183 protein-coding genes and 2 pseudogenes (2 of these 185 running past the window's edge) are annotated in these 230,686 nt (G+C 73.6%); 94 read left to right on the forward strand and 91 right to left on the reverse strand.

Annotated elements, in window-relative coordinates:
- Together DDJ31_RS00690 and DDJ31_RS00695 are read left to right on the forward strand one after the other, a co-directional pair.
- Positions 1–284 carry the 3' end of a cytochrome P450 gene (locus DDJ31_RS00690; RefSeq protein ID WP_127182265.1) on the forward strand. It extends 949 nt beyond the left edge of the window, so only the last 284 of its 1,233 coding nucleotides appear in the window; its start codon lies beyond the left edge, outside the window; the stop codon is at positions 282–284.
- Positions 285–325: 41 nt separating this feature from the next.
- A complete protein-coding gene (locus tag DDJ31_RS00695; RefSeq protein ID WP_127182264.1) occupies positions 326–520 on the forward strand; it encodes a ferredoxin in 195 nt (64 codons plus the stop codon).
- 72 nt (positions 521–592) lie between these two features.
- Here the strand turns inward: DDJ31_RS00695 and DDJ31_RS00700 are convergent, their stop codons facing one another.
- The 6 genes from DDJ31_RS00700 to DDJ31_RS00725 form a co-directional block, all read right to left on the reverse strand.
- Positions 593–1,138 carry a DoxX family protein gene (locus DDJ31_RS00700; protein WP_127182263.1) on the reverse strand — a complete coding sequence of 182 codons (546 nt, stop codon included), beginning with the start codon at positions 1,136–1,138 and terminating at the stop codon, positions 593–595.
- A gap of 109 nt (positions 1,139–1,247) precedes the next feature.
- Entirely contained in the window at positions 1,248–2,207 is a 960-nt protein-coding gene (locus DDJ31_RS00705) for a GNAT family N-acetyltransferase (protein ID WP_127182262.1), read from the reverse strand.
- 35 nt (positions 2,208–2,242) lie between these two features.
- The gene (locus DDJ31_RS00710) at positions 2,243–3,076 is read right to left on the reverse strand and encodes an SDR family NAD(P)-dependent oxidoreductase (RefSeq protein ID WP_127182261.1); all 834 of its coding nucleotides are present in this window, start codon (positions 3,074–3,076) and stop codon (positions 2,243–2,245) included.
- Positions 3,077–3,153: 77 nt separating this feature from the next.
- Positions 3,154–3,996, reverse strand: a complete 843-nt coding sequence (locus tag DDJ31_RS00715; RefSeq protein ID WP_127182260.1) for an amidohydrolase family protein — start codon at positions 3,994–3,996, stop codon at positions 3,154–3,156.
- On the reverse strand, positions 3,993–5,180 hold the full coding sequence (locus DDJ31_RS00720) for a mandelate racemase/muconate lactonizing enzyme family protein (protein WP_127182259.1): 1,188 nt from the start codon (positions 5,178–5,180) through the stop codon (positions 3,993–3,995). Before DDJ31_RS00720 ends, DDJ31_RS00715 begins: the two co-directional genes overlap by 4 nt.
- Positions 5,180–6,517, reverse strand: coding sequence for an aspartate aminotransferase family protein (locus DDJ31_RS00725; RefSeq protein WP_127182258.1), 1,338 nt, complete (start codon positions 6,515–6,517; stop codon positions 5,180–5,182). The genes DDJ31_RS00720 and DDJ31_RS00725 overlap by 1 nt, the downstream gene beginning before the upstream one ends.
- Positions 6,518–6,820: 303 nt before the next feature.
- Here DDJ31_RS00725 and DDJ31_RS00730 point away from each other — a divergent pair, with 303 nt between their 5' ends.
- From DDJ31_RS00730 to DDJ31_RS00780, 11 genes are all read left to right on the forward strand, one after another.
- Positions 6,821–7,675, forward strand: coding sequence for an IclR family transcriptional regulator (locus DDJ31_RS00730; RefSeq protein WP_127182257.1), 855 nt, complete (start codon positions 6,821–6,823; stop codon positions 7,673–7,675).
- Between the two features lie 1,192 nt (positions 7,676–8,867).
- Positions 8,868–10,445, forward strand: coding sequence for a peptidase C14 (locus tag DDJ31_RS00735; protein ID WP_240678336.1), 1,578 nt, complete (start codon positions 8,868–8,870; stop codon positions 10,443–10,445).
- A 57-nt stretch (positions 10,446–10,502) separates the two neighbouring features.
- The gene (locus tag DDJ31_RS00740) at positions 10,503–11,810 is read left to right on the forward strand and encodes a Gfo/Idh/MocA family protein (protein ID WP_127182255.1); all 1,308 of its coding nucleotides are present in this window, start codon (positions 10,503–10,505) and stop codon (positions 11,808–11,810) included.
- A gap of 132 nt (positions 11,811–11,942) precedes the next feature.
- Positions 11,943–13,193 carry an ABC transporter substrate-binding protein gene (locus DDJ31_RS00745; protein ID WP_240678335.1) on the forward strand — a complete coding sequence of 417 codons (1,251 nt, stop codon included), beginning with the start codon at positions 11,943–11,945 and terminating at the stop codon, positions 13,191–13,193.
- A 128-nt stretch (positions 13,194–13,321) separates the two neighbouring features.
- A complete protein-coding gene (locus tag DDJ31_RS00750; protein ID WP_127182254.1) occupies positions 13,322–14,230 on the forward strand; it encodes a carbohydrate ABC transporter permease in 909 nt (302 codons plus the stop codon).
- Position 14,231: 1 nt separating this feature from the next.
- Entirely contained in the window at positions 14,232–15,158 is a 927-nt protein-coding gene (locus DDJ31_RS00755) for a carbohydrate ABC transporter permease (protein WP_127182253.1), read from the forward strand.
- Between the two features lie 71 nt (positions 15,159–15,229).
- Positions 15,230–16,300 (forward strand): NAD-dependent epimerase/dehydratase family protein, encoded by a 1,071-nt coding sequence (locus DDJ31_RS00760; protein ID WP_127182252.1) that lies wholly within the window; start codon positions 15,230–15,232, stop codon positions 16,298–16,300.
- Between the two features lie 3 nt (positions 16,301–16,303).
- On the forward strand, positions 16,304–17,374 hold the full coding sequence (locus DDJ31_RS00765; protein ID WP_127182251.1) for a dihydrodipicolinate synthase family protein: 1,071 nt from the start codon (positions 16,304–16,306) through the stop codon (positions 17,372–17,374).
- Positions 17,358–18,473, forward strand: a complete 1,116-nt coding sequence (locus DDJ31_RS00770) for a hydroxyacid dehydrogenase (RefSeq protein ID WP_127182250.1) — start codon at positions 17,358–17,360, stop codon at positions 18,471–18,473. The genes DDJ31_RS00765 and DDJ31_RS00770 overlap by 17 nt, the downstream gene beginning before the upstream one ends.
- A 2-nt stretch (positions 18,474–18,475) precedes the next feature.
- Entirely contained in the window at positions 18,476–19,351 is an 876-nt protein-coding gene (locus tag DDJ31_RS00775) for a fumarylacetoacetate hydrolase family protein (RefSeq protein ID WP_127182249.1), read from the forward strand.
- 150 nt (positions 19,352–19,501) lie between these two features.
- Positions 19,502–20,386: a hypothetical protein gene (locus tag DDJ31_RS00780; RefSeq protein WP_240678334.1), complete on the forward strand. Its 885-nt coding sequence runs from the start codon at positions 19,502–19,504 to the stop codon at positions 20,384–20,386.
- A gap of 106 nt (positions 20,387–20,492) precedes the next feature.
- On the opposite strand, the gene DDJ31_RS00785 is transcribed toward DDJ31_RS00780, so the two are convergent.
- The 4 genes from DDJ31_RS00785 to DDJ31_RS00800 form a co-directional block, all read right to left on the reverse strand.
- Positions 20,493–21,941 (reverse strand): carboxylesterase/lipase family protein, encoded by a 1,449-nt coding sequence (locus DDJ31_RS00785; protein ID WP_127182248.1) that lies wholly within the window; start codon positions 21,939–21,941, stop codon positions 20,493–20,495.
- A gap of 8 nt (positions 21,942–21,949) precedes the next feature.
- The gene (locus DDJ31_RS00790; protein WP_127182247.1) at positions 21,950–24,418 is read right to left on the reverse strand and encodes an alpha-L-rhamnosidase C-terminal domain-containing protein; all 2,469 of its coding nucleotides are present in this window, start codon (positions 24,416–24,418) and stop codon (positions 21,950–21,952) included.
- 9 nt (positions 24,419–24,427) lie between these two features.
- Positions 24,428–25,834 (reverse strand): MFS transporter, encoded by a 1,407-nt coding sequence (locus tag DDJ31_RS00795; protein WP_127182246.1) that lies wholly within the window; start codon positions 25,832–25,834, stop codon positions 24,428–24,430.
- Positions 25,835–26,149: 315 nt separating this feature from the next.
- Positions 26,150–27,745: an AMP-binding protein gene (locus tag DDJ31_RS00800; RefSeq protein ID WP_127182245.1), complete on the reverse strand. Its 1,596-nt coding sequence runs from the start codon at positions 27,743–27,745 to the stop codon at positions 26,150–26,152.
- A 182-nt stretch (positions 27,746–27,927) separates the two neighbouring features.
- Between DDJ31_RS00800 and DDJ31_RS00805 the strand changes: the two genes are divergently transcribed.
- The gene (locus DDJ31_RS00805; RefSeq protein WP_127182244.1) at positions 27,928–29,145 is read left to right on the forward strand and encodes a PucR family transcriptional regulator; all 1,218 of its coding nucleotides are present in this window, start codon (positions 27,928–27,930) and stop codon (positions 29,143–29,145) included.
- Between the two features lie 200 nt (positions 29,146–29,345).
- Here the strand turns inward: DDJ31_RS00805 and DDJ31_RS00810 are convergent, their stop codons facing one another.
- Positions 29,346–31,601: a glycosyltransferase gene (locus tag DDJ31_RS00810; RefSeq protein WP_127182243.1), complete on the reverse strand. Its 2,256-nt coding sequence runs from the start codon at positions 31,599–31,601 to the stop codon at positions 29,346–29,348.
- A 353-nt stretch (positions 31,602–31,954) separates the two neighbouring features.
- On the opposite strand from DDJ31_RS00810, the gene DDJ31_RS00815 reads away from it, so the two are divergent.
- Together DDJ31_RS00815 and DDJ31_RS00820 are read left to right on the forward strand one after the other, a co-directional pair.
- Positions 31,955–33,322 carry a glycosyltransferase gene (locus tag DDJ31_RS00815; RefSeq protein ID WP_127182242.1) on the forward strand — a complete coding sequence of 456 codons (1,368 nt, stop codon included), beginning with the start codon at positions 31,955–31,957 and terminating at the stop codon, positions 33,320–33,322.
- Between the two features lie 105 nt (positions 33,323–33,427).
- Complete coding sequence (locus DDJ31_RS00820; RefSeq protein WP_127182241.1) at positions 33,428–33,883, forward strand: SRPBCC family protein; 456 nt, start codon at positions 33,428–33,430, stop codon at positions 33,881–33,883.
- Positions 33,884–33,959: 76 nt separating this feature from the next.
- On the opposite strand, the gene DDJ31_RS00825 is transcribed toward DDJ31_RS00820, so the two are convergent.
- From DDJ31_RS00825 to DDJ31_RS00840, 4 genes are all read right to left on the reverse strand, one after another.
- Positions 33,960–34,958: a polysaccharide deacetylase family protein gene (locus DDJ31_RS00825; protein ID WP_127182240.1), complete on the reverse strand. Its 999-nt coding sequence runs from the start codon at positions 34,956–34,958 to the stop codon at positions 33,960–33,962.
- Positions 34,959–34,990: 32 nt separating this feature from the next.
- Positions 34,991–35,995, reverse strand: a complete 1,005-nt coding sequence (locus DDJ31_RS00830) for a glycoside hydrolase family 11 protein (RefSeq protein ID WP_127182239.1) — start codon at positions 35,993–35,995, stop codon at positions 34,991–34,993.
- 388 nt (positions 35,996–36,383) lie between these two features.
- Entirely contained in the window at positions 36,384–40,661 is a 4,278-nt protein-coding gene (locus DDJ31_RS00835) for a discoidin domain-containing protein (protein WP_127182238.1), read from the reverse strand.
- Positions 40,662–41,074: 413 nt separating this feature from the next.
- Positions 41,075–41,674 carry a 3'-5' exonuclease gene (locus tag DDJ31_RS00840; RefSeq protein ID WP_127182237.1) on the reverse strand — a complete coding sequence of 200 codons (600 nt, stop codon included), beginning with the start codon at positions 41,672–41,674 and terminating at the stop codon, positions 41,075–41,077.
- Positions 41,675–41,989: 315 nt separating this feature from the next.
- Between DDJ31_RS00840 and DDJ31_RS00845 the strand changes: the two genes are divergently transcribed.
- Genes DDJ31_RS00845 through ligD form a run of 3 tightly spaced genes read left to right on the forward strand, consistent with a single transcriptional unit; the run spans position 41,990 to position 44,161 of the window.
- Positions 41,990–42,469, forward strand: a complete 480-nt coding sequence (locus DDJ31_RS00845) for a DUF5709 domain-containing protein (protein ID WP_127182236.1) — start codon at positions 41,990–41,992, stop codon at positions 42,467–42,469.
- A 33-nt stretch (positions 42,470–42,502) separates the two neighbouring features.
- Positions 42,503–43,114 (forward strand): DNA polymerase ligase N-terminal domain-containing protein, encoded by a 612-nt coding sequence (locus DDJ31_RS00850; RefSeq protein WP_127182235.1) that lies wholly within the window; start codon positions 42,503–42,505, stop codon positions 43,112–43,114.
- A gap of 6 nt (positions 43,115–43,120) precedes the next feature.
- Positions 43,121–44,161 (forward strand): non-homologous end-joining DNA ligase, encoded by a 1,041-nt coding sequence (ligD, locus tag DDJ31_RS00855; RefSeq protein WP_127182234.1) that lies wholly within the window; start codon positions 43,121–43,123, stop codon positions 44,159–44,161.
- Here the strand turns inward: ligD and DDJ31_RS00860 are convergent.
- The 5 genes from DDJ31_RS00860 to DDJ31_RS00880 form a co-directional block, all read right to left on the reverse strand.
- The gene (locus DDJ31_RS00860) at positions 44,127–44,954 is read right to left on the reverse strand and encodes an alpha/beta fold hydrolase (RefSeq protein ID WP_127182233.1); all 828 of its coding nucleotides are present in this window, start codon (positions 44,952–44,954) and stop codon (positions 44,127–44,129) included. The two genes, ligD and DDJ31_RS00860, sit on opposite strands and share 35 nt — an antisense overlap.
- A 174-nt stretch (positions 44,955–45,128) precedes the next feature.
- Positions 45,129–45,251, reverse strand: coding sequence for a type B 50S ribosomal protein L36 (ykgO, locus tag DDJ31_RS00865; protein ID WP_062672424.1), 123 nt, complete (start codon positions 45,249–45,251; stop codon positions 45,129–45,131).
- Positions 45,248–45,514, reverse strand: coding sequence for a type B 50S ribosomal protein L31 (locus DDJ31_RS00870; RefSeq protein ID WP_127182232.1), 267 nt, complete (start codon positions 45,512–45,514; stop codon positions 45,248–45,250). The genes ykgO and DDJ31_RS00870 overlap by 4 nt, the downstream gene beginning before the upstream one ends.
- Before the next feature lie 41 nt (positions 45,515–45,555).
- Positions 45,556–45,696 (reverse strand): 50S ribosomal protein L33, encoded by a 141-nt coding sequence (rpmG, locus tag DDJ31_RS00875; protein WP_127182231.1) that lies wholly within the window; start codon positions 45,694–45,696, stop codon positions 45,556–45,558.
- Positions 45,697–45,912: 216 nt separating this feature from the next.
- Complete coding sequence (locus DDJ31_RS00880; RefSeq protein ID WP_127182230.1) at positions 45,913–46,803, reverse strand: lysozyme; 891 nt, start codon at positions 46,801–46,803, stop codon at positions 45,913–45,915.
- A gap of 443 nt (positions 46,804–47,246) precedes the next feature.
- Between DDJ31_RS00880 and DDJ31_RS00885 the strand changes: the two genes are divergently transcribed.
- Positions 47,247–47,789 (forward strand): EF-hand domain-containing protein, encoded by a 543-nt coding sequence (locus DDJ31_RS00885; protein WP_127182229.1) that lies wholly within the window; start codon positions 47,247–47,249, stop codon positions 47,787–47,789.
- 95 nt (positions 47,790–47,884) lie between these two features.
- On the opposite strand, the gene DDJ31_RS00890 is transcribed toward DDJ31_RS00885, so the two are convergent.
- Together DDJ31_RS00890 and DDJ31_RS00895 are read right to left on the reverse strand one after the other, a co-directional pair.
- Complete coding sequence (locus DDJ31_RS00890; protein WP_206280752.1) at positions 47,885–48,025, reverse strand: hypothetical protein; 141 nt, start codon at positions 48,023–48,025, stop codon at positions 47,885–47,887.
- 91 nt (positions 48,026–48,116) lie between these two features.
- Positions 48,117–48,683: a TetR/AcrR family transcriptional regulator gene (locus DDJ31_RS00895; RefSeq protein ID WP_127182228.1), complete on the reverse strand. Its 567-nt coding sequence runs from the start codon at positions 48,681–48,683 to the stop codon at positions 48,117–48,119.
- Positions 48,684–48,842: 159 nt separating this feature from the next.
- Here DDJ31_RS00895 and DDJ31_RS00900 point away from each other — a divergent pair, with 159 nt between their 5' ends.
- A complete protein-coding gene (locus tag DDJ31_RS00900) occupies positions 48,843–49,994 on the forward strand; it encodes a saccharopine dehydrogenase NADP-binding domain-containing protein (RefSeq protein ID WP_127182227.1) in 1,152 nt (383 codons plus the stop codon).
- 208 nt (positions 49,995–50,202) lie between these two features.
- Here DDJ31_RS00900 and DDJ31_RS00905 read toward each other — a convergent pair whose 3' ends face one another.
- From DDJ31_RS00905 to DDJ31_RS00920, 4 genes are all read right to left on the reverse strand, one after another.
- Entirely contained in the window at positions 50,203–51,030 is an 828-nt protein-coding gene (locus DDJ31_RS00905; RefSeq protein ID WP_127182226.1) for an aldo/keto reductase, read from the reverse strand.
- Between the two features lie 294 nt (positions 51,031–51,324).
- Positions 51,325–51,993, reverse strand: coding sequence for a TMEM175 family protein (locus DDJ31_RS00910; protein WP_164785069.1), 669 nt, complete (start codon positions 51,991–51,993; stop codon positions 51,325–51,327).
- Between the two features lie 124 nt (positions 51,994–52,117).
- Positions 52,118–54,673: a zinc-dependent metalloprotease gene (locus DDJ31_RS39605; RefSeq protein WP_276319325.1), complete on the reverse strand. Its 2,556-nt coding sequence runs from the start codon at positions 54,671–54,673 to the stop codon at positions 52,118–52,120.
- Positions 54,674–55,092: 419 nt separating this feature from the next.
- Complete coding sequence (locus DDJ31_RS00920; protein ID WP_127182224.1) at positions 55,093–55,896, reverse strand: GntR family transcriptional regulator; 804 nt, start codon at positions 55,894–55,896, stop codon at positions 55,093–55,095.
- A 473-nt stretch (positions 55,897–56,369) separates the two neighbouring features.
- Here DDJ31_RS00920 and DDJ31_RS00925 point away from each other — a divergent pair, with 473 nt between their 5' ends.
- The 8 genes from DDJ31_RS00925 (at position 56,370) to DDJ31_RS00960 (ending at position 65,337) form a co-directional block, all read left to right on the forward strand.
- Entirely contained in the window at positions 56,370–57,710 is a 1,341-nt protein-coding gene (locus tag DDJ31_RS00925) for a peroxidase-related enzyme (RefSeq protein ID WP_164785068.1), read from the forward strand.
- Positions 57,711–57,807: 97 nt separating this feature from the next.
- Entirely contained in the window at positions 57,808–58,899 is a 1,092-nt protein-coding gene (locus DDJ31_RS00930; protein WP_127182222.1) for an ABC transporter substrate-binding protein, read from the forward strand.
- Positions 58,892–60,145 (forward strand): ABC transporter ATP-binding protein, encoded by a 1,254-nt coding sequence (locus DDJ31_RS00935; RefSeq protein WP_127182221.1) that lies wholly within the window; start codon positions 58,892–58,894, stop codon positions 60,143–60,145. Before DDJ31_RS00930 ends, DDJ31_RS00935 begins: the two co-directional genes overlap by 8 nt.
- On the forward strand, positions 60,142–61,125 hold the full coding sequence (locus DDJ31_RS00940; protein ID WP_240678333.1) for an ABC transporter permease: 984 nt from the start codon (positions 60,142–60,144) through the stop codon (positions 61,123–61,125). The genes DDJ31_RS00935 and DDJ31_RS00940 overlap by 4 nt, the downstream gene beginning before the upstream one ends.
- The gene (locus DDJ31_RS00945) at positions 61,122–61,919 is read left to right on the forward strand and encodes an ABC transporter permease (RefSeq protein WP_240678332.1); all 798 of its coding nucleotides are present in this window, start codon (positions 61,122–61,124) and stop codon (positions 61,917–61,919) included. The genes DDJ31_RS00940 and DDJ31_RS00945 overlap by 4 nt, the downstream gene beginning before the upstream one ends.
- A gap of 48 nt (positions 61,920–61,967) precedes the next feature.
- Positions 61,968–63,008, forward strand: coding sequence for a dipeptidase (locus DDJ31_RS00950; protein ID WP_164785067.1), 1,041 nt, complete (start codon positions 61,968–61,970; stop codon positions 63,006–63,008).
- Positions 63,005–64,933 (forward strand): FAD/NAD(P)-binding protein, encoded by a 1,929-nt coding sequence (locus DDJ31_RS00955; protein WP_127182219.1) that lies wholly within the window; start codon positions 63,005–63,007, stop codon positions 64,931–64,933. The genes DDJ31_RS00950 and DDJ31_RS00955 overlap by 4 nt, the downstream gene beginning before the upstream one ends.
- A 191-nt stretch (positions 64,934–65,124) precedes the next feature.
- On the forward strand, positions 65,125–65,337 hold the full coding sequence (locus DDJ31_RS00960) for a hypothetical protein (RefSeq protein ID WP_127182218.1): 213 nt from the start codon (positions 65,125–65,127) through the stop codon (positions 65,335–65,337).
- Between the two features lie 11 nt (positions 65,338–65,348).
- Here DDJ31_RS00960 and DDJ31_RS00965 read toward each other — a convergent pair whose 3' ends face one another.
- The 3 genes from DDJ31_RS00965 to DDJ31_RS00975 form a co-directional block, all read right to left on the reverse strand.
- A complete protein-coding gene (locus DDJ31_RS00965) occupies positions 65,349–65,780 on the reverse strand; it encodes a Fur family transcriptional regulator (RefSeq protein ID WP_127182217.1) in 432 nt (143 codons plus the stop codon).
- Between the two features lie 67 nt (positions 65,781–65,847).
- On the reverse strand, positions 65,848–66,057 hold the full coding sequence (locus tag DDJ31_RS00970) for a DUF2180 family protein (RefSeq protein ID WP_127182216.1): 210 nt from the start codon (positions 66,055–66,057) through the stop codon (positions 65,848–65,850).
- Positions 66,058–66,350: 293 nt separating this feature from the next.
- Positions 66,351–67,400 (reverse strand): sodium:calcium antiporter, encoded by a 1,050-nt coding sequence (locus DDJ31_RS00975; RefSeq protein WP_127182215.1) that lies wholly within the window; start codon positions 67,398–67,400, stop codon positions 66,351–66,353.
- Between the two features lie 893 nt (positions 67,401–68,293).
- Here DDJ31_RS00975 and DDJ31_RS00980 point away from each other — a divergent pair.
- The gene (locus DDJ31_RS00980; protein ID WP_127182214.1) at positions 68,294–69,664 is read left to right on the forward strand and encodes a cytochrome P450; all 1,371 of its coding nucleotides are present in this window, start codon (positions 68,294–68,296) and stop codon (positions 69,662–69,664) included.
- Between the two features lie 55 nt (positions 69,665–69,719).
- Here the strand turns inward: DDJ31_RS00980 and DDJ31_RS00985 are convergent, their stop codons facing one another.
- The 4 genes from DDJ31_RS00985 to DDJ31_RS01000 form a co-directional block, all read right to left on the reverse strand.
- Complete coding sequence (locus DDJ31_RS00985) at positions 69,720–70,997, reverse strand: M48 family metallopeptidase (protein WP_240678330.1); 1,278 nt, start codon at positions 70,995–70,997, stop codon at positions 69,720–69,722.
- A gap of 192 nt (positions 70,998–71,189) precedes the next feature.
- Complete coding sequence (locus DDJ31_RS00990) at positions 71,190–71,621, reverse strand: SHOCT-like domain-containing protein (RefSeq protein ID WP_127182212.1); 432 nt, start codon at positions 71,619–71,621, stop codon at positions 71,190–71,192.
- A gap of 65 nt (positions 71,622–71,686) precedes the next feature.
- Complete coding sequence (locus DDJ31_RS00995) at positions 71,687–71,944, reverse strand: hypothetical protein (RefSeq protein ID WP_240678329.1); 258 nt, start codon at positions 71,942–71,944, stop codon at positions 71,687–71,689.
- Entirely contained in the window at positions 71,944–72,306 is a 363-nt protein-coding gene (locus DDJ31_RS01000) for a DUF2089 domain-containing protein (RefSeq protein ID WP_171480756.1), read from the reverse strand. Before DDJ31_RS01000 ends, DDJ31_RS00995 begins: the two co-directional genes overlap by 1 nt.
- Before the next feature lie 228 nt (positions 72,307–72,534).
- On the opposite strand from DDJ31_RS01000, the gene DDJ31_RS01005 reads away from it, so the two are divergent.
- The 3 genes from DDJ31_RS01005 (at position 72,535) to DDJ31_RS01015 (ending at position 74,608) form a co-directional block, all read left to right on the forward strand.
- Positions 72,535–73,350, forward strand: a complete 816-nt coding sequence (locus tag DDJ31_RS01005; protein WP_127182210.1) for a hypothetical protein — start codon at positions 72,535–72,537, stop codon at positions 73,348–73,350.
- 23 nt (positions 73,351–73,373) lie between these two features.
- A complete protein-coding gene (locus DDJ31_RS01010; RefSeq protein WP_127182209.1) occupies positions 73,374–74,327 on the forward strand; it encodes a hypothetical protein in 954 nt (317 codons plus the stop codon).
- 125 nt (positions 74,328–74,452) lie between these two features.
- Positions 74,453–74,608, forward strand: a complete 156-nt coding sequence (locus tag DDJ31_RS01015) for a DUF6131 family protein (protein WP_164785066.1) — start codon at positions 74,453–74,455, stop codon at positions 74,606–74,608.
- Between the two features lie 264 nt (positions 74,609–74,872).
- Here the strand turns inward: DDJ31_RS01015 and msrA are convergent, their stop codons facing one another.
- The gene (msrA, locus tag DDJ31_RS01020) at positions 74,873–75,394 is read right to left on the reverse strand and encodes a peptide-methionine (S)-S-oxide reductase MsrA (RefSeq protein WP_127182208.1); all 522 of its coding nucleotides are present in this window, start codon (positions 75,392–75,394) and stop codon (positions 74,873–74,875) included.
- Between the two features lie 215 nt (positions 75,395–75,609).
- On the opposite strand from msrA, the gene DDJ31_RS01025 reads away from it, so the two are divergent.
- The 10 genes from DDJ31_RS01025 to DDJ31_RS01070 all read left to right on the forward strand — a co-directional run bounded on the left by DDJ31_RS01025 (position 75,610) and on the right by DDJ31_RS01070 (position 90,610).
- Entirely contained in the window at positions 75,610–77,424 is a 1,815-nt protein-coding gene (locus DDJ31_RS01025) for a methylmalonyl-CoA mutase family protein (protein WP_127182207.1), read from the forward strand.
- Positions 77,424–79,616 carry a methylmalonyl-CoA mutase gene (scpA, locus tag DDJ31_RS01030; protein WP_127182206.1) on the forward strand — a complete coding sequence of 731 codons (2,193 nt, stop codon included), beginning with the start codon at positions 77,424–77,426 and terminating at the stop codon, positions 79,614–79,616. Before DDJ31_RS01025 ends, scpA begins: the two co-directional genes overlap by 1 nt.
- 5 nt (positions 79,617–79,621) lie before the next feature.
- The gene (meaB, locus tag DDJ31_RS01035) at positions 79,622–80,668 is read left to right on the forward strand and encodes a methylmalonyl Co-A mutase-associated GTPase MeaB (protein WP_127182205.1); all 1,047 of its coding nucleotides are present in this window, start codon (positions 79,622–79,624) and stop codon (positions 80,666–80,668) included.
- Positions 80,669–80,717: 49 nt separating this feature from the next.
- Positions 80,718–81,920 (forward strand): cytochrome P450, encoded by a 1,203-nt coding sequence (locus DDJ31_RS01040; protein WP_127182204.1) that lies wholly within the window; start codon positions 80,718–80,720, stop codon positions 81,918–81,920.
- A gap of 151 nt (positions 81,921–82,071) precedes the next feature.
- A complete protein-coding gene (locus tag DDJ31_RS01045; RefSeq protein ID WP_127182203.1) occupies positions 82,072–83,361 on the forward strand; it encodes an ABC transporter substrate-binding protein in 1,290 nt (429 codons plus the stop codon).
- A 46-nt stretch (positions 83,362–83,407) separates the two neighbouring features.
- Positions 83,408–84,346, forward strand: coding sequence for a carbohydrate ABC transporter permease (locus DDJ31_RS01050; protein WP_127182202.1), 939 nt, complete (start codon positions 83,408–83,410; stop codon positions 84,344–84,346).
- Positions 84,347–84,358: 12 nt separating this feature from the next.
- Positions 84,359–85,186 (forward strand): carbohydrate ABC transporter permease, encoded by an 828-nt coding sequence (locus DDJ31_RS01055; protein ID WP_127182201.1) that lies wholly within the window; start codon positions 84,359–84,361, stop codon positions 85,184–85,186.
- A complete protein-coding gene (locus DDJ31_RS01060) occupies positions 85,183–86,226 on the forward strand; it encodes a LacI family DNA-binding transcriptional regulator (RefSeq protein WP_127182200.1) in 1,044 nt (347 codons plus the stop codon). The genes DDJ31_RS01055 and DDJ31_RS01060 overlap by 4 nt, the downstream gene beginning before the upstream one ends.
- Before the next feature lie 104 nt (positions 86,227–86,330).
- Positions 86,331–88,265 carry a glycoside hydrolase 5 family protein gene (locus DDJ31_RS01065; protein WP_127182199.1) on the forward strand — a complete coding sequence of 645 codons (1,935 nt, stop codon included), beginning with the start codon at positions 86,331–86,333 and terminating at the stop codon, positions 88,263–88,265.
- On the forward strand, positions 88,262–90,610 hold the full coding sequence (locus DDJ31_RS01070) for a glycoside hydrolase family 3 N-terminal domain-containing protein (protein WP_127182198.1): 2,349 nt from the start codon (positions 88,262–88,264) through the stop codon (positions 90,608–90,610). Before DDJ31_RS01065 ends, DDJ31_RS01070 begins: the two co-directional genes overlap by 4 nt.
- 24 nt (positions 90,611–90,634) lie before the next feature.
- On the opposite strand, the gene DDJ31_RS01075 is transcribed toward DDJ31_RS01070, so the two are convergent.
- The 3 genes from DDJ31_RS01075 to DDJ31_RS01085 form a co-directional block, all read right to left on the reverse strand.
- Complete coding sequence (locus tag DDJ31_RS01075) at positions 90,635–91,306, reverse strand: beta-glucanase (RefSeq protein ID WP_240678328.1); 672 nt, start codon at positions 91,304–91,306, stop codon at positions 90,635–90,637.
- Positions 91,307–91,479: 173 nt separating this feature from the next.
- Positions 91,480–91,797 (reverse strand): hypothetical protein, encoded by a 318-nt coding sequence (locus tag DDJ31_RS01080; protein WP_127182196.1) that lies wholly within the window; start codon positions 91,795–91,797, stop codon positions 91,480–91,482.
- A gap of 73 nt (positions 91,798–91,870) precedes the next feature.
- The gene (locus DDJ31_RS01085) at positions 91,871–92,113 is read right to left on the reverse strand and encodes a hypothetical protein (RefSeq protein ID WP_127182195.1); all 243 of its coding nucleotides are present in this window, start codon (positions 92,111–92,113) and stop codon (positions 91,871–91,873) included.
- 153 nt (positions 92,114–92,266) lie between these two features.
- On the opposite strand from DDJ31_RS01085, the gene DDJ31_RS01090 reads away from it, so the two are divergent.
- The 11 genes and pseudogenes from DDJ31_RS01090 to DDJ31_RS01140 form a co-directional block, all read left to right on the forward strand.
- On the forward strand, positions 92,267–93,256 hold the full coding sequence (locus DDJ31_RS01090; RefSeq protein WP_127182194.1) for a bile acid:sodium symporter family protein: 990 nt from the start codon (positions 92,267–92,269) through the stop codon (positions 93,254–93,256).
- Positions 93,257–93,414: 158 nt separating this feature from the next.
- Complete coding sequence (locus DDJ31_RS01095; RefSeq protein ID WP_431029295.1) at positions 93,415–93,891, forward strand: ferritin-like domain-containing protein; 477 nt, start codon at positions 93,415–93,417, stop codon at positions 93,889–93,891.
- A gap of 336 nt (positions 93,892–94,227) precedes the next feature.
- Positions 94,228–95,364, forward strand: a complete 1,137-nt coding sequence (locus DDJ31_RS01100; RefSeq protein WP_127182192.1) for a cytochrome P450 — start codon at positions 94,228–94,230, stop codon at positions 95,362–95,364.
- A gap of 56 nt (positions 95,365–95,420) precedes the next feature.
- The gene (locus DDJ31_RS01105; RefSeq protein ID WP_127182191.1) at positions 95,421–96,548 is read left to right on the forward strand and encodes an acyl-CoA dehydrogenase family protein; all 1,128 of its coding nucleotides are present in this window, start codon (positions 95,421–95,423) and stop codon (positions 96,546–96,548) included.
- A 46-nt stretch (positions 96,549–96,594) separates the two neighbouring features.
- Positions 96,595–97,791: a GNAT family N-acetyltransferase gene (locus DDJ31_RS01110; RefSeq protein WP_127182190.1), complete on the forward strand. Its 1,197-nt coding sequence runs from the start codon at positions 96,595–96,597 to the stop codon at positions 97,789–97,791.
- Between the two features lie 4 nt (positions 97,792–97,795).
- The gene (locus DDJ31_RS01115) at positions 97,796–98,251 is read left to right on the forward strand and encodes a type II toxin-antitoxin system RatA family toxin (protein ID WP_127182189.1); all 456 of its coding nucleotides are present in this window, start codon (positions 97,796–97,798) and stop codon (positions 98,249–98,251) included.
- Positions 98,248–99,507 carry an aspartate aminotransferase family protein gene (locus DDJ31_RS01120; protein WP_127182188.1) on the forward strand — a complete coding sequence of 420 codons (1,260 nt, stop codon included), beginning with the start codon at positions 98,248–98,250 and terminating at the stop codon, positions 99,505–99,507. The genes DDJ31_RS01115 and DDJ31_RS01120 overlap by 4 nt, the downstream gene beginning before the upstream one ends.
- A 46-nt stretch (positions 99,508–99,553) precedes the next feature.
- Positions 99,554–99,808 (forward strand): acyl carrier protein, encoded by a 255-nt coding sequence (locus tag DDJ31_RS01125; protein ID WP_127182187.1) that lies wholly within the window; start codon positions 99,554–99,556, stop codon positions 99,806–99,808.
- Positions 99,805–101,055: a beta-ketoacyl-[acyl-carrier-protein] synthase family protein gene (locus DDJ31_RS01130; RefSeq protein ID WP_127182186.1), complete on the forward strand. Its 1,251-nt coding sequence runs from the start codon at positions 99,805–99,807 to the stop codon at positions 101,053–101,055. The genes DDJ31_RS01125 and DDJ31_RS01130 overlap by 4 nt, the downstream gene beginning before the upstream one ends.
- A gap of 86 nt (positions 101,056–101,141) precedes the next feature.
- Positions 101,142–102,161, forward strand: coding sequence for an SDR family oxidoreductase (locus DDJ31_RS01135; protein WP_127182185.1), 1,020 nt, complete (start codon positions 101,142–101,144; stop codon positions 102,159–102,161).
- Positions 102,162–102,255: 94 nt separating this feature from the next.
- A pseudogene (locus DDJ31_RS01140) lies at positions 102,256–103,212 on the forward strand (helix-turn-helix domain-containing protein); the annotation flags it as partial.
- 33 nt (positions 103,213–103,245) lie between these two features.
- Here the strand turns inward: DDJ31_RS01140 and DDJ31_RS38850 are convergent.
- The 7 genes from DDJ31_RS38850 to DDJ31_RS01175 form a co-directional block, all read right to left on the reverse strand.
- On the reverse strand, positions 103,246–105,666 hold the full coding sequence (locus DDJ31_RS38850; protein WP_127182184.1) for a SpoIIE family protein phosphatase: 2,421 nt from the start codon (positions 105,664–105,666) through the stop codon (positions 103,246–103,248).
- A 136-nt stretch (positions 105,667–105,802) separates the two neighbouring features.
- Positions 105,803–107,356 carry an MFS transporter gene (locus DDJ31_RS01150; RefSeq protein ID WP_240678327.1) on the reverse strand — a complete coding sequence of 518 codons (1,554 nt, stop codon included), beginning with the start codon at positions 107,354–107,356 and terminating at the stop codon, positions 105,803–105,805.
- 174 nt (positions 107,357–107,530) lie between these two features.
- Positions 107,531–109,819: a lantibiotic dehydratase gene (locus tag DDJ31_RS01155; RefSeq protein WP_127182182.1), complete on the reverse strand. Its 2,289-nt coding sequence runs from the start codon at positions 109,817–109,819 to the stop codon at positions 107,531–107,533.
- A 51-nt stretch (positions 109,820–109,870) separates the two neighbouring features.
- Positions 109,871–110,143, reverse strand: coding sequence for an acyl carrier protein (locus tag DDJ31_RS01160; RefSeq protein WP_127182181.1), 273 nt, complete (start codon positions 110,141–110,143; stop codon positions 109,871–109,873).
- A 68-nt stretch (positions 110,144–110,211) separates the two neighbouring features.
- Positions 110,212–111,210, reverse strand: a complete 999-nt coding sequence (locus DDJ31_RS01165; protein WP_127182180.1) for a threonine ammonia-lyase — start codon at positions 111,208–111,210, stop codon at positions 110,212–110,214.
- Positions 111,207–112,694, reverse strand: a complete 1,488-nt coding sequence (locus DDJ31_RS01170) for an amino acid adenylation domain-containing protein (RefSeq protein WP_127182179.1) — start codon at positions 112,692–112,694, stop codon at positions 111,207–111,209. The genes DDJ31_RS01165 and DDJ31_RS01170 overlap by 4 nt, the downstream gene beginning before the upstream one ends.
- Positions 112,694–115,015 (reverse strand): lantibiotic dehydratase, encoded by a 2,322-nt coding sequence (locus DDJ31_RS01175; protein WP_127182178.1) that lies wholly within the window; start codon positions 115,013–115,015, stop codon positions 112,694–112,696. The genes DDJ31_RS01170 and DDJ31_RS01175 overlap by 1 nt, the downstream gene beginning before the upstream one ends.
- Positions 115,016–115,307: 292 nt before the next feature.
- Between DDJ31_RS01175 and DDJ31_RS01180 the strand changes: the two genes are divergently transcribed.
- The 3 genes from DDJ31_RS01180 (at position 115,308) to DDJ31_RS01190 (ending at position 117,412) form a co-directional block, all read left to right on the forward strand.
- A complete protein-coding gene (locus DDJ31_RS01180; protein ID WP_127182177.1) occupies positions 115,308–115,559 on the forward strand; it encodes an MbtH family protein in 252 nt (83 codons plus the stop codon).
- On the forward strand, positions 115,552–116,328 hold the full coding sequence (locus tag DDJ31_RS01185) for a 4'-phosphopantetheinyl transferase family protein (RefSeq protein ID WP_127182176.1): 777 nt from the start codon (positions 115,552–115,554) through the stop codon (positions 116,326–116,328). The genes DDJ31_RS01180 and DDJ31_RS01185 overlap by 8 nt, the downstream gene beginning before the upstream one ends.
- A 343-nt stretch (positions 116,329–116,671) precedes the next feature.
- On the forward strand, positions 116,672–117,412 hold the full coding sequence (locus DDJ31_RS01190; RefSeq protein ID WP_127182175.1) for a peptidase E: 741 nt from the start codon (positions 116,672–116,674) through the stop codon (positions 117,410–117,412).
- 254 nt (positions 117,413–117,666) lie between these two features.
- On the opposite strand, the gene DDJ31_RS38740 is transcribed toward DDJ31_RS01190, so the two are convergent.
- Together DDJ31_RS38740 and DDJ31_RS01200 are read right to left on the reverse strand one after the other, a co-directional pair.
- A complete protein-coding gene (locus tag DDJ31_RS38740; RefSeq protein WP_164785065.1) occupies positions 117,667–118,266 on the reverse strand; it encodes a helix-turn-helix transcriptional regulator in 600 nt (199 codons plus the stop codon).
- Between the two features lie 125 nt (positions 118,267–118,391).
- Entirely contained in the window at positions 118,392–119,003 is a 612-nt protein-coding gene (locus tag DDJ31_RS01200; RefSeq protein ID WP_127182173.1) for a helix-turn-helix transcriptional regulator, read from the reverse strand.
- 604 nt (positions 119,004–119,607) lie between these two features.
- Between DDJ31_RS01200 and DDJ31_RS01205 the strand changes: the two genes are divergently transcribed.
- From DDJ31_RS01205 to DDJ31_RS01215, 3 genes are all read left to right on the forward strand, one after another.
- Positions 119,608–122,688, forward strand: a complete 3,081-nt coding sequence (locus tag DDJ31_RS01205) for a type 2 lanthipeptide synthetase LanM family protein (RefSeq protein WP_127182172.1) — start codon at positions 119,608–119,610, stop codon at positions 122,686–122,688.
- 72 nt (positions 122,689–122,760) lie between these two features.
- A complete protein-coding gene (locus DDJ31_RS01210; RefSeq protein ID WP_240678326.1) occupies positions 122,761–123,000 on the forward strand; it encodes a hypothetical protein in 240 nt (79 codons plus the stop codon).
- Positions 123,001–123,174: 174 nt separating this feature from the next.
- The gene (locus DDJ31_RS01215) at positions 123,175–126,090 is read left to right on the forward strand and encodes a helix-turn-helix transcriptional regulator (RefSeq protein WP_127182171.1); all 2,916 of its coding nucleotides are present in this window, start codon (positions 123,175–123,177) and stop codon (positions 126,088–126,090) included.
- Between the two features lie 7 nt (positions 126,091–126,097).
- On the opposite strand, the gene DDJ31_RS01220 is transcribed toward DDJ31_RS01215, so the two are convergent.
- The 4 genes from DDJ31_RS01220 to DDJ31_RS01235 all read right to left on the reverse strand — a co-directional run bounded on the left by DDJ31_RS01220 (position 126,098) and on the right by DDJ31_RS01235 (position 142,432).
- The gene (locus DDJ31_RS01220; protein ID WP_240678325.1) at positions 126,098–127,354 is read right to left on the reverse strand and encodes an MFS transporter; all 1,257 of its coding nucleotides are present in this window, start codon (positions 127,352–127,354) and stop codon (positions 126,098–126,100) included.
- Between the two features lie 36 nt (positions 127,355–127,390).
- A complete protein-coding gene (locus DDJ31_RS01225; RefSeq protein ID WP_240678324.1) occupies positions 127,391–128,671 on the reverse strand; it encodes a cytochrome P450 in 1,281 nt (426 codons plus the stop codon).
- Positions 128,668–135,930, reverse strand: coding sequence for a non-ribosomal peptide synthetase (locus DDJ31_RS01230; protein ID WP_127182170.1), 7,263 nt, complete (start codon positions 135,928–135,930; stop codon positions 128,668–128,670). Before DDJ31_RS01230 ends, DDJ31_RS01225 begins: the two co-directional genes overlap by 4 nt.
- A 202-nt stretch (positions 135,931–136,132) precedes the next feature.
- A complete protein-coding gene (locus DDJ31_RS01235; RefSeq protein WP_127182169.1) occupies positions 136,133–142,432 on the reverse strand; it encodes a non-ribosomal peptide synthetase in 6,300 nt (2,099 codons plus the stop codon).
- 16 nt (positions 142,433–142,448) lie between these two features.
- Between DDJ31_RS01235 and DDJ31_RS01240 the strand changes: the two genes are divergently transcribed.
- The gene (locus DDJ31_RS01240; RefSeq protein WP_171480757.1) at positions 142,449–142,625 is read left to right on the forward strand and encodes a hypothetical protein; all 177 of its coding nucleotides are present in this window, start codon (positions 142,449–142,451) and stop codon (positions 142,623–142,625) included.
- Here the strand turns inward: DDJ31_RS01240 and DDJ31_RS01245 are convergent.
- A complete protein-coding gene (locus DDJ31_RS01245; RefSeq protein ID WP_127182168.1) occupies positions 142,616–143,560 on the reverse strand; it encodes a hypothetical protein in 945 nt (314 codons plus the stop codon). The genes DDJ31_RS01240 and DDJ31_RS01245 overlap by 10 nt on opposite strands.
- A 115-nt stretch (positions 143,561–143,675) precedes the next feature.
- A complete protein-coding gene (locus DDJ31_RS01250) occupies positions 143,676–144,638 on the reverse strand; it encodes a zinc-binding dehydrogenase (RefSeq protein WP_127182167.1) in 963 nt (320 codons plus the stop codon).
- A 122-nt stretch (positions 144,639–144,760) separates the two neighbouring features.
- On the opposite strand from DDJ31_RS01250, the gene DDJ31_RS01255 reads away from it, so the two are divergent.
- From DDJ31_RS01255 to DDJ31_RS01285, 7 genes and pseudogenes are all read left to right on the forward strand, one after another.
- Positions 144,761–145,378: a TetR/AcrR family transcriptional regulator gene (locus DDJ31_RS01255; RefSeq protein ID WP_127182166.1), complete on the forward strand. Its 618-nt coding sequence runs from the start codon at positions 144,761–144,763 to the stop codon at positions 145,376–145,378.
- 206 nt (positions 145,379–145,584) lie between these two features.
- Positions 145,585–146,412 carry an SDR family NAD(P)-dependent oxidoreductase gene (locus tag DDJ31_RS01260; RefSeq protein ID WP_127182165.1) on the forward strand — a complete coding sequence of 276 codons (828 nt, stop codon included), beginning with the start codon at positions 145,585–145,587 and terminating at the stop codon, positions 146,410–146,412.
- Positions 146,413–146,658: 246 nt separating this feature from the next.
- Positions 146,659–147,603, forward strand: a pseudogene (locus tag DDJ31_RS01265) (family 43 glycosylhydrolase); the annotation flags it as partial.
- Between the two features lie 129 nt (positions 147,604–147,732).
- Complete coding sequence (locus DDJ31_RS01270) at positions 147,733–149,067, forward strand: ABC transporter substrate-binding protein (RefSeq protein ID WP_127182163.1); 1,335 nt, start codon at positions 147,733–147,735, stop codon at positions 149,065–149,067.
- 4 nt (positions 149,068–149,071) lie between these two features.
- A complete protein-coding gene (locus DDJ31_RS01275) occupies positions 149,072–150,004 on the forward strand; it encodes a carbohydrate ABC transporter permease (RefSeq protein WP_240678323.1) in 933 nt (310 codons plus the stop codon).
- Positions 150,001–150,933: a carbohydrate ABC transporter permease gene (locus DDJ31_RS01280; RefSeq protein ID WP_127182162.1), complete on the forward strand. Its 933-nt coding sequence runs from the start codon at positions 150,001–150,003 to the stop codon at positions 150,931–150,933. Before DDJ31_RS01275 ends, DDJ31_RS01280 begins: the two co-directional genes overlap by 4 nt.
- Before the next feature lie 303 nt (positions 150,934–151,236).
- Positions 151,237–152,103: an aldo/keto reductase gene (locus DDJ31_RS01285; protein WP_127182161.1), complete on the forward strand. Its 867-nt coding sequence runs from the start codon at positions 151,237–151,239 to the stop codon at positions 152,101–152,103.
- Positions 152,104–152,491: 388 nt separating this feature from the next.
- Here DDJ31_RS01285 and DDJ31_RS01290 read toward each other — a convergent pair whose 3' ends face one another.
- The 6 genes from DDJ31_RS01290 to DDJ31_RS01315 form a co-directional block, all read right to left on the reverse strand.
- Positions 152,492–154,696 (reverse strand): alpha-galactosidase, encoded by a 2,205-nt coding sequence (locus tag DDJ31_RS01290; RefSeq protein ID WP_127182160.1) that lies wholly within the window; start codon positions 154,694–154,696, stop codon positions 152,492–152,494.
- 550 nt (positions 154,697–155,246) lie between these two features.
- Positions 155,247–156,215: a PfkB family carbohydrate kinase gene (locus tag DDJ31_RS01295; RefSeq protein ID WP_127182159.1), complete on the reverse strand. Its 969-nt coding sequence runs from the start codon at positions 156,213–156,215 to the stop codon at positions 155,247–155,249.
- Positions 156,212–157,690, reverse strand: coding sequence for a purine-cytosine permease family protein (locus tag DDJ31_RS01300; protein ID WP_127182158.1), 1,479 nt, complete (start codon positions 157,688–157,690; stop codon positions 156,212–156,214). Before DDJ31_RS01300 ends, DDJ31_RS01295 begins: the two co-directional genes overlap by 4 nt.
- A gap of 95 nt (positions 157,691–157,785) precedes the next feature.
- On the reverse strand, positions 157,786–158,778 hold the full coding sequence (locus tag DDJ31_RS01305) for an ADP-ribosylglycohydrolase family protein (protein WP_127182157.1): 993 nt from the start codon (positions 158,776–158,778) through the stop codon (positions 157,786–157,788).
- On the reverse strand, positions 158,775–159,494 hold the full coding sequence (locus DDJ31_RS01310; RefSeq protein WP_127182156.1) for a GntR family transcriptional regulator: 720 nt from the start codon (positions 159,492–159,494) through the stop codon (positions 158,775–158,777). The genes DDJ31_RS01305 and DDJ31_RS01310 overlap by 4 nt, the downstream gene beginning before the upstream one ends.
- 338 nt (positions 159,495–159,832) lie before the next feature.
- The gene (locus DDJ31_RS01315) at positions 159,833–160,780 is read right to left on the reverse strand and encodes an ankyrin repeat domain-containing protein (protein WP_127182155.1); all 948 of its coding nucleotides are present in this window, start codon (positions 160,778–160,780) and stop codon (positions 159,833–159,835) included.
- A gap of 593 nt (positions 160,781–161,373) precedes the next feature.
- Here DDJ31_RS01315 and DDJ31_RS01320 point away from each other — a divergent pair.
- Positions 161,374–164,412 carry a glycosyl hydrolase gene (locus tag DDJ31_RS01320; protein WP_127182154.1) on the forward strand — a complete coding sequence of 1,013 codons (3,039 nt, stop codon included), beginning with the start codon at positions 161,374–161,376 and terminating at the stop codon, positions 164,410–164,412.
- Here DDJ31_RS01320 and DDJ31_RS01325 read toward each other — a convergent pair.
- From DDJ31_RS01325 to DDJ31_RS01335, 3 genes are all read right to left on the reverse strand, one after another.
- Entirely contained in the window at positions 164,402–165,376 is a 975-nt protein-coding gene (locus DDJ31_RS01325; RefSeq protein WP_127182153.1) for an SAM-dependent methyltransferase, read from the reverse strand. The genes DDJ31_RS01320 and DDJ31_RS01325 overlap by 11 nt on opposite strands.
- 117 nt (positions 165,377–165,493) lie before the next feature.
- Entirely contained in the window at positions 165,494–166,027 is a 534-nt protein-coding gene (locus tag DDJ31_RS01330) for an EF-hand domain-containing protein (protein WP_127182152.1), read from the reverse strand.
- Between the two features lie 363 nt (positions 166,028–166,390).
- Positions 166,391–167,647, reverse strand: a complete 1,257-nt coding sequence (locus tag DDJ31_RS01335; protein WP_127182151.1) for a glycoside hydrolase family 88 protein — start codon at positions 167,645–167,647, stop codon at positions 166,391–166,393.
- Between the two features lie 243 nt (positions 167,648–167,890).
- On the opposite strand from DDJ31_RS01335, the gene DDJ31_RS01340 reads away from it, so the two are divergent.
- Positions 167,891–169,105: a carbohydrate-binding protein gene (locus tag DDJ31_RS01340; protein WP_164785063.1), complete on the forward strand. Its 1,215-nt coding sequence runs from the start codon at positions 167,891–167,893 to the stop codon at positions 169,103–169,105.
- A gap of 79 nt (positions 169,106–169,184) precedes the next feature.
- Here the strand turns inward: DDJ31_RS01340 and DDJ31_RS01345 are convergent, their stop codons facing one another.
- Positions 169,185–169,487 (reverse strand): hypothetical protein, encoded by a 303-nt coding sequence (locus DDJ31_RS01345; RefSeq protein ID WP_127182150.1) that lies wholly within the window; start codon positions 169,485–169,487, stop codon positions 169,185–169,187.
- Positions 169,488–170,083: 596 nt separating this feature from the next.
- Between DDJ31_RS01345 and DDJ31_RS01350 the strand changes: the two genes are divergently transcribed.
- Positions 170,084–170,743, forward strand: a complete 660-nt coding sequence (locus tag DDJ31_RS01350) for a double zinc ribbon domain-containing protein (RefSeq protein ID WP_127182149.1) — start codon at positions 170,084–170,086, stop codon at positions 170,741–170,743.
- 34 nt (positions 170,744–170,777) lie between these two features.
- On the opposite strand, the gene DDJ31_RS01355 is transcribed toward DDJ31_RS01350, so the two are convergent.
- The 3 genes from DDJ31_RS01355 to DDJ31_RS01365 are packed head-to-tail and all read right to left on the reverse strand — an operon-like array spanning position 170,778 to position 174,729.
- Positions 170,778–172,112, reverse strand: a complete 1,335-nt coding sequence (locus DDJ31_RS01355) for an NAD-dependent succinate-semialdehyde dehydrogenase (protein ID WP_127183010.1) — start codon at positions 172,110–172,112, stop codon at positions 170,778–170,780.
- Positions 172,113–172,147: 35 nt separating this feature from the next.
- Entirely contained in the window at positions 172,148–173,248 is a 1,101-nt protein-coding gene (locus DDJ31_RS01360; protein ID WP_127182148.1) for an alcohol dehydrogenase catalytic domain-containing protein, read from the reverse strand.
- Complete coding sequence (locus DDJ31_RS01365; protein ID WP_127182147.1) at positions 173,248–174,729, reverse strand: APC family permease; 1,482 nt, start codon at positions 174,727–174,729, stop codon at positions 173,248–173,250. Before DDJ31_RS01365 ends, DDJ31_RS01360 begins: the two co-directional genes overlap by 1 nt.
- A 228-nt stretch (positions 174,730–174,957) precedes the next feature.
- Here DDJ31_RS01365 and DDJ31_RS01370 point away from each other — a divergent pair, with 228 nt between their 5' ends.
- A complete protein-coding gene (locus tag DDJ31_RS01370; protein WP_127182146.1) occupies positions 174,958–175,605 on the forward strand; it encodes a TetR/AcrR family transcriptional regulator in 648 nt (215 codons plus the stop codon).
- On the opposite strand, the gene DDJ31_RS01375 is transcribed toward DDJ31_RS01370, so the two are convergent.
- From DDJ31_RS01375 to DDJ31_RS01390, 4 genes are all read right to left on the reverse strand, one after another.
- Positions 175,602–176,642 (reverse strand): LacI family DNA-binding transcriptional regulator, encoded by a 1,041-nt coding sequence (locus DDJ31_RS01375; RefSeq protein ID WP_127182145.1) that lies wholly within the window; start codon positions 176,640–176,642, stop codon positions 175,602–175,604. The genes DDJ31_RS01370 and DDJ31_RS01375 overlap by 4 nt on opposite strands.
- Positions 176,643–176,760: 118 nt before the next feature.
- Positions 176,761–179,196, reverse strand: a complete 2,436-nt coding sequence (locus DDJ31_RS01380) for a glycoside hydrolase family 3 C-terminal domain-containing protein (protein WP_127182144.1) — start codon at positions 179,194–179,196, stop codon at positions 176,761–176,763.
- A 25-nt stretch (positions 179,197–179,221) separates the two neighbouring features.
- Entirely contained in the window at positions 179,222–180,970 is a 1,749-nt protein-coding gene (locus tag DDJ31_RS01385) for a discoidin domain-containing protein (RefSeq protein ID WP_127182143.1), read from the reverse strand.
- 67 nt (positions 180,971–181,037) lie between these two features.
- Positions 181,038–182,129, reverse strand: a complete 1,092-nt coding sequence (locus DDJ31_RS01390) for a DUF1996 domain-containing protein (RefSeq protein ID WP_127182142.1) — start codon at positions 182,127–182,129, stop codon at positions 181,038–181,040.
- Positions 182,130–182,352: 223 nt separating this feature from the next.
- Between DDJ31_RS01390 and DDJ31_RS01395 the strand changes: the two genes are divergently transcribed.
- The 5 genes from DDJ31_RS01395 (at position 182,353) to DDJ31_RS01415 (ending at position 187,596) form a co-directional block, all read left to right on the forward strand.
- Positions 182,353–183,168, forward strand: coding sequence for an AraC family transcriptional regulator (locus DDJ31_RS01395; protein WP_127182141.1), 816 nt, complete (start codon positions 182,353–182,355; stop codon positions 183,166–183,168).
- 471 nt (positions 183,169–183,639) lie between these two features.
- A complete protein-coding gene (locus tag DDJ31_RS01400) occupies positions 183,640–184,692 on the forward strand; it encodes an iron-siderophore ABC transporter substrate-binding protein (RefSeq protein WP_127182140.1) in 1,053 nt (350 codons plus the stop codon).
- Positions 184,689–185,732: a FecCD family ABC transporter permease gene (locus DDJ31_RS01405; RefSeq protein WP_127182139.1), complete on the forward strand. Its 1,044-nt coding sequence runs from the start codon at positions 184,689–184,691 to the stop codon at positions 185,730–185,732. The genes DDJ31_RS01400 and DDJ31_RS01405 overlap by 4 nt, the downstream gene beginning before the upstream one ends.
- Positions 185,729–186,781, forward strand: a complete 1,053-nt coding sequence (locus tag DDJ31_RS01410; protein ID WP_127182138.1) for a FecCD family ABC transporter permease — start codon at positions 185,729–185,731, stop codon at positions 186,779–186,781. Before DDJ31_RS01405 ends, DDJ31_RS01410 begins: the two co-directional genes overlap by 4 nt.
- Entirely contained in the window at positions 186,778–187,596 is an 819-nt protein-coding gene (locus DDJ31_RS01415; protein ID WP_127182137.1) for an ABC transporter ATP-binding protein, read from the forward strand. Before DDJ31_RS01410 ends, DDJ31_RS01415 begins: the two co-directional genes overlap by 4 nt.
- Positions 187,597–187,634: 38 nt before the next feature.
- Here the strand turns inward: DDJ31_RS01415 and DDJ31_RS01420 are convergent, their stop codons facing one another.
- Positions 187,635–188,489: a sulfite exporter TauE/SafE family protein gene (locus tag DDJ31_RS01420; RefSeq protein ID WP_127182136.1), complete on the reverse strand. Its 855-nt coding sequence runs from the start codon at positions 188,487–188,489 to the stop codon at positions 187,635–187,637.
- 85 nt (positions 188,490–188,574) lie between these two features.
- Here DDJ31_RS01420 and DDJ31_RS01425 point away from each other — a divergent pair, with 85 nt between their 5' ends.
- Positions 188,575–189,336: an AraC family transcriptional regulator gene (locus tag DDJ31_RS01425; protein ID WP_127182135.1), complete on the forward strand. Its 762-nt coding sequence runs from the start codon at positions 188,575–188,577 to the stop codon at positions 189,334–189,336.
- 25 nt (positions 189,337–189,361) lie between these two features.
- Here DDJ31_RS01425 and DDJ31_RS01430 read toward each other — a convergent pair whose 3' ends face one another.
- Together DDJ31_RS01430 and DDJ31_RS01435 are read right to left on the reverse strand one after the other, a co-directional pair.
- Complete coding sequence (locus tag DDJ31_RS01430) at positions 189,362–190,561, reverse strand: glycoside hydrolase family 64 protein (RefSeq protein WP_127182134.1); 1,200 nt, start codon at positions 190,559–190,561, stop codon at positions 189,362–189,364.
- Positions 190,562–191,006: 445 nt separating this feature from the next.
- Complete coding sequence (locus DDJ31_RS01435) at positions 191,007–191,696, reverse strand: siderophore-interacting protein (protein WP_127182133.1); 690 nt, start codon at positions 191,694–191,696, stop codon at positions 191,007–191,009.
- A gap of 400 nt (positions 191,697–192,096) precedes the next feature.
- Between DDJ31_RS01435 and DDJ31_RS01440 the strand changes: the two genes are divergently transcribed.
- On the forward strand, positions 192,097–193,068 hold the full coding sequence (locus DDJ31_RS01440) for an alpha/beta fold hydrolase (RefSeq protein WP_127182132.1): 972 nt from the start codon (positions 192,097–192,099) through the stop codon (positions 193,066–193,068).
- 13 nt (positions 193,069–193,081) lie between these two features.
- Here the strand turns inward: DDJ31_RS01440 and DDJ31_RS01445 are convergent, their stop codons facing one another.
- Positions 193,082–194,554: an FAD-binding protein gene (locus DDJ31_RS01445; RefSeq protein WP_127182131.1), complete on the reverse strand. Its 1,473-nt coding sequence runs from the start codon at positions 194,552–194,554 to the stop codon at positions 193,082–193,084.
- A gap of 156 nt (positions 194,555–194,710) precedes the next feature.
- Here DDJ31_RS01445 and DDJ31_RS01450 point away from each other — a divergent pair, with 156 nt between their 5' ends.
- Positions 194,711–195,976, forward strand: coding sequence for a glycosyltransferase family 4 protein (locus DDJ31_RS01450; protein WP_127182130.1), 1,266 nt, complete (start codon positions 194,711–194,713; stop codon positions 195,974–195,976).
- On the forward strand, positions 195,973–196,803 hold the full coding sequence (locus DDJ31_RS01455) for a hypothetical protein (protein ID WP_127182129.1): 831 nt from the start codon (positions 195,973–195,975) through the stop codon (positions 196,801–196,803). Before DDJ31_RS01450 ends, DDJ31_RS01455 begins: the two co-directional genes overlap by 4 nt.
- Here the strand turns inward: DDJ31_RS01455 and DDJ31_RS01460 are convergent.
- Positions 196,790–197,551: a DeoR/GlpR family DNA-binding transcription regulator gene (locus tag DDJ31_RS01460; RefSeq protein ID WP_127182128.1), complete on the reverse strand. Its 762-nt coding sequence runs from the start codon at positions 197,549–197,551 to the stop codon at positions 196,790–196,792. The two genes, DDJ31_RS01455 and DDJ31_RS01460, sit on opposite strands and share 14 nt — an antisense overlap.
- Positions 197,552–197,642: 91 nt before the next feature.
- On the opposite strand from DDJ31_RS01460, the gene DDJ31_RS01465 reads away from it, so the two are divergent.
- The 3 genes from DDJ31_RS01465 to DDJ31_RS01475 all read left to right on the forward strand — a co-directional run bounded on the left by DDJ31_RS01465 (position 197,643) and on the right by DDJ31_RS01475 (position 201,189).
- Positions 197,643–198,827: an MFS transporter gene (locus DDJ31_RS01465; RefSeq protein WP_127182127.1), complete on the forward strand. Its 1,185-nt coding sequence runs from the start codon at positions 197,643–197,645 to the stop codon at positions 198,825–198,827.
- Between the two features lie 224 nt (positions 198,828–199,051).
- A complete protein-coding gene (locus tag DDJ31_RS01470; protein WP_127182126.1) occupies positions 199,052–200,146 on the forward strand; it encodes a phospholipase D-like domain-containing protein in 1,095 nt (364 codons plus the stop codon).
- Between the two features lie 95 nt (positions 200,147–200,241).
- A complete protein-coding gene (locus DDJ31_RS01475; protein WP_127182125.1) occupies positions 200,242–201,189 on the forward strand; it encodes an amidohydrolase family protein in 948 nt (315 codons plus the stop codon).
- Here the strand turns inward: DDJ31_RS01475 and DDJ31_RS01480 are convergent.
- Complete coding sequence (locus tag DDJ31_RS01480) at positions 201,176–201,712, reverse strand: AAA family ATPase (RefSeq protein ID WP_127182124.1); 537 nt, start codon at positions 201,710–201,712, stop codon at positions 201,176–201,178. The two genes, DDJ31_RS01475 and DDJ31_RS01480, sit on opposite strands and share 14 nt — an antisense overlap.
- Positions 201,713–201,807: 95 nt before the next feature.
- Here DDJ31_RS01480 and DDJ31_RS01485 point away from each other — a divergent pair, with 95 nt between their 5' ends.
- The gene (locus tag DDJ31_RS01485; RefSeq protein WP_127182123.1) at positions 201,808–202,281 is read left to right on the forward strand and encodes a MarR family winged helix-turn-helix transcriptional regulator; all 474 of its coding nucleotides are present in this window, start codon (positions 201,808–201,810) and stop codon (positions 202,279–202,281) included.
- A gap of 128 nt (positions 202,282–202,409) precedes the next feature.
- Entirely contained in the window at positions 202,410–204,098 is a 1,689-nt protein-coding gene (locus DDJ31_RS01490) for an MFS transporter (protein WP_240678484.1), read from the forward strand.
- On the opposite strand, the gene gap is transcribed toward DDJ31_RS01490, so the two are convergent.
- Together gap and DDJ31_RS01500 are read right to left on the reverse strand one after the other, a co-directional pair.
- Entirely contained in the window at positions 204,095–205,093 is a 999-nt protein-coding gene (gene gap, locus DDJ31_RS01495) for a type I glyceraldehyde-3-phosphate dehydrogenase (protein ID WP_127182121.1), read from the reverse strand. The two genes, DDJ31_RS01490 and gap, sit on opposite strands and share 4 nt — an antisense overlap.
- 159 nt (positions 205,094–205,252) lie before the next feature.
- On the reverse strand, positions 205,253–206,212 hold the full coding sequence (locus DDJ31_RS01500) for a GlxA family transcriptional regulator (RefSeq protein ID WP_127182120.1): 960 nt from the start codon (positions 206,210–206,212) through the stop codon (positions 205,253–205,255).
- A 130-nt stretch (positions 206,213–206,342) separates the two neighbouring features.
- On the opposite strand from DDJ31_RS01500, the gene DDJ31_RS01505 reads away from it, so the two are divergent.
- Positions 206,343–206,702: a PRC-barrel domain containing protein gene (locus tag DDJ31_RS01505; protein WP_127182119.1), complete on the forward strand. Its 360-nt coding sequence runs from the start codon at positions 206,343–206,345 to the stop codon at positions 206,700–206,702.
- Positions 206,703–206,825: 123 nt separating this feature from the next.
- Here DDJ31_RS01505 and DDJ31_RS01510 read toward each other — a convergent pair whose 3' ends face one another.
- Entirely contained in the window at positions 206,826–207,560 is a 735-nt protein-coding gene (locus tag DDJ31_RS01510) for an MgtC/SapB family protein (protein WP_127182118.1), read from the reverse strand.
- 314 nt (positions 207,561–207,874) lie between these two features.
- Positions 207,875–208,891, reverse strand: coding sequence for a LacI family DNA-binding transcriptional regulator (locus tag DDJ31_RS01515; RefSeq protein WP_240678322.1), 1,017 nt, complete (start codon positions 208,889–208,891; stop codon positions 207,875–207,877).
- A 148-nt stretch (positions 208,892–209,039) separates the two neighbouring features.
- Here DDJ31_RS01515 and DDJ31_RS01520 point away from each other — a divergent pair, with 148 nt between their 5' ends.
- From DDJ31_RS01520 to DDJ31_RS01540, 5 genes are all read left to right on the forward strand, one after another.
- Complete coding sequence (locus tag DDJ31_RS01520) at positions 209,040–210,866, forward strand: glycoside hydrolase family 2 protein (protein ID WP_127182116.1); 1,827 nt, start codon at positions 209,040–209,042, stop codon at positions 210,864–210,866.
- 145 nt (positions 210,867–211,011) lie between these two features.
- Positions 211,012–212,355, forward strand: coding sequence for an extracellular solute-binding protein (locus DDJ31_RS01525; protein WP_127182115.1), 1,344 nt, complete (start codon positions 211,012–211,014; stop codon positions 212,353–212,355).
- 34 nt (positions 212,356–212,389) lie between these two features.
- Positions 212,390–213,295 (forward strand): carbohydrate ABC transporter permease, encoded by a 906-nt coding sequence (locus DDJ31_RS01530; RefSeq protein ID WP_127182114.1) that lies wholly within the window; start codon positions 212,390–212,392, stop codon positions 213,293–213,295.
- Between the two features lies 1 nt (position 213,296).
- Positions 213,297–214,238, forward strand: a complete 942-nt coding sequence (locus DDJ31_RS01535; protein ID WP_127182113.1) for a carbohydrate ABC transporter permease — start codon at positions 213,297–213,299, stop codon at positions 214,236–214,238.
- Positions 214,239–214,326: 88 nt separating this feature from the next.
- Positions 214,327–215,805: a glycoside hydrolase family 43 protein gene (locus DDJ31_RS01540; RefSeq protein ID WP_127182112.1), complete on the forward strand. Its 1,479-nt coding sequence runs from the start codon at positions 214,327–214,329 to the stop codon at positions 215,803–215,805.
- Between the two features lie 77 nt (positions 215,806–215,882).
- On the opposite strand, the gene DDJ31_RS01545 is transcribed toward DDJ31_RS01540, so the two are convergent.
- The 3 genes from DDJ31_RS01545 to DDJ31_RS01555 form a co-directional block, all read right to left on the reverse strand.
- Positions 215,883–218,435, reverse strand: coding sequence for a discoidin domain-containing protein (locus DDJ31_RS01545; protein WP_127182111.1), 2,553 nt, complete (start codon positions 218,433–218,435; stop codon positions 215,883–215,885).
- A 214-nt stretch (positions 218,436–218,649) separates the two neighbouring features.
- Positions 218,650–219,150: a hypothetical protein gene (locus tag DDJ31_RS01550; protein WP_127182110.1), complete on the reverse strand. Its 501-nt coding sequence runs from the start codon at positions 219,148–219,150 to the stop codon at positions 218,650–218,652.
- Between the two features lie 28 nt (positions 219,151–219,178).
- Positions 219,179–219,664, reverse strand: a complete 486-nt coding sequence (locus tag DDJ31_RS01555) for an ATP-binding protein (protein ID WP_240678321.1) — start codon at positions 219,662–219,664, stop codon at positions 219,179–219,181.
- 203 nt (positions 219,665–219,867) lie between these two features.
- Here DDJ31_RS01555 and DDJ31_RS01560 point away from each other — a divergent pair, with 203 nt between their 5' ends.
- Together DDJ31_RS01560 and DDJ31_RS01565 are read left to right on the forward strand one after the other, a co-directional pair.
- Positions 219,868–220,098: a DUF397 domain-containing protein gene (locus DDJ31_RS01560; RefSeq protein WP_127182109.1), complete on the forward strand. Its 231-nt coding sequence runs from the start codon at positions 219,868–219,870 to the stop codon at positions 220,096–220,098.
- Between the two features lie 97 nt (positions 220,099–220,195).
- Entirely contained in the window at positions 220,196–221,116 is a 921-nt protein-coding gene (locus DDJ31_RS01565; protein WP_127182108.1) for a helix-turn-helix domain-containing protein, read from the forward strand.
- A 15-nt stretch (positions 221,117–221,131) separates the two neighbouring features.
- Here DDJ31_RS01565 and DDJ31_RS01570 read toward each other — a convergent pair whose 3' ends face one another.
- From DDJ31_RS01570 to DDJ31_RS01610, 9 genes are all read right to left on the reverse strand, one after another.
- Positions 221,132–221,950: an SAM-dependent methyltransferase gene (locus DDJ31_RS01570; RefSeq protein ID WP_127182107.1), complete on the reverse strand. Its 819-nt coding sequence runs from the start codon at positions 221,948–221,950 to the stop codon at positions 221,132–221,134.
- Positions 221,951–222,141: 191 nt separating this feature from the next.
- Positions 222,142–222,909: an alpha/beta hydrolase gene (locus tag DDJ31_RS01575; protein WP_127182106.1), complete on the reverse strand. Its 768-nt coding sequence runs from the start codon at positions 222,907–222,909 to the stop codon at positions 222,142–222,144.
- A 105-nt stretch (positions 222,910–223,014) separates the two neighbouring features.
- Positions 223,015–224,358: an LLM class flavin-dependent oxidoreductase gene (locus DDJ31_RS01580; RefSeq protein WP_127182105.1), complete on the reverse strand. Its 1,344-nt coding sequence runs from the start codon at positions 224,356–224,358 to the stop codon at positions 223,015–223,017.
- Between the two features lie 48 nt (positions 224,359–224,406).
- A complete protein-coding gene (locus DDJ31_RS01585; protein WP_127182104.1) occupies positions 224,407–225,249 on the reverse strand; it encodes an ABC transporter ATP-binding protein in 843 nt (280 codons plus the stop codon).
- Positions 225,246–226,115: an ABC transporter ATP-binding protein gene (locus DDJ31_RS01590; RefSeq protein WP_127182103.1), complete on the reverse strand. Its 870-nt coding sequence runs from the start codon at positions 226,113–226,115 to the stop codon at positions 225,246–225,248. The genes DDJ31_RS01585 and DDJ31_RS01590 overlap by 4 nt, the downstream gene beginning before the upstream one ends.
- A complete protein-coding gene (locus DDJ31_RS01595) occupies positions 226,112–227,002 on the reverse strand; it encodes an ABC transporter permease (protein WP_127182102.1) in 891 nt (296 codons plus the stop codon). Before DDJ31_RS01595 ends, DDJ31_RS01590 begins: the two co-directional genes overlap by 4 nt.
- A 3-nt stretch (positions 227,003–227,005) precedes the next feature.
- A complete protein-coding gene (locus tag DDJ31_RS01600; protein ID WP_127182101.1) occupies positions 227,006–228,034 on the reverse strand; it encodes an ABC transporter permease in 1,029 nt (342 codons plus the stop codon).
- A 32-nt stretch (positions 228,035–228,066) separates the two neighbouring features.
- Positions 228,067–229,644: an ABC transporter substrate-binding protein gene (locus tag DDJ31_RS01605; RefSeq protein WP_127182100.1), complete on the reverse strand. Its 1,578-nt coding sequence runs from the start codon at positions 229,642–229,644 to the stop codon at positions 228,067–228,069.
- A gap of 470 nt (positions 229,645–230,114) precedes the next feature.
- Positions 230,115–230,686, reverse strand: the 3' portion of a protein-coding gene (locus DDJ31_RS01610) for a DsbA family oxidoreductase (RefSeq protein ID WP_127182099.1). It continues 346 nt past the right edge of the window; 572 of the gene's 918 nt are visible here — the last part of the coding sequence; its start codon lies off the right edge, out of view; the stop codon is at positions 230,115–230,117.

A 230,686-nucleotide genomic window follows, 5' to 3' on the forward strand; every position in this document is an offset into this window, starting at 1 on the left:
AGGGCCTGATCTTCGCCAACGACATCGCCAACCGCGACCCGGAGGCGTTCGCGGGCGACGCGGACCGGCTCGACCTCACCCGGGACTCCCGGCGCCATGTCGCGTTCGGCTTCGGCGTCCACCAGTGCCTCGGCCAGCCGCTGGCCCGGGTCGAGCTCCAGGTCGTGTACGGCACCCTGTACTCCCGCATCCCCACGCTGGCCCTGGCGACCGACGTCGACCGGCTGGAGTTCAAGCACCAGGGACTCGTCTACGGCGTCCACGAACTCCCCGTCACCTGGTGACCGCGCACATCGACCCGAACGAACGGAACGAGGAGACCACCATGCGTGTGGAAGTCGACCAGCCGCGCTGCGTCGCCTCCGGGCAGTGCGTCCTGCTGGCCCCCGAGGTCTTCGACCAGGACGACGACGGCATCGTCGAGCTGCTGGAGTCCGACCCGGAGCCGCGCCACCACGACGACGTCAGGGAGTCGGCGGCCGTCTGCCCGGCGGCGGCGATCCGTCTGACGGAGCGGTAGCGACGCCCGGCCCGCGATCCCGGCCGCGGTGCCGCGGCGCCCTGACGCGCGGCCTCGCCCTTCTCACGCGGGTCACTTCCTGATGAGCAGGGTGAGGCAGCCGACGACCGCGGCGAGGGCGACCGCGGCGGCGCCGTGGCCGAGGCGGTGGGCGCGCAGCACGGGCAGCCGGCGGTCGACGGCGATCCGGCCTGGTCCGGTGAGGGCCACTCCCGCGGCGGTGGCGGCGAGCAGGAGTTCGTACTCGATGCCGTCGGGGGCGAAGAATCCGCCGCCCCACTTCACGGCCATGGCGTTGATCATCGTGCCGAGGACGGCGGCTCCGGCCAGCGGGGTGAACAGGCCGAGGACGAGGCCGAGTCCGCCGAGGGTCTCGCTGAGTCCGGCGATCACGGCCATGGTCCGCCCGGCGGGGTAGCCGCTCGCGGCGAAGAACTGTCCGGTGCCGTCGAGGCCGCCCCCGCCGAACCAGCCGAAGAGTTTCTGGGCGCCGTGCGCCGCCGCGGTGAGGCCGAGGGCCAGGCGCACGATCAGCAGGCCGGTGTCGTAGGCGTGGACGGGCGCGGCGGGGTGGGCGGGCGCGGCGTCGGGGCGTGGGGTGTCGAGGGTGGATGTCATGGGGGGCCCTCCTGGCACGGCTGGTCATTGACGGTTGAAGTTTCAAGAACGGACCCGGACGACCGTAGCCGATGCGTGAGACTTCAACAAATGAGGTGTGCCGTTCAGGTCAGACGGAGTCCCCGAACCAGTGGACCGCGCCGGGCGCCGTCACCGTCGCGCGGACCCGCGCGCGGGAGGCGAGCAGCGGTCGGGCCATGCCGGTGTGCGCGGCGGCTGCGCTCGCGTCGGGGAACACGGCCTCGACGGCGGCGCGGACGGCCGGGACGTCGGGGGCGCGGACGGTGAGACGGCGGTGGCCCGCGGCCCGCGCACGGACGGCGATCCCGGTGAGCAGGGCGCGGGCCTGGGCGGCGGGGTCGGGTCCGGCGAGGGCGAGTTCCAGGACCTCGGCGGCTCCGGGGCCGAGCCTGGCCACCGCGTAGCCGCCGGGCCGTGCGGGGTCGGCGCCGGGCGCGGCGGCCGTCGTCGGGTCGGTGAGCAGGGTGACGGTGGTGCGGTCGTACCAGTGCGGGACGCGCAGCCGCCAGTCGGCCGCGGTCCTGACGGTGGTGAGGGGCCTGGCGGCGTCGAAGCGGTCGTGCAGCGCGGCCAGCCGGGCGGTGTCCGCTGCTCCCGCGGTGCGCGGCAGGGCGGTGTCCGGCGGCGGCGCGGGCCGGGCGGGGAGTCCGGCGTGCCAGAGGGGGGTGGGGAAGGTCTCCCAGCCGGCCGAGCGGTAGACGTCCGGGGTGCCGGTGCACAGCAGCGACCAGGCGCACCGGTCGGCGGTCATCGCGTCGACGGCGTCCGCGAGGAGCCGGGTGACCAGGCCCCGGCCCCTGGCCTCGGGCCGGGTGGCGACCCCGCCGAGGCAGCCGACCCGGTCGGTGGCCCCGTCGGCCGAGCGGATCGGCCGGGGCGTCCAGTGCAGGGCGGACAGGACACGGCCGTCCTCGACGGCGACGACGGTGCGCGGGTGGCGTCCTGGGTCGGTAAGCCACAGCGCGCCGACGGGCGCGTCTCCGAACGCCGTGCGCCACAGGGCGGTCAGCGACGGTTCGTCGGCGGGCGCCGCGCTCCTGAACTCCATGTCGAGTCCTGCTTTCCGGAAGGGAGCCGCCGTGGTCAGGGGGTGCGGGGCGGGCGGGTGAGGGTGGGGCGGTAGGGCGGCATGAAGCGGGTGCGGGGCATCTGGTCGGCCAGCACTCCGCCGTCGACGACGATCCGGGTGCCGGTGAGGTAGGCGCCCGCGTCGGAGGCGAGCAGCAGCAGGGCGCCCGCGCACTCCTGCGGTTCGGCGTACCGGCCGAGCGGGATGCGCTCGCGGTAGGCCGCCTCGAACGCCTCGCGGTCGAAGGGGAACGCGTCGTCGATGGGGGTGGCGACCATGCCGGGCGCGATGCTGTTGACGGTGATGCCGTGCGGGGCGAGTTCCACGGCGAGGGTCTGGGTGAGCAGGTCGACGGCGGCCTTGGAGGCGTTGTAGTGGGCCAGGCCCGCCTCGGCGACCAGGGCGTTCTTGGAGGTGATGGTGATGATCCGGCCCTCGACCCGGTCGGCGATCATGTGTTCGGCGAGGCGCTGGCTGAGGAAGAACACGGCGTCCAGGTTGACCCGCATCACCCGGTACCAGCTCTCGGTGGTGATCTCGTTGAAGCGTTCGAGGGCGGCCGTGCCCGCGTTGTTGACCAGGATGTGCAGGGGTCCCGCCGTCTCGTGGACCCGGTCGGCGAAGGCGTGCAGTTCGTCGGTGCGGCTGAGGTCCTGCGGGACGACGTGGACGGTGCGGCCCAGTTCCTCGATCCGGGACGCGGTGTCCGCGAGGTCGGGGGTGTCGGGCAGGTCGGTGAGGACCAGGTCGGCGCCCGCCTCGGCCAGGGCGGTGGCGAAGGCCCGGCCGAGGCCCCGGGCGGCGCCGGTGACCAGCGCGGTGCGGCCGGTCAGGTCGAAGCGGTCCATCGGGACTCCTGTCGTGCGGAGGGACGCCGGGCGCCGCCTTGGCGGAGAGGGGCGGCGCCGGGCGGTCGTCGGGAGGGTCAGGACAGGCCGAGCAGGTCGAGCGACGGGCGGTGCAGGAGGGCCTCCACCGCGTCCTGGTCCAGCGGGTCGAGCCCGGGGATGCCGGGGATCCGGGCGATCCGGCGCAGCCCCTCGACGGAGTCGTCGACGGTGGTGAAGGGGTAGTCGCTGCCGAACAGGAGCTTGTCCCACACCCCGTAGTCCTGGACGAGGCGCAGGCTGTGCCAGAGCTGGAACGGGCGGTAGTGCAGGGCGCTCACGTCGGCGTAGACGTGCCGGTGCTTGCGGATCACCGCGATGCACTCGCCCTCGAAGGGGTGGCCGAGGTGGGCGAGGACCATCCGCAGTCCTGGGTGGCGGATGGCGACCTCGTCGAGGTGGCGCGGCATCGCGTACTCCAGGCGGGCCTGGGAGACGAACGTGGTGCCGGTGTGCACGAGCAGCGGCAGTCCGTGCTGTTCGGCGTAGGCGTAGAGCGGGTCGTACGCGGGGTCGGCGGGGTCGAACCCGGCGTACATCGGCATGAGTTTGATGCCGCGCAGGCCCAGCTCCTGGTGGCCGTGGCGGAGTTCGTCCTGCCAGCCGGGCTGGGTGGGGTCGAGCGCGAGGTAGCCGATGAGCTGCTCGGGCCGCCGCGCGACATAGGCGGCGACGGCCGCGTCGTCCACCCACAGGCCGCTGCGTCTGGCCTTGCCGCCGACCACGATGGTGCGGGTGCCGGGCGGTGCGGTCGCCGCGTACTCCTCGTAGCGCACGGTCAGGTCGACCTCGCCCGCGTGGGCGCGGGCGGACTCGGCGCGGAAGGTGTCGTCGAAGTCGTGAGCGTGCCGGAAGAGATGCGAGTGGACGTCGGTGATCACGTGCGGTTCCTCTTCTCCCAGCCCTCGGCGAACATGTTCCAGAACCGGTGGGTGGGCGGGTGCTCGGCGAACACCTCGTCGGCCAACTCGATGCCCAGTCCCGGGCGTTCGGGGAGGGCGATGTGGCCGTCCTCGATCGGCAGGGCGCCCTTGACCGCGTCGAAGACGTACGGCTCCAGCAGTCCGTCGAAGGTCTCCAGGACGGTGAGGTTGGTCAGGCCGAGGCAGGCGTGGACCGAAGCGGTCGTGCACAGCGGGGAGTTGGAGTTGTGCGGGGCGACGGTCATGCCGTGCGCGTCGGCCTGGGCGGCGATCTTGCGCAGTTCGGTGAAGCCGCCGGCCATCGACAGGTCGGGCTGGACGATGTCGACGGCGTCGGTGGCGAACAGCGGCTTGTACTCGTAGCGGTTGTGGAAGTGCTCGCCGCCGGAGATCGGGAACGGGGCGAGGGCGCGCAGTTCGGCGTAGCGCTCGATGTGCGTCCACGGCAGGGGTTCCTCGAACCAGCCGATGTCGTAGGGCGCGAGTTCGTGGACGAGGCGGCGGGCGGTGGCCATCGCGAACCGGGCGTGGCCCTCGATGTAGAGGTCGACGTCGGGTCCCACGGCCTCCCGGACGGCCTCCACCAGGGCGAGGGAGCGGCGCAGTTCGACGCGGTCGAGTTCGTGCAGTCCCGCGCCGAAGGGGTCGACCTTGAGGCCGGTGTAGCCCTTGGCGACGGTGGCCTTCGCCTTGGCGGCGAACACCTCGGGTTCCCGCTCGCCGGTGTACCAGCCGTTGGCGTAGACGCGGACCCGGTCGCGGGTGGCGCCGCCGGTGAGGCGGTAGACGGGGACGCCGAGCGCCTTGCCCATGAGGTCGTGCAGGGCCTGGTCGACGCCGGAGACGACGATGCCTCCGATGTCCCCGCCGCGCAGGAAGTCCCCCTGGTACATGCGCAGCCAGATCTCCTCCACGTCGAAGGGGTCGGCGCCGATCAGATGGCGGCGGCCCATCGCCTCGGTGAGGGCGCAGGTCTCGGCGACCCGGTAGGGGTGGGTGATCTCGCCGACGCCGGTGAGCCCCTGGTCGGTGTGGAGACGGACGTATCCGAAGTCGCGCCAGGCGGTGCCGAGGGCGAGGGTCTCCACCCGGGTGATGCGTCCCGCCGGTCCGGCCGGCCTCTTCGTGTCGACGCTCAGCATCAGTGCCGCGCTCCGCCCATGGTCGAGGTGTGTCGCAGGTCGTCGGCGCCGCCGTCGGCGAGCATCGCGCCCACCGCTCTCTCGGTGGCCTCCAGGAGCCGGTCGACGTCCGCGTCGGTGTGGGCGTAGGAGAGGTGGCTGCGCTTGAGGTTCAACGGCAGTTCGAAGACGCCCTGTTCGACGAGGTGGCGTCGGTAGCCGACGAAGCGGGACGCGTCGTTGGCGAGCAGGTCGTCGTAACTGCGGGGCGCGGGGCCCGGCATGAAGTAGGTGACGAAGACCGAGCCGAAGCCGGTCACGACCGCCGGGACGTCCAACCTGCGGTAGAGGGCGTCCAGTTCGCGGCGGACCCGGTCGCCGAGCCGGAAGACGTGCTCGTGCACGGGTTCCTCGCGCAGCTTGCGGACGGTGGCCGAGGCGGCGGCGACGACGTCGGGGTGGCCGTTGTAGGTGCCGGCGAAGAAGACGGGGCCGCCGGGGCGGGAGCTGAAGTGCTCCATCAGGTCGGCCCGGCCGCCGAGGGCGCCCACGGGTGCGCCGTTGGCGATGGCCTTGCCGAGGGTGGTGAGGTCGGGGACGATCCCGGCCACCTCCTGGTAGCCGCCGAGGGCGTGCCGGAAGCCGGTGATGACCTCGTCGAAGACCAGGACGCTGCCGGCCCGGGTGCACTCCTCGCGCAGGGTGCGCAGGAAGTCGTCGGTGGGCAGCAGGGCGCCGACGTTGTGCGGCACGGGTTCGAGGATGACGGCGGCGATGTCGTCACCGTGGTCGGCGAAGGCGCGGCGGACCGCCTCGACGTCGTTGAAGCGCAGGACGAGGGTGGCGTCGAGGACCTCGGGGAGGATGCCGGTCGAGGTGGGGTCGGGGCGGCCGATCCGGTCCGGCGCGGAGATGACGTTGAGGCTCACCGCGTCGTGCCAGCCGTGGTAGCAGCCCTGGAACTTCACCACCAGGCGGCGCCCGGTGACCGCGCGGGCCAGCCGCAGGGCGTGGAAGGTGGCCTCGCTGCCGGTGCTGGTGAGCAGCACCTTCTCGATCGACGGGACCAGCTCGGCGAGCTGTTCGGCGAGCAGCACCTCGCCCTCGGTGACGGCGACGCCGGTCAGCGAGAGGGAGGCGCGGGCGGCGGCCACCGCCGCTGCCACATCGGGGTCGTTGTGCCCGAGCAGCGGGGGGCCGAAGGCGGCGTGGTAGTCGGTGAACTCGCGTCCTGTGGAGTCCCAGAAGCGGGAGCCCTGGGTGCGGGTGATCACCAGGTCGGTGAGGCCCGGGATGCTGCGCTGGCCGCTGTTGACCCCTCCGGGGATGACCCGGCGGGCGCGCTCGGCGAGCGTCATTCGCTGCTCCTCTGCGTGGATTGCGGGTGGGGTGGGGCAGGGCCCTGTCCGGCCGCTGTTCCCGGTGCGCCATCCGCCCGGCAAGTCATCGCAGGGTGTTCGGTCGTGCTGGGGGTCGTGCTCGTGCTCTGGGTCGAGCTGGGGTGGTGCGGGTGTGTCTGGAGTGGTGCGGGTGTGTCTGGGGTAGTGCGTTGTCGCGCTCTGCGGTTTTTCAGAACGCTGTTCTGTATAGCGAAACAAGCAGGATCGTAGATCGCGGGATTCGGGGGCGTCAAGGGTCGTCGACGGATAGACTGTTCTGTCATGCAGAACAATGTGGGTGAGGGCCTCGCCGACGAGGCGTCCCACCAGCCGAAGTACTGGGTGAAGACCGTGGGCCGCGCGGCGGAGATCCTTCAGGTCCTGGCCTCGGGAGGACCAGGTCAGGGGCTCAGCGTCACCGAGATCGGCAACCGCTGCGGCATCTCCAAGAGCGCGGCCTTCGGGATCCTCCAGACCCTGCGCCACTACGGCCTGGTCGCCGACGAGGGCGAGGGCATGAACCGCCGCTACCGCCTGGGCATGGGCCTGGCCAGGCTCGGCGAGCGCGCCCAGGACCAGGTCTCGCTGCGCGACGTCGCCCGGCCGGTGCTGCGCCGGCTGAGCGCCGAGTGCGCGCTCGCCTCCCGGGTCGCGGTCCCGGAGAGCGGCCACGCCGTCGTCATCGACCAGGTCGACCTGGACACGGGACCCCGGCTCGACCTGCGGATGGGCACCCGTGAGCTGGCGCACTGCTCGGGTCTCGGCAAGGCGCTGCTCGCCGCGCTGCCCGAGGACGAGGCCCGCGCGCTGATCGCCCGCGCCGGGCTGCCCCGCCGCACCTCGCGGACCATCACCGACGAGGAGACCCTCTTCGCCCACCTGCGCGACATCCGCGCCGCCGGGTACGCGCTGGACGACGAGGAGGACGCCGACGGGATCTTCTGCATCGGCAGCGTCGTGCGCGACCACGCGGGACGCACGGTCGGCGCGATCAGCGTCACCGGGCTCAAGCTCGACCTGCCGGGCTGGCGCTTCCAGGAGCTGGGCCGTCAGGTGCGCGCGGCGGCCGGTGACATCAGCAGGGAACTGGGCGCGCAGGAGGAGAAGCCGCAGGCGGCGGCCGGTCAGGCGGTCTAGGGGCGGTCGCCCGGATCGTGCGGTGACGTGGTGCCGTCACGTGGTGCGGTGATGCCGTGCGGTGACGTGGTGGCGTCACGTGGAGCGGTGACGTGGTGCGGTGATGCCGTGCCGTCACCTGGTGCGGTGATGTCGTGCGGTTCGTGCGGCGGGGCGCGGGCCGGCCGGCTCGCGCCCTGGGCCGCCGGGGCGGGGCCGAGAGGCCGGGCCAGGTGTCGTTTTTCGGCCAGCCGGCCCGGGTTCCGGCGCTCGACGGCCGGTTAACTCCTTGTATCTCCCACCGATTTCTTCCGCCGACCGTCTTGACGGGGTCCCACCGAGCACCTAACTTCCTCGAACAGGCCCGGTGGTCCACACCACCGGGCACAGGTCGCCGCCTCCCTGTCCCGGGGCGCGCTCTCCCCACGGCCGCACACCAGCCATCCGCCCGACGCACGGCACCACGCTCGTGCGGGAACGGCCCGGTCGCCTCCGGCGCCGCTCCACGTCATCGCGGGAACCCTCACCCATCGCCCTCGCACGAAGGCCCGAGGTCCCGTGAGCGCATCCCGCCGTCCTCGTACGGAATCCTGTCCCGCCTCCCTTCCCACCGCGCAGGCCCCCGACTCCCCGGCGGCCGACGCCTCCCCCTCGACCGCGCGCCGCGCCCTGCTGCGGGCCGGCGGCGTGACCGGTCTGCTGGCCGCCGTCACCGCCGCCGGGACGCCCGCCGCGTCCGCCGCCGACCGCTCCCCCGCCGAGCGGGACATCCGCGCCGTCGACACCACCGCCCGGCTGCGCGCCCTGCGCCCCGCCGCGCTCGACGACGGCGATCTCGCCGTGGTCGCCGGCTACCGCGCCCCGGGTGACGGCGGCGGCAAGCTGGTGCGCTGGTCGGCTTCCTCGACGGCCGCGCACAACGGTGGCACCGTCCTCGCCCCCGACCGGGCAGGCCGCAGGGGCCGCTGGCTCCAGGTGCACGACGGCGTCCTCGACTTCCGCGGGTTCGGCCACTTCGACGACTCCCGCCCCGCCGACGCCGCGCTGGACGCGATGGTCACCGACGCCTCGGTGCACCGCGTCGAGGCCCACACCGACCTGCTGTTCACCCGTCGCCACACCTTCGGCCGCTCCCACGTCGAACTCGACTTCGGCGGCCACCGGGTGAGCACCGAGGGCATCGAAGAACAGCCACGACAACCCGTTCGGCGCGGTGCTGTACTTCCGCGGCGAGGTCACCGGCACGGTCGTCACCTCCCGGCTCTCGGCGCCCATGCCCGACCTCGCCGACGTCTTCGAGGTGCCCGACTCCGCGGCCTTCGCGGTCGGCCAGTGGTGGGCGGTGGAGATCGACGCCGTCTCCGGCGCCGGCAGCTACGAGAAGGAGGTGCAGAAACTCGTCCAGGTGACACAGCTCGTCGACGGCACCCACATCCGCGTCAACTACAAGATCGGCTGGGACCTGGCGGCGGGCCGCACCTTCACCTGGACCAAGGTGAACCCGGTCCAGCGCGCCCACGTCCGCGACATGGTCTTCCAGGGCGTCGCGGACGGCGACACCTCCACAGGCTCGCACCCCGTCGCCTACGAATACGCGGTCTCCTGCGACGTCTCCGGCATCGACGCCACCGGCACCTTCTGGCCGGTGGTGATGCGCCGCTGGTGCACCCACTTCCACACCTACGGCTGCCGGTTGAAGAACCCGGCGTCGGTGACGTACGGCGGCGCGGGCTACCTCACCCAGCAGATCTACTGCCTGTACGGGCACGTCGAGGACTGCCATGTCGCCAACTCCCGCCATCTGAACGACTGGACGGCCTCCGCCTACGGCTACGTCACCAACTGCCACGGCGACGGCGACGACCAGGGTCCGTTCGTCACCCACGGACAGTTCGAGCACGACCTCGTCTACACCGGCAACTCCGGCCTGATGACGTTCGCCAACTCCGGTGCCGCGTGGGGCTCAGCCGCCAAGCGGATCACCGTGCGCAAACATGTGTGCTCCTGGTTCGTGGCCCGGGTGAAGGTCACCGACCTCACCCTCGAGGACATGCATGTCATCGGCAACGCGCAGGCCGGGTCCGGGATGCTGTGGGTCAACGCCGACGGCGTGCAGATCCGCGGCTGCACCGCCTCGGGGCCGCTGGTCGTCAGCCAGACCTCCAGCCGCTCCCGGCGCCCCAACGTCATCGCCGACTCCGACTTCACCCAGTCCACCGCCTACGCCGTCACCGCCGCCAACGTCACCTCCGCGCTGCATCTGACGCGGGTGCGGCTCGCGGGCCTTGACGGCGCCGCCTTCAGCGGCACCGGACGGCTGGTCCTGGAGGACTGCGAGCTGATCGGCTCCGCCGGCGCCGCCGCAGGCCCGGTGGCGCACAGCGACGTGACCGTCAGGGGCGGAACCCTCACCGACACCGGGTTCACACTGTCGTCCGAGAAGGACCAGCGGCTGCGGATCGGCGCCGGCACCCGCGTCACCGGCACCAACGCGAGCGGCGCCTTCCTGAGCCGCACCGGCGGGGACCGCACGGTGACCTGGCAGTTGGACGGCGTGACCGCCGAGGCCGCCGACGCCGCCACCGCCCATCTGCTGCTCACCTCGGGCCCCAACCGCTATGCGGCGAGCGGCTGTTCGTTCCGCGGCGGCCGACTGGAGCTGACCCAGGGCGCGTTCGGCGCCAAAAGCCATCTGCTGCACAGCGGCTGCGTCGAGGAAGGCACCGCGCGCACGGCGATGCCCGCCGAGGGCGACCGGATCCGGCACACCGCCGGGAACCTGCTGCTCTGAACCGCGGACGCCACCCCCGGCCCCCGAGGACGCCCCGACCCGACCCTGGACGACACCATGCCCGAAACCCCCTCAGCCGCCGCCCGCGCGCCGCATCCGCGCGCCGACCGCCCGGTGCGCATCGCGCTCGTCGGCGCGGGCAACCGCGGCCTGACCTACGCCAGTTGGATCCACCAGAACCCCGACCGGGCCCGCCTGGTCGCCGTCGCCGACCCCGACGAAGGGGCGCGGGCCGCGTCCCGGGCCGAGACCGCGTTCGCCGGCTGGCGGGAGTTCCTGGCCGCCACCGCACGCGACGGCAGGCTCGCCGACGGCGTGATCGTCGCCACCCAGGACCGCGACCACGTGGAACCGGTGCTGGCCCTCGCCCGCGCCGGGTACGCCGTCATGACGGAGAAGCCCCTCGCGCCCACCGAGGAGGAGTGCAGGACCCTCGTCACCGGGGTGCAGGCGACGGGTGTGCCGTTCGCCGTCTGCCATGTCCTGCGCTACACCCCGTACACCGACCTGGTGCGCGAGGTGGTCGGCAGCGGTGTGCTCGGCACCCTCACCGGGGTGGAGCACCTGGAACCCGTCGGCTGGTGGCACTTCGCGCACAGCTACGTCCGCGGGCCGTGGCGGCGCGAGGACCTCTCGTCGCCGATGATCCTGGCCAAGTCGAGCCACGACCTGGACTGGATCGCGTATGTGACGGGGCGCCGGATCGAGACCGTCGTCAGCTTCGGCGGGCTGACCCACTTCCGGCCGGAGAACGCCCCGGCCGGCTCCACCGACTCCTGTCTGACCTGCCCCGTCGAGAAGGGCTGCCCGTACTCGGCGGCCAAGCTGTACTACCCGGCGCTGCGCACCGGCGGCGGCGCCTGGCCGGTCAGCCATGTCACCTCCGCCGCGCACGGGCCCGGCGACGAGCCGGTCCTCACCGAGGCGCTGCGCACCGGCCGTTACGGGCGCTGCGTGTACCGCTCCGACAACGACGTGGCCGACCACCAGGTCGTCGCGATGCGGCTGGCCGGCGGACCCACCGCGACCCTGACCATGTCGGCGTTCACCGAGCAGACCCACCGGCAGACCCGGCTGTTCGGCAGCCACGGCTGGCTGCGCGGGGACGGCGAGCGGGTCACCGTGCACGACTTCCGCGACGACAGCGTCACCGTGCGCGGCACCGGGCCGAGCGGATCGAACGCGGCCGACGGCCACGGCGGCGGCGACACCGCGCTGACCGAGGCGTTCGTCACCGCCCTCGCCACCGGGGACCGGCGGTACATCCGCTCGGGTCCCGCCGAGTCGCTGGGCAGCCACCTGGCCGCGTTCGCGGCCGAACGCTCCCGGCGCGACGGCACCGTCGAGACGGTGCCGCTCCGCTGACCCGGGCCGCCCCGCACGGCGTCCCCGCACTCCCCCACCGTCCGGGCCCCGGGCCCGTCGGCACCGCCCGCGCGTCTCCTCGCCCCGCCGAGAACGCGACCCTTCCGTTCACCTCCGTCCGAGGAGTCCTCCGTGAGAATCCGAACCGCGCGGCTCACCGCCGCGACGACCGCCGCCGCCTCCGTCCTGGCCCTCGCGGGCTGCGGCGCGGGCAGCGACGCGGCCGGCGGCAAGACCACCGTCACCACCTGGGTCTACCCCGTGATCTTCGACGAGAAGAAGAACGCGGCCTACTGGAGCGGCCTGGAGAAGGCGTTCGAGAAGGCCAACCCGGACATCGACGTCAAGGTGTCGACGTATCCGTGGGCCGACCGCGACACCAAGCTGGCCACCGCGCTCGCCGCGGGCAAGGGGCCCGACGTGGCCTATCTGATCCCGGACCAGCTCGCCGCCTACCGGCGCAACCTGACCCCCGCCGACGACTACCTGTCCGCGAAGGACCAGGCGGCCTACCGCGACAGCGCCCTCAAGGCCGTCACCGTCGACGGGAAGGCGATGGCCGCCCCGGTGCTGATGTCGGCCTACCCGCTGATGTGCAACAAGAAGGTCCTCGACGCGATCGGCACGGACACCGTCCCCACCACCTGGGAGGAGCTGGCGGCGCTCGGCGCGGCGGCGAAGAAGAAGGGCTACTACGGCATCACCTACAGCGGCGACACCACCGCCACGCTCAACATGACGTACTACCCGCTGCTGTGGCAGGCCGGCGGTGACGTCTTCTCCGACGACGGCAGGAAGGCCGCCTTCAACAGCGCGGCCGGGGTGTCGGCGCTGACCTGGCTGAAGCGGTTCGTCGACCAGGGCTGGACGCCGAAGGACCTCATCACCAAGACGCCGTCGATCGAACAGACCGACCTCGCCCGGGGCAAGGTGGCCTGCACCTGGCAGAACAGCGCGGCCGAGGTGGCCGGTTACTGGGGCGAGGGCAACATCGTGATGGGCTCCGCGCTGACCGGCGAGCGGGCCGTGGCGTACGGCACCGTCGGCACCCTGGCCATGTTCCGGGGCGCCGACACCGACGCGGCCGGCCAGTGGATCTCCTTCGTCTCCCGCCCTGAGAACGTCGCCGGGCTGGTCACGCCCGGCGGCTACTTCGCGGCCCGCACCGACGGCGGCGACCTCTACCCGGGCGACACCCTCCAGCAGGCCACCGAGAAGGTCCTCGACTCCGCCGACGTCGGCCCGCTCAACACCGCGTCCCGTGACGTGATGGGCGCGCTGGCGCCGGAGATCCAGGCGGCGCTGCTGGGCAAGGAGAGCCCGAAGGCGGCCCTGGACAAGGCGGCGGCCGCCGCCGACCAGATCATCGCCCGCAAGCGCTGACCCCGCCCGAGACCCGGCGGACGGCACGGCCGCGCCCCGTGTCCCCGTGGCCCCGTGCCGTCCGCCGCGCCCCGTCCGATCCGCCCGTGTGCCCTGCCGGCACCGCCCCTGTACCTGAAGGAGGTCCCGTGGCCGCAGTCGCGGAACGCCCCCGACCCGACCGGCCCCTCGGCGGGTCGCTGCGCCGCAAGGAGGCGCGGATCGGGCTGCTGTTCGTCCTGCCCTGCCTGCTGCTGTTCGTCGTCTTCCGGTTCGGCCCGGGAGTGGCGGGCCTGCTGCTCGCCTTCACCGACTACACGCCGGGCGCCGTCACCCATCTCACCGGTCTCGAGAACTTCCGGCGGCTGTGGGACGACCCGCTGTTCTGGTCGTCGCTGCGGGTCACCGTGGTGTACACGGTGCTCGCCGTCCCGGCCGGGGTCGCGGCCTCGCTCGGACTCGCGCTGCTGACCCGGCGGGCCTTCCGCGGCAGCAAGCTGTTCCGTTCGGTGTTCTTCCTGCCCGTCGTCACCAGCCTGGTCCTGGCGTCGACCGTCTTCGTGTGGATCTTCTCCACCGACGGCCCGTGGTCCGCCGTGATGGGGTTCCTCGGGCTTCCGTCGCAGAACTGGCTGAGCGACTCCGTGCTGGTGCTGCCCGCGCTGGCCCTGGTGGGCATCTGGTCGCGGTGCGGCTACGGAATGCTCATCCTGCTGGCCCGGATGCAGGAGCTGCCCGTCGAGCTGGAGGAGGCGGCCCTGGTCGACGGCGCGGGGCCGGTCAAACGGTTCCGGTACATCGTCGCGCCGCAGCTCAAGCCGGCGTTCTTCTTCCTCGCCGTCATCGAGACCACCGTCAGCTTCCAGGTCTTCGACGCCGTCTACATGATGACCGGCGGCGGACCGGCCAACGCCAGCTACTCGCTGGTGTTCCAGCTGTACGACACCGGGTTCAAGTACTTCGACTTCGGCTACGCCAGCGCCATCGGCTGCGCGCTGTTCCTGCTCACCATCGTCGTCGCGCTGGTCCAGCGGGCGGTCCTCGGAAAGGAGAAGTGAGATGGCGCCCGTGACCCGGGCCCCCGAGGCCCCCGCCGCCGTCCCCACCCCGAAGGAGCCCGCCCGCGCCGGGCGGGCCCGCACCCCGGACGCCGCCGTGCCGGCCGGGCTGCGGCCGCGCGCACGCGGCCGGGTCCTGCGCGGTGTGCTGCTCACCGCCGCCTCGGTGGCGACCCTCTTCCCGTTCTACGCGATGATCGTGCTGTCGCTGCATCCGCAGGGTGCGGTCGACCTGCCGGGCAGTCTGCTGCCCTGGCACCTGACCGGCGACGCCTACGGGGAGGTGCTCGGCTCCCGGGACGTGCCGCGCTGGCTGTTCAACACCGTGGTGTACTCGCTGGTCTCGGTGGTGGGCGTGCTGCTGCTCGCCTCGCTCGCCGGGTACGCCTTCGCCAAGAAGCGGTTCCCCGGCCGTGAGGGCATGTTCTGGTCGTTCCTGTCGATGGTGATGGTCCCCTACCACGTCACCATGATCCCGACGTTCATCCTGATCTCGAAGCTCGGCGGCGTCGACACCTACTGGGGGCTGATCGTCCCCACCCTCGCCAACGCGCAGGCCGTGTTCCTGATGCGGCAGTTCATCCTCGGGCTGCCCGACGAGATCTTCGAGGCCGCCCGCCTGGACGGCTGCGGCGAGCTGCAGATCTTCTTCCGGATCGTGCTGCCGCTGCTGAAGCCGATCCTCGCGACGCTCGGCACCTTCGTCTTCCTGTGGCACTGGAACGACTTCCTGTGGCCGCTGATCGTCGGGCAGAGCACCGAGATGCGCACCCTGACCGTCGGGATCGCCTCGCTCCAGCAGGAACAGGTGCCGCTCAACCAGGTGCTGGCCGGTTCCGTCGTCGCCTTCGTACCGATCTTCAGCGCCTATCTGGTGGGCCAGCGGTACTTCACGGAAGGCGTCGTGGGCTCCGCGGTGAAGGGCTGACCCGACTCCCCTCCCCCACTCTGCCCTCCCTCTTTCCCCTCTCCCCGTTCCCCCGGTCTTCAAGGAGCCGCATGCACACCGCACCACCGCCCGCCCCCACGTCCGCCGGGCCGTCGCCGACGCGGCCCGTCGACGAGGCGGCCCTGGAGGAGTCGCTGGCCACGCCGTCGCCCGCGCTCGTCGCCGACCTCGCCGGGCTCGACGGCGATCTGCTGGTCCTCGGCGCCGGCGGCAAGATGGGCCCCAGCCTGTGCCGGCTGGCCCGCCGCGCCCTGGACGCCGCCGGGCGCACCGACCTCGCCGTGATCGCCGTCTCCCGCTGGTCGGACCCGCGGGCCGCCGCCGCGCTGGCCGACGACGGGGTGCGGACCGTACCGTTCGACCTGATGGAGGGCGATCCGGCGGAGCTGCCCGACGCGGGCAACGTGGTCTTCATGGTCGGCGCCAAGTTCGGTTCGGCGAACGATCCCACCACCGCCTGGGCGGTCAACGCCGCCCTGCCCGACCGGATCGCCCGCCGCTACCGGGACGCCAGGATCGCCGCGTTCTCCACCGGCAACGTCTACCCGCTGGTCTCCGTCCTCGACGCGGGCAGCGCCGAGGGCGACCCGACGGCACCGGTCGGCGAGTACGCGATGTCATGCCTCGGCCGTGAGCGGGTCTTCGCCCACCACGCCCGGCGCGCGGGCACCCCGCTGTCGCTGATCCGCCTCAACTACGCCGTGGACCTGCGCTACGGCGTCCTCGCCGACATCGCCTCCGCCGTCCACTCCGGCGCCCCGGTGTCGCTGGCCACCGGGCACGTCAACGTGGTCTGGCAGGGGTACGCCAACGAGGTCGCCCTGCGCTCGCTGACCCGGGCCGCCGCCGAGCCGTTCACCGTCAACGTCACCGGGCCCGAGACCGCGTCGGTGCGGCGCCTCGCGCACCGGTTCGCCGCCGAGTTCGGCACCATCGCGCACCTGGAGGGCGAGGAGTCGGGGACCGGGCTGCTCTCCGACGCGACGCTCTGCCACGCGGAGTTCGGCTATCCCTCCGTCCCGCTGGCCACCCTGGTGGCGTGGCAGGCGGGGTGGCTACGCGACGGTCTTCCGCTGTCGGGCAAGCCCACGAAGTTCGACGTCCGCGACGGAAGGTTCTGAGCCGTGACCCACCCCGCACCGGCCCCCGCGGCGGCCGTCGACCCCCTCGGGCTGCTCGCCGAGGGCACCGTGATCCCCGCCCACCCGCTGGTCCTCGACGCGGGCAGGCGCCTCGACGAACGCCGGCAACGCGCCCTGACCCGCTACTACCTGGCGTCCGGGGCGGGCGGTGTCGCGGTCGGCGTGCACACCACCCAGTTCGAGATCCGCGAGCCGTCCGTCGGGCTGCTGCGGCCGGTCCTCGAACTCGCCGCCGAGACCGTCGAACGGGAGGCGGACCGGCCCGTCCTGCGGATCGCCGGGGCCTGCGGATACACCGCGCAGGCCGTCGCCGAGGCCGAACTCGCCGCCGAACTCGGCTACGACGCGGTGCTGTTGAGCCCCCAGGTGCCGGGCGCCGACGAGGCGGGGCTCCTGGAGCGGGCCCGCGCCGTCGGCGAGGTCCTGCCGGTCATCGGCTTCTACCTCCAGGAGGCGGTCGGCGGACGCTATCTGTCCCCGTCGTTCTGGAGCCGCCTCGCGGACATCCCCTCCGTCGTGGCCGTCAAGACGGCGCCCTTCGACCGGTACCGCACCGCCGAGGTCATCGACGCGATCGCCCGCTCCGACCGGGCGGGGGACGTCGCCCTGTACACCGGCAACGACGACGCCATCCTCACCGACCTGCTCACCCCGTACCGGACCGGCGGCGACGGCGGCGAACTGCGCTGGTTCGCGGGCGGATTGCTTGGCCAGTGGGCGGTGTGGACCAGGACCGCGGTGGCGCTCCTCGCGGAGGTGCGGCGGGCACGCGCGGGCGACCACGCCCTCACCGTGGACCTGCTGCGCCGGGCCCCGCAGCTCACCGAGGCCAACGCGGCCGTCTTCGACGTGCGGGGCGCCTTCCGCGGCTGCGTCCCCGGAGTGCACGAGGTGCTGCGCCGGCAGGGGCTGCTCGCCGGGACCTGGTGCCTCGACCCGGCGGAGCAGCTCTCCCCCGGGCAGGCGGAGGAACTCACCCGGGTCTGCGTGGCCCATCCCTGGGTCACCGACGACGCGTTCGTGGCGGAGCATCTCGATGACTGGCTCCGCTGACCGCCCCGGCGGGCCGCCGCGCACCGTGGTGGCGCTGCCGGCCGCGCTGCGCCGCGAGCTGTTCGCACCCGGCGTGTGGGAGCGGCTGCGCGCGGTGGCCGACGTCACCGTGGTCGACGCGCACAGCGACCGCGGCGCGCTGGCCGCCGCGCTGCCGGGCGCCCGGGTCCTGGTCACCGGGTGGGGCACGGCCCGGATCGACGGTGAACTCCTGGCCGCCGGCGACCGGTTGGAGCTGGTCGCGCACACCGGCGGGGCGGTCAGCCCCTACCTGGGGGCCGAGCTGTTCGCGCGGGGGGTGCGGGTGACCCAGGCGGGGGCGGCGATGGCGCGGCCGGTCGCGGAGGTCGCGCTCGCCTTCACGCTGGCCCTGCTGCACCGGGTGCACCGGTTCGACCACGCGCTGCGCAGCGGCCTGGACTGGGAGACGGCGTCGGTGGCGCCGCCCCGCCACGAGATCCTGGACTGCCCGGTCGGGGTGATCGGCGCCTCCCGCACCGGCCGCGCCTATCTCGCGCTGGCCCGCGCCCTCGGCGCCCGGGTGAGCGTGTACGACCCGTACCTCACGGCGGCGGACGCGGCCGAACTCGGCGTCCGCCAGGTCTCCTTGGACGTGCTGCTGGCCGAGAGCCGGGTGGTGGCGGTGCACGCCCCCGCCCTGCCGGAGACCCGGCATCTGCTGGGCCGGCGTGAACTGGCGCTCCTCGCCGACGGGGCGGCGCTGGTGAACACCGCGCGCTCCTGGCTCGTCGACGAGGACGCCCTGATCGCCGAGGTGCGCACCGGCCGCATCGACGCGGCGCTCGACGTGTACGACGCGGAGCCGCTGCCGCTCGGCCATCCTCTCCGGTCCCTGCCCAACGTGCTGCTGACGCCCCATCAGGCGGCGGCGACCGTGCAGGGCCGGCTGGCGCTGGGCGAGAGCACGGTGGCGGAGATCGAACGCTTCACGGCCGGACGGCCGCTGCTGCACGGTGTGGGCGCGCAGGCCCTCGACCGGGTGGAGTCGGCGGAGGCGTCCGCCGTGGAAGCGTCCGCCGCGGAGGCGTCCGCCGTGGAAGCGTCCACCCCTCATCCTCATCCCCGAACGGAGCTGTAGACATGCGTCTGTTGAGAGTGGGCCGCCCCGGCCAGGAGCGTCCCGTGGTCCGCACCCCGGAGGGCGGCTGCTTCGACCTGTCCCCGCTCACCGACGACATCGGACCGGCGTTCCTCGCCGCCGACGGCATCGCCCGCACCGCCGACGCCCTGGCCGCGGGCGACCTGCCCGCCACCGGCATCAGCGGCGAACGGATCGGCGCCCCCGTCGCCCGGCCCGGCGCGCTGCTGTGCGTCGGCCAGAACTACGCGGCCCACGCGGCCGAGTCGGGCAGCGCGCCGCCCGCCGAACCGATCCTCTTCTACAAGGGGCCCAGCACCGTGGTCGGCCCGACGGACGAGATCCGCATCCCGCGCGGCGCGCGGCGCACCGACTGGGAGGTCGAACTCGCCGTCGTGATCGGCCGCACCGCCCGCTATCTCGGGCCGGACGACGACCCGCTCGACCATGTGGCGGGGTACGCGCTCAGCGACGATGTCTCCGAGCGGGCCTTCCAGTTGGAGCGCTCCGGGGGCCAGTGGTCGAAGGGCAAGAGCTGCGAGACGTTCAACCCGCTGGGTCCGTGGCTGGTCACCCCGGACGAGATCCCTGACCCGCAGAACCTCACGCTGCGCTCATGGGTCAACGGCGAGGCGCGTCAGGACTCCACCACCGCCGACATGATCTTCCCGGTGGCCGAACTGATCCGCCATCTCTCCCAGTTCCTGACCCTGGAGCCGGGCGACATCATCAACACCGGCACTCCGGAGGGGGTGGCGCTCTCCGGCCGCTTCCCCTATCTGTCCGAGGGCGACACGGTGGAGCTGGAGATCGAGGGTCTGGGCCGCCAGCGCAGCCGATGCGTGGCGTGGAACGAGGAGGTCGCGGCAGCCAAGTGAGAGGGAGGCGAGCCGAGTTGACCGGCCGGTGAGGCAGGACCCCTCGGCCGCGCGCTGCTGGCCGGTTTCGTCCCCGTGGTGTGTTCCGTCGCCGCCAACGGTCACAGACTGTCGGGGACGACGGTCCGCCGGACGAGGGGAACGAGCGGCATGGACATCAGCGGGGCACGGCGGACGGGCGGCGCGGCGAGCGCCGAGGGCGACGACGGCACCGGCGGCGGGCAGCCGGGGAACGCCGGGCGGACCCCGTTCGACGACCTCTACGAACAGCCGGACCCGCGCGCCTACTTCCGGGTGCTCGGCGCGTGGGGTTACCGGACCCCGCATCACGCGCAGAAGGTCTTCCGGCGGCTGGCCGCCGAGCGGACCGCCCGGCTCGGCGCTCCCGCCGGGGTGCTGGACATCTGCTGTTCCTACGGCATCAACGCGGCGCTCCTCAACCACGACCTCACGTGGGACGACCTGTACGCGCACTACACCTCGCCGCGCGCCGAGGCGCTCACCACCGCCGAACTCGTCGACTGGGACCGCGCGTTCTACCAGGCCCACCGGCGCCGTGACGCGCTGCCGGTGACCGGCCTCGACGTGTCGGAGCCCGCCCTCACGTACGCGGTCGCGGTCGGTCTCCTCGACGAGGCGTTCGCGGAGAACCTCGAAACCGCCGCGCCCTCGCTGGAGTTGCGGCGCGCGGCCCGGGACATACGGCTCATCACGGTCACCGGCGGGGTGAGCTTCCTCTCCCCGCGCACCTTCGAACCGCTCGTGTCGGCCGCCGAACCGGCGCCGTGGGTGGCGGCGTTCGTCCTGCGGACGGGCTCCTACCGGCCCCTCATGTCGTGTCTGCTGGCGCACGGGCTGGTCACGGAGAAGGACACGGACCGCACCTACCGACAGCGCCGGTTCACCGACGCGGCCGAGCAGCGGTACGCCGTGGAGGCGGTGACCTCGACGGGAGAGGACCCGCGCGGCAAGGAGACCGAGGGCTACTTCCACACCGCCCTGTACGTGTCCCGCCCTCGGGAGGAGGCGGCGTAGCCCTTCCCGACGGCGCGTCGCACGAGGTGCTGGGGAACGCGAGGGACGGGGGTCGCATGTCGAGTGCAGCCCGTGACCACGAAGGCCGGCCCCTCGCATCCCCCTCTCACCGCTCCCAAGCCCTCCGTTCCGCGTCGCGCGGTGCTCTCACCACCGCGGATGTCTCCGGGCCGTACGTCATGACCGGGCGGTCCTGGTTCCAGGTGGGCCAGCCGGGGGCGCCGGTGGTGGCGAAGCGGATCCAGTCGGCGTGCATCGTGTCGGCGAGGGACTGCGGCGCGTCCGGGCCCGCGAGGGCGGCGGTGGCCGGGTCGCGCAGGGTGTCGAAGACGAAGCCGATCTCCAGGGCGTGGCAGGCGCCGAGTCCGCCGACGGGGGAAGGCCAGGCGAACTCGTACTGGTAGGTGCCCGCGCTCTCCGCGCGGGCGGCGCGGGCGTCGGCGAGGCGGCCGAGCGGGACCCGCAGCAGCAGGTCGGTGGCGAGGGCGCCCAGCACCTCGCCCGGGGTCGCGCCGGGGCGTCCCTTTCGGTAGACGGCGGCGGCCCGGCGCGGGACGCGGAAGCGGGCGAGGGCCAGGCGCTGGGTGAGCGGCCCGATCCGGTCCACCGTGCCGTCGGGCACGAACCAGAGGCGGTACTCGTCGGTGGTGGTGCCCATGAGCAGGTCGATGTCCGCGCCCTTGCCGGCCATGAGGGCGGTGGCGGGGTCCTCGGGGAGCACCTCGCCGTCCACGACGAGGTCGAAGCCCGCGCCGTCGGAGAGCGGGCTGCCGCCGGTGGCCTCGGCCTGGGCGCGCAGCAGCCGGTCCCGGTCGGCGGCGGCGAAGGCGGCCACGGTGGCCGGTACACCGAGCCGGGCGGCGATCCGCCGGGTGGTGCGGTCGGCCCGGTCGAGCGGGACGGCGGTGGGGGCGCCGCTCTGGAGCACGGCCCGCCGCATCAGCCCCGCGGAGAGCGGGGAGGCGAGCAGCCCGGCGAGGGAGATGGCGCCGGCCGACTCGCCGAAGACGGTGACCTGGTCGGGGTCGCCGCCGAACGCCGCGATGTTGCGCCGTACCCACTCCAGTGCGGCGAGCTGGTCGCGCAGTCCGAGGTTGGCGGGGGCGTCGGGGAACCAGCCGAACCCCTCGATGCCGAGGCGGTAGTTGAGCGAGACGAGGACGACGCCGTCGCGGGCGAAGGCGGTGCCGTCGTAGGTGGGGACGGCCGAGGAGCCGTGGCGCAGGGAGCCGCCGTGGATCCACACCATCACCGGCAGGCCGGCGCCGCCGGGGTCCGGGGTCCAGACGTTGAGGTTGAGGCAGTCGTCGCCGGGGACGGCGGGGTCGGGCAGCAGGGTGTCGAGGGGTGCGGGGTAGGGGGGTTTGGGGGCGGTGGGGCCGAACGCGGTGGCGTCGCGGACGCCGTCCCAGGCGGGTGGCGGGGCGGGGGCGCAAAAGCGGTGCGGTCCGAACGGCGGGGCGGCGTACGGGATGCCGCGGAAGACGGCGACGCCGTGTTCGGCGCGGCCGCGCACCCGGCCGTGTTCGGTGCTGACTTCGGGGTCCGGGTGCATGCCGTTCCTCACGGGTGTCGAAGGGTGGTGTCGAAGGTGCCTGGCCGGTGCCGGGTGGTGGTGGCGTCGGGGTGGTCGACGACGACGGGGACGGGCGCCTCGACGTGCAGGCGGTCGCCGTTCACCTCGACGTGGACCAGGCCGTGCGGGGTGGGTACGGCGCCGCGCGCCCAGCTGAGGGTGCCGAGTGCGGGCGCGATCCGCACGGCGGTGTACCCGGGTTCGGCCGGGGTGACGCCGAGTGTGTGGACCAGCAGATCACGGCCGGGGGTGGCGGACCAGCCGTGGCAGGAGGACCCGCCCTCCCAGCACTCGCGGAACGCGGTCGGTCCTTCGGCCAGCAGGGCGGTCCAGTCGCCGCAGAGCCGCTCGATCCGGTCCGCGGCGCCGAGCAGGGCCAGCGCGTCGTGGACGACGTACCGGAAGAAGGGCTGGGCGCCGACGACGAGGCGGCCGGTGTCCCAGTCGGGGGCGTCGCGGGTGGAGACCGGGGCGGTGGCGAGCGGGCCGCCGGTGTCGCTGCCGCGGTGGCTCATCGGGGAGCTGGTGAACATGGCGGCGCGGTCGAGCAGCAGCGCGCGGACGGCCGGGTACCGCTCCTTCGGTACGAGTCCGGCGCAGACGGCGGCGGCCTGGGTGTGCTCGCTGACGGCCTCGCGGACCGTGCCGTCGACGCGGTGGTCGCGGTAGGCGCCGCGCCCCGCGTCCCAGAACCCCTCGAAGCCCGCGGCCACTTGGGCGATGAGGTCGCGGGCCCAGCGGGCGCGGCCGGTGTCGCCGAGCCACTCGGCCATCTCCGCGAAGTCGGCGAGGCCACGCGCCCACAGGGCGTTGAGGGCGGCGCTGGTCCCGGCGACCTGGACGGGCGACCAGTCGATCAGGACCCAGCCGGTGACGTCGGCCAGCAGTCCGTCGGGGCCCTGGAACGGGAGGAACCAGCGCAGTACGGGTTCGGCGGTGGCGAGGAGTCCGGCGACGAGGTCGCGGTCGCCGGTGTAGCGGTAGAGGTGGTGGACGGAGCGGATCCAGTGCAGGGACCAGTCGGGGATGGTCGGCACCGGGTCCTGGGCGAAGTCGCCCGCGGAGACCATGCGCAGCAGTCCGTCCTGGCGTGGCTGGGCGGCGAGCCGGGGATGGTGGCGGGCCAGGCTCCAGTCGGGGTTGGTGACCAGGTCGACGGACTGGCTGACGACGAAGTCCCCTGTCCAGGCGCGCTGTTCGCGGGTCGGGCAGTCCACGTAGGCGTCGTGGGCGCACAGGTCGACGGTGCGCAGGGCGACGCGGTGGATCGTGTTGAGGGCGTCGTCGGAGCAGGCGAAGTACGGTCCGTCCGGGCGGGACCGCAGCTCCTCGCGGACGGTGAGGGAGCGCAGCCGTACCGGTCCTGGTCCGCGCAGCACGAGCAGGGCGTAGCGGCCGCCGACGGGGTCGGAGGTCTCGAAGGTGTCGGCGTGGCCGCGCGCGGTGTAGCGGAAGGCGTTGGCGCTGTCGAGGGCGGCCCTGGTGGGCAGTTCGAGGAGGGAGCCGCTGATCAGCGCGCCTTCGGCGGCGTCCGCCGCGAAGCGCAGGCGGCCGTGGACGACGCGGCCGAAGTCGGCGAGCAGGACGACGGGCGGTCCCTCGGTGCCGAGTGGTGGGCCGGCCGGGCGGGGTTCGGCGTCGGCGACCGCCGTCACCGCGGCCGCGAGAGTGGCGTAGAGGCCGTCCGACTCCCCCTCGGCGGTGGCCAGTTGGGCCTGTCGGAAGGTGACGGGTTCGCGGTCGTGCCGGGCGGGGGCCGGCAGCGGGCGCGGGGTGAGCGCGCCGAAGGGTTCGGAGGGCGGGCGGGCGTCGCCGCCGGGTCCGACGACCACGTGGGCGGCCAGCACCCGTACCGGCGCCCATCCGTGGGCCGGTGCCGTCGCGTCGGGCCGCTGCCAGTCGGGGTCGAGGCGGCGGGCGTCGAGGATCTCGGGGAGCTGGGTGAACAGGCCGCTGCGGGGCTGCTGCGGGGTCCAGGCGTCGCCGTCGTGGCACTGCCAGTCGGCGCCGGTGGCGATGAACTCGTCGTCCGCCACCTGGAGTTCGGCGACCAGGCAGCCGCCGCCGAGGGTGTAGGTCCACGGCGACGGTTCCCACCAGGGCGTGGCGTGGCCGTAGAAACGGGCCAGTACGGCCACGGTGTTGCGGCCTGCCCTGAGCGCCGCGGCGGCGTCCCCGGTGTCGTAGGTGAGGCCGCGCGGGCCGTGCCGCACCGGGCCCCTGGACACTTCGGTGCCGTTGACCCACAGGACGTACCGGGAGTCGGCGGTGATCCGGAAGGGCGCGGTAGCGGGGACGTCGGCCAGGTCGAACGAGCGGCGGAACAGGACCCGCCGGTCGAAGCGGGCCGGGTCGGGCGCCCCCAGCATCAGGCCGGGGCCCGGCGGGGTGAGGGCGATGTCCTCAGACCAGATCCACTGCCCCCGCCAGGGGCTGTGCGACGCGGCGGGTGTCATGGCTGCTCCTCAGTGCGGGGTGGTGGCGGTGGCGCGGCGGGCGGCGAGGTCGGCGGCGACGCGGGCGGCCAGGCGCGGGGTGAGCGGGTAGGCGAGGAAGACGAGGGCGCCGATCAGGGCGAGTGCGAGGGGCGCGGCGGCCTGCGCGTAGCGGATGCCGTCCAGGGCGGTGGCGGTCTGTTCGGCGCCGGCGACATAGCCGGAGCGGCTGAGCAGGTAGGCGGTCAGGCCGGCGCCGAGACCGCCGCCGGCCTTCGCGGCGAACGACGCGAGCGAGGCGAGGCCGCCCTCGGCGCGGTGGCCGTGGGCCCACTCGGCGTAGTCGGTCAGCTCGGCCAGCAGCGCGTAGTTGAGGGTCAGTGCCATGCCGAGGCCGAGGCCGGCCACGGCGAGGCCGCCCAGGATCGCCGCCATGCTGTCGTAGGGGGCGAGCAGGACGATGCCGACGCCCGCGGCGCTGATGGCGAGCGCGGCCAGGTACACGGGTTTCAGGCCGGTGCGGCGGCCGAGCAGCGGGGCGGTGGCGCTGCCCGCGATCATCGGGACGGTCATGACGAGGGCGGCGACGGTGATCATGCTCTTGTCGCCGACGTTGTAGGTGAAGTAGAAGGGCATCGCCGCGAGGAGCGCGCCGGTCGCCGCCGAGGTGGCGACCTTCGCGGTGAGCAGCACCGGCACGGTGCGGCCCGAGGCGAAGATCCGCAGCAGTTCGCGGGGGGTGTAGCGGTCGGCGCGCAGGGGCCGGACGCGTTCGCGCACCCCGCGGGCGGCGAGCGCGGTCAGACAGGCCGAGAGGACGGCAAGGCCGCCGACGTAGATCTGCCAGCCGAGGCGCTGCGACGGGAAGAGGTCCACGATCGGCAGGGTGATCGCCGTGACCAGCATGGTGCCGAAAAGGTAGGTGAACCCCTTGATGCCCGCCAGTCGGCCGCGGGCGCGGGGGTCGGCGGTGATGGCGGGCAGCAGCGCGTTGAGCGGGATGTCCATCATCGGGAACGCCACGCCCCACAGCAGGTACAGGACCCAGGCGAAGGCGAGCGGGGCGGGCAGCCACGCCGGCCCGAGGAACAGCGCGGCGAACGAGGCGGCGCCGATCACCCCGCCGCCCGTCAGATAGCTGCGGAAGCGGCCCTTGCGGGTCTCGGGCAGGTGGTCGAGGAGGTATCCGGCGAGCGGGTCGACCGCCGCGTCCACGATCCGTACCACGAGCAGCAGCACGCCGACGGCGCCCGCGGCGAGGCCGATCACATCGGTCAGGTAGATCAGCAGGAAGGAGCTGATCGTGGTGGACAGCATGATGTTGCCGAGGTTGCCGGCGAAGTAGCCGGCCTGCTCGGCGCGGCCCGGCACGGAGGCGGCGACGGCGGGATCGGGGCCGGCGGATCTGGTGGTGCGCGCGAGCACGGGGAACGGCACGGATCTCTCCTGATCGGGGTGCGGCGGAACGAGGAGGAGCGGGGACGGGGCGAACCGGGGCGGGGGGTGGCTGGTCGGGAGGCGGGAGCGGCGGGTGCGAGCCGGGGCGGGCAGGCCGTCGTCGAGGGCGACGGGTGCGAGCCGGGGCCGGGGGGCGGCGGTCGGGAAGATGGAAACGGCGGCTGCGAGCCGGGGCGGCGGTCGGGAGGATGGAGACGGCGGTTGCGATCCGGGGCAGGCGGGCAGGCCGTCGTCGAAGGCGGCGGGGCGGCGTCGAGGGCCCGCGCGGAGGGGGTGGCGGGTCGCGGGTCCTGGTCAGAACAGCTTGAGCAGGTCGCGTTTGAGGACTTTGCCGGTCGGGCCGAGGGGCAGTTCGGCGCGGAAGCGGACCAGGCGCGGGTACTTGTGGCGGCCGAGGCGTTCCCTGGCCCAGCCGACGAGTTCCTCCGCGCTCACCTCGGCGCCCGCCCCGCGCACGACCACGACGGCGACCTCCTCGCCGCGGACGTCGTCGGGGACGCCGAGCACGGCGACCTGTCCGACGGCCGGGTGCCTGGCCAGCACCTCCTCGACCTCGCGCGGGTAGACGTTGTAGCCGCCCCGGATGATCAGTTCCTTCTTGCGGTCGACGACGCGCAGCAGTCCGTCCGGGTCACGCACGCCGATGTCCCCGGTCCGCAGCCAGCCGTCGACCAGGGTCGCGGCGGTCGCCTCGGGGTCGTCCAGGTAGCCGGCGAAGACCGGGTGGCCGCGCAGCACGATCTCGCCGCTCTCGCCGTCGGGCAGCAGCCTGACCTCGTTCTCGACGGCGGGGTCGGCGATGGCCGCCGCCACGCCCCAGATCTCCCGGCCGACGGTTCCGGCGCGGCGCGCGCCCGGCTGGTTGAACGTCACGACCGGGGAGGTCTCGGTCAGCCCGTACCCCTCAAGGACGGGGGTGCCGAACACCTCCTCGAACCGTTCGAGGAGCGGCACCGGCAGCGCGGCGCCACCGGAGACGGCGGCCCGCAGCGCGGCCGGGCGGCCACCGTCCGCGTCGGCCGCCTCGACCAGCGCGTGGTACATCGTCGGCACGCCCATGAAGACGGTGACCCGTTCGCGGACCAGCAGGTCGAGGGCGCCCGTCCCGGTGAAGCGCGGGGTGAGGACGAGGGTCGCGCCGGCCCGGAAGGCGGCGTTCATCGCGCAGGTCTGGCCGTAGCTGTGGAACAGCGGGAGGCAGCCGAGGACGACGTCGTCGGGCCGCAGATCCAGCAGGTCACGGGCGACGACGGTGGCGTTCAGCACGATGTTCAGATGCGTGAGCATGGCGCCTTTGGGGCGGCCCGTGGTGCCGGAGGTGTAGAGGACGGCGGCGAGGTCGCCGGGGGCGGTGGACGGGCGAATGCCGTGAGCGGCGGACGGGCGGACGCGATGCGCGGCAGTCAGGCCGCCGCTGCGGCCGTCGTCCCGCGGCCCGCCGACGGGCGGAGCCGCATCGGGGATCGGGCCCACGCCGTTGGCAGCTCCCGTACCCGGCTCCGCGCCGCACTCCAGGACCGGGACGCCGACGGCCCGTGCCGCCTCCTCGGCGACCGGCCGCAGCGCGCCCCCGCTGACCACGGCGACCGCCGCGCTGTGCCGCAGGACGTACGCCACCTCGTCGGCGACCAGCAGCGCGTGCACCGGGACCACGACGGCCCCGGCGGCGGCGACGGCGTAGTAGGCGCGGGGGAAGTCGGCGGTGTTGCCGAGGAGCAGCGCGACCCGGTCGCCAGGACGCACCCCCGCCGCCGTGAGCCGCCCGGCGAACGCCACCGCCTCGTCCCACAACTCCCGATAGGTCAGCCGCAGTTCGCCCTCGACCACGGCGGTGCGGTCGGGATGGCGGAAGGCGGAGTCAGCGAGGACGGTGGCGACGCCGAGACGCATGGACGCTCCAGGGGCAGACAGCGGAAACAGCCGGTTAACAACGCGGACACGCTCAGGCTCGGGCATCGGCCCCTCGGACACCATGTGCGGTTGCCCAACGGGCGGGGTGTCCGAGTGGGCGACGGCCCTGCACCAGGTCCCGCGGACGGCCGGCGGACGGGGCAGTCGCCTAATCTGGGGGCATGGCGGATCAGGACGGTCACGGAGAACTGCGCGGGACGCTCGCCCGGGTGCTGCTGCCGGAGCTGGACGCGCTGACCGCCCGGGTGGTCGCCGACATCCACGCGCACAGCCCCGCGTACGCCTCCGGGCGGCCGGTCAGCACGGCGGACCTGACGTCGATCTGCCGGGACAACCTGCTGCGCGCGCTGGAGGACTTCGGCGGACTCCCGCCCACCTGCGGCGACTTCGGCCAGGCGGCCAGGGAGACCGGGCGGCGCAGGGCCGAGCAGGGCGTGCCGCTGGAGACGGTGCTTCAGGCGTACCGGCGCGGCGGCCGGGTGATGTGGCAGGCGATGACGGAGTGGCTGCGCACCGCCAGGGCCGCGGGCCCGGCCACTCCCCCGGACCAGGACACCGCGCTGGAGATGGCCGGGGCGGTGTGGGAGACCATCGACCACTACTCGTCGCTGATGGCGGAGGCGTACCGGCTGACCCAGTTGGAGATGCGGCGCAGCCAGGACACCCGGCGCGGCGCGCTGTTCGAGGCGCTGCTCGACGGCAGGGGCGGACAGCCGGGGGTCGTGGAGGCCGCGGCGGCGGCGCTCGGGGTGCCGGTCAGGGACCGCTACCTCGTCGTGGTGACCGGCCAGGACCCGACGGCGCCGCCGAACCCGGCGCCGCAGCTGAGCGCGGTGGGGCTCTGGTCGTTCTGGCGTCCGCGCGGCGACCGGCTGGCGGGGGTGGTGAGGATCGGGGGCGCGGACCCCGGCGAGGTGCCCGAGGCGCTGGCGGCCGGGGCGGGTCTGACGGCCGGGATCTCCCAGCCCTTCGCGGAGCTGGCGCAGGCCCACCGGGCGGTGCGGCAGGCCGAGTCGGCGCTGCGCACGCTCACCCCGGGCAGCGGTCTGGCGGCCTTCCTCGACGAGCGGCTCGTCGAGGCGCTGGCCTGCGACCGGCCCGAGATCGCCGGGCACATCGTCGAGCGCTACCTCGGTGCCGTGCTGCGCGCGGGCAGCGAGCGGGGTCCGCTCCTCCAGACCCTCGGCGCCTGGCTCGACGTCGGCTGCTCCGCGCCACGGACGGCGGACGCCCTCTACTGCCACCGCAACACGGTCCTCAACCGGATCGCCCGGGTGGCCGAGCTGACGGGTCTGCCGTCGGACGACGGGGACACCCGCCTGGGCTGGGCGCTGGCCCTGCGGGCGCTACCGGTCCTGCCGGCCGCCGTCGAGGACTGACCGCGCGGGCCCGGGGCGGAGATCCGGGGAGCGCTTGCCGCGGGACCGAAGCCTCGGCGAGGCCCACGGCCCCTTCCCGTAGCCGACCGGCCGCACCGCCGCTTCCCGGACGGCGCCCGCCGAGTCCGCCGCGCGCCCGGTGCCCCGAGGACGGAGGGCCTTCCGCTCGGGTCGTTTGGCCACGGTCCCGTCTGTCGGGGCTACGGCTCGTCCGGGGGCGGGTCGGCTCGTCGCCGTGCGGGGTCACGGTGGCGCAGGTCCTTGTACACGACGGCCAGTTCGTCCGCCGTGCGCCGGACGGAGAACCGCCGCGCCACCAGCTTGCGGCCCTCGGCCGCGTACCGTCGCCTGTCGTCGTCGGAGACGGCCGACAGGCGCAGCAGGCCGTCCGTCAGGCCGGCCGCCGACGAGGTGTCCATCAGGACCCCGTTGACCTGGTCGCGCAGATAGTGAGCGACGCCGCCGCGGCGGGGCCCGGCGACCGCGAGCCCCGCCTCCATCGCCTCCAGGACCGCGATCCCGAACTCCTCCTTCGCGCTCGGGCACACGTACCAGGTGGAGGCACCCGGGGCCCGGTGGGCGAGGGCGCGTTGCAGGCGGCGGACGTCGGTGTTGGGCAGCGCGGGCAGCAGCGCGAGCCGCGCGGCGGCCTCCGGACGACCGGCGAGCAGGGCGGCGATCCGGCGTCTGATCCCGCTCTCGGGGCCGGTCCCGGCTCCCGGTCCGCCGCCGACCAGCACCAGGGTGCCGGTGCGGTACAGGCCCGCCGTCAGCCAGGCGCTGACCAGGAGGTCCTGCTGTTTGACCGGGTGCAGCCTGCCCACCGTCAGCAGCAGGGGCAGGCCGCGGTCCTCGGGGTCGAGGGCGTCGGGGTGGCCACCGCCCCGGTAGAGCGCGGCCAGCGCCTCGCGCCGTCGGACGTGCTCGTCGGGCGCGGGCCGGTAGGGCGGGATGCCCTCGGGCGGCGCGGTGGGTCCGGTCCCGCCGTTCAGCCGGGCCAGACGGGGGAAGTGCCGGACGAGTTCGCGGGTGCCGCCGCGCCCGGGGAGCCCGACGACCGTGTCGGCCCGCGCGACCAGCCGGTCGGCGACGAACACCCGGTGCAGTTCGTCGCGGAGGGTCTCCGCAGTCCGGGGGTCGCCCTGGTCGCCGTCCTCGTACTGTCGTGCCAGCCCACGGTGCGGGTCGGGCGTGGCGGTGAAGACCGTCGCCGCGCCGAGGACGCAGGCCGCGTCGGCGAGTGCCAGGCTGCCGTCGTCGGCGTACCGCACGTGCACGACGTCCGGCGGGCGCGCGGCGCCGCCCAGCAGCCGGACCGCCCACCAGGTGAGGGTGGCCCGGTGCTCGTGTGTCGGCGCAGGGGGTCCCGGGGTGTCCACGGGGAGTCTGACGATCCAGTGCCCCGGCTGCCGCTCGTGGGCGAGCCCGGCGTCGGCGGCCAGGTCGTCGTGCCCGGCCGTGACGACGGTGATCACGCCGGCGACGCGGTCGGTGACGGCCAGCCGGTCGCCGAGTCCGCCGAGGAGGACGGAGAGTCCGCCGCTCTGCCCCTGCCCCGGCGTGTCGAGCCCGCCGAGCAGCATCGTCTGGACGACGAGGCGGCCCGGCCGACCCGACCACGGTCCGAGCACGGGCGCCGGGGGCGCGAGCAGCAGCCGCTCGTAGACGTCCAGGGCCCGCGAGGGCTCGGGCAGCAGGGCCACGCCGCCGGGCAGGAGGTGCAGGTGGCGCCACGCGGAGTGACGTGTGGCGCGGTCGTCGGTGGTCCTGGCGAGGGAGGCGGTCTCGACGGCGGTCAGCGGGCGGAGTGCGGCGGCGACCGCGAGGTCGAGCAGGAATCCGGCCGAGGGTTCGTCCGCCGGGTGGGCGAGCAGGGTGCGCAGCAGCGCCTCGGCGTGCGCGCGGCCGTACCCGCGGACCGCCCGGGGCCAGAGTTCGCGCACCGCGGACCGCAGCCGTGGGCCGCCGTCGCGGTGGGCGAGCAGGGCTTGGGGCGGCATGGGCACGCCGAGCCTGGCCGCCCGGCGGAGGCCCGCGACCGCGGCGTCCACGCGGCCGAGCGAGGGTCCCGGTTCGGACCGCGGGGTCCCGGGCCAGGGTCCGTACTCGGCCTCCAGCAGGCCGGCCAGCTCTCCCGGCCCGACGAAGGACCGTCCCGCCGTGCCGGACGGCGCGGTCGGCCACCGTCCCGCCTGCCGCTCCGCCGCGTCCGGGCCTCGCCCCGGCGGCTCGTGGTCCACGTGATCCACGTGGTCCACGTGATCCACGTGCTCCGGGGTGGGTGCGGTCCGTGCCGTGGCGTCGAAGAAGACGGCGCGGGCGGCCTCCAGGGGGTCGTCGGCAAGTGCCGGGTCGTCGGCGCGTGCCGGGCCGTCGGCGCTCGCCGGGCCGTCGGCGCTCGCCGGGTCACCGGGGCGTCCGCTCGGTCCGGGGCGGGTGGAAGCGGCGGGAACCACACGTTCTCCTGTCTCAGGAACGGCATCCGACCTGGGTGATTCCCGAAACCCCCGCCCACCGGACGCACCCGGGAACCGGTCACCCGCCACACCGGCCGAACGGACGCACCGAGAACCCGACACGCGGCACACCGGCCAGCCGGACGCACCCCGGCCCCGCGGCCCGGAGCCCGCCCGCCCCTCCCCCGGCACGCCCCCCGCCTCCGCACATACCGTCGGTCAGCCGCGCCTCCAGAAGTGCCGTGCGGCGGCGGTCGTCGCCGGACCGACCCGGTGGGTGGGTCGGGCGCGGCTACCATGCGCGGGTTCCCTTCCGCGGGCGAAGGCGGGAGGCCGCTGCCCGGAGGGTTCTCATGCCGCGTGTCGTGGTCGTCAGTCCGCCGTTCCTGTCGCACGCGCGCCCGCTGTCGGTGCTGGCCGGTGCCCTGCGGGAGTCCGGCGCCGAGGTCCACTTCGCGTGCGCGCCGGCGTTCGAGCCGCTGGCGCGTGAGGCGGGTCTTCGCTTCGTCCCGCTGTCCGTGACGCGCAACGCGAACACCGGGGTGGCCGAGTCGACCCGGCAGGACGCCGAGGAGGCGGCGCGGCTGCGCGCGTTCCTCGACGCCACCCGGGAAGGGGCCGTCGCCGCGCTGCTGGCGCAGGCCAGGCACCGGCACGCGGACCTGCTCGCGGATCCCGAAGGGGTGCTGGAGGCACTGCGCGCGGTCGACCTGGAGGTGCGGCCCGACTGGTACGTCGTCGACCAGCTCAGCTATCCCGTCACCCTCGCCCTGCACTGTCTCGGCCTGCGCTACGCGACGTTCTGTCCCGGCCACCCGAGCTACGTGCTCTCGGGACCGGACGCGTTCTTCGGTCTCCCGTCGGCCTGGCCGGACGCGCTGCGCCCCGAGCCGGGCGGGCTGACGGAGCTGCGGGCGGCGGTCGAACGCAACGACGCGGACTTCACCGCGCTGTTCACGGCGTTCGCCCGCCGGTTCGCGCCCTCCCGTCCGGCGCCCGGCCGGGCCTTCGCGCTCACCTCGCCGCACGCCGTCGTGCACGGCTACCCCGCGCTGCCGTGGCTGCCGGTTCCGTCGGCCGGACCGCTCCGGCTGTTCGCCGGTCACATGGCGGCGCCGCCCGAGCGGCTCGACGCCGAGTGGGGCGGGCGGCTCGGTCGGCTGCGGGCGCACGGGGGCCGGCTGGTCCTGGTCGCGTTCGGCACGTTCCTGTCCGCCCGCGACGACGTGCTGCGCACCGTCGTCCGGGGTCTGCTGGCGGGCGCGCGGGACGTGTCCGTCGTCGTCGCGGCGGGCGACCGGGCCGACGCGCTGGCCGATCTCGCGGGCGACCGCTCCGTGGTGGCGCGGTCGGTGCCGCAGCGGGCGCTGCTCGAACACGCGGACGCCATGGTCCACCACGGCGGCGGCAACTCCTTCACCGAGTGCCTGCGCGCGGGGGTGCCGGCGCTGGTGCTGCCGTTCTCCAGCGATCAGTTCGCCGTCGCGCGGGACGCGGAACGCGCGGGCGCGGGTGTGGTGCTCGATCCGAACACGCTGTCGGCGTCCGACGTCCCCGCGGCCCTGGCCGGGGCGACGGAAGGCCCGGGGCGGCGGCTCGCCGCGCTGGCCGCGCGGGTGCGGGAGCGCGGCCCGCGGTGGGCCGCGGACCGGTTGTCGACGGCGATGGAGTCGCCCACGCGCGGCGGTCCCGTGGACTCCGCCGGCCCGTCGCCCCGGTGATCTTGGGGTTCCTGGCGCGGCGGTGCATCCGCCGGCCGTCCCCGGGCGGAATCACCGGTACCGACACGGGGACCGCAGGTCGGGGGACGAACAACGGAGGCATTGATGGTCGAGGTCGAGCGTGTCCTGACCCTGGACCACCCGCTCGCTGAGGTCGTGCGCCATCTCGCGGACTTCTCGCACACCGAGGAGTGGGACCCGGGCACCGTCACCTGCGATCAGATCAGCGGCGGCGCGCCGTCGGTCGGGACCGAGTGGCGGAACGTGTCGGAGTTCCGCGGGCGCCGCACGGAGCTGCGGTACCGGCTCGTCCGCTTCGAGGCGGACCGCCTCACGTTCGTGGGGCGCAACAGAACGGCCACCTCGACCGACGACCTGAGTTTCGAGGAGCACGGCGGGCGGACCCGGTTGACCTACCGGGCGCGCATCGACTTCCACGGTCTCGCGCGGCTGGCCGGGCCTTTCCTCAGGCGGGAGTTCGAGCGGCTGGGCGACGGCGTCGCGGAGCGGCTGCCCCGGGCGCTCGACCTCGCGCTCGGCGCCCCGCCGTCACGGCGTTGAGGTGACGCGGCGCGCGCTGGAGCACGGGTGGGGCGCGGCGGCCGTGGCCCCCGCGCCCTCGTGTTGCGGGTGGTGCTCAGCTCGGACTGCAACTGACGGTGGGCCAGGTCCAGGTGCCGTTGGACTGGACGGTGACGCCCCAGTTGTTGCCGTTCCCGTTGGGTTTCGCGGTGAGGACCTGCGCGCTCGGGTACGTGGCCGCGATGTTCCAGGTGGAGAGGATCTTCTCCGGTGACGGCACGTTCATGGTGACGGTCCAGTTGCTCGAACCGGTCACCGCGACGTTCAGGTTGTACCGGTCGCTCCACTGCTGACCCGCGGTGACGGTCGCGGTGCAGCCGGTACCACCACCGCCGCCACCTCCGCCACCGCCACCGCCGGTGCCGTCGGGTGCCACCGCGCGGCCCGTCTGCGGGGAGATCATCCCGGCGCAGAGACCTCGGGAGGTGAGGTTCTGCGCGATGCGCGGGATCGCGGCGAGCGTGTTGGCCGGCCACTCGTGCATGAGGATGACCTGCCCGCTGGTGAGCCGGCCGACCGCCTGGACGATCGCGTCGGTGCTCGCGCCGTTCCAGTCCTGCGAGTCGACGTCCCAGATGACCTCGGTGAGCCCGTACTTGGCCTCGACCGACTTCAGGGTCGCGTTGGTCTCGCCGTAGGGCGGGCGGAACAGTTTCGGCGTGCCGCCGCCCGCGCTCGCGATGGCCTGCTGGGTGCGCGAGACCTCGGAGTCGATCTGCGCCTGGCTCTGCTGGATCAGGTGCGGGTGGGTGTAGCTGTGGTTGCCGACCCACATGCCCGCGTTGATCTCGGCCTGGACCTGCGCCGGGTAGGAGGCCGCGAACTGGCCCTCGTTGAACATGGTGGCCCGCAGCCCGTTCTGCTTGAGGGCGTTGAGCACGGCCGGGGTGTGGTCGTTGGAGGGGCCGTCGTCGAAGGTGAGTCCGACATAGCCGTTGCAGGTGGCGGCCTGCGAGGGCGTGGCGTCGACGGCGACCAGTCCGGCCACCGTCAGCGCGACGGCGGTCAGTGCGGTGAGCGCGGCACGCAGCGGCCGCCCGGATGTGATGCGCATGCTGACCTCTCTGACTGTCTCGGGGCCGGTGGTCAGGCCGCGCTGCAACTGACGGTGGGCCAGGTCCAGGTGCCGTTGGACTGGACGGTGACGCCCCAGTTGTTGCCGTTCCCGTTGGGTTTCGCGGTGAGGACCTGCGCGCTCGGGTAGGTGGCCGCGATGTTCCAGGTGGAGAGGATCTTCTCCGGTGACGGCACGTTCATGGTGACGGTCCAGTTGCTCGAACCGGTCACCGCGACGTTCAGGTTGTACCGGTCGCTCCACTGCTGACCCGCGGTGACGGTCGCGGTGCAGCCGGTACCACCACCGCCGCCACCTCCGCCACCTCCGCCGCCGGTGCCCGAGTCGCTCACGGTGATGTTCGAGTTGCCGCTGCTCTGGTAGCCCTCGGTGGCGAGGATCTGGTAGTTGAAGGTGCCCAGGCTCATGCCGTTGCGGGACCAGGCGTCGAAGTGGTTGCCCGTGGTGATGGTCCCCCCGGTCCGCTTCGACTGCCGGACGCTCCAGTACTGGTTGAAGGTGCGGGTGCCCTCGATGGAGGGGGCGTTGACGCGGGTCGTCTGGTAGATGTCGTAGGTGCCGCCGTCGCTGGTGACGGTGCCCTTGTACGTCCCGGTGGGCCGGTAGGTGCCCCAGTTGTCGACCACGTAGTACTCGACGAGCGGGTTGGTGGTCCAGCCGTAGAGCGCCAGATAGGCGTTGCCCGACGGGTTGAAGGTGCCGGAGTAGCTGACGTTGCGGCGGGCGCCGGTACTCCAGCCCTTGCCCGCCACGAAGTTGCCGCTGTTGCTCCAGTTGGTGCCGTAGTTGCCGGCCGCTCCCAGGCTCATGGAGACGGAACCGCCGCCGTCGGTCCAGAACGAGTAGTAGGAGCCGTTGTTGGTGCCGGTCTGGTTCGTCGTGATGACCGTGTCGGCGTTGGCGACACCGGGCAGCAGCAGGGCCGCCACGGCGATCAGGGCGATGGTGCAGGCGCTTCGCACGCGCTGCGGCAGACGGCCGCTGCCGCGGCCCTTCGGTTCGACGAGCGTCTCCATGGGGGTGGGTCCTCCTCGTGGGGCGGGTGCGGGAGCCGAACGGCACGCCGGCCCGCGCGGGGGCGGACGGACGGCGTCCGGGCGTTCGACAGTGTTGAACTGGGCACATCAACTGTCAACAGTTTCGGCACCGAGAGCGAAACCTTCGGTTACCCGCAGATGACACGAGGGCCCAATAGACGCAGCTCAAAGGCTGTTGGATCGATGAATCGTCGAAACAATTCGGCGGAGCGCGTTTCGCGAGATCATTTCGTAGATCCTTTGACATCGAAACTTTCGGCGATCTCGCGAATCATGCGAAGCCGATCGGAGCGGGACGGACACCGCGCCCGGACAGCACGGCGCGGGGCCGCCCTCGGAGAGGACGGCCCCGCGGTTCGGTCGGGCCCTACTCGACGTTGATCTTGAAGGTGCTGGTCCTGTTGCGGATGTCCTCGGCGTTGCCGCTCATCCGCAGATTGCGGAAGGTGGCCTCACCGACGGCCGGCCCCTGGCCGGGTTCCGGCAACTCGTTGGCCCAGATGCCGAATCCGGACTTGGCGTCGAACGCGTCCCCGCTCTTCTTGGAGTTGGTGATGGAGATGTCGGTGAAGATCGTGTCCTTCACCGGGAACTGGGGCTGGCTCCCCACGTAGTTGGTCTGGAACATCACGCCTCCGTAGGTGGAGTCGTCGATGTCGACGTCGTTGACCCGGATGCCCTGGAAGACCTTCGAGGCGGAGAACGCCCAGATCGCCGGGAAGACCTGCGAGCCCCAGAAGTGGCCGCCGGTCCGCTCGAGGGAGACGTTCTCGATCGTCGTCGGCACGGTCCCGAACCCGTTCATCGGGTAGCCGAAGTCCAGCGAGGAGATGGTGATGCCGGAGTAGACGAGGGTGTCGGCGATACGGATGTTGCGGAAGGTGTTGTCGTAGCCGCCGTAGACGGCGACCCCGGCCGCGCGCCAGGTGAGCGTCGAGGTCAGGTTCTCGTAGAGGTTGTTCTTCTCGTCGGAGCCGCCCGCGTCGATCGCCGAGAACAGGGCGAAGCTGTCGTCGCCCGTGGCCCGCGCGTCGTTGTTGACGACGTGGTTGTCGGTGGAGCCGTTCGTCATGTTGACGCCGTCGGCGAACGTGTCCCGGATGCGGGTGTTCTTGATGGTCATGCTGTCGGTGTTGGCGCCCCAGTACAGGCACACCATGTGCTCGACCCAGATGTCGTCGATGGTGATGCCGGAGACGTTGGAGAAGTCGAACACCTTGCCCGGCCCGTCGATCCGGGACGTGTAGTTGCCGAAGTAGGCGAACCCGGCGAACGTCGAGCCGTTGGCGGTGGCCTCGGCGCGGAAGCCGATGTCGGTGTTCTCCTGCGAGGAGGGGGCGTGGAAGCGGGTGAACCACGGCCCGGCCCCGACGACCTTGACGGCCTTCCCGTAGACCTGGAACTTGCTGGACGTCTCGTAGTCGCCCGGGGGCAGGTAGACGCCGACGAGCTTGCCCGTGGTGTCCATACGGACCTTGTCGAGCGCGTTCTGCACGTCCTGGTGGCCGAAACCGGCCGGGACCGTGTAGGCCGCCGGGTCCGGGTTCGCGACCGCCGTCGCCTGCTCGGTGTTGATGAAGTCGACGGCGTAGGTGGAGGTGTTGGCCGCGTCCTTCTGGAGGCGGATCTTCGAGCCGGCCTGCACGGTCCTGCCGAGCGACAGACTGGCCTCGTCGTAGATGTGGCGCGGGGCTCCGGAGCCGGGCGAGTTGCCGGGCGAGGCCTCGCTGCCGTACAGCCAGGCGTACTTCGCGGTGAGGTCGATCGCCTTGAGGAACTGGCCGTCCACGTAGACGTCGAGCGTGGTGTCGGTGCCGTCCGGGATCGAGAAGCGGGTCACCAGGGTGTTGGTCGCCGCGCGGGTGGTCCACTCGACGTACTGGCCGGTCGCGGAGAGGGTGACCGCCTTGCGGCCGCTCGCCTCACCGGCGACGTCACCGATGGTCCTGTTCGGTCCGACGACCTTGGCGCCGCCGCCGAGCGTGCCGTCCTCGGCCTCGTACATGTCGTACGGCATGTCCGCGCCCCGGCCGACGAACAGGGCTTGCGTGGTGGTGTTGTTGGCGCGTTTGACCGGCAGTTCGTTTGCGTCGTCGGCGATGACCGTCCTGATCGTGTACTTGCCGTTGACGGCCGTCCACGAGCCGAGGGCGACCGGCGCGGTGGTCTGGCCCGCGGCGATGGCCCCGCTGTAGGAGCCGGTGAGGGTCTTGACGGTGGCGCCCTTGGAGTCCTGGACCGTCAGGGTGACGCCGTGGGCACCGGCGGCCGAGGCGACCGTCCCCTGGTTCTTGAGGGCGATGGAGAACTTCACCTCGTCACCGGCCGAGGCGCTGGACGGGGTCCAGGACACCGGCGCGGCCAGCAGGTCGGAGCTGGAGACGGGCTTGACGACGAGGGCGTCGGAGCGGGTGAAGGTGTTGTTCGCCTCGTTCTGCTCGATGACCTTGTTCGACGGGTCCACCTCGGCGCCGACCGGGTAACTGCCCGCGTCCCGGGCCCCGATGCTCGCCGTGACCGTCTTCGACTCACCGGCCGCGAGCGCCGGCACGTCCGCCGTCGCCGCCTTCGTGCCGCCGAGCGTGAAGTTCAGGTCGGTGGCCTTCGACGGCTTGCTGCCGCCGTTGCGGACGGTCGCGGTGAGGCTGATGGCGTCCGACTCGACCGGCGCGGCGGGCGAGTTGGTGATGCCGGTGACGCTGAGGTCCGGGTTGGCGGCCGGGGTGCCGATCACCTGGAACTCGGCGACCTGCGCGCCCGGGGCACCCGAGTTGGAGGTGAACTTCAGCTGGACGTCGGCGGCGGCGCCGGAGACCGGGATGGTCACCGTGTTGCCCGACGCGGGCGAGAAGCTGTAGTCCTTCGCCGCGACGAGACTGGTGAAGGCCGTGCCGTCCTGGTCGCGGCCGAGGACCTGGATGTTCTGCGTGCGCGTCGACCAGGCCGCGTCCGGGTTCAGCTTCACGACGACCTGGCCGAGGTCGGCGTTGGCACCCAGCTTCGCGGTGAGGGTGGCCGGGTAGGAGCCGCCCGCGCTCTCCCAATAGGTGCTCGTCAGACCGTCGTTGGCGTTCTCGGCGACATAGGTGAAGGTGTACGAGGAGGCCGTGATGGGCTTGCCCTGCGCGAGGTTGGAGCCGGGGCCCGTCGGCGATCCCGGCCGGGTGACGCTGTTGCTCGCCACCGACACGTTGCCCGCCGCGTCCCTCGCCTTCACGGTGTAGGTGACCGTGGCCGCCGCCGACGGAGTGTCGGTGTACGTCGTGACATTGCCCGCGACGGACTTCAGGAGCTGGTCGCCCGCGTACACGTCGTAGCCGGTGACCCCGACGTTGTCGCTCGACGCCTGCCAGGTGAGCTTCACGTCGGCGCCGGACTGCGTGTAGGCGAGGTTGCCGGGCGCCGTGGGGGCCTGGGTGTCGCCGCCCGATCCCTTGCGGGTGACGCTGTTGCTGTTCGCGGAGACGTTGCCGGCCGCGTCCTTGGCCCGCACGAAGTACGTGATGTCACCGCCGGCCGGCTGGGTGTCGGTGTACGTCAGCACGTTCCCGGCGACGCTCGCCCGCAACTGCCCGTTGGCGTACACGTCGTAGCCGGTGACCCCGGTGTCGTCGGTGGCGGCGCTCCAGGTCAGCTTGATCTGCCCGGTGGCCGGTTCGGTGTAGGCGAGGTTCGACGGCGCGGTCGGCGCCTGGGTGTCGCCGGTCGCCGGACCGTAGACCTCCAGCTCGGACAACTGCCCAGCCGGCCAGGCCGAGTTGGCGGTGACCAGCACCCGCACGTACCGGGTCGTGACGGTGTCGAGGCTGATGGTCGTCGACTGGTCGTTGGCGCTGTCGAAGGTGTACGCCTTCGACGCCGTCAGATCGGTGAAGTTCTGGTTGTCGGTGGAGCCCTGCACCTTGAGGGTCTGGCTGCGGCTCGGCCAGCCCGCGGGCAGCCGCAGCGTCACCTGGTTGACCTTGACCGAGGAGCCGAGGTCGACCTGGAGCCACTGCGGGAAGGCGTTGTTCTTGCTCTCCCAGTAGGTGGACCTGTCGCCGTCGCCCGCGTTGGCGGCGCCGTAGACGTCGGCGTGCCCGCTCTCGCTGAAGGGTCTGCCCTGGGCGAGGTTGGGGGTCGCGGCGGCGCCGGTGAGGACCTGCATCTCTGCGAGCTGGGCGGTGGCGGCGACCGAGTTGGCGCTGAAGTCCGCCCGCACGTACCGCGCGAGGGTCGCGGGGACGGAGATCCGCACGGTGTTGGCGTTGCCTGGGCTGAAGACGTACGGCGCCGACGGCTTGAGCGTGGCGAAGCTCTTTCCGTCGGCGCTGCCCTGGAGCGCGAGGGTCTGGGTGCGGGTCTGCCACCGCTCGGGCAGCCGCAGCACGACCTGGCGGACCCGCCGGGTGCGTCCGAGGTCGGTCTGCACCCACTGGGCGGACTTCTGCCCGGCCTGCCAGTAGGTGTCCGCGTCCCCGTCGGTGACGTTGGCCGCGGCGTGCGCGCGCAGGGCGCTGCCGGCGCGGCTCGGGGCGTCGGCCGCGGCGTCAGGTCCGCCGGCCGCGTGGGCGCCGACGGCCGGGAGGCCCAGCACGAGGAGGGTGGAGGCGAGCGCGGCGGTCGCTGCGCGGCGTCTCCAGGATCGGGGCTTGTGTCGCGTCATTGCGGGGTCACTCCCTGCGGAGGCTCGCGCGCCGGTGGGGCGGCGAGGACGGCTCGTTCCTGGGCAGAGCGGTGGCGCGGTACGGCAGGTCGAGGAGCTGCCTGCTGGAGGGCGCACGACCTCCGCGAGGAACCCGTGCGCAGGTTCTTCCAAAGTTTCATCGCAATATTGCAGAGCACTAGAGGCTCGTCTACGTCCAGGGCCGCACAATTTTCACCAGCAGTGCCCACAGACCTTCCGTGGGTGCGGGGCGCGCAGGGGCTTTCGCCGTTCCGGCGGTGGCGCGTGGGGCGTGATCTGTCGACGGAACGTCGAAAGCCCCGTCACGGCGGGTCCACAGCCATGACGGGGCTTTGCGTGCTACGACGCAAGCGAGCGCAAGTTACGCAAGTTTTTGCGCTTCTGTTGACGGGTTACTCGGCGAGGACTCCCGTGGGCAGGGCGGCGCCCTCGGCGCACAGGTGGCGCAGGGCGGCGGCGAAGGAGTGGCAGTCGAAGAGCGCCGCGTGCTCGTTGCCCGCCGCGGGCCTGGGGAGTTCGAGGGCCTGCCACAGCCGTCCCACGTTGAGCGTGGCCGTCCGGGGCGCGAGGGTGTTCACCCAGGGCCGGATATTGAGGAAATGAGCGCCGAGATAGCCGTTCTTCACTTCCTCTCCCCTGGCCCGCGCCCAGCCCACGTTCTCGCCGAGCACCATCATGTCGTTGCCGTAGGAAAGCACCGACTGGCCCCGGCAGAATCCGAGGAATTCACCGAGCGCCTCGGCCGCCGGAACGCCTTCCTGGTCGACCGCCTCCTGGGAGATTCCGGTCAGCTCGGTGAAGTAGTCGGAGAGCACCGGATTTACCACCGGTTTCACCAGGATCTCGTACTCCTCGACGACGGAACAGTCCTGGTCCAGACGGAGCGCGCCGATCTGCACGATTTCACGGAACTGACCCGGCGCTCCCCAGTCCTGTTCCAGTGCGCCTTTCCATGAAGTGAACTCGAGGTCGAACACAACGAACGTGGACACAACGGTCTCCTCCGGCACGATTGGCGTCCAGGCTACCTTGGCCCGCCGATCACCAAGAGGCGGAAAGTCGCTTTCCCGCCATGGCCTTCGAGGCCGTCCGCGGCGTTCCCGTTCCGTCTCTTAACGAGCTGTACAGATTTCCTTGTCCCGCTCGACGGAATCCGGCAAGGAAATCCGGCCAGCGTGCCGCGTCGCCCGCGCCACCGGCCGGCGGGCGCCGGCGCGCGGTGCCCGACGTGCCGGGATGTGTGGACTGGGCCAGGCTGGACAGACGGAGCGGACGCATCAGAACCGTCGCGAAAGGTGATCGGCACCATGGGCAGCCAGGACGCGGACGACGCCATGGGCAGCGAGGTCTACCAGCCCTCGGGCCCCGAAGAGCGTGAGGACGAGGGCGTCCTCGATCCGGAGGACACCCTCACCGACCGGGGCAGCGACCCCTACGACGAGGGCTGGTCGCCGCCCGAGCGCCCGCTCGCCGTGGACCACCAGGGCACCACCGCCCGGGAGCAGCGCGAGGGCGAGAGCCTGGACGAACGTCTCGCCGAGGAACGGGCCGACCCCGCGCTGACCCCGCCGGGCGACGGCGACGGCCTGGGCGACCTGGAGGACGGCGACGGCGAGCCGCTCGACCGCGAGGTCGGCACGGCACGCGCGGGCCGGCTCACGGCGCCCGACGAGGGCGCTCACGAGGACGCCGAGAAGGACATGATCGCCGAGGACGTCGGCATCGACAGGGGCGCGGCCGGGGCCGAGGAGGCCGCCGTGCACCTGATCCCGGACGACGACGCCTGAGGACGGGCGCGATCCCGGGGAAGGTGGCGCGACATGGCCGGCGAGGACCCGCTCGGGAGCTACCGCGGCAAGCGTGACTTCGACCGGACCCCCGAGCCCAGGGGCGGGCCGGGGAGCGCGGGCGAGCTGCCGCACTTCGTCGTCCAGATCCATGACGCGGGCACGATGCACTTCGACGTCCGCCTCCAGGTCGGCTCCGTGCTGAAGTCGTGGGCCGTCCCCAAGGGCCCCTCCGCCGACCCGCGCGAGAAGCGGCTCGCGGTGCCCACCGAGGATCATCCGCTGGAGTACGAGGAGTTCGAGGGTGTGATCGCGCCGGGCGAGTACGGCGGCGGGACCGTCATCGTCTGGGACATCGGCACCTACCGGCCGCTGAGCCACGACCGGCACGGCCGTCCGGTGCCGTTCGCCGAGTCGCTCGCGCGCGGCCACGCGACCTTCTGGCTCGACGGCACGAAACTCGGCGGCGGCTGGGCGCTGACCCGCTTCCGGGGCGGCGCCGGCGGCACGGAGAAGGAGGCGTGGCTGCTGGTGAAGGCCGCCGACGAGCGCGCCGACCGGCGCCGTAAGACGACCGATCCCCGCCGGGCCCGTTCGGTCCGCAGCGGCCGGACGCTCCGCCAGGTCGCGGCGCACGGGAGCTGAGCGGCGATGGGCGCGCTCCTCGCCACCCTGCCCGCCGGACAGGCCAGGTTCCTGCGGGAGGCGCGGCCCGGCCAGGAGCCGGCCGCGGACCCCATGCTCGCCACCCTGAGCGACCGGCGGGACTTCCCGGCCGGCTGGCTCTTCGAGCGGAAACTCGACGGCGTCCGGGTCCTCGCGGTCCGCGCGGGCGGCGCCGTCACCCTGCGGTCCCGCACGGGCAGACGTCTCAACGCCACCTATCCCGAACTCGTGGCCGCCCTGGAGGCGCAGGAGTGCGCGGACTTCACCGTCGACGGCGAGGTCGTGGCGCTGTGGCGGGGCCGCACCGACTTCGCCCGGCTCCAGCGGCGGATGGGGCTGACCCGGGCCCGGGACGTCGAGGCGAGCGGGGTCGCCGTCACGTACTACGTCTTCGATCTGCTGCGTCTGGAGGGCGCCGACACCCGGGGCCTGGCGCTGCGCACCCGCAAGTCGCTGCTGCGCCGGGCGCTCACCTACCGGGCGCCGCTGCGCCTGACGACCCACCGCAACGAGGGGGGTGAGCGGGCGCTGGCCGACGCCTGCGCCCGCGGCTGGGAGGGGCTGATCGCCAAGCGCGCCGACAGCCGCTACCGGGCGGGGCGTTCGCCGGACTGGCTGAAGCTCAAGTGCTCGCTCACCCAGGAGTTCGTCATCGGCGGTTTCACCGAGCCGGGCGGCGCGCGCGCCGGGTTCGGGGCCCTGCTGCTCGGCCACTGGGCGGACGGGCAGCTGCGCTACGCGGGCAAGGTCGGCACCGGCTTCGACCACCGCACCCTCGTCGCCCTGCGCGCCCTGCTCGACGAACTCGCCGTCGCCGCGGCGCCGTTCGCCGAGCGGGTGGGTGAACCGCGCCCGCGCTGGGTGGAGCCGGTGCTCGTCGCGCAGGTCGCGTTCACCGAGTGGACCCGCGACGGCCTGTTGCGCCATCCCCGGTTCCTCGGACTGCGGGACGACAAGGCCGCGCGGGACGTCGTTCGGGAAGACGGCGGGGTCAGCGGCGCAGGAACTCCAGCAGGTCGTCGTTGAACCGCTTCTTGTCGCCGGGGACCATGGCGAGTCCGTGCGAACCGCCCTCGTACACCTTCAGGTCGGCGCCCGGGATCAGCTTGGCGGCCTTGCGGCCGGTGGCGTCGAGGGGGACGATCTGGTCGTCGTCGCCGTGCACCACCAGGGTCGGGATGTCGAACGCCTTGAGGTCGTCGGTGAAGTCGGTGTAGCCGAAGGCGTCGACGCAGCGGACCCCGCCCTCGATGGTCTGCGCCATGGCCATGTACCAGAAGGCGTCCTTGTTGCCCTGGGTGGCCTTGGTCCCGGGGCGGTCGGCGGAGAAGAAGCCTTCCGCGGTGTCCTTCCAGAACTGCGAACGCTCTTCCAGGATGCCGCTCTTGAGGGTGTCGAAGACCTCGTCGGGCACCCCTTCCGGGTTGGTCCGCGACTTGGTCATCACCGGTGTGATCGCGGAGAGCAGCACCGCGGAGCGCACGCGTCCGGTGCCGTGCCTGCCGATGTAGCGGGCGAGTTCACCGCCGCCCATGGAGTGCGCCACGAGGGTCACGTCCCGCAGGTCGAGGTAGGTCATCAGGTCGTTGAGGTCGTCGGCGAAGGTGTCGAAGTCGTAGCCGTCCCAGACGGGGGTGGAGCGGCCGTGGCCGCGGCGGTCGTGGGCGATGCCGCGGAATCCGGCGTCGGCGACGGCCTTCAGCTGGTCGTGCCAGGCGTCGCCGTTGAGGGGCCAGCCGTGGATGAACAGCACCGGGCGGCCCTGGCCCCAGTCCTTGTAGAAGATCTCGACTCCGTCGCGGGTCGTGCAGACCGGCATGACCGTGTCCTCTCGATGAGCGTGCGCGGGCGCCCCCTCCTCGATGCTCCCTGATCGGCCGCCGGCCGCAACTCAGCGCCGGTGCCGCAACCCGGTGGGGCCGGCGCTCCGCACGGCACGGGCCGGCCGGGTCCCGTGCGGTACGGCACGGGCCGGCCGGGTGTCCGCGCCGTCTCAGCCCTGGCGGGCCTTGAAACGCGGGTCCTTCTTGTTGATCACGTACGTCACGCCGCGGCGGCGGACCACCTGAGCCCCCGGCTTCGCCTTCAGCGAGCGCAGGGAGTTGCGCACCTTCATCGGGTCTCCTCCGTCGTCGCCTTCCGGCCGTAGCGGCGCTCGAACCGCTCCACGCGGCCGGCGGTGTCCAGGACCCGCTTGGTCCCGGTGTAGAAGGGGTGACTGGCCGACGAGATCTCCACGTCGACCAGCGGGTAGGTCGCGCCGTCCTCCCACTCCACCGTCCGGGCCGACTGGCGGGTGGAGGGGACGAGGAACGCGGTCCCGGCCGCGCGGTCGCGGAAGACGACGGGTCGGGACACGGGATGGATGCCAGGCCTCATGGTGTTGCCTCTCTGCTGGGGGTGACCGGGGTGCGGGCGCTTCAACGCTGTTCGCGGAAGTCGACGTGCTGCCGGGCCACCGGGTCGTACTTGCGCAGAACGAGCCGGTCGGGGTCGTTCAGACGGCTCTTGCGGGTCACGTAGGTGACGCCCGTTCCGGCCGTCGACCGCAGCGTGACGATGGGTCGTGCAGTGCCGTGCCATGAGGACTCCTCTCCGCCGACCCCACGGGCGCCATCTTTGGCCCGTGCATGTCAGCGTCGACCGTGTCAACACCACCTCCCCCCGTAGCATTCCCGATCACGCGCCCCGCCCCGGCCGGTACGTTCACCGGCCCGTGGAGCGCGGCGCGGGCCGTGGCCCGGTACGGCGCACGGCCCGTCGTGGTGTGCCGGGGGTCAGGCGGCGGCGAAGTCCCGCAGGCCGTCGACGGTGCCGTCGAACCGGTCGTGGTCACCGACCGTGGGGCCGGTCGAGGTGTACTGCCACATCGCGTACGACGACCAGCCCGCCGGGAGCGTCCCCACCGAGGACGCGTACCGGGCGACCCACAGGGGGTTCGTGGCGCCGAAGCCGCGGTGGCCGCCCGTGCACTGGTTCCACCAGTTCGTGGAGGTGTAGATCACCGCGTCGCGGCCGGTGCGCTCCTTGTAACGGCCGAGGAAGTCGCCGATCCAGCTCACCATGGAGCTGTTCGACTTGCCGTAGCAGGTGTCGCCGTAGGGGTTGTACTCGATGTCGAGGGCGCCGGGCAGGGTGTGTCCGTCGCCCGTCCAGCCGCCGCCGTGGTCGATGAAGTAGTCGGCCTGCGCGCTGCCGCCGCTGGAGTCGGGGGTGGCGAAATGGTAGGCGCCGCGGACCATGCCGACGCCGTGGGCGCCGTCGTAGTGCTGGTCGTAGTAGGGGTTGCGGTAGGAGGTCCCCTCGGTGGCCTTGGTGTAGGCCCACCGGGTGCCGGCGCTCCACAGGGTGGGCCAGGCGACCTCCCGCTGGTGACTGGAGACGTCGACGCCCTCGGTCTGCGACGCCCGGGTCGCCGGGGACAGCGGCTCGGGCGATCCGCTGCTCCCCTCGTGGGCCATGACACCGACGCCCATGTAGGCGCTGCCGCGCTCGGGAAGAAGGGGCGCGGGCACGGTGGCGGACGGCGGGACGCCTTGATGCGGCTGGGGATCGGGCCCGGCCACCGCGGGCGCGGCGGAGGCTCCGAGCAGCGGGAGAAGGGTGAGCGGGAGAGAGGGGGCAACGGCGGCCAGGCGCAGCCTGAAGCGGCCGTACGGACGGGGCATGGGTGGTCGCACGCAACCCATCTGACCGCCGGAGCCACCGGCCCGCACGTCAGGTACCGCCGGGCGGAGGGGTTCGAGGGGGGGGAAGGGGGCTAGCCCGGGGCGCCGTTCGGCGGGGGGCGTCCGGCGGGGAGGCGGCCGGACAGGCCGTCAGGTCCGGCGCGAGGAGGGGGCGGCGAGCGGGACATCGGGGGCGGCGCGCGTGTCGGAGGAGTCGGCGGACGGGACCGGTCCCCCTGGGCGCGCGCCCGATCGCGTTCTCCGGGCCGCGCTCCGTCGCGTGCCCCGTCCCGCGCTCCGCCACGTGGGTGACGGTTCGTCCGGATGTGCTCGTGGAGGCGGGGCCGGCGACCGGCCTACAGTGACGGACGCCCTGTCCGCCCTCGCGAACGGCGGGGCGGCGGCGGTTCACGGTTTCGGTTCGGCGTCGAGGGAGGCCGGTCATGGCCAGCGCGTTTCAGGAGCGCAAGCTCAGGGGGATGTTCGCCGCGTTCGACGCGGACGGCGACGGCCGGCTCCGCGAGGAGGACTTCACGGCGCTGATCGCCCGCTGGAGCCGACTGCCCGCCGTGGCGCCGGGCACCGAACTGCGCGCGCGGGTGGAGTCGTTGCTGATGGAGTGGTGGGCGGCGCTGCTCGAGGTGGGGGACGCCGACGGGGACGGCACGGTCGACCTGGGTGAACTGCTCTCCCTCGTCGACAGGTTGCCGCTGATGGTGGACGCCGTGACCGCGACCGCCGACACCGTCTTCGACGCCGTGGACGCCAACGGCGACGGCCGCATATCGCCCGAGGAGCACCGCGGTCTCGTGGAGACCTGGAACGGGCGTCCGGTGGACATGACGGGCGTCTTCGACCTGCTCGACCTGAACGGCGACGGCCATCTGAGCCGCGCCGAGTTCGCCGCCCTGTGGCGCCAGTTCTGGATCAGCGACGACCCGGCCGAACCGGGCAACTGGCTCTGCGGGCGAATTCCCGAGCAGTGACGGTCACCGGCCGGGGAGAGGGAGATCGGGAGAGGGAGATCACCCCCTGCCGGACGCCCCGATCCGCCCCTTCCTCCTCCCCCGGCTGTGCCGGGTCAGATCCGGGCGGGGGCGTCGCACGAGATCCGGGTGTCGGGCGGCAACTCCGGTCGGCCCGGGACCTGTCGGTGCTCCTCCGTCCACGCGTCGCCCGCGATCGTGACGGCTACCCGGCACCAGAAGGGCAGAGCGGGCACGTCGATGTCCTGAAAGGCGGTCTCCCACCCGCCGGGCGGGTGCGGACGTCCGTCGAGGGTTCTCCTTCCGGAGTCTCCGACCGGCGTCCCGTCACGTCCCGGCGAAGGCCGACCGCAACTCCTCCGTCACCTCGCGCAGGCACCCGTCGAAGCTGGCCTGGCCGTCGGCCGCGGTCCACTGGCGGAAGGCGTTCTGGAAGGCGACGGTGGCGAGTTCCGCGACCAACACGGCTGTCAGCGCGCTGACGTGGCGCCGCACCAGGGCCGAGCGGATCGCCTCGGTGATCGCGGCCGTCTTCGTGCGCTCGCGTTCCTGCAGCTCCGGGCTGGCGTCGATGACCGCCCGGCGCTGCGGCACGCCCTCCACCTCCTCGACGAGCCGGGTGCCGATCCGGCTCAGCGCGTCGAGGACCGCCGTGAGCGGGGCCGCGTCGGGGTCCGCCGCCAGGATCGCGTCCGCGAGGGCCGGGGGCAGTGCCTCCGAGCCGGCGAACAGGATCTCGCGCTTGTCGGGGAAGTAGCGGAAGTAGGAGCGCCGGGTGAGACCGGCCCGTTCGGCGATCTGCGTCACCGTCACGTTGTCGTACCCGTGCTCCAGGTACAGCTCCAGAGCCGCCCGCCTGAGACGCTCCTCGGCGCCCGGATCCCATCTCGCCATGGATTGACCCTAACAGGTGATGTCTCACCGTGTCATCGGTGTTAGCGTGGAGTCACGACACAGTGTGTCATCACTGGCGGCGGTCGCCTCCGGTGCGGCCCGGAACAGGCGGGGTGCGTGAGCATGCGAAACAAGCGGGACAGGCAGGACAGGCAGGACATGAGCGGAATCGGCCGGAACAGCGGGAGCGAGGAGACCCGCGAGGGCGAGGCGAACGGCGAGGAGCAAACAGGCGGCGGGCGGAGCGACGAGGTGTGGGTGCTCGGCGCGACCGGACGGGTCGGCCGGGGCGTGTGCGCGCGTCTGGTCGCCCAGGGAATGACGGTCGTGCCGGTCGGCCGTGACAGGGAGCGGCTGATCGCCGCCGGGACCGAGGCGGGACTGCCGGGCGGCGCGAAGGTGGTCGTCGCCGACGGCGCCGAGCGGATCGCCCGGGAGATAGCCAGGCAGCGGCCCCGCGTGGTGGTGAACACCATAGGCGGCTACGCGGCCACCGGGCCGCTGATCGCGCGGGCCTGCATGCCCGGCGGCCACTACGTCGACCAGGCCAATGACCTGCTCGCCGTTGAGGGGCTGCTCGCCCTGCACGACGAAGCGGTACGGGCGGGCAGCACCCTGGTCACCGGCGCCGGGTTCGGCGTCCTGGCCACGGAGGCGGTGGTGGCGAAGCTCTGCGAGGGACGGCCGGCCCCGCACCGGGTACGCGTCGACTCGGTGGCGTCCTCGGCCATGGAAGCCGGAGTGCTGGGCGTCGCTCTCGCGGACAGCATCGCCGATGTCCTCACGGCGGGCGGCCGCAGGTACGAGGGCGGACGGCTGGTGAGGTCACGTCTGGGCGCCCACCCCCGGCGCCTCGTCTTTCCCGACGGCGAGTTCGCGGCGGCCGGCGAGGTGGCGTCGGGAGAGCTTCTCGCGGCGCACGCGGCGAGCGGGGCGCCGTCCGTCACCGCCGCCTCCGCGCTCGCCCCGACCTCGGCGCCGGTGCGCGCCCTGCTCCCGCCGCTCGGCAGGCTGCTGTCCGTCCCGGCGCTGCGGAGGCTCGCCGTCGACCGGCTCGGGAGGGTCACCGTCAAGGCCGCGCCCCGTCCGCGACGGCACTCCTGGGGGCACGCCGTCGTCGAGTGGGCGGACGGCACCCGCCGTGAGGGGTGGCTGCGCGCCGACGAGGCCATGGACTTCACCTCGGGCGTCACGGCCACCGTCACCGCGCTGCTCGCCGACGGTGCGGGCAGGCCGGGCGCCTGGACACCGGCGGGGGCACTGGGCGCGGACATCGCGACGAAGGCGGGTGGTGCCTTTCTCCTGGACTGAGGAGGGCTCCGCGGACCCGGGACGGGCGGACAGGTGGCTGTCGCGAACCGGTCGTCGCCAGGGGCCCGTGTTCGCCAGGAATCCTCATCGCCAGGGTCTGGGGCCTCCGGGAACCGGTCGTCGCCGGGGGCTGTGGCCGTCGGGAACCGGGGGGGTCACCAGGGAGCCATGGCCGCCGGGAGGTGGTCGAGCCGGTCGTCGCCGGGGGTCAGCCGTGGAAGCGGTCCGGGTCGGGGCCGGTCCGCTCATTGCGGTTGAGCGCGGAGATCTCCCCGATGTCACCGTCGGTCAGCTCGAAGTCGAAGAGGTCGAAGTTCTCCTCGACGCGCTTCTTCGTCACCGACTTCGGGAAGACGATGTCGCCGCGCTGGATGTGCCAGCGCAGGGTGACCTGGGCGGCCGACTTGCCCACCCGATCGGCGATCCGGTTGATGGTCGGGTCGTCGAGCACCTTGCCCTGCGCGATGGGCGACCACGCCTCGGTGGCGATGTCGTGCTCGGCGCCGAAGGCCCTGACCTCGTCCTGGGTGAGGTACGGGTGCACCTCGATCTGGTTGACGGCGGGCACCACGTCGCTCGACTCCAGCAGCCGGCGCAGATGGTGGGGCTGGAAGTTGGAGACACCGATGGCCTTGGTGCGGCCGCTGCGGTAGATCTCCTCCAGGGCCTTCCAGGTCTCCACGAAGTCGCCCCTGCCGGGCAGCGGCCAGTGGATGAGGAAGAGGTCGAGGTGGTCGAGGCCCAGCTCGGCCATGGTCGTGTCGAACGCCTTGAGGGCGTCGTCGCGGGCGTGCGCCCCGTTGTCGAGCTTGCTGGTCACGAAGACGTCGGCGCGGTCGAGCCCTGACTCCCTGACCGCCTGGCCGACCTCCTTCTCGTTGCCGTACATCTCCGCCGTGTCGATGTGCCGGTAGCCGGTCTCCAGCGCGGCGAGGGTCGCCTCGCGGGTCTCGTCCGGCGGAATCTGGAAGGTGCCGAAGCCGAGCTGGGGGATGCGCACGGCGTTGTTGAGGGTGACGGTCGGTACTGCGCTCACGGTGGCTCCTGTCGTCGGGCGTCATCGGGTCGTGGGGCCGCAGGTGCCACAACCGGACCCGCTCCCCTCGGGCGCCGGTGCCACAGCCGCACCCGCTCCCCTCGGGCGGCGGTGCCGCGGCCCGACCCGCTCTCCTCGGGGTTCCCGACCTCACCACCCACAAACCGCCCCTACAGACAGAAACGGCACCATCGCCCCCTACCCTCCCCGAGCGACTGGCCGTGCCGCACGGCGCGCGGCGGGCCGCCGAGGCAGAGCCGGGTGTCAGTCGGCGGAGGCGGGGCCAGGGCGCCGTCAGCCGATCCGGCCGCTCCCGTGGTCTCCCCCGCCGCGGATCCGACCGCGCCGCCGGTCGCGCAGCGGAAGGTAGACGTAGCTCGTGAGCAGCGGGACGGCGATCCAGAGCAGCCACGCGGTGGTGGTGGCGAAGAAGACCGGGATCGACAGGGCGAAGCCGACGAGGACCGCGTACCGCTGGGGCTCGGCCGCGAGCGGCGAGCGGGCACCGTCGGCACGCAGTCCCCTGACGTTCAGGTGGTGGGTGATCCCGATCAGGGTGAGGCCCGCCAGTACCTGGAGGAACGCGTAGAACCCCCACCGCAGGGCGTGGGCGGTGAGGGTGTCGCCGCCCTCCGTGACGAGCAGCCTGGTCGCGAACGGGTTCAGGATGATCATCAGCAGCCAGAGCATGTTCAGCTTCCGCAGCAGTGAGTCGTTGCGTACGACCGAGCGGAAGATGCGGTGGTGCTGGCCCCACGCCGCGGCGATGGCGTAGAAGCTGATCAGGAACGCCAGATAGTGGTCGGCGTGCTCGCGCGCCGAGTCCCAGAGGGCAGCGGCGTCGGGTCCCACGGGGACGGGGAGTTCGAGCGCGAGCAGGGTGATGGCGATCGCCACCACCGCGTCGGAGAAGAGGATCAGCCGGTCGGTGCCCTGCGCTTCGACAGCCTGTTCGTTCTCCACGGTGATGGTCTCTCCAGGTGGCGCGATGCGGGGTGGCACCCGGCCCGACCCGCTCGGAACGCGGGCCAGTAGATCACTCGCCGACATACCCGGTCCAGCTTGAACCGCGCTGCGGCGGGCCGCCTCACAGGGGTGCGCCGGGCGGGACCCTGGGCAGGGGGTCGAGGCGCGGATCGGCGGGGGTGTGCGCGGGCGCCCCTTCGAGGAACGCCGTCAGGGTGCGGGCGGTTTCGCGGCGGCGGGCCGCGTCCTCGGCGGCGCCACCCGGTGCCCCTTCGCCTTCACCGGACGCGCGGAGCCGAACGGCCAACGCCCTTACCGCGGCCTTGAGTTCCTCCCGCACCGGGTGGTGCAGCTCGCCGCCGCGCACGGCCGCCCCCACCTGACGGACGACGACCCAGCCCGCCGTCTCCAGGACCAGCGCTCCGGCGGTGGAGGGCGGTCCGTCGGCGTTGCCGGTCCCGGGACCGCTTCCGTTCCCGTTCCCGCTCCGGACTCCGGCCCCGGCCCCGGCCTCGGCCCCGGTCCCTGTCGCATTCTCGCTCTCGCCCTCGTTCGCGCTCTCGCCGCGGCTCTCGTTCCCGTTCCCGTTCCCGTTCTGCGGCCAGGTCGCGTCGAGCAGGGCCGTCACGACGTCGCGGACTCCCGGCAGGCGGGGGTCGTTCGCGTGCTGCCAGGCCAGCCGGTTGAGCTGGGCCGGCTCCAGGAGGGGTTCCGTCACCAGGGCCGTCGCGGACTCCACGGCGGAGAGCGGGTCGAAGACCCGTCCGGCCCGGGTGTCGAGGTACTCGGGTGAGCGCGCGTACCGGATCGCGGGCGGCGTCAGCGCGGCGAGGACGGCCGGGTGCGGCACGAGGTGCTCGGGGCGCAGCAGCCCGGCCGCCGTGCGCAGCGCCCGCCACTGGTCGTCGGCCGCGACCGCGGGCGTGCCGCGGACGGTGCCCGGGAGGGTGTCGCCCGCCTGGGCGTAGGCGTAGCGGACACCGCCGACCAGCCGGGTCACGGCGGCCAGGTGGTGGCGGTGGTAGAGGTGCAGCAGCGCGGCCCGCGCCTCCAGTTCACCGCTCTGCCGGTCGGGCGGGACGACTCCCGGGGTGAAGGCGGCCTGGGCCGCGCGGCGCACGGCGAGGGCCTGTTCCAGCGCGTCGAACGGGTCGCGGGAGTGGGGCACCCAGACGGCCGCGTCGGCGTGGGCGGCGCCGGGACCGCGCGCGTCGTCGTCGGCGAGGTGGAGCAGTCCCGCTTCGGCGGCCTCCCGGCGCAGCCGGGCGAGCCCGGCGCTCTCCGCCGCGGGCGTGTCGCCGGGGAACCTGCCGTACGCGTGGGCGACCAGGAAGTGGTCCCAGGGACCGAGTCCGCTCGGGTAGGCGCGGGAGAGGTCGGGGGCGCCGTCGGGACCGACGGTGACCTCGGGGTGCGGGTAGTCCATGACCGAGGGGCGGGGGTGGCCGGTGCTGGCGAAGTTGTGCAGGAAGCCGAGCGCGTGCCCGATCTCGTGGGCGGCCAGCAGCCGCATCCGGGCGAGCACGGTCGCGCGCACGACGGCCAGCCGGGGGGCCTCGTCGGGGTGGCCGTAGGGGGCGAGGAGCGCCTCGGCGAGCGCGGTGACCTGTTCGACGCGCTGCGAGCCGAGGCGTACCCGGCCGTGCAGGATCTCTCCGGTGCGCGGGTCGGTGAGGGCCTGGCCGTGCGACCAGCCGCGGCCGTCGCGGTGCACCCACCAGACGGTGTTGAGCGCCGGATCGTCCAAGTCGGCGTCGGCGGGGGCCACTTCGACCCGGTAGGCGTCCTGGAACCCGGCGGCCTCGAAGGCCTCGCGCCACCAGTTGCCGCCTTCGACGACGGCGGAACGCCACGGTTCGGGAACGGCCGGGTCGACGAGGAAGACGATCGGCCGGCGGACCGGACCGGACGCGGCGTCCGGGTCGGTGGGCTCCAGGCGGAAGCGGGGCTGGTACATGACCCGGGCGCCGTCGGCCCCGTGGTCGACGTGGCCGATGCCGTAGCCGCCCGAGGCCGGGTGGTAGGCGCGGGCCGGGAGCGGCGGGTCGGGCAGCGGCACGAGATGGACCTGCTGGACGACGGTGAGCGCGGCGGGCGCGGGGGTGACGGCGCGCAGGGCGGCGCCGGTGCCGGGTCCGCGCAGGGTGAGCAGCGCGGGCAGCCGCACGCCGCGGGCGCCGGCGTTCGCGGGCAGCGGGTAGGACGCGGCGGGGTCCACGGTGTGCTCGCCCTGGCCGCGTTCGCGCAGCAGGTCGGCGATGCCGTGGAGGTCGGTGAGGGCGAGTCCGGCGGGGTCGATCAGGGCGCCGTCGGCGTCCTCGCGCAGGACGGGGGCGCTCCAGACGACGGACCGGGCGAAGGAGTCGGCGCCGGCGCGGACGGCGGCCGGGTCCCCGGTGGCGAGGTGGTGCTTGTCGCGCAGGACGAGGACGGCCCGCCCGGACAGCCGACGGAACTCGGCGAGCCGTCCCTTGCCCGACTTGCCGCGGTCCAGGGTCAGTTCGCTGGACCCGGCGCCCGCGGAGAGGGAGGCGGTGAGCAGGAACGGGGTGTCGAAGCGGCGGACCCGGAGCAGGGTGCGGCCGGTGTCTCCCGGGCCGCCGCCGTCCGGGACGCCGTCGTTCAGGACGCCGCCGTCCGGGGCACCGCGGGCGGGGATTCCGGCAGGGGCAGGCACCCGGGTGGTGTGGTGGTCGACACCGTCGGAGTCACCGGGAGTCGGACCACCAGGAGTCAAACCGCCGGAAGTCGGACCACCAGGAGTCGGACCACCGGGAGTCGAACCGTCAGACGTCGAACCGCCGGAAGTCGGACCACCGGAAGTCGGACCACCAGGAGTCGGACCGCCGGAAGTCGGACCACCGGGAGTCGAACCGCCGACGTCGTCCGGCGTGCCCGAGGCCACGGTGACCAGCTCGAACAGGGGGAGGTCCGGGTCGGTTCGGGGCTCGGCTTGCTGCTGCTGATGGGGCATGGTGACTCTCGCTCTCCGCCCCGCCCGGCCGCCGGTCGCCGTCTGTCCGGTGTCGTCCGTCTTCTCGTCTGTCGGCCGTCGCGGAGCGGGACCGATGCTAGATCGTCCGCCTGTGCCTCCGCTCAGCGGTCCGGTTCGGCCGGGATCTCGTAGGCGAGGTGGAAGCGGTCGCCCGGCACCACCAGGTCGGCGGTCTCCAGGGGGCGTTCGCCCGCCCAGTAGGTCCGTTCGATGGCGGCGACGGCGGCGCCCCGGCCCAGGTCGAGGGCCGCGGCCTCGTCCGGGGTGGCGAGGCGGGCGGTGACGGTCTCGGTCGAGCGGGTGACCCGGATGCCGATGTACGACATGCGGGCCACGACGCTGCCGCCGGCCAGCGGACCCGCGCCGGGCAGCGAGACGGGGGTGCCACCGGTGATCTCCAGCGGCTCCCAGCTGACGCAGATCATCGCCGGGAGGCCGTCGTTGCTGAGCTGGTACTCGCTGCGGATCACGGGTTCGCCCGGCGGTACCCGTAGCCGCCGGGCGATGTCGGGATCGGCCCCCTCGGTGCGGGAGGAGGGGACGCCGCGTTCGGAACCGGCGCCCGGACCGCCGTCGTCGCCGGGGGCGGGTGGTCCCGTGCGGCGCAGGTCGGGGTGGACGGCGAGCCGGCCCTGGAGCCGTTCGTGGGTCCAGGAGCGGGCCATGGTGGAGGCGGAGGTGCGTTCCCGCACGAAGACCCCGCGGCCGGTCCTGCCCCGGGCGAGCCCTTCGCTCACCAGCAGCCGGACCGCCGCGGCGGCGACGTTCGCGCCCACCGCGTACTCCGTCGCCAGGGCCGCCCGGGACGGCAGGAGGGCTCCTGGCGGGAACTCACCGCTCTCGATCCGGCGCCTGATGTCCTCGGCGACCCTGCGATAGAACGCGACCCGCACCAAACGTCTCACCTTCCGGACAACTGTCTCGCGATCCGAGAAATTCTGGAGTGACCTGGGAAACACGGTCCGGTCACGCGGCTCTCGACGGTATCGCGGCCCGGAACCTGATGCATCAGGCGGGGTCGAACCGGCCCTGTGGGACGCGGCGGCAGCCGAACCCCTCCCACCTGGTGCAACAGGTGGGCTCCCGCACCCGTCGGCCGAGGCACCCGCGCGGACCGCAACGGCCGGTATTCCCGCTCGTCAGGGCTTTGCGCACGGCTCGCGGACAGGGCTAACTTTCAGCTCTCCGGGCTCGTCCCACGATGTGTCCGGATGATGGGCCACGCGGTGGACGGTTGCGCCGCACGGTCCGACCGCCGGATGGCCGGCGGCAGTGGAAGGACCCGACGAAGGGCCCGCCGGACGCGCGCACCGCCGCCGGGCGCTGTCGCCCGGACCGGTTTTTCACCTGACGCGGCCGAGTGGGGAGAGGAGCGACCTTGAGCGACGACGAGCAGTACCGTCCCGGCGTCGGCACGCACGCCGACGCGGCGCGGGCCGCGCTCCTGCGCCCCGCCGGGGTGGAGGGCCACGGAAGCCGGCCGGGCCCGCTCACCCCCGCGCTGCGGACGGCGGTCGCCGCCCTCGCCGCCGAGCTGGCCGGACAGCCACGGCTCGCGCGGCGGTACCGCGCCCTCGCCACGACCACGCCCGACGCGCACCCCAGCGATCACCCCGCCGATCACCTCGCCGATCACTTCACCGATGCCGGTCCGGCGGAACCGGCCCCCGCGGGCCCAGGCTCGGTGCAGCCGGAACCCGCCCCCGCGGACCCAGGCCCCACCGCGCCGGACCCCACCGCACCGGAACCCACGGACCGCCCTGCTCCCTCCGCCTCCTCGGCCGCCTCCCCCGCCTCCCCCTCTTCAGGTCCCGCCGATCTCGTCGCCGCCGTCCTCGCCTACACCCGGGTCGTGACCCTCGCACCGGCGGACGCCGGGCGTGCGGACATCGCGGAGCTGGAGCGGGTCGGGCTCGGGGCGGCGGACATCGTCGCGCTGGCCCAGATCGTGGCCTTCGTCTCCTACGAGGCCCGGGTCGCCTCGGGTCTCGCCCTGCTGGACGGCGCCCCGGCGGCCGAGCCCGTGGCCGCCGCCACCACCCCGCCCGCGCCCGCGCGGGTCACCACCGGCCCCGGCCCCGGCCTCCGCTTCACCCTGGACACGCTCACCTGGGCCCCCTGGATCACCCCGGTCCCCGCCGACGGCCTCGACGACGAGCAGCGGGCGGTGGTCGACGCGCACGCCACGCTCTCCACCGACTCGCCCTACTACCGCACCCTGCTGCACGCGCCGGCCGCTCTCGACCACCGCACCCACGTCTACAACGCGCTGATGTACGGGCGCGGCGGGCTGCCCCGGGCGGAGCGCGAGCTGGTCACCCTGCTGGTGTCGCGGATCAACGGCTGCGTGTACTGCGCCTCGGTGCACGGCCGCAAGTTCGCCCAGCTCGGCCGGGACCCCGAGGCGGCGCGGCGGGTGCTCGCCGAGGGCGCGACCGCGCTCACCGGCGATCCGCGCCGGGCCGCGCTCGCCCGCTTCACGGAACGTCAGACGGCGACCCCGCCGGCCGCCACCGCCGCCGACGTGGCCGCGCTGCGCGCCGCGGGTGTCGAGGGCGCGGCGCTCCTCGACGTGGTGCACTGCGTGGCGCTGTTCGGCTGGGCCAACCGGTTGATGCAGGTCCTGGGCACGCCCTCGGTGCCTGAGTCCTGTACGGGGACGTCCGGTCCTGCCGCACCGGCGGCAGTGCCCGCGGCGGGCTCCCCGTCGCTCGGCTGACCGGACGTCGTTCTCCCCTGTTCGAGCCCATCCGCACCGCTCGGCCCTCGTGAACCAGCGCCCGCGCGTCCCGCGCTCTCGTGAACCGGAGTTCCTCATGACCGCAAGTCCCCGCCGTCTCGCCACCGCCGCGGGCATCGCGGCGACCGCCCTGCTCGTGTCGTCCTGCGCCACCTCCGCCTCGACGTCCGCGGGCGGTGGATCGGACACCGGCTCCGGCAGGCAGACGATCACCTTCATGGGCTTCTTCGGCACCTTCCAGGACTCGTTCACCAAGACGGTGATCAAGCCGTTCGAGAAGGCCAACCCGGACATCACCGTCAGGTACGTGCCGATCCAGAACTCCGCCGAGGTGCTGGCCAAGCTGCGGGCGAGCAAGAAGAACCCGCCCGCCGACGTGGCGCTGATGGACAGCTCGGTCGCACCGACGGCGAACAAGGAGGGCCTGTTCGCCAAGCTCGACGAGGCGCAGGTGCCCAACCTCGCGCGGCTGGTCGACAAGGCGCGCGGCACGGACGGCTACGGTCCCGGCCTGACCCTGGACAGCCTCTCGATCCTCTACAACTCCAAGGCCGTGAAGAAGGCTCCCACCAGTTGGAACGACCTCTGGGACCCGACCTACAAGGGGAAGCTGGCGCTGCCGATCGCGGACACCCGCGGGGTGGCGCTGATCGTGGCGCTGGAGAAGATCCTCGGCGCGGACTACAAGAAGGACATCGATCCGGCGATCGACAGGCTGAAGACGCTGGCGCCGTCGGTCGAGACCTGGCAGCCGTCGCCCGACGTCTACACGGCGGTCCAGTCGGGTGAGGCGGACGTGGCCGTCGGCTGGAACGCGCGCGGCCAGTTCTACAAGGACGCGTCCGACGGCGTGGTGCAGCCGGTGCTGCCCGAGGAGGGCACGGTCGAGCAGATCAACACGATCAACCTGGTGGCGGGTTCGGGGCACACCGCGGCCGCGCAGAAGTTCATCGACTACGCGATCGGCGCCGAGGCGCAGAAGGCGTTCGACGACGACGCGTACTACGCGCCGGTCAACCGGGACGCGACGCTGAAGAAGGACGTCGCGGAGCGCACCACGGCCTCCGCCGAGCAGCAGAAGCACCAGATCCCGGTCGACTGGAGCTGGATGACCACCCGGTACACCGCGTGGGTGGACCGCATCAAGCGGGAGGTCATCGGTGGCTGAGCCGACGACACCCGCCGCCGGTTCCGGGGCGGGTCATCTGACCCTGGACGGCCTCACCAAGACGTATCCGGGGCAGCACGGCGCGGCCGTGCGGGGGATCGACCTGACCGTCGAGCGCGGCAGCATGCTCGCCGTGCTGGGCCCCTCGGGCTGCGGCAAGTCGACCACCCTGCGCATGATCGCGGGCCTGATCGAGCCGACGGCCGGCCGGGTCCTGGTGGACGGCCGGGACATCACCGGCGTCCCGGTGCACCGCAGGGACATGGGCATGGTGTTCCAGTCGTACGCGCTGTTCCCGCATCTGGACGTGGCGCGGAACGTGGCGTTCGGCCTGGAGATGCGCAAGGTGTCCAAGGCGGATCGGGAGCGGCGGGTGGCGGAGGCGCTCGACCTGGTGCGGCTCGGCCATCTCGCCGGGCGGCGGATCGCCCAGTTGTCGGGCGGCCAGCAGCAGCGGGTCGCGCTGGCCCGCGCGCTGGTGGTGCGGCCCACGCTGCTGCTGCTCGACGAGCCGCTGTCCAACCTGGACGCGCAGTTGCGCGGGGAGATGCGGGACGAGATCCGGCGCATCCAGCGGGAGACCGGGATCACGGCGGTCTTCGTCACGCACGACCAGCACGAGGCGCTGTCGATGGCCGACCGGGTCGCCGTCCTCGCGCGGGGGCGGCTGGAGCAGATCGGCAGCCCGGAGGACGTCTACGAACGGCCCGAGGGCCGGTTCGTGGCCCGCTTCGTGGGGCGGGCCAACCTGGTCGAGGGCACGGTGACGGGCTCCGACGGCGACCGGACGGTGGTGGAGCTGCCCGGCGTCGGCCGGGTGCCCGCGCTCGGCGAGCCGCGCGCCGCAGGCAGCCGGGCCGCGGTGCTGCTGCGGCCGCACCGGATCACGCTGGCACCGGTACCCACCGCGGGCGGCGACGCCTCGGCCGGGCCCTCGCTGCGGGGCACGGTGCTGAGCGCCGGGTACAGCGGCGAGAGCGTGGCGTACCGGGTGCGGGTCGGCGCCGACGGGCCGGAGCTCGACGTGGAGCGGCCGGCCGGCGCGGAGGCGGCCCTCGCGCCGGGCACCGAGGTGGCGCTGGGCTGGGACGTGTCGGCGGCCCGACTTGTCGACTCCGCGGCTGCCGCCGACGAGGCCGATGCCGACGCGACCGGCCCTACCGGCACGACCGGCACGGCCGCGCGTGACGCGGGTGCCGCCTCCGGGTCGGGGTCCGCCGTCGGCGCGGGCGCGGTGGCGCCGTGAGCGGCTCCGTGACGGCGCCAGGTGACGCCGTCCCCGTCGACGCTCCGCGTCCCTCGGGAGAGCCTCCCTCGGGAGAGCGGCCGGCGGGCGGGCTTCCCGCGCGGGGGCCGCGTCCCGGGCGGACCGCGCTGCTCCTGCTGGCGCCCGGCGCGCTCGCGCTGCTGTTCACGTACGCCATGCCGCTGGTGTGGGTGGTGCGGATGGCGCTCAACGAGCCGCTGGACGGCGGCGCCATCCGGCAGACGGTCAGCTTCGGCACGTTCGCGGAGGTGCTCGGCGACGGGCACTACTGGAAGGTCATCGGGCAGACCCTGCAACTCGGCCTGCTGGTCACGGTGTTCACCCTGATCCTGGCGTATCCGCTGGCGCTGTTCCTGGCCCGCACCACCAGCCGGTGGCGGAGCCTGCTGATGGCGCTCGCGGTGGCGCCGCTGCTGATCTCGGCGGTCGCGCGCACCTTCGGCTGGATGGCGATCCTCGGCAACCAGGGGCTGGTCAACAAGACGCTCCAGGGCCTCGCCCTGATCGACGGACCGCTGCCGCTGGCGAACAACATGACCGGCGTCGTCATCGCGTCGGTGGAGATCTACATGCCGTTCGCGATCCTCGCCATGATCAGCGGCTTCGGCCGACTGGAACCGGAGCTGGAGCGGGCCGCGGCCTCGCTCGGCGCGAACCGGCTCGCGGTGCTGCGCCGGGTGGTGCTGCCGCTGACGCTGCCCGGCGTACTCACCGCGGCGCTGCTGGTGTTCGTGCTGAGCCTCAGCGGCTACGTCACCCCGCGGCTGATCGGCGGCGGCCGGGTGTTCGTGCTGGCCACCGAGATCTACGACGAGGCGATCACCTCGCTGAACTGGCCGGTGGCGGCAGTGCTCTCGGTGCTGCTGCTGGTGCTGTTCGGCGTCGTCATCGTCCTGTACCAGCGCGCGCAGCGCGCCCTGGAGCGCCGGTTCACCGGTGAGAAGGGAGCGTCGCGGTGAGGACCCACCCGGCCGGGCGGATCGCCCGCGTCACGCTGCTGACCGTTCTGTACCTGTTCCTGCTCGCCCCGATCATCGTGGTGTTCGTCGAGTCGTTCGACGACTCCACCTTCCTGCGCTTCCCGCCCGAGGGGTTCACCCTCGACGCCTACCGGCAGGTCTTCGCCAACGCGGACTTCCGCTCGGGCGTCCAGGTCAGCGCGGTCACCGCCGCCGTCACCACGCTGCTCGCGCTGCTCACCGGGGTGCCCGCGGCCCTGGCGCTGACCCGGGTCGGGTTCAAGGGGCGGGACGCGGTGGAGTCGGCGTTCCTCTCGCCGCTGCTGGTGCCGCACATCGTGCTGGGGCTCGCCCTGCTGGTGCTGTTCGCGCCGATCCCGCTGACCGACACGTACGCGGGTCTGATCCTGGCGCATCTCGGGGTGACCGTGCCGTACGTGGTGCGGACGGTGTCGGCGGCGCTCGCCGGGGCCGATCCGCGCGCCGAGGAGGCGGCCCGCACGCTGGGCGCGGGCCGGCTCACGGTGCTGCGGCGGGTGACCCTGCCCGCGGCGCTGCCCGGCCTGGTCTCCGGCGCCGTCATCGCGTTCCTGCTCTCCTTCGACGAGACGGTGATCTCCCTCTTCGTCTCCGGGCAGAACACCAGGCCGCTGCCGGTGGCGGTGCTCCAGTACGTGGAATACCGCAGCGATCCGTCGATCGCCGCGCTCTCGGTCTGCCTGGTCCTGCTGTCCGTGCTGGCCGTGCTGGTGGTCGAGCGGAGCCTCGGCCTGCGGCGCAGTCTGCGTTCCTGACCGGTCCTCGACCGCCCTGTCCCGTCCGCCCCATCCCTGGAGGTTCCTGTGTCCACCGCGCCCGCCCCGTCCTTCGACCCCGCGGCGCTGCACCGCGAGAGCGTCGTCTTCAACGCGCTCGACTGCACGCCGCTGGCCTGGGCGGACGAGACGTATCTCGGGAAGCTGGCCGCCTCCGGGGTGACCGCGTTCAACCACGCCACGATCGTGTCGCAGGGCTACGACGCGGCCGTCGCGTCGATCGTCGGCTGGCAGCGCCGGATCGCGGAGACGGACGGGCGGCTGTTCCAGGGGCGCGGGCTCGCCGACGTGCGCCGGGCCAAGGAGGAGGGCTCGGTCGCCTGGTTCGTGGGCTTCGAGGACAGCAAGCCGATCGGGGACGAGCTGTGGCGCCTGGAGGCGCTGCACCAACTCGGGCTCCGTTTCCTCGGGTTGACGTACCAGAACCGCAACTTCGCGGGGGACGGCAGCGGTGAGACGGCCAACGGCGGTCTCAGCCGGTTCGGCCGGTCGCTGGTGCGGGAGTGCAACCGGCTGGGGATCGCGCTCGATCTGTCCCACACGGGTGAGCGCTCCACCCTGGAGACCATCGAGCTGTCGCAGAAGCCGGTGCTGGTCACGCACGCGGGACTGACCCGGTTCGTGGACAGCCCGCGCAACAAGAGCGACCAGGTGGTGCGGGAACTGGCCGCGCGCGGCGGGGTGTTCGGGCTCGCGGCGAAGTCGGGGTTCCTGAGCCCCGACGGGCTCTCGGGTCCGACGGAGCCCGAGGTGTTCGCCGACAACATCGACCACCTGGTCCAACTCGTCGGCGTCGACCATGTGATCGTGGGCACCGACGTCGGCGACGAGCGCAAGTACTCCAAGGAGGGCATGGCCCGGGTGCGGCGGCTCTACCCGGAGATCCCGATCGTCGACGACCGCCTGGACCTGGACCTGATCCACCCGGTCGGCATGGGCACCCCGGCCGATCTGCCGGTCATCACCGAGGTGTTGGCGCGGCGCGGGTACGGCGCGGACGACCTGCGCAAGGTGCTCGGCGGCAACCTCATGCGGGTGCTGGGCGAGATCTGGGACGAGGCTGCGTGAGGTCCACGTCCGCCGCCGGACGGCGTCCTGTGGTCGCCGTGGTGGGGGCGGGCCCGCGCGGCACGGCGGTCGTGGAGCGGCTGGCGGCCCGCTTCGGCCAGGCGGGGGCCGGCGCGGACGTCGAGGTGATCGAGCCGTACGTGCCCGGCGCGGGCCGCGTCTGGGCGCCGGATCAGCCGCAGTCGCTGCTGATGAACACCCTCGCCGGGCACGCCACCGCGTTCCCCGACGACTCCGTGCGGATGGCGGGGCCGCCGTCCTCGGGCCCCTCCCTCCTCGCATGGTCCCGGCACCACTCCCCCGGTCTGGCCGCGGACGCCTATCCGTCCCGCGCGCTGATGGGCCGCTATCTGGCGTGGGCGTTCGAGCGGATCGCCGCCGGGGCGCCGCCCCGGGTGCGGGTCACCCACCGCGGGGACCGTGCCGTGGCGCTGGCCGCCGCGCCCGACGGCCGGTTGCGTCTGACGCTGGCCGGGGGCGGTGAGGTGGTGGCGGACGCGGTGGTGCTGGCCACCGGGCACACCGAGGTGCTGCCCGGCGCCGAGGAGAGCGCGCTGCGCGCCGGTGCGGCGGCCCGCGGCCTGGTCCATGTGCCGCCCGGACAGGCCCACGAGAGCGATCTGAGCCGGGTCGCGGCCGGGGAACCGGTTCTCGTGCGGGGGCTCGCGCTGAACTTCTTCGACCAGCTCACCCTGCTCACCACGGGGCGCGGCGGACGGTTCGAGACGTCGTCCGACGGCGGGCGGCGCTATCTGCCGTCCGGCCGTGAGCCCCGGGTGTACGCCGGTTCCGGTCGCGGCGTGCCCTATCTGGCCCGTGGCCACGCGCCCGGCACGATGCCCGCCGGACATCGCCCGGTGGTCCTCGACGACGCGGCGGTGGCCGGGCTGCTGGCCCGGGGCGCGGGTGCGGTGTCGTTCATGGGCGACGTCTGGCCGCTGATCGCGAAGGAGGCGGGACTCGCCTGGTACGGGGTACTGCTGCGGCGGCGCCCCGAGGAGTGCGCGCTGCCGGTCGGGGAGTTCCTCGCGCGGTACGCGGCGTGCGGTTACGGTTCCGCCGCCGAAGTCGGCCTGGTGGCCGAGGCGTTCGCGGATCCCGGCGCGCGGTTCGACCCGCGCGGCCTCGAACGGCCGCTCGACGGGCGGCGGTTCGCGTCGCGGGAGGAGTTCGACGGGTGGATGCGGGCGCGTCTGCGGAACGATCTGGCGCAGGCGCTGGCCCCGGAGTCCAGTCCGCTCAAGGCCGCGGCTGCGGCCGTCGCCTCGGTGAAGGGCGCGGTGCGGCGGCTGGTCGCGGGCGGTGTGCTCGCCGGGGACACCCGGGCCGACCTGTCGTGGTTCCGCGCGTTCGGCGCGCATCTGTCGAGCGGGCCGCCGCCGTCCCGGATCGCCGAGTTGCTGGCGTTGAGCGAGGCGGGGGTGGTGTCCTTCCTCGGCGCCCGTCCCGAGGTCCGACTGAACGCGGGGCGCGGGGTGTTCACCGCGGTCTCGGCGACGGTGCCGGACGCGCCCGTGGTGGCGGGTGCGCTCGTCGACGCGTGGCTGCCGGGCGCCGACGCGGCCAGGACCGCCGATCCGCTGCTGCGGTCGCTGCTGGACTCCGGTCTCGCGCGGGCCCATCGCGGCGACGGCGGGCGCGGCGCCCCGAGCGGCGCGCTGGACGTGGAGGTGGCCGGGCTGCGGCTGCGGGACGCCCACGGGGTGCCGTCCGCACGGCTGTTCGCCTGCGGGATCCCGTTGGAGGGCGTCGAGTGGAACACGGCGATCGGGGCCCGCGCGCGCTCGAACGCCGCGCTGTTCCGCCAGGCCGACATCATCGCCGCCGGAGTGGCCGAGGCGTGCGGGGCGGCAACCGCCGTCGCGGGGGCGGAAGTCGGCGCCGAGAAGGCGGGTGGCTCCGCCCTGTCGGACGGCCGGGGCTGACCGGCGCCGGCCGGGCGGAGCCGCCACGGCGGGGGCTCCCTCTCCCGTGCGAACCGGCCCGCGGGTCCGTCTCCGGACAAGGTGCGTCCGATCGGGCCCTGTCGGCGGAAGGTTCTTCGGCGGCCGTCCGGTCCCGGCCCAGGGGCTCGGGCCGGCTCGCCGAGAACCACCCGTGACGTGCTGGAGGCCCGGTGCCCGAGAGAGAGACCCCCTGGGTCGGAGACCAAGTAAGGGACCGCGACGCGGGCCAGGAGGGGATCGTCAACGACGTGCGACCCGACGGGACCTATGTGCTGCGGCCGGTGCACAACCGGTTCCACCACTGGACGGCGCCCAACGCCGACGCCCTGGAGGTGACGGTGTCACGCGAGGAGCGGCTCAGGCTGCGCGGAACGGAGCCCTGACCGGTCCTCGTTCAGACGGTGTCGGGGCGGCACCGGGCGCACAGGCCCCACCAGGTGATCTCGGTCTCGTCGATGAGGAACCCCTCGTCGGCCACCGGGTCGAGGCAGGGCGCCGCGCCGATGGCGCAGTCGACGTCCTTGATGGCGCCGCAGTCGCGGCACGCGAGGTGGTGGTGGTTGTCGCCGACCCGCAGTTCGTAGCGGGCCGGCGAGCCGGCCGGCTCGATGACGCGGATCAGCCGGGCGCCGGTCAGGTCGTCGAGGACGTTGTACAGCCCCTGCCGGGACAGGCCGCTCGACGCCTCCGTCCCGGCCGCGCCGATCCTGGCCTCGATCTCGGAGGCGGTCGAGTGCGGGAATCCCTGGAGCGCCGCGAGGACGGCACGGCGCTGGGAGGTGCTGCGCAGTCCCTTGCTCCTGAGCAACCGGGTGGGCTCCTCCATGGCTCCCGCTCCTTCCCTCGTCCCGGTGATCATCTTTTTCAACGTAACACCGACGGGACCCGGCAGGTCAGTGGGCCGCCCCGGCACCGCGGCAGGTGCGGCACACCACGCTGCGGGCCGGTCCGCGCCGGTGCGAGGCGCCGAGGCCGCTGGCCCTGACGACCGGTACGGCCACCACGTCGGAGTGGTCCTGGCAGGTGAACAGGCCGCAGCGGTTGCAGACGCCGATGGCGACGGTGCCCTCGCGGACCTCCTGGGTGCAGTCGTAACACTTCATGAGAACTCCAGATTCCGGGGCCTGGCCCGGCGGATCGAGGTGAGCGGTTCACGCCGGGGCCCGTCTTCGGGGCGCGGCGGAGGGGTCGGGAACGGGTGGGCGGTGGACGCCCGGAAGCCGTGAAAGGGCAACTTCGCCCTGACTTGTCCGTTCCGATACGGAAAAAGCTACCCGCTAGATTTGACAGAGTCAATTCTAGTCAGCGCCGCTCCCGTGTGCTCGGTCATCCGCGCGGGGGCGGCGACGGGTTGCGGGGCGGGCCGCCCCGCGGCGCGGCGTACGGCGCGCGCCGGTCAGCGCAGGATCGGGACGAGGCCGACGGCGAAGACGACGTAGAAGCCGGCCGCGACGGTCAGCCTGGCCGGGGTCAGCCGGTGGGCGCGCAGGGTCAGCAGCAGGTAGCCGATCGCGGCCATGGTGATCAGCCCCGCCCACAGCAGAGGCGCGTCGAAGTGCCAGGTGGTGAAGAGGATGCCGATGCCGCTCGGCACGGTGGCCTGGATCATCATCGCTCCGGAGATGTTCGCGAGGGCGAGCCTGGTCTTGCCCTGACGGACCCAGATCACCGCGTTCATGATCTCGGGCAGTTCGGTGGCGACCGGGGAGAGCAGCAGGGCCGTGACGGTCGTGGACAGGCCGAGCATGGGCCCGATGGCGTCGAGCTGTCTCACGAACAAGTCAGCGGCGAAAAAGATCACCACCAGGGTGGCGAGGGTCTGGGCGACCACCGCCCAGGTGGCGGGTGACGCCTTCCTCGGCTGAAACTTCAGCGGCTCCAGTTCCTCCTCGTCGTCGTCCTCGGCGCGGCTGCTGCGGATCTCGCGCCAGAAGTAGACGGCGTACGCGGCGAAGAAGAAGACGCCGAGGACGGGCTTGAACGCGAAGGCGACGAGGCCGAGCGCGACCTTCACCACGAAGATGGGCAGGAACCACTTCTGGTCCCTGGCCAGGCGCTTCATGTCCTTGGCGCTGCCCAGGGCGTCGGCGTCCTCGGGGACGCCGGAGGGCACGCCGGTCGTGGCGTGGGTCGCGCGGTTCCGCCCGCGCCGCTGGAGCAGGAGCATCGCGCCGGTGACACCGTAGGCGACGGTCGCGAGGGCGAGGGGGCCGCCCATCGCGGCGCCGACGCCGATGTTCTTCGCCTGTTCGGTGGCTCCGGTGGTCACCGCGACGAGGGTGACGACGGATTCCGGCAGCGCGGTACCGAAGGCGGCCAGGATCGTGCCGACCGCCGATCTGCCGATGTCGAGGCGTTCCCCCAGCCACTCCACGGCGTTGACGAACCACTCGCAGGAGAGGTAGATCGCCACCGCGCAGACGATGAGCAGTACGAAATGGATCACGGGATTCGTCCAGCCTTCCGGCGCCGGCCGGGTTCGAGGACGACCGCGCGAGGGGGACGGCGGCAGCTTCGACCCCGCCGACGCGCACACGATGCCACCGGCGAAGGGCCGAAGGTCTCGCCCGCCCTCAGTATCACCGGCCGAGGGCCCGGCCACCGGGAACCCGGCGCGGCGTTCCCGTGTGTCGACGACCGGCGGTTCCGCGGGGCCGCTCCCCCACGCGACGGCCCGCCCTCCACCTCGTCCCGCGCCACCCGAGAGCGGATCGGCGGGCCGGCCCCGGGACCGCGGGTCTCCCGCGCGACGCGACGGCGCACTGTTCGACACCGGCCGCCCACGGAAGCGCGCTGTTCGCCACCGGCCGCCCACGGAAGCACCCTGTCCGGCACCGGCCGCCCACGGGAGCCCATGCGGCTCGAATATGCCGCTGTCTCTTGGCCGCACGCGGCTGATTCTGACCGCCGGGATCGCGGGTTCCGCGCGGCAGTTCACCGTGAGGGAGTTCTGTGCGGGTCCCATCGGGGCGGTGGCAGCTGCAACGCCCGGCGGAGTCCGGTCGACGGTGCCACCAACTCGACTTCTCGATAGGGGTGTTCACGCGCGCGAGCGTGAACCGCCGTCCAGCGCGGGGCTTCGCGGTGACCAGCGTGCCGCTTCGGCCCCCTCGCGCCCTCAACTCGCCCACCACGGAGGCCGAACGCCCCGCTGCGAGCCCGAACGCGCCTCCACCGAAACCGTCTCCACCAGGAACCACACCTGCAAACTCACTCAATGAGGTGGTTTCCAGGGACACATGCACGCGAATCCCGATCTCACGGTTGAAGGGAGGTTACCGGCCATGATCATCTGGGCAGTCATATCGCGCCATCATCACCTGAAGGGAGCTCCACCCCGTGACGCTCGTAGCGCCTCCCCCCATCCCCAGAGCAGCCGGGTCGATCCCGCTGCTGGGGCACGCGATGCACCTGATGCGTGACAACCTGGCGTTCGTCGCCTCGCTGCGCGAGAACTACGGGCCGGTCGTGGAGATCACCCTCCAGCCCGGCACCCGGACGGTCATCGTCCAGGACCCCGACCTCATCCGGACCATGCTCGTCGACCTCGGCCCGAGCCTCGACAAGGGCCGCTTCTTCGAGAAGATGGGCCTGGTGCTCGGTGACAGCGTTGTCACCGCGGCGGGCCAGGAGCATGTGCGCAAACGACGCAACCTCCAACCCGCCTTCGCCCGCCCCGAGATCGCCCGGTACGTCGAGATCATGCGCGACGAGGCGACGGCGGCCGCGAGCCGGTGGAGACCGGGGCAGCTGCTCGATGTGCGGGAGGCGATGGTCCACCTCTCCCTCGACATGCTCGCCAAGACGGTGTTCGCGGGCAGCCTCGATGACGAAACGTTTCGGCAGGTGCGTGAGGACCTGTCGGTGGTGATGAACGGCGTCGGCGCCCGGGTGATGCTCCCCGACTGGGTCGAGCGGCTCCCCCTCCCGGCCAACCTCCGCTTCAACCGGGCCAGGGACGCCGTGCGGGCCACCATCCACCGGGCCGTCGACGAGCTGCAGGCGTCCGGCCACGACACCGGCGACATGCTGTCGCTGCTGCTGCGGGCCACCGACAAGGACACCGGGCAGCCGCTGACCGCGTTCCAGATCTGCTCGGAGATCCTCACCCTCGCGGTGGCCGGCACCGAGACCACCGCGTCGGTCCTGTCGTGGGTGCTCTACGAACTCGCGCGGCACCCGGACATCGAGGCCGGGCTGCTGGCGGAGCTGGACGAGGTGGTGGGCGAACGCCCGATCGCCTTCGCCGACATTCCCCGACTGCCGTATCTCAAGCGGGTCATCGACGAGGCGCTGCGGCTGCACCACACCGGCTGGCTGGTCACCCGTCGCACCCTGACCGAGACCAGGCTCGGGGAGTGGGTGCTGCCCGCGGGCACCGAACTGGCCTACTGCCAGCACGCCCTGCACCGCGACCCCGCGCTGTTCCAGAACCCGCTGGCCTTCGATCCCGACCGCTGGCTGGAGAGCGCCGAGCCGCCGCCCAGCGGGGCGTTCCTGCCCTTCGGCGACGGCAAGCACAAGTGCATCGGCGACAGGTTCGCGCTCACCGAACTCATGACCGCCATCGCGACGATCGTCCGGCAGGTGCGTCTCGAACTGCCCGAGGGACACACGGTCAAGCCCGTGGCACGGGCCACCGTCCGCCCCGGGCCGATGGAGATGACGGTCCGAAGGCGTCGCCCTTCGACAGCTCCGTCCGGGGCCTGAACGGGCGTGGTTCGGGGGCGGGTTGCCGTGGCCGACCGGTCGGCGGCCCGGGTGTCTAGACGCCGTCCCGGATGACGCGGCGGGCCACCGCGCCCCGGGCGGGGGCGAGTTCGGCGGCGATCCGCCGCGCGCGGTCGTCGTCCAGGGTCACGGCGGCCTCGGTGGCCGGGCCGACGAGCAGGGACGCGCGGCGCAGATGGGTCGGCGGGTGGGTCGAGTCGACGCTGTGCCCGCGCCGGGCCCCGGCCCTGCGCTGCCGCTCGTACTCGCCCTCGGGGATGGACGCCATGGCGGTCCGCAGCCGGTCCCAGATCTCCGCCGCGCCGGAGTCGGCCGTGCGGGCGCCCCGCGGCCCGCCGAGCGCGGCCTGGGCCGCCTCGCGCTGGAGCGTGACGATCGCGGAGTCCGCGACCAGCAGCCGGTCCATCAGGCCCACCGCCGCCTCGGTCGAGCCGGCGCGGGCGGCCTCCCGGTCGGCCAGGTACTCGGCGCGCTGGGCGGCCCGCAGCGTCAGGTGGTCGAGCAGGGTCAGCAGGCCGCGCAGGACCAGCCGGGGGACGGTGTACACGGCGTTGACGAGCATCTCGACGAGGGTCGGATCGCTGATCGGGTGGAAGAACGAGTACCAGGTCACCAGGGAGCGGTACGCCGTCCCCACCACCACGCCGTGACGGATGTCGCCGTTGCTGTAGTGGCCGAGTTCATGGCCGAGGAGCGCGACTCGCTCCCGCGGGGTGAGGATCTCCCACAGCGGCAGCCCCAGCACCAGCAGCCGCCGCCCGCGCACCCCGCGAGCCGTCACGCCCGCGTTGACCTCCGTGGTGACGACGACCTGGTCGACCCCTCGGGTGCCGACCACCCGGGCGACGTCGTCGACGAGCGCGTACAGCTCGGGCGCGTCCTCGCGCAGCAGCACGGGGGCGGTACCCGGCAGTCGGAAGGCCCGCGGCCACAGGGCCCAGCCGAACAGGAGGAGCACCGCGCCCGGCACCATGGCCGCGCTGCCCCAGCCGGCCGTCAGGCACCACAGGCCGCCGAGGAGCAGGGCGGCCGTGACGCCGTGCACGGCGAGCGCGAGGGCGAACGCCAGCAGCGCGGAGCCGTCGCGCCTGGCCCGCAGGCTCCCGCCCGCCGTGATCTCGGCCAGCAGCTTCTCGCCGTACCGCCGGGCCAGCAGCCGACGTGCCCGTTCGAGCCGGTCGGCCTCCTGCGGCGGCGGCTGCGGGTCGACGTTCCAGTCGCAGTCCCGGCACCAGACGGTGAACCTGCCGTCCGCCCGGAGTGCCGTCCCGCACTCGGGGCACGATGTGGTTCTCTCCTCGACAGCGCGCACGGCTGCGCCCTCCCCCACTCCCCCGGCCCCTCCCCAGAGGCCACCTGTCCATGACAAGCACATTCGATCATGTGTGCGGGTCTGCGAGAAGCCGTTCCCCGGCCGGGGATCCGTCCGTGATGGAAACGGAATGGTCAGGGGCCGTCGAGGGAGCCGACCCGCCTCCGGAAGAGGCGGGTTCGGCCCCGGGTGTCACTCGCAGAACACCCGCACCTTCCCGTCGGGCTGGTCGACGTCGACGGTGACGTCGTCGAGCTGGTCGATCAGCTCCTCCAGGTCCCGCGGCTTCAGCTCGGCGAGGTCGACCGGTATGCCGGACCTGCGCAGCTCCGCGTCGACCTTGGTGAGCGCCTGCGGGGGAACGAGGCTCGCGAGCCGCACTCCGGCCCGCAGCAGCTGGAGGGGGACCCGCACGTCGACGCGGCCGGGCCCGTCGCCACCGGAGTCGTCCGACCAGTCGACCACCACCCGCAGATACCTGGGCCGGGCCCCCGGGTGGAGCGCGACGCCGTTCGGTGACGCGCTCCCGTCTCCTTCGAGGGCGTCGATCAGCCGCTCGGCCTCCTCGGCGGTGATCCTGCCCTCGCCCAGCATCCGCAGGATCTGGCGGCACTGTTCGTTCATTCCCGTCCTCCCTCTCCGACGCGCACCACCGCGCCGGTTCTCCCGGCCGATCAGGTCCGCCGGGCTCATCTGACGCTCAACAGCAGGGCAGTGCGGCCCTGTTCGATCTCGAAGCTCGTGCCGGGCAGCGCCCACAGCAGCCCGCCGGCGGCGCGCAGCGCGCCGAGCGGGCTCACCCGGAAGACCAGGCAGGCGACCACTCCGCCCGCCACGGCGAGCGCGAGCAGCGGCGACAGCACCAGCAGGACCGGCACGACCGGGACGTGCAGCCGCAGGCGGCGGCCATCGGCACGGCGCCTGCCCACCGTCACCAGCCACGGCATCACCGGGACCGCTCCAGTTCGTCCAACGCCTCCTGGGCGCTGATCTCGCCGCGCTGGAGGCGGTCGACGATGTCGGCGCCGGTGGGGGCGGGCGCGGTGTCGACGAAGTCCAGGGCCTCGGCGATCCGCTTCAGCCGGGACTTGACCGTCGGATAGCTGACACCGAAGATCCGCTCCATCTCCTTGATCGAGCCGTGCGAGCGGACGAACGCGGCGACGAACACCTGGTCGTCGGAGCCGAGTCGCGCCAGCTGCGGCGGCTCGAACTCCCCCTCGATCGCGACACCGCTCCCGACGAGCCGGACCCGTTCGACGACGAAGGGCCGCCCCTGCGTCAGGTCCGTCAGTTCCTGCCAGTCCACCTGGTCCCCCTCGCTCTCGACTTCGCGTCCCTTCCGATGAGTACATTGATTTTCTGAAGTCATCAAGACGCAAACCTTGATTTTTCTTATGCGCGACTCAGTTTCTTTGATCTCACGCGCGCCTTCGGACCCTTTCGTGTGACCCGCGCGGCGTTTCGGGGTGGTGCCGCGGCGGGTCGTGGCAGGCTCCGCGTCGGCGCCCGCCGTCCGTCCCCTTCAGGAGGTCCCATGGTGTCCAAGCAGGTACGTGCGGTCTCCGCCGCGGCCGGCGCGGTCGCCGCGGTCCTCGCCGGAGTGGCGGCAGCCGCCGCCCCCGGGCAGGCCCCGCACCGTCCGGTCCCCGGGGACCAGGCGGTCGGTTACTTCTCCTACGCGCCGTGGCCCGCAGCCGGCGAGACCGTGCGGTTCTTCTCCGACCGGCCGCTGCCCGAGGACGTGGGCACACCGGTGTCAGGGCTGCCGGGCTGGGCACAGGGGCAGTTGGCGGGCCGGGGTCCGTCCGCTGCGAGGACCGGCACACCCGGCGGGTACAAGCTGCGCCGCGGCAACCGGAGCACCGACTACGTCTACAAGTCGGCGGACGTGTACGCCATCGAGGCCAACTGCGGTCCGGGCGGCTGCCGTCCGGTGCAGCAGGTGAGGGTCGCGATCAAGGAGTACGTGCGCGGCCGGACGTCGAAGAACTGGGAGATCACCTTCTACGGCAGCCGCTGGTCGGGGCCGTCCCGGTTCCACCTGGACTACACCTACGACTGCGGGGTCAACATCAACCGCGCCCCGGACAAGACCTGTTCGACCTGGCGGCGGGACGGGGCGCAGGGCCACGGCTCGGGGGTCGCGGTGGACAAGCAGAAGATCGTGAAGAACTTCGGCCGCACCGCCGTGGTCACCAAGTTCCCGATGGTCAAACTGCTGGTGACGTTCGCGGACGGTTCCGGGGCGATCGGTGACGACGGCACGGCGGGCGAGAAGTTCCGCGGCTGGGACGTCTGCGTCACCAACACCACCACGAAGCTGTGCCACGGTACCGGCGACGGCAGTTGAGCCGAGGACGACGGAGGACGGCGATGACGGACTGGCCCGCACTGCGCGACCTGCTCACCCGGGGTCCCGGTTCCGGTGTGACCGGGGTGCACACGTCGGTGCAGCCCCGGCGGGACGACGGACGGGGCTGGCCGCCCGCGAGCCCGGTCCGTGTCGTCACCCGCTTCGTGCACCGGCCGCCGCACGACTGGTTCCTCGACCACGGCAACGGCGACATCTCCCTCGAAGTCCGCGAGACAGCCGCCGGCCACGAGGCCGACGAGGCCCAACACGGCGGCCAGGGGCTGGAGTTCGGGCCGCGCTTCCCGTGGGACCTCGCGCCCTCCCCGGCCCGGCTGGTCACCCCGACGCCCAGCGCGGCGCTGGCCGAGGCGACCGGCCTCGACGCTCCGGCCGAGGTGCGCCACGGCGGACGCGACGGCTGGGCGGTCACCCTCGGCGTGCCGTCCCTGACGCACCCGCTGCGCCTGGTCGTCGACGCCCGCGCGGGCATCGTCCTGGTGGCCGAGGTCACCGGTCTCGGGTACCGGGAGGAACTCACCGAGGTCGAGTTCCCCGGCGCGGTACCTGACAGCCGCTTCCGGTGGAGCGACGACCTCGCCGTCGAGGACGCGGCCCGGCACAGGCGCCGCGACCTCACCGCCGCGCACTACCGATCCGAGCCGCTGCCGCTTCCGGGCTTCTGGCCCGGCGGACGGGACCACTTCACGCCCGACGTGTTCGACGGCGACCTCGGCACCGGGCTGCTGGCGATCGACCTGTACACCGACGGGGCACCCGCGGGCACCCCCTCCATGGCGGTCCTGATCAGGCAGCCCCCGCACACCCCGCCGTACGAACCGGGCTGGGTCGCCGACCCGGAGACCTTCGTGCACCGCTGGCGGGACGGCACCTGGCAGTGGACGCTGGCGCTGTGGGGACGGCCCCTGACACCGGAGGAACTCGCCCGGGTGACCGGCTCCATTGCGGCGAGCTGATCACAGCGACCCCCAGGCCGGCGACGTCAGCGGGTCGCGCGGAAACGGATCGTGGAACCGACGGTTAATCACCGTTTTCCGGGTACTCGGAGGGCCGGGAACGGTCCCTGCTGTAGGAGGCCACGATGATCGCCCTCGGTGTCATTCTTCTAGTCGTCGGTTTCTTGACCGGCATTTCCATCCTGTGGACGATCGGTATCGTCCTTCTCGTGATAGGCGCCGTCCTGTGGATCATGGGAGCCGCAGGTCACGCCGTAGCCGGCCGTCGACACTACTGGTGAGTGCCGACGCCGTCCCGTCCCTCGTGACGGGCGCTCCGTCCGCGGGGTGAGAAGCGGTCCGGACGGCCGGCCGACGCCGGGATCCCAGGTGTCCGGCCGGACCGTCCAGTCCGGGCCCCCGTCAGTGCCAGGCCGTTCTGAGATTCGCCTCGGACAGGTGGTCCTTGCCGGCGACCGGGCACTGGCGGGTCACCACTTCATACGCCGCATGAAGAGAGCGACCGCACACCCCTTCAGGGTGAGGCGGTCGCTCTCTTCATGGGGTCAGCTCGTCGCGGTCGAGGCGCGGCGCGGCAGCTTCCAGTCCGGGCGCGGGAAGTGGCAGGTGTAGCCGTTCGGGTAGCGCTCCAGGTAGTCCTGGTGCTCGGGCTCGGCCTCCCAGAAGTCGCCCACGGGCTCGACCTCCGTCACGACCTTCCCGGGCCAGAGCCCGCTCGCCTCCACGTCGGCGATCGTGTCGACGGCGACGCGGTGCTGCTCGTCGTCCGTGTAGTAGATCGCGGACCGGTAGCTGCGCCCGAGGTCGTTGCCCTGGCGGTCCCTGGTGGTCGGGTCGTGGATCTGGAAGAAGAACTCCAGCAGCTCCCGGTAGCCGGTCACCGCGGGATCGAAGACGATCTCGATGGCCTCGGCGTGGTCACCGTGGTTGCGGTAGGTGGCGTTCGGAGTGTCGCCGCCGCTGTACCCCACTCGGGTGGCGAGCACGCCCGGCTGCTTGCGGATCAGGTCCTGCATGCCCCAGAAACAGCCGCCGGCCAGTACGGCCCGCTCGGTTCCCGCTGTCATCGCTCGCTCCTCGTCCTCGCAACGCCGTCCGGCGCGTCCCCGACGTGCCGGTTCTCACCTCCGTCAAGCCTATGACCCACCCGCCTTATTCCCTCGTGGCCCCCGTCCGCGGGCCCCGGCGGGGGCGCCTGTGCGGCAGGCCACTTCCGCCGCGAGAAGAAGATCACAGCCGCGCCCTATGCATCTCCTTAGTTCATCTGCCCTAGCATCCGGCCATGACGGTCCTGCCTGACGACGGGCTCGCGCTGGCCGCCGAGTTCCCCGCCGCGACACACGAGCAATGGCAACACCTGGTGACAGGCGTGCTGCGCAAGTCCGGCAAGGAGGTCTCGGACGACACGGCGGAGGACGCCCTGTCCACCGTGCCGGAGCCCGGTCTCCGCACCCAGCCCCTGTACACGGCGCGGGACGCCGCGCCCGACCCCGGGCTGCCCGGCTTCGCGCCGTTCGTGCGCGGCGGGCGGCCCGAGGGCGGCACCGCGGGCGGCTGGGACGTGCGCCAGCGGCACGCGGCGGCGGACGACGGCGCGGTCCTGGCCGACCTGGAGAACGGGGTCACCTCGCTCTGGCTGGTCGTCGGCGAGAGCCGCGGCGGCATCCCGGTCCCCGCGCTCGGCCGGGTCCTCGACGGCGTCTACCTCGACCTGGCGCCGGTCGCCTTGGACGCGGGCGACGAGGTCGGGGCCGCGGCGGACGCGTTGCTGCGGATCCACGAGGAGCGGGGGGTGGCCCCCGAGGCGGCCCGCGGCAACCTCGGCGCCGATCCCCTCGGCCACGAGGCACGCACCGGGCGGCCCTACGACGGGCCTCCGGTCTCCGGGCTCGCGGCGCGGTGCGCCGGCGCCTACCCGGGGCTGCGGGCGCTGACCGTGGACGCGCTGCCGTACCACGAGGCGGGCGGCTCGGCGGCGCAGGAACTGGGCTGCTCGCTGGCGACCGGGGTGGCCTATCTGCGGGAGCTGACCGAGGCCGGGCTGAGCGTCGAAGAGGCCTGCCGGCAGATCGAGTTCCGGTACGCGGCCACCGCCGACCAGTTCCTGACGATCGCCAAGCTGCGGGCGGCGCGGCGGCTGTGGGCGCGGGTCGCGGAGGTCTGCGGGGCGCCCCGGGCGGGTGCCCAGCGGCAGCACGCGGTGACCTCGCCGGTGATGATGACGCGCCGCGACCCGTGGGTGAACATGCTGCGCACGACCGTCGCCGCCCTCGCGGCGGGGGTGGGCGGGGCGGACGCCGTCACGGTGCTGCCCTTCGACGAGGAACTCGGCCTGCCGGACGCGTTCGCCCGGCGGATCGCCCGCAACACCTCCACCGTCCTCATCGAGGAGTCGCATCTGTCCCGGGTGATCGACCCGGCGGGCGGCTCCTGGTACGTGGAACGCCTCACCGACGAACTCGCGCACGCCGGCTGGGAGTTCTTCCAGACCGTGGAGCGGGCGGGCGGCCAGGCTGCCGCGTTGCGCTCCGGAGCGGTCGGCGACCGGCTCGCCGAGACCTGGGCGGTGCGCTCCGCGCGCCTCGCCACCCGGCGCGAACCCGTCACCGGCGTCAGCGAGTTCCCGCACCTCGCCGAGAAACCCGTGGTCCGCGCGCCCGCCCCCGCACCGCCGGGCGGCGGACTGCCCCGGGTGCGCCGGGACGAGGCGTTCGAGGCGCTGCGGGCCCGCTCCGACGCCCATCTCGCCGCCACCGGCGCCCGTCCCCGCGTCCACCTCGCCGCGCTCGGCCCGGCCGCCGCGCACACCGCGCGGCTCACCTTCGCCTCGAACCTCTTCCAGGCGGGCGGCATCGAGCCCGTCACCGGGGGCGACTTCGCCGACAGCGGCACCCCGGCCGTCTGCCTCTGTTCGAGCGACGCGCTCTACGAGGAGCGGGCCGAGGCGGTGGCGCGGGAGGTGCGGGCGGCCGGCGCCACGCAGGTGTTCCTCGCCGGCCGTCCGGGGACGTACGAAGGTGTCGACACCTACGTCTTCGCCGGGTGCGACGCCGTCGCCGTGCTCTCCGCCACGCTCGACCTCCTGGGAGTGTCCTGATGACCGGCCCCTCTGTTCCCTCCGTCCCCGACTTCTCCGGGATCGAGCTGGGCACCCCGGCCCCGCACGCCGGTCCCGACGAGTGGCGCACGGCGCTGAAGAAGGCCACCGACGGGGACGAGCCGCTGTGGCACACCCCGGAGGGCATCACCGTCAAGCCGCTCTACACCGGGCAGGACCTGGAGGGGCTCGACTTCCTCGACACCTATCCGGGCATCGCCCCCTTCCTGCGCGGCCCGTACCCGACGATGTACGTCAACCAGCCCTGGACGATCCGGCAGTACGCGGGGTTCTCCACGGCCGAGGAGTCCAACGCGTTCTACCGCCGCAACCTCGCGGCCGGGCAGAAGGGCCTGTCGGTCGCCTTCGACCTGCCCACCCACCGCGGCTACGACAGCGACCACCCGCGGGTGACGGGTGACGTCGGCATGGCGGGCGTGGCGATCGACTCGATCTACGACATGCGGCAGCTCTTCGACGGCATCCCGCTGGACCGGATGACCGTGTCGATGACGATGAACGGCGCGGTGCTGCCGGTCCTCGCGCTGTACATCGTGGCCGCCGAGGAGCAGGGCGTGCCGCCCGAGAAGCTGGCCGGGACCATCCAGAACGACATCCTCAAGGAGTTCATGGTCCGCAACACCTACATCTACCCGCCGAAGCCGTCGATGCGGATCATCTCCGACATCTTCGCCTTCACCTCGCGGCGCATGCCCCGCTACAACTCCATCTCGATCTCCGGGTACCACATCCAGGAGGCGGGGGCGACGGCCGACCTGGAGCTGGCGTACACGCTCGCGGACGGGGTGGAGTACATCAGGGCGGGCCGGGACGCGGGGCTCGACGTGGACGCCTTCGCGCCCCGGCTGTCGTTCTTCTGGGCGATCGGCATGAACTTCTTCATGGAGATCGCCAAGTTGCGGGCGGCCCGGCTGCTGTGGGCCAAGCTGGTACGGCAGTTCGACCCCAAGAACGCCAAGTCCCTGTCCCTGCGCACCCATTCGCAGACGTCGGGCTGGTCGCTGACCGCGCAGGACGTCTTCAACAACGTCACCAGGACCTGTGTGGAGGCGATGGCGGCGACCCAGGGGCACACCCAGTCGCTGCACACCAACGCCCTCGACGAGGCGCTCGCGCTGCCCACCGACTTCTCCGCGCGCATCGCCCGCAACACCCAGCTGCTGATCCAGCAGGAGTCGGGCACGACCCGGGTCATCGACCCGTGGGGCGGCAGCGCGTACGTCGAGCGGCTCACCTACGACCTCGCCCGCCGGGCCTGGCAGCACATCCAGGAGGTCGAGCAGGCCGGCGGCATGGCGCAGGCCATCGACGCGGGCATCCCCAAGCTGCGGGTCGAGGAGGCGGCGGCCAGGACGCAGGCCCGCATCGACTCGGGGCGCCAGCAGGTGATCGGCGTCAACAAGTACCGGGTGGACAGCGACGAGCAGATCGACGTGCTGAAGGTCGACAACTCCTCGGTGCGCACCCAGCAGATCGAGAAGCTGCGGCGACTGCGCGAGGAGCGGGACGAGCGGGCCTGCCGGGACGCGCTGGACGCGCTGACCCGGGCCGCCGCGGGCGAGGGCAACCTGCTGGAGCTGGCCGTGGACGCGGCCCGCGCGATGGCCACCGTCGGGGAGATCTCCGACGCGCTGGAGAAGGTGTACGGGCGGCACGCCAGCCAGATCCGTACGATCTCCGGTGTGTACCGCACCGAAGCAGGCGACTCCCCGGCCGTGGAGCGCACCCGTTCCCTGGTGGACGCGTTCGAGGAGGCGGAGGGCCGCCGTCCGCGCATCCTGGTCGCGAAGATGGGCCAGGACGGCCACGACCGCGGCCAGAAGGTGATCGCCACCGCCTTCGCCGACCTCGGCTTCGACGTCGACGTCGGCCCGCTGTTCCAGACCCCGGCCGAGGTGGCCCGGCAGGCCGTCGAGGCGGACGTGCACGTCATCGGGGTGTCCTCCCTGGCGGCCGGGCACCTCACCCTGGTGCCGGCGCTGCGCGACCGGCTCGCCGAGGAAGGACGCGAGGACATCATGATCGTGGTCGGCGGGGTGATCCCGCCGCAGGACGTGGCCACGCTCCTGGAGATGGGCGCGGCGGCCGTGTTCCCGCCCGGCACGGTCATCCCGGACGCGGCCCACGACCTGGTGGAGCGTCTGTCGGCCGGCCTCGGCCACGACCTCTGAGCCCCATGGCAGCGATCGATCTCGAGACGTATGTGAAGGGTGTCCTCGACGGCAAGCGGGCGATCATCGCCCGCGCCATCACGCTCGTCGAGTCCACCCGTCCCCAACACCGAGCGCTGGCGCAGGAGTTGCTGACGGCGCTGCTGCCGCACAGCGGCCGGTCGCGGCGGATCGGTGTCAGCGGCGTGCCCGGCGTGGGCAAGTCGACGTTCATCGACGCCTTCGGCACCCGGCTGACCGGGCTCGGCCACCGGGTGGCCGTCCTCGCCGTCGACCCGTCCTCCACCAGGACCGGCGGCTCGATCCTCGGCGACAAGACACGGATGGAGCGGCTCGCCGTCGATCCCGCGGCCTTCGTCCGCCCCTCCCCCACCGCGGGCACGCTGGGCGGGGTGGCGAAGGCGACCCGCGAGTCGATCGTGGTGATGGAGGCGGCGGGCTACGACGTGATCCTGGTGGAGACGGTCGGGGTGGGCCAGTCGGAGACGGCCGTCGCGGGCATGGTCGACTCCTTCCTGCTGCTGACCCTCGCCCGCACCGGCGATCAGCTCCAGGGCATCAAGAAGGGCGTCCTGGAGCTGGCCGACGTGATCGCCGTCAACAAGGCGGACGGCCCGCACGAGCGGGACGCGCAGCTGGCCGCGCGGGAGCTGGCGGGCGCGCTGCGGCTGATGCACGGCAAGGACGCGTTCTGGACGCCGCCGGTGCTCAGTTGCAGCGCGCGGGAGTCGACCGGTCTCGAAACGGTCTGGGAACGCCTGGAGCAGCACCGCGCCCTGCTGGACTCCACCGGCCGTCTCGCCGCCAAACGCCGTGACCAGCAGGTCGACTGGACCTGGACGATGGTCCACGACGAGCTGCTCGGCCGGCTGCGCCGCGACCCGGCGGTGCGGGCGCTCGCCCCTGCCCTCGAACAGCGGGTGCGGGAGGGCGAGTTGACGGCGACGCTGGCCGCCGAGCGGATTCTTGGCGCCTTCGCGGAGGGCCGCGGGAAGGGGCGCGAGGAAGCACTCGGGGAGGGCGGCGGGGAGGGGGCACCGGCCGGGGGGTAGTCACACCTGTGGGGGCGGCGACCTCGACGGCAGCAGGGAGAACCACGCCATGGCGGCAGACGACGTGACCAGATGCCCCTTCGACTTCAGCGAGGGTCTGGAGTTCGATCCCTCGCTCGCGGAGCTGATGGCCCGGGGCTCCCCCACCCGGATCGCGCTGCCGTACGGCGACGCCGACGCCTGGCTGGTGACCGGGTTCGAGCAGGTCCGCCGGGTGACGGTCGACCCGCGGTTCAGCCGGGCCGCGATCGTGGGCGCGGACTTCCCCCGGATGACCCCGAGGCCCATCGTCTCCCCCGAGTCGATCAACGTGGTGGACCCGCCGCGCAGCAGCCGGCTGCGGCGGCTGGCGGCGCAGGCGTTCACGCAGCACCATGCGGACCGGATGCGCGCGCGGATCACGCGGCTCGCGGACGGCCTCCTGGAGGAGATGGCCGCGCAGGGGCCGCCCGCCGACCTGGTGCGCCACCTCGCCGACCGGCTGCCCGAGCAGACCGTCTTCGACCTGCTCGGCATCCCCCGCGCCGACTGGCCCCTCACCCAGCACCGTCTGCACCTGCTGCTGGGCACCGGCGCGGGCGGCGGTGAGCGGGCCGCGTCCGCCAAGTCCGCGTTGCGGGCCTACTTCCTCGACCTGGTGCGACGGCGGCGGCAGGTGCCGGGGGACGACCTGATCAGCGCGCTAGCCGCGGCCGAGGACGGCACGGACACCCTCGACGACCAGGAACTGGCCGTCATGGCGCTGACCTTGACGCTCAGCGGGGTGGACACCGCCACCTGCCAGATCAGCAACATCGCCTACGTCCTGCTGACCCGCCCCGAGCTCGCGGACGAGCTGCGCGGCGGCCGGCGGAGCCTCCCGGACGTCCTGCACGAGCTGCTGCGGGTGATCCCCTTCCGCAAGGGCGTCGGCATTCCCCGGGTGGCGCTCGAGGACGTGGTGCTGGACGGGGTGCGGATCCGCGCGGGCGAGTACGTGCACGTCTCGTACCTGGCGGCGAACCGCGACCCGGCGCGCTATCCGCGCCCGCACGACCTGGACCCGGACCGGCCCGCCGTCCCGCACATGACCTTCGGCTGGGGCGGCCACCGCTGCGTGGCCGTGCCGCTGGCCCTGACGGAGCTGGAGGTGGCGATCGGCGGGCTCCTCGCCCGCTTCCCCGGGCTGCGCCTCGCGGTCCCGGCACGGGAGCTGCGCTGGGACACGGAGACGATCCGCCGCTTCCCGGTCGCGCTGCCGGTCGCCTGGTAGAGCCCCGCACCGGGGCCGGCGGTTCCGGCGCCGCCGGCCCTCTCACCCCGGCCACCCCCTTGACCACAGCGGCCACGCTCCTTAAAGTCCTCGCACCTCACGAGGTACATCGATTAACCAATCGTTAACCGCTTGGTTGGAGACCACCGCTGTGCGCTCATCGCTGACCCGGCGCGGCCTGCTCGCCGCCGGCTCCGGTCTGGTCGCGGCCGCCGCCGTGCCCGCCCTGTCCGGCTGTTCGTCGTTGGCCGCGGCGGACTCGGATCCGGAGACCCTCGTCATCCATACGCAGCTCGGCACCACCGCGCCCGGCTCGCCCACCTATCTGGCCGCCCTCGACCGGTTCCGCGAGGAGAACCCGGGCCTCGGCGTGAAGAACCTCATCAACGGCGACGACCTCGGCCAGGTCTACGAGACCTCCCGGCTGGCCCGCAAGGAAGCCGACGTCGTGATGGTCAACCTCTACGACAAGACGCTGGCCTGGACGGACGTCGACGCCACCGTCGACGTGCGCGGCTACCTCGACGACTGGGGGCTGCGCGAGCGGGTGCTGCCCGCCGCGCTGTCCGCGTGGACGGACGACCGGGACAGGCTGCGCGCCTTCCCCTACTTCGCGACCAACTGGCCGGTCGCCTACAACCGGACCCTGCTCGACCGGGCGGGCGTCGACGCGATCCCCACCACGGGGGACGAACTCATCGCCGCCGCGCGGAAGCTGCGCGCCAAGGGCATCGCGCCGGTGACCGTCGGCGGCAACGACTGGACCGGGCAGAAGCTGCTGGCGCAGATCATCCAGACCTTCCTGACCCAGGAGGAGGCCAGGCACGCCTACACCACGGGCGACTTCGGCAGCAGGGGCGCCCGCGCGGGCATCGAGTACTTCACGACCCTGCGGGACGCGGGCGTCTTCGCCGACAAGGCGCAGGGGCTGACGTCCGACTCGATGACCACGCAGTTCAACACCCAGGCCGCGGCGGTGCAGTCGGCGATGTCGTCGGCGCTGGCGAAGATCCCCGCGGACGTGGTCCGCCACACCGAGGTGGGCGGCTGGCCGGTGGCCGAGGGGGCGGCGCACAGCCGGCCCACCGTGATCAGGGCGTTCACCCTGATCGGGTTCTGGATCAGCCCGAACGGCGTCCGCAAGATCGAGCACGTCGAGAAGTTCCTGCGCTTCATGTACCGGCCGGACACGGTGGCACGCTTCGTGACGGAGGCCGGCCGGGACATGGCGCTGCGCACGGACACCGTCAGCACCGGCTTCCCGCTGGTGGCGGCGGCGCAGCGGCTCGGTTCCGACGTCAGCCAGGTGCTGCTGCCCGACGTGTACGTGCCGCCGTCCGCCACCCAGCCGCTGATCACCGCGACCAGCACCTCGTTCACCCGCGGGACGAGCCCGGCCCGGGTGCGGGCCGCGCTCGAGTCCGCGTACCGGTCCGCATGAGCCGGCCCGCCCCCGCTTCCGCCGACCCGACTCCGGGAGTCACCGCATGACGACGCTGACGACGACACCGGACGGCACCGCGGCCCGCCGGCCCGTCCCGCCCACCGCTCCCGCCGCGCGCCGCTCGCCCCGGCAGGGCGGCACCGTGCTGGCGGTGCCCGCGCTGGTCTGGTACCTGGTCTTCATGGTCGGGCCGATGATCGCCATCTTCGTGATCGCGGCGCTGCGCTGGCCCGGGATGCTCCAGCCGGTCTCGTTCGCCGGGTTCGGCAACGTCCGCACCGTCCTCGACGACCCGGTGTTCTGGGACGCCGTCGCCAACACCGCCGTCCAACTGGCCGTCGCCCTGCCGGTGATGGTCGTCTGCGCGTACATGCTGGGCTACTACGTGGCCCAACGGCCGCCGGGGCACCGGGTGATCCGCTATCTGCTGTTCATACCCGGGCTCATCTCGACGCCCGCGAAGGCGATGGTGTTCTACGCGGCCCTGTCGCCCGACGGACTGGTCAACGGGGCTCTGCAGGGCGTGGGGTTGGGGTCGCTGACCGATGCCTGGCTGGCGTCCCCCTCGACCGCGCTCGCGTGTCTGATCGCCCTGGACGTGTGGAGCGGCATCGGCTTCACCGCCGTCCTCTTCGCGGCCCGGCTGGGCAGCGTGCCGGGTGAGCTGGGCGAGGCGGCCCAGCTGGACGGGGCGGGGCACTGGCGGACCATGTGGACGGTGCACTTCCCGGTGATCAGGGACTACGTGGGTGTCGTGACGATGCTCCAGTTCCTGTGGACGCTGTTCGGGTCCGCGCAGCACGTGCTGCTGCTGACGCAGGGCGGTCCTGGGACGTCGTCGACGACGCTGTCGTTCCTCGTCTACCAGAAGGCGTTCATCGCCGCCGATCTCGGCTACAGCCAGACCGTCGGGGTGTTCCTCTTCCTGACCGGGCTCGTCGGTCTGCTCGCCATCCGCCGCGTCTTCCGCCAGACCTACTGATCGGATCCCACCATGAAGCTCGGCAAGCGGTGGCTCCCGGCGCACGTCCTGGTGTGGACGTACGCGGTGCTGCTCGTCGTCCCCCTCTACTATTTCCTCGCGTCGGCGTTCAAGAGCAACGACGAGATCTTCGACCGGCCGTTCGCGCCGCCCGCCTCGCTCGGGCTGGGCAACTTCCGAACCGCCTTCGACAGCGCCGACCTGGGGCTCGCGGTCGTCAACTCCGGTCTGGTGACGGTGTTCTCGCTGGCGCTGACGCTGCTGCTCGCGATACCCGCCGCGTTCGCGCTGGCCCGGTCGACGGGCCGGGTGGCGGGGGTGATCGAGAAGGTGTTCTCGCTGGGGTTCCTGATCCCCACCTTCGCCGCGCTGTTCCCCACGTTCCTGCTGGCGGCGGCCACCGGCCTGTTCCACACCCGGACGTTCATGGTGCTGTTCCTGCCGGCGACGGCGCTGCCGCTGTCGGTGGTGATCCTGGTGCAGTTCATGCGGACCGTGCCGGCCGAGATGGAGGAGGCCGCGCGGCTCGACGGGGCGTCGACGTTCGCCGTGCTGCGGCACATCTACGCGCCGATGTGCCTGCCGGGCATCGCGACCGTGCTGCTGCTGAACTTCCTGACGTTCTGGAACGAGTACCTGTACTCGCTGGTCATCATCGGCCCCGACCCGGCGCAGCGCACGGTGCAGGTGGCGCTGCCGACCCTGAAGTCGATCACCGGCACGGACTACGGCGTGCTGACGGCGGGCACGGTGCTGACCCTGGTGCCGGTGTGGGTGGTCTACACCGTGCTCCAGAAGCGGATGCAGCGGGCCCTGGTCAGCGGCGCGGTGAAGATGTGAGCGCGCCCACCGAGCGGGCGGGGCGCCGCCCCACCATCAAGGCGGTCGCCGCGGCGGCGGGGGTGTCGACGGCCGCCGTCTCGCAGGCCTTCAACCAGAAGGGCCGGCTGTCCGAGGCGACCCGCCGCCGCATCCTCGACGCGGCCTCCGACCTCGGCTGGTCCCCCAGCGCGCCCGCCGCCGCCCTGCGCAACGCCCGCACCCGCAGCCTGGCCCTCGTGGTGCGCCGCCCGACCGATGTGCTGGGCGCCGACCCGCACTTCAGCGAGCTGATCACCGGCATCGAGGGCGAACTCGCGCCGCGCGGCTACGGGTTGCTGCTGCACCTGGTGACGGGCCCGCGCGAGGAGAACGCGCTGTACGAGCGGCTCGCCGCCGAGGGCCGGGTGGACGGCGCGGTGCTGACCGACGCCCGCGACGACGACGCGCGTCCGGCGCTGCTGGCGCGGCTCGGGCTGCCCGCGGTGCTGCTCGGCTCCCCGGACGACACCGCCGTCGTCCCCCGGGTCGGCCTCGGTGACCAGGGCGCGGGGGTCGCGGAGGCCGTCGCGCATCTGCTGCGGCTCGGGCACCGGCGGGTCGCGTACGTGGCCGGGCCCGTGGAGTTGCAGCACACCCGGCTGCGCAGGGCCGCCTTCGAGGAGGCGCTGCGGGCGGACGGGCTGCGGCCGTTCGCGGTGCTGCACACCGACTTCAGCGAGCGGATGGCGGTCGGCGCCACCGAGGCGCTGCTCGACGCGGCGGACCGGCCGACCGCCGTGGTCTACGCCAACGACTCGATGGCCGTCTGCGGGATCGGCACCGCGCAGCGGGCCGGGCTCGGTGTCCCCCGGGACATGTCCGTGGTCGGCTACGACGATCTGCCGCTGGGCAGGTGGCTGCATCCGCGGCTGACCACCGTCGACCAACGGGTGCAGCAGGTCGGCGCGGCGGCGGCCCGGCTGCTGCTCTCGCTGTGCGGCGAGGAGGTCGAGGAGACCCCGCTGACCGGACGGCCGCGGCTGGTCGTGCGCGAGTCCACGGGTCCGGCGCCCGGCTGACCCTCGTACGGGTTCCCGTCGCACCGGGTACTCCCGGTGCTCCGGAGCCTCCACACCTCCACACCTCCACACCCCCCACCACCCCCGATCATCCGAGAAGGACCATGCGACGCCACAGCGCCCGACTGACCCATCAGCCCGACGTCCTGCCCTGGCTCGGCGCCAACTTCTGGTCCCGCACCGGCGGTCCGCTGATGTGGCGCGACTACGACCCGAAGACCGTGCGCGAGGAGTTGCGGGTGCTGGCCGAGCACGGGCTGAACACGACCCGCTCGTTCTTCTACTGGCCGGACTTCCATCCCGAGCCGCACCGGGTGGACGACGAACTCTGCGCGCGTTTCGAGGACTTCCTCGACGCGCACCGGGAGGCGGGCATGGGGACCGTGCCCACCTTCATCGTCGGCCACATGTCAGGGGAGAACTGGGACCCGGCCTGGCGCGGTGGCCGCGACCTCTACGAGGACGTGTGGATGGTGGGCAGGCAGGCCTGGTTCGTGTCCCGGATGGCCCGCCGGTTCAAGGACCATCCGGCGGTCACCGGCTGGCTGATCACCAACGAGATGCCCGGCTACGGGCGGATCTACCAGGTCGACCCGCCGTCCTCGGACGTGGTGACCGCGTGGGCGCAGGCCATGTGCAACGCGGTCAGGGCGACCGGCGCCACCCAGCCGGTGTCGCTCGGCGACGGCGCCTGGGGCATCGAGGTGACCGGCCGCGACAACGGCTTCTCGCTGCGGGACACCGCCGAGTACGTGGACTTCGTGGGACCGCACGTCTACCGCTCGGACACCGACAGGACCCGCCAGCACTACCGCGCGGCCTTCGAGTGCGAGCTGGCGTCGGTCACCGGACAGCCCGTCGTCCTCGAGGAGTTCGGGCTCTCCACGGACACGGTCTCGGCGGCCAACGCGGGCCTCTACTACCGGCAGACGCTGCACAACTCGCTGCTCGGCGGGGCGACCGGCTGGATGGCGTGGAACAACACCGACTACGACGACCTGTGGGACCGGCCGCCCTACGACCACCACCCGTTCGAGATGCACTTCGGCATCACCGACTCGACCGGGGCGCCCAAGGAGCCGCTGCGTGAACTGGCGGACTTCGCGAAGGTGTTGAAGGCGGTGGACTTCGCGCGCTGCGCGCGCGCTGACGCCGACGCCGCCCTGGTGGTGCCGGCCTTCCTCGAACGCGGCTACCCCTACAGCCGGCCCGCCGACCGGCCGCTCATCTTCACGTCCCTGCACCAGAGTTACGTCACCGCGCGGGCCGCCGACCTGCCCGTCGGGTTCCTGCGGGAGGCGGACCTGCTGCCGGGCGAGGCCGCCCTCTATCTGCTGCCCGCCACCCGGCAGTTGACCACCCGCACCCGCCGGGAGCTGGACCGCAGGGCCCAGGCGGGCTCGACGGTGTACCTGTCGTTCTGCTCCGGTGAGCACCCGGCGACCCGGGGCCCGTGGTTCGACGACCTCGACGGGCTGTTCGGCGTGGAGCTGCAACTGTCGTACGGGGTGGCCGAGCCGATCGAGGACGACGTGCTGGAGATGACGTTCACCGAGGACTTCGGCGGGCTGCGGGCGGGCGAGGTGCTGCGCTTCCCGGTCGCGGGGAACGAGGACAGCCGCGCCTACCTGCCGGTGATACCCCGGGCGGGCCGGGTGGTGGCGGTGGACGCGCACGGGCGCCCCGCGCTGGTCGTCAAGGAGACCGGCCGGGGCCGTACGGTGCTGGCCACCTACCCGCTGGAGCACATGGCGGCCAGGACCGCGCGCGCCAACCCGGACACCGCGCACCGGCTGTACGCGGCGCTCGCCGAGGTGGCCGGCGTACGGCGCCCGGTCACCGTGGCCGATCCGCGGGTCAGCGCCGATGTCCTCGTCCACGAGGACGGGCGGCGCTTCGTGTGGCTGGTCAGCCAGAGCCCGGAACCGCTCACCGTGCGCCCGGTCGCCGACGGCCACTTGCACGGCCTCGACGACGGCACGCCGACGCCGGACGTGACGCTCGACCCGTACGGGGTCGCCGTGCTGGAGCTGCGATGACCCTCCCCCGCTACCGCGACCCGGCCGCACCGGTGGCCGACCGGGTCCGTGACCTGCTGGGCCGGATGACGCTCACCGAGAAGGTCGGGCAGGTCAACCAGCGCATGTACGGCTGGCACGCCTACGAGCGCGCCGACGGGGGCCACCGGCTGACCGAGGCGTTTCGCGACGAGGTCGCCGCCTTCGGCGGGATGGGCGCGCTGTACGGGCTCCAGCGGGCGGACGCCTGGTCAGGGGTCGGCTTCGACGACGGCCTGGACGCGCGCGACGGCGCGTCGACTGCGGCGCTCGTGCAGCGCCATGTCGTGGAGCACACCCGGCTCGGCATCCCGGTGCTGCTGGTCGAGGAGATGCCGCACGGCCACCAGGCCCTGGACGGCACGGTGCTGCCGGTGAACCTGTCGGTGGGCGCGGCCTGGGACCCGCGGCTGTACGCGGAGGCGGCGGCTGCCGTGAGCGCTGAACTGCGGTCCCGGGGCGCGCACTTGGCGTTGGTGTCCGCGCTCGACCTGGTGCGGGACCCGCGGTGGGGCCGTGCCGAGGAGTGTTTCGGCGAAGACCCTTATCTTGCGGCCCGGTTGACGGAGGCGCTGGTGGAGGGCGCGGGCGCGGCCGGGGTCGGCGTGGTGCTCAAGCACTTCGCCGGTCAGGGCGCCACGGTCGGCGGGCGCAACAGCGCGGCGACCGAACTCGGGGCGCGCGAGCTGCACGAGATCCATCTCGTGGCGGCGCGGGCCGGTGTCGCGGCCGGGGCGAGCGGGGTGATGGCGGCCTACAACGAGTTCGACGGGGTGCCGTGTGTCGCGAACCGGTACCTGCTGACCGAGGTGCTGCGGGAGCGCTGGGGGTTCGAGGGCATCGTCATGGCCGACGGCGGCGCGGTCGACCGGCTGGTGCGGCTGGCCGGCGATCCGGTGGCGGCCGGGGCGCTGGCGCTGGACGCCGGATGCGATCTGAGCCTGTGGGACGCCTCCTTCCCGCGGCTGGCCGAAGCGGTGGAGAGGGGGCTGCTGTCCGAGACCGCGCTGGACACGGCCGTCGCCCGGGTCCTCACGACGAAGTTCCGCCTGGGCCTGTTCGACGAGGAGCCGGCGCGGGCCGGGGCCGTCGGCGACGGCGGTGACGCTGTCCGGGACGGAGCCCTGCCGGCTCCCGGCGCACCGGCCGCGAGGCACCAGGGCCGGGGCGGGCCGGACGCCGGTGACGTGGGTGAGCGGATCGCGCGGGCGTCGATCACCCTGCTCGCGCACGACGGCGCCGTTCTGCCGCTCTCCCCCTCGGTGGGCCGGATCGCGGTGCTCGGGCCGAACGCCGACTCCGTCGACCAGCAGATCGGCGACTACACCGCGCCGCAGCGGCCCGGCCGGGGCGTCACAGTTCTCCAGGGCGTCCGTGCCGCGGTCGCGCCCGGCACCGAGGTCACCCACGCCCGCGGCTGCGAGCTGGTCGGGGACGATCCCACCGGGGTGCCCGAGGCCGTCGCGGCGGCGGCGGGCGCCGACGTGGCGGTCCTGGTGCTCGGCGGTTCGAGCGCCAGGTCCCGCACCACCGTGTTCGACGACAACGGCGCCGCGGTGGCCGGTTCGGCGACGGCGTCCGGCATGACCTGCGGCGAGGGCGTCGACCTGGCGGACCTCGCGCTGCCCGCCGGTCAACTGGCGCTGCTGGACGCGGTGTCGGCGACCGGGACACCCGTCGTGGTGGTGCTGGTCCAGGGCAGGCCGCACGCCCTGCCCGAGCTGCGGGGGCGGGCGGGCGCGGTGCTGAGCGCCTGGTACCCGGGGCCGCGCGGCGGGCGCGCGGTGGCCGACGTCCTGTTCGGCGTCCATGAGCCCCGGGGCCGGCTGCCGGTGTCGGTGCCGCGTTCGGCGGCCCACCTGCCCGTCTTCTACAACGGCAAGGACCACGGCTACCGCGGCTATGTCGACGTGAGCGACCGGCCGCGCCACGCCTTCGGGCACGGGCTGTCGTACACGGACGTCGAGTACGGGCCGCCGAGGCTGTCGCGGAGCCGGGTCGGCGCGGACGCGCCCGCGCTGACGTGCCGGGTCACCGTCCGCAACACCGGGCGCAGGGCCGCCCACGAGACGGTCCAGCTGTATCTGCGGCGGCTGTCGGGCGGCACCTCCTGGCCGCGGGTGCGGGAGCTGCGCGGATTCGTGCGGCTGCTCGTGGCGCCGGGCGCGGAGGCGGAGGCGGTGTTCGAGGTGGGCCAGGACACGCTGGCCTCACTCGACCGGGAGCTGGCCTGGGTGGTGGAGCCGGGGACGGTGGCGCTGGAGACGGGCCCCGCCTCGGACCGTACGGCGGGGGCCCTGCTGGAGATCACCCCGGCCGCCCGCTGACCGGCGTGGCGCGGCGGGCTCCCGTCAGACGCCGGGCGGCCAGTGCGCGGTGCGGTGCACCACCAGGCTCTCCACCGTGTAGGACAGCTCGGTGGTCGCGGCGTCGGGGTGCGGGTGGTAACGGCCCGCGGACACCGAGAGGTTGACGATCAGGGACGCGTACCAGCCGACCCCGACCCCGCGGCCGTCGGCGAAGACCCGTTTCCCGTTCAGCGACCAGACGACGCTGCGCCTGCCGAACGTCACGCTCAGATCGACCGCGCCGCCGGGGCTGATGGCGTCGGCGCGCAGGTCGCGTCCCGACGGGCGGACGTGGTTGCTGAACTCCAGCAGGGCGGGGTTGTCGGGGTGGTACTCGAAGACGTCCACCTCGTTGCCGCCGTCCCGCCAGGTCCAGATCGCCGGCCAGGCGCCCACCCCGACGGGCAGCCGCACCCGGGCGTCGAGCCGGTCCCCGGTGCGGACCGTGAAGCCCTCGGCGCTGCCCTCGGTGGTCAGCAGGCCGGTGTCCCAGAGGCCGTCCGCCCGGCGCGTGGCGCGGAAGGTCCCGGAGCGGGAGTAGGCGGGGTCCGCGGTGAGGTGGTCGAGTTTGTCGTCGGCGGGGTTGGTGGGGCCGCCGCCCGGATAGGCCCAGGAGCGGCCCGCGACCCACTGGGTCTCGGACGTGAAATCTGCGGTGAAGACGACGTCGCTCACGCGCGGGCTCCTTCGATCGCCGGAATCGGCACACATGCCCGGCTTCTCCCCCGGGCCGCGCCCGCCATGCGACGCCGGTGGGACCCTCGGGCGTGTTTCATCCGAGAGGGTGAAGGAGACCCCGCCCTTGACGGCCCGGCCGTGTGACGCGCACGGGCCGTCGCGGCGCGCGGTCAGGTCTCGGAGTCGATGCCGGTGATCACCGCGGGCCCCAGCGGGGTGCTCCCGTCGTCCAGGCCGACGGCGGCCAGCGCGGACTCGGCGAGCCTGCGGGCCTCCCGCTCGGCCTCGGGTCCGGTGTCCGCGTCGATGGTGAGGCGGACGGTGAACGTGCCGTCGTCGTTGACGCTGAGGATGTCGAGATCCTCTTCGCTGCCGATGTGGGTGTGGTGCGGGTCCGCCGGGCGCAGCGCCCGGGTCAGCTCCGCCCGCGTCGCCGGCTCGGCTCCGCGGGTGAAGGTGCCCGGCACCGAGATGACGTACGTCGTCATGGCAATCCTCCCTGGGTCGCTCTACGCCTACCCCGGTCCGGCCACAAGATCCCGGACCGGCGCTGGGTGGGCGTCAGAGTCGTTCGGCGTGCGGACGGACCGGGACGTCGGCGCGGCGACGGCCGCCGGCCTCCCGGAGGCACCAGGTCGACCAGAGCAGCAGCACGAGGAAGACGGCCAGCAGGCCGAGGAGCAGCAGGGTCTGCCGGGCGGTGCCGTCGCCCCCGGCGATGGTCAGCAGCAGGCAGAAGGTCCAGGTGACCGCTCCGCCCGCGTACACGGTGCGCAGCTGCCGCAACTGACTCATCGAACCCATCGTCATCCTTCCGAGCCGTCCGTCACGCGATGTCCTCCCCGTACCCCCGTGTCGCGACTTCAGCGCCGCGGGTCCGGCCGGATCGCGCGCCCGGGACGATCACATCGCGAGACCCGGTTGCGTCACCCGCCCGACCCCGCGTTGTCTCGCACGGTGAGAACCGAAGAACCTGTACAGCGCGGCACCCCCGACGACACCGGAGACACCGGAGAGCCCGGCGGCACCGGTGGCCGCGCCGCGCGGCGCGCCGTCACCGTCTTCCCGCTCCTCGTCCTCGCGGCCGGCGCGGTGGGCCTGCTGTTCCCCGGCGGCTTCACCGGCTGGGGCGGGGCGGTGCCCTACCTGCTGGGCGTGGTGATGTTCTGCATGGGCGTGACGATGACGCCGCGGGACTTCCGCGGCGTGGCCCAGAGGCCCTGGGCCGTGGCGCTCGGCCTGGTCGCGCACTACGTGATCATGCCGGGTCTCGGCTGGGTCGTCGCCCATCTGCTCCAGCTCCCGCCGCAGCTCGCGGCGGGCGTGATCCTGGTCGGCTGCGCGCCCAGCGGCACGGCGTCCAACGTGGTGACCTATCTGGCGCGCGGCGACGTCGCGCTCTCCGTCTCGGTGGCCACCGTCTCCACGCTGGTGGCCCCGCTGGTCACCCCGCCGCTGACGCTGCTGCTGGCGGGCGAGTACCTGGCGGTCGACGCCGGTTCGATGGTCGCCGACATCCTCAAGACGGTGCTGCTGCCGGTGTTCGCGGGCCTGGCCGTGCGGCTGGTGGCGGGCCGGTACGTGCGGCACGCCCTGCCGGCACTGCCCTGGCTGTCGGCGCTGACCATCGGGGTGATCGTGACGGTGGTCGTGGCGGGCAGCGCCGACGCCCTCAGGTCGGCCGCCCTGCTGGTGTTCGTCGCCGTGGTGCTGCACAACGGCCTCGGTCTGGCGCTCGGCTACGGCGCGGGGCGGCTGGCCCGTCTCGGCGAACCCGGGAGCCGGGCGATGGCCTTCGAGGTCGGCATGCAGAACAGCGGGCTCGCGGCGTCGCTGGCCACGGCCCACTTCAGTCCGCTCGCGGCGCTGCCGGCCGCGGTCTTCTCGGTCTGGCACAACGTCTCGGGGGCGGTGGTGGCCGCCTGGCTGTCCCGGCGCGGCCGGTGACGGGGCCGTTCGGCCGGGGGCGCGGCGTGTCAGCGTCCTGAGCCCGCGGGGGTGACGCACAGTTCCGGCTGTACGTGCACGCACTTTCACGTGGAGTCCGAGTGGAGAACAAGTTCGAGATCGACGTCGCGAGAATCCGGGACGACGCCCGCGCGCACATGGACCGAGGTCCGGTGACGAAGACGTACGGGGCCGACCGCGAGCGTCTGATCGAGGTGCTGAACCAGGTCGTCGCCACCGAGATCGTCTGTTATCTGCGGTATTCGCAGCACGCGATCGCGGCCTCCGGGATCGACCGCGCGCAGGTGGCCGCCGAATTCACCGAGCACGCCCAGCAGGAAATGCAGCACGGCCTGTGGGCCGCGGAGCGGGTCAGCCAGCTCGGCGGCCGTCCCGACTTCGATCCGACGACGCTGAAGCAGCGTTCCCACACCGAATACGTCACCACCGACGAGACGGACCTGAAGCGCATGCTCCAGGAGAACCTGATCGCGGAGCGGATCGTCATCACGACGTACCAGGAAATGATCCGGTGGATCGGCGAGAGCGACCCGACCACGCGGCGGATGCTGGAGAGGATCCTGGAGGAAGAGGAGGAGCACGCCGACGATCTGAGCGATCTGCTCGGCATCTGACCCCGCCGCGCGGGGGCGCCTCACCGGCCGGTGGCGCCCCGCGGCCCGGTGCTCCGGCGGCGGATCACGTTCCGGCGCCGGAGCGCCCCACCCGTCACACGATTATCGCATCAATATGAGAGTTAATTCCTTTGGGTCAGGGAATGGTGTGTGCCGCAGGCATCCACTACGCTCACATGAGAACGATGACGAACTGCTCACCCCGCTTCCAGCGGTCTCGGTGCGGTCGGCGGGAATTCAAAGGTGGGCCTGGTGGATGCGGATTCCATTGTTTCATCGGTTTTCTCTGCCGAAGGCAGGGAGAATCCCTATCCGTTGCTTGCCGCACTCCGGGACATGGATCCGGCGCACCACAGCGAGGAATTCGGCACCCGCTTTCTGACGCGATTCGCCGACTGCCAGAGCGCCCTGTCCCACCCCGACCTCCTGGTCCCCGACCGCGAGTGGTGCGCCCGTGAACTGACGACATGGGCCGCACGCCCGGCTGCGGACTTCTTCTACTCCTCGATGCTCGCCGCCAACGGCCCCGACCACGACCGGCTGCGGCGGCCGGTGGCACGGGCGTTCACCGCCCGCCGGGTGGCCGCGCTGCGGACGGCGGTCGAGGCGGTCACCGACGACTTGGTGGACACGTTCGCCGAAGCCGCGTCCGACGGGGACCCGGCGAACTTCCAGGAACTGGTCGGGCATCCGCTGCCGGTCGCGGTGGTCGGCCGGCTCATCGGCGTACCGGACGCGGAGCGGCAGCACTTCGCCGCGCTGGGCCGGGGGGCCACCCGGCTGCTCGAACCGATCCGCTCCCCGGAGGACTGGACGCGCGCCGACCGCGCCGTCGTCGCCCTGCGGGAGTACTTCGCCGACCTGCTGCGCGCACGCCGCGCCCGGCCGGCCGACGACCTCGCCTCGGCCCTCCTCGACCAGCGCGCGAGCGACGGACACCCGCTCACCGGGCGCGAGTTGGTGGACCTCCTGCTGCTCGTCTTCGTGGCCGGGTTCGAGACCACCGCCGGACTCCTCGGCCTCGCGGTGTTCGCCCTGCTGACCCACCCGGACCAACTGGCCCTGGTCCGCGCCGACCCCGCGCTGCGGTCCGCCGCCGTCGAGGAGGCGCTGCGCTGGGACGGGCCGGTGATGATGACGGAGCGGATCGCCGCCCGCCCCCTGGAGGTGGCGGGCGCGGTCCTGCCCGCCGGGGCCAGCGTGACGACGGTGTTCGCCGCGGCCAACCGCGATCCCCTCGAACATCCGGACCCCGACGCCTTCCTGGTGCGGCGCCCCGGGACGAAGGTGCTCAGCTTCAGCGCGGGAGCCCACCACTGCCTCGGCGCGAGCCTCGCCCGGATGGAGGGCGCCGCGCTGATCGGCCGCCTCTTCGACAGGCTCCCCGCGCTCGCCCTGGCCGGAGAGCCGGTGCGGCGGGACTCCGTCGCGCTGCGCTCCTTCGACGACCTCCCGCTGGCCGCCGTCGGATAGGCGGCCGCCGCCCGTCGTCCGTCCTCCCCCTCAGCCGTTCTCCGAAGGGCTCTCCCGTGAAATTCCTGCACCTCGAACGTGCGACGCTCGACACTCTCCTGCCGGGACTCGACGAGACGCTCGCCCGCCGCCCCCTGATCGAGCTGGAGAGCGCGCCGAGCCCCGCGATCGACGCGTTCCGGGCGGCCGGCGGCCCCGGGCTGCTGGTGCCCGCGCAGAACGCGGGCGCGGGCGCGACGCCCTTGCAGGCCGTGCGGGTCCAGCGGGCCGTCGGCGCGCGCTGCCCCTCCCTCGCGGTGGCCACCACCATGCACCACTTCTCCGTGGCCGGCCTGGTCGAGGCCGCCAAGTACGGCACCGGCGTCGAGGGGCTGCTGCTCGAAGCCGTCGCCACCGACCGGCTGCTGCTCGCCTCCGGGTTCGCCGAGGGCCGCACGGGACAGAACATCCTGCGCCCGCACATCACCGCCGAACGGCGCGGCGACCACGTCGTCCTCAACGGCAGCAAGATGCCGTGCAGCCTCTCCCGCTCGATGGACCTGCTGACCGCGTCCGTCACCATGAAGGACGAGGACGGTGTCGACCGGCTCGCCGTCGCGCTCATCCCGGCCGACACCCCCGGCATCGAGGTACGGCCGTTCTGGCGCAACCCGATCCTGGCCGGGGCCGAGAGCGACGAAGTGGTCCTCACCGACGTCGAGGTCGACCCGCAGATGGTGGTGCTGACCGACGTCACCGCGGACGCCGTGCCCGACTCCCTGAACGTCGCCGGGTTCCTCTGGTTCGAACTGCTCCTCACGGCCGCCTACCTCGGCGTGGCCAGCGCCCTCGTGGAGCGCGTCCTCGAACGCCCCGGCGTCGCCGACGACCCGACCCCCTACCTGGTCGGGGTGGACGGCGCGATGCTCGCCGTCGAGGCGGTGGCGCGGGCGATGGACGACGAGGAGTGGGGCGACGCCCTCCTGGTGCGGGCGCTGACCGCCAGGTACGCGGCCCAGGACGCCATCGCCGACGCCACCCGGGTCTGCCTCGCGGCGCTCGGAGGCATGGCGTTCATCGGCTCCCCCGACGGCTCCTACCTGGCCGCGGCCGCCGTCGGACTGACCTTCCACCCGCCCTCCCGCACCCGGATGGCCCGCCCGCTGCGCGACTTCCTCGACGGCCGCCCCCTGCGCATCGGCTGACCCCGCCCCCGCCCCTACCCGACCCCCAGACGAGGAGGTGATCCCGATGGCCCCGGCCGCAGACCGCCGCACCGGATACCGCGTCGAGATCCTTCCCGGCGCCGACGCGCTGCCCCACGAGGAGTGGGAACGCCTCGCGCCCGCCGACGACCCGATGTGGGCGCGCGGAGTCTTCACCGCGCTCGAACACTCCTCCGTCGGACCCGACGGCTACGCCGTCCTGGTGCTGCGGCGCGGCGGCGAGACGGTGGCCGCGCTGCCCCTGTGCCTCTTCCGCGGCCTGCGCCTGGACGACGTGGTCGGCTCCCGGGAACGCCGGCTCCTCGCGCCCGTCGCCGCGTCGGCCCCGCGCCTGCTGCGGGTGCCGATGCTGTTCTGCGGCCATCTCCTCGGCCAGGGCCATGTCCTCACGAGGGAGGCGCTGGACGCGGAGGCGGCCGGGCTGCTGGTGCGCGGGGTCCTGGGCTTCGCCCGGCGCGAGAGGATCGGCACGGTCGTCCTCAAGGACTTCGCCGCCGCCGAACTCGCCCCGCTGCGCCCGGCGCTCGAACAGGCCGGCTTCTTCCTCGCCCCCGGCCTGCCCGACACCGAACTGGCCCTCGGGCACAACTCGTTCGACGAGTACGTGGCCGCGCTGCCCGCCAAGCCGCGCCGCAACGTCCGCAGCAAACTCCGCAAGTTCCGGGCCCGTCCCGAACTGCGGGTCGACGTCCTCGACGACTTCGCCCACCTGCTGCCCCAGGTCCTCGCGCTCTACCGGCAGGTCATGGCGCGCGCCGAGCAGAGACTCGACGTCCTCGACCACGACTTCCTGACGGCCCTGCACAGCTCCACCGACCCGGGGCGCCGGCTCGTCGCCTGCTTCGAGGGGGACCGGCTGGTCGCCTTCCTGCTCTGCCTGTTCCGCGGCTCGGGGGCCGTCGGCGCCCGCATCGGCCTCGACTACCGCCTCGCCCACGAGGCCCGGCTCTACCACATCGTCCACTACGAGGCGATCCGGCTCGCCATCGACGCCGGCTGCACCCACATCCGGTTCGCGCAGACCGCCTACGAGCCGAAACTCGAACTGGGCTGCCGTCTGGTCGAGCAGCGGCACGCGATGACCCACGTACGCCCCCTGCGCCGCGCCGTCCTGCGCCGGGTGCTGCCGCGCGCGCTGGGCGCCGCGGTCACCGACGCCCTGGAACCGCACCGCACCCCGGCCGCCCGCCCACGGACCGCCCCCTCTCCCGGAGAAAGGTGAACCCATGCCACGAGTCGACGTGGACCTGCGTATCGAGGTGCCGCCCGACGCCGCCTGGGCGGCGGTGGTCGACGTGGAGCGCTACCCGGAGTGCATGGAGAGCGTCGACTCGGTCGAGGTCACCGAGCGGACCGACGACCGGCACCGCACCACCGCCTGGTCGGTCCGGCTCAAGGGATCGCTGCTGCACTGGACCGAGGCCGAGGTCATCGACCACGAGGCACGGCGCTTCTCCTTCGAGCAGGTCAGCGGCGACCTCGGGCGGTTCGCCGGACACTGGGCGGTCCGGGCCGAACCGGACGGCACCAGCACCGTCTCCCTGCACGCCGACTTCGACATCGGCATCCCGCTGCTCGCGGAGATGCTCAACCCGGTGGCCGCCGACGCCCTCAGGGAGAACGCCGGCCAGATGCTCGCCGCCCTGGAGCAGCGCCTGCTGGAGCGGACGGCCACCCCGTGACCGCACCCGCCACCACCACCGTCGCCGCCCCCGAGGTCTTCGACCGGCTGCGCCGCCACCTCTCCCCCGCCCTCGCCCTGACCGGGAACTTCGCCGGGCGCGGAGCCGTCGAGGAGTCGGCGGACGGCTGCCGGGTGACGCTCTCCGACGGGCGCTCGGCGCTCGACTTCGGCTCCTACGCCGTCACCCTGCTCGGGCACCGGCACCCCGCGGTGACGGCCGCCGTGCGGGCACAGCTCGACACCATGCCGACCTCCACCCGCAGCCTCGCCAACCCGGTCATGGCCGCGGCGGCGGCCCGCCTCTCCGGCTACCTGGACGACCGACTGCCCAAGGTGTACTTCGGACTCGGCGGCGCCGACGTGGTGGAGGTCGCCGTCAAGCTGGCCCGCCTCGCGACCGGCCGCGGCCGGGTCCTCGCGGTGCGCGGCGGCTTCCACGGCAAGACCGTCGGCGCGCTCGCGCTGACCCACAGCCCGCTCTACCGCGCGGGGCTGCGCGGCTGCGTCGTGGACGTCGTCCACCTGGACCCGGAGGACCCCGACGCGGTGCGCCGCGAGGCCGCCGCCGGGGAGGTCGCCGCGCTGGTCTTCGAGCCCGTGCAGGGCGAGAACGGCGCCGTGCCGCTGCCCACCGAGGTGCTGCGGCGGTGGTGCGAGGACGCCCACCGGGCCGGCGCGTTCGCGATCGCGGACGAGATCCAGTGCGGGCTGCGCCGGTGCGGCGCGCGGTCGGTGGCCCTCGCCGACGGGCTGCCGGTCGACGCCGTGCTGCTCGGCAAACCGCTGGGCGGCGGGGTGGTGCCGCTGTCGGCGCTGCTGTGCACCGAGCGGATGTACGCCCCGCTGGCCGCCGACCCGTTCCTGCACTCGGCGACCTTCGGCGGTCATCCGCTGAGCTGCGCCGCGCTGCCCGCCGCGCTCACCGCCGTCGAGGAACTCGCCGACCACGGACGCGAGTTGGCGGCCCTGCTGGACGTCGAGCTGGCCGCTCTCGCGGAGCGTCACCCCGGGGTGGTCGGCGCGGTGCGCGGCCGGGGGCTGCTGCGTGGGATCGACTTCGGCTCGCCCGGGACGGCCGGGGCGGTCGTGGTCGGACTGGCCGGTGCGGGGCTGCTGGTCTCGCCCTGCCTCGGCCGGCCGACCACCGTCCGGCTGCTGCCGCCGCTCGTCGCCACCGCCGCGGAGATCGCGGAGGCGGTCGGGATCCTCGACGCGGCGATCGTGGACGCGGCCGCCGTGACCGGGGCCGGTTGACACCCGCCCCACCGAACCCCTGCGCACCGGAAGGAAGATGACCGACATGCCCACTCGCGAGGACCTGGCCCTGCTGGTCAGGACCACCATCTCGGACGTACTCGGCACGGATGTCGAGGACGTGGACGAGCGGACCAGCCTGCTGAACGACTACGGCATCGACAGTCTGGAACTGATGGAGATCGGCGCCCGTCTCGAGCGCGCCCTGAAGCTGCGGATCGCGGTGGAGGACCTGACCTCGGCGCAGGACGTCGGCCAGGCCATCGACCTGCTGCGGGCGCGGACGGCGGAACCCGTATGACCGGCAGGCACCGCTCGGGCGGGCATCGCGTCGCCGTCACCGGCATCGGCGTCAAGTCACCCGCGGGCAACGACCTGGAGGAGGCGTACACCACCGTCCTGAAGGCGGAGCGCACGGCCGCCTCGCTCGCCGGGTGGCTGGTCGAGCAGGACCATCCGGTGCACTTCGGCGCCTTGGTGCCGCCGTTCGACCTGGAGGCGTACCTCACCCGGCGCGAGACCCGGCAGATCGACCGGACGACACAGCTGCTGCTCTGCGCCGCGGCCGACGCCGTGACGGACGCGGCGCTCCCCGGCGACCTGCCGGCCGACCGGGTGGGCGCGCAGATCGGCACCGGCATCGGCGGCCTGCCGAGCATGGAGGCCGTCACCCTCAGCCACGGCGACCGGCCGCGGGAGATGCCGGTGCACACGGTGCCCAGGACGATGGCCAACTCACCGGCCTGCCGGCTGGCCATGCGCTACGGCTACCAGGGGCCCTGCACCACCTACTCGAGCGCCTGCGCGAGCGGCACCACCGCCGTCGGGGAGGCCGCGCGGAAGATCAGGTACGGCGACCTCGACGTGGCGGTGGCCGGCGGCGTCGACTCGGCCGTCACCACCGTCGTCATGGGGGCGTTCGCGCGGATGCGGGCGATGTCCACCCGCAACACCGAACCCGAGCTGGCCAGCCGCCCCTTCGATGTCGACCGGGACGGCTTCGTGATGGGCGAGGGCGCCGCCGTGCTCGTCCTCGAACGGATGGACTCGGCGCGGGCCAGGGGCACCCGGATCTACGGCGAGATCGCCGGGTACGCCGACACCTGCGACGCCTCCCACATCGTCGCCCCGCGCGAGGACGGCGAGACGGCCGCCCGGTGCATGCGGCTGGCGATCGAGGACGCCGGGCTCCGCACCGCCGACATCGGCCACATCAACGCCCACGGCACCTCGACGCTCCTCAACGACCGGTCCGAGGCCCGCGCGGTCGACCGCTGCTTCGGCGGGCAGCCGCCGCCGCTGACCGCCGTGAAGGGGGTCACCGGGCATCTGATCGGCGGTTCGGGGGCGTTGGAGGCAGCGCTCGCGCTGCTCTGCGCCGGCCGGGGACTCGTCCCGCCGATCGCCAACCTCCGGGCCAGCGCCGAGTCCGACCTGGTGGACCTGGTCGTCGGCGGGCCACGGACCGTCCCGACCGCGCCGGTGCTCTCCAACTCCTTCGGATTCGGCGGCCAGAACGCCTGCCTGGTGCTGGTCCCGACGGGGTGAGCGGACCGCCAGGACGCATCGGGGTCCGCGACCGGCGCCGACCCGACCGACGTGGAACACGTCACCCGACCCGACAGGGAGAGACCATGCGCATCCTCGTCACTGGAGCGACCGGGGTGGTCGGCACCGAAGTCGTCGACCAGCTGCACACCGCGGGGCACCCGGTCACCCGGGTCGCCCGGCGGCCCGCCGACGCCTCCCTGGTCGGCTGGCGGATCGGCGCCGGCCCCGCGCCCGCAGCCCTCCACGGGCACTGGGACGTGATCGTGCACGCGGCGGCCTCCACCCGGTGGACGCTCAGCAGGGCCGAGGCGACCGCCGCCAACGTCGACGCGCTGCGCGCCGTCCTCGCCCTCGCGGACCGCGACACCCACGTCGTCCATCTCTCCACCGCGTACGTCGGGGGCGTCCGCAACCCGGAGGATCTGCGGGGGGCCGAGTTCGAGGGGTACCGCAACGGCTACGAGTGGTCCAAGGCGGTGTGCGAGGACGTCGTCCGGGCGGAGCACGCGGGTCCGTTGACGCTGGTGCGGCCGCCGTTGATCGTGGGGCGCAGGGGCAGCGGGGAGATCGCCAGGTTCTCCGGCCCGTACACGATCATCCAGGCGCTGGTGTCGGGGCTCGCCGCGGTGGTCGTGGGCGACCCGGCCGGGTACGCCGAGATCAGCCCGGTGGACGAGGTCGCCGCCCTGGTCGTCGGCGCGGCGCTCGGGTCGCCGCCCGCGGCGCCGCGCACCGAGGTGCTGGCGGCCGGGCGGGGCGCGCTGACCCTCGACGCGCTGCTCGACGTCGTCTGCGACACCGTCAACGAGTGCCGGGCCGCGCACGGGGTTGACCCGGTGCGGCGGCCGCCGCTGGTGTCGGGCGACAGCTGGAACCGGTTCTTCCTGCCGCTCGCCGACCAGTACCTGTCGCCGTTCCAGAACCAGGCGGTGAAGCTGCTCGCCATGTTCCAGAGCTACACCAGCATGCGCGAGCCGTTCGAACCCACCCGCACGGTCGTCGACCCGGCCGGGGTGATGGCCGCGTCGGTGCGTCACTGGGCGGCCCGCAAGCCGCGGCTCGCGCTGGCCCGTCCCGAGCCGTGGACGATGCTCGCGGTCTGACCGCACACGGGCCGGTGGGGACGGGTCCCGGTCGGCCTGACGCTTGTTGTGAGGCGGCGGGTGGCGGACCATGGCGCTCCGGAAGGGGAGCGTGATGATCGAGACGGTGTTCCATACCCATGACCTGCCGCCCGGCGAGCGGGCGGACGCGTTCGTGGAGCAGTTGTCCCGCTCGCACGCGCCGGTGGGGATGGCGGGGCGGCCGGGCGCGGGGTTCCTGGCGCATCAGCGGATCATCGAGCTGGGCAGGGTGGCCGTGGTGCCCGCCACCATGGACTCCTTCGTGATCCACCGGACGCCGCGGCTGATCAGGCGCTCGGACCCGGAGAGCTACCATCTGTCGCTGATCACGCGGGGCACGGTCGGGCTGAGCCTGGCCGGGCGGGACACGGTGTACGGGGTCGGGCAGATGCGCACCAACGACTCCTCGCGCCCGTTGGAGATACGTCTCGGCACCGGTGGTGAGCGGATCGAGGCGGTCAGCGTGGACGTGCCGAGGTCGGCGCTGCCGCTGCCCGCGGCCAAGGTCGCGCGGGTCATCGGGCGGCCCCTCGACGGGCGCGGCGGGGTGGGGGCGCTGTTCGCCACCTTCCTCACCGGTCTCGCCGCGAACAGCGCCTCGTACACCGCGGCCGACGTCCCCCGGCTGGAGACGGTGCTGACCGATCTGCTCGCCGCCCTCTTCGCGCACGAACTGGACGCGCTCGACGCGCTGGCCCCCGAGACCCGCACGCACACCCTCGTCCTGCGGATCCGCGCCTTCATCCACCAGCACCTCGGCGATCCAGGGCTCACCCCGGGGCGGGTCGCGGACGCCCACCACATCTCCGTCAGCTATCTGCACCGGATCTTCCGTGAGCGGGACCGGCCGGACGGCGGTCCGGGCACCGTGATGGGGTACATCCGCGCCGAGCGGCTGGAGCGGGCCAGGCGGGAGCTGGCCGATCCGGCGCTGCGCGGGCGGCCGGTCCACGAGATAGCGCACCGCTGGGGCTTCGCCCACCCGAGCGCGTTCGCGCGGGCGTTCCGGGCCGCCTACGGGGTCGCGGCCCGGGAGTACCGGATGCACGCGCTCGACGCGGTGTCAGCCGCGGGCGGCCGGGGGCAGGTCCTGCTCGGCCCAGATGGTCTTGCCCTCGGGGGTGTGGCGGGTGCCCCAGCGCCGGGTGAGCTGGGCGACCAGGAAGAGACCGCGGCCGTTCTCGTCGAGGGCGCGGGCGTGCCGCATCCTCGGTGAGGTGCTGCTGGTGTCGCTGACCTCGCAGGTGAGGAACGCGTGCCGGAGCAGCCGCAGGCGCAGCGGTCCCGTCGCGTAGCGGATGGCGTTGGCGAGGAGTTCGCTGACGATGAGTTCCGTGGACATCGTCAGCTCCGACAGGCCCCAGGCGTCGAGTTGGCGGGCGACCTCGATGCGGGAGTCGGCGACCGCTGAGGGGTCGAAGGGGATCTCCCAGGAGATGACCTGGGTCGGCTTGAGGGGGCGGGGGCGGGCCAGGAGCAGGGCGACGTCGTCGGGCTGGGGGCCGGGCACCAGTCGGCGCACCGCTTCGGCGCAGAGGTCGTCCAGAGGCAGGCCGGTGCGGGCCAGGACCTCGGCGAGGCGCCGCATGCCGAGGTCGACGTCGCGTCCGATGCCCTCGATGAGGCCGTCGGTGTAGAGGCCGATGGTGCTGCCCTCGGCCAGTTCGAGGGTGCCCGACTCGAAGGGCATGCCGCCGAGGCCCAAGGGGGGTCCGACGGGCAGGTCGGGGAAGCCGACGGTGCCGTCGGGGGCGACGACGACGGGCGGCGGGTGGCCGGCGCGGGCCAGTTCGCACTGCCGGGTGACGGGGTCGTAGACGGCGTACAGGCAGGTGGCGCCGAGGACGGCGTTGCCGGTGACGCCGTCGGGGGGTTCCTCCTCGGTCAGCCGGATGACCAGGTCGTCGAGGTGGGCGAGCAGCTCCGCCGGGGGCAGGTCCATGTCAGCGAGGGTGTGGACGGCCGTGCGGAGCCTGCCCATGGTCGCCGCGGCGGTGATGCCGTGGCCGACGACGTCGCCGACGACGAGGCCGACGCGGGCGCTGGAGAGCGGCAGGACGTCGAACCAGTCGCCGCCGACGCCGTCCTTGGCCTCGGCCGGGAGGTAGACGTAGGCGGTCTCCAGGCCGGTGACGCCCGCGAGCGCCTGGGGCAGCAGGTTGCGCTGGAGGGTGAGGGCGGTGTTGCGCTCGCGGGTGTAGCGGCGGGCGTTGTCGAGGCCGACGGCGGCCCTGGCCGCGAGTTCCTGGGCGAGCAGGAGGTCGTCGGGGGCGAAGGAGGCCAGGTTCTCGGAGCGGAGGAAGGTGGCGAGGCCGAGGACGGTGTCGCGGGCGCGCAGCGGGACGGAGATGAGGGAGTGCAGCGCGTACTCGCGCATCCGGGCGGCGCGCTGGGGGTCCTTCACGGCCCACTCGGGGCTTCCGGGGTCGAGGACCGGCATGAGGACGCCCTCGCCGTCCAGCAGGTAGGTCCGGTCGTGGGGTGGCGGCACGAACTCCACCGGCTCCCCCACCCGGGCCAGCGCCTCGGGGGCGCCGGGGCGGACCGACTGGAGCCCGGCGCGGAACATGCCGGGCATGCCGTCCGGGAGGAGCGCGGCCGGCTCGTCGGTGCTGAGCGCGGAGTCCAGCAGGTCGACGACGGCGAGGTCGGCGAACCGGGGGACGACCACGTCGGCCAGTTCCTGGGCCGTGCGCAGCACGTCGAGCGAGCGGCCGAGGCGGGCCCCGGCGTCGTTCATGAAGACCAGGCGCTGCTGGGCCGCCCAGCGGTCGGTGACGTCCGAGACCATGTAGCAGACGCCGGTGACGGCGCCGTCGGTGCCGGTCAGGGGGAAGAAGGAGGTGGAGTAGGCGTGCTCGTGGTGCGGGTCGGCCCAGCTCCAGCCCCGGTACTCGTGGTCCATCACGGGGACGCCGGTGAGCAGGACCTTCTCCATCAGGTTCTCCAGCTTCTCGGCCTGGAGACCGGGCATGAACTCGCTGAGCCTGCGGCCGATGCGCTGTTCGCGCGGGACGCCGCCGAAGCGTTCGAGGACGTCGTTGAGCCAGACGTAGCGCAGTTCGGGGCTCATCACGGCCATGCCGATCGGGGCGCGGGTGAGGAAGCCGTCGAGGACGGACTGGCCGATGGCCTGGTCGGGGTGGCGTTCGTGGCCGGTGACGAGGAAGCAGTCGCCGAGGTCCGCCATCCGGAAGGCGGCCGAGACGCTCACGTCGGTGGGGATCTCGCGGCCCGCCCGGTCCCGGAGGGTGACCGTGCCGCGCCAGCCGGTGCCGGTGCGGCAGGCCTCCGCGATCCTGGACACGCGGGCCCGGTCGGCGGAGGCGACGAGGGGGCCGCCGGGGCGGCCCACGACGTCGGCCGCGCGGTGTCCGAGCAGTCGTTGCGCGCCACGGGTCCAGCCGACGAGGGTGCCGTCGGCGGTGACCACGGCGGTGGCCTCGTCGGCCGACCCGTCGGGCCGCCCACCTGCCGATGCCATGCGGGTCACCACCGTTCCGGAGCGGTTGCGCGCAGGGTGGATGAATCCACCCTGTAATCCAACGATATGCACGCTATGCGTATACAACCGATAAAAGCCTGTTCGCGCATCGCGAAGCGGGTGCGGTCGCCGGCCCTCAGGTCGTGGCGGAGGCGGGGCTGTCGCCGTCCCCCGACCGTTCGGCGGAGACCCGGTACAGCTCCTTGGACGTGGTGATCAGCTCCTGCTGCTCCTCGCGCGAGCCGACCATGGGCTGCGAGCCGTTGAGCGGGACCTGCGCGGTCTCGGGCAGGAACCGCACGGTCACCAGGCCGATCACCCCGGCCAGCATCAGGTAGTAGGCGGGCATCAGATCGTCGCCCGTGATGTTGACCAGCGCCTCGGTGACCAGCGGGGTGGTGCCGCCGAAGGCCGCGACCGCGATGTTGAAGCCGATGCCCATCGCCGCGTAGCGGACGGCGGTGGGGAACAGCGCGGGCAGGGTGGCGGCGCTGGGCGCGGCGAAGCAGGCCAGCAGCGTGGAGAGGATCAGGACGCCGGACAGCGGCGGCCAGAAGCCGTCCATCTTGATCAGCTGGAAGGCCGGTACGGCGAGCACGATCATGGCCGCCGCGGAGAACCCGTAGATCGGGCGCCGCCCCACCCGGTCGCTGTAGCGGCCGATGAAGGTGATCAGCAGGACGATCCAGACCATGCCGAGCAGGACGAGGACGTCGGCGGTGCCGCTCGACCGGTGCAGGGTCTCGGTCTGGTAGGTCGGCAGGAAGCCGGTGACCATGTAGTTGCTGACGTTGTAGAGCAGGACCAGGCCCATGCAGATGAGCAGCGGGCGCCAGTGCCGGGTCACGATGGTCTTGAACTCACCGCCCGCCGACTCCTGGGCGAGGGTCTTCTCGTGGTCGTCGAGCTGCTGCTGGAACGCCGGGGACTCCTCCAGCTTGAGCCGCATGTACAGGCCGATGACGCCGAGCGGTCCCGCGATCAGGAAGGGGAGGCGCCAGCCCCAGGCGAGCATCTGGTCGTCGGTGAGGGCCAGGTTCAGCAGGGTGACCAGGGCGGAGCCGAGCGCGTAGCCGACGAAGGTGCCGAAGTCGAGCCAGCTGGAGAGGAAGCCCCGGCGCCGGTCGGGTGAGTACTCGGCGACGAAGGTGGTGGCGCCGCCGTACTCGCCGCCGGTGGAGAAGCCCTGGACCATCCGGGCGATCAGCAGCAGGATCGGGGCGGCGATGCCGATCGAGCCGTAGCTCGGGATCAGTCCGATCGCGAAGGTGCCGGCCGCCATCATGATCATGGTGGTGGCGAGCACCTTCTGACGGCCGAGGCGGTCGCCGAGCGGGCCGAAGACCAGGCCGCCCAGCGGGCGCACCACGAACGCGGCCGCGAAGGTCGCGAACGACGAGATCACCTGGGCGCCGGGAGAGGCGCCGGGGAAGAAGACCTTGCCGAGGGTGGCGGCCAGATAGCTGTAGACGCCGAAGTCGAACCACTCCATGCAGTTGCCCAGCGCGGAGGCGCCGACCGCGCGGCGCAGCAGCGGCCCCTCGACGACCTGCACGTCGCCCGAGCGGAAGGCGCCCTTGTTGCGGCGCAGTCTGCGCGAGAGCTCCTCGCGCACCTGCCGGGGCAGTTCCGCCACCGCCTTGGACACCTTCGCCGAGCCCGAACGTCCCGACTTCCCCGTGGGCACCACGTCGCCCACACCTCCGCTCTCCTGGCCTCGCTTCACTGAAGCGAATCTTGCGGCAGTCCCGCACGCCTCGCATGCCGGACCGCCGCGTCGTCGCTCAGGGCCGCTGCCCAGGAACGGGCGCCTCACACTCGTCCGTTCGGGGGACCCGCCCCGGCGTGCGGGGCGGGCGCGGTCTCAGGGGGCCGGCTCGGTGTCGAAGGCCACGAACCGCAGCTCGGAGGTGTAGCGGCGGCCCTCGTCGTCGGTGAGCCAGGTCTGCTCGGGGCTCGGCAGCATCTCGGTGAAGGTGACGGTGGCCTCCGGGTCGTTGCGGGCCAGGCGGCGCAGCGCCTTGGCGAGGATGGTGACGTAGACGGGGCTGTCGAAGTCGACGTAGAACGGGCGGGACTCGGTGGGCGAGACGACGAACACGTAGCGGGGCAGGCCGAGGTCCGCGCTCCAGTGCCGGGCCCTGACGAAGCGGCGGGCCTCGTCCTTGTCGTCGGCGAATGCCGCGTCCGCGGCCGGCACCCGCCAGGTCTCGCGGGCCACGACCAGCCGGTCGACGGTGACCCGAGGGGTGTGGTCCGCGGGCGGCAGCGGCTGGAAGAGGTCCATCGCGAGGGTGGTCAGGACGTGGGAGAAGACGTCGACGGCGGGGAAGAGCGAGCCGTCGGGGAGCCGGACCAGGAGGTCGCCTCCGCGCTCGACGACGGTCGCGTCGGCGCTGCGCACGGCGCGCGGCCTGGCCGGGTCGGCCGTGAAGTCGGCCAGCGCGACCTGGTGGTCCTCGGGGCGGACCAGTGCGTGTCTGACCCGTACCGAGAGGCGGGAGCGGTGCTCCTTGGGGAGCAGCGGCAGCAGGCGCGGGCCCGGGTGGTCGCGGTCGGTGAGGCGGAACAGCTCGGCGATGTCGGGGTGCTGGTGGGTGAAGAGGGAGGCGCCCAGGGTGTTGGCGGCCAGGTGGAGTTCGCCGAGGACGAGGGTGAAGTCGCCGCGGGCCACCGCGTCGGCGCCGTCGGCGGCGATCATCACGTCCGGGCTGAGGTAGCGGGCGGCCGTCCAGCCGCCGCAGGTGGTGCCGAACTCCTCGCGGACGGCCGCCGCGATGTCCGCGGACCGCACGACGACCCGGCGGGCGTCCTCGGGGACGGCGAGGACGCGTCGCCAGCGGGCGGCGAAGTCCGCCTGGAGGTCGCTCGCCGCGGTGCGGGCGACGCCGTGCAGGACCGGCAGGCACGCGAACCAGAAGGCGGCCAGGTCCACCGGTCCCCCGGCGGCGAGGTCGGCGTGGACGCGGCGGGCCTCGGCGGTGACCGTCTCGGCCAGGCGCGCGGTGAGCCAGCCGGCGCTGTCCATGAGCAGCCGCAGCGGCTCCAGGGCGTCGAGCACGGCGGGGCCGAGGCGGGCGGTGGCCGAGCGCCGGGTGTCGGAGTACACGAGGGCGCGGCAGGGCGCCGTCGACGCGGACTTCTCGCGGACGGCGGCCGTCTCGGTGAGTTCGGTGAAGTCGCGTTCCAGCGCGGCCATGGCCTCGACGAGGGCGTCCTCGGAGCGGGCCGCGGCCACCCGGGCGCGTCCCGCCTCCAGCCGGTCGAGGGCCTCCAGGGCGCGGTGGCGCGGCAGCGGGTCGCCGACGGTGTCGAGCCAGGCCCGCAGGGCGCGGTCGGGGTGGGTGCCGGCCGGGACCTCGAGGCGCCACACCACCCAGCGGCGGGCGACGAGGTCGGCCAGGACGGCGGTCACGTCGGTGCCGGGGAGGGCGGCGGCGATGGCCCGTGCCGGGCGGACGCCGTCGCAGTGGGCGAGGACGGCCGCCGCCTCGGGCTCCACGGTCACCGGCCGTCTGCCGGGTACCCGGACCCGGTCGCCTTCGAGGGCGACGAACGGGATCCGGCGGGGCGCGATCCACTCGCGCAGGGCGGGGTCGGCGTCCAGGGTCTTCGCGAGTGCGTCGATGCCCCAACTCGCCCAGTAGACGCTGGAGTCTGCGATGAGTCCTGACCCGGGGTCGACGGTGACGCCGGGCGTGTCCTGGTCCCAGCGCCCCCAGCCGACCGGGCCGAAGAAGCCGATGGTGTCGTTCTTGACGCAGAACCGCTGCCAGTAGTGCGCGACCAGTTCCTCCCGCTGGCGCGGCATGCTGCTGCGGTTGTCGACGCCCGGCCTCCAGCGCAGGAACGGCGCGATGCCCGAGGTGAGGACGGGCCGGTTCTGCCAGGCGACGGCCTCCCGGAAGGACGGGGTGCGGGCGATGTCCTGGAGGGTGTGCGCGGTCTCGACGGCGGCGTCGGCGAAGAGGTGCGCGAAGTCCTGCCAGCGGGCGCCGTCGAGGGGGTCGGCGGCGGTGAACTTGTCGGCCGCCGCGGCCAGTCCCGCCGGGGCCAGGCGCAGCACGCCCTCGGCGGGGAAGCCGGGACCGCGCAGGGCGAACTGCTCCCACAGCCGCCAGCGGCCGAGGGACGGCACGAGGTCTTCGGTCATGGCTTGGCTCTCCTTGGCGGGCGGGGGCGGACGGTCGGCGGGGTGGGCCGGTCAGGAGACGCCGTAGTCGGCGTCCACGACCTCGGCCAGGTCGAGCGGGGTGGGGTAGGCGAAGACCAGGGAGACGGGGACGTCCGCGCCCAGGTGCTCCTGGAGGCGTCCGGTGATCTGGAAGGCGGTGAGGGAGTCGCCGCCCGCCTCGTAGAAGTCGGTGTGCTCGGTGAGGTCGGGCAGGCCGAGGACGTCGCGGAAGATCTCGACGAGCAGGTCGACCGTGCTGACGGCGGTGGTGGGGGCGGCGGCGGTGGCGGTGTTGGGGGTCATGGCGGGGCTCCTTCGTGGGATGTGCGGTGACGGAACGGGTGGGCGGATCGGTGGGTGGTGCGGAGGGGCTAGGCGCGGGTGTGGTGGGCGGGGTGCAGGCGGGCGGGGGTGTTGCCGCCCGAGACGACGGCCACGACCCGTTCCCTGCGGCCGGCGCGCAGGGCGCCGGCCAGGGCGACGGCTCCGCTGGGCTCGGCGTCGACGCCGTGGCGGCGCAGCAGGGCGGTGGCGGCGAGGATCTCGTTCTCGTCGACGGCGATCAGCTCGTCGACGCGGTCGCGGATGATCGGGTAGGGGACCTGTCCGGGGCGCTGGCCGCGCAGGCCGTCGGCGACGGTGGCGCAGGGCGGCAGGGCGACCGGGTGTCCGGCGGCGAGGGAGCGGGCGTAGCGCGGGGTGAGGGCGGGTTCCACGCCGACCACCCGGACCGGGTGTCCCGCGGCGGCCAGGCAGACGCCCGCGAGGAGTCCGCCGCCGCCGGTCGGGACGTACACCGTCTCGGTGCGGGGGGCGTCGGTGAGGAGTTCGGTGCCGACCGTGCCCTGTCCGGCGACGACCAGCGGGTGGTCGGAGGAGGGCACGAGCAGGGCGCCGGTCTCCCGGGCGAGGGCCCGCGCGTGCTCCTCCCGTTCCGCCACTCCCCCGCCGACCTGGACGGTCTCGGCGCCCAGCGCCCGGATCGCGGCGGCCTTCGCGGGGGCGGCGCCGGCCGCGAGGACGACGGTGAGGGTGATGCCGAGCGGGCGGGCGAGCCGGGCGAGGGCGATGCCGTGGTTCCCCGACGATCCGGTGACGACCCGGTCGGCGCCCAGCGCGAGCACCGCGTTGGCGGCGCCGCGCGTCTTGAACGAGCCGCCGGCCTGGAGGTGTTCGCCCTTCAGCAGCAGGTCGGGCCCGTGCGGTCCGGCCGAGGGGCCGCGCAGCAGGGGCGTGCGGACGATGTGCGGGGCGATCCGCAGGGCGGCGGCGTCCAGGTCGGCGCGGGTCGGCAGGGCGCGGGTGACGGGCCGTCCGGTGGGGGCGCGGCGTGCGGTGGACGGGGTGGGGCGCAGGTCGGTGGGGGTCATGGGGTGCCCCCGGTGACCAGGGTGCGGCGGTCCGTCTTGCCCGCGCGGGTGGTGGGGAGGCTGGTGTGGCGCTGGAAGCGGCGCGGCATCAGGTGCGGCGGGAGCGAGCGGGCCAGCTGGGCGCGGAGGGTCGCGTCGGTGGTGGCGGCGAGGTCGCCGGTGAGGTGGGCGAGCAGGTAGAGGCGGCCCCGGTCGTCGGTGTGCGGGGCGATCACCGCGCCGGTGACGCCCGGCAGGGCCAGCAGCGCGCCCTCGATCTCGGCGGGGTCGACGCGGTGGCCGCGGATCTTGAGCTGGCGGTCGGTGCGGCCCGCGTAGTGCAGTCCGTCCCGCTCCCAGCGGCCGAGGTCGCCGGTGCGGTAGAGGCGGGCGCCCGGCGGGCCGTAGGGGTCGGGCAGGAAGCACTCGGCGGTGCGGGCGGGGCGTCCGCCGTAGCCGCGGGCGACTCCGGCGCCGCCGATGTACACCTCGCCGACCGTGCCGTCGGGGACCGGCGCGAGGTGCGCGTCGAGGACGCGGACCACCGTGCCGGCCCGGGGTCTGCCGACCACGTCGCCGCCCGGGTCGGGGGTGGCGGGGACGTCGTGCCTGGTGGTGGTCATGGTGCACTCGGTGGGGCCGTACTGGTTGACGAGCCGGCCGGGGGCGAGGGTGCGGCCGCCTGCGGCGAGGAAGGGGCGCAGGGACTCGCCGCTCGACGCGACCAGGGTGACCCCGGCCAGCGGGTCGGCGAGTCCTGGCCGGCCCGCGAGGTGGGCGAGGAAGGAGGGGGTGACGCTGAGCAGCGCGGTGACCCGGTGGTCGCGGACGGTGCGGGCGAACGCGTCGGGGCGCAGGACCCGGGCCCGCTCCACGATCACCAGCCTGGCGCCGGCCAGCAGCGGGGCGAAGGTGTCCCGGATGGAGGCGTCGTAGCCGAGCGGCGCGGTCTGCAGGGCCACCGTGTCGGGGCCGAGGCCGAAGGCGTGGGCGGTGTCGCGCAGATAGGCGTCCAGCGCGCCGTGTTCGACCAGGACGGCGCTGGGCTCCCCGGTGCTGCCCGAGGTGTGGCTGACGTAGGCGAGGGCGTGCGGGTCGACGGGAGGCGGGGGCTGGGCGTCGGTGGGCGCGGGCCGGTCCAGGAGGACGGCGGGGACGCCCAGGTCGAGGGCGTGGGCGTGCGCGGAGGTGGTGACCAGCAGGCGGGCGCCCGCGCTGGTCACGAAGGCCGCGAGCCGGTCGCGGGGCTGGCCGATGTCCAGGGTGAGGAAGGCGGCTCCGCAGCGCAGGACCGCCGCCATGGCGGCCACCGCGTCGAGGCCGTGCTCGACGGCGACGGCGCACACCGTCTCGGGGCGGGCTCCGCCCGCGCGCAGCAGCCGGGTCAACTCCTCGACGCGGGCGGCGAGTCGGGCGTAGGTGACGGCGCCTTCGGGGGTGTCGAGGGCGATCCGGTCGGGGTGTCTCGCCGCGTGCGCGGCGATGTCGTCGGCGATGGTGCGCATCAGGACTCCCCCGCGCCGGTGACGGTCGTGTCGACGGCCACGAACCTCAACTCCGAGGTGTAGCGGCGGCCTTCGTCGTCGGTGAGCCAGGCCTGCTCCGGGGTGGGCAGCATCTCGCTGATCCGCAGCCGGGCGCCGGGGTCCTTGCGGGCGAGCCTGCGGGCGGCCTTGGCGAGGATGGTGAGGTAGACGGGGCTGTCGAAGTCGACGTAGAACGGGCGGGGTTCGGTCGGGGAGACGATGAAGACGAAGCGGGGCAGGTCGTGGCGGCGGCGCCAGTGGCGGGCCTTGACGAAGCGGCCGGCCTCGTCCTTCTCGTCGATGAAGTCGGCCTCGCTGACGGGCAGTTGCCAGGTCTCGCGGGCCACCACCATGCGGTCGATGGTGATGCGGGGGGTGTGGTCGCCCTCGGGGCGCAGGGTGAAGCGGTCCATGACGCGCTGGGTGAGGGTGTTGGCGTAGACGTCGAGCAGGTCGTGTCCCGTGCCGTCGGGGAGCACGGCGGTGAGGCGTCCTGCGCGGTCCTCCACCAGGACGTCGGCGCCGAGCACGGTGCGGGGGCGGTGCGGGTCGCCGGTCTGGTCGACGAGGGCGATGTAGTGGTCCTGGGGCCGTTCGAGGGACGGCCGGCTGCGGGTGGACCACTTCAGCGGCAGCTCCTTCGGCAGCATCGGCAGCAGCCGCGGGGCGGGGAAGTCGCGGGTGGTCTCGGCGAGCAGCTCGTCGCGGTCGGGGTGCTGGTGGACGAAGAGGGAGGCGCCCATGGTGTTGAGGGCGCAGTGCATCTCGCCGAGGACGAGGTCGACGTCGGCGCGGGCGAGGGCCGCCTCGTCGTCCGCGATGACCAGCACGTCGGGGCTGATGTAGCGGGCCAGGGACCAGCCGTCGCCGGGCTCGTCGAACTCGGCGCGTACCGCGTCGGCCAGTTCGGCGGTGGTCGCCCGGACGCTGCGGGCGCCCGGCGGGACGTCGAGGACGCGGCTCCACTTGGCGCGGAGTTCGGCCTGCACGCTGTCGATCAGGGCGCCGGCGTCGGGGTGCGGGGAGGGCAGGGTGTGCAGCCACAGGGCGGCGATGTCGACGGGTCCCTCGGCCCGCAGCCGGTCGTGGACGGTGCGCAGGCGGTCGCGGATCAGGTCGGCGAAGCGGTTGGTCATCCAGCGGGCGGCCGTCAGGCAGAGCTGGAGCGGCTCCAGGTGGGCGAGGAGTCCGGCGCCGGCCGTGGCGGTGGCGGCCCTGCGGGCGTCGGAGTACACCAACCCCCGGCAGGGCGCGGTGCGTTCGCCCTTGGCGCGCTGGGCCTCGCTGTCGGTGAGGGTGGCGAAGTCGGCTTCCAGGGCGGTGATCGCGGCGGTCAGGGCGGTGGCGTCGGCGCCGGCCGCGCGGACGGCGTCCCGGCCGTTCTCCAGGACGGCGAGGCGGCTCAGCGCCCTCTCCCGCGCGGCCTGGTCGGGGACGCGCTCCAGGATGGCGCGCAGGGCCTGGTCGGGGTGGGTGGCAGCGGGTACGTCGAGGCGCCGCTGCGCCCATCGGCGGGTGATCAACCGGTCGACGACGGCGGCCACTTCGTCGGTGTCCCGGCCGAGTTCGGCGGCGATGGCCGCGGTGTGCCGGGTGCCGTCGCAGCGTTCGAGGACGGCGAGTTCGTCGGCGTCGGCCGGCTGGGCGGGGCGTCCCGGTACCCGGACGGTGCCGTCGGCGATGCGGGCGAAGGAGACCCGGCGCGGCGGTATCCAGCGCATCAGGTCGGCGTCCTCGGCGAGGACCTTGGCCAGCGCGTCGATCGCCCAGCCGGAGAAGTACACCTCCTGCGCGGCGAGGAAGCCCTCGCCGGGGTGGACCGTCACGGCCTCGGGCGCGGCCTGGTCCCAGTGCCCCCAGCCGACCGGGCCGAAGAAGCCGATGGTGTCGTTCTTGACGCAGAACCGCTGCCAGTAGTGCGCGACCAGTTCCTCCCGCTGGCGCGGCATGCTGCTGCGGCTGTCGACGCCCGGCCTCCAGCGCAGGAACGGCGCGATGCCGGTGCGCAGGATGGCGGGGTTCTGCCAGGCGAGGGCGGCCTGGAAGCGGGGCTGGGCGGCGACCTCCTGGAGGTGGCGCGCGGTGGTGACGGCGGCCTCGGCCAGCTCGGCGGTGAAGTCCTGCCACTCGGGCCCGGAGAGGTCGCTGCCGGGGCCGAACTTGTCGGCGGCCTCGGCCAGTCCCGGCGGGGCGAGCCGCAGGACGCCGTCGGCGGGGAAGCCGGGGCCGCGCAGGGCGAACTGCTCCCACAGCCGCCAGCCTCCGCCCGGCAGCAGGACAGCTGCGTGTTCGTCCGACATCGCGTGCTCCTTCCGGAAAGGGGTTGCGCGGGGGGCCGTGGCCCGGGGTGCCGGGCCGCACAGGGGGTGGTGCGGCCCGGCAGGACCGTCGGTCCGCGCCGCCGGGATGCCGGGCGCCCCCGCCGGAGAGCACCGTCCCGCGCCGGGGCACCCGGTCACCAGAGAAGTTCCGGCAGCAACGCGTGCCGAGGGCTCGGCGTGTTCGGCCCTGACCCGGCGCGGCGGCCCCCGGCACGCTGGCCACGTCGGCCCCTGACCTGTGGCCGGCCCCATCACCTGCGGGAGGTTCACCGTGACGCAATCCACCGACGCGACCGGCGCGGGCGGCGAGGAGTCCCGCCCGGACACCGACGAGGTGTACCTCGTGGTGCGCAACGACGAGGAGCAGTACTCGATCTGGCGGGCGGACCGTGAGCCGCCGGCCGGCTGGTACCGGGAGGGCCTGAGCGGCACCCGGCAGCAGTGCCTCGACCACATCGGTGTGATCTGGACGGACATGCGTCCGCTCAGCCTGCGCCGCCGGCTGGCCGGGGCAGATGTCTGAGGGCCGATCGGGTCGGCTCCTGGACCTGTCGGCGCACGCTCCGCCGACCCGGCCGCCGGCGCGGCTGTGCCCCGCCGTGCTCGACCTGTCCGGGCTGCACGGCTTGGACCCGCCTGGTCCGCGTCCGCTGCGGGAGCCGCTCGAGCTGTATCTCGCCCAGGTCGGCGCCCAGGACGAACAGGCGCTCCAGCGGGCCGGGGAGCTGCTCGACGCGGAGGAGCGGGCCCGCGCCGCCGCGTTCAGGCACGACCGGGACCGGGACGCGTATGTCGTCGCGCACGCCGCGTTGCGCGGGGTGCTGAGCGTGCTGCTCGGGGTGCGCGCACAGGCGCTGCCGTTGGCGCGTGACCCGTGCGCGGGCTGCGGCGGTCCGCACGGCCGTCCGACGCTGCGGACGCCCGGGGTGCACTTCTCCCTGTCGCACAGCGGCGGCCTGGTGATGGTGGCGCTGGCCCCTGAGCCGGTCGGTGTCGACGTGGAGGGGCTGGCCACCGTGCGGACGGTGCTCGGCGCGCAGTCGGCGCTGCACCCGGCGGAGGCGCGGGAGCTGGCGCTGCTGCCGGAGCACGGGCGTCCTGCCGCGTTCACCCGGGCCTGGGTGCGCAAGGAGGCCTATCTCAAGGGCCTGGGCACCGGGTTGGTGCGCGATCCGTCCCTCGACTATGTGGGGACCGGGCCCGCGCCGCGCTCCCCGGCGCCCGAGTGGACCCTGCGGGACGTGCTGGTCCCGTCCGGGTACGCGGCGGCGGTGGCCCTGCGCACGCCGTGAGGGAGCACCGCTGGGCCCCGTACGGCTCGCGCGCGAGGACAGCACGAGGAACGCCAAGAGCACGGAGAACGCGAAGAGGACGGAGAGGACGGAGGTTAAGGAGAGTACGGAAAGTACGGACAGCACGGCGGGGACCGGCCGCTCGACCGGTCCCCGCCGTGCTGTCGTGCCGTCGTGCCGTCGTGCTGTCCGTACTCGCCGTGCTGTCGTGCCGTCGTGCCGTCCGTACTCGCCGTGCTGTCGTGCTGTCGTGCTGTCGTGTGTGGACGGCCCCGCTGTGCGGGGCGGTTCTTCACCGCTTCCGCACGTCCGGGGCCGGTCGTCCCACGATACGATCATGTGCGTGACCGCACCGGAGCCGACCATCCTCGCCACGTCCGGAGGCCACCGTGCCGGCAGCCGCAGCCGGGTGCTGTTCGACGCCCTGGTCCACCACGCGGTCGACCTCTCGGGCGTGCACGGCAGGCGCCCGCGCGTCCTCTACGTCGGCACGGCGGTCGGGGACGCGGAGCACGTCGCGGCGCGGATGGTGGAGGCGGCCCGGGTGGCGGGCTTCGACCTGACGCCGTTGCAGCTGTTCCCGATGCCGAACGTCGAGGACGTCGAGGGCACGGTGCTGGGCCATGACGTGGTCTGGGTGATGGGCGGCTCGGTGGCCAACCTGCTGGCCGTGTGGCGGGTGCACGGGCTCGACACGGTCATGCGGCGCGCGTGGCGGGCGGGCGTGGTGCTCGCCGGGGTCAGCGCCGGTTCGATCTGCTGGTTCGAGGGCGGCACCACGGACTCCTTCGGCCCCGAACTGCGCCCGGTGACCGACGGGTTGGGCCTGCTGCCGTACGGCAACGGCGTGCACTACGACTCCGACCCGGGACGGCGTCCACTGATCCACCGGCTGGTCGCCGACGGCGTCTTCAGCGCCGCCCACTGCACCGACGACGGGGTGGGCCTGGTCTACCTGGGCACCGAACTGGCCGGCGCGGTCACGGAGTTGCCGGGCAAGGCCGCCTATGTGGTGCGGCGTGAGGGCGACCGGGTCGTGGAGGAGCGGATCGAGCCGCGCCCGCTGCCGACGCCCGCCTACTGACGCCCCCCGGCGGGGCCCCTCACCGGCAACGCGCCTGCACCGCACGCCTCTTGACGACGTTCGACGGGCGACGAACGACGATCGACGTGCGACGCCGCCGCGGGTGACGGTCGCCGGACACGCGAGCGCGCGGGGTGACGGGTGGACCGTAGGGCCTGGGTGGCCCGGTCCTTCGTTCCCGTCCCCCGCGTCGTCGCGTCGTCTGCGCCCCGCGCGGCTGTCCCGCGCGGTGGCCGCCCTGTGGTCCCCTCCGGTCAGACCAGGCCGTGGCGTACCGCGTGGGCGACCGCGTGCGACCGGTTGCGGACCTGGAGTCGCGCCATGATCTCGTAGATGACGTTCTTGACGGTGTGCTCGGAGCAGCCGAGCAGCCGGGCGATGTCCGCGTTGGCGTACCCGTCGGCCATGAGGCGCAGCACCGACGCCTGGCGGACCGTCAGGGCGGCCGTCCCCGGCCCGGTGGAGGCCGGCTCTCCCGGCCGGGCGCCCGCGACCAGCAGGTGGGAGAGTTCCGGGTAGGGGATGCTCGGATGCGGGTGGGCGGCGCGGCAGACGGCCGCGGCGAGGGTCTCCGCGGTGAGGTCGGCGGCCCGCAGCACGACCGCCCCGGCCCGCAGCGCCAGCAGCAGACCGGTCCTGGTGACGGTGTCGCACACCAGGAGCAGCGGACCCGTCTCCTGTCCCGCGCGCAGCGCCTGCTCGGCGTCGGCGGTGACGACCACGGTGACGGCCCCGGGCACCCCGGGCTCGAACACGCAGACGAGGCCGGCCTGTCGGGCCAGCGCCCGCACCCGGTCGGCGCCCCGCGCGACCGTCACCCGGACGACCCCGGGCCCGGCCGGTCCTGGCGGCACGGCGGACACGGGAGGCGTGACAGGGGCGGGAGACGCGACAGGGACAGGAGAGGCGGCGGGCGGCGCGGGCGGGGTCGGCGCGGGCAGCGGGGCCGGTGCGGGGCGCGGCGGCGCCAGGGTCGGGGTCACAGGAGACCCGCCCGGAGCGCGTAGGCGACCGCGTGGGCGCGGTTGCGCAGCCGGAACCGCTGGGTGATGTCGTGGACGACGGTGGTCACGGTGCGCGGCGAGTAGGAGAGCCGCTGGGCGATCTCCGCCGTCTCGTGGCCGTCGGCGACCAGCCGCAGCACCGAGCGTTCCCGGTCCGACAGCATGCCGTCGGACCAGCCGCCGCCGTCGTGGCGGGCCTCGGCCGGGCGGTCGAGGACCTCTTCGAGCAGTCCTGGCGGCAGGGTGCAGTCGTCGCGGGCCGCGGCCAGGACCGCGTGGCCCAGCCGGGGCGCGTCGGCCTCGCGGCGCAGCAGCAGGCCGCGGGCGCCGGCGGCGAGGGTGTGCAGGACGTCGCCCGGGGCGAGGGCGCCGGCCACCAGGACGACGGCCGGGCACGTCCGGTGGGTGCGCACGGTGCGCACCATGTCGAGTTCGGCGGGGCCGAGCCGGTCCACGGTGAGGACGGCGACCCGCGCGTCGCCCGGCTCGCACACGGCGAGGTCGGGGCAGGCGAGCAGGGTCGTGCGGGTGCCTGCTTCCAGCACCGGGTCGAGGGCGACCACACCGACGGATACGGGTGCTCCCATCTGCTGCTCCTAGAGAGGTCGTTCGCCCGGTCAAGAGCGCTGCGGGCGGTCTGGAGTGGGGACTGCGCACCACCTTGCCCCCGGGCCGGGTGACCGGCATCGGTAGCCGGTCCCCACCTTTTGCGCCGCCGGGTGGGCCGCACCCCGTACCCGGCCGACTCGGCCGCGCCGTACAGGGGGTCAGAGGTGTGTTCCGGGGCTCGTCGGCCGGGGGCGGCGGCCGGGCGTGGGGTCGGGCACCCAGGAAATCCGGGCGGCGGGGAGCGGAGGTACGGGGTGGGGTGGGGGCGCGCGGCCGGAGGGTGGGGGCGCACGGCCGGGTGGCGGGGAGCGGTGGGTGGGGAGGGGGGACGCGGGGGCGGGATATGGGGGATGTGCGGGGTGCGGCGCCGGTCCCGGGCCTCTTCGGTGGCATCGGCGGGGGTCGCCCGAGGGGGGCGGCCCCCATCCCGGGGGCGTCCGTAGTCGCGGCCCTGGCCTGCGGTTATCCCCGCCCGGGGCGGGGGTGCGCGGGCGGTCGGGCGGGGGTGGGGCGGGGGCCGCGCAGAATATGGGGGACGGTTACCCATGTGGGGGCACCGGGGGGTCTGCGAACTTCTTTCTCGTGACAGAGACCGCCAGCCTCCCGACTCCCCGGAGCGCCGAACTGCCCCCCGCCTGGTGGGCACCGGCGCTGTCCCTCGCGGAACGGCTCGCCGCCCCCGGACTCCCGGCGGCGCCGGCCGGACCGGCCGCCACCGGGCCCGCCCCCTGGGCCGCCGGTGACCCGGAGGGCTTCGCCCTGCGCCTCGCCCACCTCGGGGTGGACGAGGCCACCGCGACGGCGCTCGTGACGGAGCCCGCCGAGCGGCTCGCGGGACGGGCCGCGCGGCCCGAGTGGGCCGGGTACGTCGAGACGGTCCTGGACGCGGCGCCCGCCACCCCGGCGCGGCCGGCCGGGCAGGCCGAGGGACCCGAGGTCTTCGCCCCGGTGGTCCGCCCCTTCGTCGACACCGCGACCGCCCGGCTGACCGGCCTGCTGTCCACCGTCCCGCCCGCCGAACAGGCCGTGTGGCAGGACGCGTTCGAGCGGCGGCTGACCCACCAGCTGGTCCGGCAGGCCGCCAGGACGCTGGTCCACGAACTCGCCGCGGCCCGCCGTGCCGGACGCCTCACCGGGGCCGGCCCGCGCGACCGGTTCGCCTCCTTCGTCGGCGCCACCGCCACCCGGCGGGGTCTGGGTGCGCTGCTGGCCGGCTACCCGGTGCTGGCGCGGATGCTCGGGCAGACCGCCCTCGACGCGACCGACGCCGCCGCCGAACTCGTCGCCCGGTTCCGGGCCGACCGCTCCCGGCTCGCCGCCGGGCTGCTGGACGGCCGCGACCCCGGGGCGCTCACCGCGGTCGACCTCGGCCGCGGGGATGCCCACCAGGGCAACAGGTCCGTCGCGATCCTGCGCTTCGACGGCGGCGACCGGCTCGTCTACAAGCCCAGGCCGCTCGACCAGCACGCCCTGCTCGACGACCTGGTCGGCTGGCTCAACGCCAAGGTCCCCGGGCTCGCCCTGCGCACCCCGCGCAGCCTGCGCCACGACAGCTACGGCTGGCTGGAGTTCGTCGAGCACCGCTGGTGCCGGTCGGTGACCGAGACGGACGCCTTCTACCGGCGCCAGGGCGCGCTGCTCGCCCTGCTGTACGCGGTGGACGGCGCCGACATGCACTACGAGAACGTCATCGCCTGCGGCGACCAGCCGGTCCTGGTGGACGCCGAGACGCTGCTGCACACCGGGCTCCCGCAGGCCATGACGGCGGGCGCCGACCCGGCCGCCGACGCCCTGCACGCCTCCGTGCACCGCACCTGCCTGCTGCCCCACCTGCTGATCGGCGAGCACGGGGCGCTCGACATCTCCGCGCTCGGCCGGTCCACCGACGGCACCTTCCCGAGCGAGGGCCTGCACTGGCGGGACAGCGGCCTCGACACCATGCGGGCGGTCAGGGCGCCGCTGCTCAGCCCCGCCGCGCAGAACCACCCGCTGCCCGCAGGTCGCCCCCTCGACGGCGCCGACCACCGGGCCGCGCTGATCGAGGGCTTCCGCGCCGGGTACGCGGCGCTCGCCGCCGAGGGGCACGAACTGCTCGGCGACGACGGGCCGTTGGCCTCCCGCGCCGGGCGTCCCGCGCGGCTCATCGCCCGCTCGACGCGGCTGTACGCGACGCTCCTCGAGGAGTCGGCCCACCCGGCGCTGCTCGGTGACGCGCTCGCCAGGGACGGGGTGTTCGCGGTGCTGTGGACGGAGTCCGCGCACGACGGCGCCCGCAGCCGGCTGATCGAGCACGAGACGGCCGCCCTCTGGCGCGGTGACGTGCCCCTCTTCTCCCACGCTCCGTCGGGTACAGGGGTCCTGACGGACGACGGCACCTGGGTCCCCGAGGTGCTGCCGGTGGCGAGTCTGGCGTCGGTGCGCGCGAAGGTCGCCAGGATGGACGAGGTGGACTGCCACGATCAGGAGTGGATCATCTCGGCCACGCTGGCGGCCCGCGGCGCCGCATCGACGCCGGACCGGCCCCGGTCGGAGCTGGCGGTCGGGCAGGTGCCCGCGGTGGTGCCCGACGCGTCGCGGCTGCTGGCCGCCGCGTGCGGGATCGCCGACGAGATCGCCGCCCGCGCGGTCCGCGGCGGCGGCCGCACCAACTGGCTCGGTCTCGAACGGGTCTCGGGCCCGCACTGGGCGGTGCTGCCGATGGGCGCGGGACTCGCCCAGGGCTACTGCGGGGTGGCGCTGTTCCTGGCCCACACGGACGCCCTGGCGGGCGCGGGCCGGTACGCCGCTGCGGCCCGCGAGGCGGTCGGACCGCTGCCCGCGCTGCTGCGGGCGATGGCCGATGACCCCGAGCTGAGCGCGGCGGCGGGCCCCGGCGGCTACGACGGGCTCGGCGGCATCGTGTACGCGGTGCTGCGGCTGTCCGCGCTGCTCGACGACGGTCTGCGGGCCTGTCTGCCGGACGCGTTCAGCGCGCTCGGCCACGCCGCCGCGGCCTGCCGGAACCCGGGTCTCGCCGGGGGCGTCGCCGGGGCGCTGGCCGCCGCCGTCGCCGCCCACGAGGCGACCGGCGATCCGCGGGCCCTGCTCCTGGCGGACGAGGTCGCCGACCGGCTGGCTGCGCTGGTCGCGGACACCGATGCCATCGCCCCCGGGTTCGCGGAGGGTTCCTGGGGGATCGGCTGGGCGCTGCTGCGCTACGCGGACCGCAGGCCCGGCCGCGCCGACCGGCACGCGGCCGCCGCCCGCGTCCTGCTCAGGGACGCGGCCACCGCACCCGGCGGCTCCTGGGCCGACGGGCTCCCCGGCGCGGCGGCCGCCGTCGCCCAGCTGCCCGCGCCGCCCGACCTGACCAGGGCCGCCGCCGCGCTGGCCGGCGCCGAGATCGGCCCCGACCTGAGCCTGGGCCAGGGCAGTCTCGGCACCCTCGAAGCGCTGACCGTGCTCGCCGGCCTGGGCGTGCCGACCGCCGCCGCGGCCCTCGACCGGCTGACCGGCCGGGCGCTCGCCCTCGTCGAGGCGCAGGACCACCGGTGCGCCACCCCCGACCATGTCCCCTCCCCCGGGCTGCTGACCGGACTCTCCGGCATCGGCTACGGGCTGCTCCGCCTCGCCTCTCCCACGACCGTCCCGTCCGTCCTGCTCCTGGGACACCCCAGCGTCTGACCGCTTTGTTCAGCTCCGTTCAGTTCCGCTCCGTTCTGCTGTTGCGCACCACGGCACTTCCGCCTCCACCCCGTGCGACTCACCCGCACGGGACTCCAGAAGGGGATCACCGTCATGGACCAGAACCTCACCGCCACCGCCGCCGTCGACGCCGAGACCGCCGTCGAGGAGCAGGACGCGGCGGGCGGCATCGCGCTCACCGGCCGCAACCGGGCCTGCGCCCGTGCCCGGGTGCTCGCCGGAATGGTCCTCACCAGCGGCATCGTCATCACCCTGAGCACCCTGGACACCTCGGTCTCGGCGCCGAACTGACCCGTCGCGGGTCACCACTCGGGTGAGGGCGCGGACCCGCAGGTCGGGTCCGCGCCGCCGCGCGTTCCGGCCGCCGTGCCCGGTGGCGCCGGGCGCCGCCTCCGCCGTACCCGGGCAGGTCGGGAACCGGGCGACCTGACGTAAATGCACGTAAGCGGATTATCATCTGCGTTCATGCGTTCCCATGCGCCTTCCCTGGTCGGGCGGGACCCCCAACTCACCGTCCTCGAACGCGCCATGACCGACGCCCGCCAGGGCAACGGCGGTGTCGTCTTCCTGGTGGGCGAGGCAGGCGTCGGCAAGTCGCGGCTCGCGGCGGAGGCCGTCGGCGGCGCGCTCGGCTCCGGGATGCGGGTCCTGCGCGGCCGCAGCAGCACCACGGGACCCGCCGTGCCGTTCCGCCCCCTCACCGAGGCGCTGATGTCGCTGTTCCGGGGCGGCGAGCCGATGGACGACCTGGCGCTCGGCCCCTACCGTCCGGTGCTCGGGCGACTGATACCCGACTGGGACACCGGGGAGCGCGAGAGCAGCTCCATGGTCATCCTGGGCGAGGCGGTGCTGCGGCTGCTGATCGCCGCCGGGCGCGGCCAGGGCCAACTGCTGCTCCTGGAGGACCTGCACGACGCCGACCCCGAGACGCTCGGCGTCCTGGAGTACCTGGTCGACAACCTGGAGTACACGCCGGTCCTGCTGCTGGCCACGGTGCGCACCGACTTCAGCGACGCCCTCGACCTCGCGCAGTCCGCCCGCCGCCGGGGCGTCGCGGGACTGCTCGACCTCCAGCCGCTGTCCAGACCGCAGGTGCACGAGATGATCCGCGCCCAACTGGGCGCCGAGGGACCCGACGACGTCCCCGCCGAGGTCATGGAACGGCTGTGGGAGGACAGCGCGGGCAGCCCCTACCTGGTGGAGGAGCTGCTCCAGTCCATGATCGGGGCCGGCACCCTGGTGCAGGGCCCGGACGGCTGGCGGGCCGTCGGCGATCTGCGCCGTGACGTTTCCTCAGCGCTGGCGCGCGGCATCCTGCGCCGCATCGACCGGCTCGGCGCCCAGGGCCTGACCCTGCTGTCGGCCGCCGCCGTGCTGGGCCGCCGCTTCCCGCTCACCGTCCTGCAGCGCATGACCGGCGTCGACGACCGGGCGCTGCTCAGCCATCTGCACGCGGGAGTGGCCGCCCGGCTGGTGCTCCCCGACGAGCCGGCGCCCGACTGGTACTCCTTCCGGCACTCCCTCACCGTGGAGGCCCTGTTCACCCAGATGACACCCGGTCAGCGGGCCGATCTGGCGCGGCGGGGCGCCGAGGCGGTCGAGGAGCTCCACCCCGACCTCGGCGGCGACTGGTGCGCGCTCGCCGCCGGACTGCGCGAGGCCGCGGGGGACCGGGTCGAGGCCGGGCTGCTGTTCGCGGACGCGGGCGGCCGGGCGCTGGTCGCGGGCGCGCTCGGCTCGGCCGTGACCCTGCTCAGCCGCGCCGAGAGCCTCCTCGGCGACGCCGACGACCCGCAGGCGCGGGCCGGTGTGCTGGAGAACCTGCTGCCCGCGCTCGCCGAGGCCGGCGACTTCGCGCGCGCCTTCGACCTCGCCGACGACCTGCACGCGCTGGGCGGCGCGGGACTGAGCCCGGTCCGGCTGGCCACGCTGCACACCCGGCTCGCCAAGGTCGCCCACACGGCGGGGCGCTGGACCGACGGCAACCGGCAGATCGTCCGGGCCCGCGAGGTGCTGGCGACCTCGCCCGACGAGGCGACCGCCGCCGCCGTCGATGTCACGGCCGCCTATCTCGCCCTCGACACCCCCGGCGCCGACCGCACCCAGCACGCCGAGAAGCTGGCCAGGTCCGCCGCCGACACCGCCGAACGGCACGCGCTGCCGGTCGTCGCCTGCCAGGCAAGGGAGCTGCTCGCCACCGTGGCGCGGGAGCGGGACCCGGAGGAGTCGCAGGCGATGCTGGAACAGGCGCTCGCCACCGCGGAACGCCACCGGCTGCCGCTCCAGCGGATGTACGCGGCCACCCGCATGGGCGGCAACGCGTGGCTCGCCGAGGGCGACACCTCGGGGCTGCTCGCGGCCCGCGAGGAGGCGCTGCGGCTCGGCTCGGTCAACATCGTGCACACCGTGGACGGCATCCTGGTGCTGGACGCGGTGCTGCGCGGGGACCACGAGGGCGCGGCGGCGGCCGCCGCCGACTGCCTGGCCGTGGTGCGCAGGCTGCGGCTCGCGCCCGCCGTGCGGTACGTGCTGATGGCGCAGGCCGTGCTGGCGGCGCACCGCGCGGACCGGGCCGGGATGGAGGCCACGCTCGCCGCGTTCACCGAGTGGGACGGCGCCGGTTCGCAGGAGGAGCCGCTCGGCCTCGGACTCGCCCGCGCCTTCTGCGGACTCCTGGAGGAGGACCGGGACCTGGCCCGCGCCGAGCTGCGGACGCTGGTGGCGCTCGAAGCGGGCAACCCGTCCACGTACCACCTCAGCGGCACCCACGGCCTGGTGCTGCTGCTCGACGTGCTCGCCGGGGACGCCGACCGGGCCAGGCACGAGGAGGTCACCGCGACGGCCGTCGCCAGGATGCGCTGGAACCGGCAGTTCGTGCTGCTCAGCGACGCGGTGCTGCTGGGCCGCGAGGGGGCGGGGGCGCGGGCGGCCGCCGCGGTGGAGTCGGCGCTGACGGTGGCGGAGCCGTATCCGCTGGCCCAGCACCTGGGGCTGCGGCTGATCGCGGACGCGGCGCACCAGGACGGCTGGGGCGATCCGGTGGGCTGGCTGCGGCGGGCCGAACACTACTTCCACGAGCGGGACATCGCGGCCGTCTCGGGGGCCTGCCGGGCGGGGCTGCGCCGGCTCGGCGCCCCGGTGCACCAGCACCGCTCAGGTACCACCGGCATCCCGGAGGAGCTGCGCGCGCAGGGGGTGACGGTGCGGGAGTTCGAGGTGTTCCTGCTGCTCGCGGAGCGGCTCGGGAACAAGGACATCGCGGACCGGCTGTTCATCTCGCCGCGCACGGCGGAGAAGCACATCGCGAGCCTGATCACCAAGACGGGGGCGGCCAACCGCGCGGACCTGTGCGCGCGGTCGGCCGCCCTGCGGGCCGCCTGAGCGGACGTCACCGCATCGCGCGCACCGCCCGCGACCCGAGCACCGCGAGCCCGGTCAGGGCGAGCACCACGGCGACCGGGCCGAACAGGGCGGACATGCCGCTCCCCGCCAGGGCGCCGCAGGCGATCAGGGAGAGCGGGGCCGCCGCGTAGCCGAGGACCATGTCGACGGAGATGACCCGGCTGAGCACGTCCTTCGGGATGTTGCGCTGGATCCAGCTGAGCCCGAACACGCCCTGGAAGCCGATGGCGAAGCCCATGGCGAGGACGGTGGCCACCACCGCCGGGGTGCTGTGCACCAGGCCGAGGACGGCCATCCCGGCGCCGAGCCAGCCGGCCAGCGCCGCGACCAGCAGGCCGACCCGTGGCCTGCCGCCGACGGCGCCGCCCACCAGGGTGCCGAGCAGGGCGCCGCCCGCGAGGGCGCCGTTGAGGATGCCGAGGGTGGCGGAGCCGCCGCGCAGCACGTCGTCGGCGAGGGCGGCGAACCCGACCGTGAACGGCCCGGCGTAGCAGAAGTTGACGGCGGTGTCGAGGGCGACGATGGTCCGCAGCCGGGGGTCGCGCAGGGTGTAGGTGACGCCCTCGCGGATGCGGGAGCCGAGGGTGGTGCGTTCCGCGGGTCCCGCCTCGGGCGCGGCGGCGGGGGCGGGCGCGGGGCGGGTGCGGATGCGGGAGACGCACCAGCCGCAGAGGGCGAAGCAGACGGCGTCGACGAGGAAGGCGACCGGAGCCCTGGTCATGGCGATGACCGCGCCGCCGACGGCCGGGCCGATCACGGCGGCGGTCCTGGCGCCCGCGCCGAGCAGCGCGTTGGCGGGGGTGAGGAGGTCGTCGTCGACGACGGAGGGCAGGATGGAGACGCGGGCGGGCTGGAAGAAGGCGTCGACCGCGCCGAACGCGGCGGCGGCGGCGCACAGCATCCACACCGTCAGGTGTCCGCTCAGGCCGGCCAACCCGACGGCCGCCATCAGCGCCGATCTGGTCCAGCTCGAGGCGACCATGAGGGTGCGGGTCGACCAGGAGTCGCCGAGGCTGCCGCCGACCAGGGTGAGCAGCGCGCGGGGTACCGCCTGGAAGGCGAGGACGTAGCCGAGGGTGAGGGTGGACCCGGTCAGGCCGAGGGTGATCCAGGAGAACGCGACGACGCTGAAGCCGTCGCCGAGCAGGGACAGCGACTGTCCCGTCCACAGGAGCCGGAACGACCGGTGCCGGGCGGGTGCCCACAGGCGCGGACCGGCTCCGGCGAGGGTGGTGGCCATCATGTGCCTTTCTTGGTGCTGAGGTTCGCGGGGTTCCGGTCAGTAGCGGACGGGCAGGGCGGTGAGGCTGCGGTTGAGGAGCGAGGGCTGCCAGGCGAGCGTGGCCGGGTCGTCGAGCGTCAGGCCGGGGTGGTCGACGACCAGGGTGCGGACGGCGGCCACCGCCACCAGGCGGGCCAGGGCGGCGCCGATGCAGAAGTGGGCGCCGAAGCCGAAGCCGAGGTGGGTGGCGCCCGAGCGGTGGACGTCGAACCGGCCGGGGTCGGGGAAGCGGGCGGGGTCGCGGTTGGCGGCGGCGGTGACGAGGAAGATCCGGTCACCCGCGCGCAGGGTGCGGCCGTCGAGGTCGAGGTCCTGGGCGGCGGTGCGGATCGACATCTTGGACGGGCCGTCCAGGCGCAGGGTCTCCTCCACGGCGCCCTGGGCGAGGTCGGGTTCGGCTCGGACGGCGGCGAGCTGATCGGGCCTGGTGTGCAGGGCGAGGACGGTGTTGGCGATGAGGTTGCTGGTGGTCTCGCCGCCGGCGAAGGCCATCTGGGTGAGCATCCCGACGAACTCGGTCCCGCTGACCGACTCCCCCACCCGGCCCTCGCCGAGCACCTGGCTGATCAGGTCGTCGCCGGGTTCGGCGCGGCGCCTTTCGACCAGGTCGCCGAGGTACTCCTCCAGGCTGACGAGGGCCTGGAGGGAGGCCCGGTACTCGCTCTCCTCCTGGGCGGTGCCGAGGACGAGGTCGGCGACCCGGGCGTTCCAGTACCAGAAGGACGGCGCGTCGGTGCGCGGGATGCCGAGCCAGCGGGCGAACACCAGGGCGGGCAGCGGCTTGGCGACGTCGGCCATCAGGTCGCCCGCCCGGCCGGGCACCGCCTTGCGGGCGAGGACGGCCCGGGTCGCCTTCTCGGTGAAGGCGCGGTAGCGGGCCACCGCGCGGGCGGCGAACGCCTCCTGGAAGACCTGGCGGAGCCTGCGGTGCTGCGGCGGGTCGTTGAAGACCATCCAGCGGGACAGGATGCCGAAGGCCCGCTCGGCGTCCTCGCGGGCGCCCTGCGGGACGGCGTCCATGAGGGGCCTGACCCGGTCGGCGGAGACGGCCCGCTCGCGCAGGCAGCGCATCACCTGGTCGTAGCCGGTGACGAGCCAGGCGTGGTGCAGGGGGCTCCAGTGGACGGGGGCGCGGTCGCGCAGCGCGTCGAGGTGGTCGTAGGGGTCGGCGACCATGTCGGCGGAGAGCAGGTGCCGTTCGGTGAGGCCGGGGACGGCGGGGGCGGGGGCCTGCGGGAGGGCGCTGGACCCGGTGCGGGCGGGGGCTTCGGTGGTCATCGGGGGTCTCCCGCCTCGATCGTGGTGAGCAGGTCGGCGATGCCGGTGACCCTCGGCTCGGCCATCATCGACATGTGGTCGCCGTCGCTGATGTGCAGGGTGAGTCCGCCGCCCGCGACCTCGCGCCACCGGCTGACGTAGGTGTCGTAGTCGACGTCGAGGCCCGGCATGGTGCGGCCCCTGGGCAGGTTCGCGGCCTCGCTGCCGACGACCAGGTGCACGGGCCCCGGGTAGGGGCGGACCTCGTAGCCGGCCAGGGCGGCGAGCAGCGAGTGCCAGACCTCGATCGGGGCGTCCTCGACGAGCGCGGCCTCGGCCGGGCTCATGCCGGCGCCCAGCAGGGTCGCGGTCAGCTCGGCGGTGGTCAGGTCGCGCTGCGCCGAGGCCGGCGTCGCGCGCAGCCGGTCGCGCAGCCGCAGCGCCTCCCTGAGGTCCTTGGTGACGCCGTTCAGGCGCTCCCGGGCGGCGGTGTTGGGGAGGTAGGGCTCGACCAGGACCAGGGGCGCCACTTGGTGGCCCGCCCGGTGCAGCTGGGTGGCCATCTCCAGGGCGATGTTGGCGCCCATGGACCAGCCGAACAGGGCGTGCGGGCCCTCGGTGTCGCGTTCGGTGATCTCGGCCGCGTAGTTCGCTGCGATGCCGGTGACGGTGCTGGGGTCGACCCCGCCGAGCAGGCCGCGCGCCTGGAAGGCGTGCACGGGCCGGCCGGGCGGCAGGGCGCGGGCGAGCGGCACGAACCAGGCGGCGCTGCCGCCGGTGGGGTGCACGCACCACAGCGGGCGTCCCGTGCCCTCGCGCAGCCGTACCTCGGAGGTCACGGTGGCGGGCAGGCCCTCGCCCGCGGCGCGGGTGGCGTGGTCGGCGAGCCGGGCGAGGGTGGGGTGTTCGATCAGGTCGCCGACGGTGACCGGCAGCCCGCGCGCCGCTGCCATCAGGGAGACCCGGACGGTGGACAGTGAGCTGCCGCCGATGCGGAAGAAGTCGTCGTGGACGCCGATCCGGGAGAGTCCGAGGACCTCGCGCCAGATCTCGGCGAGGATCTTCTCGGCCGGGGTGGCGGGGGCGGTGTAGCGGGTGTCGGAGCGGTCCGCCTCGGTGGGCGGCAGCGGCAGCGCCCGCTTGTCGATCTTGCCGCTGCGGTTGACGGGCAGCGCGTCGAGCACGACGAACCGGGCGGGCAGCATGTAGGCGGGCATCGAGGTGCGCAGCCGGGCGCGCAGCTCCTCGGGGGCGGGCGGGGCGGTGCCGTCGGCGACGAGGTAGGCGATCAGGGCGGGTTCGCCGCCGGGCAGGTCGGTGCGGTGCAGGACGACGGCCTGGCGGATCTCGGGCAGCCGGCGCAGGGCGTGCTCGATCTCGCCGAGTTCGATGCGGAAGCCGCGGAGTTTGACCTGGGCGTCGCGGCGGCCGAGCCACTCCACGGACCCGTCGGGGCGGTGGGCGCCGAGGTCGCCGGTGCGGCACAGCCGGTCGCCCGGGGCGCCGAACGGGTCGGGCACGTAGGTGGCGGCGGTCAGCGCGGGCCGGCCGAGGTAGCCGCGGCCGACGGCCTGCCCGCCGAGGTGGATCTCGCCCGGCACGCCGACCGGGACCGGCTGGAGGTCGTCGTCGAGGACGTGGACGCGGGTGTTGCGGATGGGGGTGCCGATGGGCGGGTGGCCCTGGCCGGGGGTGAGTTCGGCGGCGACGGACCAGACGGAGGTCTCGGTGAGGCCGTACACGTTGTGGAAGCGCCGGCCGCGCGACCAGACGTCGGCGAGTTCGGCCGGGCAGGACTCGCCGGCGACCTGGAGGACGCGCAGGTCGGGGAAGTCGTCGTCGCCGAGGACCGCGAGGGCGCTGGGCGGCAGCATGGCGCCGGTGACGCGGGCCGCGCGCAGGGTGCGGGCCAGGTCGGGTCCTGGGCGCAGGTCGTCCTTGGACGCGGTGACCAGCCGGCCGCCGTTGGTGAGGGACCAGGTCAGTTCGAGGATGGAGGCGTCGAAGCCGAACGAGGCGAACTGCAGGACCCGGTCGTCGGCGGTGGGGCGGATCAGGTCGCGCTGTCCTTCGAGCATGTTGGACAGACCGCGGTGCGGGATGGCGACGCCCTTGGGGGTGCCGGTGGAGCCCGAGGTGTAGATGATGTAGGCGAGGGTGTCGGCGTCGGGCTCCCGGCCAGGTACCGGGGCCTCGGGGGGTGCGGGGGCGTCCAGGTGGACGACGGGGCCCTCGAAGGGGACCGTGCCGTCCAGCGCCCGCTGGGTCAGCAGCACCCGCATCCCGCTGTCGGCGGCCATGAACGCGAGGCGCTCGGTGGGGTGTTGGGGGTCGAGGGGCAGGAACGCCCCGCCGGAGCGCAGCACTCCGACGGCGGCCCGCACCAGGTCGGGTCCGCGGTCCGCGCAGATCCCGACGACGGTCTCCGGGCCGACCCCCAGCCGGCGCAGCCGCCTGGCCAGTTGCTCGGCCTGCTCCTGGAGTTCGGCGTAGCTGAGGCGCTGTGCGCCGTGCTCGACGGCGACGGCGTCGGGGGTGGCGGCGGCGTGCCGGGCGAGGTGCTCGTGGAACAGCAGCGGGGACGACGGGGCCTTCGGGCCGGTGGCCCAGTCGAGGACGGTGGCGCGGGCGGCGCCGGTGAGGGCGGGCCGGGAGACCCGGGCGTGCGGGGCGGCGACCATGGCGGCCAGCACGTCGCGGTAGACGTCGGCGAGCTGCTCGGCGGTGGCGGGGGCGACGAACTCCGGGTCCGCGTCCAGGGTGAAGGCGTTGACGCTGGCGTTGACCAGGAGCGGGAACATCGTGCGGGCGATCTCCAGGGAGTCGTCCCAGGACTCGTGCGAGAGGCGGTGGAAGTTGACGTAGTTGAAGACGGTGTCGGTCAACCGGGGCTCGGTGGGGCGCAGTTCGGCGATGCGGACCAGGGGGACCCTGCGGTGCGGCAGCATCTCCTGCTCGGCGGCGAAGGCGTCCCGCAGATAGGAGAGCCAGCTGCCGCGCGGGCGGGCCACGCCGAACGGCACGGTGTTCAGGAACAGTCCGCGCATCCGGTCGGCGCCCGGCAGTTCGGGGCGTCCGTTGGTGACGAGTCCGATGCTGTGCCCCAGGACGCTGTCGTCGCGGTCGGCGAACAGGCTCATGGTGTGGTGGAACGCGGTGAGCAGCACGGTGCGCCGGGGTACGCCCGCCTCCTTCGCCAACGCGCCGATCCCCGCGGCGAGTTCGGCGTAGGAGCGGCGGGCCTCGTGCACCGGCGGCCGGCCTTCGGCCGCGCCCGCGGGGCGCTTGCGCAGGGTCACCGGGCGCAGGTCGGCGAGGCGCCCGCGCCAGTAGCGCAGCGCGTCCTCGCTCGCCAGCGCGGCCCGCTCCAGGGCGACGTACTCGGCGAAGGCGGGGGCGTCGGGCGGTCGCGGGGCGGTGCGGTGGGCGACGGCCTCCCGGTGCAGGGCGAGCAGGTCGGCGACGAGCGAGGTGAGGCTCCAGCCGTCGAGGACGACGTGGCAGTCGGTGAGGACCAGGCGCAGTTCGTGGTCGGAGACGTGGTGGAGGTGGATGCGGACCAGGGGCGCGGCGGCCAGGTCGAAGCGGCGGTCGAACTCGTCGTCCACGAAGGCGCGCAGGCGGGCCCGCTGCTGCTCGCGGGGGAGGGCGCGCAGGTCGGTGTAGCCGACCGGGAGGCGGGCGCTGCGGTGGACGAGCTGGAGGGGTTCGCGGTAGGAGACGAGGTCGACGGAGGTGCGCAGGATGGGGTGCCCGGCGACCGTCGCGTCCACGGCGGCCTGGAAGGCGCGCAGGTCGAAGCCCTCGGGGACGCTGATCTTGAGGTCGGTGACGTTGTGGTAGGCGCCGCGCCTCGGGTCGGCGAGCATCTCGTGCAGCATGCCGGCCTGGAGCATGGTGAGCGGGTAGGCGTCGGCGAGTCCGTCGGGCAGCCGGTCGAGGTCGGCCGGGTCGAGCTGGGAGAAGGGGGCGACGGGGTCGGGGGCGTCGCCCGCGTCCGAGACGAGGTCGGCGAGGGCGGCGAGGGTGCGGGTGCGGAAGACGTCGGCGACGCTGAAGCCGAGTCCGGCGAGGCGGCCGAGGCCGACCAGGCGCAGGGCGAGGATGGAGTCGCCGCCGAGTTCGAAGAAGTTGTCGGTGCGGCCGACGTGCTCGACGCCGAGGACCTGGCTCCACACCCCGGCGAGGGCCTGTTCGACCCGGCCCTCGGGCGGGAGGTGGGTGCCCCCTCCGGTGCCGGTCGGGCGCAGGGCGGTGAGGGCGGCCCGGTCGACCTTGCCGTTGGCGGTCAGCGGCAGCCGGTCGTGGCGGACGAACAGGGCGGGGACCATGTAGTCGGGCAGGGTCAGCCGCAGCCCCTCGCGCAGGGCGGGCGGGTCGAGGGGGCGGCCCTCGGGGGTGACGACGTGGGCGACGAGGCGGGCGGTTCCGTCGTCGCGGCGGGCCACCACGGCGGCGTCGGCGACGCCGGGCAGGGCGCGCAGCGCGGTCTCGATCTCGCCGGGTTCGATGCGGTAGCCGCGGATCTTCACCTGGTGGTCGGCGCGGCCGACGTAGCCGAGCTGGCCGTCGGGCAGCACCCGGACCAGGTCGCCGGTGCGGTACATCCGGCCGCCTGGGGCGGCGAAGGGGTCGTCGAGGAAGCGTTCGGCGGTCAGTTCGGGCCGGTTGCGGTAGCCGCGGGCCACGCCGCCGCCCGCGACGTACAGTTCGCCGACGCTGCCGGGCGGCACGAGCCGGCCCCAGGGGTCGAGGACGTAGCCGTGCTGTCCGTCGAGCGGGCGGCCGACGGGTGAGCGCTCCGCGCCGTCGACGTCGTCCGCGGTGACGGTGCGCAGCGTGACGTGGACGGTGGTCTCGGTGATGCCGTACATGTTGACGAGGGCGGGGCGGGGTCCCGGGGCGGCGAACCAGTCGCGGTAGTCGCGGACGTCGAAGGCGTCGCCGCCGAAGACCACGGTGCGCAGGGCGAGTTCGGAGATCTCGGCGCCGGTGTCCGCGAGGTGGGCGCGCAGTCCCTTGAAGGCGGCCGGGGTCTGGTTGAGGACGGTGACGCGCTCCTCGCGCAGCACGCGGTGGACGGCGGCCGGGTCGCGCACCTCGTCCGCGGTGAGGACGACGACCCGGCCGCCGCTGCCGAGGCAGGCCCACAGCTCCCAGACGGAGAAGTCGAAGGCGGGCGAGTGCATCAGGGTCCAGACGTCGGCGGGCCCGAAGTCGAAGTGCCGGTCGGCGGCGCCGAGCAGCCAGGCCAGGTTGCCGTGGGTGATCTCGACGCCCTTGGGGCGGCCGGTGGAGCCCGAGGTGTAGATGACGTAGGCGAGGTCGTCGAGGTCGGGCAGGACGTCGTCGGAGGTGACGGCAGGGGCGGGCGCGTCGGTGGTGTCGGGGGTGTCGAGGGTCAGCAGTTCGACGGGCAGTCCCTCGACGGCGGCGCGGGTGGCGGTGTCGGTGACGATCCAGTCGATGCCGGAGTCGGTGACGGTGAACTCGCGCCGGGCGCGGGGGTGGGAGGGGTCGAGCGGGAGGTAGGCGGCGCCGGCCCGCCAGACGGCGAGCAGGGCCACCGCGAGGTCGGGGGTGCGGTCGAGGCAGACGCCGACGAGGGCGCCGCGGCCGATGCCGGCCGCGCGCAGCCGCCGGGCCAGGGCGGACGCCTCGGTGTCGAGGCGGGCGTAGTCGAGGTCGCGGCCGGAGCCGCGGACCGCGACCGCGTGCGGGGTGGCCGCGATGTGGCGGGCGAGGCGGTCGGGTGCGGTGCGCGGGGCGGGCGGGACGGCGTCGGGGCCGCCGCGGGCGGGTCCCTGCGGGCCGAGCAGGTGGGCGCGTTCGGCCGGGGTGAGCGGGTCGACGGCGCTCAGCGGGGTGTCCGGCCCGGCGCAGAACGCCTCGAGGAGGGCCACGGTGTGCCGGGCCAGGGCGGCGACGGAGGTCTCCTCGAACAGGTCGGGGCGGTGGACGAAGACCAGGTCGGTGCGTCCGTGTCCGTCGCGCAGGTCGAGGGTGAGGTCGAACTTGGCGGTGGTGAGGTCGATCCGGTAGGGGGTGCCGTCGGTCGTGCCGAGGCGGAATCCGGCGGCGGAGGCGTCGGTGTGCGTGTACAGGACCTGGACGAGGGGGTTGCGGGCGAGGTCGCGCTCCGGGCTCAGCGCGTCGACGATCCGCTCGAAGGGGACCGACTGGTGCGAGAAGGCGTCGAGGACCGTGTCCCTGGTGCGGGCGAGGAGGGCGGCCGGGGTCGGGTCGTCGGAGAAGTCACCGCGCAGCACGAGGGTGTTGACGAAGAAGCCGACGAGCTGCTCGGTCGCGGCCTGTTCGCGGTTGGCGACGACGGTGCCGACGGCGATGTCCCGCTGCCCGGTGTGGAACGCCAACGCGGCCTGGAAAGCGGCCAGTACCGTCATGTAGGGCGTGGTCCCGGCGCGGCCCCCGAGGTCGGCGAGGGCGTCGGTGAGGGCGGGCGGCAGGGTGACGGTGTGGGTGGCGCCCGCGCCGGACGGGGTGTCGGGGCGCGGGTGGTCGGTGGGCAGCTCCAGCGGGGTCAGTCCGGCCAACCGGGCGCGCCAGTGGTCTAGTTCGGCGGCCCGGTCGTCGGCGCGCTGCCAGATCGCGTAGTCGGTGTAGTCGAGGGGCAGTTCGGGCAGGCGCGCGGTCCGGCCCTCGGTTCTGGCCCGGTACAGCTCGGTCAGGTCGCGGACCAGGAGGCCGAGGGACCAGCCGTCGGAGACGATGTGGTGCATGCCGAGGACCAGGACGTGGTCGTCGTCGGCGGCGCGGACGAGGGTGGCGCGGAAGGCGGGTTCGCGGGCGAGGTCGAAGGGGCGGACGGCGGCGGCGTGCACGGCGGCGGCCAGCAGCCGTTCCCGGTCCTCGCCGGGCGGGGCGCTCGCGTCGGTGACGTCGAGGGCCGCGCCGTCGGCGGGCAGCACGCGCTGGTGCGGGACGCCCTCGTGCTCGGGGAAGACCACCCGCAACTGCTCGTGCCGGGCGACCAGGTCGGCGACGGCGGCGCGCAGGGCGGGCAGGTCGAGCGGGCCGGTGAACCGCCAGGCGGCGGGGAGCAGATAGGTGGGTGCCCCGGGGTCGAGCCGGTCGAGGAAGTACAGCCGCTGCTGGGCCGCGGAGAGCGGGATGCGCTCCGGGCGGGGCCGTACCCGGGCCGGGCCGCTGTCCCGAGCGCCTGACCGGCCGCTGAGTCGCTGCTCCAGCAGGCGCCGGGCGGCCGGGGAGAGGCCGCCGCCCGTGGTGAGGGGGCCGGGACGCACGTCGGATGTGGTCATCGGGGCACTCCGATCTCAGGTCGGGAGGAGGAGAAGTCGGTGGGGCACGGGTGCGCCTCGCGACGGGCGTGCGGGACGCTCGTGGGCGCGCGCGGGCGGAAGGCCGGCCGTGCGGGTGGGGCGCCGGCCGCCGAGCCCGCCCCACGGTGGGAGGGGGGCCGGTTCGGCGGGCCGGGTGGTGCGGGGTCGGAGGCTGTGCGGGTCAGAGGTCGGCAGTCAGGGAGAGGTCGATCTCGTCGTCGCTCATCTCCGAGATGAGTTCGAGGAGTCGGCGCTCCACCTCGGCGGCGAGGCGTTCGACGGTGGAATGCTCGAACAGGTCCCGCACCTGGAGCGGGCAGTCGAACGCGGTCCGCAGCCGGGAGGCGACCGCCACCGCGCGCAGCGAGTGGCCGCCGAGGGCGAAGAAGTCGTCGTGGACGCCGGCCCGCGGCAGGTCGAGCACCTCGCACCAGATCTGCGCGACGACCGTCTCGGCCGGGGTGCGCGGTGCCACGAACTCCCTCGGCGCCTGGGCCTGCGGCGCGGGCAGCGCGGCGACGTCGAGCTTGCCCTGCACGGTCAGCGGCAGGGTGTCGAGGAGGACGAAGGCGGACGGCACCAGGTAGTGCGGCAGCCGGTCCCGGCAGTGGGTCTCCAGCGCCTCGGCGGACAGGCCGCCGCCGGCCGCGTAGCCGACGAGGGCGGGTTCGCCGCGCAGGGTCCTGACGACGACGGCGGCGCCCCGCACTCCGGGGTGGGCGCGCAGCACGGCCTCGGCCTCTCCCGGTTCGACGCGGAAGCCGCGGATCTTGACCTGGTCGTCGTTGCGGCCGAGGAACTCCAGTTCCCCGGAGGGCAGTCGGCGCACCACGTCGCCGGTGCGGTAGAGGCGGGCGCCCGGTCCGCCGAACGGGTCGGGCACGAAGCGTTCGGCGGTCAGCGCGGGCCTGCCCAGATAGCCCCGGGCCAACTCCGGCCCGCCGAGCAGGAGTTCGCCGGGTACTCCGTCGGGGGCCGGCTCGCCGAGCGGGTCGACGACATGGGCGCGGCGGCCGCCCAGCGCGCGTCCGATGGGCACCCGGCCGTGCGGTGCGGCGGCCAGGGTGTGCGCGGTGGCGGAGATGACCGTCTCGGTGGGCCCGTAGGTGTTGACCACGGGGACCGTGGGCAGGTGCGCGAACCAGCGCTCCAGGGGGTCGGCGGGCAGGGCCTCTCCCCCGGTCACCAGCAGCCGCAGGGAGGTGAGCCGGGGGGCGAGGGTGTCGAGGCGGGCGACGAGTTCCGCCCAGTAGGACGGGGTGAGTTCCATGACCGTGACCCGCTCGTCCGCGACCCGGTCGGCGAGTTCCTCGGGGGCCCAGATGTCGTCGGGACGCACCAGGACGGTGGCGCCGGTGCTGAGGGCGGGCAGGATCTGTTCCAGGGAGGCGTCGAAGGAGGTCGAGGCGAAGGTGAGGACCCGGTCGCGTTCGGTGAGTGCGAACTCCTTTCGGGCGGCGGCCACATGGGCGTCCAGGGCGTGGTGGGTGACGCCGACGGCCTTGGGTCTGCCGGTGGAGCCGGAGGTGAAGATGACGTAGGCGAGGTCGTCGGGGTGGGCCGGGTGCCGGGGTCCTTCGGTCCCGTCCGTCTCGTCCACGGCGTCGACGTCGATCGCGACGGCTCCGAGGGAGGTGACGGCGGCTCGGGTGCGGGGGTCGCACACGACGTGCCGTACCTCGGCCTCGTCGAGCATGTACCGCAGCCGTTCCTCGGGGAGGCGGGCGTCGAGCGGGACGTACACGCCGCCCGCGCGCCAGACGGCGAGCATCGCGGCGACGGACCACACGCCGCGGGCGACACCGACACCCACGGCGTCGCCTGGGGCGACTCCGGCGCGGGCCAGGGCAGCGGCCAGGGCGCCGGTGAGGCGGTCGAGGCGGGCGTAGTCGAGCGTGGTGCCCTCGCAGACCACGGCCGGGGCGTCGGGCCGTCCGGCGGGCCGGAAGCGGGGTGCGGGCGCCGCGTCACGTCCCGCGGCCGCGATCAGCCGGCCGCGTTCGGCGGCCGTGAGCAGCGGGGCCTCGTCGAGGCGGGTGCCGGGGGCGGTGAGCAGGGTCTCCAGGAGGCGGCCGACGTGCCGGGCGAAGCGGGTGGCGGTGGCGGGTTCGAACAGGTCGGCGGCGTACTCGACGTTCAGCGCGAACCCGTCGGGCCGTACGACGAAGGTGACGGTCAGGTCGAACTTGGCCGATCCCCAGAACAGTTCGAAGGCGGTGGCGTCGAGTCCCGGGAGTCCGGCGCCGCCGGTGGAGGCGTCCTGGACGTCCACCATCACCTGGAACAACGGGTTGCGGGACAGGTCGCGTTCGGGGCGCAGCCGCTCCACCACCCGTTCGAAGGGCACTTCCTGGTGGTCGAAGGCGCCGAGGACGGTGTCGCGTACCCGGTCCACGAGCGCGCCGAGGGTCGGGCGTCCCGACAGGTCGGTGCGCAGGGCGACGGTGTTGACGAAGAAGCCGACCAGTGGCTCAAGTTCGAGGCGGGCGCGGCCGGCGACGGGGGTGCCCACGGTCACGTCGGTCTGGCCCGACCAGCGGGCCAGGGCGGCCTGGGCGGCGGCGAGCAGCACCATGAAGCGGGTGGCGCCGCGGCTGCGGGCGTGGGCGTCGACGCGGTCGACGAGGGCGGTCGGCAGGGGTATCTCGACGGCGCCGCCGCGGCCGGTGAACACGGCGGGCCTGGGCGCGTCGGTGGGCAGCTCCAGGACCGGGGCCGCCTTCAAGGTCTCCTCCCAGTAGGCGAGTTGGGGTTCCAGGGCGCCGCCGTCGGCGCGGTCGCGCTGCCAGACGGCGAAGTCGCCGTACTGGACGGCCAGCGGGGGCAGCGCGGCGTCGGTGCCGGTGAGCCGGGCGCGGTAGTGGCGGGCGAGTTCGTCGAGCAGGACGCCCTTGGACCAGCCGTCGGTGACGGCGTGGTGCAGGGCGAGCAGGACGACGTGGTCGTCGTCGGCGAGTTCCCAGACGCCGGAGCGCAGCAGGGGCGGCCGGTCGAGGTCGAAGCGGCGGACGGCGTGCTCCCCGGCCAGGTCGCGCACGGCGCTCAGACGGCTCTCCTCGTCGGGTGCCTGGGGCGCGGGCTCCCAGCGCAGCGGCACCGGCATCGGGTCGCAGATCCGCTGGGCGGGGCGGCCCTCGGACTCGACGAGCGCGGTGCGCAGCACCTCGTGGCGGGCGACGAGGTCGTCGAGGGCCTGCTGCCAGGCGGCGCGGTCGAGGCCGCCGCGCACCCGCCAGCAGTAGTGGAGGAGGTAGGAGTCGCCGCGGTCGGAGGCGCGGTCGAGGAACCAGAGGCGTTCCTGGGCGAAGGACAGCGGCAGCGGGCCGCCGCGGTCGACGGGTACCACCTCGGTGCTGCCGGTGACGCGGGCGGCGCTCACCCGGGGCGCGAAGCCGCGGACGGTGGGGTTCTCGAAGACGGAGCGCAGTTCGATCTCGCGGCCGAGCCGCTGGGCGATCCGGGAGACCGCCATGGTGGCGAGCAGGGAGTGGCCGCCGAGGTCGAAGAAGCTGTCGTCGATGCCGATCCGGTCGAGGCCGAGGACGTCGGCCCAGACCTCGGCGACGACCCGTTCGGTCGCGTCGCGGGGCTCGGTGTGGGCGGGGTCGCCCGCGGAGCGGGCGTGCGCGGGGTCGGGCAGGGCGGAGCGGTCGAGTTTGCCGGAGACGCCGACCGGCAGGGCGTCGAGGACGACGAACTCGGAGGGCACCGCGTGCTGCGGCAGATAGCGGGCGCACCAGGCGCGCAGGTCGGCCCGGTCGGGCGGGGCGGGCGCGTCGGGTGAAGGGACGGCGTAGCCGATGAGGCTGCGTCCGGTGGCGCGGTCGGGGCGCGCGGCGGCGGCGGAGACCAGCGGGCAGGCCCGCAACACGCTCTCCACCTCGCCGAGTTCGATGCGGAAGCCGCGGATCTTGACCTGGTCGTCGCGGCGGCCGAGGAACTCCAGGTCTCCCCCGGCGCTCCAGCGGACGAGGTCGCCGGTGCGGTAACGGCGGCTGCCCGGTGGGCCGTCGGGGTCGGGCACGAAGCGTTCGGCGGTGAGGGCGGGCCGGTTGAGGTAGCCGCGCGCCACCTCCGTCCCGCCGATGAGGAGTTCACCCGCGACGCCGACCGGGACCGGTCCGTCGTCGGCGTCGACGACCCGTACCCGCCGGTCGCCGAGCGGGCGGCCGATGGGGACGCCGGCGGCGGGCGGGTCGTCGGCGTCGTAGGTGGTGGCGGTGACGGTGGTCTCGGTGGGGCCGTAGGCGTTGCAGACCCGGACCCAGGGCACGGCCGCGCGCCAGGCGGCGAGGGTGTCGGGCGGTACGGCCTCGCCGCCGAGGACCAGCAGCCGCAGGGAGGCGAGGGCGGCCGCCTGCCGGCGGTCGAGGGAGAGGGTCAGTTCGGACCAGTAGGTGGGCGGCACGTTGACGACGGTCAGGGCGTGCCGGCGGACGATCTCGGGGACCTGGGTGGGCAGCCAGGGCTCGTCGGGGCGCATGACGACGGTGGCGCCCGCGCCGAGGGCGGGCAGCACCTGGTCGAGGGAGGCGTCGAAGGAGAAGGAGGCGAAGGCCAGGACCCGGTCGGCGGCGGTGATGCCGAGCCGCTCCCTGGCGGCGGCGACGTGCGAGGCGAGGGCGGCGTGTTCGACGCCGACCGCCTTGGGGCGGCCGGTCGATCCCGAGGTGAAGATGACGTGGGCCAGCTCCCGCGGGTGCGGTGCGTGCCGGGGGCCCTCGGGGTCCGGGGTGATCGTGCCGACGTCGAGGGTGAGGGGGGCGAGTCCGGTGGCGTCGGCGGCCGTCGCCCGGTCGGTGAGGACGCAGCCGAGCCGGGCCTCCTCCGCCATGAACCGCAGGCGTTCGGCGGGGAGTTCGGGGTCGAGGGGGACGTAGGCGCCGCCGGCCCGCCAGATGCCGTCCATGGCCGCGACCGACCACAGGCCGCGGCGCAGCAGCACGCCCACGGGGGTGCCCGGGGCGAGGCCGGCGGCGCGCAGCGCGGCGGCGAGTCCGCCGGTCATGGCGTCGAGTTCGGCGTAGCTGACGCTGTCGGGTCCGCAGCGCAGGGCGGTCGCGCCGGGCTCTCCGGAGAAGGTCACCTGCGGGGCGGGTCCGTGCGGGCGGTCGGGGGCGTGGTGCCAGGCGGGCAGCGGGTCGGCCCGGTGCGCCGGGCGGGCGGGCAGGGCGCGGGCGAGTTCCCGCACCGGGGTGTCGGGGTCGGCGAGGACGGCGCGCAGCAGGCCGACGTAGGCGGCGGCGAAGGCGCGCATGGTGGCGGGGTCGAAGAGGGCGGTGGCGTACTGGAGGATGGCGGCGATGCTGCCGTCGGTGCGCAGGGTCAGGTCGAGGAAGACGTCCAACGGGGTCTCGGCGAGCGGCGGTTCGACCAGCGACACGTCGAGGCCGTCCATCACGACCGGTCGGATCGGCGCGTTCAGGAGGGTGAAGGACGCCTGTGCGAGGGGGTGCCTCGACAGGTCGCGGGAGCCGCCGAGGGCGCCGACCACGAGGTCGAAGGGTGCCTCGGCGTGCGCGAGGTCCACCGGTACCCGGTCGCGGACCCGGTCGAGGAGCGCCGTGAAGCCAGGGTCCTGGGAGAGGTCGGTGCGGAGCACGACCGTGTTGACGAGCGGTCCGATCAGGGCGGTGGCGCCGCGCGGGGCGCGTTCGGCGAGGGTGCTGCACACGGCGACGTCGGTGCGGTCCGCCCAGTGGCCGAGGAGCGCCTGGTAGGCGGTGAGCAGCAGCAGGTAGCGGGTGACGCGGCGGGAGCGGGCCAGGGTGTCGACGGCGGCGACGAGGTCGGCGGGCAGGTCGAAGCGGACGACGTCGCCCGCGCCGTCCCAGACGCGCGGCCGGGGCCGGTCGGTGGGCAGGTCGAGGGGGGTGAGTCCGGTGAGCCGGTCGCGCCAGTGGCCGAGGAGGCGTTCCAGGCGGGCGCCCGACAGGCGCCGGTTCTGGGCGTGGGCGAGGTCGGCGTAGCGGACGGCGGGCGCTTCGACGCTCTCGCCGCGGTATCCGGCGGCGAGTTCGCTCAGCAGGACGCCCCAGGACCAGCCGTCGACGGCGATGTGGTGCACCTCGATCAGCAGCAGGTGCTCGTCGGGGGCGACGCGGGCGAGGACGGCGCGCATCGGGTGCTGGGTCGACAGGTCGACGGGCCGGCCGAGGCGGCGGGCGAAGAGGTCGTCGGGGCCGGTGGCCTCGGTGCGCTCGAGCACGGTGGCGGCGGGCGCGTCGACGACCGGGACCGGTTCGCCGTCGACGGCGGTGAAGCGGGTCCGCAGCACGTCGTGGCGGGCGGCGATCGAGGCGAGCGAGCGCTCCAGGCGGTCGGCGTCCAGGGGTCCGCGCAGCCGCAGGACCAGCGGCAGCATCGATCCGGCGGAGGAACCGGCCAGTTGGTCCAGGAACCACAGCCGGCGCTGCGCGAAGGATGCCGTGCGGGTGTCGACGTCGGTCGGTGCCCCCTCCGGGGCCGGGCCTGCTGTCACTGTGGGCCTCCAAGCCGTGTTTTGCAGCAGACTGCCGTCGGCGGGCCCGGTCGCCATAGGGAAGAAGACGCAGCACCGCGAGCAGTCCGCGCTGCCGTACCGGCTGGAGCCCTGGTGGGACGCGCGCGAGCCCGGACCCGTACGGGACGGGTCCGGGCTCGGTCGGGCCGGTGGGCGCGCCGCTCAGGCGTAGTAGTGGATGGTGCCGCGCAGGGCGGGCTCGGCCCCCTCGCAGTGCTGGACGAAGGTGGCGGCGAAGGCGGTGACGGCGCCGTCGTCGTCACGGGCGAGCTTGGTGACGGTCAGGGTGCCCGAGGTCTCGTTGCAGCCGCCTGACCCGGACACGTCGAGCCCGGCGACGCCGGGACCGCTGCTCCGCCGCGCCGGGTAGGTGGTGCCCGCCGTGAAGGTCTCGCCGGTGGGCGGGGTCAGCAGGGCGTTCCAGGTCTCCCGCTTGCCCGACACGTCGTAGGAGAGTCCGGTGCCCCAGGGGCGCAGCGAGAAGAGGCTGGTGGCGCCGGTGTGGGTGTTGGTGCGGCCCTGTCCCGGGTAGTCGCCGGGATCGCTGACGTAGCCGAAGGACAGCGGGAGCGCGTGGAACTTGACGACGCCCTTGAGCGCGGGGGCGTCGGCGGCCTCGCAGCGCTGGGTGTAGGTGGCGTCCAGCAGGGTGACGCGTCCCGCGGTGTCCGCCTCGATCTGGTGGACGGAGAACTGCCCGTAGACCTGGTTGCAGCCGCGGGACTGTCCGTCCACGTCGAGTCCCGGGGAGCGGCCGGTCCTGAAGGGCGCCCGCTCGGCGTCGCGGTAGACGCCGGGGCGCAGGGTGTCGCCGCGCGGGGCGGCGAGTTCGACGGTCCACAGGTCGTCGCCCGCGCGGACCTGGAACCGCAGGTCCTCCAGGGTGCCGTCGACGGTGATGGCCGCCGTCGAGGCGGTGAGGGCGACGCTGCCGCCCTGTCCGACCCAGTCGCCCGCCTCGCTGGTGTGGCGGTAGGCGGTGACGGCTCGCGGTGTGCCGTCGGCGGCCGCGGCGGGCTGGGCCAGTCCCGCGGTGAGGCCGAGTGCGGCGGTCACGCAGGTGAGTAAGGCGGCCAGGCCGCGCGGGTGTCTTCCGCGAATACGCATGAGATCGATCCCCCTTGACCGGACGGGAACCTTCCGGAACCCGAACGAGTGTTTGACAACGGTTCAGGACTGTCCCTCCCCCGGACGCGTAAACCACAGGAGTCACGCCCGTCCGCTACGGCATCAGCACCATCCGGCCGAAGACCTCGCCGTCGTCCATCGCCCGGTGCGCCCGCGCCGCCTGGTCGAGGGGCAGCACCTGGTGCACCACGGTCGTCAGCGCGCCCCGGGCGGCGGCGGCGAACTGCGCGGCGCGCAGAGCCCGTCGGTCGGCCGGCGCGACGGTGTCCAGGCTGAACGTGGCGAAGGACAGCGAGGAGCGGAAAGCGGCCATCAGCCGCATGCCGAAGTCGGCCGGCGGCTGCCCGCCGACGGCGCCGACGGCGACCAGCCGGCCGCCGGGCCGCAGCCGGTCGAGGAACGACGGCAGGCCGTCCCCCGCGACGATGTCGAGGACGACGTCGTAGCCGGCCGGGGCGCCGGCGTCGCCCTCGCCCGAGCGGTCGAGCACCCGGGTCGCGCCGAGCCCGCGCAGCCGCTCGCCGCGTGCGGGCGACGACGTCGTGACCGCGACCTCCGACGCGCCGCCGCGGGCCGCGAGCTGCACCGCCAGCACACCGATGCCGCCGGCCGCGCCCCGCACCAGGACCGCGTCACCGGGGGCGAAGCGGGCGTGGGCGAGGCCGAAGTGGGCGACGGCGCCCGCGCTTCCGATGCTCACCGCGTCGACGGCCGACAGGTCGGCGGGCAGCTCCACGATGTCCTCGACGGAGGCCACGGCCCGCTCGACGCAGCCGCCGCCGGTGCCGGTGAACCCCCACACCCGGCGCCCGGTCCACGCCGGGTCGACGCCCGCGCCGACCGCGTGGACGGTGCCCGCCACCTCGCTGCCCGGGACATGCCCCTCGGTGAACCCGTAGGCGGCCAGGGCGCCGCTGCGGATCAGGGTGTCGACACCGCCGACGCCGATCGCCTCGGTGGCGATCACCACCTGTCCGGCGGCGGGTTCGGGGGCCGGCAGTTCGACGACGGCCAGCCCTTCGGGACCGCCGTACGCCTGGATCACGATCGCCTTCATGTCTGTCTCCCGCTCTCTCGCTCACACCGTCCGCGTGACCTGCCGCTCCCCCGCCACCCGGCCCCGCGCTCGCCTCCCGGACGGTAACGGACGCCCCCGTCCGCTTCGCTAAAGTGAGAGCGGTGACCGACCGTTTGCCTCAGGGGCTGCGCTCCGACGCGCTCGACAACCGCGCCCGCATCCTCGACGCGGCCCGCGCCCTGTTCTCCACCGAGGGCCTTGACGTGCCGATGCGGGAGATCGCCCGGCGCGCGGGCGTCGGCCCCGCCACCCTGTACCGCCGCTTCCCCACCAAACAGGCGCTGGTGACGGAGGCGTTCGAGGACCAGTTGCACGCGTGCCGCACGATCGTGGACGAGGGGGCGGCCGATCCCGACCCCTGGCGCGGCTTCTGTCTGGTGATCGAGCGGATCTGCGCCCTGCACGCGCGCGACCGCGGCTTCACGGAGGCGTTCGTGTCGGCGTTCCCCGGTGCGAAGGACATCGCGGCCGAGCGGGCCCGTACCGTGCGGGCCGTCGCCGAACTGGCCCGCCGCGCCCAGGAGACCGGGCGGCTGCGGGCGGACTTCGTCCTGGACGACCTGATCCTGGTCCTGATGGCCAACCGGGGCATCCACGCCACCTCGCCCGCCCATCAGCTCATGGCGTCACGCCGGTTCGCGACGCTCCTCATCCAGGCGTTCGAAGCCGGTCCCGACACCGCGCCCCTGCCCCCGGCGGCGCCGCTGACGAACGGATAGGGCAGATAAGAGGATATTGACAGGATCAGCCATGTCTGTCCGTGGCCGTCAGCCGGAGCGTAGGCTGTCGACCGCGCACCGTCCCGCACCCGGCAGTTCCCGCTTCCCACCGGCTCGCACACCGCCTCCCGCCCGCACCGTCACCGCCTCCCCGCACGTCGGAACGGATCGCGTCACCTCGGACCGCCTCGGCCACGGAGAGACAGATGCAGCAGGTCAAGACCATCGTCATCACGGGTGCGAGTGACGGCATCGGGGCCGCGGCGGCCCGCAGGCTGCACCGGACCGGCCACCGCGTGGTGGTCGTCGGCCGCTCCCCGGAGAAGACCGGGGCGATCGCGCGGGAGATCGGCGCGGAGTCCCAGGTCGCCGACTTCGCCCGCCTCGACGACGTCCGCGGGCTCGCCGCCGAGCTGCTCGCCGCCTGTCCGCGCATCGACGTCCTCGCCAACAACGCCGGCGGGATCTTCGGGTCCCGCACCAGGACCGTCGACGGGTTCGAGCGGACGTTCCAGGTCAACCACCTGGCGCCGTTCCTGCTGACCCGGCTCCTGATGGACCGGCTGGTGGCGAGCGGGGCGTCGGTGATCCAGACGTCGAGCGTGGGCGCCCGGCTGACCGGCAGGGTCGACCTGGACGACCTCCAGCACGAACGGGACTTCGGCGCGGTCCGGGCGTACGGCACCACCAAGCTGGAGAACATCCTGTTCACCGCGGAATTGCACCGCCGCTACCACGCGCGGGGCGTGTCGGCGGCGGCCTTCCATCCGGGCAGCGTCGCGAGCGGATTCGGCAGCGGCTCCGGCAGTTTCGTCCAGCACGTCATGGGGAGCCCCGTCGTCCGGGCCTTCCTGGCCTCCCCGGAGAAGGGCTGCGAACAGCTCGTCCGGCTCGCCGAGGGGACCCCCGGTGTCGACTGGGAGTCCGGCGCGTACTACGAGAAGGGCAGACCGGCCCGCCGCACCAACCCGCAGGCCGGGGACGCCGCGTTGGCGCGCGGACTCTGGGAGCGCTCCGAGGACCTGCTCGCCTGACAGGGGCGCGACCGGACCGGCCGGGTGGACCGGATCGCCGGCCGACTGCCGCCGAGGACCCACGAGATCGCGCGCGGGGAGACGCCCTCGGGTTCAGCCACCTCGACACAGGTCCCACCTCTTCCTGCTTAGTAAACGATTGCTGGCATTGCCATCATGTGACAGCGCGATGTCTTGACGTCACTGGTGAGCGGCCCCAAAGTACGTAGACAACGATTTCTATCCGAGCCGTCGCGAGGCAGACGTATGCAGCAGATCATCAACGGGACGCAGTTCACGGACACCGACGGCAACCCCGTGCACGCCCACGGCGGCGGCCTGGTGGAGGCAGACGGTTTCCACTACTGGTTCGGGGAGGACCGCCACCCGGACAACACCTTCAGGTCGGTCCTCGCCTACCGCTCCGTCGATCTGGTGACCTGGGAGTTCCGCGGCCCGGTGCTGACCCAGGAGTCCGACCCCGAGCTGCGGGACGCCAACATCGAGCGCCCCAAGGTGATCCGCAACCCGGTCACCGGGCAGTTCGTCCTGTGGATGCACAAGGAGGCGGTGGGGCACTACCGGGAGGCGCGCGCGGCGGTCGCCGTCAGCGACACCCCCGACGGCCCCTACACCTACCGGGGCAGCTTCCGCCCGCTCGGCCACATGTCCCGCGACCTCACCGTCCACCGCGACACCGATGGCACGGGCTATCTGATCTCCGCCGCCAACGACAACGAGGACCTGCACGTCTACCGGCTCACGGACGACTACCTCGGCGCCGCCGAGCTGGTGCGCGTCCTGTGGGCGGGCCTCTCCCGGGAGGCTCCCGCCGTCTTCCGGCGGGGCGGCGTGTACTTCCTGCTCACCTCCGGCTGCTCCGGCTGGCGGCCCAACCAGCAGCGGTACGCGACGGCGGACGCGATCGACGGCGAGTGGAGCGAGCTGCGCGACTTCGGTGACGCCACCACCTACGCGTCGCAGACCGCGTACGCCCTGGCCGTGCCGCGCGCCGGCGGCGCGGGGGCCGGGGCGGATTCCGGGGACGGCGCGGGCGTCGACCACCTCTACCTGGGCGACCGTTGGGCCGCCAACTGGGACGAGCCGGTGAACGCGTCCCGGTACGTGTGGCTGCCGCTGACCTTCCCGACGCCGCGGACCCTGTCGATGGCGTGGTCCGACAAGGTCGCCATCGACGTCACGGACGGCACGGCCCGCCCCCTCTGACGCATCATCACATCCGGACGGCGACGGGTGCGCGGCCGGGTCCCGGACAACCGTTTCCCCCTCCCTCGTCCCCCCTTTCACCTCCCCTGCTTTTCCTCACCTAGGAGCGGTTCCATGAACGGCAAGCGAGTCAGAGTGCTGTCGGCCACCTCGGTGGTGCTGTCGGTCGTCGCCCTGGCCGGCTGCGGCGGCAGCGGCGACGAGGGCACCAAGGCGTCGGGGCCCGTCACCGTCGAGTGGTGGTCCTGGGACGAGTCCAAGACCACCCAGCCGGTGGCCGACAAGTTCAACGCCACCCACGACGACGTCAAGATCAAGCTCGTCAAGCAGGCCGACAACGTCGGCACCGCGCAGAACGTGCGCAACGTGGTGGCGTCCGGCAAGAACGTGCCCTGCCTGGTGAAGAACTTCGGCGAGGTGCCCGGCCTCGCGGGTGAGGGCCTGCTCAGCGACGTCACCGACGCCCTCCAGCCCTACCTCAAGAAGAAGGCCTTCACCGAGGCGGCCCTTCCGGCCGTGCGGGCCGGCGGCCGCTACTATGCCGTGCCGACCGGCTTCACCCCGCAGTTCATGATCATCAACAAGTCGGTCTACGACGCGTACGGCATCGCCGCCCCCAAGACCTGGGACGAACTGATAGACGCCGGAAAGAAGTTGAAGAAGCACGGCGTCTACGTGATGAACCTGGCGGGTGAGGACCCCTCGACGCTGGTGAACCTCGTCCAGCAGGCGAACGGCAGTTGGTACCGGCAGGACGGCGACTCCTGGAAGGTCGACTTCCTGTCCCCCGAGTCCCTGGAGGCGGCGGACATCGTGCAGCGGCTGGTCGACAACGACCTGGTCGCCAACCAGACGTACCAGGACCGGCCCGCGCTGATCAGCTACTTCGACTCCGGGAAGATGGTCTCGCTGCCCACCTCCACCTGGCAGTTGGGCACCTACGAACTCAACTACAAGAAGTCGCTGGGCGACTGGCAGCCCATCGACCTGCCGCAGTTCGCCGGCGCGTCCGCCTTCACCACGCCCGGTCACAGCGTCAACAGCGGGCTGATCGTGCCGAAGGGCTGCGCCCATGTGAAGGAGGCCGTCGAGGCCGGGGTGTGGATGAACACCACCAAGGAGGCCGTCGACGCCACCTACCAGAAGGACACCAAGCAGTACAGCTGGCCCGGCGCCATCCCCGACCCGTCGCCGTGGGTGGCGTCCACCGTGCCCGACAAGCTGTTCGGGAAGGACCGGGACCAGGCCAGGGGCGTGATCCTGAAGGCCGTCGCGGGGGCCAAGGACACCTGGACCGTCGGCCCGAACTACACCGGCGTCTTCGCGGAGCTCCAGGACGAGTGGGCCAAGATCGTCACCAAGAAGATCACGGTGAAGGCCGCCCTCGCACATCTCCAGGAGTTCACGGTCAAGGACCTGAAGTCGAAGAACATCAACGTCGAGGGCTGATCCGATGGCCCTTCCCACCCACCCGCAGGCCCGCATCCCGCGCCTGGGCTGGCAGCGCGTCATGGCGCTCAAGGGCGCCTCCCTCACCGTCCCCTTCTTTCTCGGGTTCGCCCTGTTCACCGTGGTCCCGATGGCCATGGCGCTCAAGGAGAGCCTGTACGCCGAGAAGGGGTCGGGCCTCGGATTCGGCGCGAAGACGGTCGAGTTCGTCGGCTTCGACAACGTCGCCGAGGGGTTCGCGGACGGACGGTTCTGGGCGTCGATGCTGCGCGTCGCCCTCTTCGCGGTGATCAGCATCCCGCTGATCCAGGTGGTCAGCATCGGTCTCGCGCTGCTGCTCGACGCCGCCGCGCAGCGGGTCGCGGACCGCTTCCGCATCCCGCTGCTGCTGCCCTACATGATTCCCGGCATCGTCGCGACGCTCATCTGGATCTACCTGTACAGCCCGGCGGTCGGCCCGCTCACGCCGTTCTTCCATCTCTTCGGCGTCGACGCCGACTTCTACAGCGGCGACCTGGTCTGGGTGTCCATCGGCAACCTGATGGCCTGGAGCGGCATCGGCTTCAACATGCTGATCGTGTACGCCGCGCTGCGCTCCGTCGACGAGAGCGTCTACGACGCCGCCCGCATCGACGGCGCCTCGGAGCTGCGGATCGCCTGGTCCATCAAGGTTCCGCTGGTGCGGCGTTCGCTGGTGCTCACCACGGTGCTGAGCATCATCGGCACCCTCCAGATCTTCAGCGACACCATGCTCTTCAAGTCGATGGCCCCGGAGACGATCACCCGCGACTTCACGCCGATCATGGCGATCTACGACTGGGCGTTCCAGCAGGGTGACTTCGCGTACGCGTCGGCGCTGTCGATCGTTCTCGCGCTGGTCGTCGGCACCGCCTCGGCGATCTTCTACCGGCTCACGAACAAGGCGCCCACCTCATGACCACGATCCTGGAGAAGTCCACGCCGCCCGTACCGCCCTCCCCCGCCGTCCGCCGCAGGGCGAGCGGCCGGGGCGGCGACGGCCCCACCCGGCACAGCCGGCGCACCAAGGCCCTGGTCCTCGGCGGTCTGGTGTTCTTCACCCTCTACTCGCTGGCCCCGATCTGGTGGCTGGTCGTCTCCGCGACCAAGAACCAGTCGGACCTGTACACCACCAACGGGCTCTGGTTCTCGGACTTCCATTTCACCGACAACCTGCGGCAGTTGTTCACCTACCAGGACGGCATCTTCCTCAAGTGGCTCTGGAACACGGTGTTCTACGGCGTCGTCGGCACGGTGGGGATGACCGTGGTCTGCGTCGCCTGCGGGTACGCCCTGGCGATGTACCGGTTCCGGGGGCGCAGTGTCCTCATGGGCTGCGTCATCGGCTCGTTCCTGGTGCCGCACGCGCTGCTGACCATCCCGTCGTTCCTGCTCTACACGGACCTGCGGATGGTGGACACCCCGTGGGCGATCATCGTGCCGAGCTTCTTCAACGCCTTCTCGGTCTATCTCGCGAAGGTGTACGCGGAGGGCGCGATCCCGCCCGAACTGCTGGAGGCCGCCCGGATCGACGGGGCCGGCGAGTACCGCATCTTCCTCACGGTCGGCGCCCGGCTGATGTCCACCGGCGCGGCGACGATCTTCCTGCTGGGCTTCGTCGGCTCCTGGAACTCGTTCTTCGGGCCGCTGGTGTTCCTGCGCACGCCGGAGAAGTGGACCGTCATGGTCGGCCTGTACTCGTGGCTGAAGGTCAAGGTCGACAACTCCGCCGACCTGACCGGGATGGTCGTCGTCGGGTCGCTGATCTCGCTGATCCCGATGGTGGCCCTGATGATCTCCATGCAGCGGTACTGGCGCTCGGGCGTCACGCTCGGCAGCCTCAAGTGAGGACCGCCCGGCCCCGGGGCGGGCACCGGCAGCGGCCGTCGCCCCGGTCCCGCGGGCGAGGGCCGAGGGCGTCGCGCTGAATAGGTTTGCTGTTTGGCGTATCGCCTTCCCAGGTGCCCTCTTCCGAGGCGCCGCCTTCCCCGGCGTCACCGTGCCGGGCGAGGTGCCGCCTTCTCCGCCGTCACCGTGCCGGGCTTCGCCTCCGCCGGCCGGTGCCTCCGCCCGCGCGGACGCGGCGCACCGTTGGGCCGTGACGGGCGCGTCGCGTCCTCGGCCCGGCCGGGGGCGTAGTAGGAGATTCCCATGGAATCGAATCAGCGTCCCGCCCAGGCGGCGGGCACCTACACCCTCGGCGGCGATCTGCCGGTCACCCGGCTCGGCTTCGGCTCGATGCAACTGCCCGGCCCCGGCGTCTGGGGAGCCCCCAAGGACCCGGACGCGGCCGTCCAGGTGCTGCGCCGGGCCGTCGACCTCGGGGTGAACTTCATCGACACCGCCGACTCCTACGGCCCCGCGGTCGCCGAGCCGCTCATCAAGAAGGCCCTGCACCCCTACCCGGAGGGCGTGGTCGTCGCGACCAAGGCCGGTCTCACCCGGCAGGGTCCCGACCAGTGGCTTCCGGTGGGCAGGCCCGAGTATCTGCGCCAGCAGGCGGAGATGAGCCTGCGCATCCTCGGCCTCGACCGCATCGGCCTGTTCCAGTTGCACCGCATCGACCCCAAGGTGCCCGTCGAGGAGCAGCTCGGGGTGCTCAAGGACCTGCGCGACGAAGGCAAGATCCGCCACATCGGGCTCTCCGAGGTCTCCGTGGACGACGTCGAGACGGCGCGCGGCATCGTGGAGATCGTCTCGGTGCAGAACCTGTTCAACCTCGCCGATCGCACGGCCGAGCCGCTCCTCGACTATGCGACCGAGCACGGCATCGGCTTCATCCCCTGGTTCCCGCTGGCCACCGGCAAACTCGCCCGCGAGGACAGCCCGTTGGCGGAACTGGCGACGCAGCACGGCGCGTCCGCCTCCCAACTCGCCCTGGCCTGGCTCCTCAAGAGGTCACCGGCGATGCTCCCGATCCCGGGAACGTCGTCCGTGGCGCACCTGGAGGACAATGTGCGGGCCGCCGAGATCACCCTCACCGACGACGAGTTCGACGCTCTCTCGGGGGCGGTGTAGCCCCTGCGGCCCCCGTCCCGGGGGGCGCCGCCGACCGAGAGGACGGCGGCCGGGTGACGGCGCACGTGTGACGGCACACGTGTGACGCCGCCCGAGTGACGGCGGCCAGGCCGCGCGGGACGGTTTTCGCTCTCCCGCGCGGCCTGTTCGACGCACGGCACGTCCTCCGCGCGCCGCGTCCCGGGGAGTCCCGGCGCGACTCGGGAAGCCTCGGCGGAACCTGGTGCGTCTCGGCGCGGGCCACATCCACGTGGCCCGCCCCACCCTGCCGGGACCCACCCCGCCCGCGCCCTCCCCGCCCGCGCCCTCCCCGTCCGCACGCACCCCGTCCGCACCCATCGCGGCTTGGCGCCCTCGGCGCGATCCCTCGCCCCGGCTCTCGCGCCCCTCAGCCGACCCCCGCCTCGAAGGCGATCAGCGCGGCCGAGTGGTCCGCCGGCAGCGTCGCGTGCAGGGTGCGGCCCGTCTCGTCCCAGTCGAGGGCGACGCCTGGGCCCGCCTCGAACAGCACGTCGGCGCGGTGCCCCCGGGGCAGCCAGGGCAGCGGGACCGTCATGGATTCCGGGGCTCCGTCGCGGCGCCAGAGGGCCAGCAGGGTGCGCCCGTCGGCCAGCGTGAGCGCGAGGGCGAGCTGCCCGTCGCGCCAGCCGGGGAAGCCGAGCGGCCAGTGCGGAAGGGCGGTCGGCAGCAGCTCCCGGTACGCCTTGTAGGTGTCCAACGCCCGCCGTACCACGTTGAGCTGACTTTTCGTCAGCAGATCAGGTCGGCCGCTCAGGTGGACGCGGCCGAGCAGCGCCGACACCATCACCGTGCCGAGTTCCGCCTCCGTCTGCTCGGGCAGCGGGTACGCCCAGATCGCCCCCTGCTCCGGGGTGACCGCGGACGGCGCCGCCGCGGCGATGGCGGGCAGCAGCCTGAAGTCCTGCTGGTCGGTGACGGAGTGGATCGGCAGCCGGGAGAGGATCGCGTGGTCGGTGCGGCTGCCGCCCGCCGCGCAGCTCTCGACCACCAGCTCGGGATGCCGGTCGAGGAGGCCGTCGAGCCAGTCGAGGTAGGCCCGGTTGTGGCCGAGGAGACCGGCGCCTGGGCTGTCGGTGCCGTCCGGTCCGTCGGTGCCCGCACCGATGTCGATGTTGTAGTCGAGCTTGAGGTAGCCGACGCCGTACTCCTCGACGAGCCGGTCGACGACGGCGTCCAGATGGCCGCGGGCCGCCGGGTGGCGCAGGTCGAGCTGGTGGCGGCCCCACTCCGTCAGCCGCTGTCCGTCCCTGCGGAAGAACGCCTCGTCGGGCAGGGTGGCGGCGAGCGGGCTGCGGACGCCGACGACCTCGGGTTCCAGCCACAGGCCGGGCACCATGCCCGCGCCGCGCACCCGGTCCATCACCTCGATGAGACCGCCGGGGAAGCGGGTCGGCGACTCCCGCCACTCCCCCACGGCGTCCCACCAGCCGGGCACACCGCCGGGGTCCACGGTGCCGGGCGGTTCGGCGTCGTACCAGCCCGCGTCGACGCAGAAGTACTCGGCGCCCGCCTCGGCCGCCGCGTCGACGAGCGGCAGCAGCGCCTCGGTGCTCGGCTCGCCCATCAGGCTGTTCATGAAGTCGTTGAAGACGACGGGGAGTCGCTGGTGGTCGGGGTGCGGGCGGCGGGTGGACCTGCGGTGGTCGGTCATCGCCCGGAGCGCGGCCTCGCAGCCGCCGCCGGTAACGAGCGCGACGGCGGCCGGGACGGTCCGGAAGGAGTCGCCGGGAGCGAGCCGCTCGCGCCACTGGTGTTCGCGGTCGGTCGGCCCTGCCAGCGCGAGGTAGACGTCGCCGAGGCGGTCGCCCAACTCGGCGTGCCAGGAGCCGTTGTGCTCGATCTGCCAGAGCAGGGCGCGGCCGGTCTCGGTCTCCTCCAGGCATCCGGTCGGCAGGTACTCGGACGACGACCAGGAACCGGCGCTGGTCACGGCGACCCGGTTCTTCGAGCCGGTCTGCCCGAAGGGCACCATGCCGACGTCGTGGAGGCCGCGCTCGGCGAGGGTCGCCCGCGCCCAACGGAACTCGCCGCTCCAGGGGTTGGCGGCGAGCCACAGCGCGAGCCCGTCCTCCCAACACTGGTCGTCGGGCAGTCGCCGGGCGAGGTTCGCCAGGGCGAAGGAGGAAACGTATTCGAGGGTGACGGCGGTGTCGCCGGTGTTCTCCACGACGGCCTCGGAGGCGACGACGGGCGTCCCGGGGCGGAGCGTGTAGCGGGCGGTGACGCGCAGGCCGGCGCGCTCGTCGGCCATCGTCACGGCCAGGGTGCGTACGAGCCCGCCGGTCGGGTCCGTCCCGTCGCGCTCCGTGTGGCCCGTGTAGCGCAGCCCGCGGGCCGCGGCGCCGTCGACATGCCGTTTGCCCGAGGTGCCCAGTCTGCCGCCGCCCGCGGTCTGGACCTCGACCAGGGGCAAGGCCCGGTGCGCGAGCAGGGCGCACCGTTCGGGCTCGCGCTCCGGATCGGGCAGGGCGGCGTCCTCCCCCACCGCGAGCAGCCGGGGCGGACCCGCCGGGTCGAGGGAGATCAGCAGGGCCAGCGCGTCGGTTCCCCAGCGCAGATGGGAGAGGGGCATGGAGGCGGCTCCGACCGGGAGAGGATAGTAAACGTTTACAAGGCCGGTACGGTAGTTCGTGCCCTGGGGGAGCCGCAAGGAGTGGCGGACGCGATCGACGGCCCGCTGCCGGCCCCGTGAGACCTGTGGGAGGACGCGGTCGTGCCCGGTCGGGGCATCACGTCACGGTGTGGTTGAACTCGGGTGGTGACGCGGCGACTTCGACGGGAACGGCTCTCCGGTGTCGTGGGGGGGCGGAGGCGGGCCGCCTCCGCCTCGACTCCGACAGCGGCCCAAGCGCCGCGCCGCCTCGCCGGCCCGCCGTCTCGCCAGTCCGCCGAACCGCCGTTCCACCGGCCCGCCGTCTCGCCAGCCCGCCGAACCGCTCTCTCGCCAGCCCGCCGTCTCGGGTCCCCCTCTGGCAGAGGCCCGTCTCGGGTCCCCCGGCCGCACGTTCGGCAGAGGCCCGTCTCGGGTCCCCCCGGCTGCACGTCCCGCAGAGGCACCGGACCGAGGCGTGCGGAGGTGTTTCGCCGTTTCGCCGTCACGCGCCCCGGTCCGGTGCGTCCGGCTACCGGCCGCCGGTTCCGAACAGCGCGCGTGCCAGCGGGTGTTCGCCCAGGAACTCCGCCAGTGCGCGTCGGTCGGGGGCGGTGGCGGGGCCTCGGCGGGCGACCGCGTAGGCCGCCGCCGCGTTGGCGGCCGACGCCGCCGTCAGCGGGTCGTGGCCCTGGCCGAGCAGCGCGAGGAACGCGCCGACGTGCGCGTCACCCGCGCCGTTGCTGTCCACCGCCGCCACCGGGAACCCCGGCACATGGACCGGTGGTCTGCCGGGCGTCGCCAGCCAGCAGCCGTCCTTGTCCGCCCTGACGAGCACACCCGCGCCCGGGGCGAGCCGTTCCCGCAGCGCGGTCGCCGCCGCGCGCGGGTCGTCGAGCCCTGTCATCAGGCGGGCCTCGCGGGCGTTGGCGCTGAGCCAGTCGGTGCGGGCGAGGACCGGGGCGAGGACCGCCTCGGGGATGTCGGCGACCAGCGGCGCCGGGTCGAGGCAGACGGTGATGTCGGTCGGCAGTGCCGCCGTGAAGTCGGCCAGGAGGGGGCCGTTGTCGCGCAGCACCAGTCCGTAGCCGGAGAGTTGGACGAGGTCGCCGGGGCGCAGGGAGGCGGTGACGGCGTCGAGGTCGGCGCGGGTCAGGGTGGCCTCGACGCCGAAGCTGGTGACGAAGGTGCGCTCCCCCTCGCCGTCGACCAGGGCCACGGTGAATCCGGTGTCGCCGTCCGTGCGGGGCGCGAGCAGCGTCGCGATGTCCTCGGCGGCCAGCGCGGCGCGGACCAGGTCGCCGTGCGGGCCGGTGCCGTGCAGACCCGCGAAGACCGCCTCGGTGCCGAGCCGTCCTGCGGCGACCAGGGTGTTGAAGCCGCCGCCCGCGGTCGTCCCGGCGCGGGTCGCGATGACGTCGCCGCCGCGTTCGGGCAGCGCGGGGACCTCGATCACCAGGTCGGCGATGACGTTCCCGGCGAGGATCAGCCGGCCGCTCATCGTCCGGCCCCCTGGAGGCTGGTCGGGGTGGCCGTGCCGCCGTCGCGGGCCGCGGAGCCGGCGCGGGGGCCGAACACCGCGTACACGGCGGCGCCGACGGCCATCGCGACGGCCCAGCCCAGTCCGTTCACGCCGAACCAGGTGTCCGAGAGCGGGCCGGCGAACCAGACGTCGGTGTCGCTGGTCGCCGCCTTGGTGAAGAGCAGACCGGCCACGATCGCGGCGGCCCAGCCGGTGACGGCGGGCAGATGGAAGCCGCCCGCGTACCAGTAGCGACTGGTGCGGGTGGTGTCCATGAGCGCCTCGGAGTCGTAGTCGCGTCCGCGCAGCGAGTCGACCACGATCACGCCGATCCACGCGGAGATGGGGACGGCGAGCAGGGTCAGGAAGGTGGAGAAGGGGCCGTAGAAGTCGTCGGCGATCAGCATGAAGTAGATGCCGCCCGCGAACATCAGGACCACGTCGAGGGCGACCGCTAGGGCGCGGGGCACCCGCAGGCCCAGGGTGATCATCGTCAGCCCGGCCGAGTAGGTGGAGAGGTGGTTGGACATGAGCAGCCCGCCGAAGGCCGCGATGAGGTAGGGGATCGCCATCCAGGACGGCAGCATCGCGTTGATGGCGGCGACCGGATCGGAGGCGGTGGCGAGGCTCGCGTCGCCCGCGGCGAGCAGCGAGCCGAGGGAGATCAGCAGCACGAGGGGGATGCCCGCGCCGAACGCGGAGGCGACGACCAGCCGTCGGCCGGGGATCGCGCGGGGCAGGTAACGGGCGTAATCGGCGCCCGCGTTGGCCCAGCCGATGCCGGTGCCTGCGGCGATGAACCCGATACCCGCGATCACTCCGGTGGTCGGCCCGGCCGAGGTGTGCAGGACGGTGGACCAGTCGACGGTGGCGACGAGGAAGCCCATCACGATCAGGTTGAGGACGCCGAAGACGACGGTGGCCCACTTGTTGATCCACATGATGGTGGCGTGGCCGAGCCCGCTGATCAGCAGGGTGCAGATGATGAAGACGAGCAGGCAGGCGAGGGTGAGCACGGTGTTCTGGGCGACGCCGAACGCGGTGTCGAGCAGGGCGAGCAGCGCGTAGGCCGCGGTGGTCGTGGTGATCGTCTCCCAGCCGACCCGGCTGAGCCAGGTGATGAGGGTCGGTCCCGCGTTGCCCCGCTGCCCGAAGACGGAGCGGGAGAGGGTGAGCGCGGGTGCGCCGCCCTTCTTGCCCGCCATGCTGAGGGCCCCCACCAGCGCGAACGACCCGAAGGAGCCGACGAGCGCGACCAGGCCGGCCTGCCAGATGTTCAGTCCGCGGAACGCGACCAGGGTCGCGCCGAGCGGCAGCCCGAGGATGCTGATGTTGGCGGCGAACCAGGTCCAGAACATCTGGCCCGCCTGGCCGTGCCGTTCGCTGTCGGGGACCGGTTCGATCCCCCGGGTCTCGATGGCGCCGACGCGATCGTTCGTCTTCGAAACGGCCATGACGGAACCTCCTTGCAGGGTGCGGAATGACGGGGATGACAGGGATGACGGAGATGAGGGGCGTGGGGGCGAAGGGTTGCCGGGGGTCGGGTTGTTCAGCGCAGGGCCAGCAGCCGGGTGGTCAGGGGGTGCAGGTCGAGGGAGTTGACGGTGCGCAGGGTCGTGACGGCGTCGGCGGGCAGCGCCGAGAGGCCGGTGACCGAGCCCGCGACGGCGCCGGCGATGGCGCCGATGGTGTCGCTGTCGCCGCCGAGGTTGGCGGCGAGCAGGGCGGCCCGCCAGGGGTCGCCGTCCGCGACGGCGAGCACCGCGAAGGCCGCGGGCACCGACTCCTGGCTGGCGACGCTGGTGCCGACGAGGGCGCAGATCCGGTCGAGGGCGTCGGCCTCGGGGAGGTCCCGCACCAGGTCGCCAGCCCAGACGATGCGGGAGGCGATGTCGGCCCCGGCGATCCAGTGCCCGCGCCTGGCCCCGGCCCGCGCCGCGGTGACGGCCGCGGCGACGGCCTCGGCGAGCGAGCCGCCGTCGACCCCGGTGGAGACGGCCGCGGCGACGGCGGCGGCGCCCGCGATGCCGATCGTCGTGTCATGGGTGACCTGGCAGGACTCCACGACCCGGTCGAGGAATTCGTCGGGCGAGGTGGCGGCCGAGGCGATCCCGACCGGGGTGACGCGCATGGCGGCGCCGTTCGTCGTGCCGTGCCGGCCCGCCTCCCGTGGCGGCACACCGCGCGCGACGGCGTCCAGCGCGGCCTTGGTGGAGGGGCCGAGGAGGTCGAAGGAGCCCTTGGCCTTCATCTCCTTCTCCCAGTCGAGCAGTTCGTGCGCGAGGCGCAACGGGTCGATCCGGCCGCCTCCCTCGTCGAGCAGCCGGCCCACGATGACGGCCTGTTCGGTGTCGTCGGTGACGGAACCGGCGGGCATGCCCGCGCTGACCGGGTTGTCGGGGCGGGCGGGTTCGAAGCCGGTGACGGTGCCGTAGACGCGGACGACGTCCTCGCGGGACATCACCTGGGTGGGCATGCCGAGGGCGTCGCCGAGGGCGAGTCCGTAGAAGGCGCCGAGGGCGCGGTCGAGTCGGTCGTTCACAGTCGGCCTCCTCGGCCCGAGCGGACGTGCAGTTCGAATCTGGTGGGGTCGAGCAGGCTGCTGACGTGCTCGACGACCGAGTTGTCGGCGGCCCGGTAGACCTGAGTGAGGCGCAGGAAGGACTCGCCCCGGGAGCGGTGCAGGACGGCGGCCTCCGTCTCGTCGAGGCCGCGCACCGACACGACGCCCTCTCCCGAGTCGGTGATCCGGCCGGCGGCGACCAGTGCCTGGTTGAGCGAGCCGCCGTCGAGGCCGCGTCGCGGCAGTCCCGCGAGGCTCTCGGTGACCGGGACCCTGCTGTGTTCGAGGGAGACGCCCCGTCCGTCCGGGAGCCGTCTGACCCGGTCGAGGGCGAGGAACGCGGTGGGGCCGAGGCCCAGGGCGGCGGCCAGCTCCGGGTCGGTGACCTCCTCGAAGCGGAGGGTCTCGGTGGTCAGCTCGGTGCCCTGTTCGGCCAGTGCCCGGGTCCAGCCGAGGCGGTTGTCGAGCGGCGTACCGTCGAAGGTGACGAAGGAGCCGATCCCGGCGTGCGTGGCGATCAGCCCTTCCTCGCCGAGGACCTGGAGCGCCTGCCGCAGGGTGGTGCGACTGACGCCGAACCGCTGGGTGAGCGCGTGCTCCCCGGGGAGCCTGCTGCCGTCGGAATGGACCCCGGCGCGAATCTCGTCGGCGAGCACGCGGGCGATGCGATGATGCTTGTGTACCTGTCCAGGCATGTCTAGACAGTAGGTGAACAGCTCCTTCCGGTCCATAGCTGACGGGAAATTCCTGCGCGGAGGGCGACGTCAGCACCACTGTGGGCGGGCGCCGTCGGTGTCAGCCCGCGGGCGCGGTGCCCATACGTCCGGCGGAACGGGCAGGCGGACGCACGCCATCAACGCCTCCGGCGGGACGGGCGGCCGGGGCCGATGCCAGGGCCTCCGACGGGACGGGCCGCCGGGACGATGACGACGCTTCCGCCGGGCCGTGCGGCTTGGGCGAGGCCGACGCTTCCGCCGAGACGGGCGGGCGAGCCGATGCCAACCCTTCCGACGGCCCGCTGTCAGCCCGTCCGTCAGTCCCGATCCGGCAGCATGACCCACAGGTCGGGTGGTCCGACGACCGCGCGGGCGTCCACCGGGCGCAGGCCCGCGTAGGCGCAGGCGTAGGCGATGGCGTTGCCCTGGTACAGGTAGGAGAACAGCGCCTGCTCGGAGGTGTCGCCCTCGTCGATCCCACCCCCGGGGTGGAGGTCCGAGCCGATGATGGAGCCGTCGCGCGCGACGCGGCCCTGATTGCCGCTCTTGGGGTTGGCGTACAGGCCGTAGCAGAGGGTCCCGGCGGACAGCGGGCGCAGCACGCCTGTCCTCTGCGGCGCGTACCCCCAGGGCTGGGTCACCACGCAGCCGCCCGGCACGGACGTCACGCCGACGAGCGGCAGCGTCTCGTCCAGCTCGTGATCCCACGGGTCCTCGACCACGCCGTCCGCGAACTCCCGCGGCGCCGGCGTCGCCTTGAGTCTGCGCACCGCTTCCGCCGCGTCGATCCCGGCGACGCAGGCCAGTCCCGTGCCGTCGTGATGGAAGCTGCCGAGAGCGTCGATGAGGCGCGCGGCCTCCACCGCCGTCGCGCGCTCGGCGTCCGTCAGACGCTCACCGGCCGGCACCGCGAACAGGTCGGGTGTCGGGCCGGCCAGACCGAGCCGGCCCGGCGACCAGCCGCCGATCGACCTGCGCCACGGGTCGGCTCCTGCGGCGGCGAGGGCCAGCGCGTTCTCGGGTCTGCGGTCGACGACGGCCTGCCACAGCGCGGTGACGCCGTCCTCCGTCGCGTCGACGTCCACGACGCGGCGGGCCAGCTCCGCGACGACCTCGGCGGAGCCCCATTGGGCCGCCAGGTGCAGCGGGCGTCCGTGGCCGTACGCCTCCGGATCGGCGCCGGCGTCGAGCCGTCGTCGGATCGCGTCGTGGTCGCGCCAGGTCTCCCAGGTCGTTCCCGCCCAGCCCGTCTCCCCCGCGGTCATCCCGCCCCCTCCGACGACGATACGGCCGACTCCTCGTCAGCCTCAGTCCCCACGCTCGCACACGGGTCTGACAACGCCCCTTCCCCCAGGCGCCCGGTCGGCCGGGGGGCGTAGGGTCCGGCCGGAAGACGGGTCCGCAGCGGGGCTGTTCGGCGCTCACCCAGGAGGCGCCATGCCCGCCGCCGAGACTGTGACGGTCCGTCACGCCGCCGCGCCCGCCGTACCGCCAGAGCCCCGAACCGCACCCCGCCCGCCGTACCGCCAGAGCCCCGAACCGCACCCCGCCCGCCGTACCGCCAGAGCCCCGATCCGCACCCCGCCCTGCCGCATCACCCCCCACCACCAGGGCCGTTGAAGCCCTCGCCGCCACCCCGCGCTCCCCCGCCCGTCCCCCCACGCGCCCGAGATATCTGCGGCACGCATCTTGACCCCCTTCGTCCGGCGGCCTTAGCGTTCCCGCGTCGCCCTCGATTGAATCGATTCAATCCCGCTCGCCTCTTTCTCCTCCTCTTCACCCCGTCCCTCCTCCCTGCTTCTTCTCGCTCCTCCTCATCGCCTCTCCCACCCGTCCCACCTCCACCCGGGGATGCCTCATGCACGAATCCGTCCCGCAGCGAAGCGGTACGACCCGCCGTACCGTCCTCACCGCCGGTGTGGCCGCCGGACTCACCGGCGCCGCCGCGGTGAGCTTCGGCGCCGGTCCCGCGTCCGCCGCCGCGTCCGCGCGGCCCGCCTCGACGTCCCACGCTCCCGGAGCCGCCTGGTTCGCCCGGCCGCCGGCCTCAGTGCGGCCCAAGTTCCGCTGGTGGTGGCCCGACGGGCTGGTGGACCCGGCCGAGATCGCCCGGGAGATCGACCAGATCGCCGACGCGGGGTTCGGCGGCATGGAGATCGCCGCGGTGCACCACAGCATCAAGGACAAGTCGGTGCTCGACCCTGACCACCACGGCTGGGGCAGCAAGCCGTGGCGGGACGGCGTGGAGGCCGCCCTGCGGCGCGCGGCGCGACGCGGGGTCACCATCGACCTGACGGTGGGCCCCAGTTGGCCCGCAGCCGTGCCGGGTCTGAGCCCCGACGACGACGCTGCCGCCCAGGAACTCGTCCTCGGCCGCGTCCAGTTGACCGGCGGCGCCCCCTACCGCGGCCCGGTGCCCGCGCCGTCCCAGGCTCCCGCCGCCGGGGTGACCCGGCAGCGTCTGCTCGCGGTCCAGGCCGCCCGTGTCGACACCGCCAACTCCACCCGCAAGGAGACCGGTCTCGACGCCGCCAGTGTCCGCGACCTCACCAGGACGGTCTCCGACGGCGCGCTGGCCTGGACCCCGCCGGACGACGGCGACTGGGTGCTGCTGGCCTACTGGCAGCGCGGCTCGGCCCAACAGCCCGAGTCGGGGCCGCACTCGACGCCCGCGTCCTACGTCGTCGACCACTTCGCCCCGGCCGGCACGGCCGCCGTCACCGGCCACTGGGACCGGAACATCCTGACGCCCGCCCTGCGGCAGTTGCTGCGGGCCGCGGGCGGCGCCTTCTTCGAGGACTCCGTGGAGTTGGAGACGGTCGGCCTGAACTGGACGTCCAGGCTGCCCGAGGAGTTCGAGAAGCACACCGGGCGCCCGCTGCTGCCGTACCTGCCCGCGATCGTCCTCGACCGGAGCAACCAGGTCTTCGCGTTCGAGGCGCAGCTCACCCGGCAGATCCGGCACGACTTCTGGGAGACCGTCTCCGGTCTGTTCAACCGGCATCACCTCGGCGCCCTGCGGGACTGGGCGCACGCGCTGCGCATGGAGCTGCGTTCCCAGCCGTACGGCCTCCAGACAGACGCCATCGCGTCCGCCGCGGTGCTGGACATCGCCGAGGGGGAGTCGCTCGGTTTCAAGAACCTGGACGACTACCGGTGTCTGGCCGGCGGCCGTGACATGGCCGGGCACACCGTGCTGTCCTGCGAGGCGGGCGCCTACAACGGCTCGGCGTACAGCACGACATGGGACCGTTTCCTGCGGACCATGGGCGGCGCGTACGCGGCCGGTGTCAACCAGACGGTGCTGCACGGCTTCTCCTACGCGACCGCGCCGAAGGTGAGTTGGCCGGGTTTCGCGGCGTTCAGCCCGTACAACGGCGCCGCCGGGTACGGCGAGTCGTGGGGTCCGCGTCAGCCGACCTGGCGACACGTCCCCGATGTGGCCGGTCATCTGGCCCGCGTCCACCAGGTGTTGCAGGCCGGCACGGCCCGCGCGGACGTCGCGGTGTTCCGGCAGACCGGCTACACGGCGACCGGGATCGGCGCGTCCTGGTTCACGTCGACGGGCGTACCGCTGGGCTGGTCGCACCAGTTCCTCAGCGGTCCGCTGCTCTCGCTGCCGTCGGCGACCGTGCGCGGCGGCCGGCTCGCTCCCGAAGGACCGGCCTACAAGGCCCTGTTCATCGAGGGCGACTTCTTCTCCTCGTCCGCTCCCACGCTCTCGGTGGACGACGCCCGCACCGTTCTCGCGCTGGCCCGCCAGGGGCTTCCCGTGGTCCTGCTCGGGGAGTTCGACCAGCCGGTCACGCCAGGGGTGCCCGCGGACGGCGAGACCGCGCGGCTGACCGATGTGCTCGGCCGGCTGCTGGCGCTCCCCCATGTGGTGCGGATCACCGACAAGACCGCCGTGGGTGACGCCCTCGCCCGGCTGGGGGTCACCGCCGATGTCCGGCACGCCGTCTCCTCGACCCTCGTCAACGCCCACCGGGTCACCGACGACGCCGACTTCTACTACTTCTGCAACGGCAAGCACGCCGAGACCGTGAAGCCTCCGGTGGCGCTGATCGACCACGAGGTCACGGTGCGCCGCACGGCCCGCGGCTCCTCGCGCTCCGCTGCCGTGCCGTATCTCCTCGACCCGTGGTCGGGCACGGTCACCCGGCTCGGCCGGTACACCAGGGAGGGCGACGACTTCACGCTGCGGCTCCGGTTGCAGCCGGGGCAGAACGCGATCGTCGCCCTCGGCGGGCCCGGTCTCTTCGGCGACCGGAACGGGGGCCGCCCGTACGCCACGGGCACGGACGCCGACGAGGTCCGCTTCGCCCCGGGCGGGCTCGCGGTGCGGGCGTCCTCGGCGGGACGGTACGCCACCCGGCTCTCCACGGGGCGGACGGTGACGACGTCCTTCGCCACCGTCCCGGAGCCGGTCGTACCGGGCCGCTGGCGGCTCGAGGTCGAGGACTGGCGTCCCGGCGCGTCCGCGACCAGCACCGAGCGGGTCCGCCGGGACCTGGTCCTCGACACCCTGCTGCCGTGGTCCCGGATTCCCGAACTGGCCGACTCGGCGGGCATCGGCCGCTATCGCACGACGGTGGTGCTGCCCGCCCGCTGGGACGCCTCGCACGGCGCGACCCTGGAACTCGGGCAGGTCAGCGACACCTTCAGGGTCACCGTCAACGGCAGACCGCTGCCGCCCGCCGACCGGCTCGATCCGGTGGTGGACCTCGGGTCGGCGCTGCGGCGCGGGGCGAACGAGATCGTCGTCGAGGTGGCGGTCCCGCTCATCAACCGGCTGCGGGTCGCGCAGCCGGAGGTGTTCGGGGGTGTCGCGCGTCAGGACCACGGTCTCGTGGGGCCGGTGCGGGTGGTGCCCTACCGGCAGACGGTCATCGCCTGACGCCCTGGCCCGGCAGCAGCTTCTCGTCCCCGAGGGCGGCGAACGTCCAGCGGTTCGCGTTGAGGGCGTCGGTCGGCAACGGCAGGGGCCCTCGACCGAGGCGGCGGGAGTGGTCGAAGGGGATGTGGGTCTCCGTGTGCCAGCCCCGCTCGGCGAGGTCGGCCACGGAGTCGGGCCTCGGGTCCGGGTCGAACAGGGCGATCATGTCGATGCCGATGCGTTCGCTCGCCGCCTCGTAGATGGGCGAGGTGCGCACGGCCTCCGTCTCGATGCTCAGCTTCACCTCGTAGGCGAGGGTGCTGCCCGAGGCGCTGTAGGCGTCGATGATGTCGACGAGCCGGTTCTCCACGGTGGAGGGCAGGTACAGGAGCAGGCCCTCCGCCATCCAGGCGGTCGGCAGGTCGGGGTCGAAGCCCGTCGCGGAGAGCGAGTCGATCCAGTCGAGCCGCAGGTCGGCGGCGATCGGCACCCGCCGGGCGCGCGGGGTGGCGGCGGCCGGGTCGAGGGCGTCCAGCGCGCGCTGTTTGAAGGCGAGCACGGATGCCCGGTCCAGTTCGTAGACGGTGCAGTCGCGCGGCCAGGGCAGCCGGTGGGCGCGGGCGTCGAGTCCCGCGCCCAGCAGGACGAACTGGCGGACGCCCGCCTCGGCCTGCCGCAGCAGATGGTCGTCGAAGACCCGGGTGCGCAGGCCGAAGTAGCGGCCGAGGCGGCCCCAGAGCGGGTCGGCTTCTCCTCCGGGCACCTCGTCCGGGTGCAGCGGCCACTCCCCGCCCGCGGCTGCCGCGCGCACGAAGTGCGCCGCGTAGGGGTCCTGGGCCAGCGCGTCCGGGCGGCCGGACTCGATCGCCCGCGCGGCGGCCACCATCAGCGCGGTCCGCCCGACCCCGGCGACCACCCCGGGGGCGGGCCTCGGTTCGGGTTCGCCGCCTCGGTCCCCTGGGCGTGCACTGGTCGTTGTCGTCATCGAGCCTTCTCCTCGCAGGGTCTTCCCGCCGTGGCCGTTCCGTCGGCGGCGCGGCCGGCCGGGGGCGCCGACGGCGCGGTGTTCTGTCGGTGGTCGGTGGCCCGCCGGGCCGCGGGGTCAGGCCACGGCGGCGGCGACGAGATGGTCGCCCGGGATGCCCGCCTTGTTCGGGTCGTAGTAGTCCTTGATGCCCTCGACCCAGGTCCGCACCTGGATCCGGTCGTCGGCGTCGGGTTCGAAGGCGTCGAAGAGGTGGTCGATGTTGGGGCGCCGGAAGCCGATCGCGATCATCAGGTCGGCGAAGAGGGGCCGTTCGATGAGCCCGTCGCCGTCCGGGTCGCCGAGGGCGGCGAGCGCCTCGGCGAACTCGGCGATCGTCGCCTCGAAGAGTTCGGGTGTCAGCACGCAGGCGGTGTACTCCTCCAGGCTGATCACCCCGTCGCCGTTGGCGTCGAGTTCGGTCACAAGCGTCGTCCAGTACCGGTCGAAGGACGCCCGCAGCCGACCTTGCGCCTCGGGGGTCGACGCCCCTGCCTGGGCGACGACCCGGTCGCCCATCAGCGCGAAGTCCTCGGCCTCCAGAACGCCGTTGCCGTTCGCGTCCAGCAGTGTGAAGACCAGTGCGACCCGCTGGGTGGCCTCTGCGCGCATGAGTCCGTCACCTTTCCTGATTTTCTCTCCCGGCCGGATGCGGCCCACGGGTGATTGCCCAGGCGGGGCGCGGCTACACGGGCGGCCCGTCCGATTCACCGGATAGGTAGAAACAGGGCGATACGGCTGCGGGTCCGGGGCCGGACGTGCAGCACCGGCCGACGATCCCGGCGGGCCCGGACCGGCCCGGCGCGGACGGCGGCGGGCCGGTACGAGCGGGCGGGCGCGGGCGCGGCACGAGCGAGCGCACGGGCGCGGTACGAGTTGGCGGGCCCGGGTGGGTGTGGGAGCCGGGCCCCGGTGGATGGGGAAGCGAGGGCCAGGTGGAGGGGAAGGCGGGGGGGGCCGGGCCGCGGTCTCGTCTCAGGCGGCCTGCGGGTGGCCGGCGGGCCCCGACAGGTCGATGGCGCGGTCGAGTTCGGCCGGGCGCAGGACGCGCAGGATGCCTTCGAGGAGGTAGTAGTCGGCGTAGGGGAGGGAGATCTCGACCCCGTCCTCGGCCGGTCGGTTGCGGGTGCAGCGCGCCACGACCGCCTGGGCGCGGCTCGACGCCCGCGTCAGACAGGTCTCGGCGAGCGCGGTCAGCAGCCGCAGGGCGACCTCCCGGTAGGCGCCGCGCCCTGAGGCGGCGGCCAGGTCGAGCAGGCCGCACGCGAGGATCGCGCCGGCCGAGGCGTCCTTGACGTCGTGGGGCTGCTGCGGGGCGCGGAAGTCCCAGACCGGGACGTGGTCGGGGCCGAGGGCGCCCACCGCGTAGTCGGCGAGCCGCCGCGCGGTGGCGAGGAACGCGGGGTCCCCGGTGCGCCGGTACAGGGTGGTGAACCCGTAGACGCCCCAGGCCTGTCCGCGCGACCAGGACGAGGCGGGGCTGTACCCCTGGACCGTGCCGGGGCCGAGGGGCGCGCCGGTGTCCGGGTCGAAGTCGTACACGTGCGGGATCGAGCCGTCCGGGCGGGGGAAGACCCGCTGGGCCGTCCTGCCGTGCGCGACGGCGATGTCCAGGTACCTGGGGTCGCCGGTCCTGGCGCTCGCGAAGGCCAGCAGGTCGAGGTTCATCATCGTGTCGATGATGACCCGGCCCGCGTTGTCCGGGGTGTCGAGCGCGCCCCAGGCGCGCAGGAAGCGGCCGCGCGGGTTGTAGCGCGTGATCAGCGAGTCGGCGGCCCGCAGGGCGCCGGTCCGCCAGGTGTCGTCGCCGGTCAGCCGCCAGGCGGTGACCCAGGAGGGCGTGAAGAGGAAGCCGAGGTCGTGGGTGGTGGTGTCGGACTGGCGGGGTGCGAGCCGGGCCGCCGAGGCGAGTGCCTGGGCGCGGAAGGTGTCGTCGCCGCTGTGCAGCCAGGCCATCCACAGGGTGCCCGGCCAGAAGCCGCCGACCCAGTCGCCGTTCTGCGAGTAGACCCATTTCTCGAAGCGGGTGCCCACCGGGAACCCGGTGACGGCGGGTGCGGTGGCCCGTATCTTCGCGACGGCGTAGTCGGCCGCGTCGCGCAGGACGCGCAGCGTGCGTTCCGGTGGCGCCGCGCCGGTCGCGGCCGGCCCGGCTGCCGCCGCCGGGGAGACGCTCAGGGCCGCGGCCCCCGCTGTCGTCGAGACGAGGATCTCGCGCCGGGACATGCTCATGGACTCTCCTCCAACGGGCTTGCGGTGGAAAGAAGTTGACCGAGCTTCGCACGGCGACCCCGGCCATGCACACCCACGTGAAGCATGTTCATGGTGGTGAACGCGAGGAAGGGAGGCGGGCCTTCGGCCGAGTAAAGCGCGGGCATGGTCCGGACCAAACTCCGCCCTTGGACTAGACCAATCCATTGACGTGATCATCTCAGTCTCGCCACCCTGGGACGCCTCCCCCACTGGAGGTACAGAGTGAGACGACTCCGCGCATGCCTCGCCGCGCTCACCGCGGTCACCGCCGCGGCCGCCGCGACGACCGCCCTGGTGGCGACCGACGCGTCCGGCGCGACCACCGCGTTGAGCGACCGGTGGTACGCCGCCGCCCCCTATCTGATGCCGCTCGACAACAACCCGCCCGACCCGGCCGCCATCATGGACGCCACCGGACTCAAGGCGTTCCAGCTCGCGTTCGTCCTCGCCCCCAACGGCGGCGGCTGCACCCCGACCTGGGACGGCACCGCCGCCGTCTCCTCGGACACCGCCGTCCAGTCGGCCGTCGCCGCGATCCGGGCGAAGGGCGGGGACGTGTCCGTCTCCATCGGCGGCTACGGCGGCACCAAGCTCGGCCAGGCCTGCGCGGACCCCGCCGCGACGGCCGCCGCCTACCAGCAGGTCGTCACCAAGTACGGCCTGCACGCCATCGACTTCGACCTGGAGGAGCCGGAGTACGAGAACACCGCGGCGATCAGGAACGAGATCGGCGCCGCGAAGATCCTCCAGCAGAACAACCCCGGGCTCTACGTCTCCGTCACCACCGCGGGCACGGCGGACGGCACCGGCTGGTTCGGCAAGCAGATGCTGCTGGAGGCCAAGTCCCAGGGCTTCACGCCGAACAACTTCTCCATCATGCCGTTCGACGGCGGGTTCGGCGGGGCCGCGGCCCAGACCGGCGCGCTGACCGCCTTCAACCAGATCCTCCAGTCGACCTTCGGCTGGGACCAGGCCACCGCCTACGCCCACGAGGGCTTCTCCGGCATGAACGGGCGCAGCGACACCGGGGAGTTCTTCACCCAGGCCGACTTCGGGACCGTCCTCGCCTACGCCACGAGTCACCACATGGACCGCTTCACCTTCTGGTCCCTGAACCGGGACCGCCCGTGCACCCCGGTCGACAACAACGGCAAGACGTCGGGCACGTGTTCGAGCGTGGCGCAGAACGCGTGGGACTTCGCGAAGTACTCGGTCACCTTCGCGGGCGCCACCCCGCCGGAGTCCACCCCGACCCCGACCCCGACGCCGACGGACCCGCCCACCGGGTGCGGGACGGCGTGGAGCGCGACCGCGGTCTACACCGCGGGCGCCGAGGTCTCCTACGCCCACCACACCTGGAAGGCCAAGTGGTGGACGCAGAACGAGACGCCGGGCGCGGCCGAGTGGGGCCCCTGGCAGGACGAGGGCGCCTGCTGACCGGATGACGGGCCCGGCCGTCGCGGCACCGCGCTCCGGGCCGGCCTCCGGGAGGCCGGCCCGGAGCGCGGAAGGCGGCTCAGACCGTGCTCGCGATCCAGCCGATCGTCTCGGTCGTGTGCGATCCGTCGCTGAGTGCTCTGCCGCTGCCGACCAGTTCGTTGATGCGGATCTTGAAGCCGGTCCGGGTGACGTCGGCGATGCGCAGGCCCGGGGTGTCGGGTCCGTTGAACGTCTGGACGAACGGAACGACGATCACGTCCGCTCCGGACGGGAACGGCGTGGGGAAGGTGACCTGAGTGAACGTCGTGGTGACGCCACCGTTCACCTCGGTGGCGCTGCCGGAGTTCAACTGGAGCTTGCCGGTCAGGGTCATACTCATGGCTTCTGCCTCCTGCTCGACGGCCGTCGGCCCGCGCCGTGGTGACGCCACCGTGCCGACGGCGGTTGCGCCGCTCCCGTTCGAGGCGGCTGGTGGGGAACTGCCCTGCCCGGAAGGTGTTTAGAGGGCAAGTCGCCCATTCGGGGCAGATGCCGACCGACCCCTTGCCAGAAGGGCCCTCCGACTCACGTCCGCGCCGGGCCCCCTACGGCTCGGGGCGGCGCCCTCAACGCCCTCACCGCCCTCACCCGCGATGACCCCGATCCGCCGGGCCGCGTCGACGAGGCGGCCGACCAACACGACTCGTCGCGGGCGGCGCCCGCCGACAACTCGGCGCCCTCGGACCGATCACCGCGCCCCGGCCACCTCAACTCGACCGCCATTGGCCGGAATTACCCCCTCCGCCTCGCCACCGCACGCTTCCCACCGGCGCGTTCCGATTGCCGGACACCCTCTGGTCCGCGCGGCGAATGGCGATAAACTGCGCCCGCGCGGTGTCCGCCGCGCCCCGTTCGTCCAACCGCGGGAACCCGTCACGTCGGTACGGCGTCCCTGTGGCTGCACAATGCACGGATCTCTCTTGGGGGGCGGTCGCCGTGAGCACCGAGATCTACTTCAGCAGCAACTACCGTGACCTGTGCGTCGAGCACGGCACGGGCGCCGGCTTCCAGTTCGAGTTCTCCTGCTCGCGCTGCCAGGACACCTGGCGCTCGCCGTTCGAGGCCTTCAGGGCCGGGCAGATGGCGGGCTGGCTGTCGCGCGGGGTGAACGCGGCCTGGTCGATCGTCGGCGGCGCGGGGCAGGGCGTCACCAACGCGGCCGACGGACTGGCGGGCGCCAGCTACGGCAACCAGCGCGACGCCGCCTTCACCCGGGCGATAGAGAACGCGGAGGGCCACTTCCACCGGTGCCCCCGCTGCACCGACTACGTCTGCGCCCGCTGCTGGAACGGCGCCCAGGGGCTGTGCCTGCACTGCTCACCCGACACCGCGGCCGAGGCCCAGGCCGCACAGCAACGGGGTCTCAACGACCGGGTGAGTCAGCGCTCCTACGACCTCGGACAGCAGCGCGGCCAGAGCTACGACGTGTCCACCCCGCGCCAGCTCGTCTGCCCCAACTGCTCGGCCGAGACCCGCGGCGGCGCCTTCTGCCAGGACTGCGGACACCGTCTCGCGCAGAGCGCGAGCTGCTCGGGATGCCGGCAGGACGTCCCGGAGGGCGCCGCCTTCTGCCCGTCCTGCGGCACCCGCAGGTGACCCGGGTCTCCGGGCCACCTGCCGGAACCCCCGGCTAGCCGACGGTCCTGATCAGCTTCTTGTTGACGAACTCCTCGATGCCGGGGCGGCCCAGCTCGCGCCCGAACCCGGAGCGCTTGACGCCTCCGAACGGCAGCTCGGCCCCCTCGGCGCCCACGCCGTTGACGAAGACCATCCCGGCCTCGATGCGGTGCGCGACCCGCTCCGCCTGGGCCGGGTCGGTGGTGAAGACGTAGGAACCGAGGCCGTACGGGGTGTCGTTGGCGATGCGGATCGCGTCGTCCTCGTCGGCGGCCGGGAAGACCATGGCGACCGGGCCGAACAGCTCCTGGCGGGCCGCGCTGTGCTCGGTGGTCAGTCCGGTGAGGACACCGGCCGGGAAGTGGGCGCCCTCGCGGCGGCCGGTGCTGTGCAGGGTGGCGCCCTCGGCGACGGCCGCGTCGACCTGCCGTCCCAGGTTCTCGGCGGCGGCCACCGACGACAGCGGCGCCCCGGTCGCCTCCTCGATGAGCCGCGCGGTGAACCGCTCCACGAACGGCGCGTACAGCTCCTCGACGACGACGAACCGCTTGGCCGCGTTGCAGGCCTGGCCGGTGTTGTCGAGCCGGGCGGAGACCGCGGCGCCGACGACCGAGTCCAGGTCGTCGGTGGAGAGCACCACGAACGGGTCGGAGCCGCCGAGTTCCAGGACGGCCTTCTTCAGGTGCCGGCCCGCGATCTCCGCGACGGCGGCCCCCGCGCGCTCCGAGCCGGTGAGCGAGACGCCCTGCACCCGCGGGTCGGCGATCACGTCGGCGATCTGCTCGTTGGTGGCGTACACGTTGACGTACGCGCCGGCCGGGAAGCCGGCCTCGGCGAACAGCTTCTCCAGCAGCGCGGCGGTGGCCGGGCACTGCGGGGCGTGCTTGAGGACGATGGTGTTGCCGATCGCGAGGTTGGGCGCGGCGAACCGGGCGACCTGGTAGGCCGGGAAGTTCCACGGCATGATGCCGAGCAGCACGCCGACCGGGCTGCGGCGGATGACGGCGGTGCCCGGTCCCGAGGTGACGTCGAGCGGCTCGTCGGCGAGGAACTCCTCGGCGTGGTCGGCGTAGTAGTGGTAGATGTCGGTACAGAACCCGACCTCGCCCTCCGCCTCGGCGAGCGGCTTGCCCATCTCCCGGACGATGCTCGCGGCGAGCGCGTCCCGGTGCTCGGCGTGCAGGTCGCCGAGCCTGCGCAGCAGCGCGGCGCGTTCGGCGACGGTGCTCGAACGGCCCCAGGCGGTGGCCCGGTGGGCGGCGTCGACGGCCTCCGTGACCTGGGCGTCGGTCGCGGTCGGGTAGGTCTCGACGACCTCGCCGGTGCGGGGGTCGGTGACGGCGTACATGGTGCCTCCAGGTGTGGGGGTGACGGTCGGCGGGTTCACGGTTCGAGGATGGTCCGCACGCCGGTGCGGGAGCGGAGGTCGTCGAAGGCCTCCGCCGCCTCCGCCAGCGGGCGTACCGTCCCGATCAGATCGTCCAACGGGAGGCGTCCCGCGAGGTGGAGGCGGGCCAGCTTCGGGATGTCGAGTTCCCCGACGCTCGAACCGTAGTTGCAGCCCAGGATACGTTTGCCCTGGTCGGCGAGGTCGAAGAGGTCGAAGGCCGCGGTCGCGCCGGTCGCCGCCATGCCGACGAGGACGGCGGCCCCGCCCGAGGTGAGCATGGCGGGAAGGGTCTCGACGACCTTCGGGCTGCCGATCGCCTCGAAGGCGTAGTCGACGCCTCCCAGGTGCTCCTGGCACCAGGCGGCGACGTCGTCGCGGGAGCCGTCGAGGGTGTGGGTGGCTCCGAACTTCCGTGCCACGGCGAGCCGTTCGGGCGAGAGGTCGACGGCGATGATCGGGTCGGCGCCGACCAGGGCGAGGCCCATCACCACGGAGAGGCCGACCCCGCCGGTGCCGATGACGACCGCGGACTCCCCCGGCCTGACGCCCGCGGTGTTGACGACGGCGCCGACGCCGGTGGTGATGGAGCAGCCGAGCAGCGCGCCGACGCTGAAGGGGAGTTCGTCGGGGACCTGCACGGCGGCCGTCTCGGGGACGACCAGGCGGTCGGTGAAGGCGCCGAGCCCGAGGTAGGGCCAGATCTCCTCGCCGGCGGCGCCGGTGAAGGGGGTGGTGCCGTCGGGCAGGGTGTTGGCGACGGCCCGGGTGCCGGTGCACAGCCAGCCCTGGCCCGCGACGCACTTGCGGCAGCGCCGGCAGGGCGCGAACCAGGACAGCACCACATGGTCGCCCGGCCGCAGGGAGGTGACGCCCGCTCCGGTGCCCGTGACCACGCCCGCGGCCTCGTGGCCGAGGACGAGGGGGCGGTCGGTGGGCCAGTCGCCGGTGACGATGTGCAGGTCCGAGTGGCAGACGCCGGCGGCGCGGACCTCGATCTCGACCTCGCCGGGACCCGCGGGCCGCAGGGCCACCTCACGGGTGCCGAGACCGGTCTCGGGGTCGAACACGACGGCCGGGGAGAGCTTCGACGGCATCAGGACGCCTTCACTTCTTCGCTGGTGGGGGTGGGGGTGAGCTTGGTGTGGGGCTTGGCGGTGAACACGTAGAGGAGGCCGACGGCGAACAGCGCGGAGAAGACCAGGATCACGGCCCAGATCTGCACCCAGCTGCCGCCGACGGGCGCGAGTTCCGCGCGCGGCCAGGCGATGTTGACGGCCTCGAACAGCAGCCACAGCACGGCGACGACGTTGACGACGAGTCCGGCGCGGCCGAGCCGCAGCTGTCCGGCCGCCGGGTTCCAGCGCCCGCTGAGCCGGGCGACGAGCGCCACCACGGCGACGGCGAGGAAGACGAAGTAGAACCCGCCCGACCCGAACGCGATGAGGGTGGCCGCCGCGTTGCCGTTGAGGCCGAGGAGCAGGCCGAGCGCGGCGAGGACGGCCGTCACGATGAGGGAGACGTAGGGGATCTGGCGGGGTCCGACGGTGGCGAGCGTGCGGGAGAAGGGGAGCTGGCGGTCGCGGGCGAAGGCGTAGACGGCGCGGCCGATGTACGTCTGGATGGAGATCGCGCAGGCGAAGAACGCGATCAGGACGACGACGATGAACGGCTTCTCGCTCCAGCCGCCGAGGCCGTCGGTCACGGCGTGGAAGACGGGGTCGGTGATGGCGCCGGAGACGGCGTCGGCGGGCTTGCGCAGCGCGAGCGTCACGGCGAGCCCGGTGAGCAGGACGGTGAAGGCGACGAAGAGGTAGGCGCGCAGCAGGGCGCGCGGCACGCTGCGGCGGGGCTGCTCGGTCTCCTCGGCGACCTGGGTGGTCGCGTCGAAGCCGAGGAAGGCCCAGCCGGCGACGGCGAGGCAGGTCAGCAGGCCCGCGGTGACGGAGCCGCCGGAGATGTCCTGGGCGCCGAGGGTCTCGAAGAGGAGGGAGAAGCCGTGGTGGCGGACGAAGACCAGCAGGATCAGGCTGACCGCGATGGAGGCGACGCCCTCGGCGATGATGCCCGCGTTGAGGAAGTGCTTCACGGGGTTGACGCCGAGCAGGTTGATGCCGAGCGCGACGACGACGAAGACCACGCCGAGCAGCAGGTGGACGCCGGTCGAGGGGGTGTCGTCGCCGCCCAGCATGGCGAGCCAGGTCGCGCCCAGGTAGGCCACGGTCGTCAGGGAGGCGACGGCCGAGGCGAGGTAGATCCAGCCGACCAGCCAGCCCAGGCGCGGTCCGGCGAGGCGGCGCACCCACTGGTAGACGCCGCCGGTGATCGGGAACTGTGAGGACAGTTCGGCGTAGACCACGGCGACCAGCAGCTGGCCGAGGAAGGCGACGACGACGGCCCAGATCCAGCTGGGTCCCGCGAAGGCGAAGCCGAGCTGGACGACGGCGTAGATGCCGACCACCGGGGAGATCGTCGCGAAGCCGATCGCGAACACCGCCCAGGCGGAGAGGCTGCGTCTCAGCTCCTGCTGGTAGCCGTACTCGGCGAGGTCACCGGCGTCGGTGCGGGTGTCGTCCACGTTGGTTCTCCTGAGAGTGATGCGCGCGCGGTGCCTGGTGCCGTCGGCCGGGTGCGGGTCCCCGGCAGGGGTCCTGGGCACCGGCGGTCCGGACGCGGCCCGCTCCCGCCCTGGCGGCGGGGTGCGGGGTGGGGGTCCCGGACGGCGGGTGGTGGTGCCCGGAGGTCCACGCTTATTGGTCGCACGACCAATTGCTTTATTGGTCGCATACTCAATAGCATGCTCGTCATGACGTCAAGGGGTCCTGGGAAGCGGGTTCGCAAGGCACCGGCCGAACGGCGCGGCGAGATCGTCGCGGCCGCCGCGCGGGTCGGGCTCACCGAAGGGCTGGAGTGCGTCACCCTGCGCCGGGTCGCCGACGAGCTCGAAGTGCGCCCCGGGCTCGTCGGCCACTACTTCCCGGCCGCCGACACCCTGGTGGCCGAGGCGTTCACCGCCGCCACCACGAACGACCTGGACGCGCTGCTGCCGCCCGGCGCACCCGGTCCCGGCGGCGACGCGACGGCGGTCCTGCGGCGCTTCTTCGCCCTCACCGGCAGCGCCGACTTCGACAACGTGAGCCGGCTCTGGCTCAACGCCCGGCACCTCTCGCGCTACCGGCCGGGGCTGCGCGAGCACGTCGTGGCGCTCGAGCTGCTCTGGTGCGGCCGGATCGAGGAGATCATCACCGCCGGGACCGGGACCGGCGCGTTCACCTGCGGCGACCCGTGGGCGGCGGCCGTGCGGATCCTGGTGGCGATCGACGGCGCGAGCGCCTACATCAACACCAGCGCCGACCGGCGCGGCCCGGCCGCGGGAGAGCTGGCCAGGACCCTCGCGGAGACGGAACTCGGCCTGGCCCCCGGCACCCTCGGGCCGTCCGGGGCGCCGGTCTAGGCCGACGCCCGCACGACCAGTTCCGGGTCGAAGACCAGTGAGGTCGGTTCGGTGCGGGCGCCGCGGATGTGTTCGTCGAGCAGTCCGGCCATCGCCGACGCCATGTCCTCGACCGGCTGGCGGACGGTGGTCAGCGGCGGACGGCAGCCGACGGCCGCGCTGGAGTCGTCGAAGCCGACCACCGCCACGTCCTGCGGGACCCGTCTGCCCTGCTCGGCGAGGACCTGGCAGACGCCCTGGGCCATCAGGTCGTTCCCGGCGAACACCCCGTCCAGGTCGGGGTGTGCGGCCAGCAGCCGGGTCATCGCGGCGCGGCCGCTCTCCAGGGTGAAGCCGCCCTCGGCGGACGGCACCCAGGGGCAGCCGTGGCGGGCCATCGCGTCGCGGAAGCCGTCCAGGCGCTCCTGGCTCGCGGGGACCGCGAGGGGGCCCGAGACGGTGGCGGTCCTGCGGCAGCCGCGCGCCAGCAGCCGGTCGGCGGCGAGCCGTCCGCCGTCCCGGTGGGCGAGGTCGACGTAGCTGAGCGCCACCGGCCGCGCGGGGCGGGCGAACAGCACGGCGGGCAGGCCGTTGTCGGCGAGCCGCGCGGGCAGCGGGTCGTCGCCGTGCGTGGAGACCACCAGCGCGCCGTCCGCGCTGCCCTGCCGCAGATACCGCACGACCTGCTCGCGGCTCTCCTCGGTCTCGGCGAACATCAGCACCGGGTGCATGGAGCGTGGCCGCAGATAGCCGACCACGCCGCTCACCACCCGGCCGAAGAACGGGTCGGCGAAGACCCGCGCGGTGAAGACGTCCTGGGTCTCCTCCGAGGCGTCACCGGCTCCCGAGACGACCAGCGCGACCGTCTCGGTGCGCCGGGTCACCAGGGAGCGGGCGGCCCGGTTGGGGGCGTAGCCGGTCCGGGCGATGGCCTGCCTGACCAGGTCCTGGATGGCGGGGTCGACGTTGCGGACGCCGTTGACGACCCGGGACACGGTGGCCCTGGAGACCCCCGCCTCCCGGGCGACGTCCTCCAGGGTCGGCGCCTGTCTGCTCATGACGGCACCCTAACCGGCCGTCCCACCAGCGGTATAGAGCGCTCTCCCGGTGCGGGGCCCGCTCGGGTCGGCCGACACGGCACCGCGCCTCGGCGCCGCCCGATCCGGACGACAGGCCCTAACCGGGCGGGCGGACGCACACCTCGCGGCGGAGCGGGAGGTCTCCCGCCGAGCGGCCCGCGAGCACCGTGCAGCCGCCCGGCTCGACGCGCCAGCCGTGGCCCTCGGACCAGTGGCGCAGCGCCCCGGCCGGGACGTCGACGGTGACGGTGGTCAGCTGCCCGGGGTCGGCGCGGGCGGTGGCGTACCCGGCGAGCCAGCGCACCGGGTACTCGATCGCCGAGTCGGGGCGGGCGAGGTAGATCTGCACGACCTCCCGTCCGGGGCGCGGTCCCGTGTTGCGCAGCCGGACGCGGACGGTGAGGGGTTCGCCCGCCCGGATCTCGTCGGAGCCGGTCACCTCCTCGTACTCCCAGGTGGTGTAGCCGAGGCCGTGGCCGAACCAGTAGGCGGGGGTGCGGTGGTGGAGCAGCCAGCCGCGGTGGCCGAGGTGCAGCCCCTCGTCGTAGGGGAGGCGGCCGGAGGTTGGGGTGGTGTCGGTGACGGGGGCGTTGGCGAGGGCGGCCGGCCAGGTGGTGGGCAGCCGGCCGCCGGGTTCGCGGCGGCCGACGAGGACGTCCGCGACGCCCGCTCCGCCCTGCTGTCCGGGGAACCACGCCAGCAGGACCGCGCCGACCCGCTCGCGCCAGGGCAGTTCGACCGGTCCGCCGCTGTTGACGACGGCGACCGTCCGCGGGTTGGCGGCGGCCACCGCGTCGACCAGGGCGTCCTGGTGGGAGCCGAGGGCGAGGCCGGTGCGGTCGGCGCCCTCGGACTCGTCGTCCAAGGTGGTGCCGACGACGACCACGGCCACGTCCGCCGAGGCCGCCGCGCGGGCCGCGTCGGCGAGCGCGGCGGCGGGTTCGGGCGGTGGCGGGGCCGCGGTGACGACGAGGGCGCGGCCGGTGTCGGGCGCCAGGGTCCTGGTGGCGACCAGGTGGACGGGCTGGCCCGCGCGGAGGTGGGCGGTGACGGTGTGGGCCGGCGGGTTGACGTGGACGACGGCCGGGTCGTCGGTGCGGCGGGCGACGTCCTCGTCGAAGAGGGTGCGTCCGTCGAGGGTGAGGACCATGCGGCCGAAGCCGCCGAGGCCGAGCGTCCACGCTCCGGTGGTGTCGGGGCGCAGCCGGGCGCTGATCTCCACGGTGTGCGCGTCCGGTCCGCAGGGCGGCTCCAACTGCCTTCCTGACCAGCGGTGTTCGGCGTGCAGTTCGCGGCCCGAGGCGTCCAGGACGCGCAGCAGCAGGCCCCCCTCACCGGTGCGCGGGTCGGTGCACAGGTCGGGGCCGAGGGGTGGCGGGGGTTCGGTGAGGGCGGGTCCCGGCACGTGGACGACGCGGGCCCGGCCGGTGAGCGCCGCCCGCAGGCCGTCGAGGACGGAGACCTCCTCGTGCGGGAAGACACCGGCGCTGCCGCCGCCCGCGGTGCGGGTGCGGGCCGCGTGGGCGCCGATCACCGCGACGGTGGCGAGCCGGTCGGGGTCGAGGGGCAGCAGTCCGCGGTTGCTGAGCAGGACCGCACCTGCGGCGGCCGAACGACGCAGCAACTCCCGCTCCTCCGAAGGATCTTGAGGGTCGACGGGGGTGGGGCCTGGCCCGAGCGCGCCGGTCCGTTCGGCGAGCCTGAGCAGTCGGCGCACCTTGTCGTCGACGGCCTCCCTCGGCACCTCCCCCGCCGCCACGGCCCGCGCCAGGGCCGCGCCCCAGACGTCGGAGGGGCCCGGCATGACGAGGTCGAGTCCGGCCCGCGCGGTGTCCGCGGTGCTGGTGACGGCGCCCCAGTCGGAGACCACCAGGCCGTCGAAGCCCCACTCGCTCTTGAGCGGGTCGGTGAGCAGCCGACTGGCCGTCATCGGGGCGCCGTTGACGCCGTTGTACCCGGCCATGACCACCCGTACCCCGGCAGCGACGGCCGCCTCGAACGGGGCGAGATAGACCTCCCGCAGCGCCCGGGGGCCGACCCGCACGTCCACGGTGAGCCGCTCGGTCTCGGAGTCGTTGGCCACGTAGTGCTTGGCGGTCGCCGCGACCCCCCGCGCCTGGACACCGCGGATCAGCGCGGCGCCGATCCGGCCGGTGAGCAGGGGGTCCTCCGAGAAGCACTCGAAGTGGCGGCCGGCCAGCGGGCTGCGGTGCAGGTTGAGGGTGGGGGCGAGGACGACGTCGACGCCCTTGCGGCGGGCCTCGGCGGCGAGGAGCGCGCCGAGCTGTCCGACCAGCTCCTCGTCCCAGGTGGCGGCGAGCGCGGAGGGCGACGGCAGCAGCGCCGAGGTGTCCCGCTCGTCCCAGGACTCGCCGCGGACCCCCGCCGGACCGTCCGACATCACCAACTCCCGCAGCCCGATGGCTGGTTCGGCCCGGGTGCGCCAGGTGGTCGCGCCGGTGAGCAGCGCCGCCCTGGTCTCGGGCGTGAGCTTCTCCAGCAGCCGCTCGCGTTCGTCCTCGGTGCTCCCCACGCCCGCCGTCCTCTCCTGGTGGTGGTCAGTTGTAGACGCCGAACTCGTAGAGGGAGTAGCCCCATCCGGTGCCGCGGGCGGTGCCGAGGAGCCGTACGTAGCGGCCGGTTCCGGTGAGGTCGAGGTCGTCGACACCGCCGTTGCCGTCGGTCACCGCGCGGACGGTCCGCCAGTTCTGTCCGTCGTCGGAGGTCTGGATGCTGTACGCCTTCGCGTAGGAGGTCTCCCAGACCAACTGGACGTGGGTGAAGGAGGTGCGGGTGCCGAGGTCGACCTGGAGCCACTGCGGGTCGCTCCAGTCGCTGGCCCAGCGGGTGGCCGGGTCGCCGTCGACGGCGGCCGCCGGGGTGCACGGGCAGTCGCCGCCGCCGGTCTGGTACGAGGAGGCGGTGGCGGGCTTGCGGAGGGCGACGTCGGTGCCGCCGACGACCGGGGGCACGACCCGGATCGAGCGGGTCTCGACGCCGACGTTGCCCTTGCCGTCACTGGCCTTGACGTAGATCTTCCAGACGCCGGGGCGGTCGGGGGCGGTGACCCGCAGCCGTCCGCCGCCGAGGACGGTGACGGGCAGCGGGACGAGCTGCTTGCTCTGGTCGAGGTAGTTGCTGTTGTCGAGGACCTCGTAGGAGATCGGGTCGCCGTCCGGGTCGGACGCGCGCACGGCGAGGGTGAGGTCACGGCCCGCCTGGACCTTGCCCGCGTCGCCCTCGACGCTCAGGTCGGTGATGACGGGCGGGGTGTTGTCGCGGGAGGTGTCGGCGCCGTACGCCTTCTTCACCGCGTAGTAGGAGAGGCGTTTCTGGCCCGCGGGCAGCAGGTTGAACCAGATGCCGCCGAAGTCGTACTCGGTGCCGTAGTGGAACATCGTCGCGCCGAGGGCGACCCCGCGGTGCCCGGTGACGCAGTTCCACGCCTTGGTGTAGCCGGCCGCCTTGTCCTGGTCGCGGGGTTCGGCGGGGACGCCGTTGGCGTCGTCCGGTACCTCCCACTCCCCCGCGGGACCGGTCTCCGTGACGATGTACGGCTTGGTGTAACCGCCCTGCTCCCAGGTGGACTTGATGTCGCAGACCGCGTTGTAGGAGTTGACGGCGTACAGGTCGAGGTCGGGGGCGTTGCGCTTGTAGTAGGGCCAGGCGCCGGTCCACGCGTCGGTCGAGGTGACCGGGTGGTTGGGGTCGATGCCGTGGATCTTCTTCGCGACGTCGTTGACGAAGGTGGTGTAGGCGTTGCGCTGGCGCTCCAACTCGTCGCCGCTGAAACAGTTCTGGAGTCCGAGGACGGACTCGTTGCCGACGTTCCACATGAGGACGCCCGGGTTGTCCTTGTAGGTCTGCACCCACTTGGGGAACTCGTCGAGCATCTGGTTCTTGTAGGCGGTGTCCGTCAGGTAGTTGACGCAGCCGCCGCTGCCGGGGCCGCCGCCCGGCTGGAGCCAGAACCCGGCGATGACCTTGATGCCGTGCGCGGCGGCCGAGTCGAACAGCGGCTTGCTGCTCGCGTCGGTGCCCCAGGTGCGGATGGTGTTGACTCCCATGGAGCGCACGTCGGGCAGGTACTTGTCGGCGTCGGCGACGGACGGTCCCCAGGTGAGGCCCTTGATCTGGTAGGGGCTGCCGTCCACGGTGAGCTGCCAGTTCCCCTGGGAACCGGTCACCTTGACGACGCTGCCCGCGGCGTGCGCCTGCTGGGCGGGGAGGGCGAGGGCACCGGCCGCGAGCAGCCCCGCGGTGAGGGGTGCCGCGAGACGGCGGACGGGCGTGCGGGGTCGGATCATGGTTCTCTCCGGTGGGGGGAGGGGGCCCGGCCGGGGCGGGGACACGGCCGGCCGGGCCCGGTTCGGGTCAGGGCAGTTCGTACTTCTCGTTGAGGGCCGCGCCCGCCTCGGGGTGGGTCTGGTCGTAGCCGCGCGCGTCGCACTGGAGGCCGCCGACGATGCAGTGGTCGACGAGGGCCTTGAGGGTCGCGTCGTCCCACGCGTTGAAGAAGTCGTAGTGGAACGACCAGCTCGGCCCGCTGGCCAGCTTCACCTGGGAGAGGTCGCCGTTGACCGGGAAGGCCATCTTGAACTCGATCATCGGCAGCGCGACCGGGTGGTCGGCCGGGCACATGTTGTCGTTGGTGCCCGGCTTGACGACGGTGTAGGACATGTGACTCTTGTGGTCGGGCGAGTCGAGGTTCACGCCGTCCCAGCAACTGGGCGCCTGCATGCGGATGTTGAGCTGCACATCGGCGCGGCTCGGGCAGTTGGCGGGGAACTCGACGTTGAAGAAGCTGTCGCCGCACTCCCAGCCCTCGACGAAGCCCGGGTGGTTGCGGAACTCCTGGGCGGTCTGGGTCGGGCTGCCCACCACGTACCTGAGCCCCTTGGGGAAGGGGCGCACGCTGGTGTAGTCGGTGACGCCCGCCTTGTAGTAGATGGTCTGCGGTCCGATGGGCCGCACCGGCTGGTCGCCCTTGAGGAGGGTCGGCATCCAGTAGCCGGACTTGTCGCCCGGCGCTTTGCAGGTGGTGGTGCCCGCCGACAGCGACGCGGTGGTGCTGGCCGCGTTGGTGGTGGTGTTGCCCATGAAGGTGTGGTCGTGGGACTTGCCCGGCTGCTGCGGGTAGACGATCGGGTCGTCGGGACGGGTGTGGCTGACCGAGCAGTTGGCCTGGAACTCGTGGAAGTAGCGGTGCGGCGGGTCCGCGGCGCGCGCGCCGACGCCGTCGACCCGGGTGGCGGCGGTGATGTAGCCGTCGCCGTCCGCGTCCTCGGACGACGTCGCGGTGGACGGGGCCATGCGGTGGCCGAGGTGGACGGCGGCGGGGGCGGCCTGGGCCGTGTCCGCGCGCTCCTCGGCGGCGCTCATCGCGACCCCGCTCAGTCCGAGCGAGGTCAGCAGCAGCGCCCCGGTGATCAGCGTTCCTGAGAGGATCTTCGATCTCCCTGGCATGGAGACCTCCTGAACACGTCGATGGGAGACGGTGGGGGGCGGGACGGCGAACTGGCCGGAGAGGTCCGCAAGTTGCCCGGGAACACTCCGGGAGAGCGCTCTCCCGGATCGGAGTGTTGAGGCAGTGACCAACGGTGTCAAGGGATCGCGCAGAAGGATCAGCGGCCACCGCGGCCCCGGCCGCCCTGCCGGGGCAGGGGTCAGGGCCGGTTAGCCTGAGCGGATGCGCGTGACTCAGCCCACGGCGCGGCGTGCGCGCAAGGGCGCGGCCACCGCCGTCCGCAATCTGCCGGCGCTCGCCGCGGGCGAGGTCGAGGTGCCGTTCGTCATCCACGGCTACGAGGAGGTCGTCGCCCGCGACACCACCTGGAACGAGCACTCGCACCCGTGGCACGAGCTGCTCTGGAACGAACAGGGCGCCTCCACCGCCGTGGTGGGCTCCGCCGTCTGGTGTGTCACGCCGGCGCTCGGCCTCTGGATGCCCGCGGGGCAGCTGCACTCGGGCTCAGCGGTGACCGGCACCAGTTCCCGCGCCCACTTCTTCCGCTACGGCACCACGTCCGCGCTGCCCTCGGCCCCGGTGGCCGTGGAGATCACGCCGCTGCTGCGGCTGCTCCTCGACCGGCTCGGCGAACCCGAACTGACCGCCGCGTCGCGGGCGGTGACCGAGGCGATGGTCCTCGATGTGCTGCGGCCCTCGCCGCGCGCGCTGCTGGTGCATCTGCCCACGTCCGAGCTGCTGCGCCCGATCGTCGACGCGGTGCGGGCCGACCCGGGCGACCAGCGGACGCTGACCGGCTGGGCGGCGGCTCTCGGCCGCAGTCCGCGCACGGTGACCCGGGCGTTCCGGGCGGAGACCGGCACCAGTTTCGCCCGCTGGGTGGCGACGGTGCGCGCGCAGCACGCGGTGCGGCTGCTCGCCCAGGGTTTCGAGGTCGACGTGGTCGCCGACGTGGTCGGCTACCGCTCGGCGAGCGCGTTCGGGGCGGCCTTCCGGCGGACGACCGGCATGACGCCCGGGATGTTCCGGGCGCGCTGACCGGCGTCACGCCGGGGGCGTGCCGGGGCGGTCGAACGTCGTGACGTCAGGCGCGTGCCGGGGCCGTCGAACGTCATGAGGCCGGACGCGGGCCGGGGCCGTCGAACGTCGTGACACCGAGAACCGGGAAGCCACGGGCCCCCGCCCGCCGCGCGGTCTGGTGTGTTCCGTGGCCGCCGGACGTCGTGCCGTGCGGGCCGCCGCATCTGCCCGCCCGTCCCCCGACTCCCCTCCGTCGCCCGCCGGTTCGCCTGTCGGTTCGCCCGTCGGCGGATCGTCGTCCCCTTGTCCCGATCGCTACATCGGCTGTCGTCAATGCTCGATTGATACGGGCCACCCCGCTCCCTAAGCTGCACAGGCAAGCCTTACCTAACTTGCTCTCGCCTGTGCGGTGTCCCGCTCCACGTCCCGTAGTCCGCGGTCCGGACGCGCGAGCCCGGCACCCCTGAACCGAAAGTGGAACACGGGTCCATGAGAACCCCCCGCCTGCGCGCGCTCGCCACGGCCGCCGCGCTCCTGCTCGCACTCACGGCCTGCGGCGGCCGGTCCGACGACTCCGGCAGCCAGGACGGCGCGGCTGCCGGCGCGTCCGCCGGCGCCGGCCAGTTCCCGATGACGGTGAAGCACGCCCTCGGCAGCACCGTCATCCCCGCCAAGCCGACCCGTGTGGCCACCGTGAACTGGGCCAACGACGAGGTGCCGCTCGCCCTCGGGGTAGTCCCGGTCGGCATGGCCAAGGCCAACTTCGGCGACGACGACGGCGACGGCGTCCTGCCCTGGGTCGAGGCCCGCATCGAGGAACTCGGCGCGAAGACGCCGGTCCTCTTCGACGAGACCGACGGCATCGACTTCGAGGCCGTGGCCGACACCCGGCCCGACGTCATCCTCGCCGCCTACTCCGGGCTGACCAAGCAGGACTACACGACGCTCAGCGAGATCGCGCCCGTGGTGGCCTACCCGGACGCGGCCTGGGCGACGCCCTGGCGCGACATCATCCGCATGAACAGCAAGGCCATCGGCCTCGCCGCCGAGGGCGACCGGCTGATCACCGATCTCGAGGGCGAGATCGCCACGACCGTCGCCAAGTACCCCCAGCTCAAGGGGAAGACGGCGATGTTCATGACGCACGTCTCCTCCAAGGACGTCAGCCAGGTCGGCTACTACACGACCCACGACACCCGCACCCAGTTCTTCACCGACCTCGGCATGAAGATCCCGGCCAGCGTCTCCGGGCCGTCGAGGTCGACGGAGAAGTTCGTCCTCACCAAGAGCGCCGAACGCATCGACGACTTCAACGACGTCGACCTCATCACCGGCTACGGCGACGACAAGGGCGAGCTGCTCAAGGCCCTCAAGAAGGACCCGCTCACCTCGAAGCTCGCCGCCGTGCGGCAGGGCTCGATCTATCTGCTGCCCGGCAGCACCCCGCTGGCCACCGCCGCCAACCCGACCCCGCTGGCCATCCCGTACGTGCTCGACGACTACGTGGCAGCGCTCGCCAAGGCCGCGGACAAGGTCACGTGACGCTCACCGGGACCCCGCGCACGCCGGACGCCGTGATCGTGCGGCGCCCGGCGCGCGTGCGCGTCGGCCTGCTTTTTGTGGTGCTGGCCGTGCTGCTGCTGGTGGCGACCGCGTCCCTCGTGTTCGGCTCCCGCGACGTCGCCTGGTCCGACGTCTGGTCGGCGCTCGGCGGCGCGGACGGCTCCCTGGAGGAGGCCGCCGTCACCAAGCGGGTGCCGCGCACCCTGCTCGCGGTGGCCGTGGGCGCCGCGCTCGGCCTGGCCGGCGCCGTCATGCAGGGCGTGACCCGCAATCCGCTGGCCGACCCCGGCATCCTCGGTGTCAACATGGGCGCCTCGCTCGCCGTCGTCACCGCGGTCGCCCACTTCGGCCTCGCGTCGGCGGCCGGCTACATCTGGGTGGCGATGCTGGGCGCCGCCCTGACCGCCGGGTTCGTGTACTGCGTCGGCTCGCTGGGGCGCGGCGGCGCGACGCCGCTGAAGCTGGCGCTGTCCGGCGCCGCCACGTCGGCCGCGATCGCCTCCCTGGTGAGCGCCGTCGTGCTGCCCCGCAACGACATCTCCGACACCTTCCGCCTCTGGCAGATCGGCGGGGTCGGCGGCGCCTCCTACCCGCAGCTCGGCACGGTCGTGCCGTTCCTCGCCGCCGGGTCCGTGATCTGTCTGGCCTGCGCCCGCGCCCTCAACTCGCTGGCGCTGGGCGACGAACTCGCCGCCGGGCTCGGTGAGCGGGTGGCGCTGGTCAGGGCCGCCGCGGCGCTCGGCGCGGTCGTGCTGTGCGGCGCGTCCACCGCCGTCGCCGGTCCGATCGGCTTCGTCGGGCTGGTCGTCCCGCACGCGTGCCGGCTGCTGGTCGGCGTGGACCACCGCTGGCTGCTGCCGTTCTCCGCGCTGACCGGGGCCACGCTGCTGACCGCCGCCGATGTGGTCGGCCGGGTGGTGGCCCGCCCCGCGGAGATCTCCGTGGGCATCGTGACGGCGCTGATCGGCGCCCCCTTCTTCATCCACATCGTCCGCCGGCAGAAGGTCAGATCCCTGTGAGCGCCCCCGTCGTCACCGGCCCTTCCGTGCAGCGGGCGGTCACCCGCGGGAGGGTGCGCCGCGGCCACCGGCGGCGTCTGATCGTGCTGACGCTGCTGGTCCTCGTCGTCGCCGTGTTCGCCACCACGCTGATGGCCGGGCACACCTTCTACCCGGCCCGTGACGTGCTGCGCGTGATCATGGGTGAGCGGGTGCCGGGCGCGTCGTTCACCGTGGGCACGCTGCGGCTGCCGCGCGCGGTGCTCGCGCTGACCGCCGGGTTCAGCTTCGGCATCGCGGGCGTCACCTTCCAGACGATGCTGCGCAACCCGCTGGCCAGCCCGGACGTCATCGGCATCAGCTCGGGCGCGAGCGCGGCGGCGGCCCTCGCCATCGTGACGCTCTCGCTCGGTGAGAGCGAGGTGGCGGTGCTGGCCATCGCCGCCGCGCTCGGGGTGGCGCTGCTGGTGTACACGCTGGCGTTCCGGGACGGGGTGGCGGGCACCCGGCTGATCCTGATCGGCATCGGCATCTCCGCGCTGCTGGACAGCGTCACCTCCTACGTCCTGTCGCAGGCGGGCGAGTGGGACCTCCAGGAGGCGATGCGCTGGCTCACCGGCAGCCTCAACGGCACCTCCTGGCGGGAGACGGTGCCCGCCGTCTGCGCGGTGGTGGTGCTCAGCCCGGTGCTGCTGGCGCGGGCCCGCGACCTGACCGCGCTCCAGCTCGGCGACGACACGGCGTCCGCGCTCGGGGTGCGCGTCGAACGCACCCGGATCACGGTGATCGTCGCCGCCGTCGGGCTGATCGCGTTCGCCACGGCCGCCGCGGGTCCGATCGCGTTCGTCGCCTTCCTGTCCGGGCCGATCGCCGCCCGCCTGGTGGGCACCGGGGTGTCCCTGCTGGTACCGGCCGGCCTGGTCGGCGCCCTGCTGGTGCTGGTCGCCGACTTCACCGGCCAGTACGCCTTCGACACCCGCTACCCGGTGGGTGTCGTCACCGGGGTGCTCGGCGCCCCCTACCTCGTCCATCTGATCGTCCGCAGCAACCGGGCCGGAGGCTCACTGTGACCGCGTCCCACACCCTCGCCACCGAGGACCTCACCCTCGGCTACGGCGACCGAGCCGTCATCGAGGGCCTGGACCTGGCGCTCGCGCCGGGCGAGATCACCGTCATCGTGGGCGCCAACGCCTGCGGCAAGTCCACCCTGCTGCGCTCCATGTCCCGGCTGCTCGCGCCCCGTTCGGGCCGGGTGGTGCTGGACGGCAAGGAGGTGCACCGGCTGCCCGCGAAGGAACTCGCCCGCACCCTGGGCCTGTTGCCGCAGTCGCCGGTCACCCCCGAGGGCATCACGGTCCTCGACCTGGTGGGCCGGGGCCGCCATCCGCACCAGCGCGCCTTCTCCCGCTGGACGAGCCGGGACGACGCGGCGGTTGCGGCGGCCCTCGAGGCCACCCGGACGACGGACCTGATGGACCGCTCGGTCGACGAACTCTCCGGGGGCCAGCGCCAACGGGTGTGGATCGCGATGGCGTTGGCCCAGCAGACCGATCTGCTGCTGCTCGACGAGCCGACGACGTTCCTCGACATCAGCCACCAGATCGAGGTCCTCGACCTGCTGACCGACCTGAACAGGACCCGTGGCACGACGATCGTGATGGTCCTGCACGATCTGAACCTGGCCGCCCGCTACGCCGACCGCCTGGTGGCCCTCGCGGCGGGGCGGCTGCACGCGTCGGGCACCCCGGCCGAGGTGCTGACACAGGACACCGTGCGGGCGGTGTACGGGATGGCGAGCCGGATCATCGAGGACCCGCTGTCGGGCAGACCGCTGGTCCTGCCGATCGGCCGGCACCACTCGGCGGCGCGTCCCACGCCGGCCTGACGGGCCGCCCGCTCCGGGCGCCGCCGCCCCGGCGCCGGTCAGGCGTCCAGCGCCAGCATCGCGGCAATCACCACCGCGAGCAGGGTCGCGTAGGCCCAGGCGTGGGTGCGGTCGCCGATGCGCGGCGGCCGGCGGCGCAGCACGGCGATCACGGGCAGCGCGCCGAGCAGCAGCGCCCCGGCGGCGCGCGGGTCCACCGTCCCGACCAGCGGCACGCCCGCGCGGGCGGCGACGGGGGCGGTGTGGCCGAGCAGCGAGACGGCGGCGGCGGGCAGCGCGAGGGCGAGGGTGAGGGGGTTGGCGAGGGTGGTCGCGGTCCGCATGGTGTGTCCGGCCCGCCGCATCGCCGGGACGGTCAGGACGCTGCCGCCGACCCCGAGGAAGGCCGCGACGGCGCCGATCGGCGCTCCGAGCACGGCGGGCAGTCCCGCGCCGCCGGGGCTGCCGAGGGTGCTGTCGCTGCCGGGGCTGCCGGCACCGTCGGCGCTGTCGGCACCGTCGGCCGGGGCCTGCGGCTTCAGGAACCCGGGGCGCAGCAGCAGGTCGGCGAGGGTGAGGGCGACATAGGCGGTGAACGCCCAGCGGACCGGTCCCGACGGCGCGAGCCGGGCGGCGAGCGCGCCCAGCGCCCCGCCGACGGCCAGCAGCGCGAGCAGCGGGCGCCCGCCGCGCAGCGCGGCGAGGGTGGGGCGCGGGGTGACGGCGGTGGCGAAACCGGCGTTCACCACCATGACCACCGCCGAGGTGGCCGTCGCCACCCTCATCGCGTCCGTGCCGAGCGCGCCGTCCGCCCACACCACCACCGGGACGGCGACGAATCCGCCGCCGAACCCGAACAACACCGTCGTGAGCCCGGTGAGGACCCCGATTCCGAGCAGCGCGAGAACATCCATGGGGCTCAGTCCACCAGCCGCCGACCAGGGCCCGCATGCGATGATCGGCGCCGTTCTTTCGCGTCTCGGCCGGTAGGGTCGAGGGGTGAAGAACGTTCCGCTGTCCGAGGTGGACGCCGCGCCGCGGGCGGTGCTGCCGATCGGCACCGACTACCCGCCGGGCCTGCTGCTCGACTGGCACGAGCACCGGCGGGCCCAGTTCCTGTACGGCGCGACCGGGGTGATGGTCGCCGACACCGCCGACGGGTCGTGGACGGTCCCGCCCGAGCGCGCCCTGCTCATCCCGGCCACCACCCGGCACCGGGTGCGGATGCTCGGGGTGAGCACCAGGAGCCTGTACGTCGAACCGGCCGCGGTGCCGTGGTGGCCCGCCCGGTGCACGGTCGTGGACGTGCCGCCGCTGCTGCGTGAACTGCTGCTGGCCGCGGTCGAGTTCGAGGCCGACTACGACCTGTCGGGGCGGGCCGGGCAGGTGGTGGCGCTGATGCTGCACGAGATCGCGGCGCTCACCCCGCTGCCCTTCCACATCGCGGTGCCCGCTGCCCCCGAGCTGGCCGCGCTCTGCCGGGCGTATCTGGCGGCGCCCGACGTGGCGGTCACCAACGCGCTCTGGGCGCGGCGGGCGGCGATGAGCGAGCGGGCCTTCACCCGCAGGTTCAGGGAGCAGACGGGGGAGAGCCCGGCGGGCTGGCGGGCCCGCGCCCGGCTGCTGGCGGCGCTGCCGCTGCTGCGGTCGGGCACGGTGACCGAGGTGGCCGGGCGCCTCGGCTACGCCTCGCCCGCCGCGTTCACCGCCGCCTTCACCCGGCTGTTCGGGGCGCCGCCGTCCCGGTTCCACGGGCGGTGAGGGGCGCGCGGTGCGCCGGCTCCGCTCAGAACGCGGAGAGGGTGAGGGTGAAGCCGGTCGGGGCGGTGTCCTGGATGTAGGAGGCGAAGTCGGCGACGTCGTCGAAGGCGAAGCCGTACGCCTTGCCGTCCTCGGTCGCCGCGTGGATCGCCTTGGCGTAGTGGTTGGTCAGCGCGCCCTGGTAGAAGGCGGCCGGGTCGGTGCCGGGCTGGGCGGTGGTGCTGAGCAGCGTGGAGCGGTTGAACCCGGCGCCGAGGACGGCGGCGACGGGTCCCGTGGTGCCGTCGTTGGGGGCGGCGAGGTTGCCGTCGCAGAACAGGACGTCCCGGGTGGACGGCTTGGCGAAGGAGACCGAGGCGGGCCCGTCGAAGGTGAACTGCTCGCCGCGGACCCGGCCGGTGAACGCGCCGGCGTTGGTGGTGACCGTGAGGTCCTTGCCGGTGTAGGTGGACCAGACCTCGTCGATGTAGGGCGCGAAGTAGTCCTTGGCGAAGAGGCCGGCGTCGAGGCCGTGGCCGGGCGCGATGATGCGGGTGTCGTCGACGACGAGCGGGGCGAACTCCTCGATCGCGCGGACGGCGTCGAAGGCCGCGGCGCGTCCGCCGGAGCGCAGGGTGCCGGTGGTCTGGTCCTTGTCGCCGGTGAGCCGGATGGCCATCGGCACGCTGAACATGTCGACCATCGTGGTGTTGCAGAACATGCCGGCCGCGTTGTGGGTGAACTCGGCGCAGTCGTGCAGCACTCCGTAGTTGGGGTCGGACTCGACCCAGCCCGCCGGGTACTGGAGGGCGGCGGCGCCGTTGCCGTCGGTGACGGCCTTGAACTTGAGCTTCTCGCCGAGCGCGACGTAGATGCGGCCCGACATGTAGGGCAGGGACAGCTTGGTCTCGCCGTTGCCGGCGAGCGGGATGGCGTAGTCGGTGAAGCCGTCGGCGCCGTTGTCGGAGACGGCGATGGGGGCGACGGCGCCCTCGGGGGTGAGGCGGACCTGCTTGCCGTCCACGTTGCCGACGACGTAGAGGTGCACGGAGGCGTTGTCGAACGAGCCGCTGTTGTTGACGATGGTCACGGGGAGCGCGCCGGCCGCCGCGAGGGTCTTGCCGTCGCTCTGGTCGGCGAGCGCGTAGGGGGCGACGGCGGCGACGGCCGGGGCCGCCACGACCGCGCCACCGAGGGCGAACATCATCTTGCGGCGGGTCAGGTTGCGCTGGTGACGGGGCGTCATGGCGAGAACACACCTTGTCTGTGGGGGACGTTCAGGTCCTGCTCCGGAGGCACGTTCCGCGCACGCGGGCGCCCTGCTGCCTGAGAGCGCTCTCACGGATGCGGTGCGGTCCGCCGCCGGGCCCTCGACGATACGCACGAACGTTGCTGGCGCCAACCGGAACGCACATCGCCACATCCCGCTGATCTGCGGTTACTTGAGAGGCGGGGTGGAGGCGAAGAACGCTTAAGGCGCGTTTAACCCTCGCTTAAGAAGGACCGCCGCGGCCACTCCCCCGCCGCGACGGGGCCTTGGGGTGCCCTGGCGGAGACCGCGCCGGCCTCGGTCACGCGGCCGGTCGGGCGCCCTTCCCGTGGGGCGGCGCGGGACGCCTGTCCGCCGCCGTCGCACCGGCTCGAGCGACCCGCCGCCGACCGTCGGGGCCAGGCGGCGCCCGGCCCGGCGGTCACGACAGGCCGCGCCTGCCCGGCGTCCAGAACGGCTTGGTGAGCACGGACCTGCGGTCCCAGCCCGCCTCACGGACCAGCACCTGCCGTACCCGCTGCACGGTCTTCGCCTCCCCGGCGACATACGCGATCCCGCCCGGTTCGGGCGCGAGAGCGCGGACCGCGTCGGGCAGCGACGCGCCGCCCCTGGTCAGCCAGTCGAGGCGGTCGGCGTGCCGGACCGGCAGCCGGTCCTCGGGCGTGCCGGTCTCCACGCAACCGGAGATCCGGGCGCCGTCGGGCAGCGCGGCCAGCATCGCGCCGAAGGCGACGGACGCCGTCTCCTCCCCCACGAAGACATGGTGGGCCGCGTCAGGACGCAGGGTGAACGTGCCCTCCGGCTTCCCGAGGCGGACCTGTTCCCCGACCTCGGCCCGCGCGCCCCAACGGGCCCCCGGTCCCGCGCCGTCGTGGTCGAGGACCCCCAACTCGACCGCGCCGGTGGGCTCGTAGCGCCACACCGAGTACGTCCGGAGGGTGATGCCCGTACCGACCAGGACCCTGACCTGCTGCCCCGGCCGCACATCGAGCCCGGCGAGCGCGTCGGACTCGATCCGCAGACGGCGCATGCGGGCGGCGAGGGGTTCGACTGCGGTGACCGTGCCCCGGACCATCAGCAGGTCGAGGACGGGGTTCAACAGAGCGGGCACGGACGGCTCCTGGGCAGGGGGCAGGGCAAGGGGGCGGTGGGGCACGGCAGTTGGGCGCCTGGACGATCGCACGCCTGGGCGATCGGGCAACCGGAACGCGATAGTACGCGACTTCACGCGAACGCGATACTGCGTGACCGGGGCGCCACGGGAGGTGACGCAGGGGCACCCGCGCGACACCGCGCGACCGATGACCAGTGGGCGAGGCCAGCGACTGACGGCTGACGATCAGCGGGGGGCGGCTGGCGACTGGCGACTGGCGGCTGACGGCTGACGATCAGCCAGTGGCGGGTGGCGGGTGGCGGCCCCGCCCCGCCCGCGGGCCCCACGCGGCCCGCGAGTTTCCTCCGCCCGATCGCGTCCCGCCCGCCCCTCGCGTCCGACGCGTAGGCTCGGCCGCATGGTTGCGCATCGGATGATCGACGTGAACGGGATTCGACTGCACATCGCCGAGGAGGGCGAAGGGCCGCTGGTGGTGCTCCTGCACGGCTTCCCCGAGTCGTGGCACTCCTGGCACCGGCAGTTCGGCCCGCTGGTGGCCGCCGGCTTCCGGGTGGTCGCCCCCGACCAGCGCGGCTACGGCAGCAGCGACCACCCCGAGGACGTCGACGCGTACAGCATCCTCCACCTCGTCGGCGATGTCGTCGGGCTGATCGGGGCGTTGGGCGAGGAGAAGGCGTATGTCGTCGGACACGACTGGGGGGCGCCGGTCGCCTGGCACACCGCGCTGTTCAGGCCCGACCTGGTGCTCGGGGTGGCCGGGCTGAGCGTGCCGCCGCCGTTCCGGGGGTCGCGGCCCCCGCTGGCCGCGATGGAGGAGCGGTTCGGTGGCCGCTTCTACTGGAACCACTTCGCCGAGCCGGGTGTCGCCGACGCCGAGTTCGGCCGCGACCCGCGCACCGCCCTGCGGAAGTTCTTCTACGCCGCCTCCGGTGACGCGCCCGGCGCGGGCTCCGGCAGGCAGCCGCTGGTGGAGCCGGGACGGGGGTGGCTCGACGCCATGCGCGACCCGGAGGTGCTGCCCTCCTGGTTCACCGAGGACGATCTCGACGCGCTCACCGAGAGCTTCTCCGGCGGCTTCACCGGAGCGCTCAACTGGTACCGCAACCTCGACCGCAACTGGGAGCTGACCGCGCCCTGGCACGGCGCCGTCGTCAGCCGGCCCGCCCTGTACGTCTACGGCGACCGCGACATCGTCCCGGCGTTCCCCGGCACGCCCGAACTCATCGCCAGGCTGCCCGAGTTGATGCCCGAGCTGCGCAGGCCGCCGCTGAAGCTGGCGGGTTGCGGCCACTGGACCCAGCAGGAGCGGCCCGACGAGGTCAACGCGGCGCTCGTCGACTTCCTCAAGGAGCTGGCGCGCGGCGTCTGATCGCGCGGCGCCCTCAGAAGATGCCGCGCCCCGGCACCAGCAGCCCCCGCGGGTCGTACCTGCGCTTCGCGGCGGCCAGCCGAGGCCAGGCGTCGCCGTAGTGGCGCCGCCAGTCGGCCCGGGTGAACGGGACCGACCCGACCGGGTACTGGGTGCCGCCCGCCGCCACGACGACGTCGTACGCCCTGCGGTTCGCGGCCAGCAGCCGCCGTACGGCGTCCGTGTCGTCGGCCGGGACCGCGCGCAGGAGGGCCAGCAGGTACGGCACCGGGCCCGCGGGCCCGCGCAGCAGCGGGGTGGTCAGGCGCTCGCCCGCCAGCGGGTAGAGCAGGACGAGTCCCGCGCCGAGGTCGGCCTCGGTGAGGTCGTCGAGGAGGGTCCCGGCGACGGCGGCGACCGCGTCGCCGGGGATCAGCAGGTTGAGCCAGGGGTGGGCGTACCCCCAGACCCCGGACTCCTTGAGGGCGGCCACGGCCGGTGCGAGCCGGTCGAGGAAGTCGTAGTAGCCGAGGTCGGAGACCGTGGCGCCGCCCGCGCGGTGGCTGAGTCCGGCGAGGAGCGCGGTGTCGTCGGGCGCGGGTCCCGCGGGCGGGCCGTAGGCGACGGCCTCCAGGACGCAGCCGCGGAACGCCCCGGACGCGTCGGTGGTCACCTGCCCTTCGAGGTAGGCGAACCGGCGCTCCTCGGCGAGCCGGCGCTGGTCGTCGAGGAACGTCTCCAGGTCGTCGTAGGGCAGCAGATAGGAGCGGACGGTGTCGGGCGCGCGGACCAGCGCGAGGGTGGCGCCGACGATGACGGAGCACTGGCCGAGCCCCGCGAGGGTCGCCTCGAAGAGGTCGCGGCGGCGGGTGCGCGAGCAGTGCAGCCGTTCGCCCGCGCCGGTGACGACGTCGAGGGCGGTGACGGTGTCGACCTGGGCGCCGTGCCGGTGGGACTGGCCGCCGAGCCCGCCGACGGCGAGGGTGCCGCCGACGGAGAGTTCGAGGTAGTCGGTGAGGACGGGCGGGGTGCGGCCGTGGGCGAGGGTGGCCCGGGTCAGGTCGCTCCACTTCACGCCCGCGCCGACGGTGACGGAGGTGCCGTCGGCGCTGAGCGGGCCGATCCGGTCGAGCGTCGCCGTCTCGATGACGAGGCCGCCCGCCACCTGGGCCTGCCCGAAGGTGCCGTGGCCCTGGCCGCGCGGGGCGACGGGCAGCCGGTGGGCGTGGCAGAAGCGGACCATCGCGACGACGTCGTCGACCGAGCCGGGGCGCAGCACCGCGAGCGGGCGGTGGCTGACGTGGTGGCCGTAGTCGTCGGCGGCGGCGTCCAGCGCGGCGGGGTCGGTGGTGAGGGTGCCGTCGAGCGGCGGTACGGCGGTCCTGCCCGTGCCGGGGGTGCCGGTCGCGGCCCAGCCGCGGGTGCGGGGGTCGAACGCGACGACGGTGGCGGCGCCGGTCGCCGTCAGCGCGCGCAGGACGGTGCGTCGCGCGGGTGCCTCAGCCATGGTCTCCCCCTCCGCGCGGCCGCTTCCCCGGCCGGCCCGCCGCCACCGTAGCGCACGGCACCGCGTGGGCAACGGCGTTCGGACAACCGGTGCGGCGCGCACTACGAAGTGGTAACGCCTGGCAACTCGCCGGGAGTTGGCGCTGTCTAGGGCACCATGAAGATCTCTTTCCTGCTGCACAACGCCTACGGGATCGGGGGCACGATCACCACCACGTTCAATCTGGCCCAGGCGCTGGCCGCGCGGCACGAGGTGGAGGTCGTGTCGGTCCTGCGGCACCGCGAGGACCCCCACTTCACCCTCGACCCGCGTGTCTCGCTGCGGCCCCTGGTGGATCTGCGGCGGGAGGGGAACGATCCGCGCCACCGCAGACCGTCGCGGGTGTTCCCGGCCGCCGAGTACCGCTACCACCAGTACAGCGAGTTGACCGATCTGCGGATCGGCGAGCACCTCGCCGCGGTGGACGCGGACGCGGTGATCGGCACCCGCCCCGGGCTGAACGTGCACCTCGCGCTCGAGGCGCCCGGCCGGGTGGCGCGCGTCGGGCAGGAGCATCTCACCCTGGACAACCACGGGCCGCGGCTGCGGCACGCGCTGCGCCGGGCCTACGGCAGGCTCGACGCGCTGACCACGGTGACGGAGGCGGACGCGGCGGTCTACCGGCGCAAGATGCGGCTGCCGGGGGTGCGGATCGAGGCGCTGCCCAACAGCGTGCCCGATCCGGTGCTGCCGACCGCCGACGGCAGCGCGAAGGTCGTCGTGGCGGCGGGCCGGCTGGTCCCGGTCAAGCGCTACGACCTGCTCATCGAGGCGTTCGCGGTGGTCGCGGCCGCCCACCCCGACTGGCAGTTGCGGATCTACGGCAGGGGCGAGGAGCACGACCGGCTGCGGCGGCTCATCACCGGACTCGGGCTGTGGAACCACGTGTTCCTGATGGGCGCGGCGGCTCCGATGGAGGCCGAGTGGGTCAAGGGCTCGATCGGGGTCGCGGCCTCCGACTTCGAGCCGTTCGGCATGACGATCGTGGAGGCGATGCGCTGTGGTCTGCCGGTCGTGAGCACCGACTGCCCCTACGGGCCTGGGGAGATCATCACGGACGGTGTCGACGGGCGGCTGGTGCCGGTCGGGGACCGGGAGGCGCTGGGCGCGGCCCTGCTCGAACTGGTCGGGGACGACGAGCGGCGCGGCAGGAGCGGGCGGGCGGCGCTGCGCAACGCGCGCAGGTTCGCGCCGGGGCCGGTGGTCGAGCAGGCCGAGCGGCTGCTCGCCGACGCGGTCGCGGCCCGCCGGGCCGGCCGCAGGACCGTCGTCGAACGGGCTTCCGCGCGGCGGGCGTTGACCGGTCACGGCTTCGCCGCGCGGGACGCCGCCATCGCCGCGGCGGGGTCCGTGCGGCGCCGGGTGCGCGGGGCGTCGTCGTGAGCGCGCGGGACGGGGCGCGGACCCGGGTGGGCTGCTCGGTCGACGCCGACGGCCGGATCACGTTCGACATCAGGCCGGGTGCCGGGCGGCTGCTGGTGCGGCTGCGGCCGAGGAAGGGCGAGCCGGAGCGGGTGCGGCACGTCCTCGACACGGAGCCGGGGGACGACGGCGGGGCGCGGGCCGTCCTCGGTCTCGATCCGGTGCTGGCGGAGGGCCGGTGGGACGTGTACGTGCTGCGCGGCCCGGACGCCGGGCGGGAGCGGGTGTATCCGGCGGCGCGGGATCTGCGGGCGCTGGTCGACGGGCGGCTGCGGGACCGGGAGGTTCCGCTGGCGGTGCGCGTCCCGTACGTCACCAAGGACGGCAGGCTCGCGGTGCGGGCCTGGCTGCGGCCGGGGCACGCGGAGGCCGCCGACCTCGGCGTCACGGAGTCGGCGACGACGTTCGCCGCCCGTCTGCACGGCGCCGAAGTGGGGCCCGGGGCGACGGCGTTGCTGCGGCGGCGGGGCGGTGGCCCGACCCGGACGGCGGAGGTCCGCGCGGCCGACGATCACCGGTCGTTCTCGTTCACGGTCGCCCACCGGGAGCTGACGGCCGACGGGGCGGGCGTCTGGGACGTGTTCGTGCGGCCCGCGCGGGAGGCGCCCCTGATCCGGCTCGCCCGCCTCCTCGACGACGTGGCGGACCGCAAGTCGGTGTTCGTCTACCCGGCGACACCCGTCGGCGGCCTGATGGTGCGGCCCTACTACACGGTCGACAACGACCTGTCGGTGTCGGTGACGCCGCGTCCGGCGGGCGAGGACGCGCCGGCGGTCACACCGTCCTGACCGTCACGCCCGCCGCCCCGATCGCGTCGATCGCCTCCCGGGGCGCCGACCGGTCGGTGACGAGGGTGTGCAGGGCGGTGACCGGGGCGACGAACGCGTGAGCCGTGTGGGTGAGTTTGGCGCTGTCGGTCGCGGCGAGGACGCGTCGCGACGATCGGAGCGCGGCCTGTTTGACGGCCGCGTCGTCCAGGTCGTAGGCGGTCAGGCCCTGTGCGGCGTCGAGGCCGCAGCAGCCGATGACGGCGGTGTCGAACCGTACGGCGGCGAGCGAGGACAGCGTCAGCGGGCCGGTGAGGGCTCCCTCGCCCGGCCGGGGCCGTCCGCCGGGCACCAGCAGCGCGGTCTGTCCCGCGCCCTCGGCGAGGACGGCGACGGCCTGTAGCGACAGCGGCATCACGGTGACCCGCCGGCCGCGCAGCAGCCGGGCCACCTCCAGGCAGGTGGTGCCGCTGTCGAGGACGACGGTCTCGCCGTCGCCGATCAGTTCGACGACGGCGGCGGCGACCCGCCGTTTCGCCTCGGCACCGTCCTGGACGCGCAGGGCGAACGGCGGCTCCTCGCCGCGCAGGACGAGACTGCGGGCCCCGCCCCTGACCCGTTCGAGGACCCCCTGCGCGGCGAGCGCGTCCAGGTCGCGCCGTACGGTCATCTCGGAAGCCCCGGTGAGCGCGGCCAGCTCCGCCACGGTGAGGCTCCCCGCCGCGCGCACGGCCTCCCCGGTCTGCCGGAGGCGGTCTGCGTTACTCATGGCCCCGATTCAACCCCACCCGGCGAACGAACAGCAAGGCTGTGAGAAGCAGGGCTTTTGAAACACAATTCATGTTCGATATGTTCACTCCATGGAACGTTCCCTGCGTGCCGCGCGAGCGGCGACCTTCACCTACTTCATCCTCAACGGGACCCTGCTGGGAATGTGGGTCGTCCAGATCCCGCCCATCGAGGAGCGCGTCGGCATCAGCCACGCCGTCCTCGGCGGCTTCCTCGTGCTGCTCGGCCTCGGCGCCTTCCTCGGCATGCAGGTGACCGGGCCGCTGGCCGACCGGCTCTCCACCCGGGTCGTCGTGCCCGCCTCCGCGCTGCTGTGCGGCGCCACCCTCGTCCTGCCGGGCCTGGCCTCGGGGCCGTGGGCGCTCGGCCTCGCCCTGCTGGTCTTCGGCTTCGCCAACGGCTGCCTGGACGTGAGCATGAACGCCCACGCGGTCCAGGTCGAGAAGGCGTACGGCCGGCCCGTCATGTCCGCCTTCCACGCCACCTTCTCCGTCGGCGGGGTGCTGGCCGCCCTGGCCGGGGCCGCCGCCGCGGGCTGGTCGCTGAGCCCCGCGACGACGCTCGGCGCGGCCGGCCTTATCGCCGCGGTGGTCGCCGTCGTAACGGCCCGCGCCCTGCTGCCCACCGAGGCCCCCGCACCCGCGGACCCCGCCGCGGAGGACGCGGACGGCGCGGGCGGGAGCCACCGCGCGCCCACCCGGATCTGGCTGCTCGCCGTCCTGGCGCTGCTGATCATGCTGTGCGAGGGCGTCGCCAACGACTGGAGCGTCCTGCACCTCAAGACCATGCTGGACGCCTCCGAGTCCACCGCCGCCTTCGCCTACGGCAGCTTCGCCGCCGCCATGACGGTCGGCCGGCTGCTGGCTGACCGGGTCGCCGCCCGCTTCGGCCCGGCCGCCGTCCTGCGCTACGGCGCGGGCGCGGCGGCCGTGGGCATCGCGGCGGTCGCCGTCTCCCCGTGGGTGCCGCTCGCCCTGGCGGGCTGGGCGGTGTTCGGGGCCGGTCTCTCCGGATGCGTGCCGCAGCTGTTCAGCGCCGCCGGGCACGCCGAGGACGGCGCGGCCGGCGCCAACGTCTCCCGGGTCGCGGGCCTCGGCTACCTGGGCATGCTGGCCGGGCCCGCCGTCATCGGCTGGCTCACCCACCTCGTCCCGCTCAACCTCACCTTCTTCCTCCCCGTGCTCTGCTGCCTCGTCGCCGCCGCGACCGCGGGCGTCCTGCGCACGCCCCGGACGCGCGTTCCGGTCCAGCCGTAGCAGAGGGAAACAAACGGCCGAAATCCTCCGTGATACTCAGATTTTGCCCACCCGCCGAACCCCGCCGAACCGGCCCCCACCTGCGCCGTCCCGCTCCTGCCCGAGGAGCGGGGCGGAGAGCGCGGGGCTGGTTCGCGCGGATTCTCCCTCGCGGCGCTCCGCACGCGTGGTGTGATCCCTCCGCTCGCCCCCATGGCGGGCAGGAACTCGACCAGGAGCCACCCATGTCGTGGAAGATCGCCCGCCGCGCCTGCACCGTACTGACCGTCGGCGCCGCCGTGTTCGCCACCGCCACCCCCGCCACCCCGGCGGCGACACCCGCCCCTCCCGTCTCCCCCGTCTCCTTCACCTCCCCCGCCTCTCCTGCCCCTCCCGGCTCTCCGGCCGAGGCCCCCGCCCCCGTGCGGTCCGGCTCCTACTCCGCGTTCGCCTTCGCGCGGACCGGCGGCCAGCCGGCCATCTACGACTTCATCAACTCGGCCACCAGGACACTCGACATGACCATGTACGAGCTGGAGGACACCACCGCCGTCGACGACCTCGTCGCCCTGGAGAAGAAGGGCGTCGCGGTGCGGGTGATCCTCGACCGGCAGCACCAGAGCGCCGACAACCCGGCGTACAGAGCACTCACCGCGGCGGGCGCCGGCGTGGTCTGGTCGTCGGCCGCCTTCGTCTACACCCACCAGAAGACCATCACGGTGGACGGCGCCAAGTCCCTGATCATGACCGGGAATCTGACCTCCCGGTACTACCGGACCAGCCGCGACTACGGGGTGTTCGACGACGACCCCCGCGATGTCGCCGCCATCGAGAAGGTCTTCGCCGCCGACTACGCGGGCACCTCCGTCACCCCGGGCGACGGCGACCACCTGCTCTGGTCGCCCACCGACTCCCGCGACCGCCTGGTGTCGCTGATCGAGGGCGCGACCAAGACCCTCGACGTCGAGGAACTGGAGCTGAGCGACAGCGCGGTGGTCGCCGCCGTCGAGGCGCGCGCCAAGGCCGGGGTCACCGTGCGGGTGGTCCTGGAGACGCCGGGCGACTACGCGAGCGCGGTCTCCAGGATCAAGGCGGCGGGCGGCACCGTCGTCGGGTACTCCGACCCCGGCGGCTTCTACATCCACGCCAAGGCGATGGTCGCCGACTACGGCCTCGCCACCCAGGCGGTGGAGGCGGGCTCGATGAACATCAGCAGCAACTCCCTCAGCCGCAACCGGGAGTTGGGCATCATCCTGACCGGCACCGGCGCGGCGGCCCAGGTGGCGAGGACCGTGGAGACGACGTTCGCCGCCGACTACGCGGGCGGCACCGCCGCCTGACGGACGGGACCGGCCGCCGGCCGTCGGACGGGCGGCGCGGGGCCGGCTTCCCTACCGTGGGGGTACCAGCGTGTACCCCCACCCGGGAGGCAGCAGTGAGCGAGGCTCCGCCCTTCGTCGACGTGCACACCCACTTCGTCACCGAGCGGTACGTCCGGGCGGCGCGGGAGGCGGGGATCGGGCGACCCGACGGGATGCCGGACTGGCCGTCCTGGAGCGCGCGGGGCGCCCTCGCGCTGATGGACGAGGCGCGGATCGGCCTCTCGGTCCTGTCGGTCTCCTCCCCCGGCACCCACTTCGGCGACGACGCGGCGGCCCGCGCGCTGAGCCGCGAGGTGAACGAGTTCGGCGCGGGGCTGCGCCGGGAACGGCCCGACCGGTTCGGTCACTTCGCGGCGCTCCCGCTGCCCGACGTCGAGGGCGCGCTGGCCGAGGCGGCGTACGCGCTCGATGTGCTGGGCGCCGACGGGCTCGCGGTGGAGACCAACGCGCGGGGCGTCTATCTCGGCGACGCGCGGTGCGCGCCGCTCTGGGCGGAGCTCGACCGGCGCGGCGCGATCGTCTTCGTGCATCCGACGTCACCGCCCGGCTGGGAGGCCCTCACCTCGGGGCGGCCCCGCCCGATGATGGAGTTCCTGTTCGACACGGCGCGCGCGGCGGCGGACCTGGTCCTCGGCGGCGTCACCGTCCGCCACCCGGGCATCCGCTGGATCCTCACCCACGGAGGCGGCGCGCTGCCGCTGCTCGCGGCCCGCCTGGAGCTGTTCCGGACGCTGTTTCCCGGCGACGGCGACCTCGACGTCCGCGCGGAACTCGGCGGCCTCTGGTACGACCTGGCGGGCACCCCGTTCCCCGACCAGGTCCCGGCCGTCGAGCGGGCCTTCGGCCTCGACCGCGTCCTCTACGGGAGCGACTCCTGCTGGACCCCGGCCCCTGGCGTCCTGGCCCAGGTCGCCTCGATCGACGCGGCCGAGGCCCCGGAGGGCTCCACCTGGCGCGCCCTGACCACCCGCAACGCCCGCCGCCTGTTCAGCGGGGGGTGAGGGAGGGTCCGACGAGATCGGCGTCGCGCAGGACCCGCTCCACGGTCCGCTCCAGGGGGCTGTCGGCGCCGATGACGGTCTCGATGCCACCGGGCAGCAGATCGAGCGTCCTGTACCACTCGCGCAGGAGCCGCTCGTCCACCTCGTCGGCGATCGGCTTGGTGGCGTGCCGGGTGAGGGTCTCGGCGAGGGGGACGTCAAGGTAGTAGCAGTGGGTGCGCCCGGCGTGGTCGGCGCGGAGCCGGGTGAGCATCCCGGTGTAGTGGTCGGCGCGGAGGATGCCCTCGACGACGACGTGGTAGCCGGCGTCCAGGGCGTGGCGGGCGGTCAGGTCGATCAGGCCGATGTTCGGGGCGCCGGGGCGGTCGCGTTCCTTGAGGACCGTGCGGCGGAGGTTGTCCTGGCCGACGAGGGCGAGTCCGCGTCCGGTCCGGTCCCGCAGGGCTGCGGCGACGCTCGACTTCCCGGAGGCGCTGTTGCCGCGCAGGACGATCAGGCGGGTCTGGGGGGTGCCGGTCTTCACGGTGGGGACCTTACCGACGGGCGTGGGCCGGGCCCCCGGCGTTTTACCCCGGCTTGATTGAACAGTCCAGACTGATAAATCTACTGTTATTACTTATGGAGGTCGATACGGAAGCAGTGCGGGACAGCGGTCACGCACCCGGTCCCGGTGCGGAGAGCGGTCTCGCGGCCGGGCTGCGGGTCGCCGTGGGGCGGGTGACCCGGCGGCTGCGGCAGGCGCACGCGGTGGGCGACCTGTCGCTCTCGGAGGTGTCGGTGCTGGCGCGGCTGGCCGGTGAGGGGCCCGGGTCGCCGTCGGCGCTCGCCGAGTCGGAGCGGGTGCGCCCGCAGGCGATGGCGACCACCCTGGCCGGCCTCACCCGGCGCGGACTCGTGCGGCGCACCCCCGACGCGGCGGACGGCAGGCGCAGCATCGTCGCCGTCACCGAGGAGGGCAGGGCCGTGCTCGCGCAGCGGCGCTCGGCGTCGGTACGCCGCCTTGAGGCCGTCCTCGACGAGTTCTCCGCGCAGGACCGGGCCGCGCTGGCCGCGGCCGTCCCCCTGCTCGAACGGCTGGCGGAGCGGTTGTGACCGGGCGCCCCGTCGGAGTGTTCGCGCGGCTCGCGGCCGGCGCGGTACGGCGGCACGACGTGCCGCCGGGCCCGAACTACAAGTGGGTGGCGCTCTCCAACACCACGCTCGGCGTGCTGATCGCCACCATGGACGCGTCCATCGTGATCATCTCGCTGCCCGCCATCTTCCGGGGCATCGGCCTCGACCCGCTCGCGCCGGGCAACATCGGCTATCTGCTCTGGATGATCCTGGGCTATCTGCTCGTGTCGGCGGTCCTGGTGGTCGTCCTCGGCCGGCTCGGCGACATGTTCGGCCGGGTACGGATCTACAACCTCGGCTTCCTGGTGTTCGCGTGCGCCTCCGTCGCGCTGTCGCTCGATCCGTTCCAGCAGGGCGCGGGGGCGCTGTGGCTGATCGGCTGGCGGATCGTGCAGGCGTTCGGCGGGTCCATGCTGACGGCGAACTCGGCGGCGATCCTCACCGACGCGTTCCCCGCCCACCAGCGGGGCACCGCCCTCGGCATCAACCAGATCACCGCGCTGGCCGGGCAGTTCCTCGGCCTGCTCGCCGGAGGTCTGCTCGCCGTCGTCGACTGGCGCGCGGTGTTCTGGGTGAGCGTGCCGATCAGTGTCACCGGCACCGTGTGGTCGTACCTGAGCCTGCGGGAGACCTCGGCGGGCCGCCCCGGCCGGGTCGACTGGCTGGGCAACGCGACCTTCGCGGCCGGCGCGGGCGTCCTGCTGGCCGGGATCACCTACGGCATCCAGCCCTACGGCGGCGACCCCACCGGCTGGGGCAACCCCTGGGTGCTCGGCGCCCTCGCGGTCGGCGTCCTGCTGCTGCTGGCGTTCTGCTTCATCGAGACCCACGTGGCCGAACCCATGTTCAACCTCGCCCTGTTCAAGATCCGAGCGTTCGCCGCGGGCAACCTCGCGGCGCTGCTGACGGCCATCGCCCGGGGCGGCCTCCAGTTCATGCTGATCATCTGGCTCCAGGGCATCTGGCTGCCGCTGCACGGCTACGCCTTCGAGGACACCCCGCTCTGGGCGGGCGTCTTCATGCTGCCGCTGACCTGCGGGTTCCTGGTGGCGGGGCCGCTGTCGGGGTATCTCTCCGACCGGTTCGGGGCCCGGTTGTTCTCCACCGCGGGACTCCTCGTGGTGGCGGGTTCCTTCCTCGGCCTGCTGGCCCTGCCCGTCGACTTCGACTATCCGACGTTCGCGGGGCTGCTGCTGCTCAACGGGCTGGGTCAGGGCATGTTCTCGGCGCCGAACACGTCGTCGGTGATGGGCAGTGTCCCGGCCGAGTACCGGGGCGTCGCCTCCGGGATGCGCTCCACGTTCCAGAACTCCGGCACCGCGCTCTCCATCGGGGTGTTCTTCTCCCTGATGGTCTCCGGGCTCGCCAGCACCCTGCCGGCGACCCTGCGGGACGGTCTCGTCGCGCACGGCGTGCCGACCGCGGCGGCGGCGCGGGCGGCCGGGCTGCCACCGGTGAGCACCCTCTTCGCGACGTTCCTCGGCAACAACCCCATCGCGCACCTGCTCGGCTCGCAGGGCGTCCTCGACCAGCTGACGGCGGCCCAGCGCGCGGTCCTCACCGGGCACACGTTCTTCCCGCAACTGGTCGCGGGACCCTTCCACCACGGCCTGACCATCGTCTTCACGGTCGCCGCCGCCATGGCCCTGGTCTCCGCGGTCGCGTCGGCCCTGCGCGGCGGCACGCGGGCGCGGCCGACCGCGTCCGCCGGCCGGGGCGCAGGCCGGACGGCTCCGAAGGACCCGGCGGCGGGCGATCGGCCCGGCCAGCCAGGCCGACCGCCACATACGTCCTAGCCGGCGGCGAGGAGTTCCAGGGTGTCGATGACCCGGTTGGAGAAGCCCCACTCGTTGTCGTACCAGGCGACGACCTTGATGTGCCGTCCGTCGACCCGGGTGAGCGCCGAGTCGAAGATCGACGAGGCGGGGTTGCCGGTGATGTCGGACGAGACGAGCGCGTCCTCGGAGTACTCGAGGACGCCGGCGAGGGGGCCCTCGGCCGCGGTGCGGTAGGCGGCGAGCACCTCGTCGCGGGTGACGTCGCGGGAGACGGTCGTGTTCAGCTCGACGATCGAGCCCACCGGGACCGGGACCCGGATCGAGTCGCCGGACAGCTTGCCCGCGAGGTTCGGCAGCACGAGGCCGATCGCCTTGGCGGCGCCGGTCGTGGTCGGCACGATGTTGACACCGGCGGCGCGGGCGCGGCGCGCGTCGCGGTGCGGGCCGTCCTGGAGGTTCTGCTCCTGGGTGTAGGCGTGCACCGTCGTCATGAAGCCGTGCTCGATGCCCGCGAGGTCGTCTAGGACCGCGGCGAGCGGCGCCAGGGCGTTGGTCGTGCAGGAGGCGTTCGAGACGATCGTGTGCGCGGCCGGGTCGTACGCGTCGGTGTTGACGCCGTACGCGAGGGTGACGTCGGCGCCGTCCGAGGGCGCGCTGACCAGCACCTTCCTTGCGCCCGCCGACAGGTGCACACGGGCGGCCTCGGCCGAGGTGAAGCGGCCGGTGGCCTCCAGGACGAGGTCGATCTCCAGCTCGGCCCACGGGAGCTTGGCGGGCTCGCGCTCGGCGAGGACGGTGATGCGGCGGCCGTCGACGACGAGGGTGTCGCCCTCGACGGTCACGGGACGGCCGAGGCGTCCTGACGTCGAGTCGAAGGCGAGCAGTCGGGCCAGGGCGGCGGGTTCCGTGAGGTCGTTGACGGCGACGACCTCCAGCGTGCTGTCCCGTTCGAGCAGGGCGCGGAGCACATTGCGGCCGATGCGACCGAAGCCGTTGATGGCGAGGCGAGTCATGGTGATGTCCCTTCGTTTCCCCACCAGCCTCGCGCGCGCGGGCGGGCGCGGCCAGTGGCATGATCGCCACGGTTCACAAGGATCACGCCAGGGCCGAGAGCGCCGCGGCCGGGCCGCTCACCACGGACGGACCCGGGGGCCGACGGCGCGCGGGACTGGTCACTCGCCGCGCGCGAAGGTGCGGCGGTACTCGCTCGGTGTGGTGCCCAGGATGCGCTGGAAGTGCAGCCGCAGGTTCGACCCGGTGCCCAGGCCCACGTCCGCGGCGATCCGCTCCACGCCCCGCTCGGAGCGCTCCAGGAGTTCGCGGGCCCGGTCGACGCGGGCGCGCATCACCCACTGCATCGGCGTGTAGCCGGTCTCCTCCACGAACCGCCGGGAGAAGGTGCGCGGCGAGACGGCCGCCTGGCGGGCCAGCGACTCGAGGGTGAGGGGTCGGTCCAGGTGGTTCAGGGCCCACTCGCGGGTGGTGGCGAAGCGTTCGCCGAGCGGCTCGGGCACGCTGCGCGGCACGTACTGCGCCTGGCCGCCGCTGCGGTAGGGGGCGGCGACCAGGCGCCGGGCGGCGTGGTTCGAGGCGGCCACCCCGAGGTCGCCGCGCAGGATGTGCAGGCACAGGTCGATGCCGGAGGCGGCGCCCGCCGAGGTGAGCACGGTGCCCTCGTCGACGAAGAGGACGTTCTCGTCGACCCTGATGTGCGGGTGGCGCGCGGCGAGGGCGCGGGTGTAGTGCCAGTGGGTGGTGGCCCGTCGGCCGTCGAGGAGGCCGGTGGCGGCGAGGGCGAAGGCGCCGGTCGAGATGGCGGCGAGCCGGGCGCCCCTGGTGTGGGCGGCCGTGAGGGCGTCGGTGACGGCGCGCGGCGGGTCGTCGCGGTCGGGGAAGCGGTAGCCGGGGATGAAGACGATGTCGGCCCAGACGAGGGTGTCGAGGCCGTGCGCGACATGGTAGGAGAGCCCGTCGCCGCCGGTCACCAGGCCGGGTGCCGCACCGCACAGCCGTACCTCGTAGGGCATGCTCGCGCGGGTCGTGAAGACCTGGGCGGGGATGCCGACGTCCAGCGGTTTGGCCCCTTCGAGGACGAGGACGGCGACACGGCGGAGGCGGGAGGTGGGCGGCACCCGGACAGCGTACGCAGCGGGTGGACGTGGGCGCTTTCCGGTTTGGCGGCCGGGGTTCGGGTGATCCGTGAGGGAGCAGGTGTACAGCAGTGCGCCGTTCACCCGCCCGCTCGTGCACGAAGGGACGCACATGACGAACGACTCGCTGTGGAGCTACGCGCCCACCGCAGGACACACCCCCGACCTGGACTTCACCGGCTACACGGTGGAGGCCCTCGACGGCCGGGTCGGCAAGGTCGACAAGCACTCCAACGACGTCGGCCCGCAGTACCTGGTGGTCGACACCGGCCCGTGGATCCTCGGCAAGGAGGTCCTGCTGCCGGCCGGCACGGTCGAGGCCGTCGACCACGAGGCGAAGACCATCCGGGTGGGCCGCACCAAGGAGCGGATCAAGGCGGCGCCCGAGTTCGACAAGGAGAAGCATCTCGGCGACCCGGCCTACCGCGACCAGCTCAGCGGCCACTACGGCTCGGACGGCCCCGGTCACTGACGTCCGCCGGGTGCAGACGCCCCGGCACGGCAAGGGCGCCCCCGCGGTCCGCGGGGGCGCCCTTCGTCCGGGTGGGCACCGGGGGTCGCCCGGTTCCTCTCCCGCCCGGCCGGGTGGTTGGTGCTACTCGTCGTCGAGGGCCGCCGACGTGACCGACACGTCTATCACGCCCTCGTCCTGGAAGAGTTCCGCGACCAGGTCGGTCGGGTCCTTGCTGCCTTCGAGGCCGAGCAGGACGCGGGCCGCGTCGTCGGTGCGGCCCGGCAGGCGCTCGACGGTGACCTGCAGTATCCGAAAGCCCCGCCGGGTGCACATCTGCATCAGCCGGGGCAGCAGCGCCGAGCCGGTCCTGTAGGTCAGCCGGACCTCGAAGGTGCTGGTGACCGATCCTGGCGACAGCCGGGCGGACAGCGGCGGGTAGCCGCGCACCACCAGGAAGTGCAGGACGGTCGCGGCGCCGGCCAGCAGCGGGAGTCCGCCGCCGCAGGCCATGCCGACCGCGGCGGTCAGCCAGACGGTGGCGGCGGTGGTCAGACCGCGGACGGCGTCCCGGCGGACGAAGATGAGGCCGCCGCCGATGAAGCCGATCCCGGAGACGATCTGGGCCGCGACCCGGGACGGGTCGAAGGAGACGTTCTCCAGCCCGAGCACCCCGTTGAACCCGTGTTGCGAGACCTGCATCATGAGTGCGCTGGCGACCCCCACCAGGGTGTGGGTGCGCAGTCCCGCACTCTTCTGTTTCGCCGCCCGCTCCCATCCGATGAGGGTGGACAGCAGCAGCGCCAGCGCCAGTTCGGCGAATTGTCGTAGTCCTTGTCCGTTGTGCGGATCCCACAACGATGTGGCCAGCCCATTCACGGGAGGGTTCCTGCCCCGTTTGCGGCCGGGCACTCCCCGGGCGCGGGCGCGGGATCCGGACAGCTCCGTGCGCCGTCCCGCCGCCCCGACCGGCCCGAACACCCGCTCGATGCAACGGGGTCGCAACCCCCGCCCCGCGACAGTGCGGTGGACCCGGCCGGCCCGCGCAGTCGGCGGCGCGGGCCGGCCGGACCGGCGGAGCCGGGGTCAGGCGCGCGCCGCCGCCCGCCCGGATCTCCCGGCTCCGCGCCCGGAGGCTCCCATTCGGACTCCGACTCCCGGTGCCCCCCGCTCCCCCGCTCCGCCGGCCCCGTTCACCCGCCGCTGCTCTCCCGCACGATGACCCGGTGGCCGATCACCTCGTCGCGGCCGGGGCCCGGTTCGTCGGGGGTGTCGATGCGGTGCACGAGCAGGTCGACGGCGACGCGGGCGATCCGGGGTTTGTCGGGGGCCACCGTGGTCAGGCTGGGCACGCTGAAGCGGGCGGCCTCGATGTCGTCGAAGCCGACCACGTCGAGGTCGCCAGGGACCGAGCGGCCCGCCTCGTGCAGGGCGCGCAGGGCGCCGAGCGCCATGTGGTCGTTGAGGCAGAGCAGCGCGTCGGGCGGGGACTCCCGGCGGATCAGCTCGGTCGCGGCCTGCGCGCCGTCCCGCCAGTGGAACGCCCGCACCGGGACCACCAGATCGGGGTCGAAGGGGACGGCGGCGTCGCGCAGCGCCTGGCGGTGGCCGTCGGTGCGCAGCCGGTCGGTGCCCTGCCTGCCCCGGACGGCGCCGCCGATCACGGCGATCCGGCGCCGCCCCCTGGCGAGCAGATGGGCGGTGGCGTCGCGGGCGGCGCGCACGTTGTCGATGCCGACGTGGTCGGTGTCGCCCTCGGCGGGGCGTTCACCGAGCAGGACGACCGGCAGCCTGCGGTCGCGGGTGGCGAGGTCGCGGGGCAGCAGGGAGAGCGGGCTGAGGATGACGCCGTCGGAGAACTGGGTGTCGAAGCCGTGCAGCGCGGCCAGTTCCCGCGCGCGCTCGCCGCCGGTCTGGTGGAGCAGCACGGTGCGTCCGAGCCGGTCGGCCTCGGCCATGACGTGCTTGGCCAGCTCGGAGAAGTAGGCCACGTCGAGTTCGGGGACGGCGAGGGTGATCATGCCGGTGCGGCCCTGGCGGAGCTGCCGGCCCGCGATGTTGACGCGGTAGCCGAGCGCGTCGATCGCCTCGCGCACGGCGGTGCGGGTCCGCTCCGACACGTGCTCGTAGTCGTTGATCACGTTGGAGACGGTCTTGGGAGAGACGCCCGCGTACTCCGCCACGTCCTTGATCCTGGGTCTGGCAGCCACGCTCCCTCTTTCCTCCGCCGACGGTGATCGTACCGACCGTGACGGAGCGAATTCAGGCCGGTCAATCTCCGCCGACATATTTACATCGTTGTAATCGCCATGATGCCATGTGCCCGCACCGACCTGCACTCTCGATGCGAGGAGCCCCATGCCCGACCCGAATCCGCCGGAGCAGCCGCCCCGACCCGAGTACCCCAGGCCGCAGTTCGTCCGCGACGCCTGGCTCAATCTCAACGGCGCGTGGCAGTTCGAGACCGACCGCTCCGACACCGGGCTCGAACGCGGCCTGCTGGAACGCGAGTTGACCGGCCGCATCGTCGTCCCGTTCTGCCCGGAGTCGGAGTTGTCGGGCGTCGGCGACCCGGACTTCCTGGAGGCGGTCTGGTACCGGCGCACGGTGACCGTCCCGGCCGACTGGGCCGACGCCCGGGTGCTGCTGCACTTCGGCGCCGTCGACCACGACACCACGGTCTGGGCGAACGGCCGCGAAGTCGCCAGGCACCGGGGCGGGTTCACGCCCTTCACCGCCGACCTCGGCGAGGTGGCCGCCGCCGGCGCGGAGCTGACGCTCGTGGTGCGGGCCCGCGACAGCAGGCACGGCGTCCAGGCGCGCGGCAAGCAGGCCACCTGGTACGCCAACTCGCACTGCCACTACACCAGGACCACCGGCATCTGGCAGACCGTCTGGCTCGAACCGGTGCCCCGAGCCGTCGCGCTGCGGCGCCCGAGGATCACCCCCGACCTGGCGTCGGGCTCCTTCTTCGTCGAGCTGCCGCTGACCGCGAACGCGCCGGGCCACCGGGTCCGCGCCACCCTGGGGGACGCGTCGGGCACCCTGGTCACCGCCGAGTCGCGCGCCGACCTCGACCTGTGCCCGCGGCTGGTGCTGCCGGTGCCCGACGCCGCCGTCCGCCCCTGGTCGCCCGCCGACCCGCACCTGTACGACCTGTCGTTGGAGGTGCTGGCGCCGGACGGCACGGTCGTCGACGCGGCCCGCTCCTACGCGGGTCTGCGCTCGGTCGCGGTGCGCGGGCGGCAGCTGCTGCTGAACGGCGAGCGCGTCTTCCAGCGGCTGGTCCTCGACCAGGGCTACTACCCCGACGGACTGATGACCGCGCCGAGCGACGCCGCGCTCGCCGGTGACATCGAACTGGGGATCGCGGCCGGTTTCAACGGCGCGCGGCTGCACCAGAAGGTGTTCGAGGAGCGCTACCTGTACCACGCCGACCGGCTCGGCTACCTGGTGTGGGGGGAGTTCGGCGACTGGGGGTGCGAGGTCGGCGTCCGCGACGACAACCAGCGGCCCGACGCCTCGTACGTCACCCAGTGGCTGGAGGCGCTGGAGCGGGACTACTCGCACCCCTCGATCGTCGGCTGGTGCCCGCTCAACGAGACGTACCAGCCGCTGCACGACCGCGTCACCGTCCTGGACGACGTCACCCGGGGCATGTTCCTCGCCACCAAGCAGGCCGACCCCACCCGCCCGGTCATCGACGCGTCCGGCTACGCGCACCGGGTGGCGGAGACCGACGTCTACGACGCGCACTGCTACGAGCAGGACCCGGTCGCGTTCGGCGAGGCGATGGCGGGGCTGGCCGAGGGCCGCCCGTACGTGAACACGGGTCCCGACGGCCGCACCTGGTCGCTCCCCTACGCCGGACAGCCGTACTTCTGCAGCGAGTTCGGGGGCATCTGGTGGGACCCCGAGGCCGCCGCGGCGGCCGGCGACGACTCGGGCGTCTCCTGGGGGTACGGCGAACGGCCGCGCACCGAGGCGGAGTTCGTCGAGCGGTTCCGCGGTCTGACCGGGGTGCTGCTCGACGACCCGGAGATGTTCGGCTACTGCTACACCCAGCTCACCGACGTCTTCCAGGAGCGCAACGGCGTCTACCGGTTCGACCGTTCGGAGAAGGCCGACACCGCGCTGCTGCGGGACGCCCAGCTCCGCGCGGCGGCCTACGAGCGCAGCCGGTAGCGACGGCGACCCGCTCCGCGCGCGCGGAACTCACCGCAGTCCACCCCTGATGTACAACGATGTAGATCTGTGGGCGGTACGCGGCGACGGCCGACCCGGTCTCCGGGCGGGGCCGCCGCCGCGCCGCCCGCGGGGAAGGAGCCCCATGACCGCCACACCCCCACCGGTCCCCCGCCCGGGACCGACCAGACGCCGCGCCCTGACGACGGCACTCGCCGCGGGCGCGGCGGTGCTCGGCGCCGGGGCGCTGAGCGGCTGCGGAGCCGCCCAGGCCGCCGACGGCTCGACGGTCCGCCTCTGGGACCTGTTCAGCGGGGCCGACGGCGGTCTCCTCAACGACATGGTGCGCGCGGCGGGTCCCGACATGCCGGGGACCGGGATCGAGCGCACGGTCCTGGAGTGGGGCACCCCCTACTACACCAAGCTCGCCATGGCCTCGGCCGGCGGGCGCGGCCCCGACGTCGCGATCTCGCACATGTCCCGGCTGGCCGGGTACGCGCCCACCGGTCTGCTCGACCCGTGGGACCTGGACCTGCTGGCCGAGTACGGCGTCACCCCCGACGACTTCGCCGACGCGGTCTGGTCCAGGACCAGGTTCGAGGGCCGGACGTACGCCCTGCCGCTCGACACCCACCCGTTCATCGTCTTCTACCACCCCGAACCGGCCGCGCGGGCGGGCCTGTTGACGAAGGACGGCACCCTGGACACGGAGGCGTTCGGCTCCCCCGACGCCTTCCTCGCCGCCGGGCGGGAACTGGCCGCGGCGTCGGGCAAGCAGGGCATCGCCTTCGGCTACGTCACCGACTCGGCCCAGGGCTGGCGGCTGTTCTACGGGCTGTACCGGCAGACCGGCGGGGTCTTCCGGCTCCCCGCGGGCGGGCCGGCCGAGGTCGACGTGGACCGGATGGCCGAGGTGATCGCCTTCATGGCGAAGCTCGTCGACGGCCGGGTCAACCCCCGGCGCCTCGACTACCCGGCGGCCATCGCCGCCTTCGCCAACCGGCAGACGGCGATGATCCTGTCCGGCGAGTGGGAGCTGGGCACCTTCAGGGCCGCCGACCCGAAGGTGGGCGCCGCGCCCTTCCCCACCGTCTTCGGCACGCCCGCCGTGTACGCCGACTCGCACTCCTTCGTGCTGCCGCGCCGCCCGCACCCGGACGCGGGACACCGCCGGCGCACCCATCGTGCGGTCGCCGCGCTGCTGAAGGCCGGCCAGATCTGGGCCGGCGCCGGCCACATCCCGGCCTACCGGCCGGTCACCGAGACGGCCGCGTACGCGAAGCTGCGTCCGCAGGCCGACTACGCGCGGGCGCAGAGCCATGTGGTGCTCGACCCGGCGGTCTGGTTCGCGGGCGCCGGATCGGACTTCCAGAACGCCATGTGCCAGGTCCTCCAGCAGGCCCTGCTCGGCGGCCTCGCCCCGGACCGCGCCGCGCGCGCCATGGTGCGCCGCCTCGACACCTTCCTCTCCAAGCCCAGCCCGGCCTGATCCGGCTGCGACCATCCGCGCAGGAGGCACGACGATGTCCTCTCCCCTGGCCCCGCCCACCCCCGGGCCACGCTCCGCGCGCCGGCTCCTCTCCCCCGGCCTGCTGTTCGCCCTCCCCTTCCTGGTGCTGTTCGCCGTCTTCATGCTCTGGCCGCTGGGCCAGGGGCTGTGGATGAGCCTCACCGACACCTCGCTCTCGGCCCACTCCCCGGACTTCATCGGCCTGGACAACTTCTCCGAGGCCGTCAGGGACGCCGAGATGTGGCGCGCGCTCGGCCACACCCTGTGGTTCACCGCGCTGTCGACGGTCCCGCTGGTGGCGGTGGCGCTCGGCATGGCGCTGCTGGTGCACACCGGGCTGCCGGGGCAGTGGGTGTGGCGGCTGGCGTTCTTCGCCCCCTACCTGCTGCCCGTGGGCGTCGTCGGGCTGCTGTGGATCTGGCTCTACCAGCCCGACCTCGGCCTCTACAACCACCTCCTCGACGGCCTCGGCCTCGGCCAGGTGGCGTGGCTCAGCGATCCGTCGGTGGCCATGTCCGCGATCGCCCTGACCACCCTGTGGTGGACGGTGGGCTTCAACTTCCTGCTCTACCTGGCCGCGCTGCAGTCCGTGCCCGACCATCTGTACGAGGCGGCGGCGATCGACGGGGCGGGCGCCTGGCGCCGGCTGTGGTCGATCACGCTGCCGCAGCTCAGCCGGATCACCGCGGTCATCACCGTGCTGCAGATCCTGGCCTCGCTGAAGGTCTTCGACCAGGTGTACCTGCTGACCAAGGGCGGCCCCGACAACTCGACGCGCCCGGTGGTCGAGTACGTCTACGACGTGGGCTTCACCGGCTACCGCCTCGGATACGCCTCGGCGATCAGCTACATCTTCTTCGCCCTCGTCGTCCTCGCCTCCGCGGCCCAGTACGCCGCCCTCCGCCGCCGGGAGAAGTGACATGACCTCCACCGACCTGCCCGTCCGTCCGGCGCCCGCGCCCCGGCCGCCGAGGATCAGAGAACTGTCGGCGGGCCGCCGGCGCCCGCCGTCGGGGCGTACCCATCTCTCGCTCGGGGAGAGCCGGCTCGCGCGGGTGCTGGCGCTCGCGGTCCTCGGGGTGCTGGCCGTGGTGTGGCTGCTGCCGATGGCGTGGGCGCTGCTGACCGCGTTCAAGTCCGAGCCGGACGCGAGTGATCCGGTGCACTGGCTGTGGCCGCGGCACGGGCTGACGCTCGACGGGTTCCGTACCGTCTGGGAGCGCGGCGACCTGCCGCTGTGGATGTTCAACAGCTTCCTGGTCTCGGCCGCCGTCACGGTGATCACCGTGCTGGTGTCGGCGATGGCCGGATACGCCTTCTCCAGGACCCGGTTCGCGGGCGGCCGGTGGCTGTTCGCGCTGACCGTGGCGGCGGTGCTGGTGCCGCCGCAGATGCTGATCGTGCCGTGGTTCCGGCAGATGCTGAGCCTCGGGCTGCTGGACACCTACGCGGCGGTGATCCTGCCGCAGACGGTGGCGCCGGTGATGGTGTTCATCCTGAAGAAGCACTTCGACTCCCTGCCGAGGGAGTTGGAGGAGGCGGCCAGAATCGACGGCGCCGGGCACGCGCGGATCTTCTGGTCGGTGCTGCTGCCGCTGTCGCGGCCGATGCTCGCCGCCGTGTCGATCTTCGTGTTCATCGGGGCGTGGAACAACTTCCTGTGGCCCTTCGTCTCCACGTCGGACCCGGCGCTGATGACGCTGCCGGTGGGCATCACCTCGGTGAAGGACGCCTACGGCATCCAGTACGCGCAGTCGATGGCGTCGGCGGTGCTGGCCGCGCTGCCGCTGGTGCTGGTGTTCCTGTTCTTCCAGCGGCACATCGTGAAGTCCGTGGCCACGACGGGACTCGGCGGCCAGTGAACCGGCCTCGCCTCACGCCTCGTTGACACCGCACCGCCTCTTCCCTACCGTCCGGTCCGAGACTTACATCGATGTAAGGGAGCCGCGCATGAGCACCACTCCCCGCACCGTCCGCCCGGCGGCCGTGGCGGCCGTCCTGCTGGCCCTGCTGTTCTCCTTCGCCCTGGTCCCCCCGGCCGGCGCGGCGGGCCCCGCCGCGGGCGCGGTCGCCTCCCCCGGCGCGGTCGCCGCCGCGAGCACGACGTTCCGCAACCCGCTCAACACCGGGCCCGACCCGTATCTGACGTACTGGAAGGGCTCCTACTACCTGACCACCACGCAGGGCGGCAGCATCAAGATGTGGCGCTCGCCCTCACTGGCCACCCTGCTCGCCTCCGACCCGGTCACCGTGTGGACGGACACCGACACCTCCCGCAACCGGAACATCTGGGCGCCGGAGTTCTACCGCTTCGGCGACCGCTGGTACCTCTACTACACGGCCGACGACGGCGTGGACGACCACCACCGGGTCTACGTCCTGGAGTCGGACCGCGACGACCCGGCGGGCCCCTACCACTTCAAGTCGGCGCTCGTCCCGCCCAACCACACCGCGGACTTCGCGATCGACCCGAGCGTCTTCACCCACAACGGCCGCCTCTACCTGGCCTACAGCGGCATCAACGCCTACCAGCACAACGGGCTGAACATCGCCCCGCTGTCGAACCCGTACACCGTCTCGGGCAACGCCGTCGCGATCGACGCGGCCGGCGGCTGCCCCGAGGTGCGGGAGGGCCCCGAGTTCCTGAACCGGGGCGGCCGCACCTGGATGACGTACTCGACGTGCGACACGGGGAAACCCGACTACCAGGTGTGGATGCTGTCGCTGCCGGACGGCGCCGACCCGCTGGTGCCCGCCAACTGGACCCAGCGGTCGGGGGCGTTGTTCTCCCGCAACGACAGCAGGGGCGTCTTCGGACCCGGCCACCACGCGTTCTTCACGTCCCCCGACGGCACCGAGGACTGGATGGTCTACCACGCCAAGTCGACCTCGGTGAACACCTACACCGACCGCACCACCCGGGCCCAGAAGATCACCTGGAACGCCGACGGCAGCCCCGCCCTCGGCACCCCGCTCGCCATGGGAGCGACCCAGAACCTGCCCTCGGGCGACCCCGGTTCGGGCAACCACTGGATCAACGACGACGGCCGGTCCAGCGCCGACGGGACCCTCGCCTACACCGGGACCTGGAACTCGGGCACCGGCTGCGCGGCCCAGTGCTTCTGGGGCGACGACCACTGGAGCGACCGGGCGGGCAACACCGCCACCTTCTCCTTCACCGGGACCAGGATCGCGCTGCTGTCGGTGCGGGACACCGGCAACGGCATCGCGGCGATCAGCGTCGACGGCGGGGCCGAGCAGCGCGTCGACTTCTACGGGGCGATCCGCACCGGTGAGACCGTCCAGTACCTCAGTCCGAAGCTGGCGTCCGGCCGGCACACGCTGCGGGTGCGGGTCACCGGCGAGCACAACGCCTCGTCCCAGGGGTCGTTCGTGAGCGTGGACCGGGCGGAGGTGTACACCGGCTGACCGCACGCGCGGGCGCCACGGACCGAACGGCTCGGTCCGTGGCGCCCGTTGTCGTCGTCCGGCTCAGAGGACGGCGATCACGGGAACTGCGTGATCTTGGAGGGGATGGTGTCGGTGCCCGAGGTGGGCGACCCGGTGTCGTTGACGACGTGGGCGTACTGGCCCTTGCCGCCCAGCGAGATCACCAGGATGTCGTGCAGCTTCACCCCCGCCTTCACCGGCACCTGGAAGCCGTGGCGCTGGACGATCGACGGATCGGACGTGAAGTTGCAGTAGCTGCCGAGGCCCCACGCCTCATGGGTGGTGACGGTGTCGGCGACCTTGTAGGCCGCGTAGCCGACGATGCCGTCATGGGTGATGGCGGCCGCGTTGGGCGCGTCGTACGCCTTCTCGTTCTGGAAGAAGATCGTGCGGCCGCGCTCACCGCTCCACAGGACGTCGTACTTGTTGAAGTGCTCCACGAACAGGCCGGTCGCGAGCACGTCGTCGCCGTTGACCTTGAGTCCGTAGTCGGCCCGGTTGGTCTCCCAGCCGACGCCCGCGCCGTGGTCGGCCCGCCACAGCCAGGTGTGGTCGATGACGACGTCGTCGCTGTTGACCACCACGGAGTTGGTGGCGAGTCCGGGTCCCGCGCCGCCGACGCGCACGAACACGTCCTGCATGGTGGTCGGGTTGGCCGCGTGGTCGGCGCCCGCCCCGGCGGGGCCGATCTGGAGCAGGGTGTCGGAGTTGGCGGCACCGGCGTCGATGAGGAAGCCGGCCAGCCGGACACCGTCGACGTCCGCGACGTGCATCGCGTCGACACCGCCGTCGGGGACGATGGTCGCGAGGCCGAGCCCGAGGACGACCGTGTTGGCGCGGGTGACGTTGATCGTCTGGTTGAGGTGGTAGACGCCGGGCGTGAAGAGCAGGTTGAGGCCCTGGGCGAGCGCCGTGTTGATGGTGGCGGCCGTCGCGCCGGGCTTGACGACGTAGAACTGGCTGAGCGGCAGCGAGGTGCCGCCCGCGTTGGCGGGCCAGGAGACACCGCGGGACGCGGTGCGCTTGGCCGGGACGAAGACCTTGTAGTCGTTCCCGTCGAGGTAGAGGAACGGCTTCTCACGCGAGATCGGGGTGGTGTCGAGCGTGGTGTACGGGCCGCTGTCGAAGTTGGTGGCCGGGGCGCCCTGGACACCGGTGAACGTCATGTTCCAGACGCCGTTGGTCCAGCCGCCGACCGAGCTGTCGCGGGTGTACCACTGCTGCTGGGAGTACGGGCCGACGGTACCGTCGATCTTCGAGTCGGCGATGTACCCGCCGGAGGCCCAGCCGTAGCCGTTGGGCGCCAGGTTGAGGCCGCCCTTGACGTGGATCCGGCGGAACGGCGCGGCCTGCGCGACGGCCCACCGGTCGGTGCCGTTGGACGGCGTGATGGCGAGGTTCTCCGCCGAACGCCAGAAGTTCTGCGTGGCGTTGCCGTTGAACCAGCCGGCGTCGACCGTGATGTCCCCGTTGATCTGCGTGTCGTCGGGGTTGAGTCCGAGGCCCGAGATCGAGGTGTAGAAGCCGAGTTGGGCGTTGATGCCGTTGTAGGTGCCCGGCTTCATCAGGAACTGGTAGCGCCCGGAGCCGAACTGCGCGGACTCCTGCTGGGCGAAGACCTGGTCGAACTTCTGCTGGAGGTTGGGCGTGGAGGGGTCCACCACGATGACGTTCGGACCGAGGTCTCCGCCGCCCTGGACGGGCGGGGTGCCGCCGCCCGAGCCGGTGTGCACGGCGACCTCCCACAGCGAGTAGCCGTAGCCGGTGCCGCGCGCGGTGCCCAGCACCCGGACGTAGCGGCCGTTGCCGCTGACGTCGTAGGAGGCCCGGCCGCCGGTGCCGCCGGTGACGGTCTTGAGCGTCGTCCAGCTCTGGCCGTCGGCGCTGGCCTGGATCTGGAAGTCCTTGCCGTACGCCGCCTCCCAGTTGAGGTCGACCTTGCAGATGTCCTGCGCGGAGCCGAGGTCGACCCGGACCCACTGCGGGTCGACGGCCTGGCTCGACCAGCGGGTGGTGTCGTCGCCGTCGAAGGCGGCCGAGGCGGGGGTGCCCGCGTTCTCTGTGGAGGACGCCGAAGCGGCCTTGCCCTGGGCGGCGTTGGCGGTGTTGCAGGCGGCGGGCTGGGTGGTGCCCGTGGTGCCGAACACCTGGAACTCCCAGAGGGAGTAGCCGTATCCGGTGGCCCGGTGGACGCCCTGCAACCGGACGTAGCGGCCCTGTCCGGTCACGGTGAGGGTGTCGGTGCCGCCGTCGCCGCCGGTGACGGAGGTGAGGTCGGTCCAGGAGCCGCCGTCGGGCGAACTCTGGATCTTGTAGTCCTTGCCGTACGCGGCCTCCCAGTTCAGCACGATTTTGCTGATCGAGGCGGTGGCGCCGAGGTCGACCTGGAGCCACTGGTCGTCGGTGGCGGCCGAGGACCAGCGGGTGGCGAGGTCACCGTCGACGGCACTCGCGGCGGGCGTGCCCGCGTTCTCCGTCGAGGAGGCGGTGGCCGTGCGGCCCTGCGACAGGTTGGCGTCGGCGGCCGCGGCGGTCGGGGGACTGAGGGTGGGGAGGGTGACGAGCGCCGCCGTGGCGACGAGCGCGACACCCAACGATCTGAATCTCATGCCATGTTCCTCTGCGGGTGCGACGAGGGATGGTCACAACAGGGCCGAGCCGCTCCGGGCAGGGAGGTGCCAGGGGTGGGGAGGTCGGGAACGCGGCGCGGCCACTTAGTTCACGGCTTGATTTAAAGGATGACATCAGGGTTCCGGCAACCCCCCGGACCCAGGAATCTTTCAAGTCGTGTTCACAGCAGGCGGGTTGAACGGCGTGCGGCGTTCAGAAAATGAGGCAGGCCAGTTCCTCGGCGAGCCGCACGAGTTCGGCGTCCCGGTCGGCGAGCAGCCGCGGCATGGCGCCACCGTGGTCGCGCACCGCGCGGCGGGCGGCCGACTCCCAGCCGAGCTGGTCGTCGTGGCGGCGGCGGGCCTTGGGTGACGTGGCGGCCACCGTCTCCCACTGCCGGGCGCCGGCGATGCTGCGCAGCAGCCGCAGGAGCTGCGCCCGGCAGGTGACCTGGGGGCGCTGGGCGAGGTGCCAGAGGAAGGGGACCGTGGCGGGGGTCGCCTCACCGACGACGAAGCCGTACTGGCAGATGCGGTGGCGCAGCCGGTCGACGCCGGTCCTGGCGGCGGCGTCGTCGCCCGAGGCGATGGCGGCCAGCAGGTAGGGGATGGCGGCGGCGCAGCCGGTCACGTCCGTGAGGTCGCGCCACGGCACCTGTCCGACGTCGTGGAGCGTGGCGCCGGGTGTCCGGTCCCTCGTGGGGGCGCTCGTCATCGGCGGGCCCCTCGTCGCACGGTCACCCTCAGCTCCGGGGCCGCAGGGGCAGCAGGGCCCAGACGGTCTTGCCGGTCGGCCGGTAGCGGGTCCAGCCCCAGTGGTCGCTGAGCGCCTCGACGACCCGCAGGCCGCGCCCGGCGGTGTCCAGGTCCTTCGCGGGCGGCGGGTAGGCAGGGAGGTCGTCGCCGTGGTCGGTGACGGAGATCAGCAGATGGGCGGGGCGCAGGGTGAGCTTCAGCCGGATCTCGGCCTCGGCGGTGTCGAGCGGCCGGTGCGCCCGCGCGTGCCGGACGGCGTTGGCGGTCAGTTCGCCGACGACGGTCCTGGCGTCGTCGGCGAGGTGCTCCGACTCCCAGGCGGCGAGGGTGCGGACGGTGAACCGGCGGGCCTCGGCGCACTCGTGGGAGGTGCCGGACAGCAGCAGGGCGGCGGCCCTGGGCGTGTGGCGCGGCGGGACGTCGGGACGCCCGGTCGGGTCCGACCAAGGGGTCGGGAACGCGGACAACGCCACAGAGCCTCCCTGAACTGAGGTGGTGTCAGGATCGGGCGCCAGCAAGGGGGTTGACGCGCTGACTATTATCCACGGCGAGAGCGAGCGCGTGCAATTTCACGGGAAATTGCGTGCGCGTACGGCCACCGGAGCCGTGTTCGAACGGCCCGCCCGAGCGGCGGCGGGCCGGCGGGCACGGCGCGATCGAACGCGAGGAGAGTGCGATGACATCAGTTCCGAACGGCGTACCGGCAGGCTCCCTGGACGTCCGCTGGACCAAGAGCCGTCACAGCAACGCGGAGGGCAACTGCGTCGAGGTCGCCGCGCTGCCCGGGGGCGGGGTCGCGGTGCGCAACTCCCGCGATCCGCACGGGCCCGCGCTGGTGTACACGCCGGCCGAGCTGGCCGCGTTCCTGGCCGGCGCGAAGGACGGCGAGTTCGACCACTTGGTGTGAGAGCGGCCCGCGGCGATCCGCGTGGACCGGCCCGTGCGGCATCGGGGGATCCGGTGCGATAATGCGTCCCGTTGTCCCCCCGCGACCGGGAGCCAGGATGCCCTCCGAGTCACCGCGCGTCTCCCGTCTCGAACCCTATCTGGCACGTTCCGAACCCGCCCCGACGTTGCTGAAGATGCTGGTCGGCGTGCAGCTCGCGGGGATCCGCGAGGACGCGGGACTGGCACAGGAACAGGCCGCCCGCGCCGTCGGGTTCAGTCCGGCGAAGCTGTCGCGGATCGAGGCGGGCAAGGGCCGCAGACCGCCCACCGAACGCGATGTCCGGGCGCTCCTTGAGCTCTACGGCACGGACGGTCACGAGGCGTCGGTGCTGCTGCGGCTCCTGGGGCGGGCCGGGGAGCCGGGCTGGTGGCAGCGGTACGACAAGCGGCTGCTGCCGGAGTGGTTCGACCGGCTGGTGGGCCTCCAGGAGGCGGCCGTCGCCATCCGCACCTTCGAGATCCAGTACGTTCCCGGGCTCCTCCAGACGCCCGCCTACGCCCGCGCGGTGGTGGAGCGCGGGCTGCCGACCGCGCCGTCGCGCGAGGTGGAACGGCGGGTCGAACTGCGCGTGCGGCGCAGCGCGTTGCTGCGCCGCACGGCACCCCCGCAGCTGTGGGCGATCCTCGACGAGTCGGTGCTGCTGCGGGTGCTGGAGAGCCGTGAGGTGATGCGCGAGCAGCTCGCCCATCTGGTGGCGATGGCCGCGCTTCCCCATGTCACCGTGCAGATCGTCCCGTTGGACGTCACGAACGCGTCGTCGCCCGCCATCCCGGTCACGTATCTGCGCTTCGGCGGGCTCGATCTGCCGGACATCGTCTATCTCGAACACATCAGGAGCGCGACGTTCCTCGAGGACCGGGACGAGACGGAGGAGTACCGGGTGACGCTGGACCGGCTGGCGGACGAGGCGCTCGACCCGAGGGCGTCCCTGGCGATGCTGCGCGAGACCCTCGACCAGCGCTACCGGACGCCCTGACCCGCGCGCCACCCCCTATCCGATCCTGCCCACTCCCCCGAACTCGATCCACTCCTGGGTGAGTTGCCGGGGCACCACGTCGCTGTCCGGCCGCCAGGTGGAGACCTCGACCAGGCCGGGCGACAGGACCTCAAGGCCCTCGAACCACTCGGCGACGTCCCTCTCCTCGCGGACCCGTCCCCAGTGCCCCTGGGTCGCCTGGTTCATGAAGTCCGTGACGAAGTCCCTGACCTCCGCGTCGTCGCTGACGAGTTGGCACATCACCAGGAAGCTGCCGGGGGCGAGCCGTTCACGGACCCGGCGCACCACGGCGGGCGGGCCCTCGGTGTCGCTGTCGGGGATGCAGTGGAACACCGAGTTGAACAGCACCGCCACCGGCAGCGACGGGTCGATGAGCCGCCGGGTGTCGGGGTGGGTGAAGATCCGCTCGGTGTCGCGCAGGTCGGCCTGGATGACGGCGGTCCGCTCGTTCTGCTCCAGCAGGGCGCGGCCGTGCACCAGGACCATCGGGTCGTTGTCGACGTACACCACCCGGGAGTCCGGGTCGACGGCCTGCGCCACCTGGTGGACGTTGTCCTGGGTGGGCAGCCCTGAGCCGTGGTCGAGGAACTGCCGCACCCCGTACTCCCGGGCCAGGGTGCCCACCATCCGCTGCAGGAAGCGGCGGTTGTTGAGGGCGAGCGCCCGGGTGCTGGGCACCACCTTGTCCAGTTCCTCGCAGGCCGCCCGGTCCACGGCGTAGTTGTCCTTGCCGCCCAGGTAGTGGTCGTACATGCGCGCGGCCGTCGGCACGGCGGCGTCGATCGTGGTGGACAGTTTCTTCCCGGACTCCATCGTCTCCCCCGGCTGGCAGGTCCGGTCGCCTTGGTGACCGGCTCGGCTGGCCGCTCATCCTAGGGAGGCGGCGGACGCCACGGCCACCCCTTGATCGGAGGACGGCGCGTTTGCCCCCGGCACCGGCCGGATCCGGCCACCGCCCAGGCGGCGCACGGGGGTTCACCGCCGTCACACCCGCCCCGCGGTGCTCACCAGGCGCTCGACTCGACGGCGACGACCGGGACGAGCGCGTTGCGGAGCGTCTCCAGGAAGGTGACGACCTCGGCGGCGACGGAGCGGTGCTGGAGGTCGTTGAGGACGTCGTGGTGGGCGCCGCGCACCACCGAGAGCCGGGCGCGCGGCCAGGTCGTGGCCGTGCGGCGCAGCGCGGCGCGGTCGGCGAGCGGGTCGGCGTCCCCGACGAGGAGCAGCACGGGCAGGTCGGGCCCGGTGTGGCCGATCCCGGCGGCCAGGGCGGGCGGGACGGGGGTGTCGAGGGTGCCGCGGCGGACCCCGGTGTCGTCGGTGAGGGTGCCCCGGTGGGTGGGGCAGGCGGTGCGGGCGTCGAGTTCGTCGTCCCAGGTGCCGTTGGTGGCGGCGGTGGCGGCGGGCGGTCCGGCGAGGACGGCGGCGGCCGGGGCGAGGCCGGGCGGCAGCGCGGCACGGCCGAGCAGTGCCGCGATCGCGAGGGCGCCGGTGTCGGCGCCCACCAGGACGACGGGTGCGACGACGCCGTCGTCACCGGCCGCGTCGGCGACGGCGTCGGCGAGGCCGGCCGCGAAGCGGTCCAGGGCGTCGTCGAGGCCGTCGGGGCGCGGGTCGGGGGCGTCCACGACGCGGACCCGGTAGGCGTCGGCGGCCAGCCGTCGGCCGAAGCGGGTGTAGGTGGCGCGGGTCTCGCCGCGTCCGGGGACCACGACGACGGTGCCCCGCACCCGCAGCCCGTGAGGAGCGTGGTGGTCGGTGTACTCGGTCATCTCATGCTCCTGCGGTGTCGGGCGTCGGGGGGACGGGGGTCGGGTGGACGGGTGGGAGAGAGCGGGGCGTCGGCGGCGGGGCGGGCCGCGTGCCGTGCGGGCGGCTCACGCGTCGGCGGCGAGGGCGGGCTCGCGGGTGTGGCGGTTGGCGGGGACCGGCAGGCCGAGGTTGCCGCGCAGGGTATCGGCCGCGTACGCGGTGCGGAACAGGCCGCGCTTCTGGAGCAGCGGGACCACGCCGTCGACGAAGAGTTCGAGGTCGTCGTCGGTGCGGAAGGCGAGGTTGATGCCGTCGAGGGTGCCGGCCGCGAACCAGTGCTCGATGGCGTCGGCGACGGTGTCGGGGGCGCCGACGAACGGCGAGCGGCGGAACGCGTTGGCGGACTCGGCGACCTGACGTAGCGTCAGCCGCTCTTCGGTGGCGCGGGCGATGAGGGACGCGGCGGCGGTCCTGCCGCCCTTCTCGGCGAGGTGGGCGATGTCGGGGAAGGGCGCGTCGAGGTCGTGGCCGGAGAAGTCGTAGGCGCCGAAGGAGCGGCCGAGCAGGGCGAGGTTGCGGTCGAGGTCGTTGTCCTCGTCGAAGATCTCCCGTTCGCGGCGCCGCGCCGCCTCGTCGGTGGCGGCGACGACCGGGGAGCCGTGGATGAAGATCTTGATGTGCTCGGGGTCGCGGCCGTGGGCGGCGGTGCGCCGCTTGATGTCGGCGTAGTACTCCTGGGCCTGTTCGAGCGAGCCGCCGGGCGCGTAGATGCCCTCGGCGACCCGGGCGGCGAGGTCGCGGCCCTCCTCGGAGACCCCGGCCTGGAAGACGACCGGCTGGCCCTGCGGTGAGCGGGACAGGTTGAGCGGTCCCGCGACCTTGAAGTGCTCGCCCTCGTGGCGGAGTTCGTGCAGCTTCGACGGGTCGAGGAACAGGTTGCGCTCGACGTCGGCGGGGAACGCGTCGTCCTCGTAGGAGTCCCACAGTCCGCGGGCGACCTGCACGAACTCCAGGGCGCGGGCGTAGCGGGTGGCGTAGTCGAGGTGTTCGTCGAGCCCGTAGTTCCTCGCGGTGCCGGTGTCGAAGCTGGTGACGACGTTCCAGCCGGCCCGGCCGCCGCTGATGTGGTCGAGGGAGGCGAAGCGGCGGGCGAGGTTGAAGGGCGAGTTGTAGGTGGAACTCGCCGTGCCGACCAGGCCGATGTGCCGGGTGTGGGTGGCGACCGCGGACAACAGGGTGAGCGGTTCGAGGCGGTTGAGGTAGTGGGCCGGGTAGGTGGCGTTGATGAACTGGCTGTCGACGATGAACAGGGCGTCGAACAGGGCGTGTTCGGCGGCCTTGGCCTGCCGGATGTAGTAGTTGACGTCGATGCTGGCGTTCTTGGCGACCCGGGGGTCCTTCCACAGGCCGTGCTGGCCGGGGCCGCCGACGCCGTAGGGGTGGAGGGCGAGGTGCAGGGGGCGGGGCATGGTTCTTCCCTTGGGTGCGAGTGGGTCCAGGCGGACGCGAGAGCGGGGTCAGGCGGGCAGGAGGGCGCGCAGGGCGTCGCGTTCGGCACGGTCGGCGGGGGCCGGGCCGCGCAGGGTGGGCGCGGAGCCGACCAGCAGCCGGGTGTAGGGGTGGCGGGGCGCGCCGATGACGGCGGCCGCGGTGCCGGTCTCGACCTGTTCGCCCCGGTGGAGCACGGCGATCCGGTCGGCGACGCCGGCGACCGAGCCGAGGTCGTGGGAGATGAAGACGAGGGCGGTCCCGGCGTCGCGGAGTTCCTTGAGGATCTCCAGGACCTGGACGCGGTTGGCCGAGTCCAGGGCGCTGACCGGTTCGTCGAGGATGAGCAGCCGTGGTTCGGTGATCAACGCCCGTGCCACGGCGACGCGTTGGCGTTGGCCGCCGGAGACCTCGCCGGGCAGCCGGTCGAGGAGTTCGCCGTCGAGCCGTACCCGGGCGAGCAGCGCGCGGGCCCGTTCGACGGCGTCGGCGCGCGGTACGCCCCGCACCAGGAGCGGTTCGGTGAGCGACTGGCCGACGGTGAGGTCGGGGTCGAGGCTGCGCAGCGGGTCCTGGAAGACGTACTGGACGGTTCCGCGCAGGCGCAGGGCGCGCCACTGGCGGCGGCCGTGCCGGGTGACGTCCTCGCCGTCGACGAGGATCGTGCCGGCCGAGGGCTCGACCAGGCCGAGGACGGTCCTGGCGAGGGTGGACTTGCCTGATCCGGTCTCGCCGATGACTCCGACGGCCTCGCCGGGGTCGACCCGCAGGGTGAGGTCGTCGAGGGCGCGGCGGCGCCTGCGGCGCGGGCCGTAGTGGACGGTGAGGCCGGTGATGTCGAGGACGGGTCCGGCGGGCGTCGGGGTGCTCACGCGTTCTCCTCGGGGGTGCGGAACCTCTCCAGTCCGTACTGCTCGTGCTCGTCGATGAGCAGCCGGGTGTAGGCGTGGCGCGGCCGGTGCAGGACGGCGGCGGTGGGGCCCTGTTCGACGACCTCGCCCTGCCGCATCACGAGGACCTCGTCGCACCGCTGGGCGACGAGGGCGAGGTCGTGGGAGACGAGGACGAGGCCGAGTCCGGTGCGCTCGCGCAGGTCGTCGAGGAGGTCGAGGATCTCGGCCTGGACGGTGACGTCGAGGGCGGTGGTGGCCTCGTCGGCGATCAGGACGCGCGGGTCGGCGGCGACCGCGGCCGCGATCAGGACGCGTTGCAGCATGCCGCCGGAGAGTTCGTGGGGGTACTGGACCCGGACCAGCTCCGGGTCGCGCAGCCGGACGGCGCTCAGCAGCCCGAGGGCGTGGGCGCGGGCGGCCCGGCGCCCCAGTCCCCTCTTGACGCGCAGCACTTCGGCGATCTGCTCGCCGACCCGGATCGAGGGGTTGAGGTAGGAGGCCGGGTCCTGGAAGACGGCGCTGATGACGGAGCCGCGCACGGCCGTCCACCCGCGCGGGGTGAGGGTCGCGATGTCGGTGCCGTCGAGTTCGATGGTGCCGTGGGTGACCTCGAAGTGGGCGGGGAGGATGCCGAGGGCGGCCCGGCAGGTGAGGGTCTTGCCGCTGCCCGACTCGCCGACGATGCCGACGGTCTTGCCCGAGGTGACGTCGAAGCTGACGCCGTGGACGATCTCGCGGCCCGCGGCCCGGTCGGCGATCCGCACGTCGCGCAGGGACAACACCGGCCGGGCGGGGGCCCGTTCGGGGGCGGGCGCGGTGCCGGTCGCCGGGGAGAGGGTCGTCATCGGGTGCCTCCGGAGGGGACGGGGTCGGCGTCGGCCGTGCGGTGGGCGCGGGCCGTGCGGCGTCCGGCGAGGGCGCGGCCCGCCTCGCCCGAGGCGTCGCGGATCGCGTCGGCGAGGAGGTTGCTCGCCCACACGGTGAGGGTGATGAGGAGCGCGGGGGCGAGCGGCGCCCACGGCCGTTGGCCGAGGTAGCCGAGGTCGGAGGCGAGGAGGCCGCCCCAGGTGGGCGCGGGCGGCTGCACGCCGATGCCGAGGAAGGTCAGGCTGGAGACGATGACGAAGCCGACGCCGATGGTCTGGGCGAGGGCGACCGCGATCGGCGGGAGGACCTTGGCCCACACATGGCGGCGCACGATCCAGCCGGTGGAGGCGCCGGCGACGATCGCCGCCTCGACGTACGGGGAGCGCGCCACCGCGAGGGTCGCGGCCCGCGCCACCCGGTAGAACAGGGGTGACACGAGGACGCCGGTCACCAGCATGGCCTGGGTGATGCCGTTGCCGAGCAGCGCGATCACGGCGACCGCGAAGAGCAGGAACGGCAGCGCGACCAGGGTGTCGGCGAGGCGCAGGGTGATCCATTCGAAGACCCGGCCGAGCTGCACCGACAGGATGCCGGGCAGCACGCCGACGACCAGGGCGGTCAGGGCGACCTCGAGGGAGCCGAGGACGCTGACCCGGGAGCCGTCGAGCAGCCGGCTGAGAACGTCCCGGCCGAGGTGGTCGGTGCCGAGCCAGTGCGCCGAGGAGACGGCGGCGAGGGTGTCGTCGCTGGTGGCCAGCGGGTTCTGCGGGGCGAGGAGCGGGCCGAGGAGCGCGAGCAGGGCGATCAGGGCCAGGAGCGCGACGGCGATCCTGCCGGTGGTGAGGGAGAGGACGTTGCGCACCATGGTTCACACTCCTCGCCCGGCCGCCGGCGTCACGCGGGCCAGCACCAGGTTGACGATCAGGTTGAAGGTGACGACCAGGAGGATCGACACCACGAGGACGCCCTGCACGGCGGGTACGTCGCCGGCCTGGGCGGAGTCGTTGGCGAACCGGCCGAAGCCCTGGAGGCCGAAGATCCACTCGGTGACGACGGAGGCGCCGACCAGGGCGGGGAACTTCAGCCCGAGGGTGGCGAGAGCGGGCCCGAGCCCGTTGCGCAGCACGTGCCGGAAGAAGATCCGCCGCGGGCCGAGTCCCCTGACCACCGCCCCGGTCACGTAGTTCTCGCTGTAGGCGGCGACCAGGCTGCCGCGCAGCTGCCTGGCGACGTCGGCGATCACGTCGAAGCTCAACGCGAGGGCGGGCAGCGTGATGTGGGCGAGCCAGGGGCCGACTCCCTGTTCGGGCGGGACGTATCCGGCGGACGGGAACAGGCCGAGGCCGACCGCGAGGACACCGGCCAGCAGGATGCCGACGACGAACGCGGGCATCACCGAGATCACCGTGACGAACCCGGTGACGGCGCGGTCGATCCAGGTGGTGCGCCGCACCGCGGCGAGGGTGCCGAGGACGAGTCCGACGCTCACCCCGATGAGCAGCGCGAAGGTGGCCACGGAGAGGCTGACGCCGAGGCCCAGACCGATCAGGGTGGAGATGTCGGCGCCGTTGGTCCAGCTGGTGCCGAGCCTGCCGTGCAGGACACCGCCGAACCAGTCGGCGTACTGGGTGAGGAAGGGCCGGTCGAGTCCCCAGTGGGCCTCGACCCGGGCGATGGCCTCGGGTGTCGCGTCCTCGCCCAGTTGGACGCGGGCCGGGCTGAGGCCGCTGAGCGAGCGCAGCGCGAACGTCACGAAGGTCGCGACCACGAAGACGGGTACGAAGATCGCGATCGACCGGGCGAGGGTGGTCAGGGCCCGGACCGCGGTGCGCCTGATCCCGGCGGTGGCGCCGCCGCGCCGCGGGGCCGGCGCGGGGCTCAGGTCGGTCGTCGTCATGGTGCTGCCCCTTCCTTGGTGGTGGCCGGTGGTCAGTTGGCGCCGGAGAGGGTCACGCCGGTCCATTCGAGGTGGGCCGGGTTCGCGGGGAGCGAGGAGAGCGACGGGCTCTTGGCGAAGAGGTTGGGCGAGGAGAAGGTGAAGACGAGGGCCTTGCTCGCGAGCCCCGCCCGGGTCGCGGCACGCAGCACGCGCGGGTAGTCGGGGTCGTCGAGCGGGGTCCTGCGGACCTCGGCGACGGCGGCCTCGAAACCGTCGGGCTCGTACGGGGAGGAGAGGTTGAGCGGGCCGTCGGGTCCGAAGTGGGCGGTGAGGGTCTGGACCGCGGAGTCGCGGCCGGTGGTGGAGTACAGCGAGAACGTCAGGTCCTTCGCGAAGAACGGGGTCGCCCAGTTCTTGTCGATCTTGATGGTGACGGTGATGCCGACCTTCGCCAGCTGCGACTGGACGATCTCCGCCTGCGGGTCCTCGGCGGGCACCACCAGGTTCAGTCTGAGGTCGCCCGCCCGGTAACCGGCCTGCGCCAGCAGCCTCTTGGACTCGGCCGGGTCGTAGGGGTAGGTGTTCTCGGACGCCGGGTCGTAGGCCGTGTAGCCCTTCGGGAAGGGCTGGTCGGTGGTCTCGCCGCGGCCGAAGGTCAGCTTGTCGACGAACTCCTCGCGGTCGATCGCGTGGCGGACGGCGTCGACGACCTTGTCGTTGTCGAAGGGCGCCTTGTTGATGTTGAGGCTGATGTTCGAGGCGTTGAAGCCGGGTTGGACGAAGACGTCGAGCCCGGCCTTCTCGGCGGCGTCGGCCTGGCTGGGTTCGATGTCGGCGAAGTTGTAGACGCCGGTGCGCAGTCCGGAGACGACGGTCGACGCGTCGGGCGCCGAGGTCAGTTCGACGTGGTCGATGTGGATGTTCTCGGCGTCCCAGTAGGCGGGGTTCTTCTTCAGGACGACCTTGGTGCCGGGGACGAGCTGGGTGACGGTGAACGGGCCCGCGCCGACCGGGTTCTGGTCGAGCTTCTCGGGCGCGGCGGCGGCCTTGGGGCTGGCGATCTGCAGGACGCGCTGGCCGAGCAGTTGCGGGATCTGGTAGTCGACCTGGGTGAGGTGGACGACCGCGTCGAGCCCCTTGGCGTCCACGGACCTGATGGAGGTGAGGTCGCCGAACAGGGCGGAGTTCTGCTGCTTCTTGGCGCGTTCGACGGCGGCCTTCACGGCGGCGGCGTCGACCGGTTCGCCGTCGCTGAAGGTGAGGCCGGGACGCAGATGGAAGGTGATCTGATCGCCCTTCTTGTTGTACTCCCAGCTCTTGGCGAGGTCGGGGACGGCGTTGCCCTTGCTGTCGGTCTTCGTCAACGAGGCATACACGAGGGCGAGTTCGCGGAACTGGGCGCCGCTGCCCGAGACGACCGGGTCCCAGTGGGCGGGGAAGTAGGAGGACGCCCACTTGAGGGTGGAGCCCGTGCCCGCGCCGGCCGAGGCGTCTCCGCCGCAGGCGCTGAGCGCGGGGACGAGAAGGGCGGCGAGGGCAGTGGCGAGGGCCGTGGCGCGCGGCGGGCGGGCGCGGCCCGGGAGTCGGGGGGCGGCTTGGGCGGGTCGGGGCGTGGGACGTCCGGGCATGGGGTTTCTCTCTCTGGCGGCGTCGGCCCGGTGCGCCCCGGCCGTCCGGCCGCCGCCGGGCGTGCGGCGACGGCGTGCCGGCGCACGCGTCGGGCGGGCCGGGTCAGGGCGGTGGGCGGCTGGTGCGCGGGGCGGACCGGGGCAGGTAACGGCGGAACGGGCTCCGGTGAGCCGGGAGTTACTGGGGGATCGGCCCGCGCGGTGCGGCGGGCGGGCCGGCGTGGGAGGGTCGCGGACGGCGGTGGCGGTCGGCCCGCGCCGAAGGGGCGTCAGGCGGCGGCCGGCCGTGGCCTGCGGCCGGTCAGCGACAGAGGGCGCTACAGGTGCGCCGCAGATCCACGTAGCGGCACACCACTGCGGGGTGCGTCGTGAGCATGCCCATCATCCTGGGGTCGGTCCGGGCGACTGTCAATGGACACCTACAGGTGTCTCATTGGCCGGACGGTCGGCCCGATCCGGCCACCGATCCATCAGCCGGTAGGCGAAACCCGAGGTCGCAGGGCCGGGTGGGTGGCGGCCTCGTCGGGATGCAGCCACAGCGGGCCGCCCTCGGTCTCCACCCGGACGGCGTGCAGCGGCGGCCAGGCGCCGCGCACCAGTACGGCGGACTCGGGCCCGGTCAGGCTGCGGTGACGGGCCAGTGCCTCGTCAGGGCCGAGCGGCACCGGCGTGCGCGGCAGTCCGGGCCGCAGCGCCTCGACGGCGGCGGCGTACTCCTCGTACGGCCGCCAGCCCGGCACCACCCGGTGCCCGTCGGCGCCGCGCACCACCACCGTGGGCAGGGCGTACCGGTGCGCACCGTCGGGCGTCTCCTTGGCCGCCCCCGGGTGGGGCGATCCGCCGGGCGGGGCGAACGCCTCGGGCAGCGGGGCGCGCGCCTCCGCCCGGTCGGCCCGCACCGCGTCGACGACGCTCCCGTGGACCGCGTCGGCGGCCAGCCGCGCCGGGTCGAGCCCCGGCACGCCCCGCGCGGCGTCGAGCGCGGAGGCGAGGGTGTCGGCCGGTTCACCGAGCACGAACACCGTCTCCCGCAGCCGTCGCA

The organism is Streptomyces griseoviridis, assembly GCF_005222485.1.
Taxonomy (GTDB): domain Bacteria; phylum Actinomycetota; class Actinomycetes; order Streptomycetales; family Streptomycetaceae; genus Streptomyces; species Streptomyces hintoniae.

What these genes read in the sequence shown, in the direction of transcription:
- DDJ31_RS01450 (WP_127182130.1), top strand. Translation starts at nt 194,711, where the DNA reads ATGAAGATCTCTTTCCTGCTGCACAACGCCTACGGGATCGGGGGCACG.
- DDJ31_RS00790 (WP_127182247.1), bottom strand. Translation starts at nt 24,418, where the DNA reads ATGACACCCGCCGCGTCGCACAGCCCCTGGCGGGGGCAGTGGATCTGG.
- DDJ31_RS00995 (WP_240678329.1), bottom strand. Translation starts at nt 71,944, where the DNA reads ATGCCGTGGCTGGTGACGGTGGGCAGGCGCCGTGCCGATGGCCGCCGC.
- DDJ31_RS01445 (WP_127182131.1), bottom strand. Translation starts at nt 194,554, where the DNA reads ATGGCTGAGGCACCCGCGCGACGCACCGTCCTGCGCGCGCTGACGGCG.
- DDJ31_RS01590 (WP_127182103.1), bottom strand. Translation starts at nt 226,115, where the DNA reads ATGACGACCCTCTCCCCGGCGACCGGCACCGCGCCCGCCCCCGAACGG.
- DDJ31_RS01320 (WP_127182154.1), top strand. Translation starts at nt 161,374, where the DNA reads ATGCACGAATCCGTCCCGCAGCGAAGCGGTACGACCCGCCGTACCGTC.
- DDJ31_RS00850 (WP_127182235.1), top strand. Translation starts at nt 42,503, where the DNA reads ATGGCCGGCGAGGACCCGCTCGGGAGCTACCGCGGCAAGCGTGACTTC.
- DDJ31_RS01110 (WP_127182190.1), top strand. Translation starts at nt 96,595, where the DNA reads ATGGCCCCGGCCGCAGACCGCCGCACCGGATACCGCGTCGAGATCCTT.
- gap (WP_127182121.1), bottom strand. Translation starts at nt 205,093, where the DNA reads ATGACTCGCCTCGCCATCAACGGCTTCGGTCGCATCGGCCGCAATGTG.
- DDJ31_RS01355 (WP_127183010.1), bottom strand. Translation starts at nt 172,112, where the DNA reads ATGTACGCCGTCACCGACCCCCGCACCGGCGAGGTCGTCGAGACCTAC.
- DDJ31_RS01135 (WP_127182185.1), top strand. Translation starts at nt 101,142, where the DNA reads ATGCGCATCCTCGTCACTGGAGCGACCGGGGTGGTCGGCACCGAAGTC.
- DDJ31_RS01220 (WP_240678325.1), bottom strand. Translation starts at nt 127,354, where the DNA reads ATGATGGCCACCACCCTCGCCGGAGCCGGTCCGCGCCTGTGGGCACCC.
- DDJ31_RS01005 (WP_127182210.1), top strand. Translation starts at nt 72,535, where the DNA reads ATGGTGTCCAAGCAGGTACGTGCGGTCTCCGCCGCGGCCGGCGCGGTC.
- DDJ31_RS01095 (WP_431029295.1), top strand. Translation starts at nt 93,415, where the DNA reads ATGGACCGAGGTCCGGTGACGAAGACGTACGGGGCCGACCGCGAGCGT.
- DDJ31_RS01125 (WP_127182187.1), top strand. Translation starts at nt 99,554, where the DNA reads ATGCCCACTCGCGAGGACCTGGCCCTGCTGGTCAGGACCACCATCTCG.
- DDJ31_RS01185 (WP_127182176.1), top strand. Translation starts at nt 115,552, where the DNA reads ATGTCTGAGGGCCGATCGGGTCGGCTCCTGGACCTGTCGGCGCACGCT.
- DDJ31_RS00965 (WP_127182217.1), bottom strand. Translation starts at nt 65,780, where the DNA reads ATGGAGGAGCCCACCCGGTTGCTCAGGAGCAAGGGACTGCGCAGCACC.
- DDJ31_RS01290 (WP_127182160.1), bottom strand. Translation starts at nt 154,696, where the DNA reads ATGCCCCTCTCCCATCTGCGCTGGGGAACCGACGCGCTGGCCCTGCTG.
- DDJ31_RS00720 (WP_127182259.1), bottom strand. Translation starts at nt 5,180, where the DNA reads ATGCTGAGCGTCGACACGAAGAGGCCGGCCGGACCGGCGGGACGCATC.
- DDJ31_RS01165 (WP_127182180.1), bottom strand. Translation starts at nt 111,210, where the DNA reads ATGACCCCCACCGACCTGCGCCCCACCCCGTCCACCGCACGCCGCGCC.
- DDJ31_RS01280 (WP_127182162.1), top strand. Translation starts at nt 150,001, where the DNA reads ATGACCACGATCCTGGAGAAGTCCACGCCGCCCGTACCGCCCTCCCCC.
- DDJ31_RS01390 (WP_127182142.1), bottom strand. Translation starts at nt 182,129, where the DNA reads ATGCCAGGGAGATCGAAGATCCTCTCAGGAACGCTGATCACCGGGGCG.
- DDJ31_RS00705 (WP_127182262.1), bottom strand. Translation starts at nt 2,207, where the DNA reads ATGGAGTTCAGGAGCGCGGCGCCCGCCGACGAACCGTCGCTGACCGCC.
- DDJ31_RS01175 (WP_127182178.1), bottom strand. Translation starts at nt 115,015, where the DNA reads ATGTCGGACGAACACGCAGCTGTCCTGCTGCCGGGCGGAGGCTGGCGG.
- DDJ31_RS00695 (WP_127182264.1), top strand. Translation starts at nt 326, where the DNA reads ATGCGTGTGGAAGTCGACCAGCCGCGCTGCGTCGCCTCCGGGCAGTGC.
- DDJ31_RS00880 (WP_127182230.1), bottom strand. Translation starts at nt 46,803, where the DNA reads ATGCCCCGTCCGTACGGCCGCTTCAGGCTGCGCCTGGCCGCCGTTGCC.
- DDJ31_RS00710 (WP_127182261.1), bottom strand. Translation starts at nt 3,076, where the DNA reads ATGGACCGCTTCGACCTGACCGGCCGCACCGCGCTGGTCACCGGCGCC.
- DDJ31_RS01025 (WP_127182207.1), top strand. Translation starts at nt 75,610, where the DNA reads ATGACGGTCCTGCCTGACGACGGGCTCGCGCTGGCCGCCGAGTTCCCC.
- DDJ31_RS01375 (WP_127182145.1), bottom strand. Translation starts at nt 176,642, where the DNA reads ATGAGCAGACAGGCGCCGACCCTGGAGGACGTCGCCCGGGAGGCGGGG.
- DDJ31_RS01080 (WP_127182196.1), bottom strand. Translation starts at nt 91,797, where the DNA reads ATGACGACGTACGTCATCTCGGTGCCGGGCACCTTCACCCGCGGAGCC.
- DDJ31_RS01260 (WP_127182165.1), top strand. Translation starts at nt 145,585, where the DNA reads ATGCAGCAGGTCAAGACCATCGTCATCACGGGTGCGAGTGACGGCATC.
- DDJ31_RS01225 (WP_240678324.1), bottom strand. Translation starts at nt 128,671, where the DNA reads ATGACCACCGAAGCCCCCGCCCGCACCGGGTCCAGCGCCCTCCCGCAG.
- DDJ31_RS01310 (WP_127182156.1), bottom strand. Translation starts at nt 159,494, where the DNA reads ATGCCTGGACAGGTACACAAGCATCATCGCATCGCCCGCGTGCTCGCC.
- DDJ31_RS00785 (WP_127182248.1), bottom strand. Translation starts at nt 21,941, where the DNA reads ATGCACCCGGACCCCGAAGTCAGCACCGAACACGGCCGGGTGCGCGGC.
- ligD (WP_127182234.1), top strand. Translation starts at nt 43,121, where the DNA reads ATGGGCGCGCTCCTCGCCACCCTGCCCGCCGGACAGGCCAGGTTCCTG.
- DDJ31_RS01050 (WP_127182202.1), top strand. Translation starts at nt 83,408, where the DNA reads ATGACGACGCTGACGACGACACCGGACGGCACCGCGGCCCGCCGGCCC.
- DDJ31_RS01215 (WP_127182171.1), top strand. Translation starts at nt 123,175, where the DNA reads ATGCGTTCCCATGCGCCTTCCCTGGTCGGGCGGGACCCCCAACTCACC.
- DDJ31_RS01490 (WP_240678484.1), top strand. Translation starts at nt 202,410, where the DNA reads ATGGACGCGTCCATCGTGATCATCTCGCTGCCCGCCATCTTCCGGGGC.
- DDJ31_RS01330 (WP_127182152.1), bottom strand. Translation starts at nt 166,027, where the DNA reads ATGCGCGCAGAGGCCACCCAGCGGGTCGCACTGGTCTTCACACTGCTG.
- DDJ31_RS01040 (WP_127182204.1), top strand. Translation starts at nt 80,718, where the DNA reads ATGGCGGCAGACGACGTGACCAGATGCCCCTTCGACTTCAGCGAGGGT.
- DDJ31_RS01100 (WP_127182192.1), top strand. Translation starts at nt 94,228, where the DNA reads ATGGATCCGGCGCACCACAGCGAGGAATTCGGCACCCGCTTTCTGACG.
- DDJ31_RS00825 (WP_127182240.1), bottom strand. Translation starts at nt 34,958, where the DNA reads ATGCGCATCACATCCGGGCGGCCGCTGCGTGCCGCGCTCACCGCACTG.
- DDJ31_RS01130 (WP_127182186.1), top strand. Translation starts at nt 99,805, where the DNA reads ATGACCGGCAGGCACCGCTCGGGCGGGCATCGCGTCGCCGTCACCGGC.
- DDJ31_RS01065 (WP_127182199.1), top strand. Translation starts at nt 86,331, where the DNA reads ATGCGACGCCACAGCGCCCGACTGACCCATCAGCCCGACGTCCTGCCC.
- DDJ31_RS00870 (WP_127182232.1), bottom strand. Translation starts at nt 45,514, where the DNA reads ATGAGGCCTGGCATCCATCCCGTGTCCCGACCCGTCGTCTTCCGCGAC.
- msrA (WP_127182208.1), bottom strand. Translation starts at nt 75,394, where the DNA reads ATGACAGCGGGAACCGAGCGGGCCGTACTGGCCGGCGGCTGTTTCTGG.
- DDJ31_RS00740 (WP_127182255.1), top strand. Translation starts at nt 10,503, where the DNA reads ATGCCCGAAACCCCCTCAGCCGCCGCCCGCGCGCCGCATCCGCGCGCC.
- DDJ31_RS01430 (WP_127182134.1), bottom strand. Translation starts at nt 190,561, where the DNA reads ATGACGCCCCGTCACCAGCGCAACCTGACCCGCCGCAAGATGATGTTC.
- DDJ31_RS01535 (WP_127182113.1), top strand. Translation starts at nt 213,297, where the DNA reads ATGACCTCCACCGACCTGCCCGTCCGTCCGGCGCCCGCGCCCCGGCCG.
- DDJ31_RS01400 (WP_127182140.1), top strand. Translation starts at nt 183,640, where the DNA reads ATGAGAACCCCCCGCCTGCGCGCGCTCGCCACGGCCGCCGCGCTCCTG.
- DDJ31_RS00860 (WP_127182233.1), bottom strand. Translation starts at nt 44,954, where the DNA reads ATGCCGGTCTGCACGACCCGCGACGGAGTCGAGATCTTCTACAAGGAC.
- DDJ31_RS38850 (WP_127182184.1), bottom strand. Translation starts at nt 105,666, where the DNA reads ATGGCATCGGCAGGTGGGCGGCCCGACGGGTCGGCCGACGAGGCCACC.
- DDJ31_RS01315 (WP_127182155.1), bottom strand. Translation starts at nt 160,780, where the DNA reads ATGACCGCGGGGGAGACGGGCTGGGCGGGAACGACCTGGGAGACCTGG.
- ykgO (WP_062672424.1), bottom strand. Translation starts at nt 45,251, where the DNA reads ATGAAGGTGCGCAACTCCCTGCGCTCGCTGAAGGCGAAGCCGGGGGCT.
- DDJ31_RS00700 (WP_127182263.1), bottom strand. Translation starts at nt 1,138, where the DNA reads ATGACATCCACCCTCGACACCCCACGCCCCGACGCCGCGCCCGCCCAC.
- DDJ31_RS01325 (WP_127182153.1), bottom strand. Translation starts at nt 165,376, where the DNA reads ATGACGACAACGACCAGTGCACGCCCAGGGGACCGAGGCGGCGAACCC.
- DDJ31_RS01085 (WP_127182195.1), bottom strand. Translation starts at nt 92,113, where the DNA reads ATGGGTTCGATGAGTCAGTTGCGGCAGCTGCGCACCGTGTACGCGGGC.
- DDJ31_RS00800 (WP_127182245.1), bottom strand. Translation starts at nt 27,745, where the DNA reads ATGCGTCTCGGCGTCGCCACCGTCCTCGCTGACTCCGCCTTCCGCCAT.
- DDJ31_RS01470 (WP_127182126.1), top strand. Translation starts at nt 199,052, where the DNA reads ATGTCGTGGAAGATCGCCCGCCGCGCCTGCACCGTACTGACCGTCGGC.
- DDJ31_RS01550 (WP_127182110.1), bottom strand. Translation starts at nt 219,150, where the DNA reads ATGACGAGCGCCCCCACGAGGGACCGGACACCCGGCGCCACGCTCCAC.
- DDJ31_RS00770 (WP_127182250.1), top strand. Translation starts at nt 17,358, where the DNA reads ATGACTGGCTCCGCTGACCGCCCCGGCGGGCCGCCGCGCACCGTGGTG.
- DDJ31_RS01070 (WP_127182198.1), top strand. Translation starts at nt 88,262, where the DNA reads ATGACCCTCCCCCGCTACCGCGACCCGGCCGCACCGGTGGCCGACCGG.
- DDJ31_RS00885 (WP_127182229.1), top strand. Translation starts at nt 47,247, where the DNA reads ATGGCCAGCGCGTTTCAGGAGCGCAAGCTCAGGGGGATGTTCGCCGCG.
- DDJ31_RS01275 (WP_240678323.1), top strand. Translation starts at nt 149,072, where the DNA reads ATGGCCCTTCCCACCCACCCGCAGGCCCGCATCCCGCGCCTGGGCTGG.
- DDJ31_RS00760 (WP_127182252.1), top strand. Translation starts at nt 15,230, where the DNA reads ATGCACACCGCACCACCGCCCGCCCCCACGTCCGCCGGGCCGTCGCCG.
- DDJ31_RS01345 (WP_127182150.1), bottom strand. Translation starts at nt 169,487, where the DNA reads ATGAGTATGACCCTGACCGGCAAGCTCCAGTTGAACTCCGGCAGCGCC.
- DDJ31_RS01370 (WP_127182146.1), top strand. Translation starts at nt 174,958, where the DNA reads ATGACGTCAAGGGGTCCTGGGAAGCGGGTTCGCAAGGCACCGGCCGAA.
- DDJ31_RS01335 (WP_127182151.1), bottom strand. Translation starts at nt 167,647, where the DNA reads ATGAGCATGTCCCGGCGCGAGATCCTCGTCTCGACGACAGCGGGGGCC.
- DDJ31_RS01250 (WP_127182167.1), bottom strand. Translation starts at nt 144,638, where the DNA reads ATGAAGGCGATCGTGATCCAGGCGTACGGCGGTCCCGAAGGGCTGGCC.
- DDJ31_RS01525 (WP_127182115.1), top strand. Translation starts at nt 211,012, where the DNA reads ATGACCGCCACACCCCCACCGGTCCCCCGCCCGGGACCGACCAGACGC.
- DDJ31_RS01465 (WP_127182127.1), top strand. Translation starts at nt 197,643, where the DNA reads ATGGAACGTTCCCTGCGTGCCGCGCGAGCGGCGACCTTCACCTACTTC.
- DDJ31_RS01055 (WP_127182201.1), top strand. Translation starts at nt 84,359, where the DNA reads ATGAAGCTCGGCAAGCGGTGGCTCCCGGCGCACGTCCTGGTGTGGACG.
- DDJ31_RS01460 (WP_127182128.1), bottom strand. Translation starts at nt 197,551, where the DNA reads ATGAGTAACGCAGACCGCCTCCGGCAGACCGGGGAGGCCGTGCGCGCG.
- DDJ31_RS01270 (WP_127182163.1), top strand. Translation starts at nt 147,733, where the DNA reads ATGAACGGCAAGCGAGTCAGAGTGCTGTCGGCCACCTCGGTGGTGCTG.
- DDJ31_RS01155 (WP_127182182.1), bottom strand. Translation starts at nt 109,819, where the DNA reads ATGACCGAAGACCTCGTGCCGTCCCTCGGCCGCTGGCGGCTGTGGGAG.
- DDJ31_RS00775 (WP_127182249.1), top strand. Translation starts at nt 18,476, where the DNA reads ATGCGTCTGTTGAGAGTGGGCCGCCCCGGCCAGGAGCGTCCCGTGGTC.
- DDJ31_RS01295 (WP_127182159.1), bottom strand. Translation starts at nt 156,215, where the DNA reads ATGAGCGGCCGGCTGATCCTCGCCGGGAACGTCATCGCCGACCTGGTG.
- DDJ31_RS00895 (WP_127182228.1), bottom strand. Translation starts at nt 48,683, where the DNA reads ATGGCGAGATGGGATCCGGGCGCCGAGGAGCGTCTCAGGCGGGCGGCT.
- DDJ31_RS00990 (WP_127182212.1), bottom strand. Translation starts at nt 71,621, where the DNA reads ATGAACGAACAGTGCCGCCAGATCCTGCGGATGCTGGGCGAGGGCAGG.
- DDJ31_RS00730 (WP_127182257.1), top strand. Translation starts at nt 6,821, where the DNA reads ATGCAGAACAATGTGGGTGAGGGCCTCGCCGACGAGGCGTCCCACCAG.
- DDJ31_RS01520 (WP_127182116.1), top strand. Translation starts at nt 209,040, where the DNA reads ATGCCCGACCCGAATCCGCCGGAGCAGCCGCCCCGACCCGAGTACCCC.
- DDJ31_RS00830 (WP_127182239.1), bottom strand. Translation starts at nt 35,995, where the DNA reads ATGGAGACGCTCGTCGAACCGAAGGGCCGCGGCAGCGGCCGTCTGCCG.
- DDJ31_RS00930 (WP_127182222.1), top strand. Translation starts at nt 57,808, where the DNA reads ATGACCGCAAGTCCCCGCCGTCTCGCCACCGCCGCGGGCATCGCGGCG.
- DDJ31_RS01285 (WP_127182161.1), top strand. Translation starts at nt 151,237, where the DNA reads ATGGAATCGAATCAGCGTCCCGCCCAGGCGGCGGGCACCTACACCCTC.
- DDJ31_RS00755 (WP_127182253.1), top strand. Translation starts at nt 14,232, where the DNA reads ATGGCGCCCGTGACCCGGGCCCCCGAGGCCCCCGCCGCCGTCCCCACC.
- DDJ31_RS01580 (WP_127182105.1), bottom strand. Translation starts at nt 224,358, where the DNA reads ATGCCCCGCCCCCTGCACCTCGCCCTCCACCCCTACGGCGTCGGCGGC.
- DDJ31_RS01300 (WP_127182158.1), bottom strand. Translation starts at nt 157,690, where the DNA reads ATGGCCGTTTCGAAGACGAACGATCGCGTCGGCGCCATCGAGACCCGG.
- DDJ31_RS00780 (WP_240678334.1), top strand. Translation starts at nt 19,502, where the DNA reads ATGGACATCAGCGGGGCACGGCGGACGGGCGGCGCGGCGAGCGCCGAG.
- DDJ31_RS01245 (WP_127182168.1), bottom strand. Translation starts at nt 143,560, where the DNA reads ATGCGTATTCGCGGAAGACACCCGCGCGGCCTGGCCGCCTTACTCACC.
- DDJ31_RS01575 (WP_127182106.1), bottom strand. Translation starts at nt 222,909, where the DNA reads ATGACCGAGTACACCGACCACCACGCTCCTCACGGGCTGCGGGTGCGG.
- DDJ31_RS00900 (WP_127182227.1), top strand. Translation starts at nt 48,843, where the DNA reads ATGAGCGGAATCGGCCGGAACAGCGGGAGCGAGGAGACCCGCGAGGGC.
- DDJ31_RS00725 (WP_127182258.1), bottom strand. Translation starts at nt 6,517, where the DNA reads ATGACGCTCGCCGAGCGCGCCCGCCGGGTCATCCCCGGAGGGGTCAAC.
- DDJ31_RS01015 (WP_164785066.1), top strand. Translation starts at nt 74,453, where the DNA reads ATGATCGCCCTCGGTGTCATTCTTCTAGTCGTCGGTTTCTTGACCGGC.
- DDJ31_RS00815 (WP_127182242.1), top strand. Translation starts at nt 31,955, where the DNA reads ATGCCGCGTGTCGTGGTCGTCAGTCCGCCGTTCCTGTCGCACGCGCGC.
- DDJ31_RS01200 (WP_127182173.1), bottom strand. Translation starts at nt 119,003, where the DNA reads ATGGGAGCACCCGTATCCGTCGGTGTGGTCGCCCTCGACCCGGTGCTG.
- DDJ31_RS01395 (WP_127182141.1), top strand. Translation starts at nt 182,353, where the DNA reads ATGCGCGTGACTCAGCCCACGGCGCGGCGTGCGCGCAAGGGCGCGGCC.
- DDJ31_RS01565 (WP_127182108.1), top strand. Translation starts at nt 220,196, where the DNA reads ATGCCCTCCGAGTCACCGCGCGTCTCCCGTCTCGAACCCTATCTGGCA.
- DDJ31_RS01540 (WP_127182112.1), top strand. Translation starts at nt 214,327, where the DNA reads ATGAGCACCACTCCCCGCACCGTCCGCCCGGCGGCCGTGGCGGCCGTC.
- DDJ31_RS01605 (WP_127182100.1), bottom strand. Translation starts at nt 229,644, where the DNA reads ATGCCCGGACGTCCCACGCCCCGACCCGCCCAAGCCGCCCCCCGACTC.
- DDJ31_RS01115 (WP_127182189.1), top strand. Translation starts at nt 97,796, where the DNA reads ATGCCACGAGTCGACGTGGACCTGCGTATCGAGGTGCCGCCCGACGCC.
- DDJ31_RS01485 (WP_127182123.1), top strand. Translation starts at nt 201,808, where the DNA reads ATGGAGGTCGATACGGAAGCAGTGCGGGACAGCGGTCACGCACCCGGT.
- DDJ31_RS01230 (WP_127182170.1), bottom strand. Translation starts at nt 135,930, where the DNA reads ATGACCACATCCGACGTGCGTCCCGGCCCCCTCACCACGGGCGGCGGC.
- scpA (WP_127182206.1), top strand. Translation starts at nt 77,424, where the DNA reads ATGACCGGCCCCTCTGTTCCCTCCGTCCCCGACTTCTCCGGGATCGAG.
- DDJ31_RS01385 (WP_127182143.1), bottom strand. Translation starts at nt 180,970, where the DNA reads ATGATCCGACCCCGCACGCCCGTCCGCCGTCTCGCGGCACCCCTCACC.
- DDJ31_RS01545 (WP_127182111.1), bottom strand. Translation starts at nt 218,435, where the DNA reads ATGAGATTCAGATCGTTGGGTGTCGCGCTCGTCGCCACGGCGGCGCTC.
- DDJ31_RS00970 (WP_127182216.1), bottom strand. Translation starts at nt 66,057, where the DNA reads ATGAAGTGTTACGACTGCACCCAGGAGGTCCGCGAGGGCACCGTCGCC.
- DDJ31_RS01360 (WP_127182148.1), bottom strand. Translation starts at nt 173,248, where the DNA reads ATGCCGTCGAAGCTCTCCCCGGCCGTCGTGTTCGACCCCGAGACCGGT.
- DDJ31_RS01440 (WP_127182132.1), top strand. Translation starts at nt 192,097, where the DNA reads ATGGTTGCGCATCGGATGATCGACGTGAACGGGATTCGACTGCACATC.
- DDJ31_RS01570 (WP_127182107.1), bottom strand. Translation starts at nt 221,950, where the DNA reads ATGGAGTCCGGGAAGAAACTGTCCACCACGATCGACGCCGCCGTGCCG.
- DDJ31_RS00820 (WP_127182241.1), top strand. Translation starts at nt 33,428, where the DNA reads ATGGTCGAGGTCGAGCGTGTCCTGACCCTGGACCACCCGCTCGCTGAG.
- DDJ31_RS01595 (WP_127182102.1), bottom strand. Translation starts at nt 227,002, where the DNA reads ATGGTGCGCAACGTCCTCTCCCTCACCACCGGCAGGATCGCCGTCGCG.
- DDJ31_RS00805 (WP_127182244.1), top strand. Translation starts at nt 27,928, where the DNA reads ATGGCGGATCAGGACGGTCACGGAGAACTGCGCGGGACGCTCGCCCGG.
- DDJ31_RS01560 (WP_127182109.1), top strand. Translation starts at nt 219,868, where the DNA reads ATGACATCAGTTCCGAACGGCGTACCGGCAGGCTCCCTGGACGTCCGC.
- DDJ31_RS01530 (WP_127182114.1), top strand. Translation starts at nt 212,390, where the DNA reads ATGTCCTCTCCCCTGGCCCCGCCCACCCCCGGGCCACGCTCCGCGCGC.
- DDJ31_RS01170 (WP_127182179.1), bottom strand. Translation starts at nt 112,694, where the DNA reads ATGCGCACCATCGCCGACGACATCGCCGCGCACGCGGCGAGACACCCC.
- DDJ31_RS01010 (WP_127182209.1), top strand. Translation starts at nt 73,374, where the DNA reads ATGACGGACTGGCCCGCACTGCGCGACCTGCTCACCCGGGGTCCCGGT.
- DDJ31_RS00845 (WP_127182236.1), top strand. Translation starts at nt 41,990, where the DNA reads ATGGGCAGCCAGGACGCGGACGACGCCATGGGCAGCGAGGTCTACCAG.
- meaB (WP_127182205.1), top strand. Translation starts at nt 79,622, where the DNA reads ATGGCAGCGATCGATCTCGAGACGTATGTGAAGGGTGTCCTCGACGGC.
- DDJ31_RS00835 (WP_127182238.1), bottom strand. Translation starts at nt 40,661, where the DNA reads ATGACGCGACACAAGCCCCGATCCTGGAGACGCCGCGCAGCGACCGCC.
- DDJ31_RS01420 (WP_127182136.1), bottom strand. Translation starts at nt 188,489, where the DNA reads ATGGATGTTCTCGCGCTGCTCGGAATCGGGGTCCTCACCGGGCTCACG.
- DDJ31_RS01600 (WP_127182101.1), bottom strand. Translation starts at nt 228,034, where the DNA reads ATGACGACGACCGACCTGAGCCCCGCGCCGGCCCCGCGGCGCGGCGGC.
- DDJ31_RS01505 (WP_127182119.1), top strand. Translation starts at nt 206,343, where the DNA reads ATGACGAACGACTCGCTGTGGAGCTACGCGCCCACCGCAGGACACACC.
- DDJ31_RS01160 (WP_127182181.1), bottom strand. Translation starts at nt 110,143, where the DNA reads ATGACCCCCAACACCGCCACCGCCGCCGCCCCCACCACCGCCGTCAGC.